This is a genomic window from Caulobacter sp. GW821-FHT11E11 (assembly GCF_058808315.1).
In genome coordinates this window covers 331,201-552,900 of sequence record NZ_JBXARO010000001.1, presented here as the reverse complement: position 1 = coordinate 552,900, position 221,700 = coordinate 331,201, and the positions used below count along the sequence as shown (strand labels likewise).

General features: G+C 67.7%; 218 protein-coding genes, 2 tRNA genes, 6 pseudogenes and 1 riboswitch (1 of these 227 only partly in view). Of the genes and pseudogenes, 104 read left to right on the top strand and 122 right to left on the bottom strand.

From position 1 onward, the window contains the following. On the top strand, window positions 1-1,127 hold the 3' portion of the coding sequence (locus AC1RR5_RS02800; RefSeq protein ID WP_492919570.1) for a glycoside hydrolase family 28 protein. The gene continues 277 nt to the left of window position 1, outside the view; 1,127 of the gene's 1,404 nt are visible here — the last part of the coding sequence; its start codon lies off the left edge, out of view; its stop codon occupies window positions 1,125-1,127. A 133-nt stretch (window positions 1,128-1,260) separates the two neighbouring features. Here the strand turns inward: AC1RR5_RS02800 and AC1RR5_RS02795 are convergent, their stop codons facing one another. Both AC1RR5_RS02795 and AC1RR5_RS02790 read right to left on the bottom strand, forming a co-directional pair. Beyond that, window positions 1,261-2,049 (bottom strand): SDR family oxidoreductase, encoded by a 789-nt coding sequence (locus AC1RR5_RS02795; protein ID WP_492919569.1) that lies wholly within the window; start codon window positions 2,047-2,049, stop codon window positions 1,261-1,263. Next, window positions 2,046-2,375 (bottom strand): nuclear transport factor 2 family protein, encoded by a 330-nt coding sequence (locus AC1RR5_RS02790; RefSeq protein WP_492919568.1) that lies wholly within the window; start codon window positions 2,373-2,375, stop codon window positions 2,046-2,048. Before AC1RR5_RS02790 ends, AC1RR5_RS02795 begins: the two co-directional genes overlap by 4 nt. A gap of 43 nt (window positions 2,376-2,418) precedes the next feature. On the opposite strand from AC1RR5_RS02790, the gene AC1RR5_RS02785 reads away from it, so the two are divergent. After that, window positions 2,419-3,426 carry a LysR family transcriptional regulator gene (locus tag AC1RR5_RS02785; protein WP_492919567.1) on the top strand — a complete coding sequence of 336 codons (1,008 nt, stop codon included), beginning with the start codon at window positions 2,419-2,421 and terminating at the stop codon, window positions 3,424-3,426. 113 nt (window positions 3,427-3,539) lie between these two features. Continuing rightward, on the top strand, window positions 3,540-4,664 hold the full coding sequence (locus AC1RR5_RS02780) for an alpha/beta hydrolase (RefSeq protein WP_492919566.1): 1,125 nt from the start codon (window positions 3,540-3,542) through the stop codon (window positions 4,662-4,664). A 437-nt stretch (window positions 4,665-5,101) separates the two neighbouring features. On the opposite strand, the gene hisG is transcribed toward AC1RR5_RS02780, so the two are convergent. The 6 genes from hisG to AC1RR5_RS02750 all read right to left on the bottom strand — a co-directional run bounded on the left by hisG (window position 5,102) and on the right by AC1RR5_RS02750 (window position 11,244). Beyond that, window positions 5,102-6,076 carry an ATP phosphoribosyltransferase gene (hisG, locus tag AC1RR5_RS02775; protein WP_492919565.1) on the bottom strand — a complete coding sequence of 325 codons (975 nt, stop codon included), beginning with the start codon at window positions 6,074-6,076 and terminating at the stop codon, window positions 5,102-5,104. After that, window positions 6,073-7,248 (bottom strand): ATP phosphoribosyltransferase regulatory subunit, encoded by a 1,176-nt coding sequence (locus AC1RR5_RS02770; RefSeq protein WP_492919799.1) that lies wholly within the window; start codon window positions 7,246-7,248, stop codon window positions 6,073-6,075. Before AC1RR5_RS02770 ends, hisG begins: the two co-directional genes overlap by 4 nt. After that, window positions 7,208-8,698, bottom strand: a complete 1,491-nt coding sequence (hisS, locus tag AC1RR5_RS02765) for a histidine--tRNA ligase (RefSeq protein WP_492919564.1) — start codon at window positions 8,696-8,698, stop codon at window positions 7,208-7,210. The genes AC1RR5_RS02770 and hisS overlap by 41 nt, the downstream gene beginning before the upstream one ends. A 244-nt stretch (window positions 8,699-8,942) precedes the next feature. Continuing rightward, window positions 8,943-9,932 (bottom strand): Kiwa anti-phage protein KwaB-like domain-containing protein, encoded by a 990-nt coding sequence (locus tag AC1RR5_RS02760; RefSeq protein ID WP_492919563.1) that lies wholly within the window; start codon window positions 9,930-9,932, stop codon window positions 8,943-8,945. Window positions 9,933-9,949: 17 nt separating this feature from the next. Next, a complete protein-coding gene (locus AC1RR5_RS02755; protein WP_492919562.1) occupies window positions 9,950-10,462 on the bottom strand; it encodes a KwaA family protein in 513 nt (170 codons plus the stop codon). Between the two features lie 395 nt (window positions 10,463-10,857). Then, window positions 10,858-11,244: a DUF559 domain-containing protein gene (locus AC1RR5_RS02750; RefSeq protein WP_492919561.1), complete on the bottom strand. Its 387-nt coding sequence runs from the start codon at window positions 11,242-11,244 to the stop codon at window positions 10,858-10,860. Window positions 11,245-12,065: 821 nt separating this feature from the next. On the opposite strand from AC1RR5_RS02750, the gene AC1RR5_RS02745 reads away from it, so the two are divergent. Both AC1RR5_RS02745 and AC1RR5_RS02740 read left to right on the top strand, forming a co-directional pair. Further along, entirely contained in the window at window positions 12,066-12,350 is a 285-nt protein-coding gene (locus tag AC1RR5_RS02745) for a hypothetical protein (protein WP_492919560.1), read from the top strand. A gap of 190 nt (window positions 12,351-12,540) precedes the next feature. After that, window positions 12,541-14,598: a TonB-dependent receptor plug domain-containing protein gene (locus AC1RR5_RS02740; RefSeq protein WP_492919559.1), complete on the top strand. Its 2,058-nt coding sequence runs from the start codon at window positions 12,541-12,543 to the stop codon at window positions 14,596-14,598. A 16-nt stretch (window positions 14,599-14,614) separates the two neighbouring features. On the opposite strand, the gene pgi is transcribed toward AC1RR5_RS02740, so the two are convergent. Further along, window positions 14,615-16,234: a glucose-6-phosphate isomerase gene (gene pgi, locus AC1RR5_RS02735; protein WP_492919558.1), complete on the bottom strand. Its 1,620-nt coding sequence runs from the start codon at window positions 16,232-16,234 to the stop codon at window positions 14,615-14,617. A gap of 105 nt (window positions 16,235-16,339) precedes the next feature. Here pgi and AC1RR5_RS02730 point away from each other — a divergent pair, with 105 nt between their 5' ends. Then, window positions 16,340-16,834: a hypothetical protein gene (locus AC1RR5_RS02730; RefSeq protein WP_492919557.1), complete on the top strand. Its 495-nt coding sequence runs from the start codon at window positions 16,340-16,342 to the stop codon at window positions 16,832-16,834. Here AC1RR5_RS02730 and AC1RR5_RS02725 read toward each other — a convergent pair. Further along, a complete protein-coding gene (locus AC1RR5_RS02725; RefSeq protein WP_492919556.1) occupies window positions 16,831-17,436 on the bottom strand; it encodes a thioredoxin family protein in 606 nt (201 codons plus the stop codon). The two genes, AC1RR5_RS02730 and AC1RR5_RS02725, sit on opposite strands and share 4 nt — an antisense overlap. 171 nt (window positions 17,437-17,607) lie before the next feature. Here AC1RR5_RS02725 and AC1RR5_RS02720 point away from each other — a divergent pair, with 171 nt between their 5' ends. Beyond that, window positions 17,608-18,339 (top strand): DUF1353 domain-containing protein, encoded by a 732-nt coding sequence (locus tag AC1RR5_RS02720; RefSeq protein ID WP_492919555.1) that lies wholly within the window; start codon window positions 17,608-17,610, stop codon window positions 18,337-18,339. 3 nt (window positions 18,340-18,342) lie between these two features. Here the strand turns inward: AC1RR5_RS02720 and AC1RR5_RS02715 are convergent, their stop codons facing one another. Continuing rightward, window positions 18,343-20,490, bottom strand: coding sequence for a protein-disulfide reductase DsbD family protein (locus tag AC1RR5_RS02715; RefSeq protein ID WP_492919554.1), 2,148 nt, complete (start codon window positions 20,488-20,490; stop codon window positions 18,343-18,345). Window positions 20,491-20,602: 112 nt separating this feature from the next. Between AC1RR5_RS02715 and AC1RR5_RS02710 the strand changes: the two genes are divergently transcribed. Then, window positions 20,603-20,995 carry a hotdog family protein gene (locus AC1RR5_RS02710; RefSeq protein WP_492919553.1) on the top strand — a complete coding sequence of 131 codons (393 nt, stop codon included), beginning with the start codon at window positions 20,603-20,605 and terminating at the stop codon, window positions 20,993-20,995. 69 nt (window positions 20,996-21,064) lie between these two features. Here the strand turns inward: AC1RR5_RS02710 and AC1RR5_RS02705 are convergent, their stop codons facing one another. Further along, window positions 21,065-21,853 carry a SapC family protein gene (locus AC1RR5_RS02705; RefSeq protein WP_492919552.1) on the bottom strand — a complete coding sequence of 263 codons (789 nt, stop codon included), beginning with the start codon at window positions 21,851-21,853 and terminating at the stop codon, window positions 21,065-21,067. A gap of 271 nt (window positions 21,854-22,124) precedes the next feature. Beyond that, window positions 22,125-24,164: a TonB-dependent receptor gene (locus AC1RR5_RS02700; protein ID WP_492919551.1), complete on the bottom strand. Its 2,040-nt coding sequence runs from the start codon at window positions 24,162-24,164 to the stop codon at window positions 22,125-22,127. Window positions 24,165-24,310: 146 nt separating this feature from the next. Between AC1RR5_RS02700 and AC1RR5_RS02695 the strand changes: the two genes are divergently transcribed. After that, window positions 24,311-25,129: an acid phosphatase gene (locus AC1RR5_RS02695; RefSeq protein ID WP_492919550.1), complete on the top strand. Its 819-nt coding sequence runs from the start codon at window positions 24,311-24,313 to the stop codon at window positions 25,127-25,129. Here AC1RR5_RS02695 and AC1RR5_RS02690 read toward each other — a convergent pair. The 4 genes from AC1RR5_RS02690 to AC1RR5_RS02675 all read right to left on the bottom strand — a co-directional run bounded on the left by AC1RR5_RS02690 (window position 25,126) and on the right by AC1RR5_RS02675 (window position 30,172). Beyond that, complete coding sequence (locus tag AC1RR5_RS02690; RefSeq protein ID WP_492919549.1) at window positions 25,126-25,653, bottom strand: GNAT family N-acetyltransferase; 528 nt, start codon at window positions 25,651-25,653, stop codon at window positions 25,126-25,128. The two genes, AC1RR5_RS02695 and AC1RR5_RS02690, sit on opposite strands and share 4 nt — an antisense overlap. Beyond that, a complete protein-coding gene (gene aguB / locus AC1RR5_RS02685; RefSeq protein WP_492919548.1) occupies window positions 25,650-26,528 on the bottom strand; it encodes an N-carbamoylputrescine amidase in 879 nt (292 codons plus the stop codon). Before aguB ends, AC1RR5_RS02690 begins: the two co-directional genes overlap by 4 nt. Further along, window positions 26,528-27,535 carry an agmatine deiminase family protein gene (locus AC1RR5_RS02680; protein WP_492919547.1) on the bottom strand — a complete coding sequence of 336 codons (1,008 nt, stop codon included), beginning with the start codon at window positions 27,533-27,535 and terminating at the stop codon, window positions 26,528-26,530. Before AC1RR5_RS02680 ends, aguB begins: the two co-directional genes overlap by 1 nt. Before the next feature lie 162 nt (window positions 27,536-27,697). Then, entirely contained in the window at window positions 27,698-30,172 is a 2,475-nt protein-coding gene (locus AC1RR5_RS02675) for a TonB-dependent receptor (RefSeq protein ID WP_492919546.1), read from the bottom strand. Between the two features lie 188 nt (window positions 30,173-30,360). Here AC1RR5_RS02675 and AC1RR5_RS02670 point away from each other — a divergent pair, with 188 nt between their 5' ends. Together AC1RR5_RS02670 and AC1RR5_RS02665 are read left to right on the top strand one after the other, a co-directional pair. Continuing rightward, a complete protein-coding gene (locus AC1RR5_RS02670; RefSeq protein ID WP_492919545.1) occupies window positions 30,361-31,950 on the top strand; it encodes an ArnT family glycosyltransferase in 1,590 nt (529 codons plus the stop codon). An 81-nt stretch (window positions 31,951-32,031) separates the two neighbouring features. After that, window positions 32,032-33,021: a DJ-1/PfpI family protein gene (locus AC1RR5_RS02665; protein ID WP_492919544.1), complete on the top strand. Its 990-nt coding sequence runs from the start codon at window positions 32,032-32,034 to the stop codon at window positions 33,019-33,021. An 81-nt stretch (window positions 33,022-33,102) separates the two neighbouring features. Here the strand turns inward: AC1RR5_RS02665 and AC1RR5_RS02660 are convergent, their stop codons facing one another. Then, window positions 33,103-33,744, bottom strand: a complete 642-nt coding sequence (locus AC1RR5_RS02660; RefSeq protein ID WP_492919543.1) for a 3-oxoacid CoA-transferase subunit B — start codon at window positions 33,742-33,744, stop codon at window positions 33,103-33,105. Next, entirely contained in the window at window positions 33,744-34,454 is a 711-nt protein-coding gene (locus AC1RR5_RS02655; RefSeq protein ID WP_492919542.1) for a CoA transferase subunit A, read from the bottom strand. Before AC1RR5_RS02655 ends, AC1RR5_RS02660 begins: the two co-directional genes overlap by 1 nt. Here AC1RR5_RS02655 and AC1RR5_RS02650 point away from each other — a divergent pair. The 3 genes and pseudogenes from AC1RR5_RS02650 (at window position 34,357) to AC1RR5_RS02640 (ending at window position 37,055) form a co-directional block, all read left to right on the top strand. After that, window positions 34,357-34,562: pseudogene (locus tag AC1RR5_RS02650) on the top strand (hypothetical protein). The gene AC1RR5_RS02655 and the pseudogene AC1RR5_RS02650 sit on opposite strands and share 98 nt — an antisense overlap. Then, window positions 34,562-35,143, top strand: a complete 582-nt coding sequence (gene kefF, locus AC1RR5_RS02645) for a glutathione-regulated potassium-efflux system oxidoreductase KefF (RefSeq protein ID WP_492919541.1) — start codon at window positions 34,562-34,564, stop codon at window positions 35,141-35,143. Before AC1RR5_RS02650 ends, kefF begins: the two are co-directional and overlap by 1 nt. A 7-nt stretch (window positions 35,144-35,150) precedes the next feature. After that, window positions 35,151-37,055, top strand: coding sequence for a monovalent cation:proton antiporter-2 (CPA2) family protein (locus AC1RR5_RS02640; RefSeq protein WP_492919540.1), 1,905 nt, complete (start codon window positions 35,151-35,153; stop codon window positions 37,053-37,055). On the opposite strand, the gene AC1RR5_RS02635 is transcribed toward AC1RR5_RS02640, so the two are convergent. From AC1RR5_RS02635 to AC1RR5_RS02620, 4 genes are all read right to left on the bottom strand, one after another. After that, complete coding sequence (locus AC1RR5_RS02635; RefSeq protein ID WP_492919539.1) at window positions 37,052-38,074, bottom strand: helix-turn-helix domain-containing protein; 1,023 nt, start codon at window positions 38,072-38,074, stop codon at window positions 37,052-37,054. The genes AC1RR5_RS02640 and AC1RR5_RS02635 overlap by 4 nt on opposite strands. A 337-nt stretch (window positions 38,075-38,411) precedes the next feature. Further along, complete coding sequence (locus tag AC1RR5_RS02630; RefSeq protein ID WP_492919538.1) at window positions 38,412-39,410, bottom strand: sterol desaturase family protein; 999 nt, start codon at window positions 39,408-39,410, stop codon at window positions 38,412-38,414. A 54-nt stretch (window positions 39,411-39,464) separates the two neighbouring features. Beyond that, window positions 39,465-40,505 (bottom strand): ceramide hydroxylase CerH, encoded by a 1,041-nt coding sequence (gene cerH / locus AC1RR5_RS02625; protein ID WP_492919537.1) that lies wholly within the window; start codon window positions 40,503-40,505, stop codon window positions 39,465-39,467. Window positions 40,506-40,664: 159 nt separating this feature from the next. Beyond that, window positions 40,665-41,336, bottom strand: a complete 672-nt coding sequence (locus AC1RR5_RS02620; protein WP_492919536.1) for a YiaD family glycine zipper/OmpA-like lipoprotein — start codon at window positions 41,334-41,336, stop codon at window positions 40,665-40,667. A 163-nt stretch (window positions 41,337-41,499) separates the two neighbouring features. Between AC1RR5_RS02620 and AC1RR5_RS02615 the strand changes: the two genes are divergently transcribed. Next, the gene (locus AC1RR5_RS02615) at window positions 41,500-42,435 is read left to right on the top strand and encodes an isopenicillin N synthase family dioxygenase (RefSeq protein WP_492919535.1); all 936 of its coding nucleotides are present in this window, start codon (window positions 41,500-41,502) and stop codon (window positions 42,433-42,435) included. 75 nt (window positions 42,436-42,510) lie between these two features. Here AC1RR5_RS02615 and AC1RR5_RS02610 read toward each other — a convergent pair whose 3' ends face one another. Continuing rightward, a complete protein-coding gene (locus AC1RR5_RS02610; RefSeq protein ID WP_492919534.1) occupies window positions 42,511-44,136 on the bottom strand; it encodes a ubiquitin-activating E1 FCCH domain-containing protein in 1,626 nt (541 codons plus the stop codon). A gap of 130 nt (window positions 44,137-44,266) precedes the next feature. Between AC1RR5_RS02610 and trmD the strand changes: the two genes are divergently transcribed. Together trmD and rplS are read left to right on the top strand one after the other, a co-directional pair. Continuing rightward, window positions 44,267-45,004: a tRNA (guanosine(37)-N1)-methyltransferase TrmD gene (trmD, locus tag AC1RR5_RS02605; protein ID WP_492919533.1), complete on the top strand. Its 738-nt coding sequence runs from the start codon at window positions 44,267-44,269 to the stop codon at window positions 45,002-45,004. Between the two features lie 3 nt (window positions 45,005-45,007). Then, window positions 45,008-45,403, top strand: coding sequence for a 50S ribosomal protein L19 (rplS, locus tag AC1RR5_RS02600; protein ID WP_454761749.1), 396 nt, complete (start codon window positions 45,008-45,010; stop codon window positions 45,401-45,403). A 63-nt stretch (window positions 45,404-45,466) separates the two neighbouring features. On the opposite strand, the gene AC1RR5_RS02595 is transcribed toward rplS, so the two are convergent. After that, on the bottom strand, window positions 45,467-46,426 hold the full coding sequence (locus AC1RR5_RS02595; protein ID WP_492919532.1) for a M23 family metallopeptidase: 960 nt from the start codon (window positions 46,424-46,426) through the stop codon (window positions 45,467-45,469). Window positions 46,427-46,711: 285 nt separating this feature from the next. Between AC1RR5_RS02595 and AC1RR5_RS02590 the strand changes: the two genes are divergently transcribed. The 7 genes from AC1RR5_RS02590 (at window position 46,712) to AC1RR5_RS02560 (ending at window position 55,077) form a co-directional block, all read left to right on the top strand. Then, window positions 46,712-47,677 carry a LysR substrate-binding domain-containing protein gene (locus AC1RR5_RS02590; protein ID WP_492919531.1) on the top strand — a complete coding sequence of 322 codons (966 nt, stop codon included), beginning with the start codon at window positions 46,712-46,714 and terminating at the stop codon, window positions 47,675-47,677. Window positions 47,678-47,961: 284 nt separating this feature from the next. Continuing rightward, window positions 47,962-49,398 carry a 3-isopropylmalate dehydratase large subunit gene (gene leuC, locus AC1RR5_RS02585; RefSeq protein ID WP_492919530.1) on the top strand — a complete coding sequence of 479 codons (1,437 nt, stop codon included), beginning with the start codon at window positions 47,962-47,964 and terminating at the stop codon, window positions 49,396-49,398. After that, window positions 49,398-50,006 (top strand): 3-isopropylmalate dehydratase small subunit, encoded by a 609-nt coding sequence (gene leuD, locus AC1RR5_RS02580; RefSeq protein ID WP_492919529.1) that lies wholly within the window; start codon window positions 49,398-49,400, stop codon window positions 50,004-50,006. Before leuC ends, leuD begins: the two co-directional genes overlap by 1 nt. Before the next feature lie 134 nt (window positions 50,007-50,140). Continuing rightward, the gene (locus AC1RR5_RS02575) at window positions 50,141-50,443 is read left to right on the top strand and encodes a putative quinol monooxygenase (RefSeq protein WP_492919528.1); all 303 of its coding nucleotides are present in this window, start codon (window positions 50,141-50,143) and stop codon (window positions 50,441-50,443) included. A 10-nt stretch (window positions 50,444-50,453) separates the two neighbouring features. Further along, window positions 50,454-51,506 carry a 3-isopropylmalate dehydrogenase gene (leuB, locus tag AC1RR5_RS02570; protein WP_492919527.1) on the top strand — a complete coding sequence of 351 codons (1,053 nt, stop codon included), beginning with the start codon at window positions 50,454-50,456 and terminating at the stop codon, window positions 51,504-51,506. 116 nt (window positions 51,507-51,622) lie between these two features. Next, complete coding sequence (locus AC1RR5_RS02565) at window positions 51,623-53,428, top strand: methyl-accepting chemotaxis protein (protein ID WP_492919526.1); 1,806 nt, start codon at window positions 51,623-51,625, stop codon at window positions 53,426-53,428. A gap of 62 nt (window positions 53,429-53,490) precedes the next feature. Beyond that, window positions 53,491-55,077 carry a long-chain fatty acid--CoA ligase gene (locus tag AC1RR5_RS02560; protein ID WP_492919525.1) on the top strand — a complete coding sequence of 529 codons (1,587 nt, stop codon included), beginning with the start codon at window positions 53,491-53,493 and terminating at the stop codon, window positions 55,075-55,077. On the opposite strand, the gene AC1RR5_RS02555 is transcribed toward AC1RR5_RS02560, so the two are convergent. The 4 genes from AC1RR5_RS02555 to AC1RR5_RS02540 all read right to left on the bottom strand — a co-directional run bounded on the left by AC1RR5_RS02555 (window position 55,074) and on the right by AC1RR5_RS02540 (window position 57,215). Then, window positions 55,074-55,217 carry a hypothetical protein gene (locus AC1RR5_RS02555; protein ID WP_492919524.1) on the bottom strand — a complete coding sequence of 48 codons (144 nt, stop codon included), beginning with the start codon at window positions 55,215-55,217 and terminating at the stop codon, window positions 55,074-55,076. The two genes, AC1RR5_RS02560 and AC1RR5_RS02555, sit on opposite strands and share 4 nt — an antisense overlap. A 61-nt stretch (window positions 55,218-55,278) precedes the next feature. Further along, window positions 55,279-55,758, bottom strand: coding sequence for a GNAT family N-acetyltransferase (locus tag AC1RR5_RS02550; RefSeq protein ID WP_492919523.1), 480 nt, complete (start codon window positions 55,756-55,758; stop codon window positions 55,279-55,281). Next, entirely contained in the window at window positions 55,755-56,150 is a 396-nt protein-coding gene (locus AC1RR5_RS02545; protein ID WP_492919522.1) for an SRPBCC family protein, read from the bottom strand. The genes AC1RR5_RS02550 and AC1RR5_RS02545 overlap by 4 nt, the downstream gene beginning before the upstream one ends. 66 nt (window positions 56,151-56,216) lie before the next feature. After that, on the bottom strand, window positions 56,217-57,215 hold the full coding sequence (locus AC1RR5_RS02540) for an aldo/keto reductase (protein ID WP_492919521.1): 999 nt from the start codon (window positions 57,213-57,215) through the stop codon (window positions 56,217-56,219). 95 nt (window positions 57,216-57,310) lie between these two features. Here AC1RR5_RS02540 and AC1RR5_RS02535 point away from each other — a divergent pair, with 95 nt between their 5' ends. Next, window positions 57,311-58,210, top strand: a complete 900-nt coding sequence (locus AC1RR5_RS02535) for a LysR family transcriptional regulator (RefSeq protein ID WP_492919520.1) — start codon at window positions 57,311-57,313, stop codon at window positions 58,208-58,210. Here the strand turns inward: AC1RR5_RS02535 and AC1RR5_RS02530 are convergent. After that, complete coding sequence (locus AC1RR5_RS02530) at window positions 58,207-58,749, bottom strand: hypothetical protein (protein WP_492919519.1); 543 nt, start codon at window positions 58,747-58,749, stop codon at window positions 58,207-58,209. The two genes, AC1RR5_RS02535 and AC1RR5_RS02530, sit on opposite strands and share 4 nt — an antisense overlap. A 328-nt stretch (window positions 58,750-59,077) precedes the next feature. On the opposite strand from AC1RR5_RS02530, the pseudogene AC1RR5_RS02525 reads away from it, so the two are divergent. Then, a pseudogene (locus tag AC1RR5_RS02525) lies at window positions 59,078-59,179 on the top strand (hypothetical protein); the annotation flags it as partial. Between the two features lie 336 nt (window positions 59,180-59,515). Here AC1RR5_RS02525 and AC1RR5_RS02520 read toward each other — a convergent pair. Both AC1RR5_RS02520 and AC1RR5_RS02515 read right to left on the bottom strand, forming a co-directional pair. Continuing rightward, window positions 59,516-59,953, bottom strand: coding sequence for an acyl-CoA thioesterase (locus AC1RR5_RS02520; RefSeq protein WP_492919518.1), 438 nt, complete (start codon window positions 59,951-59,953; stop codon window positions 59,516-59,518). A gap of 4 nt (window positions 59,954-59,957) precedes the next feature. After that, window positions 59,958-60,275 (bottom strand): zinc-finger domain-containing protein, encoded by a 318-nt coding sequence (locus AC1RR5_RS02515; protein WP_492919517.1) that lies wholly within the window; start codon window positions 60,273-60,275, stop codon window positions 59,958-59,960. 142 nt (window positions 60,276-60,417) lie between these two features. Here AC1RR5_RS02515 and AC1RR5_RS02510 point away from each other — a divergent pair, with 142 nt between their 5' ends. The 4 genes from AC1RR5_RS02510 to AC1RR5_RS02495 all read left to right on the top strand — a co-directional run bounded on the left by AC1RR5_RS02510 (window position 60,418) and on the right by AC1RR5_RS02495 (window position 63,364). Next, entirely contained in the window at window positions 60,418-61,380 is a 963-nt protein-coding gene (locus AC1RR5_RS02510; protein ID WP_492919516.1) for an ABC transporter ATP-binding protein, read from the top strand. Window positions 61,381-61,385: 5 nt separating this feature from the next. Next, on the top strand, window positions 61,386-61,811 hold the full coding sequence (locus AC1RR5_RS02505) for a hypothetical protein (RefSeq protein ID WP_492919515.1): 426 nt from the start codon (window positions 61,386-61,388) through the stop codon (window positions 61,809-61,811). A 101-nt stretch (window positions 61,812-61,912) separates the two neighbouring features. Then, on the top strand, window positions 61,913-63,235 hold the full coding sequence (locus tag AC1RR5_RS02500) for an NCS2 family permease (RefSeq protein WP_492919514.1): 1,323 nt from the start codon (window positions 61,913-61,915) through the stop codon (window positions 63,233-63,235). 52 nt (window positions 63,236-63,287) lie between these two features. Continuing rightward, window positions 63,288-63,364, top strand: a tRNA-Arg gene (locus tag AC1RR5_RS02495). 11 nt (window positions 63,365-63,375) lie between these two features. On the opposite strand, the gene AC1RR5_RS02490 is transcribed toward AC1RR5_RS02495, so the two are convergent. From AC1RR5_RS02490 to AC1RR5_RS02480, 3 genes are all read right to left on the bottom strand, one after another. Then, complete coding sequence (locus AC1RR5_RS02490; RefSeq protein ID WP_492919513.1) at window positions 63,376-64,518, bottom strand: acyltransferase family protein; 1,143 nt, start codon at window positions 64,516-64,518, stop codon at window positions 63,376-63,378. Between the two features lie 154 nt (window positions 64,519-64,672). Further along, window positions 64,673-65,269: a polysaccharide biosynthesis/export family protein gene (locus AC1RR5_RS02485; protein WP_492919512.1), complete on the bottom strand. Its 597-nt coding sequence runs from the start codon at window positions 65,267-65,269 to the stop codon at window positions 64,673-64,675. A gap of 198 nt (window positions 65,270-65,467) precedes the next feature. Beyond that, window positions 65,468-66,256, bottom strand: coding sequence for a metallophosphoesterase family protein (locus tag AC1RR5_RS02480; protein ID WP_492919511.1), 789 nt, complete (start codon window positions 66,254-66,256; stop codon window positions 65,468-65,470). 310 nt (window positions 66,257-66,566) lie between these two features. On the opposite strand from AC1RR5_RS02480, the gene AC1RR5_RS02475 reads away from it, so the two are divergent. After that, on the top strand, window positions 66,567-67,367 hold the full coding sequence (locus tag AC1RR5_RS02475) for a transglutaminase-like cysteine peptidase (RefSeq protein WP_492919510.1): 801 nt from the start codon (window positions 66,567-66,569) through the stop codon (window positions 67,365-67,367). A 176-nt stretch (window positions 67,368-67,543) separates the two neighbouring features. Here AC1RR5_RS02475 and AC1RR5_RS02470 read toward each other — a convergent pair whose 3' ends face one another. Next, entirely contained in the window at window positions 67,544-67,696 is a 153-nt protein-coding gene (locus tag AC1RR5_RS02470; protein WP_492919509.1) for a hypothetical protein, read from the bottom strand. Window positions 67,697-67,896: 200 nt separating this feature from the next. On the opposite strand from AC1RR5_RS02470, the gene AC1RR5_RS02465 reads away from it, so the two are divergent. Further along, window positions 67,897-68,550 carry a sugar transferase gene (locus AC1RR5_RS02465; RefSeq protein ID WP_492919508.1) on the top strand — a complete coding sequence of 218 codons (654 nt, stop codon included), beginning with the start codon at window positions 67,897-67,899 and terminating at the stop codon, window positions 68,548-68,550. On the opposite strand, the gene AC1RR5_RS02460 is transcribed toward AC1RR5_RS02465, so the two are convergent. The 14 genes and pseudogenes from AC1RR5_RS02460 to hrcA form a co-directional block, all read right to left on the bottom strand. Next, on the bottom strand, window positions 68,544-70,427 hold the full coding sequence (locus tag AC1RR5_RS02460; RefSeq protein WP_492919507.1) for an O-antigen ligase family protein: 1,884 nt from the start codon (window positions 70,425-70,427) through the stop codon (window positions 68,544-68,546). The genes AC1RR5_RS02465 and AC1RR5_RS02460 overlap by 7 nt on opposite strands. Before the next feature lie 52 nt (window positions 70,428-70,479). After that, the gene (locus AC1RR5_RS02455; RefSeq protein WP_492919506.1) at window positions 70,480-72,699 is read right to left on the bottom strand and encodes a GumC family protein; all 2,220 of its coding nucleotides are present in this window, start codon (window positions 72,697-72,699) and stop codon (window positions 70,480-70,482) included. A 58-nt stretch (window positions 72,700-72,757) separates the two neighbouring features. Continuing rightward, window positions 72,758-74,026, bottom strand: coding sequence for an outer membrane beta-barrel protein (locus AC1RR5_RS02450; RefSeq protein WP_492919505.1), 1,269 nt, complete (start codon window positions 74,024-74,026; stop codon window positions 72,758-72,760). 71 nt (window positions 74,027-74,097) lie between these two features. Beyond that, the gene (locus AC1RR5_RS02445; RefSeq protein ID WP_492919504.1) at window positions 74,098-74,709 is read right to left on the bottom strand and encodes a hypothetical protein; all 612 of its coding nucleotides are present in this window, start codon (window positions 74,707-74,709) and stop codon (window positions 74,098-74,100) included. Between the two features lie 374 nt (window positions 74,710-75,083). After that, window positions 75,084-76,224, bottom strand: a pseudogene (locus AC1RR5_RS02440) (methyl-accepting chemotaxis protein). A 121-nt stretch (window positions 76,225-76,345) separates the two neighbouring features. Further along, window positions 76,346-78,808 (bottom strand): DNA topoisomerase (ATP-hydrolyzing) subunit B, encoded by a 2,463-nt coding sequence (gene gyrB / locus AC1RR5_RS02435; RefSeq protein WP_492919502.1) that lies wholly within the window; start codon window positions 78,806-78,808, stop codon window positions 76,346-76,348. Further along, window positions 78,805-79,968, bottom strand: a complete 1,164-nt coding sequence (recF, locus tag AC1RR5_RS02430) for a DNA replication/repair protein RecF (protein ID WP_492919501.1) — start codon at window positions 79,966-79,968, stop codon at window positions 78,805-78,807. Before recF ends, gyrB begins: the two co-directional genes overlap by 4 nt. A gap of 43 nt (window positions 79,969-80,011) precedes the next feature. Beyond that, window positions 80,012-80,167, bottom strand: a complete 156-nt coding sequence (locus tag AC1RR5_RS02425; RefSeq protein ID WP_492919500.1) for a hypothetical protein — start codon at window positions 80,165-80,167, stop codon at window positions 80,012-80,014. Between the two features lie 84 nt (window positions 80,168-80,251). Next, window positions 80,252-80,623 carry a VOC family protein gene (locus AC1RR5_RS02420; RefSeq protein WP_492919499.1) on the bottom strand — a complete coding sequence of 124 codons (372 nt, stop codon included), beginning with the start codon at window positions 80,621-80,623 and terminating at the stop codon, window positions 80,252-80,254. Window positions 80,624-80,699: 76 nt separating this feature from the next. Next, window positions 80,700-80,987, bottom strand: coding sequence for an ArsR/SmtB family transcription factor (locus tag AC1RR5_RS02415; protein ID WP_492919498.1), 288 nt, complete (start codon window positions 80,985-80,987; stop codon window positions 80,700-80,702). Window positions 80,988-81,029: 42 nt separating this feature from the next. Continuing rightward, window positions 81,030-82,961, bottom strand: coding sequence for a S9 family peptidase (locus AC1RR5_RS02410; RefSeq protein WP_492919497.1), 1,932 nt, complete (start codon window positions 82,959-82,961; stop codon window positions 81,030-81,032). A 63-nt stretch (window positions 82,962-83,024) separates the two neighbouring features. After that, entirely contained in the window at window positions 83,025-84,143 is a 1,119-nt protein-coding gene (dnaN, locus tag AC1RR5_RS02405; protein ID WP_492919496.1) for a DNA polymerase III subunit beta, read from the bottom strand. Between the two features lie 143 nt (window positions 84,144-84,286). Continuing rightward, window positions 84,287-84,913, bottom strand: a complete 627-nt coding sequence (gene grpE / locus AC1RR5_RS02400) for a nucleotide exchange factor GrpE (RefSeq protein ID WP_492919495.1) — start codon at window positions 84,911-84,913, stop codon at window positions 84,287-84,289. Window positions 84,914-84,925: 12 nt separating this feature from the next. Beyond that, a complete protein-coding gene (gene hrcA / locus AC1RR5_RS02395; RefSeq protein ID WP_492919494.1) occupies window positions 84,926-86,002 on the bottom strand; it encodes a heat-inducible transcriptional repressor HrcA in 1,077 nt (358 codons plus the stop codon). A 136-nt stretch (window positions 86,003-86,138) separates the two neighbouring features. Between hrcA and rph the strand changes: the two genes are divergently transcribed. From rph to AC1RR5_RS02380, 3 genes are all read left to right on the top strand, one after another. Beyond that, window positions 86,139-86,855 carry a ribonuclease PH gene (gene rph / locus AC1RR5_RS02390; RefSeq protein ID WP_492919493.1) on the top strand — a complete coding sequence of 239 codons (717 nt, stop codon included), beginning with the start codon at window positions 86,139-86,141 and terminating at the stop codon, window positions 86,853-86,855. 71 nt (window positions 86,856-86,926) lie between these two features. Beyond that, window positions 86,927-87,904, top strand: a complete 978-nt coding sequence (locus tag AC1RR5_RS02385) for a S1C family serine protease (RefSeq protein WP_492919492.1) — start codon at window positions 86,927-86,929, stop codon at window positions 87,902-87,904. Further along, window positions 87,901-88,686: a retropepsin-like aspartic protease family protein gene (locus AC1RR5_RS02380; RefSeq protein ID WP_492919491.1), complete on the top strand. Its 786-nt coding sequence runs from the start codon at window positions 87,901-87,903 to the stop codon at window positions 88,684-88,686. Before AC1RR5_RS02385 ends, AC1RR5_RS02380 begins: the two co-directional genes overlap by 4 nt. Here AC1RR5_RS02380 and AC1RR5_RS02375 read toward each other — a convergent pair. The 4 genes from AC1RR5_RS02375 to AC1RR5_RS02360 all read right to left on the bottom strand — a co-directional run bounded on the left by AC1RR5_RS02375 (window position 88,683) and on the right by AC1RR5_RS02360 (window position 90,437). Then, window positions 88,683-88,913, bottom strand: a complete 231-nt coding sequence (locus AC1RR5_RS02375; RefSeq protein ID WP_492919490.1) for a helix-turn-helix domain-containing protein — start codon at window positions 88,911-88,913, stop codon at window positions 88,683-88,685. The two genes, AC1RR5_RS02380 and AC1RR5_RS02375, sit on opposite strands and share 4 nt — an antisense overlap. Window positions 88,914-88,930: 17 nt before the next feature. Beyond that, window positions 88,931-89,464, bottom strand: a complete 534-nt coding sequence (locus AC1RR5_RS02370; RefSeq protein ID WP_291874712.1) for a DUF2975 domain-containing protein — start codon at window positions 89,462-89,464, stop codon at window positions 88,931-88,933. A 94-nt stretch (window positions 89,465-89,558) separates the two neighbouring features. Beyond that, window positions 89,559-89,675, bottom strand: coding sequence for a hypothetical protein (locus AC1RR5_RS02365; RefSeq protein WP_295108901.1), 117 nt, complete (start codon window positions 89,673-89,675; stop codon window positions 89,559-89,561). 156 nt (window positions 89,676-89,831) lie between these two features. After that, on the bottom strand, window positions 89,832-90,437 hold the full coding sequence (locus tag AC1RR5_RS02360) for a glutathione S-transferase N-terminal domain-containing protein (protein ID WP_492919489.1): 606 nt from the start codon (window positions 90,435-90,437) through the stop codon (window positions 89,832-89,834). A 28-nt stretch (window positions 90,438-90,465) separates the two neighbouring features. On the opposite strand from AC1RR5_RS02360, the gene rdgB reads away from it, so the two are divergent. From rdgB to AC1RR5_RS02310, 10 genes and pseudogenes are all read left to right on the top strand, one after another. Next, on the top strand, window positions 90,466-91,068 hold the full coding sequence (gene rdgB, locus AC1RR5_RS02355; protein WP_492919488.1) for an RdgB/HAM1 family non-canonical purine NTP pyrophosphatase: 603 nt from the start codon (window positions 90,466-90,468) through the stop codon (window positions 91,066-91,068). Further along, entirely contained in the window at window positions 91,061-92,203 is a 1,143-nt protein-coding gene (hemW, locus tag AC1RR5_RS02350) for a radical SAM family heme chaperone HemW (protein ID WP_492919487.1), read from the top strand. Before rdgB ends, hemW begins: the two co-directional genes overlap by 8 nt. Before the next feature lie 36 nt (window positions 92,204-92,239). After that, window positions 92,240-93,112, top strand: a complete 873-nt coding sequence (rsmI, locus tag AC1RR5_RS02345) for a 16S rRNA (cytidine(1402)-2'-O)-methyltransferase (RefSeq protein ID WP_492919486.1) — start codon at window positions 92,240-92,242, stop codon at window positions 93,110-93,112. Then, window positions 93,112-93,489: a YraN family protein gene (locus tag AC1RR5_RS02340; protein ID WP_492919485.1), complete on the top strand. Its 378-nt coding sequence runs from the start codon at window positions 93,112-93,114 to the stop codon at window positions 93,487-93,489. Before rsmI ends, AC1RR5_RS02340 begins: the two co-directional genes overlap by 1 nt. A gap of 2 nt (window positions 93,490-93,491) precedes the next feature. After that, a complete protein-coding gene (locus AC1RR5_RS02335; RefSeq protein ID WP_492919484.1) occupies window positions 93,492-94,307 on the top strand; it encodes a SirB1 family protein in 816 nt (271 codons plus the stop codon). A 59-nt stretch (window positions 94,308-94,366) separates the two neighbouring features. Then, entirely contained in the window at window positions 94,367-94,900 is a 534-nt protein-coding gene (locus tag AC1RR5_RS02330; protein WP_492919483.1) for an SRPBCC domain-containing protein, read from the top strand. Further along, on the top strand, window positions 94,897-95,241 hold the full coding sequence (locus AC1RR5_RS02325; RefSeq protein WP_492919482.1) for an ArsR/SmtB family transcription factor: 345 nt from the start codon (window positions 94,897-94,899) through the stop codon (window positions 95,239-95,241). The genes AC1RR5_RS02330 and AC1RR5_RS02325 overlap by 4 nt, the downstream gene beginning before the upstream one ends. 109 nt (window positions 95,242-95,350) lie before the next feature. After that, window positions 95,351-96,304 (top strand): glutathione synthase, encoded by a 954-nt coding sequence (gene gshB / locus AC1RR5_RS02320; protein ID WP_492919481.1) that lies wholly within the window; start codon window positions 95,351-95,353, stop codon window positions 96,302-96,304. Window positions 96,305-96,413: 109 nt separating this feature from the next. After that, window positions 96,414-97,331 (top strand): annotated as a pseudogene (locus tag AC1RR5_RS02315) (YifB family Mg chelatase-like AAA ATPase); the annotation flags it as partial. Window positions 97,332-97,959: 628 nt separating this feature from the next. Then, window positions 97,960-98,856 carry a hypothetical protein gene (locus tag AC1RR5_RS02310; RefSeq protein ID WP_492919480.1) on the top strand — a complete coding sequence of 299 codons (897 nt, stop codon included), beginning with the start codon at window positions 97,960-97,962 and terminating at the stop codon, window positions 98,854-98,856. A gap of 514 nt (window positions 98,857-99,370) precedes the next feature. On the opposite strand, the gene AC1RR5_RS02305 is transcribed toward AC1RR5_RS02310, so the two are convergent. Both AC1RR5_RS02305 and AC1RR5_RS02300 read right to left on the bottom strand, forming a co-directional pair. Further along, window positions 99,371-99,562: a hypothetical protein gene (locus AC1RR5_RS02305; RefSeq protein WP_492919479.1), complete on the bottom strand. Its 192-nt coding sequence runs from the start codon at window positions 99,560-99,562 to the stop codon at window positions 99,371-99,373. A gap of 689 nt (window positions 99,563-100,251) precedes the next feature. Further along, a pseudogene (locus AC1RR5_RS02300) lies at window positions 100,252-101,214 on the bottom strand (IS1595 family transposase); the annotation flags it as partial. A 114-nt stretch (window positions 101,215-101,328) separates the two neighbouring features. Here AC1RR5_RS02300 and AC1RR5_RS02295 point away from each other — a divergent pair. Then, entirely contained in the window at window positions 101,329-101,634 is a 306-nt protein-coding gene (locus tag AC1RR5_RS02295) for a DUF6471 domain-containing protein (RefSeq protein WP_492919478.1), read from the top strand. 290 nt (window positions 101,635-101,924) lie between these two features. On the opposite strand, the gene AC1RR5_RS02290 is transcribed toward AC1RR5_RS02295, so the two are convergent. Both AC1RR5_RS02290 and AC1RR5_RS02285 read right to left on the bottom strand, forming a co-directional pair. Next, a complete protein-coding gene (locus tag AC1RR5_RS02290; protein WP_492919477.1) occupies window positions 101,925-102,320 on the bottom strand; it encodes a hypothetical protein in 396 nt (131 codons plus the stop codon). Continuing rightward, window positions 102,317-102,541, bottom strand: a complete 225-nt coding sequence (locus tag AC1RR5_RS02285; protein WP_492919798.1) for a helix-turn-helix domain-containing protein — start codon at window positions 102,539-102,541, stop codon at window positions 102,317-102,319. The genes AC1RR5_RS02290 and AC1RR5_RS02285 overlap by 4 nt, the downstream gene beginning before the upstream one ends. 335 nt (window positions 102,542-102,876) lie before the next feature. Between AC1RR5_RS02285 and AC1RR5_RS02280 the strand changes: the two genes are divergently transcribed. Continuing rightward, the gene (locus AC1RR5_RS02280) at window positions 102,877-103,143 is read left to right on the top strand and encodes a hypothetical protein (protein WP_492919476.1); all 267 of its coding nucleotides are present in this window, start codon (window positions 102,877-102,879) and stop codon (window positions 103,141-103,143) included. Between the two features lie 11 nt (window positions 103,144-103,154). Here AC1RR5_RS02280 and AC1RR5_RS02275 read toward each other — a convergent pair whose 3' ends face one another. The 4 genes from AC1RR5_RS02275 to AC1RR5_RS02260 form a co-directional block, all read right to left on the bottom strand. Beyond that, window positions 103,155-103,529, bottom strand: a complete 375-nt coding sequence (locus AC1RR5_RS02275; protein ID WP_492919475.1) for a hypothetical protein — start codon at window positions 103,527-103,529, stop codon at window positions 103,155-103,157. 113 nt (window positions 103,530-103,642) lie between these two features. Next, window positions 103,643-103,819, bottom strand: a complete 177-nt coding sequence (locus AC1RR5_RS02270) for a hypothetical protein (protein ID WP_492919474.1) — start codon at window positions 103,817-103,819, stop codon at window positions 103,643-103,645. Continuing rightward, window positions 103,816-104,226, bottom strand: coding sequence for a hypothetical protein (locus tag AC1RR5_RS02265; protein WP_492919473.1), 411 nt, complete (start codon window positions 104,224-104,226; stop codon window positions 103,816-103,818). The genes AC1RR5_RS02270 and AC1RR5_RS02265 overlap by 4 nt, the downstream gene beginning before the upstream one ends. Next, window positions 104,223-104,660, bottom strand: a complete 438-nt coding sequence (locus tag AC1RR5_RS02260; protein WP_492919472.1) for a hypothetical protein — start codon at window positions 104,658-104,660, stop codon at window positions 104,223-104,225. Before AC1RR5_RS02260 ends, AC1RR5_RS02265 begins: the two co-directional genes overlap by 4 nt. Before the next feature lie 67 nt (window positions 104,661-104,727). Between AC1RR5_RS02260 and AC1RR5_RS02255 the strand changes: the two are divergent. Continuing rightward, window positions 104,728-105,348 (top strand): annotated as a pseudogene (locus tag AC1RR5_RS02255) (ATP-binding protein); the annotation flags it as partial. Here the strand turns inward: AC1RR5_RS02255 and AC1RR5_RS02250 are convergent. Next, a complete protein-coding gene (locus AC1RR5_RS02250; RefSeq protein ID WP_492919471.1) occupies window positions 105,345-105,920 on the bottom strand; it encodes a hypothetical protein in 576 nt (191 codons plus the stop codon). The pseudogene AC1RR5_RS02255 and the gene AC1RR5_RS02250 overlap by 4 nt on opposite strands. 199 nt (window positions 105,921-106,119) lie before the next feature. Between AC1RR5_RS02250 and AC1RR5_RS02245 the strand changes: the two genes are divergently transcribed. Together AC1RR5_RS02245 and AC1RR5_RS02240 are read left to right on the top strand one after the other, a co-directional pair. After that, the gene (locus AC1RR5_RS02245; RefSeq protein ID WP_492919470.1) at window positions 106,120-107,649 is read left to right on the top strand and encodes a response regulator; all 1,530 of its coding nucleotides are present in this window, start codon (window positions 106,120-106,122) and stop codon (window positions 107,647-107,649) included. A gap of 33 nt (window positions 107,650-107,682) precedes the next feature. Further along, window positions 107,683-109,371 (top strand): AmpG family muropeptide MFS transporter, encoded by a 1,689-nt coding sequence (locus AC1RR5_RS02240; protein ID WP_492919469.1) that lies wholly within the window; start codon window positions 107,683-107,685, stop codon window positions 109,369-109,371. On the opposite strand, the gene AC1RR5_RS02235 is transcribed toward AC1RR5_RS02240, so the two are convergent. From AC1RR5_RS02235 to AC1RR5_RS02225, 3 genes are all read right to left on the bottom strand, one after another. Continuing rightward, window positions 109,368-110,201, bottom strand: a complete 834-nt coding sequence (locus tag AC1RR5_RS02235; RefSeq protein ID WP_492919468.1) for a S1 family peptidase — start codon at window positions 110,199-110,201, stop codon at window positions 109,368-109,370. The genes AC1RR5_RS02240 and AC1RR5_RS02235 overlap by 4 nt on opposite strands. A gap of 25 nt (window positions 110,202-110,226) precedes the next feature. Then, window positions 110,227-110,655, bottom strand: a complete 429-nt coding sequence (locus tag AC1RR5_RS02230; RefSeq protein WP_492919467.1) for a DUF350 domain-containing protein — start codon at window positions 110,653-110,655, stop codon at window positions 110,227-110,229. 152 nt (window positions 110,656-110,807) lie between these two features. Next, window positions 110,808-111,257, bottom strand: coding sequence for an SRPBCC domain-containing protein (locus tag AC1RR5_RS02225; RefSeq protein WP_492919466.1), 450 nt, complete (start codon window positions 111,255-111,257; stop codon window positions 110,808-110,810). Between the two features lie 50 nt (window positions 111,258-111,307). On the opposite strand from AC1RR5_RS02225, the gene AC1RR5_RS02220 reads away from it, so the two are divergent. Both AC1RR5_RS02220 and AC1RR5_RS02215 read left to right on the top strand, forming a co-directional pair. Then, window positions 111,308-111,637, top strand: coding sequence for an ArsR/SmtB family transcription factor (locus AC1RR5_RS02220; protein ID WP_492919465.1), 330 nt, complete (start codon window positions 111,308-111,310; stop codon window positions 111,635-111,637). Window positions 111,638-111,758: 121 nt separating this feature from the next. After that, on the top strand, window positions 111,759-112,778 hold the full coding sequence (locus AC1RR5_RS02215; RefSeq protein WP_492919464.1) for an SGNH/GDSL hydrolase family protein: 1,020 nt from the start codon (window positions 111,759-111,761) through the stop codon (window positions 112,776-112,778). A 15-nt stretch (window positions 112,779-112,793) separates the two neighbouring features. On the opposite strand, the gene rlmN is transcribed toward AC1RR5_RS02215, so the two are convergent. From rlmN to AC1RR5_RS02200, 3 genes are all read right to left on the bottom strand, one after another. Further along, window positions 112,794-114,008 carry a dual-specificity RNA methyltransferase RlmN gene (gene rlmN, locus AC1RR5_RS02210; RefSeq protein ID WP_492919797.1) on the bottom strand — a complete coding sequence of 405 codons (1,215 nt, stop codon included), beginning with the start codon at window positions 114,006-114,008 and terminating at the stop codon, window positions 112,794-112,796. Between the two features lie 84 nt (window positions 114,009-114,092). After that, window positions 114,093-114,893 carry an SDR family NAD(P)-dependent oxidoreductase gene (locus AC1RR5_RS02205; RefSeq protein WP_492919463.1) on the bottom strand — a complete coding sequence of 267 codons (801 nt, stop codon included), beginning with the start codon at window positions 114,891-114,893 and terminating at the stop codon, window positions 114,093-114,095. A 165-nt stretch (window positions 114,894-115,058) separates the two neighbouring features. Then, window positions 115,059-115,670, bottom strand: coding sequence for a flavodoxin family protein (locus tag AC1RR5_RS02200; RefSeq protein ID WP_492919462.1), 612 nt, complete (start codon window positions 115,668-115,670; stop codon window positions 115,059-115,061). Window positions 115,671-115,953: 283 nt separating this feature from the next. Between AC1RR5_RS02200 and AC1RR5_RS02195 the strand changes: the two genes are divergently transcribed. Continuing rightward, the gene (locus AC1RR5_RS02195) at window positions 115,954-117,147 is read left to right on the top strand and encodes an MFS transporter (protein WP_492919461.1); all 1,194 of its coding nucleotides are present in this window, start codon (window positions 115,954-115,956) and stop codon (window positions 117,145-117,147) included. A 3-nt stretch (window positions 117,148-117,150) separates the two neighbouring features. On the opposite strand, the gene AC1RR5_RS02190 is transcribed toward AC1RR5_RS02195, so the two are convergent. Beyond that, a complete protein-coding gene (locus AC1RR5_RS02190; protein ID WP_492815842.1) occupies window positions 117,151-117,591 on the bottom strand; it encodes an Rrf2 family transcriptional regulator in 441 nt (146 codons plus the stop codon). A gap of 182 nt (window positions 117,592-117,773) precedes the next feature. Here AC1RR5_RS02190 and AC1RR5_RS02185 point away from each other — a divergent pair, with 182 nt between their 5' ends. The 3 genes from AC1RR5_RS02185 (at window position 117,774) to AC1RR5_RS02175 (ending at window position 121,473) form a co-directional block, all read left to right on the top strand. Beyond that, a complete protein-coding gene (locus tag AC1RR5_RS02185) occupies window positions 117,774-119,783 on the top strand; it encodes a potassium transporter Kup (RefSeq protein ID WP_492919460.1) in 2,010 nt (669 codons plus the stop codon). A 17-nt stretch (window positions 119,784-119,800) separates the two neighbouring features. Further along, entirely contained in the window at window positions 119,801-120,163 is a 363-nt protein-coding gene (locus tag AC1RR5_RS02180; RefSeq protein ID WP_492919459.1) for a hypothetical protein, read from the top strand. Window positions 120,164-120,246: 83 nt separating this feature from the next. Further along, on the top strand, window positions 120,247-121,473 hold the full coding sequence (locus tag AC1RR5_RS02175; RefSeq protein WP_492919458.1) for an argininosuccinate synthase: 1,227 nt from the start codon (window positions 120,247-120,249) through the stop codon (window positions 121,471-121,473). A gap of 198 nt (window positions 121,474-121,671) precedes the next feature. Here the strand turns inward: AC1RR5_RS02175 and AC1RR5_RS02170 are convergent, their stop codons facing one another. Beyond that, window positions 121,672-121,872, bottom strand: a complete 201-nt coding sequence (locus AC1RR5_RS02170) for a KTSC domain-containing protein (RefSeq protein ID WP_492919457.1) — start codon at window positions 121,870-121,872, stop codon at window positions 121,672-121,674. Window positions 121,873-122,023: 151 nt separating this feature from the next. On the opposite strand from AC1RR5_RS02170, the gene AC1RR5_RS02165 reads away from it, so the two are divergent. The 3 genes from AC1RR5_RS02165 to AC1RR5_RS02155 all read left to right on the top strand — a co-directional run bounded on the left by AC1RR5_RS02165 (window position 122,024) and on the right by AC1RR5_RS02155 (window position 123,793). After that, window positions 122,024-122,431 carry an MAPEG family protein gene (locus tag AC1RR5_RS02165; protein ID WP_492919456.1) on the top strand — a complete coding sequence of 136 codons (408 nt, stop codon included), beginning with the start codon at window positions 122,024-122,026 and terminating at the stop codon, window positions 122,429-122,431. A 41-nt stretch (window positions 122,432-122,472) separates the two neighbouring features. Beyond that, the gene (locus AC1RR5_RS02160; protein WP_492919455.1) at window positions 122,473-123,105 is read left to right on the top strand and encodes a LysE family translocator; all 633 of its coding nucleotides are present in this window, start codon (window positions 122,473-122,475) and stop codon (window positions 123,103-123,105) included. 97 nt (window positions 123,106-123,202) lie between these two features. Next, window positions 123,203-123,793, top strand: a complete 591-nt coding sequence (locus tag AC1RR5_RS02155; protein WP_492919454.1) for a CC0125/CC1285 family lipoprotein — start codon at window positions 123,203-123,205, stop codon at window positions 123,791-123,793. A 51-nt stretch (window positions 123,794-123,844) separates the two neighbouring features. Here AC1RR5_RS02155 and AC1RR5_RS02150 read toward each other — a convergent pair whose 3' ends face one another. Beyond that, on the bottom strand, window positions 123,845-124,627 hold the full coding sequence (locus AC1RR5_RS02150) for an SDR family NAD(P)-dependent oxidoreductase (protein WP_492919453.1): 783 nt from the start codon (window positions 124,625-124,627) through the stop codon (window positions 123,845-123,847). A gap of 65 nt (window positions 124,628-124,692) precedes the next feature. On the opposite strand from AC1RR5_RS02150, the gene AC1RR5_RS02145 reads away from it, so the two are divergent. From AC1RR5_RS02145 to AC1RR5_RS02135, 3 genes are read left to right on the top strand one after another with little or no spacing between them, the layout of a single operon-like run. Next, window positions 124,693-125,103 (top strand): YkvA family protein, encoded by a 411-nt coding sequence (locus tag AC1RR5_RS02145; RefSeq protein WP_492919452.1) that lies wholly within the window; start codon window positions 124,693-124,695, stop codon window positions 125,101-125,103. Beyond that, window positions 125,093-125,728 carry a lysoplasmalogenase gene (locus AC1RR5_RS02140; protein ID WP_492919451.1) on the top strand — a complete coding sequence of 212 codons (636 nt, stop codon included), beginning with the start codon at window positions 125,093-125,095 and terminating at the stop codon, window positions 125,726-125,728. The genes AC1RR5_RS02145 and AC1RR5_RS02140 overlap by 11 nt, the downstream gene beginning before the upstream one ends. A 17-nt stretch (window positions 125,729-125,745) precedes the next feature. After that, on the top strand, window positions 125,746-126,204 hold the full coding sequence (locus AC1RR5_RS02135; protein ID WP_492919450.1) for a nuclear transport factor 2 family protein: 459 nt from the start codon (window positions 125,746-125,748) through the stop codon (window positions 126,202-126,204). Here AC1RR5_RS02135 and AC1RR5_RS02130 read toward each other — a convergent pair. After that, window positions 126,201-126,989 (bottom strand): hypothetical protein, encoded by a 789-nt coding sequence (locus AC1RR5_RS02130; protein WP_492919449.1) that lies wholly within the window; start codon window positions 126,987-126,989, stop codon window positions 126,201-126,203. The two genes, AC1RR5_RS02135 and AC1RR5_RS02130, sit on opposite strands and share 4 nt — an antisense overlap. Window positions 126,990-127,195: 206 nt before the next feature. Next, the gene (locus AC1RR5_RS02125; protein WP_492919796.1) at window positions 127,196-127,711 is read right to left on the bottom strand and encodes a GNAT family N-acetyltransferase; all 516 of its coding nucleotides are present in this window, start codon (window positions 127,709-127,711) and stop codon (window positions 127,196-127,198) included. A 63-nt stretch (window positions 127,712-127,774) separates the two neighbouring features. On the opposite strand from AC1RR5_RS02125, the gene AC1RR5_RS02120 reads away from it, so the two are divergent. Together AC1RR5_RS02120 and AC1RR5_RS02115 are read left to right on the top strand one after the other, a co-directional pair. Further along, window positions 127,775-128,950, top strand: a complete 1,176-nt coding sequence (locus AC1RR5_RS02120) for a class I SAM-dependent methyltransferase (protein WP_492919448.1) — start codon at window positions 127,775-127,777, stop codon at window positions 128,948-128,950. Between the two features lie 197 nt (window positions 128,951-129,147). After that, window positions 129,148-130,551, top strand: coding sequence for an amino acid permease (locus AC1RR5_RS02115; protein ID WP_492919447.1), 1,404 nt, complete (start codon window positions 129,148-129,150; stop codon window positions 130,549-130,551). Window positions 130,552-130,598: 47 nt separating this feature from the next. On the opposite strand, the gene AC1RR5_RS02110 is transcribed toward AC1RR5_RS02115, so the two are convergent. Together AC1RR5_RS02110 and glmS are read right to left on the bottom strand one after the other, a co-directional pair. Next, window positions 130,599-130,892 carry a GIY-YIG nuclease family protein gene (locus AC1RR5_RS02110; RefSeq protein WP_492919446.1) on the bottom strand — a complete coding sequence of 98 codons (294 nt, stop codon included), beginning with the start codon at window positions 130,890-130,892 and terminating at the stop codon, window positions 130,599-130,601. Between the two features lie 124 nt (window positions 130,893-131,016). After that, window positions 131,017-132,837 carry a glutamine--fructose-6-phosphate transaminase (isomerizing) gene (gene glmS / locus AC1RR5_RS02105; protein ID WP_492919445.1) on the bottom strand — a complete coding sequence of 607 codons (1,821 nt, stop codon included), beginning with the start codon at window positions 132,835-132,837 and terminating at the stop codon, window positions 131,017-131,019. 160 nt (window positions 132,838-132,997) lie between these two features. On the opposite strand from glmS, the gene glmM reads away from it, so the two are divergent. Further along, window positions 132,998-134,344, top strand: coding sequence for a phosphoglucosamine mutase (gene glmM, locus AC1RR5_RS02100; RefSeq protein WP_492919444.1), 1,347 nt, complete (start codon window positions 132,998-133,000; stop codon window positions 134,342-134,344). A gap of 135 nt (window positions 134,345-134,479) precedes the next feature. Beyond that, window positions 134,480-135,547, top strand: a complete 1,068-nt coding sequence (rhaT, locus tag AC1RR5_RS02095; protein ID WP_492919443.1) for an L-rhamnose/proton symporter RhaT — start codon at window positions 134,480-134,482, stop codon at window positions 135,545-135,547. On the opposite strand, the gene AC1RR5_RS02090 is transcribed toward rhaT, so the two are convergent. From AC1RR5_RS02090 to AC1RR5_RS02080, 3 genes are all read right to left on the bottom strand, one after another. Continuing rightward, on the bottom strand, window positions 135,544-135,843 hold the full coding sequence (locus tag AC1RR5_RS02090) for a winged helix-turn-helix domain-containing protein (protein WP_492919442.1): 300 nt from the start codon (window positions 135,841-135,843) through the stop codon (window positions 135,544-135,546). The genes rhaT and AC1RR5_RS02090 overlap by 4 nt on opposite strands. A 2-nt stretch (window positions 135,844-135,845) precedes the next feature. Then, on the bottom strand, window positions 135,846-136,412 hold the full coding sequence (locus AC1RR5_RS02085) for a hypothetical protein (protein WP_492919441.1): 567 nt from the start codon (window positions 136,410-136,412) through the stop codon (window positions 135,846-135,848). A gap of 219 nt (window positions 136,413-136,631) precedes the next feature. Further along, entirely contained in the window at window positions 136,632-137,378 is a 747-nt protein-coding gene (locus tag AC1RR5_RS02080) for a DUF6065 family protein (RefSeq protein ID WP_492919440.1), read from the bottom strand. A gap of 80 nt (window positions 137,379-137,458) precedes the next feature. Between AC1RR5_RS02080 and AC1RR5_RS02075 the strand changes: the two genes are divergently transcribed. The 4 genes from AC1RR5_RS02075 to AC1RR5_RS02060 all read left to right on the top strand — a co-directional run bounded on the left by AC1RR5_RS02075 (window position 137,459) and on the right by AC1RR5_RS02060 (window position 139,871). Then, a complete protein-coding gene (locus tag AC1RR5_RS02075) occupies window positions 137,459-137,962 on the top strand; it encodes a prolyl-tRNA synthetase associated domain-containing protein (protein ID WP_492919439.1) in 504 nt (167 codons plus the stop codon). Between the two features lie 86 nt (window positions 137,963-138,048). Then, a complete protein-coding gene (locus tag AC1RR5_RS02070) occupies window positions 138,049-138,966 on the top strand; it encodes a tetratricopeptide repeat protein (protein ID WP_492919438.1) in 918 nt (305 codons plus the stop codon). 8 nt (window positions 138,967-138,974) lie between these two features. After that, a complete protein-coding gene (locus AC1RR5_RS02065; protein ID WP_492919436.1) occupies window positions 138,975-139,646 on the top strand; it encodes an LON peptidase substrate-binding domain-containing protein in 672 nt (223 codons plus the stop codon). Window positions 139,647-139,655: 9 nt separating this feature from the next. Next, complete coding sequence (locus AC1RR5_RS02060; protein WP_492919435.1) at window positions 139,656-139,871, top strand: Trm112 family protein; 216 nt, start codon at window positions 139,656-139,658, stop codon at window positions 139,869-139,871. A gap of 1 nt (window position 139,872) precedes the next feature. Here the strand turns inward: AC1RR5_RS02060 and AC1RR5_RS02055 are convergent, their stop codons facing one another. Further along, window positions 139,873-141,114: a UbiH/UbiF/VisC/COQ6 family ubiquinone biosynthesis hydroxylase gene (locus AC1RR5_RS02055; RefSeq protein WP_492919434.1), complete on the bottom strand. Its 1,242-nt coding sequence runs from the start codon at window positions 141,112-141,114 to the stop codon at window positions 139,873-139,875. A 2-nt stretch (window positions 141,115-141,116) separates the two neighbouring features. Continuing rightward, complete coding sequence (locus AC1RR5_RS02050; RefSeq protein WP_492919433.1) at window positions 141,117-141,812, bottom strand: MarC family protein; 696 nt, start codon at window positions 141,810-141,812, stop codon at window positions 141,117-141,119. An 84-nt stretch (window positions 141,813-141,896) separates the two neighbouring features. On the opposite strand from AC1RR5_RS02050, the gene pyrF reads away from it, so the two are divergent. Together pyrF and AC1RR5_RS02040 are read left to right on the top strand one after the other, a co-directional pair. Further along, a complete protein-coding gene (gene pyrF, locus AC1RR5_RS02045; protein WP_492919432.1) occupies window positions 141,897-142,586 on the top strand; it encodes an orotidine-5'-phosphate decarboxylase in 690 nt (229 codons plus the stop codon). A 4-nt stretch (window positions 142,587-142,590) separates the two neighbouring features. After that, on the top strand, window positions 142,591-142,914 hold the full coding sequence (locus tag AC1RR5_RS02040) for a low molecular weight protein tyrosine phosphatase family protein (protein WP_492919431.1): 324 nt from the start codon (window positions 142,591-142,593) through the stop codon (window positions 142,912-142,914). Here the strand turns inward: AC1RR5_RS02040 and ggt are convergent, their stop codons facing one another. Then, window positions 142,915-144,615, bottom strand: a complete 1,701-nt coding sequence (gene ggt / locus AC1RR5_RS02035) for a gamma-glutamyltransferase (protein ID WP_492919430.1) — start codon at window positions 144,613-144,615, stop codon at window positions 142,915-142,917. A 220-nt stretch (window positions 144,616-144,835) separates the two neighbouring features. On the opposite strand from ggt, the gene AC1RR5_RS02030 reads away from it, so the two are divergent. Then, window positions 144,836-146,275: a hypothetical protein gene (locus AC1RR5_RS02030; RefSeq protein ID WP_492919429.1), complete on the top strand. Its 1,440-nt coding sequence runs from the start codon at window positions 144,836-144,838 to the stop codon at window positions 146,273-146,275. A gap of 30 nt (window positions 146,276-146,305) precedes the next feature. Here the strand turns inward: AC1RR5_RS02030 and AC1RR5_RS02025 are convergent, their stop codons facing one another. Further along, window positions 146,306-146,737 carry an ester cyclase gene (locus tag AC1RR5_RS02025; protein WP_492919428.1) on the bottom strand — a complete coding sequence of 144 codons (432 nt, stop codon included), beginning with the start codon at window positions 146,735-146,737 and terminating at the stop codon, window positions 146,306-146,308. A gap of 43 nt (window positions 146,738-146,780) precedes the next feature. Further along, entirely contained in the window at window positions 146,781-147,020 is a 240-nt protein-coding gene (locus AC1RR5_RS02020; RefSeq protein ID WP_492919427.1) for a DUF1674 domain-containing protein, read from the bottom strand. 98 nt (window positions 147,021-147,118) lie between these two features. Here AC1RR5_RS02020 and AC1RR5_RS02015 point away from each other — a divergent pair, with 98 nt between their 5' ends. The 8 genes from AC1RR5_RS02015 to AC1RR5_RS01980 all read left to right on the top strand — a co-directional run bounded on the left by AC1RR5_RS02015 (window position 147,119) and on the right by AC1RR5_RS01980 (window position 156,498). Further along, complete coding sequence (locus AC1RR5_RS02015) at window positions 147,119-147,526, top strand: hypothetical protein (RefSeq protein ID WP_492919426.1); 408 nt, start codon at window positions 147,119-147,121, stop codon at window positions 147,524-147,526. Window positions 147,527-147,575: 49 nt separating this feature from the next. Then, a complete protein-coding gene (locus AC1RR5_RS02010) occupies window positions 147,576-148,859 on the top strand; it encodes an RsmB/NOP family class I SAM-dependent RNA methyltransferase (RefSeq protein WP_492919425.1) in 1,284 nt (427 codons plus the stop codon). Window positions 148,860-148,894: 35 nt separating this feature from the next. Further along, entirely contained in the window at window positions 148,895-149,554 is a 660-nt protein-coding gene (gene rpe, locus AC1RR5_RS02005; protein ID WP_492919424.1) for a ribulose-phosphate 3-epimerase, read from the top strand. A gap of 9 nt (window positions 149,555-149,563) precedes the next feature. After that, a complete protein-coding gene (locus AC1RR5_RS02000; protein ID WP_492919423.1) occupies window positions 149,564-151,306 on the top strand; it encodes a heparinase II/III family protein in 1,743 nt (580 codons plus the stop codon). 4 nt (window positions 151,307-151,310) lie between these two features. Then, window positions 151,311-151,595: a hypothetical protein gene (locus AC1RR5_RS01995; protein WP_492919422.1), complete on the top strand. Its 285-nt coding sequence runs from the start codon at window positions 151,311-151,313 to the stop codon at window positions 151,593-151,595. Window positions 151,596-151,697: 102 nt separating this feature from the next. Next, a complete protein-coding gene (locus tag AC1RR5_RS01990; protein WP_492919421.1) occupies window positions 151,698-152,594 on the top strand; it encodes a DUF3800 domain-containing protein in 897 nt (298 codons plus the stop codon). A gap of 1,437 nt (window positions 152,595-154,031) precedes the next feature. Then, a riboswitch (ZMP/ZTP riboswitch) is annotated at window positions 154,032-154,112 on the top strand. 28 nt (window positions 154,113-154,140) lie between these two features. Beyond that, a complete protein-coding gene (gene purH / locus AC1RR5_RS01985; RefSeq protein WP_492919420.1) occupies window positions 154,141-155,730 on the top strand; it encodes a bifunctional phosphoribosylaminoimidazolecarboxamide formyltransferase/IMP cyclohydrolase in 1,590 nt (529 codons plus the stop codon). An 18-nt stretch (window positions 155,731-155,748) separates the two neighbouring features. Then, window positions 155,749-156,498 (top strand): dienelactone hydrolase family protein, encoded by a 750-nt coding sequence (locus tag AC1RR5_RS01980; protein WP_492919419.1) that lies wholly within the window; start codon window positions 155,749-155,751, stop codon window positions 156,496-156,498. On the opposite strand, the gene AC1RR5_RS01975 is transcribed toward AC1RR5_RS01980, so the two are convergent. From AC1RR5_RS01975 to AC1RR5_RS01965, 3 genes are all read right to left on the bottom strand, one after another. Continuing rightward, entirely contained in the window at window positions 156,465-157,805 is a 1,341-nt protein-coding gene (locus tag AC1RR5_RS01975; RefSeq protein WP_492919418.1) for an MFS transporter, read from the bottom strand. The two genes, AC1RR5_RS01980 and AC1RR5_RS01975, sit on opposite strands and share 34 nt — an antisense overlap. Before the next feature lie 60 nt (window positions 157,806-157,865). After that, window positions 157,866-162,692, bottom strand: coding sequence for an NAD-glutamate dehydrogenase (locus AC1RR5_RS01970; RefSeq protein ID WP_492919417.1), 4,827 nt, complete (start codon window positions 162,690-162,692; stop codon window positions 157,866-157,868). Window positions 162,693-162,990: 298 nt separating this feature from the next. Beyond that, complete coding sequence (locus AC1RR5_RS01965) at window positions 162,991-164,106, bottom strand: AI-2E family transporter (protein WP_492919416.1); 1,116 nt, start codon at window positions 164,104-164,106, stop codon at window positions 162,991-162,993. Window positions 164,107-164,208: 102 nt separating this feature from the next. On the opposite strand from AC1RR5_RS01965, the gene AC1RR5_RS01960 reads away from it, so the two are divergent. After that, entirely contained in the window at window positions 164,209-165,753 is a 1,545-nt protein-coding gene (locus tag AC1RR5_RS01960; protein ID WP_492919415.1) for a helicase HerA-like C-terminal domain-containing protein, read from the top strand. Here the strand turns inward: AC1RR5_RS01960 and AC1RR5_RS01955 are convergent. The 8 genes from AC1RR5_RS01955 to AC1RR5_RS01920 form a co-directional block, all read right to left on the bottom strand. Further along, window positions 165,731-168,115 (bottom strand): ATP-binding protein, encoded by a 2,385-nt coding sequence (locus AC1RR5_RS01955; protein WP_492919414.1) that lies wholly within the window; start codon window positions 168,113-168,115, stop codon window positions 165,731-165,733. The two genes, AC1RR5_RS01960 and AC1RR5_RS01955, sit on opposite strands and share 23 nt — an antisense overlap. Window positions 168,116-168,214: 99 nt before the next feature. After that, window positions 168,215-170,677, bottom strand: a complete 2,463-nt coding sequence (locus AC1RR5_RS01950) for a bifunctional diguanylate cyclase/phosphodiesterase (RefSeq protein WP_492919795.1) — start codon at window positions 170,675-170,677, stop codon at window positions 168,215-168,217. 70 nt (window positions 170,678-170,747) lie between these two features. Then, on the bottom strand, window positions 170,748-171,746 hold the full coding sequence (galE, locus tag AC1RR5_RS01945; protein ID WP_492919413.1) for a UDP-glucose 4-epimerase GalE: 999 nt from the start codon (window positions 171,744-171,746) through the stop codon (window positions 170,748-170,750). Between the two features lie 84 nt (window positions 171,747-171,830). Further along, window positions 171,831-172,727: a DMT family transporter gene (locus tag AC1RR5_RS01940; protein ID WP_492919412.1), complete on the bottom strand. Its 897-nt coding sequence runs from the start codon at window positions 172,725-172,727 to the stop codon at window positions 171,831-171,833. Continuing rightward, the gene (locus AC1RR5_RS01935; protein WP_492919411.1) at window positions 172,724-173,614 is read right to left on the bottom strand and encodes an SDR family NAD(P)-dependent oxidoreductase; all 891 of its coding nucleotides are present in this window, start codon (window positions 173,612-173,614) and stop codon (window positions 172,724-172,726) included. The genes AC1RR5_RS01940 and AC1RR5_RS01935 overlap by 4 nt, the downstream gene beginning before the upstream one ends. Before the next feature lie 101 nt (window positions 173,615-173,715). Continuing rightward, window positions 173,716-173,907: a hypothetical protein gene (locus tag AC1RR5_RS01930; protein ID WP_492919410.1), complete on the bottom strand. Its 192-nt coding sequence runs from the start codon at window positions 173,905-173,907 to the stop codon at window positions 173,716-173,718. A 75-nt stretch (window positions 173,908-173,982) separates the two neighbouring features. Next, complete coding sequence (locus tag AC1RR5_RS01925) at window positions 173,983-174,903, bottom strand: WecB/TagA/CpsF family glycosyltransferase (protein ID WP_492919409.1); 921 nt, start codon at window positions 174,901-174,903, stop codon at window positions 173,983-173,985. A 106-nt stretch (window positions 174,904-175,009) separates the two neighbouring features. Then, complete coding sequence (locus tag AC1RR5_RS01920; RefSeq protein ID WP_492919408.1) at window positions 175,010-176,008, bottom strand: NADPH:quinone oxidoreductase family protein; 999 nt, start codon at window positions 176,006-176,008, stop codon at window positions 175,010-175,012. Between the two features lie 71 nt (window positions 176,009-176,079). Here AC1RR5_RS01920 and AC1RR5_RS01915 point away from each other — a divergent pair, with 71 nt between their 5' ends. After that, window positions 176,080-176,958 (top strand): isoaspartyl peptidase/L-asparaginase family protein, encoded by an 879-nt coding sequence (locus tag AC1RR5_RS01915; protein WP_492919407.1) that lies wholly within the window; start codon window positions 176,080-176,082, stop codon window positions 176,956-176,958. Here AC1RR5_RS01915 and AC1RR5_RS01910 read toward each other — a convergent pair whose 3' ends face one another. Next, on the bottom strand, window positions 176,959-177,384 hold the full coding sequence (locus tag AC1RR5_RS01910; RefSeq protein WP_492919406.1) for a helix-turn-helix domain-containing protein: 426 nt from the start codon (window positions 177,382-177,384) through the stop codon (window positions 176,959-176,961). Window positions 177,385-177,645: 261 nt separating this feature from the next. On the opposite strand from AC1RR5_RS01910, the gene pgm reads away from it, so the two are divergent. The 3 genes from pgm to AC1RR5_RS01895 all read left to right on the top strand — a co-directional run bounded on the left by pgm (window position 177,646) and on the right by AC1RR5_RS01895 (window position 181,402). Then, a complete protein-coding gene (gene pgm / locus AC1RR5_RS01905; RefSeq protein ID WP_492919405.1) occupies window positions 177,646-179,286 on the top strand; it encodes a phosphoglucomutase (alpha-D-glucose-1,6-bisphosphate-dependent) in 1,641 nt (546 codons plus the stop codon). Window positions 179,287-179,319: 33 nt separating this feature from the next. Further along, a complete protein-coding gene (locus tag AC1RR5_RS01900; RefSeq protein WP_492919404.1) occupies window positions 179,320-180,978 on the top strand; it encodes a lysine--tRNA ligase in 1,659 nt (552 codons plus the stop codon). 214 nt (window positions 180,979-181,192) lie between these two features. Beyond that, the gene (locus AC1RR5_RS01895) at window positions 181,193-181,402 is read left to right on the top strand and encodes a hypothetical protein (RefSeq protein WP_492919403.1); all 210 of its coding nucleotides are present in this window, start codon (window positions 181,193-181,195) and stop codon (window positions 181,400-181,402) included. Window positions 181,403-181,422: 20 nt separating this feature from the next. On the opposite strand, the gene AC1RR5_RS01890 is transcribed toward AC1RR5_RS01895, so the two are convergent. Continuing rightward, window positions 181,423-182,079, bottom strand: coding sequence for a S24 family peptidase (locus tag AC1RR5_RS01890; RefSeq protein ID WP_492919402.1), 657 nt, complete (start codon window positions 182,077-182,079; stop codon window positions 181,423-181,425). A 194-nt stretch (window positions 182,080-182,273) separates the two neighbouring features. Here AC1RR5_RS01890 and AC1RR5_RS01885 point away from each other — a divergent pair, with 194 nt between their 5' ends. The 7 genes from AC1RR5_RS01885 (at window position 182,274) to AC1RR5_RS01855 (ending at window position 190,450) form a co-directional block, all read left to right on the top strand. Further along, window positions 182,274-182,753, top strand: a complete 480-nt coding sequence (locus AC1RR5_RS01885; RefSeq protein WP_291874532.1) for a MerR family transcriptional regulator — start codon at window positions 182,274-182,276, stop codon at window positions 182,751-182,753. An 81-nt stretch (window positions 182,754-182,834) separates the two neighbouring features. Beyond that, entirely contained in the window at window positions 182,835-184,628 is a 1,794-nt protein-coding gene (locus AC1RR5_RS01880; RefSeq protein ID WP_492919401.1) for an acyl-CoA dehydrogenase C-terminal domain-containing protein, read from the top strand. A 2-nt stretch (window positions 184,629-184,630) separates the two neighbouring features. Continuing rightward, entirely contained in the window at window positions 184,631-185,794 is a 1,164-nt protein-coding gene (locus AC1RR5_RS01875) for an acyl-CoA dehydrogenase family protein (RefSeq protein WP_492919400.1), read from the top strand. Further along, a complete protein-coding gene (locus tag AC1RR5_RS01870) occupies window positions 185,791-186,168 on the top strand; it encodes a hypothetical protein (protein WP_492919399.1) in 378 nt (125 codons plus the stop codon). The genes AC1RR5_RS01875 and AC1RR5_RS01870 overlap by 4 nt, the downstream gene beginning before the upstream one ends. A 102-nt stretch (window positions 186,169-186,270) precedes the next feature. Further along, entirely contained in the window at window positions 186,271-187,476 is a 1,206-nt protein-coding gene (locus AC1RR5_RS01865) for an acetyl-CoA C-acetyltransferase (protein ID WP_492919398.1), read from the top strand. Window positions 187,477-187,494: 18 nt separating this feature from the next. After that, entirely contained in the window at window positions 187,495-189,693 is a 2,199-nt protein-coding gene (locus tag AC1RR5_RS01860) for a 3-hydroxyacyl-CoA dehydrogenase NAD-binding domain-containing protein (protein WP_492919397.1), read from the top strand. 127 nt (window positions 189,694-189,820) lie between these two features. Further along, window positions 189,821-190,450 (top strand): hypothetical protein, encoded by a 630-nt coding sequence (locus AC1RR5_RS01855; protein WP_492919396.1) that lies wholly within the window; start codon window positions 189,821-189,823, stop codon window positions 190,448-190,450. Here AC1RR5_RS01855 and AC1RR5_RS01850 read toward each other — a convergent pair. From AC1RR5_RS01850 to hemC, 6 genes are all read right to left on the bottom strand, one after another. Next, the gene (locus AC1RR5_RS01850) at window positions 190,447-190,743 is read right to left on the bottom strand and encodes a hypothetical protein (RefSeq protein WP_492919395.1); all 297 of its coding nucleotides are present in this window, start codon (window positions 190,741-190,743) and stop codon (window positions 190,447-190,449) included. The genes AC1RR5_RS01855 and AC1RR5_RS01850 overlap by 4 nt on opposite strands. Before the next feature lie 72 nt (window positions 190,744-190,815). Next, window positions 190,816-190,891: transfer RNA gene (locus AC1RR5_RS01845), tRNA-Thr, on the bottom strand. A 39-nt stretch (window positions 190,892-190,930) separates the two neighbouring features. Further along, complete coding sequence (locus AC1RR5_RS01840; protein ID WP_492919394.1) at window positions 190,931-192,475, bottom strand: heme biosynthesis protein HemY; 1,545 nt, start codon at window positions 192,473-192,475, stop codon at window positions 190,931-190,933. After that, on the bottom strand, window positions 192,472-193,353 hold the full coding sequence (locus AC1RR5_RS01835) for a COG4223 family protein (protein WP_492919393.1): 882 nt from the start codon (window positions 193,351-193,353) through the stop codon (window positions 192,472-192,474). The genes AC1RR5_RS01840 and AC1RR5_RS01835 overlap by 4 nt, the downstream gene beginning before the upstream one ends. 44 nt (window positions 193,354-193,397) lie before the next feature. Then, window positions 193,398-194,084, bottom strand: coding sequence for a uroporphyrinogen-III synthase (locus tag AC1RR5_RS01830; protein ID WP_492919392.1), 687 nt, complete (start codon window positions 194,082-194,084; stop codon window positions 193,398-193,400). A 3-nt stretch (window positions 194,085-194,087) separates the two neighbouring features. Continuing rightward, entirely contained in the window at window positions 194,088-195,056 is a 969-nt protein-coding gene (gene hemC / locus AC1RR5_RS01825; protein WP_492919391.1) for a hydroxymethylbilane synthase, read from the bottom strand. Between the two features lie 71 nt (window positions 195,057-195,127). On the opposite strand from hemC, the gene tsaD reads away from it, so the two are divergent. From tsaD to AC1RR5_RS01795, 6 genes are all read left to right on the top strand, one after another. After that, complete coding sequence (tsaD, locus tag AC1RR5_RS01820; protein WP_492919390.1) at window positions 195,128-196,231, top strand: tRNA (adenosine(37)-N6)-threonylcarbamoyltransferase complex transferase subunit TsaD; 1,104 nt, start codon at window positions 195,128-195,130, stop codon at window positions 196,229-196,231. Then, window positions 196,228-197,223: an NAD(P)H-dependent glycerol-3-phosphate dehydrogenase gene (locus tag AC1RR5_RS01815; protein WP_492919389.1), complete on the top strand. Its 996-nt coding sequence runs from the start codon at window positions 196,228-196,230 to the stop codon at window positions 197,221-197,223. The genes tsaD and AC1RR5_RS01815 overlap by 4 nt, the downstream gene beginning before the upstream one ends. 15 nt (window positions 197,224-197,238) lie before the next feature. Beyond that, window positions 197,239-197,523: a YciI family protein gene (locus AC1RR5_RS01810; protein WP_492919388.1), complete on the top strand. Its 285-nt coding sequence runs from the start codon at window positions 197,239-197,241 to the stop codon at window positions 197,521-197,523. A 1-nt stretch (window position 197,524) separates the two neighbouring features. Further along, window positions 197,525-197,890, top strand: a complete 366-nt coding sequence (locus AC1RR5_RS01805; RefSeq protein WP_492919387.1) for a Rieske (2Fe-2S) protein — start codon at window positions 197,525-197,527, stop codon at window positions 197,888-197,890. A 46-nt stretch (window positions 197,891-197,936) separates the two neighbouring features. After that, on the top strand, window positions 197,937-198,707 hold the full coding sequence (locus AC1RR5_RS01800; RefSeq protein WP_492919386.1) for a class I SAM-dependent methyltransferase: 771 nt from the start codon (window positions 197,937-197,939) through the stop codon (window positions 198,705-198,707). A gap of 141 nt (window positions 198,708-198,848) precedes the next feature. Further along, complete coding sequence (locus AC1RR5_RS01795) at window positions 198,849-200,648, top strand: methyl-accepting chemotaxis protein (protein WP_492919385.1); 1,800 nt, start codon at window positions 198,849-198,851, stop codon at window positions 200,646-200,648. A 42-nt stretch (window positions 200,649-200,690) separates the two neighbouring features. Here the strand turns inward: AC1RR5_RS01795 and moaC are convergent, their stop codons facing one another. From moaC to moaA, 5 genes are read right to left on the bottom strand one after another with little or no spacing between them, the layout of a single operon-like run. Beyond that, a complete protein-coding gene (gene moaC / locus AC1RR5_RS01790) occupies window positions 200,691-201,164 on the bottom strand; it encodes a cyclic pyranopterin monophosphate synthase MoaC (protein WP_492919384.1) in 474 nt (157 codons plus the stop codon). Beyond that, window positions 201,161-201,712 (bottom strand): molybdenum cofactor biosynthesis protein B, encoded by a 552-nt coding sequence (moaB, locus tag AC1RR5_RS01785; RefSeq protein WP_492919383.1) that lies wholly within the window; start codon window positions 201,710-201,712, stop codon window positions 201,161-201,163. The genes moaC and moaB overlap by 4 nt, the downstream gene beginning before the upstream one ends. 11 nt (window positions 201,713-201,723) lie before the next feature. Next, window positions 201,724-202,167, bottom strand: a complete 444-nt coding sequence (locus tag AC1RR5_RS01780) for a molybdenum cofactor biosynthesis protein MoaE (RefSeq protein WP_492919382.1) — start codon at window positions 202,165-202,167, stop codon at window positions 201,724-201,726. Continuing rightward, window positions 202,164-202,394 (bottom strand): MoaD/ThiS family protein, encoded by a 231-nt coding sequence (locus tag AC1RR5_RS01775; RefSeq protein ID WP_492919381.1) that lies wholly within the window; start codon window positions 202,392-202,394, stop codon window positions 202,164-202,166. Before AC1RR5_RS01775 ends, AC1RR5_RS01780 begins: the two co-directional genes overlap by 4 nt. 1 nt (window position 202,395) lies before the next feature. Then, the gene (moaA, locus tag AC1RR5_RS01770; RefSeq protein ID WP_492919380.1) at window positions 202,396-203,430 is read right to left on the bottom strand and encodes a GTP 3',8-cyclase MoaA; all 1,035 of its coding nucleotides are present in this window, start codon (window positions 203,428-203,430) and stop codon (window positions 202,396-202,398) included. Window positions 203,431-203,460: 30 nt separating this feature from the next. Between moaA and AC1RR5_RS01765 the strand changes: the two genes are divergently transcribed. Continuing rightward, window positions 203,461-204,081, top strand: coding sequence for a nucleotidyltransferase family protein (locus AC1RR5_RS01765; protein WP_492919379.1), 621 nt, complete (start codon window positions 203,461-203,463; stop codon window positions 204,079-204,081). A 49-nt stretch (window positions 204,082-204,130) separates the two neighbouring features. Here the strand turns inward: AC1RR5_RS01765 and AC1RR5_RS01760 are convergent, their stop codons facing one another. The 6 genes from AC1RR5_RS01760 to AC1RR5_RS01735 form a co-directional block, all read right to left on the bottom strand. Further along, complete coding sequence (locus AC1RR5_RS01760; protein ID WP_492919378.1) at window positions 204,131-204,355, bottom strand: hypothetical protein; 225 nt, start codon at window positions 204,353-204,355, stop codon at window positions 204,131-204,133. After that, on the bottom strand, window positions 204,333-204,758 hold the full coding sequence (locus tag AC1RR5_RS01755; protein WP_492919377.1) for a hypothetical protein: 426 nt from the start codon (window positions 204,756-204,758) through the stop codon (window positions 204,333-204,335). The genes AC1RR5_RS01760 and AC1RR5_RS01755 overlap by 23 nt, the downstream gene beginning before the upstream one ends. Next, window positions 204,755-205,201, bottom strand: coding sequence for a hypothetical protein (locus AC1RR5_RS01750; protein ID WP_492919376.1), 447 nt, complete (start codon window positions 205,199-205,201; stop codon window positions 204,755-204,757). The genes AC1RR5_RS01755 and AC1RR5_RS01750 overlap by 4 nt, the downstream gene beginning before the upstream one ends. Before the next feature lie 167 nt (window positions 205,202-205,368). Then, window positions 205,369-205,875: a helix-turn-helix domain-containing protein gene (locus tag AC1RR5_RS01745; protein ID WP_492919375.1), complete on the bottom strand. Its 507-nt coding sequence runs from the start codon at window positions 205,873-205,875 to the stop codon at window positions 205,369-205,371. Between the two features lie 62 nt (window positions 205,876-205,937). Next, a complete protein-coding gene (locus AC1RR5_RS01740; protein ID WP_492919374.1) occupies window positions 205,938-208,121 on the bottom strand; it encodes a xanthine dehydrogenase family protein molybdopterin-binding subunit in 2,184 nt (727 codons plus the stop codon). Further along, the gene (locus AC1RR5_RS01735; RefSeq protein WP_492919373.1) at window positions 208,118-208,648 is read right to left on the bottom strand and encodes a (2Fe-2S)-binding protein; all 531 of its coding nucleotides are present in this window, start codon (window positions 208,646-208,648) and stop codon (window positions 208,118-208,120) included. The genes AC1RR5_RS01740 and AC1RR5_RS01735 overlap by 4 nt, the downstream gene beginning before the upstream one ends. Before the next feature lie 187 nt (window positions 208,649-208,835). Between AC1RR5_RS01735 and AC1RR5_RS01730 the strand changes: the two genes are divergently transcribed. Both AC1RR5_RS01730 and AC1RR5_RS01725 read left to right on the top strand, forming a co-directional pair. Further along, a complete protein-coding gene (locus tag AC1RR5_RS01730) occupies window positions 208,836-209,150 on the top strand; it encodes an MliC family protein (RefSeq protein ID WP_492919372.1) in 315 nt (104 codons plus the stop codon). Window positions 209,151-209,167: 17 nt separating this feature from the next. Then, entirely contained in the window at window positions 209,168-210,058 is an 891-nt protein-coding gene (locus tag AC1RR5_RS01725; protein WP_492919371.1) for an NAD(P)-dependent oxidoreductase, read from the top strand. Here AC1RR5_RS01725 and AC1RR5_RS01720 read toward each other — a convergent pair. The 4 genes from AC1RR5_RS01720 to AC1RR5_RS01705 form a co-directional block, all read right to left on the bottom strand. Then, window positions 210,051-211,691, bottom strand: a complete 1,641-nt coding sequence (locus tag AC1RR5_RS01720; RefSeq protein WP_492919370.1) for an MFS transporter — start codon at window positions 211,689-211,691, stop codon at window positions 210,051-210,053. The genes AC1RR5_RS01725 and AC1RR5_RS01720 overlap by 8 nt on opposite strands. Window positions 211,692-211,748: 57 nt before the next feature. Continuing rightward, a complete protein-coding gene (locus AC1RR5_RS01715) occupies window positions 211,749-214,445 on the bottom strand; it encodes a PAS domain S-box protein (RefSeq protein ID WP_492919369.1) in 2,697 nt (898 codons plus the stop codon). 107 nt (window positions 214,446-214,552) lie between these two features. Next, a complete protein-coding gene (locus AC1RR5_RS01710) occupies window positions 214,553-215,236 on the bottom strand; it encodes a Fe2+-dependent dioxygenase (RefSeq protein ID WP_492919368.1) in 684 nt (227 codons plus the stop codon). Between the two features lie 142 nt (window positions 215,237-215,378). Next, a complete protein-coding gene (locus AC1RR5_RS01705) occupies window positions 215,379-217,709 on the bottom strand; it encodes a TonB-dependent receptor (protein WP_492919367.1) in 2,331 nt (776 codons plus the stop codon). A 257-nt stretch (window positions 217,710-217,966) separates the two neighbouring features. Here AC1RR5_RS01705 and AC1RR5_RS01700 point away from each other — a divergent pair, with 257 nt between their 5' ends. Continuing rightward, entirely contained in the window at window positions 217,967-218,599 is a 633-nt protein-coding gene (locus AC1RR5_RS01700) for a LysE family translocator (RefSeq protein WP_492919366.1), read from the top strand. 48 nt (window positions 218,600-218,647) lie between these two features. After that, on the top strand, window positions 218,648-219,361 hold the full coding sequence (locus AC1RR5_RS01695; protein WP_492919794.1) for a ribonuclease T2: 714 nt from the start codon (window positions 218,648-218,650) through the stop codon (window positions 219,359-219,361). A gap of 45 nt (window positions 219,362-219,406) precedes the next feature. Here the strand turns inward: AC1RR5_RS01695 and AC1RR5_RS01690 are convergent, their stop codons facing one another. The 4 genes from AC1RR5_RS01690 to AC1RR5_RS01675 all read right to left on the bottom strand — a co-directional run bounded on the left by AC1RR5_RS01690 (window position 219,407) and on the right by AC1RR5_RS01675 (window position 221,578). Next, entirely contained in the window at window positions 219,407-220,243 is an 837-nt protein-coding gene (locus tag AC1RR5_RS01690) for an alpha/beta fold hydrolase (protein WP_492919365.1), read from the bottom strand. 127 nt (window positions 220,244-220,370) lie between these two features. Further along, a complete protein-coding gene (locus tag AC1RR5_RS01685; protein ID WP_492919364.1) occupies window positions 220,371-220,982 on the bottom strand; it encodes a hypothetical protein in 612 nt (203 codons plus the stop codon). Beyond that, window positions 220,979-221,278 (bottom strand): autorepressor SdpR family transcription factor, encoded by a 300-nt coding sequence (locus AC1RR5_RS01680; RefSeq protein ID WP_492919363.1) that lies wholly within the window; start codon window positions 221,276-221,278, stop codon window positions 220,979-220,981. Before AC1RR5_RS01680 ends, AC1RR5_RS01685 begins: the two co-directional genes overlap by 4 nt. Window positions 221,279-221,311: 33 nt before the next feature. Then, window positions 221,312-221,578 (bottom strand): hypothetical protein, encoded by a 267-nt coding sequence (locus AC1RR5_RS01675; RefSeq protein ID WP_492919362.1) that lies wholly within the window; start codon window positions 221,576-221,578, stop codon window positions 221,312-221,314. Window positions 221,579-221,700 lie beyond the last annotated feature (122 nt).

Below are 221,700 nucleotides of genomic sequence, written 5' to 3'. Positions count from 1 at the left end.
TCCCCGCCGGCGTCTGGCCCACCGGCAAGATCCACCTCAAGAGCCACGTGAACCTGCACGTCGCCAAGGGCGCGACCCTGCGGTTCTCCAGCGATCCGCGAGACTACCTGCCGGCCGTCCCGACCAGCTGGGAGGGGCTGGAGTGCTACAACTACTCGCCGCTGGTCTATGCCTATGGCTGCGAGAACGTGGCCATCACCGGCGGCGGAACGCTGGAGGCCCGGCTCGACGTCTGGAGCCTGTGGTACAAGCGCCCCAAGCCGCACATGGACGCGCTGGTCGCCCTCTACACGATGGCCGTGAAGGGCGTGCCGATCGAGCAGCGCCAGATGACCACGGGCGAGGCCAACCTGCGGCCGCACTTCATCCAGTTCAACCGCTGCCGCCACGTGCTGGTCGAGGGCGTGCGCATCCGCAACAGCCCCTTCTGGACCCTCCATCCCTATCTGTGCCGCGACGTGGTGATCCGCGGCGTCGATATCGTCGCCCACGGCCACAACAACGACGGCGTCGATCCGGAGATGAGCCAGAACGTGCTGATCGAGGACTGCGTCTTCGACCAGGGCGACGACGCCATCTCGGTCAAGTCGGGGCGCGAGTTCGACGCCTGGCGCCTCGGCGTCCCGTCGCGCAACGTCGTGGTGCGTAACTGCCAGGTGAAGAACGGCCACCAGCTGATGGCGATCGGCAGCGAGCTGTCGGGCGGGGTCGAGAACGTGCTGGTCGACAATTGCCACTTCACCGGCGACGGCAAGGGCGCCGACGGCTGGGCCGTGCCGATCGCCAACATCCTGTTCGTGAAGACCAACGCGCGGCGCGGCGGCTTCGTGCGCAACATCTGCCTGTCCAACGTCTCGGCCGCCAGGATCGCCGGGGCCGTCCTGGCCGTCGACACCGACGTCCTCTACCAGTGGCGCACCCTGGTCCCGACCTACGAGCGCCGCCTGACGCCGATCCAGGGCCTGCATGTCAGCGACGTGCGGGTGGGCGAGGCCCGGTTCGTCTGCCAGATCAAGGGCGAGCCGCAGCTGCCCGTGCGGGACGTCTCGCTGCGGCGCGTCACGGTCGACACGGTGACCGGCCAGGCCGTGGACAATGTCGCCGTGAAGGGGTTCTCGCGGGCCTAGGCCCGTGAGCGCTTGTTTGCCGCGACTTGATCGCTGTGGCGCGGCTATCGCGTTGCAACATCTGACCGGAAGGCAGGCGTTAAGGGCGACGGCCTTCCGGCCAGCTGGGCCAAGCGTGGACGCGTCCCTGCCATCAGACGGTCGGCACCGTGCCGCCGTCGATGACGAACTCGGCGCCGTGGATCGCGGCGGCGCGGTCCGAGGCCAGGTAGGCGATGATGTCGGCGATCTCATGCGGCTCGGCCGGACGCCCGATCGGGATGCCGCCCAGGCTGTCGAGGACCAGTTGCCGCGCCGCCTCGATCGTGCCGCCATTGGCGGCCTGCAGACGCTTCAGCAGGTCGACGGACGCCTCGGTCATGATCCAGCCAGGAGAGACGGCGTTGACCCGTACGCCCTTGGGGCCCAGCTCCTTGGAGATCGACTTGCTGTAGGTCCTGAGCGCGGCCTTGGCGGCGGCGTAGGCCGTGGTCGCCTCCGGCAACGGCAGGACCGACTGGATCGAGGTGACGTGCACCACCGCGCCGGCGCCGCGCGCGATCATCTGCGGAACCAGCAGGCGGTCCAGGCGGACCGTGGCCAGCAGGTTCAGGTTCAGTTCCGAGAGCCAGTGATCATCGGTCAGGGCGACAAAGCCGCCGCCCGGCGTGGACGAGCCGCCGATCACGTGGGCCAGGATGTCGATGCCGCCCAGACGCTCGAGCGCCGCCTTGGCGAAGCTTTCCCCGCCCTGCGCCGTCGTCAGGTCCGCCTGGACGAACTCGACGCCGTCGATGGGCTCGAGGGTTCCGCGGGCGGCGGTGATCACCCGGGCGCCGCCGGCCAGGAAACGGTCGACGGTCGCGCGGCCCAGGCCCTTGGAACCGCCGCTGACGAGCACGCGCTTGCCGGCGAACTCGGTCGGATCAACCTTGCTGGTCATGCCGTGATCTCCAAGGCCGTGATGGCGTCGTTTTCGAGCGTGAAGCGGTAGGTGAAGCGGATCGGGCTGCCCTTGAAGTCGCCATGGGCGGGGCCTTCGACGACGACCTGGCCGTCCTCGTGGCGGGCGGTGTCCGGGGTGAAGATCGCCTTCACGGGGACCACGGCCTCGTCAAACAGCGACCGGATCTCGGCGTGGCCCCGAAGAACCGCGCCGTTGTCGCGAACGACGGCGTCGGCGGCGAAGGGCTCAAGCATGCCGTCGGCGTCTAGGCGGGCATTCGCGGCCACATACGCGGCGATCGGGGATGGAAGGTCGAGCGACATCGTTCTTGTCCTGATGGCGGCGGTCGCAGCCGGGGCGGCTGGGATGCGCCTGCCATTCAAGGTAGCGACGGCTGACTTACGTGATAATCAGGGCAAATCGGCACGCTTCATCGCGAAAATCGGGACAATGACGCAAAGCAGCCTGACAGAACTGGACGCCGTTCTCATGGTCGCCCGGCGGGGCAAGTTCCGCACGGCGGCGATCGAGCTGGGGGTCTCGACGACCGCGCTCAGCAATGCGGTCGGAAAGCTGGAGCGCACGCTCGGCGTACGGCTCTTCAACCGCACGACACGAAGCGTCTCCTTGACGGAGGCGGGCCAGCAGTTCGTCGCGCAGGTCGCGCCCGCCGTGCGCGACATTCACGAGGCGATGGAGATCGCGCGCTCCCAAAGGGTCGCCCCTTCCGGCACGCTGCGCATCAACGCCTTTCCCACGGCGGCGCGGGAGATCTTCTCCTGGCTCGTCCTGCCGTTCCTGCGCGTGCACCCGCAGGTCCACATCGACATCGTCACCGAAGGTCGCCTGGTGGACATCGTCGAGGGCGGCTTCGACTTCGGCGTCCGGAGCACCGACTTCGTGCCCGTCGACATGATCGCGCTGCCCTTGGGCGGCGCGCGGCGCAATGTCGTGGTGGGCGCGCCGAGCTATTTGAAAGCACACGGGACGCCCGTGATCCCCCAGGACCTGACCAAGCATTCCTGTCTCCGCGTCCGGCTTCCCAATGGCGCGATCTACCGCTGGCCGTTCGAGAAGGATGGACAGTCGGTCAATATCGACGTCGAGGGCGCCGTCACCCTCGACGAGGCGAGCCTCGCACGCACCGCCGCCCTCGCTTCTGTCGGCCTGACCCTGGCGATGGAGTCCGACGTGCGAGACGACATCGAGGCCGGCCGGCTTGTGCGCGTGCTCGAGGATTGGACGCCCACCCTGTCGCCCTTGAGCCTCTACTATCCGAGCCGGCGCAACCCGACCGCCGCGTTCAAGGCGTTCGTCGACTTCGCGCGGCGACATAGCGGAGCCGGTGACGCCCCAAGGCCTTCGATAGGGTGAGGCGCGCGACAAGCCGTCGGCCGCCGCGCGTTCAACCTCGCCCATGGGTCGATCTTGACAGCAGATTACACCCGTAATCTACATTGCGCGTCGCCAGCGAATGCAAGGGCAATATGAGCATCCGAAACGCCCTCGTGACCCTGGCCGCGCTTGCGCTGGCTTTTCCGGCCCTGGCGGCCCCGACCGTTCTGCGGGTCGTGTCCGAAGGTCCCGCGCCGCAGAGGCGCGCGGTGCAATTGATCGTGCATTCCGAAAAGGCGGGTCGCGACTTCCAAGTGCAGGTCACCGCGCCCGGCACGCCGCCGATCCTGCCAGGCCAGACCGCTCCGGCGATCTACGTGCTGGACGGCGGATACGACATCGCCGGGCCTACGGGCTGGCTGCTGGGCGGCGCCGGCGCGATGGCCCCGGCTTATGTGATCGCCATCGGCTACCCACCCGGCAGCCCGTCCACGCGCGAGACCGACCTGCTGTTCGCGCCCGGAACCCGGCCCGACGGCACGGTGGCCAAGGGCGGCGGCGGAGCGGCGTTTCGGGCCTTCCTGCTGGAAGAGCTCAAGCCGCTGATGGAGGCCCGCTATCCGCTCGATCCCAAGTCCGCCGTGCTGTTTGGTCATTCGCTGTCGGGGATCTTCACGGCGAACATGCTGGCCGACCGCCCCGAGGCCTTTTCCGGCTACCTGATCACCAGCCCGTCGCTGTGGGCCGACCCGAGCGTGATCGATCGCCTCCGGACAGCCGCCGCCCGGGCGCCGGGCCGCAAGGTGTTCGTCGCCTGGGGCGCCCAGGAAGAGCCCTACATGGTCGACGGCGGGCAGAAGATCGCCGCCGCCCTGTCGACCGCCCCCGAGCGCCTGGCCCTGAAGACCAGGGCCTTCGAGGGCGAAACCCACATCTCGTACTATCCACTGGTGATGTCGGCGGCGCTGCCGTTCCTGCTGCCGCGCGCACAACCCATCCGGCATCCCTCGCCGATCGCCCTGACGCGCGCGCAGACCGAGCGCTATTTCGGGACCTACCTCCTGTCGGACGGCCGCAAGGTGGTCATCGGCGAGGACGAGGACGGCGTGCTGCTGGAAGTCGATGGCGCTCCGCCGGCAAACATCCATGCCCTGGCCCTGGACCGCTTCTACATCCACGGCGTCGATGCGCGGATCACCTTCGACCCGGGCCCGGGGCCGCCTCGGACGATGATCTTCTACGTCAACGGGGCCGAGGCGCGCGCGGTGCGGAAGTAGGACGTGGGGCCGGCCAGCAGCAGATCGGGCGCACCGGACGAATGTCGCTCAGGCCCTGGATGCTCGCGCCGCATGCCGGATTATCTGGAAGCGCTTCCAGCCCGCCCGGCCTATTTTGACTCTTTCGTCAAAAAACTGAGCCATGGCCCAGATACACCAAACCCGCCGCGGGGGATAATCGCGACGGGCTGGCTATTTTCTCGATCATTCGATCTAGGCGGGCGTTTCCTCCCCGAAACGCCGAAGAACGGGAGCTCTCTTTGGGCTCGTTTCGCTCTTGCAGTGTCTAGAAACGTCAAATTCATGACGGTGTCAACGCGGCAAATCCCTTTTTCGCAAAGGTTTGGACGAATTTTTGACGCGAGAGGCGTAGTTTGGACGCGGAAGTCGAAGATACCCCCGGATTCCGCGTCCATATTTGACAGATATGTCAAAACTTACTTTGGCAAAGCTTCCGCGAAGCGATCCAGCACCGCCGAGCGCGACTCGAAGACATAGTCCGGACGCGACACGGTCACCGGCTCGACCCCGGCGGCCGCCAAAGCCGCGGCGGCGTCGAAAAGGTCACCAGTGGCCAGCAGGGCGCCGTTGGCGCGGCGCGAGCCGCCCTTGGCGACGAAGGCCGCCACGGCCGACTGCCCCGCCGTGTCCTGTTCGGCCGGCCAGACCAGGGTCGCCAGCTTGCCGGCCCGGCCCTTGGCCTCGACCACCGACAGCATGCGCTGCAGGGCGCCCAGTTGTTCGGCCGACCAGGTCGCGATCAGCGAGGCGGTCAGCTGGGCCTGGCTCTTCAGGATCACGCCGTCCGACAGGATCTTCAGGCCGTTGGCGGCCAGGGTCGCGCCGGTGGTGGTGATGTCGACGACCAGCTCGGCCGCGCCGGCGGCCGGAGCCCCCTCGGTGGCGCCGCTGCTCTCGACGATGCGGTAGTCGGCGACGCCGTGGCGGGCGAAGAAGGCCCGGGTCTGGGTGACGTACTTGGTCGCCACGCGCAGGCGGCGGCCGGTCTTGGCGAGATGCAGGTGCCCGACCTCGTCGACATCGGCCATCGTATCCACGTCCAGCCAGTTCTTGGGCGCGGTCACCACCAGGTCGGCGCGACCAAAGCCCAGGGCCCGCAGCAGCATGACCCGGCTGTCCATGTCGTCGCCGCGCTCGCGCAGCAGATCCTCGCCGGTGACGCCCAGGTGCAGGTCGCCGCTGTCGAGGCCGGCGGCGATGTCGCCGGCCGACAGCAGCCGCACCGAGACGCCGGGCAGGCCGGCCAGCTCGGCCGAATAGCCGCGCGCGCCGCCGGTCATTTCCAGCTTGAAGCCGCAGTCGGCCAGCCAGGCCTCGACCTGGTCCTTCAGGCGGCCTTTCGAGGGGATGGCGAAGATCATCGGACCATTCTTGTCTTGGGGGCCGCTCATTCGCCGCCTCCCGCATAGGCGCGCGCCGGACGGACCATGAAGCCCACCGCGCCGGTGTCGGCGTCGGCGCCGAGTTTAGAGGGCAGGCCGTCGTAGCGACCGCCGGCGGCCAGCGGCCGCTCGTCGCCGAGCGCTGACGAGCGCACCTCGAACAGATAGCCGTCGTAATAGCCGAAGGCCCGGCCGAAGGCGGCGGCCAGGGTGGCGCGCTCCAACGGTACGCCGCGCGCGGCCATGCCGGCCAGGCGGGCGCGCCAGCCGGCGATGGCAGCCTTCAGCGCCGTGTCGTTCGGACCTGCCAGCGCGGCAATGGCGTCCAGCGCCGCGTCCGGACGATCGGAGACGGCCAGGAAGGCGCGGACCTTGGCGGCCTGTTCCGGGTCGAGACGGCCGGCCTTGGCGGCCTCGGCGCGTTCCACGAGCCTATGGGCGATCTCGGCCGGGCGGCGGCCGCCGACGGGCTCGATGCCGGCCAGGGACCACAGCTCTTGCAGCACCTGCGCGGCGTCGGCTTCCGGCAGGCCGGCCAGCAGAGAGGCGATGCGGGACTGCTCGGCGGTGGGCGCGGCGACGTCACCGTCCAGCTCGGCCTTCAGCTGGCGCGGCTTGGCGAAGGCGCGCTTGAGGCGGGCGGCCAGGGGCGGCGCCAGGTCCAGGCTGTCGACGAAGGCCGCGAACAGCGAGACGTCGCCCAGGATCAGGCTGAGGTCCTCACGCCCGCCAGCGGCCGAGGCGGCCCAGGCCAGGGCGGCGATCTCGGCGTCGGCGGCCACGGGGTCGCCGGCTTCGAAGGCCTCGACGCCCAGCTGCAGGAACTCCTCGGCGCGGTCGCTGCCGCGCGGGGCGACGCGGAAGGCCTTGCCTTCGTAGCGGTAGCGCCCCGCCCCGCCGCCATTCGAGAAGTGTTGCCGGGCCACGGCCACGGTGAAGTCGGGCCGCAGGGCCGCCTCCTCGCCGCCGTCGCCGGAGACGACGAACAGCCGCGAGCGCATGGCCTCGCCGGTCAAATCGAGCAGCAGGCCCAGGGGCTGCAACACCGGCGCGTCGGTGGCCACGGCGCCGGCCGCCAGCAGGGGAGCGCGGATGGCGTCGAGCGCCTCCGCCGGAATGGAACGCTCGAGCCTCACGTGATTAGCCCCCGATGATCTTCTGGACCGCCGCGACCAGCTGATCGCGCGGGATGGTCTGCTGGCCCGGGCGCTCGGACTTCCAGGCGGCGTTGTCGGCCAGGCCCTGGGCGGCCATGCGGCCCGCGTCCAGGTCCTTGATGGTCACCGTGCCGGCGGCGATCTCGTCCCCGCCCAGCATGACGACAGCCGGCGCGCCCCGACGGTCGGCATATTTCATCTGCGGCTTCATGCCCGAGGTCCCCAGATAGACCTCCGCCGGAATGCCCGCCGCGCGCAGCTGTCCGACCACGGAGAAGTACTCGCCCATGTGCGCCTGGTCGAAGGTGATCACCACCACCGGCCCGCGCGCCACGCCGCCCGGCTCGCGGCCCGCCGCCCGCAGCGCCGCCGCCAGGCGCGTGACGCCGAACGAGAAGCCCGTGGCCGGGGTCGCCGTGCCGGTGAACCGCGCCACCAGGTCGTCATAACGACCGCCGCCGCCGATCGAGCCGAACGAGACCTTGTTCCCCTTCTCGTCCGTGGTGCTCAGCAGCAGCTCGGCCTCGAACACCGCGCCGGTGTAGTATTCCAGCCCCCGGACGATCGACGGATCGATGAAGGCCTGGTCGTCGGCGATGCCCAGACTGGTCAGCGCCGCGTCGATCCGCGACAGCTCCAGCAGGCCCTCGTCACCCTCGGCCGAGCCGCCGATCACCTTGGCGATGTTGTCCAAGGTCGCGGCGCGACCACCGGCCCCGGCCGACACGAAATCCAGCACCGAGTCGATCGCCTTGCCCTTGAGACCCGCGCCCTTGGTGAAGTCGCCGCTCTCGTCCAGGCGGCCCTCGCCCAGCAGCAGCCGGACCCCGTCCACGCCCAGGCGATCCAGCTTGTCGACCGCGCGCAGCACGGCCAGCTTCTGGCCGGCGTTCTCGGCCCCCGCCGAGGTCAAGAGGCCGTTCAGCAGCTTGCGATTGTTGATCTTCAGCACCGCCGCGCCGCGCGGCAGGCCGGCGGCCTCCAGCCCCTCGACCGCCATGGCGATGATCTCGGCGTCGGCCTCCGGACGGGCCGAGCCCACCGTGTCGGCGTCGCACTGGATGAACTGGCGGAAGCGCCCCGGCCCCGGCTTCTCGTTGCGCCACACCGGCCCGAAGGCGTAGCGGCGGAACGGCTTGGGCAGGGTCTCCCAGTTCTGCGCCGCGAACCGCGCCAGCGGCGCGGTCAGGTCGTAGCGCAGCGCCATCCACTGGTCGTCATCGTCCTGCAGCGCGAACACGCCCTCATTGGGCCGGTCGCTGTCGGGCAGGAACTTGCCCAGCGCGTCGGCATATTCGAACGCCCCGGTGTCCAGAGCCTCGAAGCCGTAGCGCTCATAGACCGCCGACACCGCCTCCAGGATCGCCCGCTCGGCCCGCAGGTCGCGCGCGCGCTTGTCGGCGAAGCCGCGCGGTGCGCGGGCTTCGGGGCGGAAGGTCTCTTCGGTGTCGGGCGTGGTGGAGTCGGTGGTCATTCGTCGGTCCTGAGATCTTCAAGGCTTCGACGGATGGCGCTTGCGCATAAGCCCCATCCGCTAGGCGGGGCTCTGGCTGGGTCGCTGGCTTAGAGCGAACGGACCCGGCCGATCCCGCGAGGCGAGGTCGGATGGTGGTGGCAGCCGTGGTGGTGCGGTGCGCGGGTCATTGCGGTGGGGGGTTTAGCGGATGAGGGGGGAGAGGGGAAGGGGCCACGCAGCTTCAAGATCACGGATCTCGTGCCTAGCGACGCGGGGGCCTCTTTGCTAGAGCCTCCCAGTCTCTTCGCGTAACTGGTGACGTCAAAAATACATCACTGACCAGATCAACAAAGTCTTCGATTGATCTGTTATTAGCGTGATCGAGATCAAACTTCAGACGCCCGCCGTCCTGCTCGCACTTAAATTGCAACTTCCGGACGCCAATCAGCTTCTCAATCTCGGCAGGATCAAGATCGGCGGCAAGACCATGCTTATGCGCTGAAGCCAAGCGCTTTCCGAGCCGCGTCCTTTGTTGCACATGGACTTTCAGAGCATCGATATCACCAAGATCGAAGCGCGCTGCCAGCGCCTCCACCGCGTCGTGCGCCTTAGCTACCGTTATCTCTCTTATATTCGTTATAGATTCAAATGATCGTATATTAGCGACGTAAAGTAACCCGTCCCATTCGAAGAAGTCGACGTTCTGATCAAAAGTTACTACCGCACCATCAACTGGCACCATTTGATTGGTGTCACGATGAAATGCCGCCGCTACGGCGTTTCGCTTCCGCGCAGCAATCTCGAGGCCTGAGCGTCCTCGGAACGCGCGAATAGTACGGCCGTCGGGCAGTGTTAATCGGAAGGCGTAGAACTTAGCCCGCCCGAGAACCTCCTCGTCACCGTCAAAAACTGTAGGGAAGTCCGGCAATGGCAAAGCATCTAGCCATCCACCAAGCCCTTCCGCGTCGCGCAAGTTGATTACGCCAACGTTGCCCCCGACCATGGAGTCGAAGTCGAACTCCCCCAGATTCTGCTCGCCAGCAGCGGCAGCTTCAAGATCAGAGAAAACTCGCCGCGCAGCGTCGGCTAGTTGGACAGAAAGCTCACGAGCTAAACTAATTCGATACCAAGTCTCGCGCCTTTGCCTGCTAGGTCGCACGTTGAGGAAAACGTGAAATCCCATCTCCTCGCCCGCGTTCATCGCTCGGCGGAGATCACCTAATGCAGCATATCCATCATCGACCAGAGCCATGATTGCTCTCTGTAAAATTAATCTCCGAAGTATAAACGCGAAGAATCGAGCTCATGCAAGTTGAGCACTTCACCACTAGCGATCTCACGCTTGCGCGTAATCAAGATCACAGACCTACCCGATTCGAGCTTCACGCGGAAAATCTTATACCCGCATACAATAAAGAACGGATTTACATAAAGTGTATCTATCCTCGTCATAAGCGTGATGAGGACGATATAGAAGGCTACAGCCGGCACAAATTTTTCTGGTAACTTGAAGTTATCAATCAAAATTGGCGGCAAATACGCGATCAGGTAGCTGAGAATACTTTCATCTAGCTGCCCCTGGACCTCGACTTTCAAATGAACGACAGGCCCCGACTTAAACCCACGACACAGCCAGAAAAACACCGCGATCGAAATTGCACATGCCAGCCACGCCCAAAAAGCAGCCTTGGGAAGCTTCTGAATCGTCAGACCCAGTCCCAAAACCGCGTACAGCGGGCCAAAAGAGCTAAAGAGGAAAAGGGCTCGAAACAGGCCAGACATCGCAACCGCCCCCTTTCAAGCGACAAGTTATCTAAGCATGCCGTCACGACTGTTTCGGACGCAACGCTCTGCTTCCTCTCTTTGCTCGAAAGGGAGGAAGCAGAATGATCCTTAAATCTCACGGCGAGACGATCGCAGGGCTGATCAGGTCACTCAAGGACCGCCCGCCGGGCGGCGACGCGCGAGCGTCGTCCTTGACTGACCTGATCAGCCCTGCACGCTGCAGCCTCCAAGAGATTTGAGGCGCGCGCCGACCTCGGGGAGGTCGGGCGGCGGAGCCCCTCTCCCCTTGCGGGAGAGGGTGGCCCGCGAAGCGGGTCGGGTGAGGGGTTGAAGGACGGCGCCGCTGCGTAGGGCGGCTGGGGCTGGGTGCGGCTTACAGGGCTATCGACCCCTCATCCGGCCGCTTCGCGGCCACCTTCTCCCGCAAGGGGAGAAGGGGGTGCGGCGGCGGCTTGCAGGATCAGGCCTAGCACGTGGTCGGGGCGGCATTGGATCTCGGCGTTGGGCAAGCGCAGGACGCGGAAGCCTTGGCCGCGCAGCCAGGCGTCGCGGATCGGGTCGGTGGCGGACGCGTCATGGTGGGGACCGTCGGCCTCGATGATCAGGCGGTGGCGCAGGCAGACGAAGTCGGCGACGTAGCGGCCGATCGGGAGCTGCCGGCGGAACTTGAGGTCGCCCAGGCGGCGATCGCGAAGGAGTTTCCACAACAGGCGTTCGGTCACGGGCGGGTCGTGGCGCAGACGGCGGGCGAAGGCGAGTTGGCGAGCGTGATCAACCATGACGCGAACATAATGGGAACATTGTGCGGCATGCAAGCGCCTTTGGGTGGGGGCGGAACGGGTTATCGACCCCTCATCCGTCGGCTTCGCCGACACCTTCTCCCGCAAGGGGAGAAGGGAAGCATGGGGATTGAGCGGCCTCTATCCTCGGAATTCGCGATCTCGAACCCAGCAAAATCAACTGCTTGTCGATTTTAGACGCCGCTGAATGATCCGCGTTCAGAACCGCCGCACAATCATAGCCATCCCCGTCGCGGGGGAGGGCGTTTGGATCCGGCCCAAAACGGCGGCGGGGTTAGGTTGAGCGGGGCCGCTGGCGGTTCCCGAGCGGTTTCGTCAGGTCGCGTGGATTACTCTTTAGGATCGCACGCGAGTGACAGGTCGTCCGGGGTCAAAGCCATCAGCGGAGCGACAGGGCGGTGATCGTATAAGCCGCCTATCGTGGATCGTCGGGGTCGAGACGGATGTAGCCGATCGACTTGGTCCGCGCCCGTCCGGGGGCTAGTGGGGACCCGAGCTGAAATACGCTCACGCCTCCCATCCTCACGGGCAAGAACAGCCTGGCGGAGCGGTCTGCGAGCCGAAACACAACAAACCTTACGGTCTCCGGGTTCGCCCGGCCGCTCCGTCGCCTCCCCATCACCTTCAGCGGCCAGGCCGCGTGAAGCGGCGAAGCCGTGCGTCCCAGACCCTCCCCCCAGCGGGGGAGGCGGCCGAAGGCCAGAGGGGGAAGTGCTGCCGAGCCGGCTTCTTCCCCCTCCGTCGGCTGCGCCGAGACCTCCCCCGCTGGGGGGAGGGTCCTTTCACCTGAGGAGCCCCCCATGCCCAAGTCCAAGCCCCCGCGCCGCAAGCGCCCCCACCACGTCGTCTCGACCACCCGCTGGGCGCTCGACCACTACGACACGCTGGAGCGCCTGACCGAGCGCATGGCGCGCGAGGCCGAGGCGCTGGCCGACAAGGTTCCGCCCGAGGAGCTGGCGCGGATGCGGGCGAGCTGCGCCGAGAACCGGCGGATCTTCGCCGAGGCACGGGCCGACCTGCTGGCGCCCAGCCGCACGCCAGTGCTGGACCGACTGGTGACCGAAGCACGACGGCGAGCCAAGTAATGTTTCCCTATACACGAATTGTTAAGTCAAACCCGGATCGGGGCCAGACTTATCCACATGCTCCACCATGCCGGAGCGGTCTAGAAACATGAACCCGCTGTAATCTGACAACGAAGTAACCCACATTTCCGGCTTGTAACTTGAGATGAACGGTTCCGGCGTCCAGACCTCTCCGCACTGAGGGGAAACAGTGATGACCAAGACCGCTCTGCTGGCCACAGCAGCCGCAATCGTATTCGCCAGTGCGGCTCACGCCGGTGAAACGACCCAGACGCCGGAACAGATCGCCGCGCCGCCCGTGGCCGCGCCGGCCGCGACCGGGGTGCTGGTGTTCCAGCCCGACTTCTTCGCCGCCCAGCGCCCGAACACGGCGCTGGACATGGTCGACCGGGTGCCGGGCTTCGACGTCGACGACGGCTCGGGGGCCCGGGGCTTCGAGGGCGCGGTCGGCAACATCCTGATCAACGGCAGCCGGCCGGCGTCCAAGAACGACACCGGCTCGAACGTCCTCTCGCGCACCCCGGCCGACCGCGTCGACCACATCGAGCTGATCCGCGGCGGCGCCCCGGGCGTCGACATGCAGGGCTATGCGGTCGTCGTGAACGTGGTGCTGAAGAAGGGCGTCAGCCATCAGCAGATCCTGACCCTGAATTCGATGCTGTTCGACGGCGGCCACGACATCTACGGCGGCAGCTACCAGTTCACCGCCACCAATGGCGACAAGAGCTGGGGCGTGACGCTCAGCGACAGCATGGGCAGCAGCGACAGCAACGGCGTCGGCCGCAATGTCCGCCACGACGGGACGGGCAAGCTGATCCGCGACGAGGCCTTCATCAATGACGGCTATGGCGGCGGGCGCTCGATCCGCGGCAACTACACCGGCCCCGTCGCCGGCGGCAAGCTGGAGGCCACGGCCCGCTACGGCGTCAACGATTGGCAGGAATGGCAGGAGCTGAGCTCGCCCGTCGCCTTCCGCCGCAGCGCCTATGCCGAGGAGAGCCATTCGGGCGAACTGGGTCTGACCTGGACCCGGCCGCTGGCCCCGAAGTGGAACCTCGAGACCCGCGCCATCCACAGCTTCGAGAACTTCGACAACGTCTCGACCAGCGACCAGACCCTGTCGGGCGTCAAGGACGCCCAGCAGCGGTTCGTGGCCGACGGCGACAGCTCGGAGTCGATCGTGCGCGGCCTGGTGCGCCACGAATATTCCAAGGCCCTGACGATCGAGGTCGGCGGCGAGCTGGCCTACAACATGCTGGACGTGAAGCAGGCCTACAGCGTGGGCGGCGTCGGCGTGGCCCTGCCCAGCGCGTCGGTGAAAGTCGAGGAGCTGCGCGGCGAGGCCTTCACCAAGGCGACCTGGCGGGTGAACCCCAAGCTGACCCTGGAAGGCGGCCTGCGCCTGGAGAAGTCGACCATCAAGCAGTCGGGCGACGCGTCGAACAAGGAGAGCTTCTTCTACGCCAAGCCCCGCTTCCTGGCGACCTGGACGCCCAAGGCCAACAATCAGTTCCGCTTCCGCTTCGAGCGCGAGCTGGGCCAGCTGGACTTCGGCGACTTCGCCGCCTCGTCGGACCTGGACGACAGCACCGTCTATGGCGGCAATGTCGACTTGAAGCCCGAGCAGCGCTGGATCTCGGAAGTCAGCTACGAGCGCCGCTTCTGGGGCGAGGGCATCGTCTCGGTCGCGTACCGCCACGACGAGATCATCGGCGTGATCGACCGCCTGCCGCTGCCGGGCGGCCTGTCGGCGACGGGCAATATCGGCGACGCGACGCTGGACAAGCTGTCGGTCAACATCGTGATCCCGACCGACAAGTTCGGCATCAAGGGCGGCCGCTTCACGTTCAAGAACGACTGGAACGAGACCCACGTGAAGGACCCGACGACGGGCAAGGACCGGCCGATCTCGGGCATCCGTCCGACCCAGGCCAATATCGGCTTCACCCAGGATCTCGTGAAGTACAAGACCCAGTGGGGCATCAACTGGCTGCCGCTGCTGGGCCAGGGGACGTACGACGTCGACCAGACCAATGTCTGGCGCGGCTCGGCCTATTACGAGGCCTTCGCCGAGTACAAGCCGACCCCGACCCTGGCGATCCGCGCCCAGCTGAACCTGTGGGACGACTTCACGATCCGCCGCACGGTCTTCGCCGATCGCGCCCCGAACCGGGCCGTGGCCTTCGTCGAGGATCGCGAGATCAACCCGCGGACGTTCGTCAGCCTGCGGGTGCGGAAGACCTTCTGATAGGCCTCTTGGGCGGCTACTTGCGTAGCCGCTGAATGAGCGCCGTGGTCGACGGGTCATGCTGGCCCGTCGCGCCGCTTTCCAGTTCGGGCAGGATGCGGTTCGCCATCACCTTGCCCAGCTCGACGCCCCACTGGTCGAAGCTGTTGATCCCCCAGATCACGCCTTCGACGAAGGTCTTGTGCTCATAGAGGGCGATCAGGGCGCCGAAGGTGCGAGGCGTCAGGCGCTCCAGGACCACCAGGGTCGAGGGGCGATTGCCGGCGAAGGTCCGCTGCGGCGCCAGGGTGGCGATCTCGGCCTCGGAGACGCCCTTGCCCTGCAGCTCGGCGACCACATCTTCGGTCGAGCGGCCGACCATGAAGGCCTCGGCCTGGGCCAGCAGGTTGGACAGCAGCTTCTCGTGCATGCCGGCCGGGCCTTCGTCCGACTTGGCGACGCCGATCAGCTCCATGGGCGTGATGTCCGTGCCCTGGTGCATGCACTGGAAGTAGGCGTGCTGGACGTTGGTGCCTTCGTCGCCGAACACCACGGTGGCGGTGCCTCGAGCGGCGGGCTGGCCGTTCGGACCGACCGACTTGCCGTTGCTCTCCATCTCCAGCTGCTGGAGGAACGAGGCCAGGCGGCGCAGGCGGTGCGAGTACGGAACGACCGAGCGGGCGCGGCGGTCCAGGCCATTGCGGTTGAAGATCTGGGCCAAGGCGACCAGCACCGGCGCGTTCTTCTCCAGCGAGGCGGTGCGGAAGTGCTCGTCCATGGCCGCGCCGCCGTCCAGGAAGCCCTGGAAGGCGTCCCAACCGGCCGCGACGGCGACCGACAGGCTCACGGAGGACCACAGCGAATACCGACCGCCGACCCAGTCCCAGAAGCCGAACACGCGATCGTCGGGCACACCGAAGGCGGCGGTCTTGTCCAGCGCGGTCGAGATCGCGGCCAGGTGCTTGTTCGCGCCCTCCTCGCCCAGGGCCTCGACCAACCAGGCGCGGGCGGCGCCGGCATTGGCCAGGGTCTCCTGGGTCGTGAAGGTCTTGGAGACGACGATGACCAGGGTCTCTTCCGGGTCCATGTCGGCCGTGGTCAGGGCGAACTCAGCGCCGTCCACGTTCGCGATGAAACGCAGGTCGATCTGGGTCTTCACCGGGCGCAGGGCGTCCCACAGCAGGCGCGGGCCGAGGTCCGAGCCACCGATGCCGATATGCAGGATCGCCTTGAACGGCTTGCCGGTCGCGCCCTTGATCTCGCCAGAACGGACGGCGTCGGCGAAGGCCTTCATCCGCTGGCGGACGGCGTCGACATCGGCCATCACCGGCTGGCCCAGGGCCTTGAAGTCGGCGTCGGCAGGCGCCCGCAGCGCCGTGTGCAGAACCGCGCGGCCTTCGGACGAATTGATCGCCTCACCGCCGAACATCCGGGCCCGGGCGCCTTCGACGTCGGCGGCGTGGGCCAGGTCGAGCGCGGCTTCCAGGCCGGCCTCGTCCCAGGCCTGCTTGGACAGATCCAGGTGAAGGCCGGCGACGTCCAGGGTTAGGGCGTCGAGGCGGCCTGGCTCGGCATCGAAGAACTCGACAATGCGCTTTTCGCCGGCGGCCTTGGCGGCGTCTTCCAGGCGGGTCCAGGCGGTGTCGAGATCGGCCATGCGGGCATCCTCAAGTTTGGTAAATCGCTGTTTACAGAACGGGGCTTATCAAACGGCTGCCGCCACGTCATGGCAGACCAATGACGTTTTTTGCGGGAGTCCCCCATGTCCTGTGACGCCGTCGCCTTTTCCGCCATGCTCTGGATGGCTTCGTTCAATCCAGGTCGGGCTGCTGGCCCCGCCCCGGCGGTGCTGCAACAGCCGACCGTCCCGCAGTCGGTGGCCGGCGAGCCGCTGTTCCAGGACATCGTCAAGCGCGCCAACCAGCTGAAGACCCAGACCGAGGCCTATCGCAAAGCCCTGGCCGGCACGGATCCCACCGCCGCCGCCAAGCCGCTGAAGGGTTTCGACGGCTTCTCGACCAAGATCGGCGAGCTGTCGGCGCTGGACATGAAGGGCCATGTGACCCTGAAGGAGCGCGGCGCGGTCGACGACCTCAAGTGCATCCTGCGCGGCATCAGCCAGGACCTGCCCGAAAAGCTCACCGCCGTCGGCGCGGCCACGACGATCAAGGCCCAGGACCTGGCCCTGCGCGACATGGTCTATCTGCTGAACGACAATGTCGAAGTGATCACCGCGCCGCCGCAGCCGGCGGCTTAAGCGTCCTTGTACTTCACCGCGCAGCCATAGGGCGCGGCGAACGGCGTCGCGACCTTGCGGCCGGCCTTGACGTCGGACAGGGCGGCGGCGACCAGGTTCTTGGCGGTCTTCAGGTCCTCGACCTTGCTGGTCGGGGTGTCGTCGATGGCCCCCTCGTAGACGACCGCGCCGGTCTTATCGATGACGAACATGTGCGGCGTGGTCTTGGCCTTGTAGAGCGTGGCCACCTTGTTGTCGGAGTCCAGCAGCACCGCCGTCGGCTTGGCGCCCTTGCTGTCGGCCCAGGTCTTGGCGGCCGCGCCGTTCGGGAAATAGCCCTGCTTGCCGGGAGCCGACGAGGCGATGGTCAGCCACACCACGCCGTCATTGCGGGCGGCCTGCTGCAGGCCCTGCATGTTCCCGGAGTAGTGCTTCTTAACATAGGGGCAGCCCTCGTTGACCCACTCCAGCACCACGGTCTTGCCGCGAAATTCCGACAGCGAGCGAGCCTTGCCGTCGGCGTCGACGGCGGTGAAGTCGGGGGCCGGCCTGGCGTGCGCCAAGGTCGGGACGAGCGCGGTCAACGGCAGACCGGCGGCGACGAGGCGGCGAGTGATCGACATGTCGGTTCTCCAGACCAGAAAGCTCCCCCGCCGAGACCATCTCATAGATCGTCGATCTGCGAAACAGTCGCAGGACGGATCGCCGCAACCGCCGAAACTTCGCCATTCTTGCTTGATCCAAGGGAGCCAGACGCCCAGAACGTCTGCATCCTCCCCTGCCCTCCTCGATCAATGTCCCGCACCAAGACCCTCGCCGCCGTCATCGGCTCCGGCCTGCTCCTGGCGGCCTGCGCCACCGAGACGAACACCACGGTCTTCGTGCCCGTCGTCGCGCCGACGCCGCCCAGCTCGCTGACGCCGCAGCCGATCATGCTGTTCAACCAGACCAAGGACGGCCGCAAGCTGTTCACCCTGGACGCCGAGTTCCCCTATTGCGACGTCGAGACGGGCAAGGTGATCGTGGTGCCGCGCTGGTACGTCACCGACTTCGCCAGCGTGCCCTGGTACGGCCAGGGCTTCGTCGATCCGCAGGGTCCGACGGCGCGGGCGGCCATCGTCCACGACTGGCTCTACACGATCGGCGAACCGGGCAGGCGCGAAGAGGCCGACGCCATCTTCCTGCGGGCGATGATCCGCTACGGGGTGACGCCGTTCCAAGCCAACCTGGCCTATCAGGCCGTGCGGCTGGGCGGCGAGAAGGGCTATGGCCTGCCGACCGACTGGCGGTTCGTGGATCCCAAGCGCCAGAACCTCATGCAGTTCGCGCCGTTCGCCAAACCGCGCACCGGCATGGTCCGCTACCTGCCCCGGTGCCAGGGCTTCAACGCCCTGATCCAGACCGGCTGGCGCGCCTATCCGATCAAGGTCGAGACCCCGGTGATCCCGCCGCCGCTGGTCGTGACCAAGACCCCGCTGGACAAGGTCAAGGACAAGCTGCCGTTCGGCGGGGACAAGAAGAAATAGGGCTTAGGCCCCCGCCTTCTCGATCGCCTCGATCACCAGGCCTTCGGTCAGCAGCTGGGGCAGGATGACCGGCTGGCCGCCGCTCTTCGGATAGACCACGTACAGCGGCACGCCGACGCGGTTGAAGTCGGCCAGGGCCTTGGCGATGAGCGGGTCGCGATTGGTCCAGTCGGCCTTCAGATAGACGGCGTTCTGGGCCTTGAAGGCCTCTGCGACCTTGGCGCCTGACAGCGCCACCTTCTCATTGACCTGGCAGGTCACGCACCAGGCGGCGGTGAAGTCGACCAGGATCGGACGGCCGGCGGCCTGCAGCTCGGCGACCTTCTCGGGCGACCACACCTCGGCGGCGAGACCAGGGCCCGACGGCGCTTCGGCCGAGGCGGCGGCGGTCGGCGGCGCGGCGTGCAAAGCGCCGAAGGTCGCGATCGTGAAGGCCAGGCCCAGCGACACCAGAGCGACCAGGATCGAGACCACGGCCGGCTTGCCCGAGGCGCGGCGCGCTTGCGCCAGGCCGTAGAGCCAGGCCCCGAAGGCGGCCAGGACGCCGGCGGCCAGCAGGTGCGCCAGCGACAGCGGACCCGACTGCTGGGCGAACACCCAGACCAGCCACAGGGCCGCGCCGTACATCGGGAAGGCCAGGCCTTTCTTCAGCACGTCCATCCAGGCGCCGGGACGCGGCAGCAGCTTCAGGAGGCCCGGGATGAAGGCCACGGCCACGAACGGGGCGGCGAAGCCCAGGGCCAGGGCCAGGAACACCGCCAGCGAAATGACCGTCGGCTGGGTCAGGGCATAGCCCAGGGCGCCGGCCATGAACGGCGCGGTGCACGGGGCGGCCACCACCACGGCCAGGGCGCCGGTGAAGAAGGCGCCGGTCGCGCCGCCCTTGGCCGAGGCGCCGCTGCCGACGTTCTGGACCGAGGTCCCGATCTCGAAGGCGCCCGACATGTTCAGGGCGACCAGCAGCATCAGCAAGGCCAGGCCCGCGATGACCAGCGGCGACTGCAGCTGGAAGCCCCAGCCCACGGCCGCGCCGCCGGCCCGCACGGCCAGCAGCAGGCCGGCCAGGGCCAGGAAGGTCGCCACGACGCCCAACAGGAAGACCAGGCCCTGCAGGCGGGTCTTGCCGGCGTCGTGGGCGTGGCCGGCCAGGCTGGCGGCCTTCATCGACAGCACCGGGAAGACGCACGGCATCAGGTTCAGGATCAGCCCGCCCAGGAAGGCGAAGGCCAGCGCGCCGAGCAGACCGCCCGACGTCGACGCCGGCGCGGTCTCGGCCGGCGGCGCGCCCAGGCCGGCGGCGGTCGCGGGCGGTTCGCCTGCCGTGGCGGTGACCTCCCAGGCCCCGGCCTTGGTCGCGATCACGCCCTGCAGTTCGGCAGGAGGCGTGCCGCCACCGACGAAGTCGTAGCCGGGCTTCAGCGTCAGGGTCAGCCCCTCGGGGCCGCGATCGATGACCTGCTCTGCGGCGTGCTCGATGACCTTGGGCGAATAGGGGAAGAAATAGGCTCCGGCCATGTCGGCGCCCTTCAGCGGACCGCCGGTGACGGCCAGCTTCAGGCTCGCGCCGTGCAGCTTGAACACCGCCTTCAGGCCGGCGGGCTTGGGGGCCTTGGCCAGGACGTCGGCGATGACCTTGCCCCACTGGGGATCGGCGCCCGCCGCGCCGGCCACCACCGGCAGCAGCAGGGTCAGCTTGGCGTCCTCGGGCACGCAGACCTGCTCGCAGACCAGGTACTGGACGGCGGCGTTCAGGCTGATCGTCGTGCCCACCTGGGCGTTGGCCGGGGCGCTGATCGGCACTGGGATGATGACCTCGCCCTCATAGGCGTAGTCCAGCAGCGGGCCCAGCTTGGCCTTCTGCGGCGTCGGCCAGACCATGTCGCCGGCGCTCCAACCCTGCGGCAGGGTCCAGGCGATCTTGGTCGCCTCGCCGGCGTCGCCGGGATTGCGCCAATAGGTGTGCCAGCCGGGAATGATCTTCTGGCGCAGGGCGACATAGATCGTGCCGCCCGGCGCGATGCCGCTCTCCTGGGCGATCAACTCGGACTCGATGTGCCCGGAATTGACCACGGGTCCCGCGATCGCGGTTCCGGCCAGCAAGGTCGCCGCCAGCAAGGCTTGCAGGGCGAGGACGGCTCTCTTGAGGAACATGCGCGGGTCCGGGGAAGAAACGACTGCGGACGAACACATGGCCCGCTAACGGCGGCTCGACAATGGTCAAGGCGCGGCCGACAGTCGATTAGGGAATCAACCGGAGCCGCCCATGCCCGCTGCCTTCGACGACATCGAGATCGGCAAGGTCGTCAATCTGGGCTCGCGGGCCGTGGACGAGAAGGCGCTGGAAGCCTTCATCGCCGCCTTCGCGCCGGGCTGGCCGGTCGAGAACGGGGCGCCGGACGGCATGGTCTTCGCGATCTGGACCCGCCTGGACGGCGAGGCCAGCGCCGCCTGGCCGCAGACCAAGCGCCTGGGCGTCGACGCCCTGCGCTGGATGCGCAATCCCCCCGTCGGCGAGCTGCTGCGCGGCCGCATGACCGTGATGGGCAAGGACCCCGTCGGCGAAGGCAAGGGCATCGTCATCGCCCAGCACGACCTGCTGGACGAGGCCGGGCGCCTGGTCTTCTCGTGCCTGACCCGCAGCATCTTCGCGCGGTAGATCCGGACAAAGAAAAAGGCGGCGGAGCCGAAGCCCCGCCGCCCTCTCAGTCTCAGCTGACGCCGAACCTTAGTTCGCGGCGCCGGTCTGCGCTTGCAGCAGCATGGTCTTGTTGATCAGGCGATCCCAACCCAGCAGCGACACCAGGTGCGCGTAGATCTGGGCCAGGGCGCCGTTTTCCTGAAGTTCCTTCAGCTTTTCGGCCGACAGGGTGTTCAGCTTCTCTTCCGAGACGCCGAAGTACTCGGCGACGGTGACCGGCTCGCCGGCCGGAGCGCCGGTTTCGTCCTGCGGCTGGAAGATGGCCTTCTTCAGCTCGAACAGGTCGTTGTCCTTCAGGATCTGGACGAACGAGTCCGTGCGGCGGCGCTCGACTTCGAAGTCGTCGCAGAACTTGATGCAGTTCTGGGTGTATTCGGTCGGCTCGCCCTTGGCGTCGAACAGCGGGGTGTCGCCCTTGGTCGACAGCAGGTCCGAACCCACGTCGATGCAGACGATCAGGCGGTCTTGCGTGTCGTCATTGGCCAGGACGAACGGATAGCGACGGATGTAGGCCGGGATGTAGACGTTGGCTTCAACAGCGCCGTCGGCGGTGATGAACAGGTTCTCGGCTTGGTTCAGGCCCATCACGGCCAGCGGCACCTTGTCGTCGCCGGCGAAGATCACCGGGAAGGTCAGGGCGGCGGGCGCGAATTCCGAGACCGTCAGCGGAACGGCGGTGCCAGCGGCGGCGAAGCCGTACGGCTTGTCCTTGTGGACCAGGGCCAGCTTGGCGTGCTGCTCGCGGTTCAGCGGCTCCGGCGAGTTGTAGAACAGGACGTTGCCGGAGATTTCGCCGGCGGACTGGGGCGTGGTCATGAAGAGCTCTACGACAAAATTAGAAACGGACGCTCGAACGCTTCAAGACGACCGCAAAGGCTCGGCGTTCTAGCCGATCCCGCAAGGCCCGGCAATCTGGGCTGCTGTCATAGCCGGACTCTGGACCTGGGATTCATCCCCGGCGCGAGCCGTTAAGCTTGATATCCATCGTCACCGACGAATTGTCCAGGACCTGGCGAGGGGGAGGAAGGCCAGGTCCCGGACTAACGCGATCCTCCGGGGCAGCGGAGGATCGCGTGTTCTGTGTCGCCTAGAAACGCCAGGCGAAGCCGGCGCGGACCGAGCGGCCCGGCGCGGGCGCGAAGTCCTTCAGGAACGAGGTGTGCTCGCGGATGGTCTCGTTGGTCAGGTTGCGGCCGTCGACGAACAGGCGAAGGCCCGAGTCGGCCAGCGGCTTGAAGGTGACCATGGCGTTGACCTGGGTGTAGCCGTCGGTCGGCAGCTCGAAGCTGGCCGTGCGGTTCTGGCTGGCCACGCGGCGCACCTCGGTCTGGACGCTCAGGCGCGGGGCGCTCCAGATCACCCGGCCGGTCAAGGCCCACGGCGGGATGCGGGCCGGCGCGCCGAAGTCGGTCGAGCCACGCACCCAGTCATAGACGCCTTCCAGCTTCAGCGACTGCTCGCCGCCCTGCCAGGCCACGTAGCTGGCCTCGGCCTCTGCGCCGCGGAACTTGGCGTTGGTCTGGAAGTACTGGAACACCGGCAGGCTGTCCTCGACGGCGCCGGTCGGGGCCTCCTCGATGAAGCCGTCGTACCAGGCGCCCCACAGGTGGCCTTCCAGGCGCAGGCGCTCGCCGGTGTAGCGATAGGTCGCCTCCAGCGAGGTGACCTTCTCGGACTTCAGGTCCGCATCGCCGACCTCGTAGCCGCCGGTGCCCGGGTGCGGGCCATCGGCGAAAAGCTCGAACTCGGTCGGGGCGCGGCCGTTGCGCGACAGGGCCAGAGCCACGAACTGCTTGTCGGCCGGCTTGTAGAACAGGCCCAGCGACGCCGAGACGTTGTCGAACGTCTTGCTGGTGAAGTCGGTCTTCAATTCACGGGAGTCGAAGCGCAGGCCCGCATCGACGCCCCAGACGCCGCGATCCAGGCGCTGCAGGGTGAAGACGCCGTATTCCTTGATGTCGGTCGAGGGCACGAAGGCCTCGTCGCCGATGGCCGAGAAGTGGCGCTCCAGGGCCTGGAAGCCCACCGCGCCCTGCCAGCCGTCACGCTCCTTCTGGACCAGCTCCAGGCGGCCTTCGGTGCCGTCCGACAGGAAGCGGGTGCCGACCTCGCCGTCCTCCACCGAGACCTCGGCGTGCTCGTACTTGGCGTGGCCGACCGACAGCCGGACCTTGTCGAAGAGGCCAAGATCGACATTCTGCTCACCGCGGAAGTCATAACGGGTCTGCTGCAGGTGGATCGAGACCGGGCCTTCCGCGTCCGGATCGATCGGCGCCGTTATCTGCAGGTAGGGCACGCCGTAGGTCGTGTCGGTCTTCTTGATCGCCACGCCGAAGAAGCCGCTATCGTGCACGTAGCTGACGCCGGCGCCATAGGCGTCGACCTCGACGTCGGTGTTGCGGACAGTCTTGTCCGGGTCCGACGTCAGGCCGTCACGGTTGGCCAGGCGCGAAGAGACCGGAGTGGTCGGGACCTTGTAGTCGCTGCTCTCGCGGTGATCGGCGTCGATGGCGAAGACCAGCGGCCCCTTGCCGAACTTGGCCGAGCCGTTGATCGCCTTGCCGTCGTCGACGGTCGAGGCCGAGCCGGCGATGCGGCCCTCAAAGCCGTTCTCGGCTGGGCTGGACGGGACACGCTCGTCGATGATGTTGACCACCCCGCCGATGCCCGAGCCGCCATAGGCCAGGGTCGAGGGGCCACGCAGCACCTCGATGCGCGAGGCCTCGCCCGGATCGGAGGCCACGGCGTGGTCGGGCGACAGCGACGAGGCGTCGACCTGGCCGACGCCGTTCTCCAGCACCAGCACGCGCGGACCCGACAGACCACGGATCACCGGGCGGCTGGCGCCGGGACCGTAGAAGGTCGAGCGCAGGCCCGGCTGGCCGTTCAGGGTGTCGCCCAGGCCGGCGGGCGGCAGCACGTCCAGCTTGTCGCGGGTGATGACGTTGACGCTGCTGGTCACGGTGTCCAGCGACACGGCGTAAGGCGCGGCGGTGATCACCACCTTGTCGACGGCGTTGTCGGGTTCCGACGTCGCCGCGGCGGCCGGCGCATCGGCGGCGTGGGCGGAAACGGCGACGGCGAGCGCGATGAGGCTCGCGGCTGAGAAGGCGACGCGACGAAGCATGAAAGGTCTCTGGACGACTGAAAACTTGGCCGGGGGAGCGGCCGAGAAGAGTGTTATGAAATAACATATCCTCTCGTCAATCCGCTTTCGCTTGACGTGGGATTTTCCCGCCGCTCTGTGGACTCATGACCTCAGGGACGCATTTCATGACCCGTACCGTGCTGATCGCCGCCGCGTTGAGCGGCCTGGCGCTGGCCGGCTGCTCGACCGACGGCCTGCCCAATCCCTTCAAGGCTCACGCCGCCAAGCCGGCCGCCGTCGCCATGACCGCGCCCTCGGCCGGCTGGGTGAAGCCGCCGCCCGGCTACCTGCCCGCCGGCGCGATCGACGCGGCGACCATCATCGGCCCGCCGCCCGAGCCGGACAGCCCGCGCGGCAAGGCCGAGCGCGTCCAGTTCGAAGAGACCCGCAAGCTGGTCAACACCGAGACCTGGAGCCGGGCCATCGCCGACGCCGACCTCTCCGGCAAGAACGGCATGAAGAGCTTCTCTTGCGTGGCCGGCATCACCCTCAGCGCCGAGGCGACCCCGACCCTGGCCAACCTGCTGCTGCGCCTGACCGACGACGCGGCCAAGATCTACCAGCCGGCCAAGGCGGTCTATCAGCGCCCGCGCCCGCCGGTCGGCAACTCCGCGCCGATCTGCGTGCCGCGCGAAGCCTGGATCGAGACCGACGGCTCGTACCCCTCGGGCCACGGCCTGATCGGCTGGGCCTGGGCCTCGGTGATTGCCGAACTGGTTCCCGACAAGGCCAGCCCGATCCTGGCGCGTGGCAAGGCCTTCGGCGACAGCCGTATCGTCTGCGGCGTCCACTTCCAGAGCGACGTCGAGGCGGGGCGCTACCTTGGCTCGGCGCTGGTCACCCGGCTGCACGATGATCCGGCGTTCCTGGCGGATTTCGCCAAGGCCCGCGAAGAGGTGAAGGCCTCGAAGGCCAAGGGCGCGCCGGAGGGGTGCGGGGCCTAAGCCCGCGCCACGAACACCACGTGCTGGCGCAGGGGGTCATCCTGCGCCAGGCCCGGATGGTCGAAGTCTCGCGCTGGATCATAGCTCATGCCGATCCGGCGCATGACGCTCTGCGAGGCCAGGTTGGTGCGGGCCGTAAAGGCGATGATCTCGGGCAGCTTCAGGACCTCGAAGCCATGGGCCAGCGCGGCCTTGGCGGCCTCGGTGGCGTAGCCCTGGCCCCAGGCGTCGGGATGGAAACGCCAGCCGATCTCGACCGCCGGCTTCATGTTCATTTCAGGCGGGATCCACCAGACGCCGGTCATGCCGACCACGCGCATGTCGGCCTGGCGCTCGACCACCCAGAAGCCGAAGCCGTGCTGAGCCTCGTGGGCCTGGACACGGTCGACGAAGGCGTCGCTCTCAGCGCGGCTGCGCACGCCGCCCAGCCATTCGCCGACGCGGGCGTCGCCGTTCATGGCGGCGATGGCGTCCCGGTCGGCGTCGACCGCCGGGCGCAGAACCAGGCGGTCGGTACGGATCATGCGGGGCGGCCGTTGGCCAGGGCGGTGTAGAACTCCGGCCTGCGATCACGGAAAAAGCCCCAGGCGGCGCGGTGCGTCGTCAGGAAGTCCAGGTCGAAGGTCGCATTGACGATGCCCTCGTCGGCCCGGCCCAGCTCGCTGACCAGGTCGCCGCGATGGTCGGCGATGAAGCTCGAGCCATAGAAGGTCTGGCCGCCGTTCGGATAGCCGTCCCACGGCTCGAAGCCGATGCGGTTGGCGCCGACCACCGGGATGACGTTCGAGACGGCGTGGCCCTGCATGGCCCGGCGCCACGGCAGGGCGGTGTCCAGGCTGGGGTCATGCGGCTCACTGCCGATGGCGGTCGGGTAGAACAGGGCTTCCGCGCCCATCAGCGCCATGGCGCGGGCGGCTTCGGGGTACCACTGGTCCCAGCAGATGCCGACGCCCAGGCGGCCGAAACGCGTGTCCCAGACCTTGAAGCCGGTGTCGCCGGGCCGGAAGTAGTACTTCTCCTGATAGCCCGGCCCATCGGGGATGTGGCTCTTGCGATAGAGCCCCAGCAGCGCGCCGTCGGCGTCGGCCATGACCAGGCTGTTGAAGTAGTGCGGGCCTTCGCGCTCGAAGATCGAGATCGGGATCACCACGCCCAGCTCGCCGGCCAGCGGCGCGATGGCTTTCACCACCGGATGCTCGCGCCACGGATGGGCCTCGGCGAACCAGCGCTCTTCCTGGGCGACGCAGAAGTACGGCCCCTGGAACAGCTCGGACGGCAGGATGACCTGCGCGCCCTTGGCGGCGGCTTCACGGATGAAGTGCTCGGTCTTCTTGATGTTGGCCTGCAGATCCATGCCGTACGAGGTCTGGATCGCGGCGACGCTCAGGTTGCGGGCCATCAGGCGGTCTCCGGCTCTTGCTGGCTGATGCAGTGGAACGACCCGCCGCCGGTCAGGATGGCGGTCGAGGCCAAGCCGATGACCTGGCGCTCTGGGAACAGGCCCTTGATCACCTCGACGGCGAAGGCGCCCGACTCCTCGGCGTAGATCGGCACGATGACCGCCTCGTTGGCGATCAGAAAGTTCATGTGCGAGGCCGGGATCGGCTCGCCGTCCTCGTCCAGGATCTTGCCCGGCGACGGGATGCGGGCGACCTGCAGCGGCGAGCCGCGGCTGTCGGTCATGCCGGCCAGCAGGCGCGCGGTCTCGGCATAGACGTCCGCGTTCGGATCATCAGTCCCATAGGCCATCGGGCAGGCCACCACGCCCGGCGCGACGAAGCGGGCCAGGTTGTCGACGTGGCCGTCGGTGTGATCGTTCAGCAAGCCGTCGCCCAGCCACAGCACCTTCTTGGCGCCTAGGGCGTCAGCCAGGGCGGAGGTGGCCGAGGCCTCGTCCCAGCCGGCGTTGCGGTTCTCGTTCAGCAGGCACTGGCGGGTGGTCAGGATGGTGCCGTTGCCGTCGTGGTCCAGGGCTCCGCCTTCCAGGATGAAGTGATTGCGAGCCAGCGGCGCGCCCGAGGCGGCGGCGATCTGCTCGGCGACGATGTCGTCGCCCTCCAGGCTGTACTTGCCGCCCCAGCCGTTGAACTTGAATCCGGCCGCCGAGGCCGAGCCGTTGGCGTCGACAAAGATCGGGCCGGTGTCGCGCAGCCAGATGTCGCCGAACTGGCCGCGAACGATCTCGACGCTGGTGTCGCCGAGCAGGGCGCGCGCGGCGGCTTCCGCCTCGTCGCCGACGACCATCAGGCGCACGCGCTCGCCGCCCGGACCGGCCAGGGCGCGGGCGAGGTCGGCGACCTCCTGCTGGGCTTGCTCCAGGTCTTCCTGCCACAGCTCGGCGTGGCTGGGAAAACCCACCCACATGGCGCGGTGCGGAGCCCATTCGGCGGGGACGGTGACGGTCATTCGGGAACCCATTGAAGGGGGAGAAAAACGAAGGGGGCGCAGATGGCCCCTTCAGACGGCGGGGTCAAGGACCCCTACGTAGCAAACGCAGATGACAAAGAAAAAGGGCGGCCCCGGAGGACCGCCCTTCTCTTGGTCTTGGCTGTTTCCAGCGCCGGGTTCTTAGAACTCGGTGCGCAGGGTGAACTGCACGGTGCGCGGCGAGCCGATGTAGTAGCCCGGAGCGCTGGCGACCGAGCCCGTGATCGCGACCGCGTTGGTGCGCGAGCTGATCGAACCGAAGTAGGTCTCGTCGAACAGGTTGTTGACGTTCAGCTGAGCGTAGGTGCGCTTGGCGAACGGCAGGTCGTACTGCAGCGACAGGTCCCACACGGTGTAGTGCGGAGCGATTTCGTCGTTCACGTCGGTCGAGTAACGGTCACCGGTGAACTTGCCTTGCACGCCCATGTGCAGAGCGTCGGTGATGTCCCAATCGACGCGGCCACCGAAGGTGTACTTCGGGGTTTCGACGACTTGCTTGCCCTTCAGCGGCAGCAGGTTACCGGCGGCGTTGAGGCGCAGGTCTTCCTGGATCTCGCTCTTGTTGTACGAGAACGAGGCCGAGACCGTCAGGTACTCTTCCAGGGCCCAGGCGACTTGCGAGTCGAAGCCATAGGCCTTCACGGCGCCGACGTTGCGGTCGATGCTGATGCCCAGGTCCGCGTCGTACGACTGCACGATACGGTTGGCGTAGTCGGTCTTCCACAGGGCGGCGGTCGCCATGACCGTCGGGTTCGAGTAGCGGTAGCCCAGGTCGTAGGTCTTGGTCGTTTCCGGACGGGTGTCGGCCGGAGCGCCAGCGCCGTTCTTCAGGGTCGCGGTGTACAGGTTGTCGGTACGCGGCGAGGAGAAGCCCTCGGCGTAGCTGGCGTAGACGCTGCCAACGCTGCCCAGGTCGTAGCTCACGCCCGCGTTCGGCAGGACCTTGTCGTACTTCACGGTCGCGCTGAACGGCTTGATGAACTTCGTCGTCGAGGTGCCGAAGGTCACGCTGCCGTCAGCCGCGGCGGCGTTCGGGGTCTGGGTGGTGCAGTTGGCGGTGAAGCCCGTGACGATACCGGCCAGGGTCGTGGCGTTCTGCGTGTAGCAGTACTGGTTCAGCTCGCGCTTGAAGAAGGGCGCGCGGACGCCGAGGTTCACGATCAGGCGGTTGTCCATGAACTTGCCGCGGTATTCGGCGGCGGCCTGGTTCAGCTGGGCGACCGAGTAGCGGTCACGGTTGCGCAGGAAGCTGCCGTCAGCGGTCAGCACCTTGGCGCCGTGGCCGTCCTTGCCGCCGAACACGTTGGTGGTCGTGCCGTCGGCGTTCAGGGTCGTGAACTCGCCGGTCTGGCGGTGACGACCGTAGTCGCCGGTGTAGGCGACGCGGATGCGGTGGTTGTCGCTCAGGTCCCAGATCAGCGAGCTGGTGAGGGTGTAGCGGCGGGTGTTGGTGACGCTGGGCGCGAAGAACGCGACGGTGTCGGCGATGTCGCCGTCGCCGTTCAGGTCCTTGCCGGCCGCCGTGCTCGAACCGCGGACCTTGCCGTCGGTTTCCGAGATCGTGGTCAGCTGCGAGCCGCCGTCAGCCAGGGTGTACTGGAACGAGGGGTCGATCGTCAGACGGACGTTGTCGGTCAGGTGGAACAGGGCCGAACCGCGCAGGCTGCCGGTGTTCGACGGATTGACCTGACGGCCGTAGAAGTCCGAGCAGTTGCCCGGAACGGTCGGGGCACTCTCGGTGATGGTGGCGGTGGCGGGGGTGACGACCCGGTTCACGCAGGTGGCGGTGAAGTCGAGGTTCCGGCCGAAGGCGCGGAACTCGGGCAGCGTTAGCTGACGGATGTTGTTGTTGCGGTTCTCGTTGTAGTTGGCGGCCAGGCTGATGAAGTCGCCGCGGTCACCGATGTCCTGCATGATGCGGGCGTTGAACTGCTTCTTCTCGAGCGAGCCCGGGCCCTTCCACTTGTCGTACTTCTGGTACGAGCCGGCGACGAAGGCCTTGGTGCCCCACGGGCCGATCGCGCCCGAGTCCAGCACCAGGAAGGCGCGGCGATAGTTGTCTTCGCCAACCGAGACGGTGGCGATGCCGCCGAACTCGCTGGCGGGCTTGCGGGTCACGTAGTTGATCGTGCCGCCGGTGGCCGAAGCGGTCGGGCTGTCGACGTCGGTCGTGCCCAGGTTGACGCTGGCGCGGCTGATCAGCTCGGCGTCCAGCTGCTGGTTCGGGTACACGGCGTAGTTGCCGGTGTCGTTCAGCGGCACGCCGTCGAAGGTCACCGAGACGCGAGCGCCGTCGAAGCCGCGCAGGCGCAGGTTGCCGCCCGACGAGCCGTACGGGTCGTTGTTGGTGAAGCTGACGCCCGGGAGCAGGTTCAGCGATTGGAAGACGTTCTGGCCGGTCGATTGCGAGGCCAGGAAGGCAGCGTCAACCGAGGCGCGCGACTTCGGCAGCGTCTCGACGATCTGGCCGGCGACGGCGCGGGCGCCGGCGGCGGTGACGACAACGTTTTCAACTTCGTTGGCTTGCGAGCCGGTCGACTGAGCGAAGGCCGAGCCGGCGGCGACCAGGCAGCCGACCAGAGCGGTCGTCGCCAGGGCGAAATTTCTCATACGCATTTGAAGGATCCCCTCATTTATTCGACGCGCCTGCCGTCGGACCGGCATGATCAGCGTCGTTGGGGCCGTTTAGCGAAAGTTTTAGAAGGTTTGGTGACGGAAAGGCCACGGCATCCCGTAAACTGTCATAAACCTTCGTTAACGCGGAAGAATTGGTCAAATTTTTCTTACTTGGCTAATTAGGGGTCATGCGATCAGCGACCCCGACCTCCGAAATTCCCGCCCCGACCTCCGCAGAATCGCGCGCCTGGCGGCTGACGCTGATGATGGTCGGAGGACTGACGATTCTCCGCCTGATCGCCTTGTTCACAACGCCTCTCGAGCTGTACCCCGACGAGGCGCAGTACTGGCTGTGGTCGCGGGAGCTGGCCTTCGGCTACTTCTCCAAGCCGCCGATGATCGCCTGGCTGATCTGGCTGACGACCCAGATCGGGGGCGACGCCGAGCCCTGGGTGCGACTGTCCGCCGCACTCCTGCACGGGGCCACCGCCCTGGTCATTCACCGCATCGCCCGCAAGCTCTACGGTGGCTGGGCGGGCCTGCTCGCCGCCGCGATCTACAGCCTGATGCCGGGGGTCGTGCTTTCGTCGGGCCTGGTCGCCACCGACGCGCCGCTGCTGTTCTTCCTTGCCCTGACGATCTGGGCCTATGTCGCCCTGGCCGAGGAGACCGCGCCGCGCCGCTACTTCATCGCCGCCGGCATGGGCCTGGCCCTGGGCTGCGCCTTCCTGTCGAAATACGCGGCGATCTACGCCCTGGGCAGCATCGTCATCCACTTCGCGATCTCGAAGGAGGCTCGCAAGCGCTGGTGCCCGGCCGCCGCCGTGTTGTTCGTCACGACCTTCGTCCTGACCCTGGCCCCCAACTTCGCCTGGAACGCCAGCCACCACTTCTCGACGGTCAAGCACACGGCCGCCAACGCCAACTGGGGCGCGCACTCGCTCTTTAATTTCCGCGAACTGATCGAGTTCGTCGGCTCGCAGTTCGGGGTGTTCGGCCCGCTGCCGTTCGCGGTGCTGCTGGGCGGGGCGATCTGGCTGGGCGTCAAGAGGAAGCTGACCTCGCCCGACCTGTTGCTGCTGTGCTTCTCGGCCCCGCCGCTGATCATCGTGGCCGGCGAGGCCTTCGTCTCGCGCGCCAACGCCAACTGGGCCGGCGCGGCCTTCGTGGCCGGCTCGGTGCTGACCGCCGGCTGGCTGCTGCGCTGGAACGCCCGCCGCTGGATGATCGCCGGCCTGGCCGTCCAGGCCGTGTTCGCCGCCTTCTTCATCGCCTGCATGATCAGCCCCAAGGTGGTCGACGCCACCGGCCTGTCAAACGGCTTCAAGCGCGTGCGCGGCTGGGACCAGACCGTCCAGGCGATCATCGAGCGCTCGAAGGAAGAGCAGGCCCTGCGCGGCCCCTTGAGCGCCGTCGCGATGGACGACCGCTTCGTCTACAACGCCGCCGCCTATTACGGCCGCGACTATTTCGGCCAGCCCGGCGCGCCGCCGCTGCGGATGTGGGTGCACGAGGCCTACGCCCAGAACCAGGCCGAGGCCGAGACGCCGCTGGACGCCCACTACGGCCGCCGCGCCCTGATCGTCAGCCTGGAAGGCGGCTATCGGCCCGAGATCGAACAGGACTTCAAGGCCCATTCGGGCCTGCAGATCGCCCGCGTGCGCCTGGACAAGAAGCGCTCCCGCCGCGTCGACCTGTTCATCGCCGAGGGCTTCGCCCCGCTGCCCCGCGACCCGATCACCGGCCTGCCGCCACGGCCCCAGCACGCGCCGAAATAGGCGTGGCGGCTTTCGAGGGATAACCGTCCTTTCGACCGCCGCGCCGGCGGCGATGCTTCCCGCGTCCCACGGGAGGTCTCGATGCTGCGTCTGTTCGTGTTTCTGCTGGCCCTGGTCGCCGGCTCATCCGCCCTGGCCAAGCCGCTGGTGGTGATCCTGGCCGAGCCTCGGGGCACGGAAACCACCGACCTGATCGCGCCCTATGCGGTGCTCGCCGAGTCCGGGACGGTCGAGGTGACGATCGTCGCGCCGAGCCTGACGCCGGTGCGGCTGATGCCGGGCCAGGCCTGGATCCGTCCGCAGACGACCTATGCCGCCCTCAAGCGCGAGCCGGATGTCGTCATCGTGCCGTTCATGATGCCGGCCTACGACCCGGCCCGCGACGCCTGGCTACGCGAGCGGGCCAGACGCGGCGCGCGGATCGTCTCGATCTGCGCCGGGGCCGAGACCCTCGCCCGCGCCGGCCTGCTGGACGGCCGCGAGGCCACCACCCACTGGTATGAGCTGAACCGCCTGGCCAAGGCCTATCCGAACGTCCGCTGGCGGCGCGACCGGCGCTGGACCGTCGACGGCGGCGTGACCACCACCGCCGGGGTGACGGCCTCGATCCCGGCCAGCCTGGCCTTGCTGCGCGATCTGGCCGGCGAGGCGGTGATGCGGGAGACCGCCGCGCGGCTGAACGTCCCCCTGCCCATCCAGGCCCACGACGGCGCGGCGTTCCGGGTCGGGACGGATGCGGCGATGACCGGCCTGTCGGGCTGGGCCAATGCCTGGCGAGCCGAGAAGGTCGCGGTGCGGATCACGGACGGCTTCGACGACCTGGCCTTCGCCACGGCCTTGGACGCCTGGTCGCGGACCAATCGCTCGGAGGCGTTCCCGAGCCAGGGCGCAGTATCGCGGCATGGTCTGACGGTGATCGCGCCGGTCAAGCTTCCGCATGCGGCGCGGACGGTGGAGGCCCGCAACGGCGACCCGACCACCGCCCTGAACGACATCGCCGCCGCCTATGGCAAGGCGACGGCGCGTTACGTGGCGCTCACCCTGGAGCACCCTTACTGGCTCATCCCATAACCGCTCATTCCCGCGAAAGCGGGAAACCAAGCGGCAGCGGCCAAATCAGCTTGGGTCCCCGCTTTCGCGGGGATGAGCGGATTAAAGCGAAACCTCGAACGCCGCCTCGGTCTTGGCCTTGACCTCGTCGACGGTCACGCCCGGGGCCAGCTCGATCAGCTTCACCGGCGTCTTGCCGCGGTTGATCTCGAAGACGCCCAATTCGGTGATCAGCAGGTCGACGACGCCAGCGCCGGTCAGCGGCAGCGAGCATTGCTTGAGTAGCTTGGGCGCGCCCGACTTCTCGCAGTGGTCCATGACCACCACCACGCGCTTGACGCCGGCGACCAGATCCATGGCCCCGCCCATGCCCTTGACCATCTTACCGGGCACCATCCAGTTGGCCAGGTCGCCGGTCTCGGAGACCTGCATGCCACCCAGGATCGACAGGGCGATGTGCCCGCCGCGGATCATCGCGAAGCTGTCGGCCGACGAGAAGTACGAGCTCGAATCCAGCTCGGTGATCGTCTGCTTGCCGGCGTTGATCAGGTCGGCGTCCTCTTCGCCCTCATAGGGGAAGGGACCCATGCCCAGCATGCCGTTCTCGCTCTGCAGCGTTACCGACATACCCTCGGGGATGTAGTTGGCCACCAGGGTCGGGATGCCGATGCCGAGGTTCACGTAGAAGCCGTCCTGCAGCTCCTTGGCGGCGCGCGCCGCCATCTCATCGCGGGTCCAGGCCATCAGACGGCTTCCTTCGCACGGGTGGTCACGCGCTCGATGCGCTTCTCGAACTTGGCGCCCTTGACCAGGTGGTCGACATAGATCCCGGGCGTGTGGATGGCGTCCTTGTCCAGTTCGCCGATCGCGACCAGTTCCTCGACCTCGACGACGGTCTTCTTGCCGGCCGTGGCCATCATCGGATTGAAGTTCCGGGCGGTCTTTCGATAGATGAGGTTGCCCTCGGCGTCGGCCTTCCAGGCCTTGACGATCGAGAGGTCGGCGACCAGGCCCCGCTCCATCACGTACATCTCGCCGTCGAACTCGCGGACTTCCTTGCCCTCGGCCACCAGGGTGCCGTAGCCGGTGCGCGTGAAGAAGGCCGGGATGCCCGCCCCGCCCGCACGTATGCGTTCGGCCAGCGTGCCCTGCGGATTGAACTCGAGTTCCAATTCGCCGCTGAGGTAGAGCTGTTCGAACAGCTTGTTCTCGCCCACATAGGACGAGACCATCTTCTTGATCTGGCGGTTTTCGAGGAGGATCCCCAGGCCGAAGCCGTCGACGCCGCAATTGTTGGAGATGACCGTGAGGTCCTTCGTCCCCGCCTCGCGGATCGCCGCGATCAGGTTCTCCGGAATGCCGCACAGGCCAAAGCCGCCGGCCATGATGGTCATGCCGTCGAACAACAGCCCAGCCAGGGCCTCGACGGCGTCTGTCTTCACCTTGTCGACCATGGTGTCTCCCTATCCCGAACTTGCTAATCGGGTGCTTGGCGAACCGTGTCGCCCGAGCCGCGAAGAAATTCAACCCTTGATGAATTATTTTCCAGAAGGGTCGCTTGATGACCGACGCTAACACCAGCTCCGTGACGCCTTCCACCCCTGGGGTGCTTCTCGTGCTGGCCCACCCGGCGCTTGAACGCTCACGCGCCAATCGCGCCCTGGCCAAGGCGGCCAAGGGTCTGTCCGGGGTCACCTTCAAGGATCTGTACGAGAGCTATCCGGACTTCGTGGTCGACATCGAGACCGAGCAGGCGGCGCTGGTGAAGCACGACGTCATCGCCCTGCAGTTCCCGCTGTATTGGTACTCGACCCCGGCCCTGATGAAGGAGTGGCTGGATCTCGTCTGGCTGCACGGCTTCGCCTATGGCGAGGACGGCGAGGCCCTGAAGGGCAAGCGGCTGTTCGTGGCCTGCACCACCGGCGCCAGCGCCAAGGCCTACCATATGCACGGCTACAACCGGTTCTCGATGGACGAGTTCCTGCGGCCGCTGGAGCAGACCGCGCACCTGTGCGGCATGGAATGGGAGACGCCGTTCGTGGTTCACGGCGCTTCGGTAAAAGACGACGCGGCCCTGAAGGCCGAGGCTGAGCGCTACAAGGCGCGCGTGGCCTCGCTGCTACCAGCCCGCACGGAGGCGTAAGGACGGCATGGAGAATTTCCTCACCCAGACCCTGGTCTATCTGGGCGCGGCCGTCATTTCGGTGCCGATCGCCAAGCGCCTGGGGCTCGGCTCGGTGCTGGGCTACCTGATCGCCGGCGTGGTCATCGGTCCGTTCGCCCTGGGCTTGGTCGGCGAGCAGGCCGACGTCATGAAGTTCGCCGAGTTCGGCGTCGTCATCCTGCTGTTCCTGATCGGCCTCGAGGTGCAGCCCTCGATGCTGTGGGACATGCGCAAGGCGATCTTCGGCCTGGGCGGCGCCCAGGTGCTGGGCACGGCCATCGCCGTCGCCCTCGCCTCCCTCGCCCTGGGCCTGCCCTGGCAGACGGCGATGGCCGTGGGCCTGGTGCTGGCCATGTCCTCAACCGCGATCGTGCTCCAGACACTGGATGAGAAAGGGCTCAGGCAAGGCCCTGTCGGTCGCGCCGCCTTCGGGGTGCTGCTGCTGCAGGATCTGGCAGTGATCCCGATGTTCGCCTTGCTGCCCCTGTTGGCGACCGGCGCGACGCATCACGCCGAGGCCGGCGGCGGTCATGGCGGCGGCAGCCTGGTCGCTCACCTGCCGATCTGGGCCCAGACACTGTCGGTGTTCGCGGCTGTGGCCGGGGTGATCGGCGGCGGCCGGTACCTGGTCCAGCCGTTGTTCCGTTTCATCGCCAAGGCTCGCCTGCGCGAGATCTTCGTCGCCGCGGCCCTGCTGATCGTGGTCGCCGTGGCCAGCCTGATGCAGATCGTCGGCCTGTCGCCCGCGCTGGGGGCCTTCCTGGCCGGGGTGGTGCTGGCCGAGAGCGAGTTCCGTCGCGAGCTGGAAAGCGACATCGAGCCGTTTCGAGGTCTCTTGCTGGGCCTCTTCTTCATCACCGTCGGCGCGGGCGTCGACCTGCCGCTGGTGGCGCGTCAGCCGCTGGTCCTGGCCGGCATCGTCCTGGGGCTGATGACCCTGAAGCTTCTGGTCATGTACGGCATCGCCCGCCTGTTCGGCGCGCCCAAGCGCGGCGCTCTGGCAGTAGCCACCGCCCTGGCGCAGGGCGGCGAGTTCGCCTTCGTGCTGCTCAGCTTCACGGTCGGCGCGGGCGTGATCGGCGCCCAGCTGGCCGCCCTGCTGACCGCCGCCGTCGCCGTGTCCATGGCCCTGACGCCGGTCGCCATGATCCTGTACGAGCGTGTCGCGGCCCTGATGGACGCGGCCATCCCCGACGTAGTGCCCGACACCGGCGACTTCGACGAGGGCGAGCCCGACATCATCATCGCCGGCTTCGGGCGCTTCGGTCAGATCACCGGCCGCCTGCTGACGGCCAACGGCTTCAAGTCGACCATCCTGGACAGCGACATCGAGCAGATCGAGCTGCTGCAGCGCTTTGGCCGCCGGGTGCACTATGGCGACGCCACGCGCCTTGATTTGCTGCGCGCCGCCGGCGCCGAGCGGGCCCGGATGCTGATCGTCGCCCTGGACGACCGCGAGAAGACCGTCGAGCTGGTCGAGACCGCCCGCAAGGCCTTCCCGGACCTGGTGATCCTGGCCCGCGCCTGGGACCGCCGCCACGCCTACGACCTGTTGTCCAACGGCGCCGATGCGGTCGAGCGCGAGACCTTCGAGTCGGCTCTGGCCCTGGGGACCACCGCCCTGCAGAAGCTGGGCTTCCGCGCCCACCGCGCCCACCGCGCCTCGGCCTTCTTCCGCCGCCACGACCGGCGGATGTTCGAGGAGCTGCGCCCGATGTGGGGTCAGGAGGAGGCCTATATCCTGGCCTCGCGCGACGCGGCCAAGACCATGGACAGCCTGCTGGACGCCGACCTGCACCGCATGCGCCCCGGCGACGCCGGCGGAGCCTGGGACACGGCCAGCCTGGACGAGGAACTGCGCGAACGGGCGCAGCAGGAGGGAAACGTCTAGGCCGCGTCCAGCGCGCGCAGCCAGTCGGACAGGCCGCCGCTCGCGGCCTGCTGCACGCTGGCGCGAGCGGCGGCCGTCGCGCCCTGCCCGCGCGCCTCGCCCGGCGTCATGCCGAACCGCGTCTTGAACGCCCGGCTGAAGCTGGACCAGACGGTGAAGCCGTAGCGCTCGGCCACCTGGGCCATGGCGTACGGCTGGGCGGGATCGGACAGGGCCTCGAACACCCGGCGCAGGCGGCGATTGCGGATGTGCTCGCTGACCCCGCCCAGCGGCGCGAACAGCCGGTAGAGCGAGGCGCGGGAGACGCCGAACCGGCGGCACAGTAGCTCGGCGTCCAGGTCGGGGTCGTGCAGGTTGGCGTCGATGAAGCGGCGCATGCGGGCGCGCTGGGTCTCGGCCGCCGCCCGCCGGGTCTCCTCACCGCGATGGCCCAGGGTCAGGCCCGCGAGGAGGTCGGTGGTCGCGCGCCCCACGCCATGGGCCTCTTCGGGCCGCAGGCCCGGCGCCACCCGCATCAGGCTCTCGACATGCGCCTTCAACAGTTGCGCGCCGGCGCTTTCGCGGCGCAGGACCAGGCCATGCAAAGGATCCAGGTCGATGTCGCGAGCGTCGAAGGCGTCGCGCGGCAGGACCAGGTTCAGGTTCACGCAGTCGCCGGCCTTGGACTCGAAGGTGCGGGTCAGGTCCAGGACACAGACGTCGCCCGGCCGCGCGGTCGTCTCCTCGCCGCCCGTCCGGCGCCAGTCGCCGCCCTCGGTGATGATCTGCACTAGGATCAGCTCCAGGCCGGTCGCGGCGACTTTCCGCGCGTCGCGGCCATAGGCGAAGGCGGCGCCCGCCATGTGCGCCGAGCCCAGCACGAAGGGCCCGATGTTGAAGGTGTCGACCCACAGATCGGGTCCGGCCGCGCCGACATTATCCAGCCTGACATCAAAGATCGGCTCGATGGCCTCGGCGAAGGCGTCCACGCCCAGGCCACCGGGCGCGCCGCGCGTACCGGCCTGATAATGGGGGAGCATCGAGGCTTGCGACATGGGAACTCAAACCCGCGATACCTGAGCCGCCCAGAAAAATGCGGAAACGGCGAGCCGTCAACTTGGCTTTGGGCGCGCGGCGCGGCGTCTCAGATTGCTGACCGTCCGTCTCAACCTTGGCCACGCCGATTGCTCGGCGCGCGGCCCGGCTCTACCGGAACGGCAGCGCGAGGCCAAAGCCCCCATTCCCTTGGTTGGCGGCCTTGTGCTGAGCGGTCAGGTCCGCCCCGTCCCGGTGGGGAACTGTTGGGCGATGCGGATCCGCCGCGTGAACTTCCAAGCCTTCGCGGCGCGGACCCCCGCCGGGTCCGCGCCGTGTTTTCTATTCGGCCGCCTGCAGCTCGGGACGCGGCGGCGGGCGGAAGGCCTCGACGAACGGCGTGGCGAAGCCGCCGGTCAGGCTGTGAGGATCCTCGGCGACTGCGCCGAAGGTCAGGCCCCGAGGCCGTGCGCCAGGCACGTGCAGGGTGCCGAACATCCGATCCCAGACGGCCAGGCAGCTGCCCAGGTTCTTGCCGAAGTGGGCGGGATCGGCCGAGTGGTGGATCTGATGGTGGGCCGGGCTCAGCAGCCACTTGCCCAGCGGCGCGAAGGTCATCCAGGCATGCGAGTGCTGCAGGTGCAGCACGGTCATGATGAAGACCAGGAAGACCGCGTTCTGGCCGAACATCAGCGGCTCATGCCAGGCCGCCCCGAACGCCCAGGCCAGCACCCCGCCGGTCGCGCCGGTCACCACCGCGGCGATGTTGACGAACTTCAGGCTCTCGATCGGATGGACCCGGTAGATGGTCAGCGGCGTCAGCGCCTCAGCCGTGTGATGAGTCTTGTGGAAGGCCCACAGGAACGGGACCTTGTGGCTGAGCCAGTGGTCGAACCAGTAGGCCAGCTCATAGGCCAGGAAGCCCAGCACGCTGCCGACCACCGCGACCAGCGGCCAGGGCGTCATGCTCAGCGGCCCCGCCCCGAAGGCCTCGCCCAGCCAGCCGGCCAGACCGCGCGAGATCGCCTGGCTCGACAGCAGCGCCGCACCCAGGATGAAGCCCGCGGCCCAGACGTTGAACACGAAGAACACGAGGTCGGCGCGGCTGGACGCCGTCAGCCAGACTTTTCGCAGGAAGAGGGCTTTCAGCAGCAGGCGCGGCGAGGTCTTGCGCCCCCGCCCCCGGCGGCTGATCACGATGTGCAGGGCGCCGATGACCAGGGCGCTGGCCAGCGAGACCAGGGAGAAGGTCGAGCCCAGCGGCAGCAGGGTGTCGAGCAGCGGCGCGGCCAGCCGATGGGCGGCGCCCGCAAGATCGATCAGTTGTCCGGCCGTCGCCACGTCCGAAGACCTCCGTTGAGGAGACCTCCTTACACGCCACGCCTCAATTGACGCTTAATGCGCCGGCTGCTTTTGGCCCACGCGGCGGAAGAGGTCGGCCAGGGCCTCGAACAGGCCCTTCTCGGACGCCTGATGATAGATCGAGTCCGCCGCGAAGGCCTCGGCCAGCCGCGCATGCGCCTTGCCCAGGTTGTGGTACGGCAGGCGCGGCAGCAGGTGGTGCAGGGCGTGGTAGCGCAGGCCGACCGGGGCCCACAGCTCGGACGCCAGGTTCGGCGGGGGCACGTTGACCGAGTCCAGGAACTGCTCGTCCAGGGTCATCTTGCCCCCGTCATTGTCCCAGTGGTGGGCGACCAGGGTGCGGGCCTGGTTGACGAAGGTGGCGACGGCGAAGATCGCCAGCCCCGCCAGTACGAAGCGCAGCGGCAGCCAGCCGGCGACCGTGGCGGCGATCACCGCCCACGACCACAGCCAGCAGGCGACGTCCTGGGCGACCCAGCCGGCGCGCCAGCGGTGCAGGTCCTCGCGCTCGAAGTCGGGATTGATCATCAGGGCCGACAGCTTGGTGCGCACATAGACGCGCAGCGGCGGGATCACGAACGACAGCGGGATCAGGATGGCCGAGCGCAGGATCACGCCCAGCGGGGCCAGCAGCGCTACGAACAGGAAGGCCGCCAGCTTCAGCGGCGTGAAGCGCGACAGCGGCAGATATTCCGGATCCAGCGCCGTGCCGAAGCGGTCCTTGATGTGGTGGATGTTGTGCACCCCCTCGTACATCAGCGACGGGGTCATCAGCGGCACGCCGATCAGCAAGTTCCAGCCGGCCAGGAAACCCGGCGTCTCGTCGGCGCGCAGGTGGGTCAGTTCGTGGATGAAGCTGAGGCCGCGATAGAGGGCCAGCACGCTGACCAGGCCCGCGATCAGGCCGATGGCCAGGCTGGCGGTCGTCGCGGCGACGTAAAGGCCGGCCCACATCAGGGCGGCTGAAACGACGAGGTCGATCCAGTAGACGGCCGCGTTGGGCGTCATCAGGTCTTCGGTCAGGCCATAGGCCTGCTTGGTCAGACTGACGCCTTGGCTCGCCAACTTGTTCACTTCGACCTCGCGCCGCCTCTAACTCAGAGTGACGAATTGGCGACGACGCGAGGAAAAGCAACCGTTTGGATCAAAGACGCGACAATTCCGCGCCCTTAAGCGTCATTGAAGTGGGCGCGCACCCGGGCGGGTTAACCGCGCACACTTAACCCTGGCGCGCTACTGGGTGAGCGGCCGCAGGATGATCTCGACCCGGCGGTTCTGAGCCCGGCCGGCGGCCGTGGCGTTGTCGGCGATCGGCTGGCGCGAGCCCATGCCGGCCACGAAGACGCGGTCCTGCAGCACCCGGCCCTCATGGGTCAGATAGTCCGCCACCGAACTGGCGCGGCGCTCGGAAAGGCCCTGGTTGTAGTCGGCGCCGCCGCTCGAGTCGGCGTGGCCCACCACGTCGATCGTGGTCTGCGGATAGGCGTTCAGCGTGCGGGCCACGTCGTCCAGCACGCGGGTGAACTGCGGCTGCACGTCCGACTTGTCGACGGCGAAGGTCACGTCGCTGGGCATGACCAGCACGATCTGATCGCCGTTGCGGCGGATCATCACGCCCGAGGTCTCCAGGCTGCGACGCAGGTCGGCCTGCTGGCGGTCCATGTAGTTGCCGACCGCGCCACCGGCCAGCGCGCCGATGCCCGCGCCGATCAGCGCGTTCTTGCGGCCCTGCTCGCCCTTGTTGGTGTTGGTCAGGTAGCCCAGCAGGGCGCCGCCAGCAGCGCCGGCCAGCACGCCGGTGCCGGTGTTGTTGCGCACGGGCATGCCCGTATAGGGATCGGTGGTGCTGCAGGCGGTGAGGGCGGCCGCGCCCATCAGCAGGGCGGCCAGGGCGGTCTTGCGCATTGTCGCAACTCCCACGTCTTTGTTGTAGATCAAGGTCAAACGGGCAAACGCCCATCTTATGGTCAAGTTCCAATACCGCGCCTGAAGCCTGGATGAACGGCCTTCGTTTCGTCCCCAGCTCGGTGTAGTAAGAAGGAGCTTACTAATTCCAAGGCTGCCAGACGTGTCCACCTCCGCCATCGATCCGATCTCGTTCACGCTTTACAGCAAGGACTTCCCGCGCTTCGCTCAGGAGCTTGGCGCTTCGTTCGAGCGCTACGGTTTCGCCGTGCTGTCGGAATACGACATCCCGCAGGACCGTATCGACGCGGCCATTTCCGACACCAAGGCCTTCTTCGCCTTGCCGGTCGAGACCAAGAAACAATATGCCGGGGTCAAGGGCGGCGCGCGGGGCTACATCCCGTTCGGCGTCGAGACCGCCAAGGGCGCCACGCATCATGACCTGAAGGAATTCTGGCACATGGGCCGCGAGCTGCCGCCCGGCCACCGCTTCCGCGCCACCATGGCCGACAATGTCTGGCCGGCCGAGATCCCGGCCTTCAAGCACGACGTCAGCTGGTTCTACAACGCGCTGGACACCATGGGCGGCAAGGTCCTGGAGGCCATCGCCACCTACCTGAAGCTGGACCGCGACTTCTTCAAGCCGACCGTCCAGGACGGCAACAGCGTGCTTCGCCTGCTGCATTATCCGCCGATCCCGCTGGACGCCACCGGCGTGCGCGCCGGCGCCCACGGTGACATCAACACCATCACCCTGCTGATGGGCGCGGAAGAAGGCGGCCTGGAGCTGCAGGACCGCAACGGCGACTGGCTGCCGATCAACCCGCCGCCGGGCTGCATCGTCATCAACATCGGCGACATGCTCGAGCGCCTGACCAACCACGTCCTGCCCTCGACCATCCACCGCGTGCAGAACCCGCCGCCCGAGCGCCGCCACCTGCCGCGCTACTCGACGCCGTTCTTCCTGCACTTCGCGTCGGACTACGAGATCAAGACCCTGCCCAACTGCGTCACGCCCGAGAACCCGGACCGCTATCCGGAGTCGATCACGGCCGACGAGTTCCTCCAGCAGCGCCTGCGCGAGATCAAGCTGGCCTAGGGCCGCCTGCATCGACCAAAAAGAAAGCCCCGCCGGATCGCTCCGGCGGGGCTTTTTCGTTGGGCGGCGAACCGCTTACTTGGCGATCCGCAGCGCCGAGATCTCTTGGGCGATCGACTTGAACGTCGTCTTCAGCTCCGAGCCCGTCGACGGGAAGAAGGCGTTCTCGCTCTTACTGGCGCAGTACTGCAGCATGCTCTTGGCGGTGTCGTCGTCGACGTCGAAGCCGACCGTGTAGATGGTCAGGTCGTAGGTCGCCTTCTTCTTCATCTCGTCGCACATCTTCTTGGTCTGCGCGAAAGGGTCGCCGTTGGTCGAGTTGCAGCTGTTGTGGTCGCTGCTCGAGCCGCTGCCGCTGCCGGCGTCCTTGGCGATCACGCCCTTGCAGTAGGGGGTGTTGAAGGCGCCGTCGGTCATCAGCACCACGACCTTCATCAGGTCCTTGGTCAGATACGGGGCCGGGCGCTGCGAGGCGTTGGGCCAGAGATAGCCGAAGTTCGGCGACACCATGTACCAGCCCCAGGCGAAGCCGATCTGGCCGGCGGTCGACCCGCCGATCGCCAGCGAATTGATCTGCGCCTTCAGCATGGCCTTGTCGCTGGACAGCGGCGTGATCGTCGCGCTGGGGCAGGGGTTGGCCGAGTTGCTGTCGTCCTTGGTCGTCGGATAGTTGGTCCCGACATACGTCGTGCTGGGCGCCACGTCGGTATAGGCGTTCGTCCCGGTCCGCTCGCTGACGCAGGTGCTGATGTCGCGCTCTTCGGAGGTGTTGCTGGCGCTGGTGAAGGCCAGGATCTTGCAGCCCGGATTGGTGCTCTTCTCGCAGGTCGCCTTGCCGCCGGACGTGTAGGCGTTGGTGCTCGACGTGTTGGCGTCGATGGTGAAGGTGTTCGTCGTCACGTTCTTGACGTTGTAGGTCTTGCCGTTCAGCGCCGTCATGCCGACGATGCCGGCGAACGAGATCTGGTCGTTGACGATGAAGCCGTGGTTGTTGGCGGTCACCACCGCCTGGTTGGCCTTGGTGATACCGGTGATGTCGCGCACCGGGATGGGGCCGCGGACGGCGTCGGCGTAGGTCCCGACGTTCACGCCGACCGAGTACGGGATGATCGCCACCTTCGAATAGAACGGCGTCTGGACGTCGCGGACGATGATGTCCACCAGGTCGGACGAGGCCGTCTTCAGGTCGGTGATCCGCGAACCGGACATCGAGCCGGTGATGTCGAGCACGACGGCCACTTCCAGGTCCTTGGACGAACGGACCACGTCCGACGTCGCCACGACGTCGAAGTTGGACCCGGTCCACAGGTTGGCGATGATCGGCTTCAGGGTGCCGCTGGCCGTGCCGATGATGTGGTTGGTCGCGCCGTTCTTGAAGCTGGCGTTCGAGGCGGTGAGGCCCAGGTTCAGGCCCGCGATCTCGGCCACGAAGGCCGGGTCGCCGATCGCTTCCAGCTCGGCGTCCGTGGTGGCGGTCGAGCGGGCGGCCATCAGGGTCGCCGCGTCCAGGGCGTCCTGCATCTGCCGGCGCTGCACACCGATGCGGCCGAGGTCGACGAGCGCGAAGACCAGCACCGAAAGCGGGATGGCCAGCAGCGCGAACTGGACGGCGATCGCGCCGCGCTGGTCGCGCCGCAGACGGCCGCCAAGGGCGTATGCGCCTCGGCTCAGGCGTCGGATCAGGCGGCTCAGGGTCGACATGGGCGGATCTCGGACGAGGTTTTTCGCCCTGAACTTGGCCCAGGAGGGTGAACAAGCCGAAAACGCTGTTGGTGAACGCGGCCCTCGACACCCCTTCGACTCCGACGCGTCGTGAGGCTAAAGAGCCCGGATGCCGTTCACCGCCACCGTCCTGACCATGTTCCCCGAGGCCTTCCCCGGCCCGCTCGGCGTCTCGATGATCGGGACCGCCTGGACCGAGCAGGACCTGTGGCGTTTGGAAACACTGGACATTCGGGCCTTTTCCAAGGATAAGCGCGGCTTCCTCGACGACACCCCCGCGGGTGGCGGCGCGGGAGCCGTGCTCAAAGCGGACGTCATCGCCTCTGCGCTCGATAGTGTGGAGCTGAACGGTCGGCCGCTTTTGTACATGAGCGCCCGGGGCAGGCCCCTGACCCAGGCGCGCGTAAGAGAGTGGTCCAAGGCGCCCGGTATCGTGGTGCTGTGCGGCCGCTTCGAGGGGGTGGATCAACGGGTGCTGGACGCCCGCGGGTTCGAGGAGATCTCGGTCGGAGACGCTGTCCTCGCAGGAGGAGAAACGGCGGCGATGGTCGTGATCGAGGCGTGCGTTCGACTTGCCCCGGGTGTTCTGGGGAATATCGAGAGCACGCTGGAAGAAAGCTTCGAGGACGGCCTCCTCGAGCATCCGCAGTACACGCGACCGCGGACGTTCGAAGGACTGGATATCCCCGAGGTGCTGCTGTCGGGCGATCACAAGAAGATCGACCAATGGCGCAAGCGTATGCGTGAAGAAACGACCCGCGAGCGGCGTCCAGATCTCTGGGAAGCGCATCTCGCCAATCAACAGGCAAAAGGCGACCCGAAAACGGGTAAGCCCAAAGGAGAATAGACCATGGCGATCAACATCGTCGCTCAGCTCGAGCAAGAAGAAGCGGCCCGTCTGCTGGCCGTCCGCGCGATCCCGGAATTCCGTCCCGGCGACACCCTGCGCGTCAACGTGAAGATCAAGGAAGGCGAGCGCGAGCGCGTTCAGGCCTATGAGGGCGTCTGCATCGCCCGCGCCGGCGCCGGCGTCCACGAGAGCTTCACGGTCCGCAAGATCTCGTTCGGCGAAGGCGTGGAACGTCTGTTCCCGCTGCTCTCGCCGAGCATCGAAAGCATCGAAGTCAAGCGTCGCGGCGTCGTCCGTCGCGCCAAGCTGTACTATCTGCGCGACCGTCGCGGTAAGTCGGCCCGTATCGCCGAGCGTTCGGGCGGCCCGAAGGCTTCGGCCTCGACCGAAGCCTAAGCTTCCGGTCCACGGAAATGAACGAGGCCCTGGCGGAAACGCCGGGGCCTTTTTCTTTGCGCGTCAGTCGGGGAAGCGGACCACGACGTTGGAGTCGGGCAGCTCGTTGCGCCGCTCGGGGGCCAGGCTCGAGAGCGGCGTCCAGGGCGCGGAGCCCAGGCGGCCGAGATCCTCGTAACGGCCCAGCAGGGTGAAGGACTCGAAGCCGTAGCCGACGCCCTCGCCCAGGAGCGGACGCGCCGCGTCGGCCACATGCAGATGCAGGTGCGGGCCGGTGGAGTCGCCGGAGAAACCCAGCCGGCCGATGACCTGGCCCTTGGCGACACGATCGCCGGGCTTCACCCGCAAGCTGCCGGGGATCAGGTGCTCGTAGATCGCGAACCGGCCGCTCCCGAGATCCAGCGAGACATAGTTGCCGGCCGCCAGGTCCTCGGGGTGCTTGCCGTTCTTCGAAATCCGCTCGGCCTCAGGCACCTCGTCTCGGGCGGCAGCGACCAACGCATCGGCGACGGCCAGCACGTCGGCGCCGTAGCCGAGAGCGCTCCTGGCGAGGTCGGGGTCGCCGATCGCGATGCGACCCCGGTCGTCCAGCCGCACCCAGTCGATCGCGGTGCGGCCCGGCAGGCGTCCGCCGTAGAACACCCGCCGATGACCGCGCGGCCAGTCGGCCTTGTAGATCGCCGCCCACGGTCCGCCGCGCAGGGGCGGGCCCAGCATCGGGCCGTCGTAGGCGGGCAGGTCGAGGATAGTGATCTGGCCGCCGGCCTCGACGGAGAGGCGGCGGGTCGTCTCCGGCAGGTCCAGCTCGACGAAGACGCCTTCGAACCGGCCCAGCACGACATCGCCTTCGCGCACGGTCACCGGCCCCTTGGCGACTTCGAAGAGCGCGCGCCGCTGGCCCTCGACCCGCACCACGGCGAGGGGCTGCCGAGGGGCCGAGGCGGCAGCGCGCGCGAGACCCGAGGCGAAGGCCAGCGCCAGAGGGGCGGCCATGGCCCCGCGCCGGGTCAGACTGTCGGTCATGTCGCGTCCCCTCACCCTAGCTTCAGGACGTGGGGAGCGTCCGCACCGGATCAAGGGGCCTTATCGCGGAGCGATCAGGCGGGGGTGTTTCTCGGGCGGGCTGGGCGTGCGCAGCGCGATCCACAGTTGCTGCAGCGCCAGCACCCATCCGAACGAAGTTTCCTTATGCATCTTGAGCGCCTGGTCCATCATCGCGGCCTTCCTTGGCTATCGATGACGTGGAAGATCGGCGTTCAGCGACCTGATGACAAACGCGGCCTCCTTGGCTATGCATAAGGCAAGCTTATGCCAGACATCCTGTCCCGCCTGCCGCTCGCCGCCATCCGCGTGTTCGAGGCGGCCGCTCGCCTCAAGAGCTTCACCCGCGCGGCCGACGAGCTGGGCGTGACCCAGGCCGCCGTCAGCTGGCAGGTCAAAGCGCTGGAGCAGCGCCTGGACCAGCCGCTGTTCAACCGCCTGCCGCGCGAGGTGACCCTGACCCCGGCCGGTGAGCGCCTGTCGCGGGCGGCGACCGAGGCGATCTCGCTGCTGCGGGCGGCGGTCTCCGACCTGGTCGAGGCCGAGGAAGGCGTGCTGTCGATCACCACGGTCCAGAGCCTGGGCGGCCAGTGGCTGGCCCCGCGCCTGGGCGGCTTCCAGATCGCCCACCCCAGCATCGCCGTGCGGCTGGAGGCCTCCAGCCGGGTCGTCGACCTGGCGCGCGGGGACTTCGACATGGCCCTGCGCGGCGGCCAGGGGAAATGGCCGGGCATGACGGCGCACTTTCTCGTTCCGGCCGTCCAGACCCCGCTGGTCTCGCCCGAGTTTCTGGCCCGGATCGGCGGCCTCTCCAAGCCCGAGGACCTGCTGGACGTCGCCCGCATCGGCATCGCCCGCGAGTGGGAAGAGTGGTTCCAGGCCGCCGGCGTCACGGTGGCGCAGGACCGCCTGACCCCGCGCCTGGCTTCCGACGCCCAGGCCCTGGAAGTCGCCAGCGCCCTGGCCAGCCACGGCGCGGCCCTGGGCTCGCCGATCTTCTTCGCCCGCGAGCTGGCCGAAGGAAGGCTGGTCATGCCGTTCGACGTGGTGGCCCGCTACACCGGTGGCTACTGGCTGGCCTATCCCAGCGACCGGGCCCGGGTGCGCAAGATCGCCGCCTTCCGCGACTGGGTGCTGGCCCAGGCCGCCGCCGATCCGCTGATCGCCCGCTACGCCGCGCTGGCGCCTTTGGAGTCGCCCGCTGTCTCGCCGCTGGCGAGGCCGCAGCCATAGCCAAGCTTTAAGTGCGTTAGCACCTTGTTGACAAAACCGCGTTCCGTGAGATGGTGGTTTCACCCCCGGCCCAGGCCGGGCTTCCTGACCGTCTCCTTTCTAGTGGACGGCCCTTTCCGGGCGGAGCCATCGGCCCCCGGAAGCAAAGAATGATGCTAGGGCGCGCCGAAACCACTGGCGCGCCCTATGTCGTTTCAGGACCGGCAAGCCACAGAGGGGAATAATCTGTCGCAGGCCCGGCCCGACACTGGATTTTGGCGCACGATCCGCCCTATATCCCCGCCATGTCCGGCAAAACCCTTTACGACAAGATCTGGGACAACCACGTCGTCAGCGAAACCGACGGCGAGGCGATCCTTTATATCGACCTGCACCTCATCCATGAGGTCACCACCCCGCAGGCCTTCGCAGGGCTTCGCGCGGCCGGCCGCAAGGTGCGCCGGCCCGATCGCACCCTCGCCGTGGCCGACCACAACATCCCGACCGAGGGCCAAGCCCTCGGCGTCGACGCGGTGGCGGACGAGGAAGCGCGCCTGCAGCTCAAGACGCTGGCTCGCAACGTCGCCGACAACGGCATCGAATTCTTCCCGATGGGCGACATCCGCAACGGCATCGTCCACGTGGTCGGTCCCGAGCAGGGCCGCACCCAGCCGGGCATGACCATCGTCTGCGGCGACAGCCACACCTCGACCCACGGCGCCTTCGGGGCCCTGGCCCACGGCATCGGCACGTCCGAGGTCGAGCACGTCCTGGCGACGCAAACCCTGCGCCAGAAGAAGGCCAAGAACATGCTGGTCCGCGTCGACGGGAGCCTCGGCCCCGGCGTCACCGGCAAGGACATCGCCCTGGCCGTGATCGGCGCGATCGGCACCGCCGGCGGCACCGGCTATGTCATCGAGTTCGCCGGCCAGGCCGTGCGCGAGCTGTCGATGGAGGGCCGCATGACCCTCTGCAACCTGACCATCGAGGGCGGCGCCAAGGCCGGCCTGGTGGCGCCGGACGAGAAGACCTTCGCCTATATCCAGGGCAAGCCCGCCGCGCCCAAGGGCGCGGCCTGGGACATGGCCGCCTCGCACTGGAAGACCTTCTTCACCGACGAGGACGCCGTCTTCGACCGCACCGTGGTCATCGATGGTTCGGCCCTCGTTCCGATGGTCACCTGGGGCACCAGCCCTGAGGACGTCATCCCGGTCACCGGCAACGTCCCCGATCCGGAAAGCTTCGCCACGCCCGACAAGCGCGCGGCCGCCCACCGGGCGCTGGACTATATGGGCCTGACCGCCGGCCAGCCGATCTCGGAAGCCCGTATCGACCGCGTCTTCATCGGCTCGTGCACCAACAGCCGGATCGAGGACATGCGCGCCGCCGCCGCCGTGGTGCAGGAAGCCTTCCTGCACGGCCGCCTGGTGGCCCCGCACGTCAAGGCCATGGTCGTCCCCGGCTCTGGCCTGGTGAAGGAACAGGCCGAGGAAGAAGGCCTGGACGCCATCTTCAAGGCCGCCGGCTTCGACTGGCGCGAGCCCGGCTGCTCGATGTGCCTGGCCATGAACCCCGACAAGCTGGCCCCGCAGGAGCGCTGCGCCTCGACCAGCAACCGCAACTTCGAAGGCCGCCAGGGCCGCGCCGGCCGCACCCACCTCGTCTCCCCCGCCATGGCGGCGGCGGCGGCGATCGCCGGCCACCTGACCGACGTGCGCACCTTCCTGGAGGAGACCGCCTGATGCGCGCCTTCACCCGACTCGACGGCCGCGCGGCTCCGCTGGAGCTGGCCAATATCGACACCGACCAGATCATCCCCAAGCAGTTCCTCAAGACCGTGGAGCGCGAAGGATTGGCTAAAGGCCTGTTCTACGACTTCCGCTTCGACGGCGACGGCAACGAGATCAGCGACTTCGTGCTGAACCGGCCGGAGTACAAGAACGCCTCGGTGCTGATCGCCGGCGACAACTTCGGCTGCGGCAGCTCGCGCGAGCACGCCCCGTGGGCCCTGATGGACTTCGGGATCATGTGCGTGATCTCGACCAGCTTCGCCGACATCTTCAACAACAACTGCTTCAACAACGGCCTGCTGCCGGTGGTGGTCAGCGCTGAAGACCTGTCGCTGCTGATGGACGAGGCCAAGGGCGGCAACCACATGGTCAGCGTCGACCTGGAAGCCCAGACCGTGGTCTCGCCCTCGGGCAAGACCATCGGCTTCGACATCGATCCGGTACGCAAGGAGAAGATGCTCAAGGGCCTGGACGCCATCGGCGAGACCCTGCAGCACGGCGGCGACATCGACGTGTTCGAGAGCAAGCGCGCGATCAGCCAGCCCTGGCTGGAGGCCTGATCCGCCTCCCCTCCCCTTGATGGGGAGGGGTAGGGGTGGGGTGATGCGGCGGCTCGGCCGCGCTAAACCCTGACAGGCTGTCACCCCCATCCCCAACCCTTCCCCCATCAAGGGGGAAGGGGGAGAATGCTGAGATGACCCTCATCCTCGCCGGCACGATCCGCATCGCCCCCGAGCGCCTAGCCGACCTCCGCCCACACCTTCGCGCCCAGGTCGAAGGCACCCGCGCCGAGCCCGGCTGCCTGGACTACGCCCTGACCGAGGACCCGCTGGATCCCGGCCTGATCCGCGTCTACGAGCATTTCGAGAGCGAGGCGGCGCTGGAGCACCACCGCGCCACCCCGCACATGGCCGCTTGGCGCGCCGCCTGCGCCGAGCTGGGCGTGCACGGCCGCGACCTCCAATCGTTCGACGTTTCCGACTACCGCAAGATTTAGAGAGAAGCTCATGTCCACCCTGCTCCTCCTGCCCGGCGACGGCATCGGTCCTGAAGTCTGCGCGCAGGTGCGCCGCGTGGCCGCCGCCATCACCCCCGACCTCCAGGTGTCGGAAGCTCCCTATGGCGGCTCCAGCTATGACGCCCACGGGACGCCGCTGCTAGACGAGGTGCGCGACCAGGCCATCGCCAGCGACGCGGTGCTGATGGGCGCCGTCGGCGGTCCGCAGTGGGCCAACGCCCCGCGCCACCTGCGCCCGGAAGCGGGCCTGCTGAACCTGCGCAAGGCCATGGACGTCTATGCCAACCTGCGCCCGGCCTATTGCTTCGAGGCCCTGGCCGGCGCCTCCAGCCTGAAGACCGAGCTGGTCTCGGGCCTGGACATCATGTTCGTGCGCGAGCTGGTCGGCGGCGTCTATTTCGGCGAGCCGCGCGGCATCGAGACCCTGGCCGACGGCCAGAAGAAGGGCTTCGACACCGCCGTCTACACCACCAGCGAGATCGAGCGCGTCGGCCGCGTGGCCTTCGAGCTGGCCCGGGGCCGGACAAACAAGGTCCACTCGGCCGAGAAGTCGAACGTCATGGAGTCGGGCCTGCTGTGGAAGCAGGTCATCACCGAGCTGCACGCCCGCGAATATTCGGACGTCCAGCTGGAACACATCCTGGCCGACAACTGCGCCATGCAGCTGGTCCGCGCGCCCAAGCAGTTCGACGTTATCGTCACCGACAACCTGTTCGGCGACATCCTGTCGGACGCCGCGGCCATGCTGACCGGCTCGCTGGGCATGCTGCCCTCGGCCGCCATCGGCGATCCCAACAAGCCAGGCCTGTATGAGCCGATCCACGGCTCGGCCCCCGACATCGCCGGCAAGGGCCTGGCCAATCCGCTGGCCGCCATCCTGTCGTTCGAGATGGCCCTGCGCTGGTCGCTGAAGCAGGTCGAGGCCGCCGATGCCCTGCTGGCCGCCGTCAAGAAAACCCTGGATCAAGGCGCCAAGACCAAGGACCTGGGTGGCGCGCTGAGCACTGTTCAGATGGGCGACGCGGTCATTTCGAACCTATAGGTCGAAGACCGTCGTTCTTAACATAACGTTGCTATATGCAAATTTTGCAATGAGTCTTTAAAGCTTATCCCCGAATTCCTTGAACTTACTCACCAGGCTGTTCGGGATTCGGGGATATGCGGTACCAAGACCTTAGAATACCAGTGAAACTCGGCGCTGCGTTCTGCGCCGTCATTCTGGCCTCGACGATCTCGTCGGTCATGGTGTTCGCCAGCCTCAAGCGTATCGACGACGCCATGGTCTCGACCCAGCGCAGCCTGGGCCTGGCCGCCCAGGCCGAGGAAGTCATGGCGCTGGTGCTGGAACAGCAGAACGCCCTGCGCGGCTACGTGATCATGGGCGACCCCAGCTTCGCCGACACCTATGCGGAGTCGAAGGGCAAGTTCGACGACCGCCTGGACGCCTTCGAGGCCAAGACCACCGTTCCCGAACAGAAGGCCCGCATCCAGCGCCTGCGCGAGGCGATGGCGACCTGGCGCAAGACCGTCGGCGAGCCGGCCATGGCCCTGATGGCCGACCCGGCCACGGGCCGCGAGCAGGCCGGCCAGCTGACGGGCAAGAAGAGCCTCTCCGACATCCGCGCCATCCAGAAGGAACTGCTGGTCGCCGCCCAGGCCCGGGTCGCCGTGCGCGCCCAGGAAGCCGAGGACGCCCAGCGGACCGCGCACCTGGCGCTGCTGATCGGCGGCGCCGTCGCCGTAGCCATCGCCGGCCTGATGGGCTGGCTGCTGTCGCGCACGATCGGCTCGCCGGTCGCGGCCATGACCGCCGCCATGCGCCGGCTCTCGACCGGCGACAACGCCGTCGAGGTCCCCGCCGTCGGCCGCAAGGACGAGGTCGGCCAGATGGCCGACGCCGTCGCCGTCTTCAAGGACGCCGCGATCGAGAAGCTGCGGGTCGAGGCGCAGGCCGCCGCTCACCGCGCCGAGGTCGAGGCCGAGCGCGCCGCCAACGAAGCCGAGAAGGCCGAGGTCGCCCGCAGCGACGCGATCAATATCGGCGCCCTGACCCAGGCCCTGGACCGCCTGGCCGGCGGCGACCTGACCCACCGGATCACCATCCCGTTCTCGCCCAAGGCCGAGAGCCTGAAGACCAACTTCAACGGCGCGGCTGAGCGTATGCAGCAGGCCATGCGCGCGATCGGCGTCGCGACCGGCGGCGTCAACAGCGGCTCCGACGAGATCGCCCAGGCCTCGGACGACCTGTCGCGCCGCACCGAGCAGCAGGCCGCCAGCCTGGAAGAGACCGCCGCCGCCCTGGACGAGATCACCGCCACGGTCCGCAAGACCGCCTCGGGCGCGCTGGAGGTCTCCAGCCTGGTCGCCCAGGCCCGCGCCGGCGCCGAGAAGTCGGGCGCGATCGTCGAACAGGCCGTCAGCGCCATGAGCCAGATCGAAAGCAGCTCGGCCCAGGTCAACCAGATCATCAGCGTCATCGACGAGATCGCCTTCCAGACCAATCTGCTGGCGCTGAACGCCGGCGTCGAAGCCGCCCGCGCGGGTGAAGCCGGTCGCGGCTTCGCGGTCGTCGCCCAGGAAGTCCGCGCGCTGGCCCAGCGCTCGGCCGATGCGGCCAAGGAGATCAAGACCCTGATCTCGACCTCGTCGCAGCAGGTCGGCGCGGGCGTGGACCTGGTCGCTCAGACCGGCGAGGCCCTGCGCGCCATCGTCGGCCAGGTCGCCTCGATCGACAGCCTCGTGAAAGAGATCGCCGCCTCGGCCCAGGAGCAGTCCACCGGCCTGCACCAGGTCAATGTCGCGGTGAACCAGATGGACCAGGTCGTCCAGCAGAACGCCGCCATGGTGGAAGAAGCCACCGCCGCCACCCACTCGCTGAAGGGCGAGGCCGGCGAGCTGGCGGTGCTGGTCAGCCGTTTCCAGGTCGGTTCGGAACGCACGGACGCGGCCGCCCGCGCCGCCTGACGGCTTTCCCTGAATGCTGTTCACTTCTAGGCTCCCTCCCAACGATAAAGTGGGAGGGGCCGATGACGCCGGGCCTGATGCAGACGACGCCGCTGATGATCAGCGGCATCCTGAGTTACGCCGCCCAGGCCCATGCCGGGCGCGAGATCGTCTCGCGCCTGATCGACGAGCCCCTGCACCGCTACGACTATGCCGGCCTGGCGCGGCGCGCGGCCCAGGCCGCCCACGCGCTGCGGCGGCTGGGCGTGAAGGCCGGCGACCGGGTCACGTCCCTGGCCTGGAACACCCACCGGCATCTGGAGCTGTTCTACGCCGTCCCCGGGATCGGCGCGGTGCTGCACACGGCCAACCCACGGCTGTTCGACGAGCAGATCGTCTACACGATCAATCACGCCGAAAGCGGCGTGCTGTTCTACGATCGCAACTTCGCCGCCCTGGTCGAGCGGATCGCCCCGCAGCTGACCACGGTGAAGACCTTCGTCATGCTGTCGGACGGCTACGAGACCCTGATCGCCGGCGAGCCAGAAACGATCGACTGGCCGGTCTTCGACGAGAACGCCGGGGCCTTCCTCTGCTACACCTCGGGCACGACGGGCGATCCCAAGGGGGTGCTCTATTCGCACCGCGCCGTGGTGCTGCACGCCATGGCGGGAGGCCTCAACAGCGCGTTCGGCTTCACTGCCTTTGACGTGGTGATGCCCTGCTCAAGCCTGTACCACGCCACCGCCTGGGGCCTGCCGTTCAGCGCGCCGCTGTGCGGGGCAAAGCTCGTGCTGCCCGCCGACAAGATGGACGGCGCCTCACTCCACGACCTGATCGAGGGCGAGGGCGTCACCTTCACCGGCGGCGTGCCGACCATCTGGACCATGTACCTGGACTGGCTGGAGAAGACCGGCCAGCGGCCGGACAGCCTGAAGAAGGTCGTCATCGGCGGCAGCGCCGTGCCGCGCGCCATGGCCGAGGCGTTCAAGCGGCTCTACGGCGTCCAGACCCTGCAGATCTGGGGCATGACCGAGACCTGCCCGATCGGCGTCGTCGCCACCCCCACGCCCGCCCTCGCCGCCCTGGGCGAAGAGGCCATGGACGAGGCGATCTGGACCCGCCAGGGGCGCTTGCAGTTCGGCATCGAGCTGAAGGTCGAGACCGAGGACGGCGCCGACGCCCCCTGGGACGGCGAGACCTCCGGCGCCCTGCTGGTGCGCGGCCCGTGGGTGGTGCGCCGCTACTTCCGCAAAGAGGCCGACGCGGCCCGCGAGGACGGCTGGTTCGACACCGGCGACATCGCTACGCTGGACGCCCACGGCTTCATGCGCATCACTGACCGCCAGAAGGACGTCATCAAGTCCGGCGGCGAGTGGATCAGCTCGATCGACCTGGAAAACGTCGCCGTCGGCTGCCCCGGCGTGAAGATCGCCGCCGTGGTCGGCGTGCCACATCCCAAGTGGGAGGAACGCCCCCTGCTGGTCATCGAGGCCCACGAAGGCTCCGACGTCAGCAAGGCCGATGTGCTCGACTACCTCGCGCCGAGGATCGTGAAGTGGTGGACACCCGACGACGTGGTCTTCGCCGCCGTGCCCCTGACCGCCACCGGCAAGATCGACAAGAAGGTCCTGCGCGAGGCGTGGAAGGGGCGCCTCACGGGCGGCTAGTTCCGGAAGCTCGCGGTCAGCCCGTCCACGAACCCGCCGCCGAACTCCATCACGAGGCGGAGAACGACGATGGCGAGCACCAACTGCAGGAAGGCGACCCAGGGATTGCGTCGCCAGTGAATGAGAAGCGTCTTGAACATGGCCGCAAGGGTTCCGCGAAATCCTCGACCCGTTCAAGGCCTTTCATCGCCGATCTCGCCGTCAGAACTTCAGCCGCCAGCTCTCCGACACCAGGCCGTCGCCGAAGCCGTCATAGGGCCAGCTGTCTTCCAGCACGAACCCGAACCGGGCGTAGAGCCGCCGGGCCGGGAGCAGGTTGGCCTGGGTCCACAGGATCACTTCGGCGTAGCCGGCCTCGCGCGCTCGCGCGAGACACGCCTCGACCAGGGCCTCGCCGACGCCCAGGCCGCGCGCGGCAGGCTCGACCAGCAGCAGGCGCAGGCGGCCGACCGTGTCGGTCTCCTTGGCCAGCATGATCGAGCCGACCTTCCGGCCCTCGTGCTCGGCGATCCAGCAGGCCTCGCGGGCGGCGTCGAAGGTCTTGACGTAGTCGGACACCACGCCGGCCACCACGCCCTCGAACCGGTGGTCCCAGCCCTCCTCGGCGGCATAGAGTTCGCCGTGTCGCTGGATGATCCAGCCCAGGTCGCCCGGCCGCGTCGGCCTCAGCGTGACGCTCATGCTTCCACCAGCGCCTTCAGCTTGGCCAGGTCCCGCGCCACCGCCGCCGCGTCGCGGGCGAAGGCGGCGTCGTCGAACATGCCGGGCGGGCGGTAGAGGGTCATCACCACCTCGGCCCCCTCGCCGTTCGCGACCACCCGCAGCGGCATGTAGAGCTCGGTCCCGTCGGGCAGGGTCACCCAGTGGTCCAGCACGCCGTAGTCGTTCGGCGCCGAGAACTTCACGTGGACATCGCCGCCGGGCCCGTGGGCGATCCACCGATCACCCTCGGGCGTCAGGCCCGAGGCCAGACCCGCCGCCCATTTGGTGAAGCTCTCCGGATCCTTGGTGAAGGCGTAGACCGCCGCCGCCGGCTTGTGGATCCGGATGCTGATGTGCCGGGACTCGAACATGAAGCGTGCTCCGCCGTCATCTGGGGTTTCCCATCTGACGACGGTCCCGGCCCGTCACGCAAGAGGTCAGCGTTCGCTGTCGAGGTGGGACATCATCGCCGTGGCGTAGCGTGTGCCCGCCACCGCCTGGGCCGGCACGGCGGCCTCGATGGCGGCCAGGTCTTCAGGCGTCAGGCTCACCTCCAGCGCGCCCAGGGCCTCGGTCAGGCGGTCGCGGCGACGGGCGCCGATCAGCGGGACGATGTCGTCGCCGCGCGAGGCCACCCAGGCGATGGCGGCCTGGGCCGTGGTCACGCCCTTGACCTCGGCGACCGCGCCCAGGGCCTCGGCCAGCTTCAGGTTGGCGTCCAGGTTCTCGCCCTGGAACCGAGGACTATGGGCGCGGAAATCGCGGCCGACGTTCTCCGAGCGCGCCTTGGTCCAGTGGCCGCTGATCAGGCCGCGCGACAGCACGCCATAAGCGGTCATGCCGATGCCCAGCTCGCGCAGGGTGGGCAGGATGTCCTTCTCGACGCCGCGCGAGACCAGCGAATATTCGATCTGCAGGTCGGCGATCGGGGCGACCTTGGCGGCCCGGCGGATGGTCTCCGCGCCCACCTCCGACAGGCCCACATGGCGGACGTAGCCGGCCTGGATCATCTCGGCGATCGTCCCGACCGTGTCCTCGATCGGCACGTCCGGATCCAGGCGCGCGGGGCGGTAGATGTCGATGTAGTCGACGCCCAGGCGCTTGAGGCTATAGGCCAGGAAGTTCTTGATCGCGGCCGGGCGAGCGTCATAGCCCAGGAACCCGCCGGCCGGATCGCGCAGGGCGCCGGTCTTGACGCTGATCACCAGCTTGTCGCGCTTGTGGCTCTTCAGCGCCTCGCCGATCAGCATCTCGTTGTGGCCCATGCCGTAGAAGTCGCCGGTGTCGATCAGGGTGATCCCGGCCTCGACGGCGGCGTCGAAGGTGGCCAGGCTCTCGGCCCGGTCGCTGGGGCCGTACATGTCGGACATGCCCATGGCGCCGAGGCCGAAGGCGGAAACGACGGGGCCGGTCTTGCCGAGCTGGCGGGTTTTCATGGGGGGTCTCTCCTTGTGGTGAGGAGGGTTATGCGCCTGGACCCGCCGTGCGATAATCCAACAAGGTCCGCACGGGCCGTTCGGGATTTCGCACAATGCAGCACGCCGACTTCGCCGATCTCGACGCCTTTACCGCCGTGGCGCAAGCCCGCGGCTTCCGCGCGGCGGCGGCCCTGCGCACCGTCTCGGCCTCGTCGCTGTCCGAGGCCGTGCGGCGGCTGGAGACCCGGCTGGGCGTACGCCTGCTCAACCGCACCACCCGCAGCGTCACCCCCACCGAGGCCGGCCAGAAGCTGCTCGAACGCCTGTCCCCCGCCCTGGCCGACGTCGCCCTGGCTTTGGACGAGGTCAACGCCTTCCGTGACAGCCCCACCGGCACCCTGCGCCTGAACGTGCCGCTGGTGGTGTCCAAGGTGGTGATGCCGCGCCTGATCCCCCGTTTCCTGGCCCAGCATCCGGGCGTGGCGGTCGAGATCATCGCCGACGACCAGTTCATCGACGTGCTGGCCGCCGGCTTCGACGCCGGCGTGCGCTACGACGAGCGGCTGGAGAAGGACATGATCGCCGTGCCGCTGTCGGGGCCGCAGCGGTTCGTGCTGGTCGGCGCGCCGGCCTATTTCGCCGCCCACGGCCGGCCCCAGCATCCGCGCGACGTGCTGAACCACGCCGCCATCCGCCACCGCTTTCCCAGCGGCGCATCCTACCCCTGGGAGTTCGAGAAGGGCGGCCAGACGATCCGCCTGGATCCGCCCGCGCGGTTGACCAGCACGAATCTCGACCTGGAGCTGGCCGCCTGCGAGGCGGGCGTGGGTTTGCTCGCCACCTTCGAAGACTTCGTGGCCGAGCCGATCGCGGCGGGACGGCTGGAGAGCGTGCTGGACGACTGGCTGCCGCCGTTCAGCGGGCCCTATCTCTACTATCCCAGCCGCCGCCACATGCCCGCCCCGCTGCGGGCCTTCGTCGACTTCGTGAAGGCCGAGCGGTTCGGCTTCTAGGCCGCCTCGGCCCGCGCGGCGCGGCCAAACAGCCAGGCCGACAGCAGCCAGGCGCCGGTGAGCACGCCGCCGGCGACCAAGCCTTCGACCGAGCCGATCAGCTGGGCGATGACCGCCACCACGGCCTGCAGGAACGCCGCCGCCATCATGGCCCGCGCCAGGCCCGGCGCCTTGAACCGCCCGACATAGGCGCCGGCGGCCGCGACCAGCAGCACGCAGCCGAACATCAGATTGGCCGGATTGTCCTCGTCGCCGATGATCCCGACCGCGCCGCTGACCCAGACGACCAGGAAGCCGATCACGACCGCCACCGCGACCCCGGCCCGGAACGCCAGGCTGCCCGAAGCCCGCACGGCCAGCTCGAACGTCCCGCAGGCCAGCGACAGGATCGCGCCCCAGACCACGAAGTCGAACGGCGTCCAGGCCACTTCCGTGGTGAAGCGCATGGCGACGGCGGGGGTGAGCAGCAGCAGGGCGGCGGAGATCCAGACCAGCAGGGTCCAGCGGCTGCCGCGCTTGAGGGTGATGTCGGTGGTCATGGGTGAGGCCTCGGTTGGAAGAGGCTGGACCGTGGGGCGGGAGCGACCTGAGCGGCATGAGGGAAATGTGAGGTCGGGGTGAAATCGACGGCGGGCGCGTCGACGGAGACGGGTGTTGCCCCCTCCCCCAGAGGGAGAGGGAGGGACCCGCCGCGAGCGGCGGGAGGGTAAGGGGTTAGGCGAAGCCGGTCCTGAGTCCGCGCAAGCTGCTGACATTCCGTGACCTTTCCGGCCAGCGGTGAAACCCCTCACCCTCCCATGCTGCGCATGGGCCCCGCCCTCTCCCTATGGGAGAGGGTGAGCAAAGGACGAGCGTTCACCGCCCTCCATCCCCACCTCCAAATCCCGCCGTACAGTCTACCCACCTCGTCGCGAGGAAAGGGCGCATGGCCAGCGACCGATTGCGGCGGCGGGGGGCGATCGAGCGGGCGCGCTCGTCGGCGCGGAGGCAGCTCCGCAACTTCGTCCATCTGGCGGTAGTCGACCCTGGAACACAGAAACGACGTTGGACGAGGCCCGATGAGGCGACAGGTCCGGGGAAACCCGGACATCCGGGACCAGGCTTCGCGGCCGGGCCCGCCCGTCGGAGGCTTCAAGGATGTCGGGGTGCGAACAGCATCACGGCGTCACGCTTCCGGATAACGACCGCGCGGAGCGTCTGGCTTCGTCGAAACGGTACTCACTTCCCCTACACCGGACGCTGTCCGGCGCTCCGCAGCCCTTTCCATCCCTTCAGCGAGCAATCGCGTGAAGCGGCGGACGCGTGTCAGAACACCGGCAGCGGACGCGGCTTCCGGTCGTCGCCGATGGCCACGAAGGTGAAGACGCCTTCGGTGACCTTGTGGGCCTGTTCGGCGTCGCGGCGGCGGCGCCAGGCCTCGACCTGGACCTTCAGAGAGGTTCGGCCGGTGTGGACCACGCGGGCGAACAGGCTGACCTCGTCGCCGACGAACACCGGGCTGATGAAGGTCATGCCGTCGACGGCGATGGTGGCACAGCGGCCGGCCGCGCGGTGGAAGGCGATCGAGGCCGCGGCCAGGTCCATCTGCGACAGCAGCCAGCCGCCGAAGATGTCGCCTTCGGGGTTGGTGTCGGACGGCATGGCGATGGCGCGCAGCACCGGCGCCTCGTGCGGCCACTCGGCCTTTTCCCAAGCCTTGGCGAGGGTCTCGGCCCGCTGGGCCTCCAGGAAACTGTCGGTCACAGACTTAGTGACCGCCGGCGCCTTCGTAGACGCCCGGAGCCAGGCGCTCGTCCTCGTCGCCCTCGCCGGTCGCGGCCACGAAGCGGCGGTCGCAGTACGAGCAGTCGACGAAACCGGCCGCGCCCATCTCCAGCCACACGCGCGGATGGCCCAGGGCTCCGCCAACGCCGTCACAGGCGATGCGGTGCGAGCGGACCATGATCGTCTCCAGCGCGGGACCGACCTGGGCCAGGGTGTCCATGGCGGTCGGGACCGTCGCGGGCTCGGTTGTCGCCGAACCGGGAAGGGCGTCGAGGGCGGAGGTGGATTTGGCCTTGGCCATATTGGGAAGTCCCTGAATTCGGATCGCGGCCTTGGCGCGGCGGCGAACCAGGCATACCTATGCGACGCTCAAAGGCGCCGTCAATCGACGGGCGCCTCAAACGACGTTTCCCGACCTTCTCGCTTACCGATCTGGACGCTCAATGGACCTGCCCGCCTACGCCATCGAAGCCGAAGGCCTGTACAAGACCTATGCCGGCACCAAGACCTCGCCGGAAAAGCGGGCCTTGAACGGTGTCGACCTGAAGATCCCGCGCGGCTCGATCTTCGGCCTCCTGGGTCCCAACGGCGCGGGCAAGTCGACCTTCATCAACATCCTGGCCGGCCTGGTGCGCAAGAGCTCGGGCACGGTGAAGATCTGGGACCGCGACATCGACCTGCGGCCGCGCGACGCCCGCGCCGCGATCGGCGTGGTGCCGCAGGAACTGGCCGCCGACGTCTTCTTCACCCCGCGCGAGTCGCTGGAGGTGCAGGCCGGTTTCTATGGCGTGCCCAAGAACGAGCGCCGCACCGACGAGCTGCTCAACGCGCTGGGCCTGGGCGACAAGGCCAATGCCTATGTCCGCCAGCTGTCGGGCGGCATGAAGCGCCGCCTGATGGTCGCCAAGGCCATGGTCCACCAGCCGCCCGTGCTGATCCTCGACGAGCCGACCGCCGGCGTCGATGTCGAGCTGCGTCGGCAGCTCTGGCACTATGTGAAGGGCCTGAACGAACTGGGCGTCACCATCGTGCTGACCACCCACTATCTCGAGGAAGCCCAGGAGCTGTGCGACGAGATCGCCATCGTCAATCGCGGCGAGGTGGTCGCCTGCGAGCCGACCGCGACCCTGCTGCGCCGGATGGACAGCCGCAACGTCGTGGTCACGCCGGAGAGCCCGGTGACGACCGCCCCGGCCCTGGCCGGCTTCGACACCAAGCTGCGGGCCAATGGCGCCTTCCAGGTCAGCTATCGCACCGGCCAGTCCAGCGTCGAGCAGGTGCTGGCGGCCGTGCGGGCCGGCGGCATCCAGATCAAGGACATCGCCACCGAGGACCCGGACCTGGAGGACGTCTTCCTGGCCCTGACCTATGGCGACCCGAACGCCGCCGATCCGACGAAGGACTAAAGCGCATGACGAGCAACGCGCTGCGGCGCCTGATCGACCTCCCCGGCGTCAATGACCTGGAGTACCGGGCGTTGCTCAAGCGCGACTTCGCCGAGCCCGAGGCCCGGGCCGAATATCCGGAGATCGACGCCTGCGTGCTCGCCCTGTTCGGCTTGACCACCGACGACGCCGAGGCGGTGGAACGGCCGGCCGACTGGGACGACATCGAGACCCGGCCACCGGCCGCGCAGGTCGCCGCGTTCGAGGCCGAGGGTTGGGACGTCACCGACGACAAGCGCCGACCGTTGCGCGTGCTGGGTCACTTCTCCGCGCCGCTGTGGCTGGCAGTGCGCGGCGTGGCCGGAACCCTGCCCTTCCAGCCGGAAAGCACGGAGCCGGAAGCCTGGATGTCCAAGCTCGAGGCCGAGGCGAAGCGCTTTCGCAAGCGTTAGGCGCATTAGAAAGCGTCGAGAAGGCCGCGCGCACCTAAGGCTTGCCTTCCCGGAACTCGCCCGACAACACTCCCGCTTCGAAACGGGGATTGGGGCGTAAGATGAGTTTCCTGGAGAAGCAGTTCGGGCTGAGCGCCCAGGGAACCTCGGTCCGCACGGAGGTGCTGGCCGGCTTCACCACCTTCCTGACCATGGCCTATATCGTGATCGTCAATCCGGCGATCCTGGGCCAGACCGGCATGCCGATCGCCGCCGTCGCCGCCGCCACCTGCCTGGCCGCGGGCCTGGGCTCGATACTGATGGGGCTGATCGCCAACTACCCGATCGCCCTGGCCCCCGGCATGGGCCTCAACGCCTATTTCACCTTCACCGTCGTCAAGGGCATGGGCCTGCCGTGGGAGACCGCCCTGGGCTGCGTCTTCCTGTCGGGCATCGCCTTCCTGGTGCTGACCGTGGCCGGCATCCGCCAGCTGATCGTCGGGGCGATCCCGCGTCCGCTGTTCTCGGCCATTGCGGCGGGCATCGGTCTCTTCATCGCCTTCATCGGCCTGAAGGAGGCGGGCATCATCGTCGCCAATCCGGCTACGACGGTGGCCCTGGGCGACCTGACCCAGCCGAACGCGATCCTGGCGATCCTGGGCCTGGCGATCATGGGCGGGCTGATGGTCTGGCGGGTGAAGGGCGCGATCCTGGTCGGCATTCTCGTGGCCGCCGCCGCCGGCTGGGCTCTGGGCCTGGCCAAGGTCGTCCCCGGCGAGTACGGCCTGGCCGCCCTGACCGCCACGGCCTTCAAGCTCGACATCCCCGCCGCCCTGCACCTGAACGGCGGCATGGGCATGGCCCTGGCCGAGGTGATCTTCGTCTTCCTGTTCGTCGACCTGTTCGACAATGTCGGCACCCTGGTCGCGGTGACCAAGAAGGCGGGCCTCGTTCAGCCCGACGGCACGATCCCGCGCCTGAACCGCATCCTGACGGCCGACAGCATCGCCACGATCGGCGGCTCGCTGGCCGGCACCTCGACCGTCGTCAGCTATATCGAGAGCGCCTCGGGCGTCGCGGCTGGCGGCCGCACGGGCCTGACCGCGATCGTGGTCGGCGTGCTCTTCCTGATCACCCTGTTCTTCGCGCCCTGGGTCCAGGCCATCCCCGCCGCCGCCACGGCCCCGGCCCTGATCATCGTCGGCTCGCTGATGGTCGGCGCTTTGGCCGACATCGACTGGGACGACCCGGGCGTGGCCATCCCCGCCTTCCTGACCGTCATCGCCATCCCGCTGACCTTCTCGATCGCCAACGGCCTGGCGTTCGGCATCACCGCCTTCGCCGTGCTGAAGCTGGTGCGCGGCCAGGCCAAGGCCAGCGACTGGCTGCTCTTCGTCCTGGCGGCCCTGTTCGTGGCGCGGTTCATCTATATGGGGGCGGCTTAAGCTGTTTGCGCGGCGGCCGCCTTTCGGCTAAGACGCGCTTCCCGTAAGGGATGCACCCGTAGCTCAGCTGGATAGAGCGTTGCCCTCCGAAGGCAAAGGTCACACGTTCGAATCGTGTCGGGTGCGCCACTTCCTGAAATTCAGACCAGCTCCGGCGCCAGACGCGTCGGTTGACGGCTGACCAGACGGTCGCTCCAGCGCCAGCGGCGGCCGTAAAGCATGGCCGGCTCCTCGACCAGCTTGGTCAGGCCCCAGCCGACCAGCAGCGCCACCGGCAAGGCGGCCAGGCTGACCAGCCCCTGGACGGGCGTGGCCAGGTCCGGCGCGGCGCCCAGCAGGCCGCCATGCATCAGGCCCAGCACCGGCATGTGGGTCAGGTAGATGCAGTAGCTGTTGGTCCCCAGGAACCGCAGGACCGGGGAATGGTAGACCTTGGCCTCGGGCGCGCCGTGGACGATGGCCAGCAGGTAGCCGGCGCAACCAGCGGCCACCAGCGTGGGCGAGAACACCAGGAACAGCGCCGGCGACAGCATCTGCAGGGCGAAGGTCGCGACCAGGGCGACCAGCGGCGAGACCCGCAGCCAGATCATCCAGCGCGCCCAGTCGACGCCGCCCCGCACCATGGCCACGGCTCCCAGCAAGCCCAGGACGAGAATGTCAGCCCGGGCCGGCAGCAGCACCAGGCTGGCATAGTCGGCGCTGGGTCCGGCTCCGGCCAGGATCGCGCGCAGAACGATGGCGACCAGTCCCGCGCCGATCAGCCAGCCGGTCAGACGGCGCAGGGGCATGAACACCAGCACCGCCGGGATGACCAGATAGAAGTGCTCCTCGACCGCCAGGGTCCAGGTCGGCGCCAGCCAGTGCGCGCCGATCGAAGCCTGGTCGATCATGAAGAAGGTCTGGGTGAAGGTCATATAGGACCACAGCGGGAACTGTACCGGCGTATCGGTCCAGGCCGGCAGCATCTCGACCAGCGCCCAGACGACCGCCGTGACCAGCACGTAGGGCGGCAGGATGCGCAGGCAGCGGCGCACATAGAACACCAGGAAGAAGTTGGCGTGATCCTTCTTCTCCAGGATCAGCTTGCCGATCAGGTAGCCGCTCATCACGAAGAACATGTCGACCGCCACCCAGCCGAACATCAGGGCGCGCAGGCCGTGAGGCAGTTCGCCGAAGAAGTGCGAGAGCACCACCAGCAGGGTCATCATGCCCCGCAACCCCTCCAGCGCTGGCAGCCGGGCGCCGGCGACCTGATCGGCTGGCGCGTGTTCGGCATGCGGCATGAAGGGCCCCCTGGGTTGATGTGCTCAACCTATGAGACTCATATTGATGCGACCTTAAGGCGCACCCCACCCCAAAGGGTTGAGTTCATCGAAACGAAAAAGGCCCGGCGGGATGTCCGCCGGGCCTCGTTTCTTTCAGCCTGTGGCGCGCCGCCTAGAAGAAGCGCTCGCCCAGGCGGATGGTGTCGCCCGGCGCGACCACGATCGACGGGGTCAGCTCCGACTTCTGCTCGCTGGTCTCGCCGTTGTGCTTGATCCAGACGTTCTTCTTGTCGGCGCGGTAGGTGAAGCCGCCGGCGGTGGCCACGGCGTTCAGCACGGTCAGGCCGGCGGTATAGGGATAGGTGCCCGGCTTCTCGACCTCGCCCAGAATGTAGAACGGGCGGAAGGTCAGGACCTCGGCGCTGACGCGCGGATCCTTCAGGTAGCCGTCGCTGAGAGACTTCTGCACGGCGGTCTGGAACTGGCCCAGGGTCATGCCGCCGGCCTTGATCTCGCCGATCAGGGGCAAGGACATCACGCCGCTGCCCGAGATGAAGAATTCGCCGGACAGCGAGGGCTCGCCGTACACCGTCACTCGCACCTTGTCGGCCGAGCCGAGCACGTAGTCCGCCGTCTGCGCGGGGATGCTGACCGGCGCGGCGCCGGCCGCCGCCTGGGCGCGGGCCTCGCCGGACGTCGCGCCGACCATCACGCAAACGACGAGCGCCAGCATCGCCAGCGCGCGCGAAAGTTTCGAAACACCGATCATGGCGAAGCTTCTCACCTTTGAGACTTGTCGATCCTGGAAGTTGAAATGCCACATCGCACGTGACCGCGAGATGAACAAGGCGAAGTCTTGGAGCGTGGCAGACGAAAGTGTGATCGGTTTCGGCGCCCGACACGCTCCCGTGTATGAAATAGAGCCTGTTTTTCCGTTCCTGATGTCTCCACCGGAAACGGACAGGCTCTAGGCCGCGCGCGCTTTACTGAACTGAATGATCTTCGGTTCGCCGCCATCAAGTCTAACGGCGGTCAGGACACCCGTCGCGTAGGCGCCCGTGTCGACATTGATCCGCTGGCGGCCGACGAACACCTCTTCGGTGGGCGTATGGCCGTGGACCACCGTGGCCTTCAGGCCGTGCGGGTTGTCGAGGAACTCGTTGCGGATCCACAGCAGGTCGGCGGCCACCTGACGCTCCAGCGGCAGGCCCGGCTTAACGCCCGCATGGACGAAGACATAGTCGCCATAGACGACCAGCAGCTCCAGCTGCTTGAGGAACGTCTCGTGGGCCGACGGGAAGGCGGCGCGGAAGGCCTGGCGGGTCTGTTCCCACACCTCGGGCTCGGCGCGGCCCACCGGGCGCTGGACGCCGTACGAGGCCATGGTCTCGCCGCCGCCGTACTCCACCCACGACGGCCCGGCCATCGGGTCGTCCAGGAAGTGCAGCAGCGTCTCCTCGTGATTGCCCATCAGGGCGCGGAACTCGAAACGTCCCTCCGCCCCTTGCGCCTTCAGCGCGATCAGACGGTCGATCACCGCCGACGACTGGGCGCCGCGGTCGACATAGTCACCCAGCATCACCAGCACCGGCGGGTCCGGGCGTTCCAGGGCGCGGAAGTCCTCGGTCATCCGCGCGATCAGACCATCCAGCAGGTCGAGCCGTCCGTGAACATCGCCCACGGCGTAAACCACACGCCCCTCGGTGGACGAGGCGCGGCGGGCTTGCTGCTTGGGGCGGAACAGGGATTTGAACATCACACTCGCCGAGCTGGCGACAGGCGCCGGACTGGAATTCGCTGATTTTGCCCCAGGTAGCGGCGCGGTTCAACGGTGACCACTCGTGTTTACTTACAATTTAGCATGATCCTTTTCCGTCAATTTACCAAGTAAATTCGGGTTTGATTTGAGTTAATTCCGAAATAACCATGGTTCAATATTTGAATTAAACCATCTAAATTCAGCTCAAATTCGGCGCGCGAATGAATATTGACCCCACGAACACAGCGGGGTCAGCATGTTCAACACGCGAAACATTGTTATCGGACTCGTCAGCGCTGTCGCGATGATGACCGGAGCTCAAGCCCAGGCCGGCTCGATGCCTTTCCAGCCGCGCGGCGAAGGCGTTCAGGCCCCGATGGGCTTCGCCGAGCTGTGCCGCCGCGACACCGAGACCTGCGGCCTGCCGAACAGCCAACTGGCCCTGATGGGCCTGGGAACGCGCGCCAGCCTCGCCCCGACCTCGTCGATCGGCGTCGCCCTGCCCCACCGCTTCGACGCGCCGAAGACCGCTTCGGTCGACGCCGAGGACGACGGCCTGAACCTGGTTTCGCTGAAGACCCTGGAAGCTGTCACGGTCGCCGAGATCGAAGACTTCGTCCCGGCCGCCCCGCTGAGCCTGGGCGCCTCAGACGCCCAGCCCGCGCCGATCGCCCTGGCCGCCGCCGAGCCGACCCCGGCCGTGCTGGGCTGGACGACCCGCGACCAGCGCGACCAGATGAAGCTGCTGAACCTCGTCAACCAGACGGTCAATCGCGAGGTCAAGAAGGCCAGCGACCTGGATCTCTACGGCATGCCTGAATACTGGTCGCTGCCGCGCCTGGTCGACGGCAAGCTGTATGGCGACTGCGAAGACTATGCCCTGGAAAAGCGCCGCCGCCTGATCGCCGCCGGCGTTCCGGAAAGCGCGATGTCGCTGGCCGTCGCCGTCACCGCCCGCGGCGAAAGCCACGCCGTGCTGATGATCTCGCTGAAGAGCGGCGACATGGTGCTGGACAACCTGACCCCCTGGGCCACGCCGTGGGAAGACCTCAACTATCGCTGGGTCCAGCGCCAGGTTCCCGGCACCGCCCTGTGGACCACCGTCTGATCCTCCTCCCCGAGGTCGACGACGAAGAGCCCCGGACCCGATGGTCCGGGGCTTTTTTCAGTCATCAAGCGACGCGGGAAAACAGCGCTCTGAATGCGTTCGCGCCCGCTCCGGCAAGACCGGAGCGGGCGCGAAAGTCGGGGGGATCGCCAGGCGGAGGACCGCCGGTCGAAATCCTAGAAGATGCGGGCGATCGTCAGGGCCAGACCGGCCCACAGACCGATCGAAACCATCGCGCCCAGGCCCAGGCCGACCAGCGGCGGCATGCGCTTACCGCGCGCCACCGGCGCGACTTCAACGTGGGCGAAGGACATTTTGGCGTCGATCATCGAGCAGCACTCCTGATGCTCCCGATGTAACGTCACTACAAATAAGGACGCCTGAATAAACAGAGTCTATTAGACGTTAAGCATACAGACCCGGGGTTGTGGATTTTTCTCCGCGACGCTGTGAGTCATTTGCGCTAGCGTGCCAGGGTCGGAACTGGAAACCAGTCCGCGACGTGGTGGGGAAATATGAGGGTCATCTGGTGGACGGGGGATCGTATACCGAACTTCTCGCGCCAGGATTGAGCGGCCCGCTGCCTCCGGTGGCGGTTGACTTGCGAAAGCGCGCTCTGGACGTCCTGGCTTCGGCCCTTCTGCTCGCTTTGTTCGCCCCGCTGCTGCTGCTGGCGGCGCTGATGATCAAGCTCGAGTCCCCAGGCCCGGCGCTCTTCCGGCAGACCCGCGGCGGCCTCGCCGGCGCCAAGTTCCAGATCTTCAAGCTGCGCACCATGCACTGCCGCGAGAACGGCCCGGACGTGCTCCAGGCCCAGCGCGGCGACAACCGGGTCACCCGGATCGGTCGCATCCTGCGCGCCACCAGCATCGACGAACTGCCGCAGCTGCTGAACGTGCTGCGCGGGGACATGTCGTTGGTCGGCCCCCGCCCGCACGCCGCCGCCCATGACGACTATTACGGCATGCGGATCCCGGAGTACTACGCCCGCTACCAGGCGCGTCCGGGCCTGACGGGCTGGGCCCAGGTCAAGGGCCTGCGCGGCGGCACCGAGACGGTCGACGCCATGCGCCGGCGGGTCGAGGCCGATATCGACTACATCCAGACCTGGTCGATCCTGAAAGACGCCAAGATCGTCCTGCTGACCATTCCCAGCCTGTTGGTTACAGACAACGCTTACTGAGTGGGCTGCGCTTTCGCGAGGGCAGCATTGGCTCGCTCGGCCACAATCAGGAACGCCAAGCCGATCCGGCCCGACGGGTTGCGGATGCTGTTGGCCAAAGCCTTCAGGCGTCGCTCGCCATTGCCACGCCCGTATTCGGCGCGCACCTGATACATCACCTGCAGGCGCGCAGCCTGGGTCAGCACCGGCCAGTTCTCGTAAGCCAGACGCGTACGGCTCATGAACAGGCTGGTCTGCAGAGGCGCGACTGCCAGAGAGTGTTCAAGCGCCGCATTGGCGGACGCGACGTCTTTACGCTGGAAATCCACGGCGGCTTTGCGCAGCCACGCGCCGCCCGAACCGGGACGCATGGCCACCTCACGGCGGCTCAAGGCCTCCAGGCGCGCCCTAGCGGCGGGATCGGCGGAATTACGCGCCAGGCCGGCCTCGATGCTGGTAGCCAGCACCTCTGCCGAGGCCGTGGGCATCGCCGACAGGTCACCGCCGAAACGCGCGGCGACCAGCGGCGCGGCGACCAGGGCCGAGACCAACAAGACGCCGCCCGCGAACGTCATCGTTCCCCACGACGTCTGAGGCTTGGCGCCCCGGCGATGCAGCGGGGCGGTCGCCGTCATCGCACCCAGGCCGATCGCGAACAACGCTTGCAGCGCCGGTACCTGGACGGCGAAGTCCGACAGGCCGTGCAGCAGCACCAGGACCGTCGCGGCGATGGTGGCGCGAGCCAGGGCGCCCAGCGTGCCCGGCTTGATCGCCTCGATACCGACGCGCCACAGCGTGACCAACAGCCAGGCCAGCATGAACAGACTGCCGACGATGCCGCCCTCCTCCAGCCACTGGAGATAGAGGTTGTGGGTGGCGCGGACGTCGAACAGGATCCGCAGGTTGTCGGTGTTGGTGATCAACTGGTTCACGATCGGGAACGAGCCCAGGCCGAAGCCGAACCAAGGCGAGGTCTTGAAGGCCTCCCAATGCGCGGTGAAGATCGTCTGGCGGACGGCGACGTCGCTTTCCAGGTTCTCCAGGCGTGCCGCGGTCAGATCCGCGCTACGCATGACCACGCCAACGACGACCAACAGAGCCGCCGCCCCCCCGATGAGGGCGACAGTCCGCGCCTTACGGCCCTGGGCGATCACTTGCCAGGTCAGCAGGATCGCCAAGCCGACAACCGTGGCGAAGATGCCGCCGCGCGACGCGGTCAGGGCAAGAGCAACACCAAACACCGCCGTCAGGCCCAGACTGAGGCTTGCGTCCATGCTCAAGCGATCCAGTCGCAGGGATCCGCCTGCGCGCTGGATGGCCTGTGAGAAGAAGGTCGCCGCGAACACCACGCCGACGCCCATCAGGGTGGCGGCGCTATTGGCGCTCAGCAGGGTGGCCCTGAACCGTCCACCGGCGCGCAAGCTGACATGGTCGATGATCGCCAGGGCGGCGAACACGCCCAACGCCAGCAGCAGCCACCAGACCATGGCCCGGCGGCGTGTCTCGGACGCGCCGATGATCTGCGCGGCCAGGAACAGGCAGGCCAGGCCCATCAGGCGCAGAAGGTTCAAAAGCAGCGATGAACGATCGACCGTGATCGCGCCACCCTCGGTTCCCAGATAGAGCCAGACTGGATGAGCGCCGTCAGGACCAAACGGGGTCAGGCTCCAGGCCGCCGCGATCAGCGCGGCCAGGAACATCAGGCTTGGCCAGGGCGAGGCCAGAACGCTGGGCAGCTTGCGGGCCCAGCCGCACAAGATCAGCAGGCCTAGCAGCAGGAGGGCCTGTAGGGCGCTGAAGACAGTGGCTACCGCCATGTCGCTGGCCCCGAACGCGATGATTTCGGCCAGCACCAAAGCAACGAGGGCGCCGACCGCGACGCCCTCGGAAACTTTCAACTTGCGTGTCTTGGAAGCGTCGGGCGACGGCGCGCCCCCGCCCGTCCGCGTCCTAGTCCGCATAGTACTTTCGATAGTTGGCGTAGTAATAATAGGAGTCGCCGTAGCCGTAGCGAGACTGAGCCTTGAGGTCCATCTGGGTCAGGGCGACGCCGGCGATAAACGCCCGCGTGCCTTGCAGCAGGGTCAGGGCCGATTGAACGGCCTTCACCGGCGTCTTCTTCCAACGGACCAGCATGACCACGGCGTCAGCATGCGGCGCGAGGATGCGGGTATCGGCGATCGCCAGCAGTGGCGCGGTGTCCAGCAGCACGATCTCGTAGCGGTTCCGCAGTTCCTGCAACAGGCGATGCATGGCCGAAGAGCCAAGCACGTCCCGCGGCGTGTAGGCCGACTTGGCCAACGGCAGGATATGCGCGCCGCTTTCGTCGTTGATCAGCGCCTGGTCCAGGGTGGCGACGCCGTTCAGCACTTCCAGCAGGCCGACCGGGGCGGGTTCCTTGAGGAACTGGCTGATCGCGCTCTGGCGCAGGTCGCAGTCGACCACGATGACCTTGGCGCCCGAGGTCGCCAGGGTGCGGGCCAGGGAGAACGTCGTCGTGGTCTTGCCTTCGCCCGGCAGGGACGAGGTGACCGCGATGACCTTCACCGTCTCGCCAACCTTGGAGAACAGGATGGACGCGCGCAGCTTACGCAGGCTTTCGGCGAAGCTGGAGAGCGGCTTGGCCAGAAGATAGTCCGGCGGCGTGAGGCCCTTCAGGATCTTGGAATCGTCGACCGTGGTGCCCAGGCTGGGAACCGCGCCTAGGTAGGGCAGGCCCAACCGGCGCTCGACTTCATCCTCGGTGAAGAGGCCGGCCATCAGGATCTCGGCGAGTATGACCGCCGCAGCGCCCGCCCCCAAGGCCAGCATCAGACCCAGGGCCAGATTCAGCGATGGTTTGGGATAGCTAGGGCTGGTCGGGATCTTGGCCGGCGACACCACGCGGGCGTCGGCCTGTTCGATACCGTCCTGGGCCGTGGTCTGCTTGAAGCGGGCCAGCAGGCTTTCATACAGCGTCTTGACCGACTGTGACTTGCGTTCCAGCTCGGCCAGGCCGATGGCGGCGCGATTGTTGCCGGCTAGGGTGCCCCGCGAAACCGAGACGCTCGACGCCACCGAGCCGGTGCGCTGACGCGCGACCTGGGCCTGGGCTTCGAGGTTCGAGATGATCCGGCGGATTTCAGCCTGGATCTGGCTGTCGACATCGGCCAACTCGCGGCGAGCCTTCAAGAGGTCCGGGTGACGATCGCCATAACGACCGGCTAGGTCGGCGACCTGAGCACTCTTGGTCGCACGCTGCTGGCGAAGTTGTTGAACGACCGGCGAATTCAGCGATTCACCAACATCTTCGCCTGTGCTGCCGCGCGCTAGTTGCTGGCGAGCGATGTTCAAGCGAGCGTCGGTTTCGGCCTGCGACGCACGGCTAAGGGCCAGTTGCTGGTTCAGGCCGGAGATTTCCTGCTCGGTCAAGGTCGCGCCTTCGGCGCTGAGCAGGTTGTTTGCGATCTTGTATTGCTGGACCGCCGCGTCGGCCTGTTGCACCTGACCACGCAGCTCTGCGACACGGGTGTCCAGCCATTCATTGGCCTTGGCGGTCGCGTCGAACTTCGCTTCCAGTTGTTCGGTCAGGTACAGGTTGGCGAATGCATTGGCCAACTCCGAAGCGCGCTTGGCGTCGGTATGCGTGTACTCGACCGAGATCAGATATGTCAGGCCCGCGCGGCGAACCTTCAGGCCGTTCAACACATTGTCGACGATCCGCTCTTGCTGACGCTGTAGCTCGACCGGATCGGTCGTCGCGGTCGGCGCGGCGGCCTTCTTGAGCGACGATAGCCAGGCAGCGGCGCCTTTGGCGTCCGGCAGGTAGGGATTAAAGTAAGGATCGTTCTGGAGCTTCAGGTCCTTGACGACCCGGCTGGCAAGGGATCGTGATTTGAGCACCTCGACCTCGGTGTCGACGACGGACGAGTCCGCCGGCAGACCCGAGAGCACCGCGCTCATATCGGTGACCTGTTCTTTTCGCACGTCCAGCATGACCTGGGCCGTCGCGGTATAGCGGGGCGTTTGCTGCAGGGTGAACAGCACCACTGCCGCGAATACCACCACCGCCACCGCCGCGAACAGGCGGAAGCGTCGCCTGAACGTCGCGATCGCGATGTTCAGGTCAAAAGACAACGCTCCGGTGTCATTCACCGGAGCGTTCGAAGTTTCAAAACCGGAGCCGTCCATGGGTACTCTCAGTAGACGGCAAACCTTGCCGTTTCGTGGACGTTATTAGGTGTCGTTCTTAGAATTGCAGAGCGACCGAAGCGACCAGCTTGTTGTCCTTGAACGAAGCGCCCTTGGCGGCGCCGCTCGAGTCCTGCTTCAGGTAGTTGTAGGTCAGGAACAGGCCCACACGACGGTTCAGCAGGTAGGTCGCGGTCGCCGAGAAGTTGTCGCGCTTGTCGTCGCGATCGACGCCCTTGTAATTGTCCTTGCCATGGGTATAGGCGGCCGACAGCAGGACGTTGCGCAGCAGTTCGTGGTCGATCGACGCGCCAATGTTGTTCGCGATGTAGCCTTGCGAACCCAAAGCGGTGGATTCTTCGATCGAGCGCGACCCGTTCAGACCGATCGTGGTCAACTGGGTCGGGAACCATTCCACTCGACCCGAAGCGCTAAAACCGTCGATGTCGGCGAAAGCCGCGTTGTCGTACGACTGCTTCATATAGCCGACCAGGATATCGCCACGCACCAGCTCCGAGACATCGAAGTTAGCGCCGACGCCCACGATATAGCCGTCAGAGCTGCGATCCGTTGCGGCGATATTGTTGTCGTAGTCGCGCTTGTTGCCGGTCGCCGAGACGTATAGCGCCGTATCCGGGCCAACAGCATACTCGGCCTTGCCGCCGTAGTAGGTTTCGGTGCGATCCCGGAAGTCCTGGTCGACGATGCCGGTGCCGGCATTGTTCGGGACGTCCTCGTAGTTGAAGTCCTTGTTGTCGACGCGAGCGATGACGCGCAGACGGTTGAACTCCTTGGTCAGCGAGACCGAACCCTGGGTCAGGTCATACTCGACGGGCTCGCCCGAAGCCGTGGGAGCGGTCGGCGCGGTGCGCGGCTCGACGAGGTGCTGCGTCTGGACCGAACCGGTGATGTTCGAACCGCGCGCGATGTCGATGCGGCCGTTGGCGGACAGCGTGTACTCTTCGGCGTCTTCCGTACCCTTGTCCGAGTAGCGGATGATGTTGCCGCCGGCGAAGAAGCCGAGCGCGTGACGCGACCAATCCGAACGCACAGCCAGTTCCGGCTTCACGCGCCAGATGTTGTCGTCGGTCTTGCCCGCGGCGACGGCGTAGATGTTGTCGTTATGCTCGAAGTCCACGGTCACGCGCGGATACAGCGTGAAGCCGCCAGCCTTTTGGCCGGTCGCTTCATAGTCCGGGCGCGGGCGCTGACGAACGGAGACGTTCTTGTCGCGCTTGAAGTTGGAGCCGAGATCTTGCGCCTGAGCAATCTGAGGCGCGGTCAACGCGATACAGGCCGCAATGGCCGAGCACGTTAGAATTCGCATGGTTTATCCCCACCAGTAAGCGGTGGCCGGCGCGCGTCGTGACGCACCGGTCCACCTCGAGGTTTATTCGTTTAGCCGCAGTAAGCGGCGATAACGCCGGCGCACGGATCGTAAGGCGCGGTCGGCGGCGCCGTGGTCGTGCCGCCAGCGCCAGCGCCGGCAGCAGCGCCGCCGTCGGCGGGAGCCGTCGACGACACGCCTTGCAGGCTGACCAGGACGCTCGGAGCGCCACCGGCGTCGGTCGAAGCCGTCGCGGTGACGGTGGCCGATTGACCGGTCGCAGCCAGTTGTTGCTGCACGGCCGGGGCCGTGGCGACGGTCTGGGCCATTTCCGGAGCCACCGCAGCGGCGACCTGAACGGCCACGCCGGCGCTCACCGTGCCGTTCGACACGGCTTGCACCAGAGCCGCGGCGATCACTGTCGGCGAAGCGCCAGAGGCGGCCAGGGCGTTGGACACAGCGGCCTGGATCGCGGCCAGCTTGGCTTGCGGCGACAGACGGGCGAAGCCCGGCTGGGCAGCGGCCGTACGGGCAGCGGCTTGAATGGTCGCTTGCAGCGAAGCGGCCGTGGCCGGCGCCGTGGTGGCGGCGGTTTGAGTTTGTGCCCAGACGGCGCTAGCGCCGACGGGGGCAAGCGCAACGGCCAAGCTGATGGCGATAGCGCGAACGCGGTTAGAAGCCATTGCTCCCTCCAATTGAACGGGGTCCGTTTAGGACAACGTAAACGAATGCTCTAGCCCGGATTACGCTTTTTCGACGATTTCTCGGCGAGACCGTCTCTCGAAGATCACACACCGCCGCAATCATCGCGCGAATAAGAGAACGCTACCGGGCCTATAGACTAAGAATATGACGAGCCTGCCCCGCCGTGGGCCATACGCAGAGTTTTTATCGGCGGTTTGGTTAGGCCTAAAAAACCATGTACAGCCACGCCTTGCAACGGCGCTCGCGTAGAATCCTTAGTTAATGCTCCGAATCTGGTCGATTTCGCCCTATAGGCGATCAGATCGTTCGAATATTTCGCAATCAGCTTGGTTAAGCCCAAGCAGAAACGGAATTAAGCTGCCGCGGAAGTTGCCGTCGCGACTTGCTGGCGCTGCACCAGACACCCGTACCAACCCAATCCGGCATAGGTTTCGTAGCCCGGAGTCAGGGCGTAGCCGACGGTGATGTCGCCATCCGCATAGCTGCCCATCGCGCCGCCCGAGACATTGAGCGGAAAGATCTCGCTCAGTACGCCTTGATTGTCGGACGAGGCCAATACTCGCCCCTTCTGGTCGAGAAGCATGACCCGCGAGCGTTCGCGCTCCTCGGTCGTCAGGCGCACGCCGTCAACCACCGCCTGGGCCTGGGGCCGCCAGTCGAAGTGCACACCCAGGACGCCCAGCACCTCGCCCTTGGCCTGGCCGCCCGCGCGGATGGCCGTGGCGTAGGTGGCGACGGGCGCATCGCCCAGGGCGCGGGACTTCTCGATGTCGCAGGCCACGAAGTCGTCGCCCGTAGCCGTGCGCATCCCATCCCGGAACCACTTGGCGTCGGCGACCGACTGACCGACCACGCCCCCGTAGCGGCCCGGACGGCCGTTGGCGACCACCCGCCCCTTGGCGTCGCAGATCCAGAGGTCGAGATAGACCGTATAGGCGTCCAGGATCACACCCAGGCGTTCGCTGGCGTAGCGGCGGACAACCGTGTCGTCGCCCTCGGCCAGGCAGGCCACGACGGCCGAGTCCGTCGCCCACCAGCGCACGTCGCAGGTGCGCTCATAGAGATTGCGGTCGACGATCTCGATGGCGTTCAGGGCCAGGTCCGCCAGGCGTTGGCCGCGCATGTGGCCCAGGATCGCCCCGCCGATCGCCGACAGCTCGTCGAGGTCGGCCCGCACCTGGCTGTCCAGGGCGGCAGCCACCGCGTCGATCTCGGTCGAGATCTTCTTGAACTCCTCGGCGACGATGGCGAAGCCCTTGCCGGCCTCGCCCGCGCGGGCGGCCACGATCAGGGCGTTGATGGCCAGCATCTTGGCCGCGCGATTGACCCTGGCGATCTCGCCGATCTTCTCGCCCGCCACGCTGGACAGTCGCTCGGACAGATCCAGGATCCGTTCCGGGCGCAGAGTTGCGTCCTGATCCATCGGCAGAAGCGCCCCCACGCAAACTTTCGGGCGAATCGGCCCGATCCACGCAAGATGACGCCCTCGTCACGGCCGCGCGATGACAGCGCAGGTCACACCCAAGCCGGAAGGCTCTCCAAACACGAAAAAGCGCCGGAACGCCCGCGAAACGGGCGCCCGGCGCTCAAGATTTCGGCGAAGATAACGCCGTTCTAGACGTCAACCTCGGCGTCGAGGGCGTTTTCCTGGATGAACTCGCGACGCGGCTCGACCAAGTCGCCCATCAGGCGGCTGAACATCTCGTCGGCGTCGTCGGCATGATTCACCCGCACCTGCAACAGGGTGCGCGCCTCGACGTCCAGGGTGGTTTCCCACAGCTGGTCGGGGTTCATCTCGCCCAGGCCCTTGTAGCGCTGGATGGTCAGGCCCTTGCGGCCCGCATCCATCACGGCGGCCACGAGGTCCATCGGCCCCCGGACGGTGGTCGACTTGTCCTTGCGGCGGAACACGGCGCGGCCTGAGAAGATCTCGGCCAGGGTTCCTGCCCGCTCGGCCAGGCGACGGGCGTCGGCGGCGTGCAGCAGGCCATCGTCCAGCACCACGTTCTCGGTGACGCCCCGACGGACGCGCTTGAACACATAGGCCGTGTCGCCACGCTCGCCCGTCCACGGGCCATCGCCTTCCTCGGCATAGAGATCGAGGCGGGTCGAGGCGGCGGCGATGTCGGGCTTGTCGCCGAACAGGCCGGCCAAGGCCGACTGCTCGATGGCGAAGGACGGCGCGCGCGCGGCCAGACGATCAATATTGCCCTTGGCCTGACGGCACAGCTGCACCAGGGCCAGCAGGTCGTGGCCGGTGCGGCGCTCGCCCGACGGCAAGTCCAGCTCGGCCCCGTCGACGCCTTCGTCGATCAGGAAGGCGTCCATCTCGCTGTCGTCCTTCAGATAACGCGAGGACTTGCCCTTGGCGGCTTTGTAGAGCGGCGGTTGGGCGATGTAGATGTAGCCGCGCTCGATCAGCTCCGGCATCTGCCGGTAGAAGAAGGTCAGCAGCAGGGTGCGGATGTGGGCGCCGTCGACGTCGGCGTCGGTCATCAGCACGATCTTGTGGTAGCGCACCTTGTCCGGGTTGAAGTCGTCGCGACCGATGCCGGCCCCCAGGGCCGTGATCAGCGTGCCGATCTGGTCGGACGACAGCATCTTGTCGAAGCGCGCCCGCTCGACGTTCAGGATCTTGCCGCGCAGGGGCAGGACGGCCTGGTTGTCGCGATTGCGAGCCTGCTTGGCCGAGCCGCCGGCCGAGTCACCCTCGACGATGAAGATCTCAGACTTGGCCGGATCGCGTTCCGAACAGTCGGCCAGCTTGCCGGGCAGGCTGGTGATGTCGAGCGCGCTCTTGCGGCGGGTCAGTTCACGCGCCTTGCGGGCGGCTTCGCGGGCCGCGGCGGCTTCGGCGATCTTGCTGACGATCTGCCGGGCTTCGTTCGGATGCTCCTCGAACCAGGTCGCCAGACCTTCCGAGACCAGGCCTTCGACGGCCGGGCGCACTTCGGACGAGACCAGCTTGTCCTTGGTCTGCGAGCTGAACTTGGGGTCCGGCACCTTGACCGACAGCACGCAGGTCAGGCCTTCCCGGGCGTCTTCGCCGCCCAGATTGACCTTTTCCTTCTTCATGATGCCCGAGCTCTCGGCATAGCCGGTGATGATCCGGGTCAGGGCCGCGCGGAAGGCCGAAAGGTGCGTGCCGCCATCCCGCTGCGGGATGTTGTTCGTGAAGCACAGCATCTGTTCGTGGTAGCTGTCGTTCCACCACATGGCCAAGTCGACCTCGACCTTGTCCTTGACGCCGCGCACGACGATCGGGGCCTTCAGCAGCGGGGTCTTGACCTTGTCCAGGTGGCGCACGAAGGCCTCGATGCCGCCGTCATAATGCAGCTTTTCTTCCCACGGCTCGGCGTCGCGATGGTCCTTGAACCAGATCGTCACGCCCGAGTTCAGGAACGCCAGCTCACGCAGGCGGTGCTCCAGGGTCTTTCGGTCGAATTCGATGAAGGCGAAGGTCTCGCGCGACGGGAAGAAGGTCACTTCCGTGCCCGACAGCTGCTCGCCGGCCTTGGGGCCATCCTCGCGCACCGGCGACTCGCCCGTGACCTTCAGCGAGGTCACCGCGTCGCCGCGCTCGAAGCGCATCTGGTGGACCTTGCCGTTGCGGTGGATCAGCAGTTCCAGCCAGTCTGACAAGGCGTTGACGACCGAGACGCCCACCCCGTGCAGGCCGCCCGAGACCTTGTAGCTGTTCTGGTCGAACTTACCGCCGGCGTGCAGCTGGGTCATGATGACCTCGGCCGCCGAGACGCCTTCGCCCTCGTGGATGTCGGTGGGAATGCCGCGACCATCGTCGGTGACCGTCACCGAGCCGTCGGCGTTCAGGATCACCTGGACCTTGGTGGCGTGACCGGCCAGGGCCTCGTCGATGGCGTTGTCGACCACCTCGTAGACCATGTGGTGCAGGCCCGAACCGTCGTCGGTGTCGCCGATGTACATGCCGGGACGCTTGCGAACGGCGTCCAGGCCCTTCAGCACCTTGATCGAGTCGGCGCCGTACTGGGCGGCGGCCTCTTCGGTCGTCATCTCGGCCGACACTTCGGGAACTTGGTCTTCGGTGTTCTCGGTCATTCGTCTTCCAGGGTGGTCAGGCCGGCCTCGCCCACGCGAACGCCTAATGCCCGACCCTTGAGATGGTCGAACAGCGACTCGTCCGTGCCGGTGAGGAAGGCCTGGAGCTTGAGCGCCGTGAGTTCGTCGGCCAATGCGGCTCGTCTCGTAAGATCGAGATGCGCGGCGACTTCGTCGAGTAATATTACAGGATTCGGCGCGGATTCCGCACGCGAAAGTCGCGCCGCCTGGGCCAAAACCAGGTTCAAAATCAGCGCTTTTTGCTCTCCGGTCGAGCATTCCGCCGCCGGACGGTCCTTCTCGACGTGGAAGATGGCCAGATCGCCCCGATGAGGACCGGTCAGGGCGCGCCCGGCGGCCCCGTCACGGGCTCGCGCGACACTGAGCGCAGCGGCTAACCGTTCCTCGATCTCGGCGAACGGAACCCCGTCCAGGGCCAGTTTCTCCCACTCGCCGGTCAAGGTCAGGCGGGCCTGCGGGAAAGGCCGGTCGCCACGGCCGTCGATTTCGTTCTGCAGCGCCGAAAGCGTGCGGGCGCGGGCCTGGGACATCAGGGCGCCGGATTCGGCCAGGCGGGCCTCCAGCGCGTTCAGCCAGGTCGCGTCGGGCGCCGCCCCGGCCTCGGCCGCATCGGTCAGCAGCCGCATGCGCTCGCGCTGGGCCTTGTCATAGGCGTTGGCGTTGGCCGCATGGGCGGGTTCTCCCGCGAACACCAGACGGTCGAAGAATCGGCGGCGCTCGGAGGCGGCTTCCAGGAACAGGCGGTCCTGTGCGGGCGTCAGCCAGATCGGCCGGACGTGGTCGGCCAGGCGGCCAGGCGAGACAGTCTCACCCTCGATGCGGACGGTGCGGCGGGCCGCCCCGCCTTGCTCGACGCCGGTGCCGATGCGCAGAGGGGCGTCATCCCCGCTCTCGACCTCGGCGGCCACGGCCCAGGCCCGGCCCACGGCCTCGCCGGGCATGCGCCGGCCGACCTCGGCCATGCTGGAGCCGCGCAGGCCCTTGCCGGGGGTCAGCAGACTGATCGCCTCGAGGAGATTGGTCTTGCCGGCCCCGTTGGCGCCGAACAGGTAGACGCTGCGCCCCTCGGTCTCGAGGCGCGCTCGCGCGTACGAGCGGAAGTCCGTCAGGGTCAGGGAAAGCAAAGCGGCCGACGCCATGCCGCCTAATAGCACTTCGTCGGCGATGCGCAGCCCCCGGACTTCAGGCGAACCCGCCGCGCCGCCTCAGCGCCAGGTGAGCCAGGGTGTGAACCTCGCCCCGCGCCAGGTGCAGGGCGTGCCGCCCGCCCAACAGCAACACGGTCCAGAGCCCGAGGCTCAGCCCCACCGTCGCGACGCGTTCCCAGGCGATGCGCATGCGCGCCTCCATGTCCAGAAGCGTCGGGGATGCGCCCCGATCTTGGCCGCAAAAGGCCCGGATCGGGGCGAAAAGCGCGCCCGCTCAGCCGATCTTGTAGCCGCAGAGCTTGTTGCCATCGAGGTCACGGAAATAGGCGAAATAGGCCTTGGGCATACGCGCGCCCGGCTGGCCTTCGTCCTGGCCGCCCAGTTCGATGGCCTTGGCGTGGAAGGCGTCGACCTCCTCGACGGTGTCGAAGGCGAAACCGCCCATCATGCCGTTGCCGATGCAGGCCGGATTGCCGTCATACGGACCCAGCACCCCGAACATGCAGCCCTCGCCGCGATAGAGGCGGCCGCCCGAGGGATGTTCGAACAAGGGCTTGAAGCCGATCGAGCCCAGCAGGCCGTCATAGAAGGTCTTGGCCTTCTCCAGGTCGTTCGAGCCGACCGTCACATAGTTCACCTTGGCCATGGGCCGCCTCCCGTTTTGATATAAAACGGACCTTAGCCCCCTTATGAGCGTCGGCAATATGACCCTTACGTCAGGGTCATCGTTCCCAGAGCGATCGGTGGCCGTAGACCCAGGCGCCGACATCGGCAAAGCGATCGGTGACGATCGAACAGGTCCGCACCCGCCCGGCCTTCGCGGATGTGATCCAGCCAGCCCGCTCCAGGATCTTCAGGTGCTTCATGAACGAGGTCAGCGCCATGTCGTAAGGCGCAGCGAGTTCGCCGACGCTCGCCGGACCCTGGCCCAGTCGGCTCAGAATGGCCCTGCGGGTGGGATCGGCCAGCGCCTGGAAGGTGTCGGAGAGCGCTTCGGCATGCTTATCCATGTGGCTAAGCATGCCGCGTAACCGCCTATTTTGCCAATCCCTTTACTTCGCCAGGGAAATTCCCAGCACCTTCTGCAGGAACTGGGTCTCGACCTCGCGGCGGCGGTCGTTGTTGGCTTTCTTCAGGAAGCCATGGCCCTCGTCCTTGAACTGGACGTACCAGGTCTCGATGCCCTGGCCGCGCAGCTTGGCGACGACCTGGTCGGACTCCGACTTGGGCACCCGCGGGTCGTTCCAGCCCTGCATGACCAGCATCGGCTTGGTGATCTTGCCCACATTGTTCATCGGCGAGATCGTCTCGAAGGCCTTCAGCATCTTGGGGTCGCGCTCGTCGCCATATTCGACGCGGCGCAGGTCGCGGCGGTAGGCCTCGGTGTTCTGCAGGAACGAGACGAAGTTGCTGATGCCGTAGCGCTCGACCCCGCCGGCCAGACGGTCGGAATAGTGGGTCATCACGGCCAGCGACATGTAGCCGCCGTACGACTGGCCGTAGACGACGACCCGCGACGGATCCAGGTCCGGCTGCGTCTTGATCCAGTCCAGCAAGGCGCCGATGTCCTTGACCGAGTCCTCGCGCTTCTCGGCGTTGTCGAGGTTCAGGTAGGTCTTGCCATAGCCGGTCGAGCCGCGGACGTTCGTGACGATCACCGCCGCGCCCAGCTCGGCCACCGTGTGCTGGTGGAAGGCGTTGAAGGTCGGGCGCGACTGGCCTTCCGGCCCGCCGTGGATGTCGATGATCACTGGCGCCTTCTGGCCGGCCGCCAGCTTGGGCTTGTAGACGAAGGCCGGGATCGAGCGCTTGTCGAACGACGGGTAGCGGACCAGGTCTGGAGTCGCCAAAGCCTTGGCGTCCAGGCCGCCCAGCTCCGAGGCCGTCCAGCGTTCGAGTTTGGCGTCGGTCACGCCCCAGCTCCAGGCGTCGCTCGCCGCGGTCGGGGTCGCCAGGCTGAAGCCCAGTTTCGACCCGTCGGGCGAGAAGGCGATGTCGCTGACCACCCCGGCCGGCAGCTGCGGTTGCGGCAGGGCGCGGCGGGTGCGGAAGTCCTGCACCACCAGCTTCGAATAGCCGTCCTCGTTGACGACATAGGCCAGGATGCGGCCGTCATCGGACAGGGCGAAGTCCTCGACATCCCACGGACGCTCACCCGAAAGGGTCACCTTCGCGCCCGTGGCCAGGTCGATCTGCGTCAGGCGCTGGAAGTCCGAGCCCTCGTCCGACAGCAGCAGCACGCTGCGGCCGTCCGGCGTGAACTTGCCGCCGCTGTAGGCGATCTTGGTCTTGCTCGGGTTCAGCTCGGTCAGCTTGCCGGTCGCGACGTCGAGCAGCCAGCGCTTGGACTCCGAGATCGAGAAGTAGCGGCCCAGCAGCACCGTCTTGCCGTCGGCCGACACCGCCAGCGGCGAGACCTGGCCCTGACCCTTGTAGATCACCTTCGTCGCGCCAGAGGCGTCGCGCATCAGGACGTCGGAGTCGCCCGAGCCCTTGGTCGACCGCGACCAGACCAGGACCGAGCCGTCCTTGGACCAGGCCGGCGAGCCGTTGCGGGTGCCGGTCTCGGTCAGTTGCTTGGTCTTGCCGTCGGCGTCGCGCAGAAACAGCTGGAACCACTCGTCGCCGCCGGTGTCCCTGGAGAACAGGATCTGGCCGCCCGGCAGGGTGTGGGCGCCGCCGACGGGCTCGTCATAGAAGGTGATCTGGCTGCGGTCGGCGCCGGGCGCGGCCACGGTGTGCAGCTGGTTGGTGTTGCCAAAACGCGTGGTGATGACGATGCCGCCATCCGCGCTCCAGTCGCCGAAATAGGCCGAGCGGGCGTTCTGGTACCTGGCCAGGCTCTCGCGGATCGCGGGCGGCGCGACCGGCACGTTCTCGAGGATCTGGTTGCCCATCTCCCTGCGCTCGACCGACTGGGCGAGCGCGGGAACGGCGGCGGCGAGGGCCAGGACGGCGGCCGAGGCGGCGAGCAGCTTCTTCATGACGGAACCCCGAAAGCAAAACGGGCGCCCAAGGCGCCCGTTTCTCAAGACAAAGACCGCGGATCAGACCCGCAGCGGCATCAGCACGTACTTCACGCCCGGATCGACCGGATCGACCACCAGGGTCGGGCTGGCCGGGTCGGCGAAGCGGAACTCGGCCTGCGGGCCGGCGATCTGGCCGCAGACGTCCAGCAGGTAACGGGCGTTGAAGCCGATTTCGAAGGGCTCGCCGTCGTAATCAACCTCGACCTCTTCCACGGCCTGGCCGGCTTCCATGTTGCGGACGGTCAGGGTGATACGGCCCGGCTCGATGGCCAGCTTCACCGAGCGGCTCTTCTCGGCCGAGATGGTGGCCACGCGGTCGACGGCCTTGGCGAACAGGTCGTTGTCCAGCGTCAGGATCTTGGCGTTGTCGCGCGGGATGACGCGCAGATAGTCCGGGAAGGCGCCGTCGATGACCTTGGAGGTCAGGGCGGCCGCGCCGAACTCGAAGCGGACCTTCTGGGGCGAGAGCTGCAGATCGACCGTCTCGCCGGCCGATTCCATCAGGCGGCGGGCCTCGGCGATGGTCTTGCGCGGGATGATCACGCCCGGCAGGCCGGCCGCGCCCTCGGGGGCCGGCATCTCGGCCAGGGCCAGGCGGTGGCCGTCGGTGGCCACGGCGCGCAGCTTGGTCTCGCCACCCTCGTTGACCGTGTGGACGTAGAGACCGTTCAGATAATAGCGAGTCTCTTCGGTCGAGATCGCGAAGCGGGTCTTGTCGATCAGGCGGATCAGCTCGTTGGTGTCGACCGCGACGCGGCTCGACAGGCCGTCGCTGCTCATCACCGGGAAGTCGCCCGCCGGCAGCACCGGCAGGTTGAAGCGCGAGCGGCCGGCCTGGATCACCAGGCGCGGATCATCGCCGCTGAAGCTCAGCGAGACGTCGGCGCCGTCGGGCAGCTTGCGGACGATCTCGTACAGGGTGTGAGCCGGCGCGGTGATCTGGCCGGGAACGTCGATCTGGGCGAAGCCCTCGTCGATGATCTCCATGTCCAGGTCGGTCGCCGAGAACGACAGGCGATCGCCCTCCGCTGACAGCAGGATGTTCGACAAGATCGGGATGGTGTTGCGGCGCTCGACGACGCTCTGCACGTGACCCAGCGCCTTCAGGAGCGCCGCCCGTTCGATGGTAAGCTTCATAGTCGGTCCAGATCGCGCGGTCGGCCGATGGAATCGACCGCTACCCCCGTTGAGAATGGACCGCCGACATTATCGCAATGCGCGAACGGGGGAAGGGGGCGCGGCGGTCATTTCCGCGCCCCTTTAGCTTAGAAACGTCGAACTCAAGCCTTCGTGTCGAACGAACCACCCGAGTTGTCGCCATCCGCGCCGGCTCCGGCATACGGATTTGCCGACGCACCGGCCTGTTCGGGCCCGCCCGGACCGGTCGAACCCTTGGCCGCCACGGCGACCATGGCCGGACGCACCAGGCGGCCCATCAGCTCGTAACCGGCCTGCAGCACGGCGACCACGCCGCCGGCGGCGACCTCGGTCGAGGGCTGCTCGGTCACGGCCTGGTGCAGGTGCGGGTCGAACTTCTCGCCCTTGGCAGGGTCGATCTTCTTCAGGCCGTTGCGTTCGAAGGCGCCTTGCAGCTCCTTCTCGGTCATCTCGACGCCGATGATGAAGTTCTTCACCACCGCGTCGGTCGAATCCTTGGGGCTGTGGGCCGTGGCGCGCGATAGGTTGTCGGCGACGCCCAGCAGGTCGCGGCCGAACTTCTGGATCGCATAGGCGCGCGCGTCGTTCATCTCGCGCTCGGCGCGGCGCTTGGTGTTCTCGGCCTCGGCGGCGTAGCGCAGCGCCTGCTCCTTCAGAGCGGCCACTTCCAGCTTCAGCGCCTCGATCTCTTGCGAAGCGTCATCGGCTTCGAAGGCGATGTCTTCAGCCGGCGTTTGCTCGTCGGTCATCTCGTACAGTCCTTATCCATCCATCATCCGCCCCAGCACCCGGGCGGTATAGTCCACCAACGGAATGACTCGGGCGTAGTTCAATCGCGCCGGACCGATCACGCCGATCGCTCCCAGCACCTTCTGTCGGCCCGTCATATAGGGCGCCGCGATCACCGAGGAACCCGAAAGCGAAAACAGGCGCGTTTCGGCTCCGATATAGATGCGCACGCCCTCGGCGTCACGAACGTCGTCCAGGAGGCCGATCAGTTGGCCCTTCTGCTCCAGGTCGTCGAACAGCTGGCGCACGCGGTCGATGTCCTCGCGGGCCCGCGCATCGGCCAGCAGGTTGGCCTGACCGCGCACGATCAGCGAGCGCGCGTCGCCCTCCCCGCCGCTCCAGGCGGCCAGGCCGTCCTCGACCAGGCGGGCGGCGGTCTCGTCCAGCTGCCGGCGGGCGATGTCCAGCTCGCCGCCCATCTCGGTTCGCGTCTCCGACAGGGTGCGGCCGCGCAGGCGGGCATTGAGGAAGTTGGACGCCTCCTGCAGGGCCGAGGGCGTCACCCCTGGGGCCTGGCGCATCAGGCGATTCTCGACCTGGCCGTCCTCGAACACCATGACCGCCAGCACCTGGCCACCGCCCAGGGGCACGAACTCCACATGCTTGACCCCGCCCTCACGGACCGGCGTGACGACGATGCCGGCTCCGCCGGCCAGGCCAGACAGGATCGACGAGGCTTCCGCCAGGGCTTCCTCGAACGAGCGGCCCTTCACGGCCAGCCGCGCCTCGATGGCCTGCTTGTCGGCCTCGGCGACGTCGCCGACCTCCAGCAGGCCGTCGACGAACATCCTCAGACCCGCATGGGTCGGCAGGCGGCCGGCGCTGGTGTGGGGCGCGTCCAGCAAGCCCAGCTGGGCCAGGTCCTGCATGGTGTTGCGGATCGAGGCCGGCGACAAGGCCAGCCCCGCCCGCGACAGGGTGCGCGAGCCGACGGGCTCGCCGGTCTCCAGATACGACTCGACCACGCGCCGGAAAATATCGCGGGCGCGGGTGTCCAGCTCGGTGAGGCCCGGCGCGCGGACGATCGGACCCGGGAAAAGATGCGTCATGCTTTTAGGGCCATAGGGCGTGTCGTTTGGGACCCGGTCGGCGGACAAAAGCTGTCGGCCTCTTTCAAGTTCGGCTCTCAATAGGATAAGCGCCACCCACACACATTCAAATAGCCCTGAAAGCCAGGAGTTTCCCATGCGTCCGTCCGAACGCGCCCCCGACCAGCTGCGCGCTGTCATGCTGGAAACCGGCGTCAACCGCTACGCCGAAGGCTCGTGCCTGGTCAGCTTCGGCCACACCAAGGTGCTGGTCACCGCCACGGTCGAGGAAAACGTCCCCGGCTGGATGCGCAACAAGGGCGCCGGCTGGGTCACGGCCGAGTACGGCATGCTGCCCCGCGCCACCCACACCCGCGGCCGCCGCGAGGCCGCCGCCGGCAAGCAGACCGGCCGCACGCAAGAGATCCAACGCCTGATCGGCCGCTCGCTGCGCGCCGTCGTCGACCTGAAGGCCCTGGGCGAGCGCCAGATCAGCCTGGACTGCGACGTCATCCAGGCCGACGGCGGCACCCGCACCGCCGCCATCACCGGCGCCTGGGTCGCCCTGCGCCTGGCGGTCAACTACCTGCTGGAAGAGGGCGTGCTGAAGGCCGACCCGATCCTGGGCCAGGTGGCGGCCGTCTCGTGCGGTGTGTTCAACGACGTGCCGGTGCTCGACCTCGACTACGAGGAAGACTCGAACGCCGAGGCCGACAGCAACTTCGTGCTGACCGGCAATGGCGACATTTGCGAGATTCAGGCCACCGGCGAAAAGCGCGGCTTCACCCGCGCCGAGTTCGAAAGCCTGTACGCGCTGGCCGAGAAGGGCATCAACGAGCTGTTCGCCCTGCAACGCGAGGCGATCGGCGGTTAAAGCCTCCCCACCGCACTTGTTCGAACGGGGTAACGGTCCCAGATTCCTAATCTGAAGATCAGGAGTTTCGCGTGACCACCCCGTTCGAAGGCTACGAAGTCGAAGCCCGCCTGCGCCCGTCGGCCGAGGCGTATCGCTTCGACCTGGACCAGGCGCTGGCCTCGATGGTCGCGCTGGAGGCCCAGGTCCCGCCCGACGCCTATACGGCCGGCATCCTGGGGACCGAGCGCGTCGGCAACGGCGTGGTCGTCGGACCCGGCGGCCTCGTCCTGACCATGGCCTATCTGATCACCGAGGCCGAGGAAGTCACCCTCACCCGCAACGACGGCCGCCGCGTGCCGGCCCACGTGCTGGGACTGGACGTCCGCTCGGGCCTCGGCCTGGTCCAGGCGCTGGAGCCGCTGGACCTGCCGGTCATGACCATCGGCAGCGCCAAGGACCTGGAGGCCGGCTCGTCGGTCATCGCCGCCGGGGCCGGTGGCCGCGCCCACGCCGTGGCCGGCAAGGTCCTGGCCCGCATGCCGTTCGCCGGCTACTGGGAATATCTGCTGGACGAGGCGATCATTACCGGCCCCGCCCATCCGCACTGGAGCGGCGCGGCCCTGATCGGCCCCAAGGGCGACCTGGTGGGCCTGGGCTCCCTGACCCTGGAAGGCCGCGACCAGAACGGCGACGCCAAGCCGATCAACATGTTCGTGCCCGCCGAGCTCTTGCCGCCGATCCTGGACGAGCTGGCCCGCGGCCGCAGCCCGCATCCGCCGCGCCCGTGGCTGGGCGTCTTCGCCCAGGAGATGGAGAACCACGTCGTCATCGTCGGCATCTCGCCCAAGGGCCCGGCCGCCCGCGCCGAGCTGCGGGCCGGCGACCTGATCCTGGCCGTCGATGGCCAGCCGATCTCGGACCTCGCCGAGTTCTACGACCGGATGTGGAGTCTGGGCGACGCCGGCGTCAGCGTGCCCCTGAAGATCCTGCGCGAAGGCGACAGCTTCGAGGTCGAGATCCGTTCGATGGACCGCGCCAGCCTGCTGAAGAAGCGACGCCTGAATTGACCAAGGGTCCCTGGGAGCAACCCGACCCGCCCGCCGCCGCGACGCCGTCGCGGCCGGCGGCTCCGCGTCATCGCCTGTGGCTGTGGCTCGGCCTGCTGGCCGCCGTCGGCGTGCTGATCGTGGCCCTGATGCGCGCCTATCCCGAGGCGATCCAGACCGGCGACGACCAGGCCAGCCTGTTCCTGCGCCTGGGCATGGTCGTGCTGGTCTCGACGGTGCTGCTGCGTGGCCTGCACGGTTCGCCGCGCCAATATCTGAAATATGCGGCGGTCTGGACCGGGATCATCGCCGTCCTGGCCCTGGGCTATGCATACCGCGCCGAGCTGATGCAGGTCCCGCAGCGCCTGCAGCTGGCCTTCAACGTCGGCACGCCGGTGACCGTCGGCGAGCGCACCCTGGTCGTGCCGCAGGGCGAGGACGGCCACTATGTCGTCGACGGCCTGATCAACGGCCAGCGCGTGCGGTTCATGGTCGACACCGGCGCCACCGAGACCGTGCTCAGCCCCGCCGACGCCCGCCGCCTAGGCATCCCCGTCGACACCCTGAACTATGGCTACGAGTCCGAGACCGCCAACGGCAAGGGCTACAGCGCCGCCTATGACGCGACCACCCTCGAGGTCGGCGCCATTCGCCTGGAAGGTTTCCGGGTGATGGTCAACAAGGCCCCGATGAGCGGGTCGCTGCTGGGGATGAGTTTCCTCAAGCGGCTGGAGGCCTTCGAATTCCGCGACCGCCAGCTGATCCTGAAATGGCGCGAGGACGGCCAGGGCCGCGCCTACTAGTCCTCGTCCAGCCCGTCCGCCGGGCCGTATTCAAAGGTTAGCAGGTCGCCCGGCTGGCACTGCAGCTCGCGGCACAGGGCGTCCAGGGTCGAGAAGCGGACGGCGCGGGCCTTGCCGGTCTTCAGGATCGAGAGGTTGGCGATGGTCACACCCACCCGGTCGGAGAGCTCGGTCAGCGACATGCGCCGTTCCAGCAGCACGCGGTCGAGGTTCACGCGGACAGGCATGCGGCGATCGCTCCGGTTCAGATCGTGAGTTCGGCTTCGCGACGAAGGCGGGCGCCCTCGCGGAAGACCTCGGCCAGGACGAAGACGACCAGCACCGAGAACCAGGCGGTCAGGGTGAAGCTGTCGTCGATGACCTTGGCCTTGGGGGCCAGCCAGCGGGCCATGCCCGAAAAGACGTAGCGCCCGACTTCCAGGCCCGCGAGGACCAGGCCGATCAGGCGCAGGCGCACCACGTTGTCGGGATGGAAGGGGTCGCCGGCCGTCAGGGTCGCGAAGATCTTGCGCAGCCGCTCGACGATGATCATCCAGCCGCCCAGCAGCAGGGCGTAGGCCGCCAGCGCCCCGGCGAACAGCGCGCCGTTGCGGCTGATGGCCTCCACGGCGTCGCTGATCGGCAACATCGAGGCCAGCAATTCGGGATTGAAGCTGAACAGCAGGGCGACCAGCGTGAACAGCGACAGAAGGCTCACGAAGATCCAAAGCCCGACGTAGATGACGTCGAGGATGATCTTCAGGAAACTCGATACGGAGCCGGGCCCCAACGCGCGCATGGCTGCTCCCCAACAGCGACGCTCAAACATGCCCCGCGTCGCGAGGAGACGTCAAAAGCTAGGGCTTGGAAACCCTGGAAACTCTTGGCTCGCCTTAAAGCGTCTGCACCACGAACGCCACGGCCGACACCGGAACCGCCACGATCAGGGCGGCGGTGATGGCGGTCATGACGACCTTGTCGGCGATGCGGAACAGGCGGGCGGCGGACATCTTGTTTTCCAGTTTGAGCGACGTGGTCGGGGCCGAGCCATTCGGTCCCTCGCCACAGTCAACAGATAGGCGGCGATTTCGGTTCCGCCAATCTCGTTTATCGAGAAACGATATTAAACTACCGTAATGATGCACGTGGGTTGGGAACAGTTGCCGTTAGGTCACAGTGGCGTGTGTGGCGACCATGGAGGTTCGTTTCGAGGCGACTCCGAACCAGTCCGAAAGCGCCGGCCGACCCGCCCGCCAGTCGCTGACCTGGCGCACGTCCTGGTAGGCCAGCTGCACCGCCACGGCGATCTCGCCGATCTCGAAGCGCTCGCCCGACAGGCCGCCGTCGACCACCGCCGCCTCGAAGAGATCTAGCGCCGCATTCACGGCCCGTAGCTGACGCTCGAACAGGTCCTGGCGATGCTCGGCTTGCGGCCGCATCCGCTCGCGCACGACCAGCACCGAAGCGTCGCCCATGCCGTCGGCGGCGGCTTCCAGGGTCAGGGCGCGGCGGCGGGCGGGTTGGACCTGCGGGATCAAGCGGGGCTCGGCGAGGCTGTCGACATAGTCGGCGACGACCCCGGAATCGAAGATCACTTCGCCGTCGTCGAGGATCAGGGCCGGCACCTTGCACAGCGGGTTCTGGCTGCGCAGCGTCTCGTCCTGGAACGGCGCGACGATCTCCAGGGAAAAGAGCTCCGACAGCCCTTTTTCGAGCGCCAGCACACGAACCTTGCGGGCAAAGGGCGAAATTGGAGAGTAAAGGAGCCGCATCAGGTGATTTCCCCCAGGAGTGATGGACATGGCGCTGAAGCTTGAAATGGGATCGAAGCTGGTGGCCGCCACCCACAATCCCGGCAAGGTGCCCGAGATCGCCGCCCTGCTGGACGGTCGCTTCGAGATCGTCACCGCCGGCCAGCTGGGCCTGCCCGAGCCGGACGAGACCGAAAGCACCTTCGTCGGCAACGCCCTGCTGAAAGCCCGCCACGCCGCCGACCTGTCGGGCCTGCCGGCCCTGGCCGACGACAGCGGCCTGTCGGTCAAGGCGCTGGACGGCGCGCCCGGCATCTACTCCGCCCGCTGGGCTGGTCCGGGCAAGGACTTCGCCATGGCCATGGACAAGGTCGCCGAGCGGATCGAGGCGACGAGCACGGAAGACTACGCCGCTTGGTTCACCTCGGCTCTCGCCGTCGCCTGGCCGAACGGTCCGGCCGTGGTGGTCGAGGGCCGCGTCGACGGGACCCTGGTGTTCCCGGGCCGCGGGACGCGCGGCTTCGGCTACGACCCGATCTTCATCCCCGAGGGCCACGACACCACCTTCGGCGAGATGGAGCCGGCCGCCAAGGACGCCATGAGCCACCGCGCCCGCGCCTTCGCCAAGCTGAAGGCGGCGCTGTTTGACTAAGGCCTTAGGCGTCTACGTCCACTGGCCGTACTGCTCGCGGATCTGCCCCTATTGCGACTTCAACGTCGTGCGTGATCGGGGCAAGACGGACGAGCAGACGGCCCTGGCCGACGCCATCGTCGCCGATCTGACCGCTCAACGTGAGCTGACCGGCGAGCGCCAGCTGCTGTCGATCTTCTTTGGCGGCGGCACGCCCTCGCTGATGGATCCCGAGCAGGTGGCGCGGGTGATCGACACGGCCAAGCGCCTGTGGTCGCCCGTCGCCGACCTTGAGATCAGCCTCGAAGCCAACCCCACCGACGCCGAGGCCGGCCGTTTCGAGGCCCTGGCCGACGCCGGCATCCAGCGCCTCTCGCTGGGCGTCCAAGCCCTGGACGACGAATCCCTGAAAGCCTTGGGCCGCAACCACGACGCCGGCGCGGCGCGGCGGGCGATCACGGCGGCGACCAAGGCCTTCCCGCGCCTGTCCATCGACCTGATCTACGCCCGCCCCGGCCAGACCGACGCGGCTTGGCGCGCCGAACTCGCCGAAGCCATCGCCCTGGGCCCCGAGCACGTCTCGCCCTACCAGCTGACCATCGAGCACGGCACCGCCTTCGACCGCGCGGTGGGACGCGGGACCCTGGTCGTGCCCGACGAGGACCTGGCCGCCACCCTGTTCGAAACCACTCAGGAGCTGCTCGAGGCCGCCGGCTTCGACGCCTACGAGGTCTCCAACCACGCTCGGGGCGAACAAGCCCGCTCGCGGCACAATCTCGTCTACTGGCGGGGCGTCGACTATGTCGGCGTCGGCCCCGGCGCGCACGGCCGCCTGGCCCTGCCCGAAGGCCGCGCGGCCACGGTCGCCCACCGCGCCATCAAGGACTACATCGCCGCCGTGACCGAGACCGGCGTCGGCTTCGAACGCGAGATCCTGAACCCCGAGGAATCCGCCGAGGAGCGCCTGGTCCTGGGCCTGCGCATCGACGACGGCGTGGGATTCGCCGAGATGGCGCCGCTGGGCCTTACCGCCGACCTGCCCAAGGTCCGCGATCTGGTGCAGGCCGGCCTGCTGGTTGACGACGCCAATCGTTTGCGCGCCACTCGCGCGGGTCGCCTGGTGCTGGACCGGCTGACAGGAACGCTCGCGACCTGATATGCCTGCTTTCCGAGCACGAAGGACATCCATACGTTGAACCGTCAGCTTCCCCCGCCAGCCCTGTCCGACGCGCCCCTGGCGCCCGGCCTCTATCTGGTGGCGACGCCGATCGGCAACCTGCGTGACATCACCCTTCGCGCGCTCGATGTGCTGGCCGCCTGCGACGTGCTGTTGGCCGAGGATACCCGCGTCACCGGCAAGCTGCTGTCGGCCTACGCCATCAAGACCAAGCTGGAACGCCACGACGAACACGTCGCCGAGCGCGCCATCCCCGGCATCCTGGAACGGCTGGAGGCCGGCGAGCGCGTGGCCCTGGTCTCGGACGCCGGCACGCCGATGGTCTCCGATCCCGGCTACCGCCTGGCCAAGGAGGCGATCGCCGCCGGCCACCCCGTGATCCCGATCCCCGGCGCTTCCGCCGCTCTCGCGGCGCTCACCTTGGCCGGCCTGCCCACCGACCGCTTCCTGTTCGCCGGCTTCCCGCCGCCTAAGAGCGCCGCGCGCCGGACCTTCTTGGAAGAGTTCGCCAACACCCGCGCCACCCTGATCTTCTACGAAGGCGCCTCGCGGGTCGACGACTGCCTGGCCGACATGGCCGCCGTGTTCGGCGGCACGCGCCAGGCCGCCGTGTGCCGCGAACTGACCAAGCTCTACGAGACCTGCATCCGCGGAACCCTGGCCGACCTCGCCGTCGACCCGCGCTTCGAAGCCCCCAAGGGCGAGATCGTCATCCTGGTCGGCCCCGGCAGCGAGAAGGTCGCCACAGTCGACGACGCCGAGGCCGCCCTGCGCGAAGCCATGGCCCGCCTGCCCCTGGGCGAGGCCGCTTCCGAGGTGGCCAAGGCCCTCGGTCTGTCCCGCAAGGACCTCTATCGCCAGGCGCTGGCGCTGAAGGAACAAGCCTAGTGGTCGCTCGCGCCCGCCAAGTCCGTGGCGCGGCGGCGCGCAAGCTCGGTCGCCGGGCCGAGGTCTGGGCGGCGCTCTGGCTGATGGCCAAGGGCTACCGGATCCTGGGCTTCCGCCTGGCCACCCCGCTCGGCGAAATCGACCTGCTGGCGCAACGCGGCAAGGTGCTGGCCGTTGTGGAGGTCAAGCAGAGGACGACGATCGAGGACGCCCTGGACGCCGTGACGCCCACCCAGCGCGAGCGCCTGCGCCGCGCGGCCGCCCATGTCAGCGCGCATCGCGCCAGCCTGCGCGACCTCTTCGTGCGCCTGGACCTGATCGCCCTGGCCCCCGGCCGCGCCCCGCGCCACCTGCCCGACGCCTGGTTGGGAGCGTAAGCATGACGCGCGACGACGCCGAGGAAATCCTGACCAAGGCCGGCGAAGGCACGGACGCGGACTTCCCGCTGTTCGACGCCGCCCTGGCCTGCGCCGTCCACGACGATCCCAGCCGCGACACCACGCCGGCCATCAACCTGGCCCGGGAAGCCGTCGACCGCCTGCGCCGCCGGGCCGAAGCCGAGTCGCCCGAGGAGGCCGTGGCCGAGACCCTGGCCGGCGACCTGCGCCTGACCGGCGACGTCCTGACCTACGACCACCCCGACAATGCCGACGTCATCGCCATCGCCGACCGCCGCAAGGGCCTGCCGGTGGCGCTCGGCGTCTTCTACCTGCACGCCGCCCGCCAGGTGGGGCTGGAGCTGCACGGCGTCGACTTCCCCGGCCACTTCCTGCTGCGCATCGAGACCGAGGAAGGCCCGCTGGCGCTCGACCCGTTCAGCGAAGGCCGGGTGGTGCTGCCCTCGGAGCTGTCGCGCCGGGCCTTACGCACCGGCCTGATGCCCGACGTCGCCTCGCGGCTCGAGCTGCTGATGGCCCCGATCTCGGACCGCGCCGTCCTGATCCGCCTGCAGAACAACATCTTCGCCCGCGCCCAGCAGGCCAAGGACTGGCCCCGCGCCGAACGCTCGGCCCTCCGCCGCGCCCTCCTGAACCCCAACGACCACCGCCCCTGGCTGGACGTCGCCGCCGCCCGCGAGGGCCAGGGGGCGCTGGCGGGGGCGCTACAGGCATTATCGCGGGCGCAGACCCTGGACGGCGGCGCGGCCATCGCGGCGCGGGCGGCGCGCGAACGGATGAGACTTCGGCTGAACTAGGACAGCGCACCGCCAATCGCGGCCGGCGCGATGCCGCGCCCAAAAAGTGAAGTCTGTAGTTGACTATTTTGGCGCCGCTCAATAGTGAAGTTGAAACTTCATCAATCTGGAGCGACGGCATGCCTGTCCTGTTCGACGGTTTCGAGATGAGAGAGACGTTCACCTGTTCGGTCGAGGCGCTGTTCGCGGCCTTCACCGATCCCGTGACCAAGCGCGCCTGGTATGCGGACGGCGAACACACCGCCACGCACGAGACGCTCGAATATACGCTCGACCCGCGCGTGGGCGGCAAGGAGGTCTTCCGCATCGTGCTGAACGACAAGACCCCGGTCCCAGGCCTGCGCATTGACATGGAAAGCGAGTGTATCGCGCGCGTCGACAACGCGCTGCTGGTCTGCTGCGCGCGCATGATGTCGGGCGGCAAGGTCGTCTCCATCGCCAATGAGACGTTCGAGTTCGCGGCGGACGGCGACAAGGCCAGCCTGAAGCTGACCCAGCAGGGCACCTATCTCGATGGTTCCGACGGGCCCGTCCTGCGTCGGCGCGGACACGAGCAGCTGCTCGCCGATCTGCGTCGCCACCTGGAGGCGTGACCGTGCGCTCCGCGACCGAAGGAGTCCCGCGCCAGGAGATCGAGGGCCTGCTGGCGGCCCTCGGGGACGGCACCCGGCGCAAGATCTTCTTTTCGCTCATGGATCGCGAGCAATCCATCAAGGACCTCGCCACCCCGCTGGGCATCACGCTGACAGGTTTGGGCCAGCATATCCGGGTCCTCGAAGGCGCCCGCCTGGTCAGCACGCGCAAGGTTGGACGGGAGCGCCTCTGCGCGGTCGATCCGGAAGGCCTGGAAAGGCTCGAGGCTTTCGCCCGCTTCCAGCAGACCTTGTGGCGTTCGCGTTTCGACGCCTTGCGGCAGATCCTGGAGGGCGACTAGACGCGCGCGGGGCCTTCGCCAGCGAAGACTTCTCGCAATCTCGCCATTCGCACTTAACTAGACGGTCGTCGCCCTCTAGGTCTGGGGCGTACAGAGCCCAGGAGCCCCCATGTCGCTGCGAGTCGCCGTCCAGATGGACCCCGTGCTGGGGATCAACATCGACACCGACACGACCTTCCTGATGATGATGGAGGCCAAGGAGCGCGGCCATAAGCTGTGGTTCTATACGCCCGACAAGCTGTCGCAGGAAGACGGCCGGGTGTTCGCGCGGGCCCAGCCGCTCGAAGTGTTCGCCGAGAAGGGCGCGCACGCCAAGCTGGGCGAGACCGTGGTGCTGGACATGAAGGACGACATCGACGTCGTGCTGATGCGCCAGGATCCGCCGTTCGACATGGCCTACATTACGGCCACCCACTTCCTGGACAAGATCCATCCGCACACCTTGGTGGTGAACAACCCGACCGAGGTCCGCAACGCGCCGGAAAAGCTGTTCGTCACCGACTTCCCGGGCGTGCAGCCGCCGACCCTGATCACCTCGGATCACGAGGCGATCTACGACTTCCGCGCCCGGCACGGCGACATCGTGCTGAAGCCGCTGTACGGCGGCGGCGGCTCGGGCGTGGCCCGTCTGCTGGCCGACGATCCCAACCTCGACGCCCTGCTGGAACTGCACGCCATGATCGGCCGCGAGCAGGTCATCGCCCAGAAGTTCGTGCCGGCCGTCAGCAAGGGCGACAAGCGGGTCCTGCTGGTCGATGGCGAGCCTGTGGGCGCCATCAACCGCGTGCCGGCCGCCGGCCAGGTGCGCTCGAACCTGCGGGTTGGCGGCCGCGCCGAGGCGGTGGCCCTGACCGCCCGCGACCTGGAGCTCTGCAAGATCATCGGCCCCGAATTGAAGCGCCGTGGACTGATCTTTGTCGGCATCGACGTCATTGGCGAGTACTTGACCGAGATCAACGTTACGTCGCCCACCGGCGCACAGCAGCTGAAGCGTTTTACCGGTATCAACGCCGCGGCCGTACTGTGGGATCGCATCGAGGACATTCGCCGCACCGGTGGGTAACTCTGCGGAAAGACGGAGATTTCCCGAAACGTTCGTTTTTCGTTCTTGCTCCATTTCGCAAGCTATGCTGTGACTTGTGGATAAAGTTCATTATCCATGAGGGTTTGCGATGGCCGCCAGCGTGGTCACCGTTGCATTCGAGGGTGTCGAGGCCCGGCGCGTCGACGTCGAGGTCCAGCTGACCACGGGACAGCACGTCTTCGTGGTCGTGGGCCTCGCCGACAAGGCTGTCGCCGAGAGTCGTGAGCGGGTGCGCGGCGCCTTTGCGGGGCTGGGTCTCTCGCTGCCCGGCAAGCGCATCGTCGCCAACCTGGCGCCGGCCGACCTGCCCAAGGAAGGCGCTCACTTCGACCTGCCGATCGCCCTGGCGGTGATGGCCGCGCTGGGCGTCATTCCGATGGACGCCCTCGACGGCTGGGCGGCGATCGGCGAGCTCTCCTTGGATGGCCGCATCATGCCCGTCGCCGGGGCGCTGCCGGCGGCGATGGCGGCCGGGGCCATGGGCCTTGGCTTGATCTGTCCGGAGGCCTCGGGACCCGAGGCGGCCTGGGCCGGCGACACCCGCATCCTGGCCCCGCGCTCGCTGGTCTCGCTGATCAACCACTTCCGGGGCAGCCAGATCCTGTCGGCGCCCGCGCCGGGTCCGATCATCGAGGCCGAGGCCGCCAAGGACCTGCGCGACGTCAAAGGCCAGGAGCACGCCAAGCGCGCCCTGGAGATCGCCGCGGCCGGCGGTCACAACCTGCTGTTCGTCGGTCCGCCCGGCTCGGGCAAGTCGATGCTGGCCCAGCGCCTGCCGGGCCTCCTGCCGCCCCTGACCTCCGCCGAGCTGCTGGAGACCTCGATGGTCCATTCAGTGGCGGGGTTGATCGCGCGTGGGGCCCTGACCCGTGCGCGACCCTACAGAGCGCCGCATCACAGCGCCTCGATGGCCGCCCTGACCGGTGGCGGGCTGAAGGCCAAGCCGGGCGAGGTGTCCCTGGCCCACAATGGCGTGCTGTTCCTGGATGAGCTCCCCGAGTTCGGCGCTCTTATGGCGGAAACACACCTAAGTCTCGGAACGGAGGCACGGAGTGATTTTTAGGTGTTAGGAGCGCCTCGCAAGTGCGTCCGACCGTTTCTAACAGGAAACCGTCGGCTCACTGCCAGGCTACGGGATGGCCGAGGTTACCGCGCCGCCGCTATCTCAGTACTGAAGGCCGGTGGGAATCGCGGCGCGTCCAGGCGTCGGACCATCAGTCAAGGTTCGGAATTTCCGAACTTGGGCTGGAAAAAATGTCTCTCAGGCATACACTGGAAAACGAAGTATCGGGTTGCCAAGGACCTCAATGGAGGTCCGGCAGAGACCCCCAAAGGCACCGGTAGTGCCGGGTGCGCCAGCGTCCGACCCAGACGTTAACTGGGTGACCTGTCTGGCGGCGGTGGACTAGACCGCCGCCAGAATCGGCCCTGCCGAAGGACGCAAGGGCATATTAACTCATCGAACAGCGTCTGCGAGTTTTGTTCTTAATACGTTCTTGTGGACGAGGGAAAGGGCTGTGGACGGGGCATAGCCATTGCGCAGTTTGGAACAATGCCCAGGCGCACTTTCGGTCAACACTTCAGCGTTGTAGTATCGACCATCAACGACGACTCGGCGAGCGGGAGGGGCGCGTTTGGAGCGCATCAATCAGTTCGAGTTCTATAAACTCGGTCAGCAGCTAACGAAGTTGTCTGAAATCCCTCAGGGCGATGTCGACGCTAGGGACGCCTTTTTTCCTATCGTTGAGTCGCGGGATGCGTTGGCGGAGTTGTTGAACGGAAAGCCGTTCGACCTAGGCAGCTCCAAGGCCTGCGCAGTGACGCTTCGAGACTGGCTCGGCGGGGTTGTTGAAGAGTGGTACCAATTGCCCCGTGACGAGGGTCTTGGTCACCGATGGAAGTTTCCGACCGACGACACCCCCAGGATACCGGAGTGGCGTTTCGGTCAAATTCGGAAGGCCCTTGAGGAGTTTGAGGTCGTTTTTCGCGAGGAGATGCGAGAGGCGTCCACATACCGAGTGCCAGATCGGGGAATTTTCAACACAGCCAAGTTGGTTGACGCGGCCGACGAGGCGTTCCCATCCCACCTGTTGAGGTTCATCCCGGAAAAGACCCGATACGATTGGAAATCGGCTGGGCGCTGCCTAGCCTTCAACCTCCTCTCAGCGTCGGGCTTTCACGTCGCGCGCGCTGTCGAGGGGGCATTGGAGGCCTACTACATGCTGTCGACGGGCAAGGAGAAGACCCTCAATGGCTGGTCTGACTACATCAAGCAGCTTGAGGCGGCCTTAGCGGCACCGACTCAGGCCCTTAAGCCCTCCGAGAAGGTGATCTCGGCGCTGAGGCAGATGAAGGACGACTATCGAAACCCCATCGTTCACCCGCGCGTCGTCCTTACGGATGCTGATGCGCGCATGCTGTTCTCGAACGGTGAGAGCCTGATTATCGCGATGGCGCAGGAGGTTGCCGAGGCTGAAAAGATTGCGCCGGCACCGGCCCTGTCTTTGGTCATGCGGGATGGTGCTGCATGAGAGTGAGTGAAGGTGCTGCGAGGACGACGCCGCGCCTCAACCCGCCTCTCGTAAAGCTAGCGAACTCGATACCCAATCCGCACGTTAACGGACTGGAAACTAAGCGCACGCCAAAGGAAACGGGCGACGCTCCCGCAAAGAACCGTCGCCCGCCAGAAGCCCGTTAGGACTTCTTCTTGCGAACCGGAACCGTCATCACAACCGTCGTTGACGGATGCTTGGCGGCGTAGCCCGGCGTCACGATACGACCAGTTTTAGCGCTGATCGCCATTTTGCGAGTCTTTGACACGAAAATCACCTCCTTTCCGAGGCAGCGGGCCTCGGCGGTCGGCTGGCATCGAATCGATGGCGATTTTCGAACTCGCAACGATGTTATCTATTTCGATTCCGCCCCCGGAGTCTTCCCGCGAAGCGTGGCAATGTGTCGCGCCTTGTATAGCTTGAGCACCTTCGAATTGATCGAAGCGTAGATAGCCCAAGGGTCGTAGCCGTCAGCCGCGTTCAATGCGCCAAATTAAGCCTTAACTTTGATCCGAAGATCTAAATCATACTGATCAATCGGAAGCAATTTTCTTGCTTCTCTAAAAAGATCTTCCCATGTTGTCCCTAAGTTCTCGTCGACAGGAAATTGGGAAATTCTGGGGGATGCATCCTTTGCGCCGGTGGCGCGATTAATTCCATAAATATCGACAACGGAACTAGCCATTCAACCCTCCGAAATTGGAATCAATTGAAGGTAGCATGCATGTGACTGGTTGGGCGGCCTGTCGGCGATACTTTCATTATCCAAGCCTGGTCACCCATCGTTCAGCGAGCGATGATTTCGTTCCTCCATGGTCAAACCAAGAATCCTTGCTGCCCTGGAACGTGATTACGCCCGGCTACTCGGTGAGTACGAAACGGCTGAACTGGCGATCGAGCCCGTCGTCGGGTTAGCCGCCATCGCGGAAGCCGACCGCCAGATCACTGAGCGCAAGGCCACATTGCAGGCGAAGATGGATCGGATCGCCCTGCGGATTCGCGTCGAATTCGATCCGATGTGGACGCACCACCACATCACACCACGCCCGCCGCGTTTCAGGCGCCGGTCGGGGCTGTCGCGTGCCGCCTATAAGGTGCTCAAATCCGCGAAGGAGCCATGCACAGCGCATGAACTCGCAAAGGCGATCGCGCCACTGCACGGCATCCGCGCGAACGACAATCGGGCGATTGCCAAGCTGGCGAACGCGATTTCCGTCTCATTCAGGCGGCTCCTCTGGGAAGGACTGATTGTCAGCGACGAGGGGAAGCCGATCCGCTGGTCCGCTCACGTGCGAGTTTGGCGGCCTGCTCCCTCGCCCTCTTGCGCCGCGTCAGTTCCTTTAGTTCGCGCTGCGTCGCGGCCTGGAGCAGCCAAGCCGGCCGCTTCCCCCAATACCCGACCAGTTCCGCGTCGGGGCGTAGGGCGGTCGCTCGCGCGAGCACTTTCCAGAACTGCTGACCGTTGCTGACCCGGCGGTGGTCGTCGCGCCAGGACAGTTCGTCGGCATATCGCTGAGCGTGCGCGGCGTTGAGTTGAAGATAGACCCCGCGCTCGGCGCGGCGGATGCGGGAATGCTGGGCCTCGACGCCGTTGATGTGGACGCCTTCGATGCTCAAGCCCTTCGTGTGGTTGACCGTCGAGTGGTCCGCGAACGGGATGAAGAAGCGGTTGTAGGCGGTTTGGTCGTCTGTCACGACGTGCGCGCTGGAATGGACCATTTCGAGGATCGCGGGTATCGCGGCCTTTTCGTCCTTCACGACCACGGCGCGCGATCGGCCACCGATGCGGCGCTCCCGCATGGTCACGATCGAGCGACGTTTCCGGTTATAGTCCTTGCGGGTGTCCGGGCGGTCAGCCTTCATATTCGCGGGCCGGACGTAGCCACCGATGTAGACGCCATCAATTTCCACTTCACCGGTGAGCGTGTTCTCGGCCTGCGCCGACGCCATCGCGCGGCGCAGTTTGTGCAGCAACACGAACGCGGTCTTGTATGAGCAATTGAGATCGCGGCTCAGGCGGAGAGCGGCGTTGCCGTTGACCCCGTTCACGAACAGCACGACGGCGACCAGGATGTCCTGAAAAGACATCTTCCGGCTCCGGAAGGTGGTCCCAGATGTGACGGTGAACTGCTTCTCGCAGGCCTTACATTTGAACAACCTGCGCGCCCGATACTCGTACACGGCGTCGCATCCGCAGTGAGGGCAAAACGCCTCCCCTCCGTTATCCGCGAAGCGGACCGCCTTGAACGCGGCGTAAGCTTCGTCGTCGCTCATACGAGCGATCTCGACGACGCTTAGCGTCCGCGCTTTGGCGCTGAGGAGAAAGTGCTGTTTCAAACCCGCCTTTCGTGGCATTTGTCATCGAATTCGATGTCATATGTCACGCAAAGGGCGGGGCAGCAATCGAAATGTCATCGAAAACGATGACGTATGCACCTCTGGGGGATGCGAATGCCGCTTTGGGACCGGAACGGCCTCACTGAAAAATGGGGTTCTGATGTCGCTAAGGCGCTCTTCAAAACTGAGATGAAGAAGCGAGGACTTACCTACGCCGGTCTAGTTGAAATATTGGAACGCAACGGCATTGAAGAAAACGAGCGCAACCTGAGAAATAAGATTTCAAAAGGCGCGTTTTCTGCCGCGTTTTTCTTTCAATGCATGTTGGCCATGCGGGTTCAAAACTTAGACATATCACATGAGTACCAGGAAATGGAAGAAGTTATGGGAAGTATAAACCGCCTCCTAGACAATGGTTAGTTGGGTATTAAATCTACAAACGAGCATCCTGCTGCGGCGGCTCTACGGATCGGCTCGTCCGAATTCTTGACTTATGCGATAGCCATGAGAGAATTAGAATTAATAGCCGAGAATTCTAATGGACACTCAATTCCCGACTGATCGCGCAATTCTGGTTTCCCTGCTCGACGCGGTCATGGCTCTATCTGACCGCCTGTTTCCAGGCGAGCGTATGCGCGTTGAAGTTCGATCGACCGACCCCAACAGCAAGGACTTTGTTGTTGTGAGCGGTAGTTCACTTACATCATGGATTAAGGCAGAAGCTTAGCGCGATCGACCTGCTCATTTTCCGGTAACCTTGAAAATATCTCTCTCATAAAATCACGATATTTGTGCAGATTTATAAGCTCGCGCTGCACTTCCCATACTTTAGGCGCGAAACTCTCAGGCCAATTCAACCCGTCCATACCAAGGTCTGTATTTAAGACGACCGGCGGCATTAACAGGTCAGGGCTATTTAGGCGAGTGAAGTGAAACCCGAGGGGGTAATTCCTCAAGCCGTCGACGACCCGGAGCAGCTTTCCAGCGAATCTCGGGTCTTCCGTGTTTTCACTGAGCGTAAAAAACTCATCAGCAAAATCGGATACACGCCTCTCGGTAAGCTTGTACTTCTTGGAAGCTTGATCGAAGTCTTCGGCTAAGCTCATATTGCTCTCGGTTCCTGAGGCGCAAACAAGGTGGCGGGTGGGGCTTCCAGCGCGTTAGCGATCTTTACTAGAAACTTGAGCGACGGGTTCTCTTCACCCCGCTCGACGCCGGCGACGTACCGCATCGCCACCCCGGATTCATGGGCCAGCTGCTCCTGCGTAAGGCCTTTCGCCTTACGCAGGCGGCGAATATTCGCCCCAACTATCGCCGCCCAATCCATCCCGGAATGTCCGGCGACAGGCAGTTTGGCTCCAGGAGCCATTCTGCCTATTTTGGTAACCCTCGATAGGCAAGATAGGCCCTATTCAACCACGAGAGGGTCCTATGTCTCTATCCGCTCTTGCTGTTGTCGCGCTGCTCCAGGCCGGCGCGCCCTACTGCCCTCAAGGCCATTCCCAAGCGGAGTGCAACGCGGTGTGGGCCGCTTCGCAGGCGTACGCCAACAGCGTGAAGGCGGCACCTCCACCGACGCGCGGCACATCAGTTCGGTCTTGGCGCCCTGACCAGGGGACGACCTGTACGGAGGTCCAAAACGGGCCGGCAGTGCGTCGGTCGGTGATCTATATCAGCGACAACAGTTCCCACCTGACCGACGACCCTAGTCCAGCCTTCTGGGAAGCGATGGGCTGTACGCTACCGGTCCGCGCGGCCGAACCGCCGACGTGGGATTCGGTATTCGCGAAGGTCGATCAAGCCAACGCGGTCGAGGAGCGACGAAAAGCCAGAGCGGCAGCTAAGGGCATCCGCCTCTGTGAAAGGGCGGAGTTCATGACCAACATGACTGATTGCGTGCGGCGGGCGCGCCTAGCCGATGCCCCGTAACCCGCCATCACCTACACGAAATAGGTGACGGCTTTGGGCTGGGCTGTGAAAAACGGATTCTCCCATGCGGATCGATTGCCGTCATGGCAGACCACGAACGGGTCGCCGGGGAAGATCGCTAGAACGGTTGCACTGTCGGTGTAGTGCCTCTGATGCTCACTCGTTTGGCCACGCGACTTCTTCTTGATCCACTGAACGCCCTGCAAGGTCTTGCCAACCGTGGCAGTCCATTCAGCCCCGTTGTGCTCATAGGTGATTGAGTAAATCCGCCGCCCAAGTGGTTCCGGCTCGCTCTGACAGAAGCGTGCCAAATCTCTGTAAGCTTCTTCGTAGGTGGTCGGGTCGACTATCGGGACGAAGAACGACGGAGTGTTTTCAGCGGGCATTTTTGACCTCGGAGGCCTAAGCGTGACGCCACTTCAGGTGGAACGTCAAGATTGCTTGCTCCTCAGTGGCCAACGCGATCACGATGCGGACCGTTCGAAATTCGGGGACCAGCCTATCTAGCGTTCTGTCCTGCGATCAGGAGCCGAGCGACATTCGCCCGCTCGGCGTCGCGGGCGATGATGCGGCCGTCACGCAGGCCGATGTAGCCATCACCGTCGTAGGCGCGGCTGACGATGTAAGTGTGCCGCCCACGGGTGAAGCGGAGCGGCTCGGTACGAGAGGGCGTCATGACGCCTCCCCGTGGATATAGGCGTCTACCGCCGCCAGATGCGCCACCAGAACGGCGCAGGCGCCGCGCGCCTCTAACTCCGGAGCTTGGTAGATGTAGCTGGGGTAGCGGAGCGATTGAGCCCCGTGGCAACCGTCAAGTTCCTCCACCAGGGCCGAGACGTTATTCGGCACTACGAAGCCACCCCTTGACGCGTGGCGCTGACAACGCTCAAGGCCGTGCCCGATCAGGATCAAGAACTCTTCATCCGTCCCCTGTCGGCTCAACGCGGCCTTGAAGGAGAGTTCGAGCGACTGCGCGACAAAGGCGTCAAATGGGCGAAGTATGCCGGCTGTGTTCGAAGTCAGTCGCTCGGCGGCGCCGGCGTACTCATAGGCGAGTGCGAGATATTGTTCCGCGCGGCTCATCGAACCAACTCCCAGCCCTTGTAACGACCATCCATCGGGATCGACCGCACGTACCCAAGACGTTGTTGAGCGGAGAGCGTGGCGCCGACGCGCTTGCGCATAAGGACGATCGTCTCGTCGTCCGCCTTCAGTCCGCGCGCCTTGATCTGGGCGTGGACGATTTCGAGCGATGTCAGCGGACGGTCCGCCGCTTTCAGCATCCGCAGGACGAAGATCGACGCTTCGCCCTTAGTGGCGCGATGCTTGGTCGGATAGCGGGCCACGCGGCTGATATCGGCGCTCGCATTGAACATGCGGATCGTCGCGTCGATGTGGTCGAGATCGCAGATGACCTTCCGCAACTCGGCGCGATGATACTTGATCATCCCCGCGAGCAGCGAGCGTTTCTCAAGAAGGCCGGCGACGGTGTTGGGGCGTTCAGGCTTGTTTTCCATGGGAAGAACGTAGCAAGAACAATAACTTGCGTCTCAGACGGCTAGGTGTGTTTCCGCCATAAGAGCGGAGTTCGGCCGCCAGGCGCTGGATAGCCTGCGCGCCCCGCTGGAGACCGGCGAAGTGATGGTGGCCCGCGCTAACTTCCACATCCGTTATCCGGCCCGCGTGCAGCTGGTCGCGGCCATGAACCCCTGCCGCTGCGGCCACGGCGGGGCCGGGCGCGGCGCGTGCGGCAAGGCCCCCAGGTGCCAGTTGGACTATCAGGGCCGGGTGTCGGGGCCGATGCTGGATCGCATCGACCTGGCCGTCGACATGCCCGCCGTCACCGCCGCCGATCTCTCCTTGCCGCCGCCGCAGGAGGGCTCGGCCGAGGTCGCCGCGCGGGTGGCGCGGGCTCGGACGCTGCAGCAGGCTCGCGCGGAAGACCTGGGCGCGGACGACGGCCTGAACGGCCGGGCCGAGGGCGCCTTCCTGGAGAAGATCACCGCCCTGGACGACCGCGGCCGCGCCCTGCTGGCCCAGGCCGCCGAGGCCGGCCGGATCAGCGCGCGCGGCTGGACCCGCACCCTGCGCCTGGCCCGCACCATCGCCGACCTGGAAGGCGCCGAGCGTGTCCAGCGCGTCCACGTCGCCGAAGCGCTGGCCTATCGGCGAACCAATACGCCGGGCGAAGGCGTGCCGGCCTAGGCCCGCGTCCGGTGCAGCTTGTGCATGTCGTCGCGACGCAGGCCACCGATCGCGGCGGCGACACTGGCGGCGAAGGCGCTGGTCAGGGCGCCGATACCGAGGAACAGCGACAGCTGCGCGCCGATCTGCGTGGCGCGGAGGACCTCGGCGGCCGACAGGTCGCCGGCGACCGGCGCGGGCGAGGTCGGCGCGGCCAGGGCGCCCAGGACCAGCAGGCCCACCACGCTGGCGGCCCAGGCCAGCAGGCCATGGGCGGTGTCGCGGAAATGGACCTCGTGATCGTGGACGTTCAGCCACTTGGTGCGCAGCCGCCCGGCGACATAGCCGCCCAGCATGCTGGCCACGACCTGGCAGGCGATGAACGCCGCGCCCAGGGCGGGGGTGAAGTCGCTGGACGACACGCCCAGCGGCCAGCGGGGCGCCATCTTCAGGCCAAAGCCCGCGCCCAGCGACAGCAGCACGAACAGCAGGGCGATCGTGGCGACGGCGCCGGCCAGGACAGCGTCCCAGCTAACGGCCGACTGGTTTTCTTCGCCCACATCCAGGGCGACGAGGTCAGGTGACAGAGCCATAGGACGTCCCCGTCTCAGAAATGGTGCGTGCAGAAGGCGAGCAGCAGGATGATCGGCAGCGGCACTCCGAGGAGCATCAGAAGGATCGATCGCATGGCGTGAGCTTCCCTGTTCGAGCTTGTTCACGCAGAACGGCGCCGCTCGATACCGGTTCCGGATTTGACCGCCCGTTAAGCCGCGCGGGGTAACCTCGATCTCCATGAGCGATCCGAAACCCGGCGTCACGCCCGAGCAGCTGGCCACCCTGAGCCACGAGTTCCGCACCCCGCTGAACGGCGTGCTGGGCATGGCGCGCCTGCTGGAAAACACCAAGCTGACGGCCGAGCAGCGGTCGTACGTCACGGCCCTGCGCGAGAGCGGCGACCACCTGCTGTCGCTGGTCAATGACGTGCTGCACTTCGCCCGCCTGGGCGCGGCCTCGATCGAGCTCTCCCTGGCCCCGGTCGATGTCGAGGGCCTGCTGCGCCAGGTCGCCGAACTGATGAGCCCCCGCGCCCACGAGAAGGGCGTCGAGATCGCCTGGGCCGCGCCCGCGACCCTGCCGACGATCCTGGCCGACGAGGGCCGCCTGCGGCAGATCCTGCTGAACTTCGCCGGCAACGCCGTGAAATTCACCGAGGCCGGCGGCGTCATGCTGACCGCCACCGCCACGTCCGAAGGCCGCATCCGCTTCTCGGTGGCCGACACTGGTCCCGGCGTCGCGCCCGAGGCCCGCCAACGGATCTTCGAGGCCTTCGTCCAGACCGATATCACCCACGCCACCCAGCTGGGCGGCGCGGGCCTGGGCCTGGCCATCGTCGCCCGCCTGGCCAACGCCATGGACGGCGAGGTCGGGGTCGGCGGCGAACTGGGCCAAGGCGCCGAGTTCTGGTTCGAAGCGCCCTTCGAGATTTCCGCCCCCGCGACCCGCGCCACGCCCTTGGAAGGCCGCAGCGTCGCCATCGCCTCGCCCAACGCCATCGTCCGCGCCGCCACCGTGCGCCAGATCGAAGCCGCCGGCGGCCGCGCCTTCGCCGCCGTCGACATCGCCTCGGCCCTGTCGGGCGCGCCGGCCGACGCCGTGCTGCTGATCGACGCCGCCCTGTCGGGCCCGCGCGGAGCCATCAAGCCGCCCGCCGGCCGCAAGGCCGTGGTGCTGCTGACGCCCGAGCAGCGCGACCGCATCGACCGCCTGAAGAGCGCCGGCTTCTCGGGCTACCTGATCAAGCCGCTGCGCGCCGCATCCCTGGTCGCCCAGGTGCTGCAGGCCGGCGCGACCGAAACCGCCGAGGCCGAAGCGCCCGCCCACGATGACCGCATCGCCGGAGCCGTGGCCCAGGGCGTGCGCGTGCTGCTGGCCGAGGACAATCCGATCAACGCCCTGCTGGCCCGCACCCTGCTGGAGCGCGAGGGCTGCAAGGTCGATCGCGTCGCCGACGGCGAGCAGGCCGTGGCCGCCGCTTCCGCGGGCGCGTACGACCTGATCCTGATGGACCTGCGCATGCCCGGCCTGTCGGGCGTCCAGGCCGCCAAGGCCTTGCGCGCCAAGGGCGTCGCCGCCCCGATCGCCGCCCTGACCGCCGACGCCTTCGACGAGGACAAGCGCGCCTGCCTGGCCGCCGGCATGGACGACTTCCTGGTGAAGCCCCTCACACAGGAGGCCCTGCGCGACGCTCTCAAGCGCTGGACCACGGGCGGGGCCGCGAGCGGCTGGACGAAAACCGCGACGCGAGCCAAGGTCGCCGGCTAAAGGGCGGGGCGATCCCCGCAGGGGGATCGCCAGATGACCGACACTGCCAAGCCGCAGGAGAAGAAGACCCTTCTCCAGACCCTGGCCTTCTTCCTGGAGCGGCGCAGCCTGGTGATGCTGGGCCTGGGCTTCGCGTCGGGCCTGCCCTACATGCTGATCTTCGACACCCTGTCGTTGTGGCTGCGCGACGCGGGCCTGTCCTTGGCGGTGATCGGCTTCTTCAGCCTGGCCACCCTGTCGTTCTCGTTCAAGTTCCTGTGGGCCCCGCTGATCGACCGGGCCAAGGTGCCGGTGCTGCATGGCCTGCTGGGCCATCGGCGGGCCTGGATCCTGGTCTTCCAGACCGCGATGATCCTGGGCCTGTTCGCCATCTCGGGCCTCAACCCCGCCTCGCAGCTGGCCGCCGTCGGCGCGGCCGCCGTGGCCGTGGGCTTCGCCACCGCCTCGCACGACATCGTCATCGACGCCTGGCGCATCGAGGTGGCGAACAAGGAAGAACAGGGCCCGATGGTCGTGGCCTACCAGTGGGGCTATCGCGTCGCGATGATCGCGGCCGGCGCCGGGCCGCTGCTGCTGGCCGAGCGCTTCGGCTGGAACTTCTCGTACGCCGTCATGGGCTTCGTGGTCGGGCTCGGCGTCCTGGCCACCCTGTGGGCCCCGCGCGAGGCCGAGCACACCATCCGCCCGATCCCGACCGGCGACGTCAACCAGCCCAAGGCGCTGGAGATCCTGGAATGGCTGACGCGCCTGGCCATCCTGCTGCTGGGCGCCCTGGTGCTGGGCTCGGGCCTGGCCGGCGACGCCACGCTGCTGTCCAAGCTGGTCGGCGGCGAGGCCCTGGCCGACGCCTGGACCGCCAAGCCCAACGGCGTCTGGCTGCAGCTGGTCGGGGTGATCATCGGCCTGGCCGTGGTCGTGGTCGCCGCCTGGCCGATCCCCAAGGTGCGCACCAAGCCCGGCGTCTACATGTCGACCGCGTTCGGCGAGCCGCTGATCGACTTCACCAAGCGCTTCCAAGGCGTGGCCGGCCTGATCCTGGCGGCGATCTGCGTCTATCGCGTCTCGGACTTCGTGCTCAACATTATGAACCCGTTCTACCGGGACCTGGGCTTCACCCTCACCGAGATCGCCGAGATCCGGAAGGTGTTCGGCATCATCGCCTCGATGATCGGCGTGTTCCTGGGCGGGGTCGTGGTGGCGCGGCTCGGCCTGATGAAGGCCCTGGTCATCGGCGCCTTCGCCCAGCCGATCAGCAACCTGCTGTTCGCCCTGCTGGCCATCAGCGGCCACAGCGTGCCGATGCTGTTCGCCTCGATCTGCATCGACAACCTGGCCGGCGGCATCGCGGGCACGGCCCTGATCGCCTACATGTCCAGCCTGACGACGGCGGGCTTCACGGCCACCCAGTACGCCCTGTTCTCGTCGCTATACGCGCTGCCCGGCAAGCTGATCGCCTCGCAGTCGGGCCGCATCGTCGAGGGCTCGGCCCTGGCCGCCGAAGCCGGCGGTCCGATCGGCCTCCTGAAGGGCCTCTTCACCCGCCTGCCGCCCGAAAGCTTCACCGCCGCCGGCGCCAAGCTGGGCGTCAGCGCCCAGGCCCTGGCGGCGGGCTACACGACCTTCTTCATCTACACGGCGCTGATCGGCGTGGTGGCGATCGTGCTGTCGTTCATGGTCGCGGCGCGGCAGAAGCCGGCGGAGCCTGAAGCGGCGGCGGCCTAGACCGCCAAACACACCACCTGGGCCACCCGCAGGTCGCGACGCAGCCCGTCGGCCACGCGGCCGTAGTTCTCGGTCGTGATCGGCTCGCTGGGCGCGAATTCCGACGGCGAGGGCCGGCGGTGCGGGCCCAGCAGGACCTTCAGGGTCTCGGGCGCGGTCGTGTAGATGCGGCCCCGGCGCGGCGCCTCGGCGACGGTGACGCCGATCACCCGCCCGGCGGCGTCCAGGGCCGGCGCGCCCGACAGGCCCGACAGGGTGCCCTTCAGATTGTCGGTGCGACCGACCTCGGCCCAGACCAGCACCGGCTCGGTGCGCGCGCCGCGCCCGTGGACGACCAGGTTCTCGCGGCCCAGCAGACGCGAGGCGGCCTCGCCCGGATGGCCCTGCGGGAAACCCGGATGATAGGCGCGCGCGCCCCGGCGCAGCGGCTGGTCCAGGCCCAACGGCACCGACGGCGCCCCGCCCTCGGTGGTCAGGATGGCCGCGTCGGCGCGCGGATCCACATGGATCTTGGCCGCGACGCCACGACCATCCGCGACGACGATCGCGGCGGACTTGCAGCCGTCGACTACGTGGCGCGCGGTCAGCCAAGTCCCGTCATCGCCGACCGAGAAGGCGGTGCCCGAGCCGGGCTCGGGACGGTCCGGCACCTGGACCACGATCGACGGATCGAACGGCGAGGACGGACCTAAAGGCAAGCCTTCCTCGCCCGGCACCGGCGGCGGCGGCGGCGGCGCGTCCGAGCGCTCCTGCCGGCCGACGGCGACGATCACCAGGGCGCTGACGGCCGCGGCGTAGACCAGCCAATCGGGAAGCTTGGGGAAATGCACTGTAAGGTCCCCCGACCGCGCCTGATCAGCCGGCCACGGCGGCGGCGAGGATCAGGGCGGTGGCCAGCTTGGCGCCGACCAGCAGGGCGGCGGCGGCGACCTCGCCCTCCTGGATGCGCTCGGGCAGGCCCTTCAGCACCATGTCGGTGACGCGGAACACCAGCAGCTGCACGGCGATGGTCGCCGCGCCCCAGATCATGATCTCGATCACCGAGGTCGAGGCGGTCAGCGAGATGGCCAGCGGAATGGCCAGGCCGACCATCACCCCACCCAGCGACAATGCGGCGGCCGAATTGCCCTCGCGGATCAGGGTGATTTCCTTGTGCGGGGTCAGCAGGGCGTACAGCGTCGTGCCCAGGATCAGCATGACCAGGGTCACGCTGGCGTGCAGCAGGGTGACCGGGAAGCCGGTGGCGAAGGCCTGGACCTCGGGCGACTGGAGCTGGGACGGCATGGACGCGGACTACCCCGAAAAACCCAGAGCGTGACAGCCGAAAATGGAAGCCGGTTTCGGCGCCCGTCACGCTCCAACAAAAGAGCGGAGCCCTGACTAACACGGGTCGACAAGATTTGCGTAGGGGGCGCCCGCGTCAGGGGAGCCGAGGCCTACTTGTAGAAGCCTTCGCGCAGGTTCAGGCCGTGCTCGACGAAGACCTTCATGGCGCACAGCATGCCGGTCCAGCCCTCGCAATTGCCGAAGGCGGCCTTCTCGCCCGCCGGGGAGTCGCTCCAGCCGGCCTCGTGGATCTTGACCAGGGTGCGGCCATCGCCGGTGTCGGCGAAGGTCATGGTCACCTCGGTCTTGTTGGTGGCGTTCGGCTCGGCCGAGCCCCAGCGCAAGACGATCTTCTCGTTGGCGACGACCTCAACCACCTCGACCGGGAAGGCGCCCGGGAAGTCATGGAAGTCCCAGGTGACGGTCGCGCCGGTCTCCAGCCGCCCCTGGGCGCCGCCGGTGGTGAAATAACCCGACAGCCGCTTGGGGTCGGCGACGGCCTCGAAGACCTCGGACACCGGCTTGGCGATCCGGCCACTGACGGTGAATTCGTGCGCCATGGGACATCTCCTCGCTTGCTGGCGCGAACCATGTGTTATAATCTTATAACATGTCAAGCGAGGACGAAGCGGACCTGATCTTCAAGGCCCTGGGCCACCGGGTCCGGCGGCGGATTCTCGATCTTCTGAAGGAAGAGCCGCTGACCACCGGCATGCTGTGCGCGCGGTTCGTCGAGCTGGATCGCTGCACGGTGATGCAGCACCTGGGCGTGCTGGAAGACGCTGGCCTGGTCGTCGCCGAACGCCGCGGCCGCGAACGCTGGAACCACCTGGACGCCCTGCCCGTGCATGAAATTCACGAACGCTGGATCGGCCCCTACGCGGCCTATGCGGCCAGCATGCTCAGCCGGCTGAAGAAGGTGGTGGAGACGGCAGACTGAACGCTGCCGCTCACAGCGCATGCACAATCCAGAATGGCGCAGAAATTCCATTGCGCCCCATAAGAGAGCCGCTCTAGGTTAACGACGCGCGGCGCGGGCCGTGTCGCCGGGGGGCGCTGACATGGACAGACGAACATTCCTGCTCGCCGTGGCGAGCCTGCCGCTGTCGCCGACGGCGCGCAGCCGGATTCTGGTGATCGGCGATTCCGTGGCCTGGGGCCAGGGACTGCTCGAACCCCAGAAGATGCACAACTTGCTGGCCGCCAAGCTGCTGGAAAGCGACGGAGCCGAGGCCAGCGTGCTCGCCTACGGCGCCTCGGGCGCGATCATCGGGACGCCCGACGCCACGTGGCCGCAGGTGGTTCCCGGCTGGTGGCCGCGTGAGATCCCTCAGGATCGCCCCACCCTGTACGAACAGGTTCGTCAGGTTGTCGAGGAGCATCCCGACCGCCTGTTCGACGCGATCGTGGTGATCGGCGGCATCAACGACGTCAACGCCCGCACGATCTACAACCCCTTCAAGACCACGCCGGCCGATATCATCGACCTCTGCGACAAGCACTGTCGCCAGGGAATGACCCGGTTCCTGCAGACGGTCAGCGAAACCTTCGTAACGGCCAACCCACAGGTGAAGGTGCTGGTCTGCGGCTACTATCCGGTGCTGAGCGGGTTCTCGAAGCCGCCCAATATCTGGATCCTGCTGAAGGCGTTCGCGGTCGAATACACGCGCTGGCCCAGGATCCGCCGCAAGCAGAAGGACCTCAAGGGCCTGGATCCGATCGCCGACGCCACCCGCAACAGCCTGGCCTTCAACGACGCCTCGAAGGCGGCGCTGAGCGCGGCGGTCGCGGCGGAGAACGCACGGACCGGCGGCGGAAACTTCCGCTTCGTCGATCCGGGAATTTCCGAGGAAGAAGCCGCCTTCACCCCGAAAGCCCTGATCTTCGGGCTCGACCGCGAGGGCGTGGCGCAGGATCCGATCCGGAAGGACCGCGAGATCTATTGCAAGCGCCTGGTGCAAAAGCCGAAGGGCGACAAGCGTTTCATCTGCGACCGGGCCTCGGTCGGCCACCCCAATGTCGGCGGCGCACGACGTTACGCCGAGGCGTTGTTCGCGGCGTTGAAGACCACGGTCGCCTGATCGGCGCGAGACCCCTTAAGCCGCCTCATCCTCGTCGTCGTCGCTCAGCACGCCGGCCATCGCCGCCAGCGAAAGCTTGCGCAGCGCCGAGGCGCGGACCTTCTCGCTCTCGCTCTTCAGCTGGCCGCAGGCGGCCAGGATATCGCGGCCGCGCGGGGTGCGGATCGGCGAGGAGTAGCCGGCCTTGTTGAGGATCGCGGCGAAGGCCTCGATCGTCGACCAGTCCGAGCAGAGGTAGTCGCTGCCCGGCCACGGATTGAACGGGATCAGGTTGACCTTGGCCGGGATGCCTTTGATCAGCTTCACGAGGGCGCGGGCCTCGTCGGGGCTGTCGTTGACGCCCTTCAGCATAACGTATTCGAAGGTCACGCGGCGGGCGTTGGACAGGCCCGGATAGGCGCGGATGCCGGCCATCAGCTCGGCGATCGGATATTTTTTGTTCAGCGGCACCAGCTCGTCGCGCAGGGCGTCGTTGGTGGCGTGCAGGCTGATCGCCAGCATGGCCTGGGTCGTATTGCCCAGCTTTTCCAGCATCGGCACGACGCCCGAGGTCGAGACCGTGATCCGGCGACGCGAGATGCCGATGCCCTCGTTGTCGCTGATGATCTCGATGGCGTCGGCCACCTGGCCCAGATTGTACAGCGGCTCGCCCATGCCCATGAACACGATGTTCGACAGGACGCGGTCTTCCTTGTCCGACGGCCATTCGGCCAGGTCGTCCTTGGCCACCTGCACCTGGGCGACGATCTCGGCGGCGGTCAGGTTGCGGACCAGCGGCTGGGTGCCGGTGTGGCAGAAGCTGCAGTTCAGCGTGCAGCCGACCTGGCTGGACACGCACAGGGCGCCGGCGCGGCCGACGCCGGGGATGTAGACGCTCTCGACCTCGATGCCCGGGGCCATGCGGATCAGCCACTTGCGGGTGCCGTCCTTGGACACCTGGCGCTCGACGATCTCGGGACGGGCGATGCTGAAGGTCTCGGCCAGGCGCGCGCGCGTCTCCTTGGCGACGTCGCTCATGTTGGCGAAGTCAGTGACGCCGCGATGGTGCATCCAGCGGAAGATCTGGGTGGCGCGCATCTTGGCCTTGCCGTGCTCGACCACGCCGCTCTCGACCAGGGCCGCGACCAGTTGCGGGCGCGTGAGGCCCGAGAGGTTGACCATGGGTTTTGCGACGGGGATGGCGGGCGCGGCGTCGGTGGAGACGCGCGACAGGTCTAGGGTGACGCTCAAGGGGGTGTCCGGATGCTCGGGGGTCGAGGCGGACATATAGCAGGTCCGGGCCGGTTTTCCAAAAAAGGCCCTAGAGACCTCTCGTCACACCTTCCGGAACTTGCCGCCCTGGTTGGCGATCAGGGCCAGGGCCCAGTCGTCGGGGACGATCTTGGCGATGGCGGCGATGGCCTTGTTCGGGGCGCCGGGGACGCAGATCGAGCGGTTGGCCTCGGCGGCCTCGTAGCCGGCGGCGGCCACTTCGTCGGCGCCCAGCCACAGCCATTCGGGCACGCCCTGGGTGACCTGGGCGCGGGTGCCGTTGACGTCGTGGAATTCCGAATAGGTGAAGCCAGGGCACAGGGCGCTAACATGCACCCCGTTCTGCAGGTTCTCCAGGTGCAGGCTCTGGGAGAACTTGACGAGAAAGCCCTTGGTCGCCGCGTACAGGGTGTGGCCGGCCGCGCCGGGGACCAGCCCCGCCAGCGAGGCGACATTGACGATGCGGCCGAACTTGCGCTCGACCATGCCCGGCAGGACCTTGTGGGTCATCTCGCAGACGCTGGTCAGCATCAGCTGCAGGAACTTGGCCTGGTCGGCCCAGGAGGTGGAGTCATAGGTGCCCGGCAGGCCGTAGCCGGCGTTGTTGACCAGGGCGTCGACGACGCGGCCCTGCTCGGCGATGGCTGCCAGCACGGTGTCGACACCGGCCGGCTCGGCCAGGTCGGCGGGGATGGCATAGGCCTCGACGCCCGAGCGCAGCTTGATCTCGGCGGCCAGGCCCTCGAGGCGGTCGGCCCGGCGCGCGGTCAGGGCCACGTCATAACCGTGGCTGGCGTAGATGCGGGCGGAGGCGGCCCCGATGCCGGCGGAGGCGCCGGTGATCAGGGCGAGGCGGCGGGCCATGGGTGATCCGGTGGAAGACTAAACTTCGCCGGAGACGAGCACGGCCCGTGATTTGGTTCAAGCAATCCTCCGGAAAGGGGGCGGAAGGGGCGCGCGATGGGGTCGGGCGCGCCCCTTCCGAGGCCGCTGCGGGGAGGGAAAACCGCGCGGCCTTAGGGCAGTTGGTTAGGCGGCCTTGCCGAGTTCGGCGGCGGCGTTGGCGCCGACGGCCCAGCGGACCGCGGCCTTGGCCACGCGCTCGCCCAGCAGGCGGGCGGTCTCACGGTCGCCGGCCGGCGGGGTGATCTCGGTCGAGGCGTTGTCCGACTGGGCCGCGACGCCCAGGAACGAGCCGACGCGGTTCAGCGTGTCGGGGCCCCGCTCGGCGGCGGTCACGTTCGGCGGCGCGATGCCCAGGTTGATCCAGTTCATGCCGTGCTGGGCGGCCAGGATCGTCAGGCTCTCCAGGGCGTGGCCCTTGTCGCCGGCGAAGCTGTGCGAGTTGGTGAAGCCGGCGGCCAGCTTGTCCTTCCAGGCGCCGGTGAAGAAGGCGCTGGCGGTGGCGTCGGCGAACACTTTGAACACGCCCGAGACGTCGCCCATGTAGGTCGGCGCGCCGAACACGACGGCGTCGGCGGCGGTGATCTGGTCGATCAGCGGCGCGAAGTCCTGGGCGGCATTGTCGATCTTCAGCAGCACGGCGGTCTGGCCGGCGTCACGGACGCCCTCGGCGACCTTGTGGGCCAGGACTTCGGTGTGGCCGTAGCCGGAATGGTAGGCGATGGCGACGGTGGTCATTTTGGTTTCCCTCGTATTCGAAACTGAAACGGTAGCGATTACGTAAGATCGCTCGATCGGACCGCCAGAGGATCAGTAACAAGGTTGGGTGCAATTTTTCTGCGGGTCGGTTTCAGCGGCGCTTCAAGCGAGGCCTCGGCGAACGACGAAATGCCTTCGCCGCTTGCGACAACGTTGTCATTTCTTTATGCAGAAGGGACTTCTGCAATGCAGCATGCCCTCGGGACGCGTCGTTTTCGCCGCGTCACGTCCGTGTTGCGCCACATGTGTGTGTGAGGCGCTGATGACCACCAAGACCGTCCACCCCGGCCTAGTTCTCGCCGCCCTGGCCCTGGGCGGCTTCGCGATCGGCACGACCGAGTTCGCGTCGATGAGCCTGCTGCCCTATTTCGCCAAGGACCTGGGCGTCGACGCCCCGACGGCCGGCCATGCGATCAGCGCCTACGCCCTGGGCGTGGTGGTCGGGGCGCCGGTGATCGCCGTGGGCGCCGCGCGGCTGCCGCGCCGGGTGATCCTGACGGTGCTGATGGCGGTGTTCGCGGTCGGCAACCTGCTTTCCGCCCTCGCCCCCGACTTCAACTGGATGATCGCCTTCCGGTTCTTCTCAGGCCTGCCGCACGGGGCCTATTTCGGCGTCGCGGCCCTGGTCGCCGCCAGCGTGGCGCCGCCGGAGAAGCGCGCCCAGTCGGTGGCCATGGTGATGATCGGCCTGACCATCGCCACCATCGTCGGCGTGCCGCTGGCCAATGTCGTCGGGCAATGGATCGGCTGGCGCTGGGGCTTCGTGATCGTCGCCGTGCTGGCCGCGCTGACCGCCCTGTCGGTGTGGCTGTACGCCCCGCGCGTTCCGGCCGACGCCGACGCCAGCCCACTGCGCGAGCTGTCGGGCCTGGCCCGCGGCCGGGTGTGGCTGACCCTGGCGATCGGCGCGATCGGCTTTGGCGGCCTGTTCTGCGTCTACACCTACCTGGCGAGCACCCTGCTCGAGGTCACCCATGCCTCGCCGGCCATGCTGCCGGTGGTGTTGGCGGTGTTCGGGGCCGGCATGACGGTCGGGACCCTGGTCTGCGCCTGGGCCGCCGACCGCGCCCTGATCCCGGCCATCGGCGCCATCCTGCTGTGGAGCGCCGGCGCCCTGGCCCTCTATCCGCTGGCCATCGGCAGCCTGTGGACCCTGCTGCCGGTGGTGTTCCTGATCGGCTGCGGCGGCGGCCTGGGCGCGGCCCTGCAGACCCGACTGATGGACGTGGCGGGCGAGGCCCAGACCCTGGCCGCGGCCCTGAACCACTCGGCCTTCAACTTCGCCAACGCCCTGGGCCCCTGGCTGGGCGGCCTGGCGATCGCCGCCGGCTACGGCTGGGCGTCGACCGGCTGGGTCGGCGTGGCCCTGGCCCTGGGCGGCTTCGTGATCTGGGTGGTCGCCGCGATCGACGCGCGCCAGCAGCAACGCCGGCTGACGCTCGCGGCGGCGGAATAGGCCTCAGCAGCCCTCGACCGCCGCGTGGGCGCCGTTCAGCAGGTCGGCGACCGTGATCTGGCCCAGGCGCTCATGCGCGGCGCGGTCGGCGGCCTGGATGGCCGAGCGGACCGCATCGGGGATCTTCTCCCCCACCGGACAGCCCTTCACGCCCTTGGGCGCGACGCCGAGGTGCGCGCAGCCGTTGACGGCCTTCAGCACGATGTCGAGCGTGATGGTGTCGGCGGGCTTCAACAGCCAGGCGCCGCCGTTGGCGCCGGCGCGCGCGCCGATCAGCCCCGCCTTGCCCAGCATGGCGGTGACGCGGCGGACCACGACCGGATTGGTCGGGACCGAGGCGGCCAACTCGGCGCTAGCCACGGCGCGGTCGGCCGAAAAGGCCTCCTTGTGCGCCAAATAGGCCAGGGCGTGCGCCGCTACGGGAAATTTCTGACTGTCCGACATCTCGCCTGGGAACGTAAGGTTGTCGCCCGCGCGTTCAACTGAAAACTGTTTCATCCTCGCAACGGCGCTATGAAGCAACGTCAGGGGATGATTGAACCCGTCGCGGATTGGGTGTATCGCGCCGCGCTTGATCGATATGGGTCGGCCGACCGCATTTTGCGAGGGCGGTCCGGAGGGATTGAATGGCTTCCGAAGCCTCCAGCGCGGCCGGCAACGACTGCGCGCCCGCCTCTACCGACATTCCGCAACAGGAAAACGGCTCCCATAATGGGGGCGGCAATGGCCATGGCCATGACCTGAAGGGTCATGGCTTCCTGGCCTTGGCGCTCGGTTCGGTCGGAATCGTCTTCGGCGATATCGGCACCAGCCCGCTGTACGCCTTTAAGGAAGCCCTGGCCGCCGCCGCCCATGACGGCGTCACGCGGCCCGAGATCTATGGCGTCGTGTCGCTGGCCCTGTGGGCGCTGATTCTGGTCGTCACGATCAAGTACGTGTTCTTCATCATGCGCGCCGACAACAAGGGCGAAGGCGGCGTGTTGTCGCTGATGGCCCTGGCGCAGCACGCCATGGGCCGGCGCACGACCCTGGTCTTCGTGCTGGGCGTGGCCGGCGCGGCCCTGTTCTATGGCGACGCGGTGATCACCCCGGCCATGTCGGTGCTGTCGGCCGTCGAGGGCCTGCGGACCATCCCCGCGCTGGAGACCAGCGTCACCAACCAGGTGGTGCTGCTGATCGCCACGGTGATGCTGCTGGGCCTGTTCTTCATCCAGAGCCGGGGCACCGCCACGGTCGGCAAGCTGTTCGGCCCCGTCTGCGCCCTGTGGTTCGGCGTGATGGCGGCCCTGGGCGCCTGGCACCTGGCCCACACGCCCGGGATCCTGATGGCCATCAGCCCGCACTATGCGGTGATGTTCCTGGCCGATCACGGCCTGACCGGCTTCATCGTGCTGGGCGCGGTGTTCCTGACCGTCACCGGGGCCGAGGCCCTGTCGGCGGACATGGGCCACTTCGGCAAGCGACCGATCCAGGCCGCCTGGCTGTTCTTCGTCCTGCCCTGCCTGACCCTGAACTATCTGGGCCAAGGGGCCTTCGCCCTGGCGACCTTCGACGCGGCCGCGGCCGCCGGCAAGCCGTTCCCCGAGCTGAACTGGTTCTTTGAAATGGCCCCCGGCCCCTTGCGCCTGCCGCTGGTGCTGCTGGCCGGCGCGGCCACGGTCATCGCCAGCCAGGCGGTGATCACCGGCGCCTTCTCGCTGACCCAGCAGGCCATCCAACTGGGCCTGCTGCCGCGCCTGGACGTGCGCCGCACCTCCGAGACCCAGTCGGGCCAGATCTTCGTGCCGCAGCTGAACACCATGCTGCTGGTCGGGGTGCTGGCCATCATGTTCACCTTCCAGACCTCGTCGGCCCTGGCCCACGCCTATGGCCTGGCGGTGACCGGCACCATGTGCGTGACGACCTGCATGGCCTTCATCGTCATGCGCAAGCTGTGGAACTGGAGCCTGCCGGTCGCCCTGTGCTTCCTGGTGCCGTTCTTCGCCCTGGACCTGACGTTCCTCAGCGCCAACGCCCTGCGGTTCTTCACCGGCGGCTGGCTGCCGGTGCTGATCGGCGCGGCGCTGTTCCTGGTCATGGCCACCTGGGTGCGCGGCAGCCAGATCCTGACCGCCAAGACCCGCCGCGACAGCGTGCCCCTGGTCGACCTGATGGAGATCCTGCGCGCCCGCGCCCCGCACCGCGCTCCCGGTACGGCGATCTTCCTGACCTCGGACCCGGACATGACGCCGGTCGCGCTGATGCATAACCTCAAGCACAACAAGGTGCTGCATGAGCGCAACGTAGTGCTGACCGTCCGCACCGCCGACCGCCCGCGCGTGGCCGAGGACGACCGCGTCAAGATCGAGAAGGTCAACGACGACTTCAAGAAGGTCATCATCAACTACGGCTTCATGGAAAGTCCGAACATTCCGAAGGCCCTGGCCGTGTGCCGCAAGCAGGGCCTGAAGTTCGACATCATGGCCACCAGCTTCTTCCTGGGACGCCGCTCGATCGTGCCGTCGGCCAACAGCGGCATGCCGCTGTGGCAGGACCAGCTGTTCATCTACCTGATGAGGAATGCGGCCAATCCGACCGACTTCTTCAAGATTCCACCCGGCCGTGTGGTCGAGCTGGGCGCCCAAGTCACGGTTTAGCGAGTACAGTCCCGCTTATGGAAACGACCCTGCGCGTACTGGGCGACGGTCTGTCGATCGCCGCCCTGGCCATCATCGCCGCGACCGCCCAAGGCGCCTGGAAGCGCCTGCCCAAGGACGCCCTGGTGCCCATGCTGTGGGGTCGCGACGGCGCGCCGACCGTGCGTGCGCCCAAGGCCGTGGGCCTGCTCAGCATACCGATCCTGTCGATCATCGTGCTGCTGTCGTTCACCGCCACCCAGGCCACCTTCACCGACGACCCGACCCAGGCGATGATCATCCTGCTGGTCCGCGCCACCCTGGCCGCCAGCCTGGCGCTGAGCCAGCTTTTCCACCTGCGGTTCGTCATCAAGACGTTGCAGGACGAAGGTCAGCTCTAGGGGTCCGCTTTAACGCTTGACCCGCGCCGCCTTTCGCCGTTGAAGGCGCGCGACTTTGTGTTTCTCTCCGGAAGGACTCCCTCATGGCCGACAAGTCCGTGAAGAAGGTCGTGCTCGCCTATTCGGGCGGTCTCGACACCTCGATCATTCTCAAGTGGCTGCAGACCGAATACGGCGCTGAAGTCATCACCTTCACGGCCGACCTCGGCCAGGGCGAAGAGATCGAACCGGCGCGCGCCAAGGCGCTGGCCGCCGGCGTGAAGCCCGAGAACATCTTCATCGAGGACGTGCGCGAAGAGTTCGTCCGAGACTTCGTGTTCCCGATGTTCCGCGCCAACACGGTCTATGAAGGCCAGTACCTGCTGGGCACCTCGATCGCGCGTCCGCTGATCGCCAAGAAGCAGATCGAGATCGCCCGCAAGATGGGCGCCGACGCCGTCAGCCACGGCGCGACCGGCAAGGGCAACGACCAGGTCCGTTTCGAGCTCGGCTATTACGGCCTCGAGCCCGACATCACCGTGATCGCCCCGTGGCGCGAGTGGGACTTCAAGTCCCGCGAGGCCCTGCTGGACTTCGCCGAGAAGCACCAGATCCAGATCACCAAGGACAAGCGCGGCGAAGCCCCGTTCAGCGTCGACGCCAACCTGCTGCACTCCTCGTCGGAAGGTAAGGTCCTGGAAGACCCGGCGGTCGAGGCCCCCGAGTTCGTCCACATGCGCACGATTGCGCCTGAGGACGCGCCGGACGCCCCGACTGTCATCACGATCGACTTCGAGAAGGGCGACCCGGTCGCCATCGACGGCGTCGCCCTGTCGCCGGCCGCCCTGCTGACCAAGCTCAACGAGCTGGGTCGCGACAACGGCATCGGTCGCCTGGACCTGGTCGAGAACCGCTTCGTCGGCATGAAGTCGCGCGGCGTCTACGAGACCCCGGGCGGCACCATCCTGCTGGCCGCCCACCGGGGTATCGAAAGCATCACGCTGGACCGCGGCGCGATGCACCTGAAGGACGAGCTGATGCCGAAGTACGCCACGCTGGTGTACAACGGCTTCTGGTTCACGCCGGAGCGCGAGATGCTGCAGGCGGCCATCGACTATAGCCAACAGAAGGTCACCGGCCAGGTCCGCGTGAAGCTGTACAAGGGCAATGTCACGGTCATCGGCCGCAGCAGCCCCTACTCGCTGTACGACCAGGACCTGGTCACCTTCGAGGAAGGCAAGGTCGCCTACGACCACCGCGACGCCGGCGGCTTCATCAAGCTGAACGCCCTGCGCCTGCGCGTGCTGGCCAAGCGCGACAAGCGCGGCTAGGCATTTCGGAATGCTGAAAATTCAGGGCGCTGCGGGGAGACTTGCAGCGCCCTTTTCATATCTCCGTCTCCCCGGCGAAAGCCGGGGCCCAGCTCGAAGAACGCTAGGGTGAGCTCTAGGGGCTCAGCGCCCGTCCAGTCAGCCCAAGCGCTAGGAGATCTGGGTCCCGGCCTTCGCCGGGAAAACGGGGGAGAGATTTCACACGCGGTTGTAAGGGTACCGGTCGCGGATGATCCGCTGGAAGAACCGGCCCTTGGACGGGGCGCGGAAAAACGCCTGGCCAACGCGCTCGGGGACGCCGACATAGACGTATTCGTCGCCGTCATTGAACGTGACGAACAGCTTGCCGTGTTCGGGGTTGTAATCGATCTCGCGGATCGCCGTGGACACCACATGCATAGCAGGACGAGGCTCCGTGCAGGGGATCGTTCAGTGTTAGGAGCGGTTCAGCGCGTCGCGAGTTCCCAGAGCCCAGGTTGCGCAGGGCCCGAACCCGTCTAGGCTCTGCCTTTGGGCGGCCCGGCAGAGGCTGTCGGGAGGAACCAACGCAATGCATCAGTCCCACGCGCTCGTGGCGATCGTCACCCTGGTCTCGCTGCTGGTCTATGTCTGGATGATCCTGCGCATCCCCGGCGCGCGCCGGCGGTCGGGCATCGACGCCCCGGCCATGACCGGCCATCCGGAGCTGGAGCGCCACCTGCGCGTCCAGGCCAACACCGTCGAGTGGCTGGTCATCTACCTGCCCTCGCTGTGGCTGTTCGCCATCTACTGGAACGACCTGGTCGCCGCCGCCCTGGGCGTGGTCTGGATCCTGGGCCGGATCATCTACGCCCTGGGTTATGCCGCCGATCCCAAGAAGCGCGAGGTCGGCTTCATCATCCAGGCCCTGGCTACGGCGGTCCTGCTGTTCGGCGCCCTGGGCCGGGCGATCTGGGTGTTCATCGTCATCGGCAACTAGGAAGCTTTGCCGCCCATGGCGCGGAGGCCTATATCCGCGCCATGGACCATCTGCCCGTCGATCCCGCCCGCTACGGCGCCTTCCTGGTCGCCATGTTCGTCATGGCCATCACCCCGGGGCCGGCCAACCTGTTCGCCATCGCCACGGGCATGGAGCGCGGCAAGGGCGCCGCCCTGGTCAGCGTGGTGGGCATGAACACCGCCACCCTGGTCTGGTTCGCCTGCTCGGCGCTTGGCCTGGGCGCGCTGATCCTGGCGTTCCCCAAGGCCTTCCACGTGCTGGCCCTGGCCGGCGCGGCCTATCTGGTCTGGTTGGGGCTGAAGTCGCTGTGGGCGGGGTACAAGAACGTCGAGAGCCATGCCTCGGCCACCGTCCGCGCCGGGCGCTCGGCCTTCTTCGACGGCTTCATGGTCCAGATCGCCAATCCGAAGATCCTGCTGTTCTTCTCGGGCGTGCTGCCGCCGTTCCTGGACATCAAGCGTCCGTTGGCTCCGCAGCTGATCATGTTCGCCGTCGCCACCATCGGCATGGACCTGATCAGCATGTCGTCCTACGGCGTCGGCGGGGCGGCGCTGTCGAGCCGGATGAACGAACCGGGCTTCCGTCGTGGCTTCGCGATCTTGGTCGGCATCCTTCTGATCACGGCCGCCGTACTTATTGTATCAAGAGGCTGAGAAGTTTCAGCGCCGTAGCAAACTCTGCCTTGGCGAAACCACAAAGCCCGGCCAGAGTTGTCCTAAATACCGAGGACTCCGCTTGAAGGAGCAAGTCATGTCTATGAAGAAGGTCGCCATCGCCGCATCGCTGGCTCTCGCCGCGACCTTAGCGGCTTGCGCGACGCCTACCCCGTATCAACCCCGCGCCACGTCCGGTTCGACGACCGGCGGCTTTTCCGAACAGCGGCTGGAAACCGACCGCTACCGGATCAGCTTCGCCGGCAACAGCCTGACCTCGCGCGAGACGGTCGAGCGTTACCTGCTCTATCGGTCGGCCGAACTGACCGTGCAGCAGGGCTACGACTGGTTCGAGACGGCTGATCACCGCACCGACCGCACCGCCCGCTCGTATGTCGAGCCCGATCCGTTCGCCCGTCCGGGCTTCGGCTACGGATATCCGTACGGCTACTGGCGCCCGTCCTGGCGCTATTTCGGCGGCGGTTATGGCTGGCGCACCTGGGACCCGTTCTGGGGTGACCCCTTCTTCGCCGACCGCGCCCAGATCCGCACGGTGGAGCGGTTCGAGGCCGGCGCCGAGATCCTGCTGCACAAGGGCAAGAAGCCGGAAGGCGACCCGCGCGCCTACGACGCCCGCGAGATCATGGCCAACCTGAACAACACGATCCAGCGGCCGATGCCGAAGTAACAAAAAGGGGGCCCGGTGGGCCCCCTTTCCATTTCCGGCCTGCGCCGAGCGTTATCGCGGCGCCATGCGGATGCCGCCGTCCAGACGGACGTCCTCGCCGTTGAAGTAGCCGTTGGTGATCATGGTCAGCGCCAGCTGGGCGTACTCTTCCGGATTGCCCAGGCGCTTGGGGAACGGCACCGAGGCGGCCAGGCCCGCCTTCACCGCTTCGGGCGCGTTGTTCATCAGCGGGGTGTTGAAGATGCCCGGCAGGATGGTGTTGACGCGGATGCCCTCGCCCATCAGGTCGCGGGCGATCGGCAGGGTCATGCCCACGACGCCGCCCTTGGACGCCGAATAGGCCGCCTGGCCCATCTGGCCGTCTTCGGCGGCCACCGAGGCCGTGTTGACGATCGCGCCGCGCTCGCCGTCTTCCTGCGGTTCCAGGTCCAGCATGCCCTTGGCCGACTTGGCGATGCAGCGGAACGTGCCGACCAGGTTGATCTGGATGATGCGGTCGAAGGCGTCGAGCGGGAAGTGCTTGGTCTCGCCGGTGGTCTTGTCGCGGCTGGCGGTCTTGGCCGCGTTGCCGGTGCCCGCGCAGTTGACCAGGATCCGCTCCTGGCCGTGGGCGGCGCGGGCCTTCTCGAAGCCGGCGTCGACATCGGCGTCGCTGGTGACGTTGACCTTGCAGAACACGCCGCCGATCTCCTTGGCGACCTGCTCGCCACGTTCCTCGTTCATGTCGAAGAGGGCGACCTTGACGCCTTGGGCGGCCAGGGCGCGGGCGGTGGCCTCGCCGAGGCCCGAAGCGCCCCCGGTGACGACGGCGGCGACGGTGTTGTCGAGTTTCATGGACGTTTCCCCTTGGGTTCGCGTTTGCAGCGTTTAGGATCGTGCTTGAGTGAGGGTTTAAACCGATGAGCCGCGACGCCAAACCGTCCCCCGACGTAAACGTCAACGAGGTGCTGGATCCCAAGAAGGCCCTGGTCCCTCAGACCGTGCAGGTCAACGAGGAGAAGGTGCGCGAGGGCTTCCTGCCCAAGATCCGCAAGGTGGCGGCCAAGATCCCGTTCGCATCCGACGCCCTGTCGGTCTGGTGGTGCGCCCGTGATCCGGAAACGCCGGCGGCGGCCAAGGGCATGATGCTGGCGGCCCTGGCCTATTTCGTGCTGCCGGTGGACGCCATTCCCGACATCCTGCCGGCCATCGGCTTCACCGACGATGCGGCCGTGTTCGCGGCCCTGATGGCCATCCTGGGCAAGACCCTCAAGCCGCGCCACAAGGAGGCCGCCCAGGCCTTCCTGCAAAAACTCTCCGATGACGCCTGAAACCATCCTGCGGGCGATCGCGGCCGGTAGCGCCCTCGCCTACGGCTTGGTGTTCGTCGAGCAGCCCCCATCGCTGCTGCGGACAGTGGTCAAGACCAGCGCCGTCGCGGCCCTGGCGGTGCTGGCCTATCTGGACGGCGGCTCGGTGTTGCTGGCCGTGGCCCTGGCCTTCTGCGCCCTGGGCGACGCCTTCCTGGCCGGCGATCCCAAGCGCTGGCTGCCATTGGGTCTGGGCGCCTTCCTGGTCGGCCACCTCGTCTACATCCCGCTGTTCCTGGAGCGCGAGGGCGCGCCGCCCGTCTGGTTCTGGCCGGCCGCCGCCGGGGTCGGGGCCGTGGCGGGGCTGATGCTACGGTCGTTGTGGGGATCGCTGGGCAAGCTGCGAATCCCGGTCGTCGTCTATGTCCTGGCGATCGTCGGCATGGTCGTGACCAGCCTGCTGCTGCCCCGCGCCGCCTGGCCGACCACCGCCGGGGCCCTGGCCTTCATGGCCTCGGACGCCATCCTGTCCTTTGACCTCTTCAAGGGCGCCAAGCTGCTCAATTCCCCGCGCGTGACCGCCTGGGCCGTCTGGTTCCTCTATTGGGGCGGACAGGCGGCCATCTGCTGGGGCATGCTGAGCTAGACCTTTCGGAGACCGTCATGCTCGCTCTCGTGATCGCCGCGCTCGTCCAGACCGCCGCCCCGCCGCCGCAGGCCGATCCCGAGGACAAGGCGGTGATGGCCGTGACCCAGGCCTTCCTCGACGGTCTGTCCGCCGCCGACACCGAGGCCCTCAAACCCCTGTTCCTGCCCAACGCTCAGTTCATGGGCGTGCGCAGCCTGGCCGGCGGCCAGTTCAAGCTGGGCCGCGTGGCCTTCGAGGACAGCTATGGCAAGCATCTGGATCCAGGCGTGAAGGAATGGATCTGGTCGCCGGTGGTCATCCGCCGCGGCGGCCTCGCCACGGTCACGGCGCCCTACGAGGTCTCGCGCGACGGCAAGACCCTGCACTGCGGCATCGATGTCTTCACGCTGGTCAAGCAGGACAGCGCCTGGAAGATCGCCAGCATCAGCTGGACGGCCGAACCCGACGCCTGCCCCGAGCTGCGGAAGCTCTAACCGGCGTAGTTGTATTCGACCTTGCCATAGACCCCCACGAGGTCGACCGCGAAGCTGGCCCCGTCGGCCAGGTCGTTCAGGAAGGCGTCGCTGGCCTTGGCGTACATGCCGACGTCGGCCTTGGCGGCCTCGCCCAGCAGCCAGCCGACCATGGCCGCCTTGGTCCCGATGCCCGTCGCGCCGTCGCCGCCATAGGCCGCGAAATAGTAGGCCCGGCTGTCGATCAGCAGGTGGACCTTGGCGTCGGTCGGCGTGCCGCCGAAGATGGTGGCGTAGGCCTTCCTGGTCGCGTCGAACAGCGACAGCGCGCCATATTCGGCGGTGAACTTGGCGGCGCCCTCGCCCACCTTGCCCAGATTGACCGCGAAGTTGATGCAGCGGTTTTCCAGGTTGAAGGCCTTATGGTAGGCGCTGTTGAGGCTGTTGGGGCTCGGCCCCGTCGGCGAGACCAGATAGTCGATGCCGCCATGGCTCGGAATCTTGCCGGTGAAGAACTGGTAGTTCAGCGTCGCCCCCGTGGTGGTCGCGTCGCCTAGCCTGATCAGGTTGGCGACGCCTTCGACCAGGGTGAGGTCGCCATTGCCGACCAACAGCGCGACGTTCGCTTCCTGAAGCCGCAAGATGTTGTGCGTCGCCAACTCGGCTTCCGGGTTGATCAATCCCAAGTCCAGGTCCGCGCCGTAAAACGAGATCTTCTCGACGTCACGCAGCGTGTCGGTTTCCCCGGTCCCTCTGTCGGTCACGACCCAGACCGCGCCGTCGCGCGCGATGCGATAGGCGACCATGCCTGTCGAGAAATCGGCTCTGTCGATTCCCGGCCCGTCGCCGTCAGGGCCGTGATGCTGGTGATAGGCGACGTATAGTGGGCAAACATGTCGACCAGGGCGCCCGGCGCCGGGATCAGCTTCGCCATGACCAGCCCTCGTTACGCCACAACCTAAGGGTTGGGTTTCGCACGCGCGATCAAGCTGCACAATGGCCCGCGCCAGACCTACCCTACCCGGAAGCGCAGCACCGCCCCGTTCCACAGCGCGTCGTCGTGGTCCTCCTCGACGATGTCGCGCACGCCCGGATAGCTGGCCGCCGCCTGACGCCAGAAGGCCAGGCCCCCGGCGTTGCGGCGGACCACCGCCGCTTCCCAGACGCCCCAGGCGGTGCCGAACAGGGCGTGGGCGGCGGCGATGCCCACCCCGCGCCGGCGGTGCTTGCGGACGACGAAGAACTCGGCCACCGCCCGGTCGATCGGGGCGCGGGCATGGGCGACGTCGTTGACCAGGGCGAAACCAACCGGCAGGCCCTTGATCCGGAACAGCCAGGCCTCGCGCGCCGGATCGCTCCAGTAGGTCTCCAGCCCTGGATAGCCGGAATAGAGCCCGTCGGGCCCCAGCTCGCCCTCGACCTCGCGGTCGAACCACAACTCCGAGAAGTCGTGGATGTAGAGCTGCATCAGGTTGGCGATGATCGCCGCTTCGTCGGCGCCGGCGCGACTGACGACCAGATCCAGCATCGACATGAATTTCCTCCGTGTGCGACAGGTTGTCGCGGACGAACCAGTGCTTAAGTTGGTCGGATGATCGAAGCCCTGCTCAGCAAAATGATCAAGACCGGCGACTTCACGGCGCATCTGCCGGGGGGCCGGGTCATCAAGGCGGGGGACGGCGCCGGGCCGCCGGTCGTCATCCGGGTCAATGGGCGTGGCCTGCGTCGCCTGGCCAATCCGAGCCTCGGCCTCGGTGAAGGCTATATGGAAGAGGACATCGTCTTCGAGCAGGGGAGCATCTCCGACCTGCTGACGATCGTCGGCGAGAGCGGCGGGCGCAAGCCCAAGCGCGGCTCGGCTCTCACCCGCTTCCGCAAGGCGCTGAAACGGCGGATCCAGCAGGTCAACGACCGCGTGGCCTCGCGCCGCAATGTCTCGCACCACTACGACCTGTCCAACGACCTGTACCGCCGGTTCCTCGACACCGACATGCAGTACAGCTGCGCCTATTTCGAGCGTCCGGACATGACGCTGGAGGAGGCCCAGGAAGCCAAGAAGGCCCTGATCGGCCGCAAGCTTCTGATCCAGCCGGGCATGAAGACGCTCGACATCGGTTCGGGCTGGGGCGGCCTGTCGATGACGCTGGCCAAGGACTTCGGGGCCCAGATGACCGGGGTGACCCTGTCGACCGAGCAGCTGGCCCTGGCTAAGGAGCGCGCGGCGAAGGCGGGCTTGGCCGACAAGACCGACTTCCGCCTGACCGACTATCGCGACCTGGATGAAAAGTTCGACCGCATCGTCTCGGTCGGCATGCTGGAACACGTCGGCGCGCCGAACTTCCGGACCTATTTCGAGACCATCGCCAAGCTGCTCGACGAGGACGGCGTCGCCCTGGTCCACTCGATCGGCAAGATGCACGGGCCGGGTGCGACCAACGCCTTCACCCAGAAATACATCTTCCCGGGCGGCTACATCCCCGGCCTGTCGGAGATCGTCACGGCAATCGAGCAGGCCGGCCTGTGGATCACCGACGTCGAGATCCTGCGCCTGCACTATGCCGAGACCTGCCGCATCTGGCGCGAGCGGTTCATGGCCGATCCCGACATCCCGACCATGTTCGACGGCCGCTTCCGGCGGATGTGGGAGTTCTACCTGGCGGGCGCCGAGCTGGGCTTCCGCCACGGCGGCCACATGGTCTTCCAGATTCAGCTGGCCAAGAAGCGGGATGCGACGCCGTTGACTCGGGATTATTTGTTCAAGGCCTGACCACTCCCCAAACCGCTCATCCCCGCGAAAGCGGGGACCCAAGCGGCCTTTCAGGTTGCGGCTCGGCCCAGACCCCATCCGCAGACTCGGCTTGGGTCCCCGCTTTCGCGGGGATGAGCGGATTGTGTTGGTTGGACCGCGTGGTTATTAGCGCCACTCGAAAGACCGCATCGGCGGCCGACTAACCGAGAGCCGCCATGGCCCCGTTCCGCGCCGCCGACCTCCTGCGCCGCAAGCCCGTCGCCCAAGTCGAGGGCGAGCATCCGCCCGAAAGCCTGCCGCGCACGATCGGCCTGTTCCAGCTGACCATGCTGGGCGTTGGCGCGACCATCGGCACCGGCATCTTCGTGGCCCTGACCACCGCCGTGCCGGCGGCGGGTCCGGCGGTGATCCTGTCGTTCGTGCTGGCCGGGATCACGGCCGCCCTGACGGCCCTGTGCTACGCCGAACTGGCCTCGACCATCCCGGTGTCGGGCTCGTCCTACTCGTACGCCTACGCGACCCTGGGCGAGTTCGTCGCCTTCCTGGTCGGGGCGTGCCTCTTGCTGGAATACGCCGTCTCGGCCTCGGCCATCGCCGTGGGCTGGGGGCAGTATCTGAACGAGATGCTGGTCGACCTGGTCGGCTGGAAGATGCCCGACACCCTCGCCAAGGCCCCCGGCGCGGGCGGGGTGTTCAACCTGCCGGCCGTGGTGCTGGTCGGGGCCTGCATGATCCTGCTGCTGCGCGGGGTGAAGGAGTCGGCGGCGATCAACGCCGTGCTGGTGGTGCTGAAGCTGCTGGTGCTGCTGTTCTTCGTGGTCGTGGCCTTCAGCGGCTTCCACGCCGGCAACCTGACGCCGTTCATGCCGATGGGCGTGGCGGGCGTGGGCGCGGCGGCCTCGTCGATCTTCTTTTCCTATATCGGCATCGACGCGGTCTCGACGGCCGGCGAGGAGGTCAAGGATCCGCGCCGCACCCTGCCGCTGGGCATCGTGCTGAGCCTGCTGATCGTCACTGCCGTCTACATCCTGGTGGCCCTGGCCGCCGTCGGGGCCCAACCCTGGACCGCCTTCGCGGGGCAGGAAGCGGGCCTGGCGGTGATCCTGCGCAACCTGACGGGCCAGGCCTGGACGTCCCTGATCCTGTGCGTCGGGGCGATCGTGTCGATCTTCTCGATCACCCTGGTCGTCATGTACGGCCAGACGCGGATTCTCTACGCCATGAGCCGCGACGGCCTGCTGCCCAAGGTGTTCCAGCGCCTGGATCCCAAGACCCACAGCCCGGACCTCAACACCTACATCGTGGCGGCCTTCATCGCCGTGCTGGCGGCGTTCGTGCCGCTGGACGTGCTGGTCAACCTGACCAGCATGGGCACCCTGATCGCCTTCGCCATCGTCTCGCTGGGCGTGATCATCCTGCGCCGCACCCAGCCCGACCTGCCACGTGGCTACAAGGTCCCGCTGTACCCGGTCGTCCCGGCGCTCAGCGTGGCCTTCTGCGGCTACCTGATCATCGGCCTGCCGCTGGACACCTGGCTGCTGTTCGCGGTGTGGGTGGCGGCGGCTTGCGCGATTTACTTCGGGTATTCGCGGAAGAATTCGGCGCTCAATCGGGCCTAGTACAAAAACCCGCTCATCCCCGCGAAAGCGGGGACCCAGGATAACGCTCAGCAGTTCAGGGTCTCAGCGAGATCGGACCACGTGGGATTCAGCGCCTCGATGAGCTGGATCTTCCAGGCGCGGTTCCATTTCTTGATCTGACGCTCTCGGATGAAAGCCGCTTCCCGCGTCTCGCCAAGCTCGTACCAGACGAGCCGATCCACACCGTATTTCGACGCAAAGCCTTTGCGGGCCTTCTGCTGGTGCTCCCAGATGCGGCGAGCAAGGTCGTCGGTGTGGCCGCAGTAGAGCGTGCCGTACGGCCTGCTGGCCAACAGGTAGACGCAGAACATGTTGTCCATGATCGCTCTCGCGCCACAGAACATATCATGAACCCTCGCCAACCACTCTCGCAACCGTAAATTCGGCTTGGGTCCCCGCTTTCGCGGGATGAGCGGAGGTTTGTCAGGTCAGACGGAGTGGGCGCTATTCCACCGTCACCGACTTGGCCAGGTTGCGCGGCTGGTCGACGTCCGCGCCCTTCACCACCGCCACGTGGTAGGCCAGGAGCTGGATCGGGGCCGACATCACCAGGGTCGCGACCAGCGGGTCGCTGGCCGGGGCCGTGACCACCACCTTGGCGCCGGCCGGGGCGTGCTTGGCGCCTTCGGTGTCGGTGATGAAGATCACCTGGCCGCCGCGCGCCATGACCTCGCTCATGTTCGAGGCCGACTTCTCGAACCAGGCGTCGTAGGGCGCCAGGATGACGATCGGGGTCTGGTCGTCGACCAGGGCGATCGGGCCGTGCTTCAGCTCGCCGGCGGCATAGCCCTCGGCGTGGATGTAGCTGATCTCCTTGAGCTTCAGCGCGCCTTCCAGGGCCAGGGCCGACATCGGGCCGCGGCCCAGATAGAGGACGTCGCGGGCCTTGGCGACCTCGGCGGCGATGTCCTTGATGGCGTCTTCCAGCCCGATGGCCTCGGCGATCAGGCGGGGAGCCTCCAGCAGCACCTTCACCAGGCGCTTCTCCTCGGCCTCGTCGATAGTCCCGCGCGCCTTGGCGGCCGCGACGGCGATGGCGATCATCACGCTGACCTGGGCGGTGAAGGCCTTGGTCGAGGCCACGCCGATCTCCGGGCCGCAGTGGATCGGCCACACGACGTCGACCTCGCGGGCCATGGTCGATTCCGTGGCGTTGACGACCACGGCGCTCTTCATGCCGCGCTCCTGGCAGTAGCGCAGGGCCGCCAGGGTGTCGGCGGTCTCGCCCGACTGCGACATGGCGATGACCAGGGCGTCGCTGCGGATCGCCGGCTGGCGGTAGCGGAACTCCGAGGCGATCTCGACGTCCACCGGCAGGTCGGCCAGCTGCTCGATCAGATACCGGCCGATCATCCCGGCGATGTAGGAGGTGCCGCAGGCGACGATCTGGATGCGGTCCAGGCCGTTCCAGTCGATGTCGCCACCCACCGTCACGCGGTTCTCGATGGCGTCGACATAGGCCGCGATGGTGCGCTGGCAGCCCTCCGGCTGGTCATGGATCTCCTTCTCCATGAAGTGCCGGTAGTTGCCCTTCTCCATCAGCACGGCCGAGGCCGGCACCACCTTGATCGGGCGGTCGACGGGGGTGTTCGAAGCGCCGAAGATCCGCGCGCCCTTGTGGTCGACGATCGCGTGGTCGCCGTCGTTCAGATAGGCGATTCGGTTGGTGAAGGGCCCGAGCGCCAGGCCGTCGGAGCCGACGAACATCTCGCCCTGGCCGTAGCCGATGGCCAGAGGCGGGCCGTTGCGGGCGGCCAGGATGGTCTCGTCCTCGCCGCCGACCAGGATGCACAGGGCGAAGGCGCCGCGCAGGCGGGCCAGGGTCGCCTGGAAGGCCTCCAGCGGGGCCAGGCCCGTGGCCAGCTCGGCGTCCAGCAGGTGGGCGACGACCTCGGTGTCGGTGTCGCTGGCGAAGGTGCGGCCCGTGGCGATCAGCTCGGCCTTCAGCTCGGCGAAGTTCTCGATGATGCCGTTGTGGACCACCGCCACCCGGCCGACGATGTGCGGGTGGGCGTTGCGTTCGGTCGGGGCGCCGTGAGTGGCCCAGCGGGTGTGGCCGATGCCGGTGGTGGCGACCAGCGGCTCATGGGCGACCACGCTCTCCAGCTCGCGCAGCTTGCCCGGGGCGCGACGACGCTCCAGCTTGCCATCGATCTGGGCCGCGATGCCCGCCGAGTCATAGCCGCGATACTCCAGCCGCTTGAGGCTCTCGATCAGACGGTCGGCGACAGGCTCTTTTCCGACGATGCCGATAATGCCGCACATGGGCCATGATCCCTTGTAGAACGCGTCGACAGGATTATCCCTAGCCACGCGAGGATTTCGAAGCCGGCCTTTAGCACTCGCTCAAGACCGCTTCCCATAAATCTGCATTTCGGATCGTTTCGCGTCCGAAGCTTGGCCCTAACGAGACGACAACAAGACCATGAGCAAGCGCGCCTATTTCGGCACCGACGGCATCCGGGGCCAGGCCAACAAGCATCCGATGACGGCCGAGGTCGCCCTGCGCGTCGGCCTGGCCGCCGGCAAGCTGTTCCGCTCGCAGGACGAGCGCCGGCACCTGGTGGTGATCGGCAAGGACACCCGCCTGTCGGGCTACATGATCGAGCCCGCCCTGGTCGCCGGCCTGACCAGCGTCGGCATGGACGTGCGCCTCTTCGGCCCCCTGCCCACCCCGGCCGTGGCCATGATGACCCGCTCGATGCGCGCCGACCTCGGGATCATGATCAGCGCCAGCCACAACAATTTCGCCGACAACGGCATCAAGCTGTTCGGCCCCGACGGCTACAAGCTGTCGGACGAGCAGGAGCTGAAGATCGAGGCCCTGATGGACGAGGGGCTCCAAGAGGGTCTCGCCGCCCCCCGCGTTCTGGGCCGCGTCAAGCGCATCGACGACGCCCAGGCCCGCTATGTCGAGATCGTCAAGGCGACCTTCCCGCGCCACCTGAACCTGTCGGGCCTGCGCATCGTCATCGACTGCGCCAATGGCGCGGCCTATCGCGTGGCCCCGACCGCCCTCTACGAGCTGGGGGCCGAGGTCATCGCCCTGGGCGACGATCCCGACGGCACCAACATCAACGAGGAGTGCGGCTCGACCCATCCCGAGGCCATGGCCAAGATGGTCCGCGAGTACCGCGCCGACATCGGCATCGCCCTGGACGGCGACGCCGACCGCCTGGTGATCTGCGACGAGAAGGGCGTGGTCGTCGACGGCGACCAGATCATGGCCATCATCGCCGCCGCCTTCGCCTCCGCCGGCGCGCTGAAGGGTGGCGGGGTCGTGGCCACAGTGATGTCGAACCTGGGCCTGGAGCGCCAGATGAGCGCGCTGGGCCTCAAGCTCGAGCGCACCTCGGTCGGCGACCGCTATGTCATGCAGCGCATGCGCGAAGGCGGCTTCAATGTCGGCGGCGAGCAGTCGGGCCACCTGATCCTGTCGGACTTCTCGACCACCGGCGATGGCCTGATCGCCGCCCTGCAGGTGCTGGCGGTGATGATCCAGAGCGGCAAGCCGATGAGCGAGCTGGGCCGCCAGTTCGAGCCGGTGCCGCAGCTGCTGGAAAACGTCCGCTTCGCCGGCGGCAAGCCGCTGGAAGCCAAGACGGTGAGAGAAGCCATCGCCGACGGCGAGAGCCAGCTGAACGGCTCGGGCCGTATCGTCGTGCGCGCCTCGGGCACCGAACCCCTGATCCGCATCATGGCCGAGGGCGACGACCCGGCCCTGGTGACCAAGGTGGTGAAGTCGATCGTCAGCGCGGTGAAGGCGGTCTAGGCCCCCCCCCCACTCTGACCTTTGCCTTTCCCGGCAAAAACCTCCATCATGTAGAAAAGCATCCCATATTTCGGGATCCATGGTGATGGAGGAAGACATGCAGCGTACCGGAACCGCGCCTCGCGAGGCGCGCGCATGAACCCGTTGCTTGGCGTCGTCTTCCACTGGCTGGGCGGTCTGGCCTCGGCCAGCTTCTATGTTCCGTATCGCGGCGTGAAGCGCTGGTCGTGGGAGATCTACTGGCTGACCGGGGGGATCTTCTCCTGGCTGCTGGCTCCGTGGTTGTTCGCCTCGATCCGCACCAACGACCTGCTGGGTGTCATGGGCCAGGTCCCGTCGAACGTCGTCGGCCTGTGCGTCCTGTTCGGCGTGCTCTGGGGCTTTGGCGGCCTGACCTACGGCCTGACCATGCGCTATCTGGGCCTCTCGTTGGGCATGGCCGTGGTGCTGGGCCTGTGCACCGTGTTCGGCACCCTGATCCCGCCGATCGTGCGCGGCACGTTCGCCGAAACCCTGCTGGGCTCGACCTCGGGCAAGATCATCCTGCTGGGCCTGCTGATGACCCTGGCCGGCATCGTCGTGGTGGCCATGGCCGGGGCCAAGAAGGACGCCGACCTGTCGCCCGACCAGAAGGCCGCCGCCGTCGCCGAGTTCGACTTCAAGAAGGGCATCGCCGTCGCGATCTTCTCGGGGATCATGTCGGCCTGCTTCGCTTTCGGCCTGGCGGCGGGCGAACCGATCAAGGCGCTGTCGGCCGCCGCCGGAACCGGCCCGCTGTGGACCGGCCTGCCGGCCCTGTGCCTGGTGATGTTCGGCGGCCTGATCACCAACGGCGTCTGGTGCGCCGGCCTGATCATCCGCAACAAGTCGGCCGGCCAATGGCTGGGTAAGACCGCTGAAGCCGACACCGGCGAGGCCAAGGCTCCGCTGCTGGCCAACTACCTGCTGTGCGCCCTGGCCGGCACCGCCTGGTACTTCCAGTTCTTCTTCTACACGATGGGCGAAAGCCAGATGGGTAAGTTCGGCTTCTCCAGCTGGACCCTGCACATGGCCTCGATCATCATCTTCGGCACCCTGTGGGGCTTTGCCTTCAAGGAGTGGAAGGACGCCCGTCCGGCCGTGCGCAACATGGTCTGGGCCGGCGTGGCCCTGCTGGTCGGCGCGACCATCGTCATCGGTTATGGGAACATGATCGGCGGCTAGAGGTCGTCCGCGGCCTCGACCACACCTCGCAGATAATCGACATGCGCCCGGAAGGCCTTGCGCCCTTCGGGCGTGAGCCGCGCCTGGGTGCGGGGGCGCTTGCCGACGAAGTCCTTCTCGATCGCCACGTAGCCGGCCTTCTCCAGGGTCGTCAGGTGGCTGCCGAGGTTGCCGTCGGTGGCTTCGGTGATCGCCTTCAGGCGCGGGAAGTCCAGCGGCTGGCCCTTCTCGGCCGCCAGGGCCGCCATGATCTTCAGCCGCAGCGGCTGGTGGATCACATCATCGAGCCCGGCCATGGTCACGCGCTCCTCAGCCACAGGCCGCTGAGGAACAGCCCGCCGCCGCCGACCAGGGCCAGCCACTCGGCCAGATATTGCGGCCAGGCGTAGTAGCCAAACAGCGTGGCCCCGAACACCACCGCCCCGATCAGGGCGTAGCGCCAGGCGGCCATCGTCACGCCCATCACCGTGTAGAGAAAGCCCACGAACAGCCCCGGCAGGGCTATGTAGGGCAAGAGCTCAGTCTTGGGGAACACCGCCACGATGGCCAGGATGAAGGCCACGCAGGCGGCCATGCCCAGGCTGGTCCGCCAGGCCTGGCTCGGCGCGCCGCCGTCGGCCGGCTTGAACCGCGACGACAGCACCAGCGTGCCCACGACCCCGACGGTGTCCAGCCCGCCCCACATCCAGCCCCAGTATTCCGGCGACAGCCGGGCCATGCCCAGATAGCCCAGGCCCCAGATCACGCCCCAGACCATCAGGATCGGTCCGGCGTGGCGGTAGCTTTTCAGCGCCATGCCCCGGCGGGTCACGCTGTCGATATCGGACAGGGCCGCTTGGGCCTCGTGCTTGGATACGCTCGTCATCACAGCCTCCATGGTCAGAGAACTCTGCGATGCAGAGTTGGTCATGATGGAGCTGCTCTGTCAAGCAGAGCGCTCTGGGCGAGGCCGAGATAGAAGATCCTCCCCCTAGCGGGGGCGGTGTCGGCGCAGCCGACGGAGGCGGAAGAAGCCGGGCCAGGACAACTACCCCCTCCGGCGCTTCGCGCCACCTCCCCCGCTAGGGGGAGGATTTACGGCTCCCTAGACCCCCACCTTCGGCGACTTCATCCGCCGCTTGTTCACATGGTGGCTCGGCGCCTCGGCCTCGATCTCTTCAGGGTATTCGCCCTTGAAGTAGAACCGCTGCCAGGCCTCCTTGGTCGCCTCGGGGTCGCGGTTGAAGATCAGCTTGTTGAACTCCGAGCGCTTCTCGGCCCAGACGTCGTACTGGCGGCGCAGTTCGGGGTTGGCGTTCATCGACTTGATCACCGGCTGGAAGGCCTCCATCGGCTTGTCCTGGATCAGCATGATGAAGCAGAAGGTCTCGCCCTTCTCGAACCGCACCGTGCCGGGGCGGGTGAAGATCCAGTTCATCGTGAACGGGAACGGCAGCCAATCGGTCTCGATCACGCCGGCCAGCGGCTGGATGCCGTCCTTGACGTGGTTGGGCGGGCCCATGGCCATCAGCGACCAGCCCGGCGGGGTGCGGAACAGATAGCCGGTGTGGAAGGTCACGACCCCGCGCGTGAAGTGCGTCTTCACGAAGTCGGTGAAGCCCGGATACGGATGGTCGGGCTGGAACTTGATGCACTCCTGGTGCGCCCCGCCGTCCCAGGTCATCGAGAAGCCGACCGGGCAGATGATGTCCCAGCCGGTGGTGTTGGCCATGGTCAGCGGCAGGCAGCGATAGGGATGGCGCTCGGCGAACCGGTCCATCCAGGCGCGCTGCGGCCGACCGGGCACGATTTCCGGCGGACGGTTCTCGGTGGGGTAGCACTCCAGTTCCATGCCGGTCCTTTGCTCTTCTTCCTGCCCTAGCTGTTCCTCAGGTCTAGCCCTGCGGCCCTCGGGCCGTCTAGTAGAGCCTCATGAAGACCAGAGCCGACCTGTTCGCCTTTTTCGAGGCCCACGGCATTGCCGCCTCCACCCTCGACCACCCGCCAGTGTTCCGCGTCGAGGAAGGGCTGGAGATCAAGAAGGCCCTGCCCGGCGGCCACACCAAGAACCTGTTCCTCAAGGACGCCAAGGGCCAGCTGTGGCTGATCTCGGCCCTAGGCGAGACGACGATCGACCTGAAGAAGCTGCACCACGTGATCGGCTCGGGCCGGCTGTCGTTCGGCCCGCAGGAGATGATGGTCGAGACCCTGGGCGTGACGCCCGGCTCGGTCACCGCCTTCGGCTTGATCAACGACACGGAAAAGCGCCTGCGCTTCGTGCTCGACAAGGCGCTGGCGCAAAGCGACCCTGTCAACTTTCACCCTCTGGGCAACGACGCCACCACGGCGGTGTCGCAGGCCGACTTCAGGAAGTTCCTGGCCGCGCTGGGCGTGGAGCCGCTGATCGTCGACTTCGAGACCCTGACTCTCGCGTGACACGCGAACCGAATGTTGCGCGAGCGCCCGCCAAGGACCATCTTGGCGGCTGACGCGTTCCCTGCCTTGAGTACACGAGAGACCCGATGTCCCTGATCGGCGAAAAGCCCGCTGCCCCCACCGCCCATTCGTCCTCGGGCAAGAGCGAGCACATCAAGGACGGCACGGACGCCAGCTTCATGGCGGACGTCATCGAAGCCTCCAAGACCCAGCCCGTCATCGTCGACTTCTGGGCCACCTGGTGCGGCCCGTGCCGCCAACTGACGCCCACGATCGAGAAGGTCGTCAACGCCGCAAACGGCGCGGTCAAGCTCGTGAAGATCGACGTCGACGCCCAGCCGGGTTTCGCTGGCCAGCTGCGCGTGCAGTCGATCCCGACCGTCTACGCCTTCGTCGACGGCCGCCCGGTGGACGCCTTCCAGGGCGCCCTGCCCGAGAGCCAGGTGCGGGCCTTCGTCGAGAAGCTGACCGGTCCGGCCGGCCCCAGCGCCATCGAGGACCTGATCGCCCTGGGCAAGGAATCGCTGGAGATCGGCGACATCGGCGGCGCGGCCCAGGCCTTCGCCCAGGCGCTGCAGACCGATCCCGAGAACATCAAGGCCCTGGGCGGCATGGCCCGCGCCTATCTACTGGGCGGCGACCTGGAAGGCGCGGCTGAAGTCGTCGCCATGGCTCCGGCCGACGCCAAGGATCCCGACCTGGACGCCGCCCGCGCCGCGCTGGCGCTGGCCGAAGACGCGCCGTCCGAGACCGCCGAGTTCGAAAAGCGCCTCGCCGCCGACGCCGACGACCACGAGGCCCGTTTCGAGCTGGCCAAGGCCCTGGCCGGCGCAGGTCACCTGGACACGGCCGCCGACCACCTTCTGGCCATCATAGCGCGCGACCGTGCCTGGAACGACGACGCGGCGCGCAAGCAGCTGCTGACGGTGTTCGAGGCCGCGGGCCCGACGTCCGAAACGGCCAAGCAAGGTCGACGCAAGCTGTCGACCCTTCTCTTCAGCTAGGAGCGTCCATGCAGGGGAACTATCGCAAGCTCGCCGACTTGCCGCTGGTGATCCCAGTGTTCCCGCTGGACGGGGTGCTGCTGCTGCCCGGCGGCCAGCTGCCCCTGAACATCTTCGAGCCGCGCTACCTGAACATGCTGGACGACGCCATGTCGGGCGAGCGGATCATCGGCATGATCCAGACCCGCCCGCACCAGGCGCCCGACAACGAGCGACCGGCCCTGGCGCCGGTCGGCTGCGCGGGCCGCGTGACCAGCTTCGCCGAGACCAGCGACGGTCGTTACCTGATCACCCTGACCGGGATCTGCCGCTTCCGGGCTGGTGACGAGCTGCCGGTGCGCACGCCCTATCGCCAGGTCCGCGCCGACTTCACGCCGTACGAGCCCGACCTGCGCGAGGACGCCGCCGGCGTGCGCACGGCGTCCGACATCGACCGACTGCTGCTGGCCTTGCGTCGTTATCTCGACCACCGGGGCCTGGCCATCGACTGGGGCGACGCCGAGAGCGCGCCCTCGGACGCCCTGATCAACAGCCTGGCCATGGCCCTGCCGTTCGAGCCCCTGGAAAAGCAGGCCCTGCTCGAGGCCGAGACCATCTTCGAGCGCAAGGCGACCCTGACCGCCCTCCTGGAGATCGACGCGGCCGCCAGCGACGATGACGAACCGCATTCGATCCAGTAGAGAGGGCGCATGACCGAAGCCGCTCCCGCTCCCCCCCCTTCGAATATTGGCATCGACGTCGATCCGCGCCTGCTGGAAGTGCTGGTGTGCCCCGTGACCCGCGGCGCGCTGGAATACGACCGCGCCAAGGGCGAGCTGATCAGCCGCTCGGCCAAGCTGGCCTATCCGATCCGCGACGGCGTGCCGATCATGCTGCCGGAAGAAGCCCGCGAGCTGGACGCTTAAGCTAGAGCGCCACGCCCCGCAGCAGCTTGGGCAGGTCGCCCACCCCGCCGCCGGCCTCGTGCATGAAGAACCGCCGGGCCGGGGCGATCTGGTTGACCACCGCCAGGCCCGCGCCGCGCGCCAGGCGCATCAGCGGGTTGTCGTTCGAGAAGATCCGCACGAAGGCGTCGAAGGCCACGGCGTTGCTGACCGTGTCGAACCGCCGCCAGCGGGCGTAGCGCTCCAGCACCGCCTCGGCGCCGATGTCCTCGCCGTTGCGGATGGCCTCGACCAGGACCTCGGCCAGGGCGGCGGCGTCCTTGAGGCCCAGGTTCAGGCCCTGTCCTGCGATCGGGTGCACCCCGTGGGCGGCGTCGCCGATCAAGGCCAGGCGCGGGGCGACCATGCGCTCGGCCAGAGACAGCGACAGCGGATAGACGAAGGTCGGCCCTTCGATCGTCACCTCGCCCAGGAAGTCACCGAACCGGCGCATCAGGTGGGCGTGGAAGGCCTCGGGGCTGGCGTTGCGCAGGGCCTCGCCGCGCGCGGTGCTCTCGGTCCAGACCAGGCTGGCGCGGTTGTCGGTCAGCGGCAGGATGGCGAACGGCCCGCTGGGCAGGAAATATTCGTGGGCCACGCCCTCGTGCGGGCGCTGCATGCGCACGGTGGCGACGACGCCGCTCTGGCCGTAGCGCCAGCCAATCTCGCCGATGCCGGCCGCGCGGCGCAGGACCGAGCCCCGCCCCTCGGCGCTGACCGCCAGCGGGGCCGACAGCACCCGGCCGTCGGCCAGGGTCAGCCGCGCGCCGGCCGCGTCGACCGAGAGCGCCTTGGCCGCCATCGGCGCGATGACGGGGATCTCTTTTTCCGTCACCGCCTTGGCCAGGGCCTGGCGGATACGGCGGTTCTCGATCAGGTAGCCCAGCGGCTCACCGTCGATGCGGCCCGAGATCTCGCTCGAGTCGAAGCGCAGGAAGGCCGCCGAGGGCTTGCGGGCCGCCGCGCTGGGCGTGCGGCCGTCGGTGACCAGGATCTGCTCGATGCGCTGGGCGTGGGGGGCCAGGGCCTCGCCCGCCCCGATCGTGCGCCACTGGCGGAAGCTGGAATAGGCGATCGCCGAGCTGCGCCCGTCGAAGGTGGGGGCCAGCTGGGCCTCGAACGGCTGCGGATCGACCAGGAGCGGCTTCAGGCCACCCGACGCCAGAGCCAGCGCCAGGGTCGAGCCGGCCATGCCGGCGCCGGCGATGATGACATCCGCGTCCATGACTACTTGACCTCCGCGTAGGGGGCCTGGGCGTCCGGACGGACCAGACCGCGCGTGGCGTCGCCCACGCCGATCAGCACGAACTGCACCGCCAGAGCGCAGAGGATCAGGCCCAGCACCCGCACCACGATGCTCATGCCGATCCGGCCCAGCGCCCGGCTGATCAGCGGCGAGGCCCAGAACACCGCCACCAGCACCAGCGACACCGCCGAGATCACCGCCACGCCCAGGCCCAGGCCCGCCCAGCCGAACGGCTTGGCCTCAGCGGCGTAGATGATCACCGTCGAGATCGCCCCCGGCCCGATCAGCAGCGGCATGGCGAACGGCACGATCAGGCGCTCGAAGCGCTTCTGGGCGTAGACCCGCGCCGACTGGCCCTCGATGCCCTCGGCCGCGTCGGCGAACATGGTGGTGAAGTCGTCACGCAGCATGTCCAAGCCGAGAATGAACAGGATGACGCCGCCGGCGATGCGGAAAGCCGGCATCGAGATGCCGAAGAACGCCAGCAGACCCACGCCCGTGAAGAAGAAGAAGATCAGGAACGCCGCGACGAACAGGCCGATATAGACGGCCACCATTCGGCGTCCCGCCGCGGCCGCGCCCAGGGTGGCGGCGGCGAACAAAGGCACGTTGCCGATCGGGTCGATCAGGGCGAACAGCGCGACGAAGAAGTTGACGGCCAGCTTCGCCTCGGTCATTCGACGTCCTTACCTTGCAATCCGCGCCCAAGCTCGACCCTTCCTAGGGCCGGCGACCACGCGCGCCAACCCCGGGGACCGAATATGACCGCTGATCCGCGCCTGATCGTGCCGCTCGACCTGCCCACCACGGACGACGCCCGCCGCATGGTCGAGCAGCTGGGCGACGCGGTCAGCTTCTACAAGATCGGCCTGGAGCTGCTGGCCAGCGACGGCATGACCCTGGCTCACGAACTCAAGGCCAGCGGCAAGTCGATCTTCCTGGACTGGAAGCTGCACGACATCGGCGCGACCGTGGAGCGCTCGGCCCGCGTGCTGGCCCAGAGCGGCTGCGACCTGCTGACGGTCCACGCCGAGCCGCAGGTGATGAAGGCGGCGGTGAAAGCGCGCGGCGACTCGTCCCTGAAGATCCTGGCCGTCACCGTGCTGACCAGCCTGACCGACGCCGACCTCGTCGAGATGGGCTACAGCTTCAACGCCCGCGACCTGGTCGAGCGCCGCGTGCGTCAGGCCGTCGAAGCCGGCGTCGACGGCATCGTCTCTTCGCCCCACGAAGCGGCCCTGGCCCGTGAGATCGCCGGCCCTGATTTCCTGATCGTCACCCCCGGCGTGCGCCCGGACTGGTCGGCCAAGAACGACCAGGCCCGCGCGGCCACCCCCGCCGACGCCATCCGCGCCGGCGCCAGCCACCTGGTCTGCGGCCGCCCGATCACGGCCGCCAACGACCCGCGCGAAGCGGCGCTGAAGGTGGTGGGAGAGATCCGCGGACTGTAGGCGCGTGAACGTCCTTTTCGTCTGTAGCCAGAACAAGCTGCGCAGCCCGACGGCCGAGCAGGTGTTCGCCAGCTGGCCCGGCATCGAGGTCGATTCCGCCGGCCTCGACGACACCTGCGGCAACCCGGTGACGCCCGAGGCCCTGGACTGGGCCAATCTGGTGCTGGTCATGGAGCAGGCGCACCGCAACAAGCTGTCGCGCCGCTTCAAGAAGCACCTGAAGGACGTCCGCGTGATCGTGCTGGGCATCCCGGACGACTACGAGTTCATGGACCCGGAGCTGGTCAGGATCCTCCAGGCCAAGGTCCCGCCGTTTCTCCGGCGCTAGCTACTTCACCACCATCGCTACCCCCCGCGCCCGGGGATCCGCCTCCGGCACGGGCGTGCGGCCCACGACCTGGATCGCCTCCATGTCGCCGCTGAAGTCCTCGACCCAGCGATAGCCCCTACCCTCCAGCGCGGTCTTCAACGCCACGGACGGCGGCGCCGAGGGCTCGTAGAAGATCACATTCTCCGGCAGCAGCTGGTGGTGGAAGCGCGGCGCCTTCTGGGCCGCCTTCAGGCTGAGCTTGAAGTCGTAGACATTGGCCAGCACCTGGAACACCCAGGTGAAGATCCGCGAGCCGCCCGGCGTGCCGATCACCATGGCCGGCCGACCGTCCTTGACCAGGATCGTCGGCGTCATCGACGACAGCGGCCGCTTGCCCGGCGCGATGGCGTTGGCCGCCCCGCCGACCACGCCGAACATGTTGGGCGCGCCCGGCTTGGCCGAGAAGTCGTCCATCTCGTCGTTGAGCAGGAAGCCCGCCCCCTCGACCACCACGCCCGAGCCGAACCAGCCGTTCAGGGTGTAGGTGTTGGACACCGCATTGCCCCAGCGATCGACGACCGAATAGTGCGTGGTCTGCGGCTTCTCCAGGCCGGGCGTCACGGCCTTGGTGGCCGACGGCTTGGCCGGATCCACCTCCTTCGCCCGCCGCGCCACATACGACGGATCGATCAGGTTCGAGACCGGGACCTTCACGAAGTCCGGATCGCCCAGATATTCGGCCCGGTCGGCATAGACGCGCTTCTCGATCTCGGCCAGCAGGTGGATGTACTGCGGGCTGTTCAGCGCCACGCCTTCGAACGTCGGCGCCAGGTCCTGCTTCATCAGCAGGAGCTGCATCAGAGCGATACCGCCCGAGCTGGGCGGCGGGGCGGTGATCACGTCATAGCCGCGCCACTTGGCCTTCAGCGGTTCACGCCACACGGCCTTGTAGCCCGCCAGGTCGGCCTTGGTGATCAGCCCCTTCACCGCTCCGCGCTGCATCTGGGCGACGATCAGGTCGGCGGTCTTGCCCTCGTAGAAGCCCTTGTCACCGCCCTTGGCGATCCGCTCCAGGGTCTGGGCCAGGGCCGACTGTCTGAACATCGTCCCGGCCTTCACCGGCCCGAAATAGTCGCGGAAGTTGGTCCTGGAGAACTGCGGCGGGACCTCGTTGCTGAGCATGCCTGAGAACTGCGCGTTGACCAGGAAACCCTCCCGCGCATAGCGGATCGCCGGCGCCAGCACCCGCGCCCACGGCAGCTTGCCGAACCGCTGGTGGGCCATGGCCAGGCCGCGCACCGTGCCCGGCGTGCCCGCCGCCAGATTGCCGAACAGCGACAGCCCCTCGACCGGCTCGCCGTCCTTGCCCAGGTACATGTCGGCCGAAGCCGCCGCCGGCGCCGTCTCGCGATAGTTCAGGAAGTAGGGCTTGCCGTTCACGTACAGGGTCATGAACCCGCCGCCGCCCAGATTGCCGGCCTCGGGATAGGTCACCGCCAAGGCAAACCCCGTCGCCACCGCCGCATCGACGGCGTTGCCGCCGGCCTTGAGGATCTCCTGCGCGGCCAGGGCCCCGTAGCGATCGGGCGAAGCCACCGCCCCGGCATCCAGCGCGCGGACGACCGCCGCCTTCGACTTGGCGGGCGCTGCCAAAACCGGCGACGCGGTCAGCAGCAGGGCGGCCGACAGGCTCGCGGCGATCCGGGACAGCAGGCGCAAGGCAGATCTCCGTGACGATGTCCGGTCACGTTAGCCGGCTTGAAGATCATTGGGGAGACGCGGACGCTGAACGCGGCGATCCAGGCCATGCGCCCCGTCCATTCATCGCTCGGCGCCGCATTTAACGCCCATCGTGCTCGAAAAGGCATGTTTGGGGTAGCGCCGTCGGAAATCATCGCCCTATGGTAGCGCTGCAGTTGATCGCCGTGGGGGGCTTACGATGAACTGGGGTTGGAAACACAACGTCGCGCTCTGTGCTGCCGCCGCGCTTTTCCTGGCCGGCTGCACGTCGAACTCGCATGTGGCGAGCATCGAGATTGTCGAGATCAAGGATCCCAAGCCTGAGCTCAAGCCCAAGCCTGAGCCTGAAAAACTGCCAGACTGCCAGCGCGTCGAAGGCGCGGTGACCCACGAGAACATCGTCTTCAAGGATACGCAGGAAGCGGCCTTCGCGGGCGTCCTGCGCACGACCGGCGAGGCCAGTCCCAAAGGAAAGCAACGCTACATCTTCCATACGCACGGCATGGGCATGACCGAGGCGTGCAAAGGCCTCATCGACCCGCTCAACAACGCGCTGAAAGCGCGGGGTTATCGTAGCGTTGGACCGCAATCGGACTGGCTCGACGCGCCGACCACGACGCCCCACCATATCCGCGGCGAGGCCCTGCCTTGCGGTCCGGGTAGCTCCAACAACGAGCTGAAGCCCTGTCTTTTCACCTCGTTCGGCAAGTATCGCGTGGACCGCTTCGAAGGCCCCGGCGGCGATAAGGTGGTGGTCTACAGCTATTACTGGCACGGCGATCTTTGGCGCGTTCAGTATCCCTTCGTCCGACACGACCTGAACCAAAATCCTGGCCTGTTCGCCAAGCCGGCCAAGGTGATCGTGGATGCGGGGCTTGGTGATGCGGCCGCCTATCTTGGCGAAATGGGCGCGCCACTGAGGGAAGGCATGGCCAACACGATCTGCGCCATGCTGCGTGAGGCCGGCAAAATCCAAGGCCCCGCGCGGCCCCAAGGGCTCGACGCGTGCCTCACGGACGGCGAGGCCAACACCATCGCAAGCATGGACGAGCTCCAGATCAGCTTCATATCCCACAGCCTGGGCAGCCGCATGCTGTTCGACGTTCTGGGCAAGGAAACCGAGGGGGGCGGGCGCATCCCGATGCCGGCGCAACGGGCCCTGGCCACCCGGACCGACACCTTCTTCATGGCCGCCAATCAGTTGCCACTGCTGGGGCCTGGGCGCGTGCGTCGGACAATCGACGCTATAGAGGTGCAAGATCGCGACACCTGCGGAGCCTTGCCCAACTTCCTCGCCTACCGGTGCGCGATCAACAAGCTCCAGGAAGACAGGTCGCCAAAGGGTGCGAGATCCTTGGAAGTGATCGGCTTCGTGGATCCAGGCGACCTGCTGGGCTTTCGAGCCAACGGCGGAATCATCGACGGGACCTATCCCGGCATCCGCTTCATCGCCGTTCGCCATCGCAACGCGCCACAGATCCTCTGGCTAGGAACCTGGCCCAGCGAAGCCCACGACCAGGAACTGAACAAACCCAGCGCCCTGGCCCTGTTCCTCTGTGGCGGCGTCAGGGTCGACGGCGATAAGATTGACAGCAAGCTGAGGCCCCGCGCCTGCGGAGCATCCGGAAGGCGCGAGTGATGCGAGTGCGGCAGGAGCGCGGCCTCCTGCTCACCCCAGCTCCAGCGCCCGCAGCACCGCCATCTGGTCGTAGTACGGCCGCTCGCAGATGATCTTGTCGCTCTCGGGCGCGAACTCGAAGCTGGCGGCCATGCGGACGCGGAAGGCCTTGCCGGTGGGTTCCACCGTGCCGGTCGGCAACCGCAAGGGGCCGAGGTGGGTGCCGGTCAGCCGGAACTCGACCAGCACCGTGTCGCCGGCGTGGGCGATCGCGATGACTTCGTTGCCTTGATCCGGGAACGGCGTGCGCGAGGCGGCGAAATAGCCGCGCACGGCGGCCTCGCCGTCGAACACCGCGCCCGAACCGTACATCTCGTAGCGGGGGTGCTGGAAGGTGGCGATCACCGCGTCCCAGTCGTGGACGCATTCCAGCGCCATGTGGTCGCGCACCACCTGGATGCGGCGCTCTGCGAGGTTTTCCATGACGCTTCTCCCCTGGTTTTCGGGAAGCGTCGCGCGTCCGGCGTCAGAAGTCGACCGCCACACCCTTCTTCTCCCAGTCGCCGAAGCGGGTGGGCTCGGGGCCGTCGCGACCGCCCTTTTCCGTCGGCAGGGCGGCGGCGGCTTCAGCGGCACGACGCGCGGCGGCCTCCTCCAGCGCGCGGCGGGCGGCGGGGGTCAGGTCCTTGCCGGGAGCGGCGCCCAAGGGGGCGTCCGTCTCGGTTTGCGACGAAGATTGCGACGAAGACGGCTGATCCTGCGACATGACCAAGGTTTAACATCATCGCGATTGCAGGCGCCAGCTTGGCAGTGTTCAACGCCCGACCTTGAATATCGACGTTCCGTGATCGGGGAGATCTGAACATGACTGCCAGTCGTTGGCCGCACGCCTTCTTCGGCGCGGCCGCCTTTTACGCCATGGTCGGGGTCTCGTGGGGCCTGGCCATGAGCATCAGCAAGGACCACGCGACCTACTCGGCGCACGCGCACCTCAATCTGCTGGGCTGGATCAGCATGGCCCTGATGGGGACCTTCTACGCCCTGCTGGGCCAAGGGGTCGCCAACTGGGTGAAGGTCACGAATTTCGCCCTGTCGAACGTCGGGGTGATCTGCATGATCAGCGGCCTGTACCTGTATCTGGGCCAGAAGGGACCGCCGTCGGTGTTCGGTCCGTTGCTGGCCGTGGGCGGGCTTTCGGTGGTCGGCGGCTTCTTCGTGTTTGGCCTGACGGCGGTCGGAACGGCCCTTCGCAAGCCGGCTTCAGCAGCCTGATTTCGTCAAATCGCTTGCGCTCGCCGTCGCCTTTGGGCACGGCGAGGCGGTGACTCAAGAATTGAACGACGGCCTCCCCGCCCGGGAAGCCGCCCTGAACCTTATCGATGCGGCCCTGTCGCGTCGCGGCGGCATCGACGAAGCCGCCTCCGCCAACGGTTTCCGCTTCCTGGAGCCGCGTGAGCGCGCGTTCGCCCGCGCGCTGGCCATGGCCGTCCTGCGCCACCTGGGCCCCATCGACCGCGCCCTGGCCGCCAAGCTGCAGAAGGCTCCGCCCGACCGGGTGATGAACCTGCTGCGTCTGGGCGCCGCGCAGGCCTTCCACCTGGAGGTCCCGGCCTTCGCCGCCGTGGCCACCTCGGTCGAGCTGGCCGGCGCCAACAAGACCAGCCGCCCGTTCAAGGGCCTGGTCAACGCGGTGCTGCGCGGCCTGCTGCGCGACGGAAGCCCCAACGACGACCCGGCGCTGCTGGCTCCGCCGTGGCTCTATGCCCGCTGGGTCGCCGCGTTCGGCGAGGCCACCGCCCGCGAGATCGCCGCCCAGATCGCCATCGAGCCCGCCACCGACCTGTCGGTGAAGCCCTCGGCCGACGCGGCCGCCCTGGCTGAAGAGCTCGAGGCCGAAGTGCTGCCCGGCGGCTCCCTGCGCGTGCGCCGCAAGGGCGACGTGGCCGGCTGGCCGGGCTTCGAGGACGGAACCTGGTGGGTGCAGGACGCCGCCGCCGCGGTTCCCGCCCGTCTGCTCTCGATCAAGCCCGGCGACAAGGTGCTGGACCTGTGCGCCGCGCCCGGCGGCAAGACCTTGCAACTGGCCGCCGCCGGCGCGGACGTCGTGGCCCTGGACCGCTCGGCCGCCCGCCTCAAGCGCGTGGACGAGAACCTGCAGCGCATGGGCCTGACCGCCGAGGTCGTGGCCGCCGACGCCGCCGCCTGGGACGACACGCGGACCTTCGACGCCATCCTGCTGGACGCACCGTGCAGCGCCACCGGCACCTTCCGCCGCCATCCGGACGTGTTGTGGGCCGCGCGGCCCAGCGACGTCGCCAGCCTGGCGGGCGTGCAGTCCAAGATCCTGGACAGCGCCGCCGATCGTCTCAAGCCCGGCGGCCAGCTGGTCTACACCGTCTGCTCGCTCGAGCCGGAAGAGGGCGAGGCCCAGGTCGAGGCCTTCCTGGCGCGCCGCAAGGACATGGCGCTGGAGCCCATCCAGCCCGGCGAAGGCGGCGCTCCCGAGGCCAGCCTGACCCCGCGCGGGACCCTGCGCCTGCTGCCGCATCACCGCGACGGCGGCCAGGACGGCTTCTTCGCCGCGCGGTTTCGCAAAGCGAAGTAGCTGACAGAGCGGCGCGACACGGCTATCCCAGGACCATGACCGCGCCGATCCTCGCCCCCTCCATCCTCGCCTCAGACTTCGCCAAGCTGGGTGAGGAAGTCGCCGCCATCGAAGCGGCCGGCGCCGACTGGGTGCATGTCGACGTGATGGACGGCCACTTCGTGCCCAACATCACGCTGGGTCCCGACATCGTCAAAGCCATCCGGCCGCACGCCAAGATCCCGTTCGACGTGCACCTGATGATCAGCCCGGCCGACCCGTACCTGGAGGCCTTCCGCGCCGCCGGGGCCGACCTGATCAGCATCCACCCGGAAGCCGGCCCGCACCTGCACCGCTCGCTCAAGCGCATCCGCGAGCTGGGGGCCAAGGCCGGCGTGGTGTTCAACCCGTCCACCAGCATCGACCATGTCGAGTGGATCCTCGAGGACGTCGACCTCCTCCTCGTCATGTCGGTCAATCCCGGCTTCGGCGGCCAGAGCTTCATTCCCGGCCAGCTGCGCAAGGTCGAGGCCCTGCGCCAGATGGTCGACAAGGCGGGCCTGGACATCATCATCGAGGTCGACGGCGGCGTGACCCCCACGACCGCCCCGCAGTGCGTCGCGGCCGGCGCCACGGCCCTGGTCGCCGGCTCGGCGGTGTTCAAGGGCGGCCCCGCGGCCTATGCCGACAACATCCGCGCGCTGAAGGGCGGCTGATCCCAAACGATGGCCGTCAAGCGTTCCGCCAACGGCTTTCCTCTTCCCGCGCCTAGACGCGGCGGCGTCCTATGGAAGGCCGTCACGGCCGAGCTTTCGGGTCACATCGAGCGCGAGTGGTTCGGTTCGGGCCCGCATCGCCTGCTGATCGCCCTGCCCCGCCCCGAAGGCCTGGCCGCTCGCCCGCACGATCCGCGCCCCACCGATCCCGAGCATGGCAAGAAGATGCTGACCGGGACCCTGACCCTGGACGGCGGCACGCTGCGCCTGGGCCCCGACGGCGACCCGTTCGACACCGCCAGCCCCTCGCGCCGCTTCGCCGTCAGCCTGCACCGCTTCGACTGGCTGCCCGACCTGACCGCCGCCGGCTCGGACGGCGCCCGCCGCGCCCTGCGGCTGATGGACGACTGGCGCCGCGTCTTCGGCAAGTGGAACGCCTTCTCGTGGAGCGCCGAGTGCGTCGAGCGCCGCGTCTTCCACCTGGCCTGCGCCGCCAAGGTCCTGGCCGTCGAGGGCAGCGACGCCGAGATCGCCGACCTGACCCAGGACCTGGCCCGCCAGGGCCGCCACCTGCTGGAGCTCAAGCGCAACCCCGAACGCACCCTGGAGCGCGCCATCGCCGCCACGGTCGCCGGCTGCGCCCTGGCCGGCAAGCCGGGCGAGGCGCTGATCGACAAGGGCCTGAAGGCCGTCACCAAGCACGTCGACACCATGGTGCTGGCCGACGGCGGCCACGCCACCCGCAGCCCCGAGGCCGGCGTCGAGCTCCTCTTCGACCTGCTGACCCTGGACGACGCCCTGGGCCAGCGCGGCCGCCCCTCGCCCGAGAGCCTCTCGCGCGCCATCGACCGCCTCTCCACGGCGGCGCGGTTCTTCACCCTGGGCGACGGCCATCTGGCGGCCTTCCACGGCGGCGAGGCCATCGCCCCCGCCCGCATCGCCGCCGCCCTGGCCCATGACGACGCCGGCCCGCGCCCGCTGAACGCCGCCCCGCACAGCGGCTATCACAAGATGATCGGCGGCAGCCTCGAGGTCATCGCCGACTGTGGTCGTCCTCCCGCCGGCCCCCTCTCGGTCGCGGCCTGCGCCCAGCCGGCCGCCGTCGAGATCGTCTGCGCCAAGGACCGCCTGATCACCAGCTGCGGCTGGAGCCCCGAGGCCACCGGCGCCAACGCCTTCCGCCTCTCGGACGCGGCCTCCACCGTCTCGGCCGGCGACGGCTCGGCCGGCCGCCCCCTCTCGGGCTTCCGCGCCAAGGCCCTGGGCCCCTGGCTCGTCGACGGCGCGACCAAGGTCGAGGCCAAGCGTCACGACGACGTCGGCGGCGTCTGGCTGGACATCGTCCACGACGGCTGGCGCCATGTCGGCCTCCAGCACGCCCGCCGCCTGTTCCTCGACGCCGTCAATGACGAGCTGCGCGGCGAGGACGCCCTGACCCCGCTCAACGCCGACCCCGGCGCCCCTCAAGACGGAATTGGCGGCCCCCGCCGCTACCTGCCCTTCGCCGTGCGCTTCCACCTGCATCCCGAGGCCCGCGCCTCGATCGCCCGCGATGGCAAGAGCGTCCTGATCCGAGGCCCCAACAACATCGGCTGGTGGCTGCGCAACGACGCCGTCGACGTCGAGATCGCCCCGTCAGCGCACTTCGACCACGGCCTGGCCCGCAAGGCCGGCCAGATCGTGCTCAAGAGCCAGGTGCGCCCCGAGGTCGGGGCCAAGATCCGCTGGAAACTGACCCGGGCGGAGGGCTGACCCGATGGGCTTCTCCCACCGCCGCCCCCAGGACCCTGGCCGCACGCACCAGGCGCCGGAGTACACCGCCGAGGAAATCTCCGAATTGATCGCCGCCCTGACGGCGGACGCGCCGGACCTGCTGACCGTGCTGGAGCGCGAGGCGAAGACGCCGGGCAGCGTGGCGATGGCGGACTATGACGACGTCTACGACCGGATGCTGACGTACCTGTTCGAGCACGGGTTCATCCACACGCACATCGAGATGGCGATGGTGTTTAGGGCGGTGGTGGCGCGGGTTCGGGGTTAGAGGACCAAGGCGTTGCCCGGAGGCGGGAGCGAGGGCTTGGGAGGACTCACGCGAGCGGAGGGTTAGAGAACCACTTCACCGTCAATCGGCTGAGCACCGTATTTGCGCCGCATCTTATTGGACAAAATTGGCAAACTGAGCTTTGGTTTTCTCTTCAGATGCCACCGAACGCTTTCCGTGACCCCAACATACCATCTTTATATCGATGATTCAGGGTCACGAGATCTCGACAGAAATCTTGATGCTCAAGATGGCTCGAAGTGGTTTGCGCTCGGCGGCATTCTGATAGCAGAAGAAGACGAAGAATTCGCTCGAAAGGCCTATAGCGAATTTTGCACTAAGTGGGAGATCGACTACCCACTTCACTCGTACGACATTCGTAATAGAGTAAATCGATTTTCATGGATCGCGAAGCTTAGACCTCGAGAGCAGGCTGAATTTTATAAATCTCTTGCAGATTTCCTTACCGAGATACCGGTAATAGGGACTGCATGTGTCATCGATCGCCTGGGTTATAATACACGGTACCGAGAAAAATACGGCACTCGCCGATGGGCGTTATGTAAAACTGCCTTCACTATAGTCGCCGAGCGATCAGCTAAGTTCGCATTTCAGCGCAACCGTCGCTTGAAGATATATTACGAGCGCTGCTCACCACGTCACGATCAGGCGATTGAGAAATATTTTACCGAAATGCGTGGCGATGGAATGCCATTTAACGCTGAGAATTCGGCGAAATATGATCCATTTGGGCAAAATGAACTCCGACACACTCTTTGGGAGTGCAAAAGGAAGTTCAAAACCTCGCCCATGGTTCAGGTTGCTGATCTTTATTTATTCCCGATGTGCGTCGCTGGATATGATCGAAGCTATCGTGCTTACACGGCGATATACGAAAAGAAGCGCGTCATAGACTGCCACGTTGACGACGGCGATCTAGCCAAACTTGGCGTAAAGTATAGCTGCTTTGAGCTCAGAAAAGAAAAAGGGGAAGGCTAACACCTCCCCCTCAATCCGGCCGCCATAACGGCAAACCTCATGGGCTCCGCCCGCGTTAAACTTCTTACAAAACATCGAATCGGTCAATCAAAAAACGCTTGACTTAGTAGAATTTTTTGATCTTCCGAAAATCCTCGCTACGTCCGATTCTGTCGCTACCACGTGCTATCATTTCGGCCGCAGGGGCTCCTTTTCGCTCCTCCCAGTGTCGGAGCCACCTTAAATCTCTCGAAGGCTGCAGCGTGCAGGGCTGATCAGGTTAGTCAAGGACCGCCCTCTGGGCGGCCGCGGCGCGGCGACGCGAAGCGTCGTCCCCCGGGTCCAGCTTCGCCGGCCCGAGGGCATGCCTTGAGTGACCTGATCAGCCCAGCGATCGTCTCGCCGTGAGATGTAAGGCGGGCGCTCTTCCGGGGCGGAAGACCACTCAACAAACTTGTGTCATCCCGGCCGAAGCGCAGCGTAGAGCCGGGACCCAGGGGGTGACGAAGCGCAGTGCGCGCCGCCCCTGGGTCCCGGATAGCCTCTGCAAGGCTTCCGGGATGACACGGTGTTGGGGTCGCGCACGCCGAGCCCCTTTCCCCTTGCGGGAGAGGGTGGCCCGCGAAGCGGGTCGGGTGAGGGGTTGCGCGGCGGATGGTTATCGACCCCTCATCCGTCGGCGGAGTTTATCCTCGGGCGCGCTTCGCGCGACCCGGGGGCCGACACCTTCTCCCGCAAGGGGAGAAGGGGATACAGCGCGCTCTATCCTCGGAATTCGCGATCTCGAACCCAGCAAAATCAACCGCTTGTCGATTTTACGCGCCGCTGAATGATCCGCGCTCAGGATGACCCCCATACTCATAGCCATCCCCGTCGCGGGGGAGGGCGTTTGGATCCGGCCCAAAACGGCGGCGGGGCTAGGTTGAGCGGGGCCGCTGGCGGTTCCTGGAGGCTCGAAAGTCGCTCCGTCTGTACTTTTTAGGCAGATCGGTTGGCGAACGGGCAGTCTCCGGGGTCAAAGCCGCAAGCGGAGCGACAGGGCGGTGATCGTACAAGCCGCCTATCGTGGATCGTCGGGGTCGAGACGGATGTAGCCGATCGACTTGGTCCGCGCCCGTCCGGGGGCTAATGGGGACCCGAGCTGAAATACGCTCACGCCTCCCATCCTCACGGGCAAGAACAGCCTGGCGGAGCGGTCAGCGAGCCGAAACACAACAAACCTTACGGTCTCCGGGTTCGCCCGGCCGCTCCGTCGCCTCCCCACACACCTTCAGCGGCTGGCCGCGTGAGGCGGCGGACGTGCGTCCCAAATCCTCCCCCTAGCGGGGGAGGCGGCCGAAGGCCGGAGGGGGAAGTGCTGCCGAGCCTGCCTCTTCCCCCTCCGTCGTCTCTTCGAGCCGACACCTCCCCCACGGGGGGAGGATCCATTGACTCCCCCGCCCGCCCCCGTATTTTCCGCCGCGTTCGGGTGACTGGCGTTGAAGGTGGGAAACCACCGGGGAGCTCGAACCTCATAAGCCGCGCGCCTGGGCTCCGTTTTCCGATCACGAAACATGAGGAGTCCGCCGTGCCCGCCGCCCCCGACTATCCGTCCGCCCCCGATCTCGTCGCCCCCAAGCGCGCCCTGCTGTCGGTCTCCGACAAGACCGGCCTGGTCGAAGCCGCCCAGGTCCTGCACGCCGCCGGCGTCGAGCTGGTCTCGACCGGCGGCACCAAGGCCGCGATCGCCGCGGCCGGGATCCCGGTCAAGGACGTCTCGGACCTGACGGGCTTCCCCGAGATGATGGACGGGCGCGTCAAGACCCTGCACCCGGTGGTGCACGGCGGGCTTCTCGGCGTTCGGGATGCTCCCGAACATGCAGCCGCCATGGCCGACCACGGCATCGGCGGCATCGATATCCTGTACGTGAACCTCTATCCGTTCGAGGCGACCGTCGCCAAAGGCGGCAGCTACGCCGAGTGCGTCGAGAACATCGACATCGGCGGCCCGGCGATGATCCGTTCGGCGGCCAAGAACCACGGCTATGTCGCCGTCTGCACCGACCCGTCGGACGTCGCCGAAGTGCTGGAAGCCTTGAAGGCCGGCGGGACGACCCTGGCCCTGCGCCAGACCCTGGCGGCCCGCGCCTATGCCCGCACGGCGGCCTATGACGCGGCGATCTCGGCCTGGTTCGCCCAGGCGCTGGAGCAGGACTTCCCGGCGCGCAAGGCGATCGCCGGCGAGCTGCGCCAGACCATGCGTTACGGCGAAAACCCGCACCAGAAGGCGGCCTTCTATGCGTTCCCGAACCCGCGCACCGGGGTGGCCACGGCGACCCAGCTGCAGGGCAAGGAACTCAGCTACAACAACATCAACGACACCGACGCGGCCTTCGAGCTGATCGCCGAGTTCGACCCGGCGGCCGGTCCGGCCGTAGCGATCATCAAGCACGCCAATCCGTGCGGCGTGGCGGTCGGCGCCAGCCAGCGCGAGGCCTATGAGCGGGCCCTGGCCTGCGACCCGACCTCGGCCTTCGGCGGTATCGTGGCGGTGAACTCGCGCCTGACCAAGGACGCCGCGTTGCAGATGGTCGAGATCTTCACCGAGGTGGTCATCGCCCCCGAGGCCGACGACGACGCCATCGCCGTGTTCGCGGCCAAGAAGAACCTGCGCCTGCTGGTGACCGGCGGCCTGCCCGACCCGCTGTCGACCGGCGACACCTTCAAGAGCGTGGCCGGCGGCTTCCTGGTGCAGTCGCGCGACGACGCGCGGATCAAGGCCTCGGACCTGAAGATCGTCACCCAGCGCCAGCCGACGGAAGACGAGATCCGCGACATGCTGTTCGCCTTCACCGTCGGCAAGCACGTCAAGTCCAACGCCATCGTCTATGCCCGCGCCGGCCAGACCCTGGGCGTCGGGGCCGGCCAGATGAACCGCAAGGACTCGGCCCGGATCGCTGCTCTTCGAGCAGCTGATTTTGGCTTGGACCTCCGTGGATGCGCCTGCGCCTCGGAAGCCTTCTTCCCGTTCGCCGACGGCCTGATCCAGGCGGCGGAAGCGGGCGCCACGGCGATCATCCAGCCGGGCGGCTCGATGCGCGATCCGGAAGTGATCGAGGCGGCCGACAAGCTTGGCCTCACTATGGCCTTCACCGGCGTGCGAGTGTTCCGTCACTAACACGTCTCTGAGGTGAACATGGACAGCGCCGCCTGGGGCGAACAAGTCGCCAAGCACTCGCGGGTGTTCAAGCCCGCGGGCCTGGGGCCCTTCCCGGTGGCGCTGATCCTGCACGGCTGCGGCGGCAAGACGCCGTTCCTCGAGGACTACGCCCGGACGGCCGTCGCGGCCGGCTGGGCGGCCGTGGTGGTCGACAGCCTCAAGCCCCGCGGCCTGACCCTGATGGACGCCAAGCTGACCGTCTGCACGGGCCTGCGGGTGCGGGGCAGCAAGCGGGCGGCGGACGTCTTCGCCATGCTGGCCTGGCTGGAGGGGCAGGCCTGGGCCGACGCTTCTCAAGTCTTCCTGGCGGGCTGGAGCCATGGCGGCTGGACGATCATGGACGCCTACGCCATGGGCGGTCGGGCGCCGTTGATCACCGGCCTCGCCGACGCGGCGCCCGAGCGCCTGAAGGCGGTGAAGGGCGCGATGCTGGTCTATCCATTCGCCGGCTATCCCTCGCTGACCACACGCCACGGCTGGGGCGAGGCGACGCCGCCGGTCTGGTCGGTGGTGGCCGGCAAGGACCAGGTGGTCGGCTGGAAGGCTCCGAAACTGGCCCTCGACCGCCTGGCGCGCGACGGGCTGACCGTCGACCAGCTGTTCCTGGCCGACGCCACCCACGCCTTCGACGACAACAAGGCCAATGACCCTCGGGCGCGCTACCGGCCCGACCTGTTCGAGCAGGTGCGGACCTATTTTACGGGAGCGCTGGCGGCCTGCGGCTGAGGCGCTCTTCTGGGGGCCCGAGCCAGGACGATGGCGCCCAGGGCCATGAACACGGCCGAGACCACGACGGCGATGCGCTGGTCGCCGGCCAGCTTCGTGCCGACGGCGATGACCAGCGGGGCCAGGAAGGCTGTGGCCTTGCCCGACAGGGCGTAGAGGCCGAACCACCGCCCCGTCTCGCCGGCCGGGGCCAGCTCGGCCATCCAGGCGCGCAAGGACGACTGGGCCGGGCCGAAGGTCAGGCCGACGAACAGGGAGAAGAACAGGAACATCCGCTCAGGGATGCTCGAGAACAGCGCGCCGCCGGCCTGGGCGGGGGCGACGGGGATCAGGAAGAAGATCGTGTCCTTGCCCACCAGGCCGACCCCGACGGCGCCGAACAGGATGACCGCGGTGGCGACCAGCACGGTGGCCTTCGAGCCGATCTTCTGGTCGACCCGGCCGCCGATGAAGGTGCCGATGCCGGCGGCGATCGACAGCAGGATAGCGTAAAGGCCCAGCTGCGTCGTCGTCCAGCCGAACAGGCCCGCGGCCAAGACGCCGCCGAACGCGATGAAGCTGGAAATGCCGTCGCCCAACAGCATCCGGCCGATCAGGAAGGTCAGCATGTGCGGGCGGCTGGGCAGGCTGCGGATCGTCGCCCACAGCTCGGCCAGCGGCTTGTCGCCGGCTCCGGCCGAGGGCTTGGGCGCGGTCAGCATCAGCGGCCAGGCGAAGGCCAGGAACCACAGGGCGACCATCGGCCCGACGATGCGGTCGGGCTCGTGCAGCGCCTTCGACAGGCCCAGCATCGGAACCTTGGGCAGCGAGAAGCAGAAGAGGACGATGAACAAGGTGACCAGCGCCCCGACATAGGCCAGCGCCCAGGCGGTGCCCGACAGCCGTCCCAGCTGCCCCGGCTTGGCGACCACCGGCAGCAGGGCGTTCATCACCGTCACGCCCAGCTCGGCGGCGACCCCGGCCACGACCAGGCAGCCCAGGATCAGCGGGATGCGGCTCGTCTCGCCCGGCACGGCCAGCCACAGCAGGGCGCTGGCGATGACGAACGGAAAGGCCAGGCCGACCAGCCAGGCCCTTGGATTGCGCCGGGCGTCGACATTGGCCCCGACCAGCGGGCTCAGAATGGCGATGGCCAAGCCGGAAAAGGCCCCGGCATAGCCCAGCAGGCTCTGCCCCCGGGCGGCGTCGCCGACGAAGCCGGCGGCGAAATAGGGCGTGAAGATGAAGGTGGCGATCAGCGCCCAGTACGGCTGCTGCGCCCACTCGTACGAGATCCAGGCCGCGCGCCGCCGATCACCCTGGTCCATACGCTTGAAACTCCCTCTCCGCCTTCCCTCGTAAGGGAGAGAAGGCGGAGGGGCTAGCGATTAAGCGGCGGTCGAAAGTTCCCGCAGCGCCGCGTTGGCGATGGTCAGCTTGGCGAAGGTCCAGCCGCCGCCGGCCTGCTCGATGTCCTCGATCGTGCGCTTGACGACCTTGGGACGATCGCCGCGCAGGGCGGCCCACGAGGCGATGGCCGACTTGGCCGCAGCCTCGTCCTCGCCGGCCTGGGCGTTGGCGGCGAACTTCAGCACCGCTTCGGTGATCGAGGTCTGCTCGGTCAGCATGTCCTCGATCAGGCGGCGGACCGCCAGGCGCTCGAAGCTGTCGCCACCGACGAACGAACCGGCCGCGCCGCGCAGACGGTCGAAGCCGAAGGCCGCGCCGACCTGATGGTACAGGCGGGCGACGTTCTCGACGCTCCAGCTGGACGCGTTCCCGAGGTCGACGAGGTCGGCGGCCGTGGTCAGCGGCTGCAGGGCCGCGACGGCCTGGGCCAGGGCCTCCGGCGCGCCGTCGGCGACATAGGTCTTCACACGCTTGGCGACGGTCTTCTGCTCGAACGGCGACAGGATGGCCGGCGCCATGCCTTTCAGCGTCGCGACCGACGGACCGTAGGCCTCGACCAACTGCTGGACGCTCGACTTGTCGCGATGCGCCCGGCGCGCCAGCCAGAAGCTGAGGCTGCGCAGGGCGTAGGCCAGCGCCTTGTAGAGCGCGGTCTGGCCATCGGCCGAAGCCTTGTTATTCAGCGCGTTGACCTGATCCCACAGGGCGTCGACGCCCAGGATCTCGCGGGCGGCGGTGAAGCCCACCACCACCGCGTCGATGTCGGCGCCGGCGGCGGCCTTCAGGCGGCTCGGGAAGGTCGGGCCGCACATGTTGACCATCTGGTTGCCGACCACGGTGGCGATGATCTCGCGCTTCAGCCGGTGCTTCTGCATGGCGTCGGCGTACTTATCGAGCGCCTTGGGGAAGTAGCCGCGCAGGGTGGCCTCGAACCACGGATCGTCGGGCGCCTGGCTGGCGACGATCTCGTCGAAGAGATCGAGCTTCCCGTAGGCCAGCAGCACGGCCAGCTCGGGCCGGGCCAGACCCTTGCCCGCGGCCTTGCGCTCCAGCAGCGTCGTATTGGTCGGCAGGCCCTCGACCTTGCGGTCCAGGCGGCCGCGCTGCTCGAGATCGACCATGTAGCGGATCTGGGCGTCGACTTCCGAGACCGCGTCGCTTTCCAGCAGCGTCAGGGCCAGGGTCTGGTCGAAATTGTGCTCCAGGACGTGATGACCCACGTCCTCGGTCATCGAGGCCAGCAGCGTGTTGCGGCTCTCGCGGGTCAGTTCGCCGCCGCGCTCCAGGATCCCGGTCAGGATCTTGATATTGACCTCATGGTCGGAGCTGTCGACGCCGGCCGAGTTGTCGATGGCGTCGGTGTTGATGTGACCGCCGGCCTGGGCGAACTCGATACGGCCTGCCTGGGTGAGACCCAGGTTCGCGCCCTCGCCGACCACCTTCACACGGAGATCCGAGCCGTTGATCCGGATGGCGTCATTGGCCTTGTCGCCGGCGTCGGCGTTGGTCTCGCCCTTGGCCTTCACATAGGTGCCGATGCCGCCCAGATAGAGCAGCTCGGCCTTGGACTTCAGGATGGCCGTCATCAGCTCGGCCGGCGAGACGGCTTCGGCCTTGATCTCGAACAGCTCGCGCACCTCCTTCGACAGCGGGATGCTCTTCAGGCTGCGGGCGAAGACGCCGCCGCCGGCCGAGATCTTGGCCTTGTCGTAGTCGTCCCACGACGAGCGCGGCAGCTTGAACATGCGGTCGCGCTCTTCCCACGACACCGCCACGTCCGGGTTCGGGTCGAGGAAGATGTGGCGGTGATCGAAGGCGGCCAGCAGCTTGGTCTGCTTGGACAGCAGCATGCCGTTGCCGAACACGTCGCCCGACATGTCGCCGACGCCGACCACGGTGAAGGGCTGGGCCTGGATGTCCTTGCCCAGCTCGCGGAAGTGGCGCTTGACCGCTTCCCAGGCGCCGCGGGCGGTGATGCCCATGACCTTGTGGTCGTAGCCGACGCTGCCGCCCGAGGCGAAGGCGTCGCCCAGCCAGAAGCCGTAGCTTTCGGCCACGCCGTTGGCGATGTCGGAGAAGGTCGCCGTGCCCTTGTCGGCGGCGACGACCAGGTACGGATCCTGGCCGTCATGCACGACCACCGAGGCGGGCGGCACGACCTGGTTGTCGGCATCGATATTGTCGGTCAGGTCCAGCAGGCCCGACAGGAAGGTCTTGTAGGCGCGGATCGCCTCGGCCTGAATCGCGTCGCGATCGCCGCCGCGCGGCAGGTGCTTGGGATAGAAGCCGCCCTTCGAACCGACCGGCACGATGACCGCGTTCTTGACCTGCTGGGCCTTCACCAGGCCCAGCACCTCGGTGCGGAAGTCGTCGCGGCGATCCGACCAGCGCAGGCCGCCACGGGCGACCGGACCAAAGCGCAGGTGCACGCCCTCGACGTGCGGCGCCGAGACATAGATCTCGCGATAAGGCTTGGGCGCCGGCAGGTCTTCCAGCTCACGCGAGGCGATCTTGAAGCTGATATAGGGCTTGGGACCGCCATCGGCGGCCGGCTGGTAGAAGTTGGTGCGCTGGATCGCCCCGACCAGGGCGGCCAGGCGGCGCAGCACGCGGTCGGAGTCCAGGCTTTCGACGGCCTGCAAGGCCTCGACGATCTTGCCCTCGACGGCCTTGGCCTGAGCCTGGCGGGTCGACAGATCGGCGCGGACGGCCGGGTCGAACTTGGTCTGGAACAGGTCCAGGATCAGGCGGGCGACGCCGGGGTGATCCGACAGCGCCTGCTCCTGAACGCCCTGGCTGGGATCCAGGCCCGACTGCTGGCGATAGCGGGCGAGCGCCCGGATCAGCGCGGCCTCGCGCCAGCCGATGCCCAGCTCCAGCACCAGGCGGTTGAAGCCGTCGCTCTCGGCGCGGCCGGTCCAGATGGCGACGAAGGCGGCCTCGAAAGCCTGCTTCACGTCATTGAACACCAGGTGCTCGCCGGCCTCGTCGCGCAGGACGAACTCGTGGACCCAGACGGGCTTGCCGTCCGGCGAGACCTTGAAGCCGTCCTCGATCAGGGCCTTCAAGCCCATGTGCTCGAGGATCGGCAGCACGTCGGCCAGCGGGGCCGCGGCGCCGGGGCGATAGAGCTTGAAGCGCAGGGTCACCGCGTCGTCGCCGGTGCGGCGGAAGGCCCGGACGCGGACGGCCTCACCCTCGGCCAGGTCGTCGATGACTTGGATGTCGGCGAGGGCCTCATCAGCGTCGTACTGGTCACGATAGCCGGGCGGGAAGGCGCCGGCATAACGGGCCAGCAAGTGAGCGACGCGGCCCGTCGAGCCTTCGCGGACGGCGGCGTCGAAGCGGTCGTCCCAGGTGCGGGAAGTCTCGGCGATGGCGGCCTCTACGGCGGCCATGTCGGGCTCGGCGTGGTCGCCGGGCGTCACGCCCAGGATGTAGTGCACGCGCGCCAGCGGCGCGTCGGAGAAGCTGGGATAGTAGGCCGACACCCGGCCCCGGAACGCCTGGGCCAAGATCTGGCCGGCTCGGGCGCGGACGCCGGAGTCGTAACGATCGCGCGGCACGAACATCAGCACCGAGATGAAGCGATCGAACGGGTCGCGGCGGGCGAACAGCTTGACGCGCGGACGGTCGTACAGGTGCAGCACGCCCAGAGCGGTGGCCAGCAGCTCGTCCTCGTTGCTCTGGAACAGCTCGTCGCGCGGCCAGGTCTCAAGCACGTTGCGCAGGCGCTTGCCGTTGTGGCTGTCGGGATCCTTGCCGGCCTGGGTCAGCACGTGCTGGACCTTGCGACGGACCAGCGGCACCTCGTGGGCGGGGGTCTCATAGGCCTCGGCGGTGAACAGGCCGACGAAGCGGACCTCGCCCGAGGCCTTGCCGTCGGCGCCGTAGCGGCGCACGCCGATGTAATCCATGTAGCCGCGGCGGTGGACGCGCGAGCGCAGGTTCGACTTGGCCACCACGATCGGATCGCCGATGTCGATATGGCTGCGGACCTGGGCCGACAGGATGGCTGGCTCGCTGCCCCGGCGCAGCACGGTGCGGGCCTGGTCGCGCAGCACGCCCAGGCTGCCTTCCGGTTGATACAGCGGCTCTTCGGCCGCGTAGCCGCCGTCGGCGGTGCGGGGATATTCGTAGACGCGGGCGCCCAGGAACACGAAGTGGTCGCTTTCGAGCCAGTCGAGGAAGTCGAGGTCCTCGGCCTTCTCCTCGGTCGAGACCGGGGTCTTGGCGTCCCGCAGTTCAGCGATCGTGCGGCGCATCAGGGCGCGCATCGGCTGGAAGTCCTGCACGGCCAGGCCGACGTCGGACAGGGCCTCGCGGACGCCGTCGACCAGGGCCGCCTCGCGGTCCTCGCCGACGGGGGCCAGCCAGATCTGGATCATCGAGCGGCGCACGCCGCCGCAGTCGGACACGGGGTGGAACATCGCCCGGACGGAGAAGCCGGCCTCGGCCACCTCGCCCATGATGCTGTCGACCAGGAAGGGCCGGTCGGGCTGGACGATCTCGAGCAGGTCGGAAGGGGTCTCGCCGCCTTGCGCGCGGACCAGGCGGATGGCCGGTTCGGAGAGGTCCTTGGCCGACTCGCCGAAACGCCAGAAGTCGGCCAGGGCGCGGGCGACATCGGCGATGTCCAGACCCGGCAGTTCCTCGGCCGACCAGTCGTCCTGGGCCTGGGCGGCGAAGCCGCGCGCGGCGGGCGACAGCGCCTCGACCGACGACCCCAGGGCCTGGGCGAAGGCGCTTACCAGCGGGCCGATCGGGACCCCAGAGGACGTGAGGTCATTTTTTTCACCGATCATAGGATTTCCTCGCGAATTTTTGGTCGCAACCTAGCCCTTTTAGGCGCGGCTTCAACCCGTACGTCCGAAAATGGAAAGAAACTGTGCCGTTCAGCGCCGGGCGCTGGAAACGGAAGCGCCGCCGGGTGGGGGGAAGCCGGCGGCGCGAGCCCGCTCAGGGGAAGGCGGGCGTTTTCCGCATCGATTGCGGCGGCGAGGCCTGCCGCGATCGGCGGTTTGTCCGGGTGGGGGGAACCGGACAAGGCATAGATAGGGGCCTCAAATCGCAGTGTAAGGGGCGCCTGCATTTCTTCGACCCTTAAGGGCGCTTCTTGGCCGCCGGCTCGTCCGGCGCGGGTCCGTGGCCCTTGCCCGTCAGCATCCGTTCGCCCTGCGGATCGCCGTCCTCGGACAGCAGGATGGCGATCCAGCGCGAGCCCTCGAACTGGGCCAGGATCAGCATGACCGCCACCGTCAGCGGCGTGGACAGGAACATGCCCGGCACGCCCCACAGGGCGCCCCAGACGGCCAGGGACAGCAGCACCACCGTCGGGTCCATGTTCAGACTGTCGCCCTGCATGCGCGGCAGGACGACATTGCCGACCACGAAGAAGATGCCCTGCAGCGCCGCGAACAGGATGATCGCCGGCCAGAAGGTGTCGGGGAACTGCACCAGGGCGAACAGCGGCGGCAGGAAGCAGCCGATCGCTCCGCCCAGGATCGGGATGTAGGCGGCCAGGAAGATCAGGAAGGCCCAGAAGAAGGCGTTGTCCAGCCGCACCAGCATCATCACCACCCAGGCGGCGACGGCGATCATCAGGCCGGTGACCGTCTGGATCCACAGATACTGCTCCACCCCGTCGCGGATGCTCTGGAACAGCTTCATGTTCCGCTCGCGCTCGGGATGATGCGGGAACAATGAGACGATCTTGCGAGCGAACCCACGCCGCGAGGCGATGATGAAGCCCAGATAGATCAGCACCAGCACGGCGCTGGAGGCGAAGTTGCCGAACGACTGCGCCGCCTGGCCGATGAAGGCCTTGGGGTTCAGCTGGTTGATCAGGCTGTCAATCGTCGGGGCGATCTGGATGCCGACCGCGTGGGCGATCTTGGCGATGATGCCGTTCAGGCGCGGAGCATAATCCTTCACCTGGTCGAAGAACCCGCGGCCGTTGTCGATCACCACCCAGAACGACACGCCGAACAGCAGGATCGAAATCACCACCGCCGCCGGCAGGGCGATCTGGCGGGGGAAGCCGGGCACGCGCATCGTCAGCACGCGGGCGAAGCTATCGACCATCACCGCCAGGAAGACCGCCAGGGCCAGCGGGGTCAGGATGTCCTGCATCCAGTACATCGCGGCCCCCCCGGCGATCACGGCCAGGAACACCACCGCGTTGCGGGTGGTGACGGGGGGCGGGGCGGGGGCCGGCATTTGTAAAACTTCTCCTGAAACGCAGCCGACATTGACCGCGCCGATTGGCGCGACGCAAGGCCCCGGTTAGGGTCGGAACGAGCTTTGTCGGAGTTTGTATCCATGTCGCTGTCGATCGGTGAAAACGAGATCCTGGTGGGGCTGGGCGAAGGCCCGGTGACCCAGCGGCTCGACCGCTCCAACCGCCACGGCGTGGTGGCCGGCGCGACGGGCACCGGCAAGACCGTCACCCTGCAGGTGATGGCCCAGGCCTTCTCCGACGCGGGCGTCCCGGTCTTCGCCGCCGACGTGAAGGGCGACCTCTCGGGCGTTGCCATGCCCGGGACCCCGAACGAGAAGATGCTGGCCCGCGCCGAGTCGATGGACCTGGCCCTGTCGCCGGCCGCCCCGCCGGTGATCTTCTGGGACCTGTTCGGCCAGAAGGGCCACCCGATCCGCACGACCATCTCCGAGATGGGCCCCCTCCTCCTGTCGCGCCTGCTCGAGTTGAACGACGTGCAGGAAGGCGTGCTGACCATCGTCTTCCACGTCGCCGACCAGGACGGCCTGCTGCTGCTGGACCTGAAGGACCTGCAGGCGGCGCTGAAATACGTGGCCGACCACGCCGACGAGATCGGCACCCAGTACGGCAATGTCGCGCCCGCCACGGTCGGCGCGATCCAGCGCAAACTGCTCACCCTGCAGACCCAAGGCGCCGAGCACTTCTTCGGCGAGCCCGCGCTGGATCTTGGCGACATCATGCGCACCGACGCGGCGGGCCGGGGCTATGTGAACCTGCTGGCCGCCGACCGCCTGATCCAGTCGCCCAAGCTCTATTCAACCTTCCTGCTGTGGCTGCTGTCGGAGCTGTTCGAGGTGCTGCCCGAGGTCGGCGACCCGGAGAAGCCCAAGCTGGTCTTCTTCTTCGACGAGGCCCACCTGCTGTTCAACGATGCGCCCAAGCCCCTGCTGGAGAAGATCGAGCAGGTCGTGCGCCTGATCCGCTCCAAGGGCGTGGGGATCTATTTCGTCACCCAGAACCCTGCCGACATTCCCGACGCAGTGCTGGGCCAACTGGGCGCTCGCGTGCAGCACGCCCTGCGCGCCTACACCCCCGCCGACCAGAAGGGCCTGAAAGCCGCCGCCCAGTCATTCCGGGTCAACCCCAGCTTCGACACCGCCGAGACCATCCAGGCCCTGGGCGTCGGCGAGGCCCTGGTCTCGACCCTGGACGAGAAGGGCGCGCCCAAGGTCGTGCAGAAGACCCTGATCCGTCCGCCAGCCTCGCGCCTGGGACCCGTGACGCCCGAGGAGCGCACGGCGCTGAAGGCCAAGAGCCCGGTCGCCGGCGTCTACGACACCCTTCAGGACCGCGACTCCGCCTACGAGATCCTGCAGGGCCGCGCCCAACAGGCCCAACGCCAGGCCGACGACGCTCGCGAGCAGGCCGAGGACGACAAGCGCGAGGCCGCCGAGGCCAAGGTCCGCGAACGCGAGGAAGCCCAGCGCGAGCGCGCCAGCCGCCCCCGCGCCTCCAACCGCCAGACCATGACCGAGGCCTTCGCCACCACCCTGGTGCGCACCGTCGCCTCCACGGCCGGCCGCGAGCTGATGCGCGGCCTGCTGGGCGGACTGCTGGGTGGCTCTACGAGCCGGCGGCGGCGCTAGCCTTGCGCTTGCGGGGCTTCTTCTTTGGAGGACCCTCGCGGGCGGCTAGCAGCGCCGAGACGATCTCGGCCAACTGCTCCACCTGGAACGGCTTGCGCAGCACCGGCCACGGCAGGTCCGCCGGCGCCACATCCATGCGGCCGCCGGCATAGCCGGTGGTCAGCAGCACCGCCATGTCCGGCCGGTTGGCCGAGGCCGACCGCGCCAAGTCCACGCCGCTGACGCCGCCCGGCATGACGATGTCGGACATCAGGAGGTCGAAGGCCACGCCCTCCTCCAGCGCCTCCAGGGCCGATGCCCCGTTCTCGGCGGTGGTCACGTCGCAGCCCAGGTCGCGCAGCAGGCCGTCCGCGATCTCGCGCACCGCCGGATCGTCCTCGACCAGCAGCACCCGTACACCCTTCAAGCGGTCTCGCGATGACGGCGTGACCACGGGCGCCGGCGGCGTAGCGGCCTCGTCGGTGGCGGGCAGGTACAGCGAGACCGTGGTGCCGCGCCCCTCGACGCTGTCGATGGCCACCCCGCCGCCGCACTGGCGCAGGAAGCCATAGACCTGGGCCAGGCCGAGACCGGTGCCCTTGCCGACCTCCTTGGTCGTGAAGAACGGCTCGAAAACCCTGGCCAGCACTTCGGGCGGCATGCCCGCGCCCGTGTCGCTGACCGCGATGCGGACGTAAGGCCCCGGCGCGGCGTCGGCCACCTCACCTTCTGCCAGGATCGCAGGCGCGACGACGATGCTGATCGCGCCGCCGTCCGAGGTGGCGTCGGAGGCGTTGACCACCAGGTTCAGCAGCGCCGCCTCGAACTGGGCCGCGTCGACCCGTGAGGCGACCACGCCGTCCTCGCGGCGGAGGGTCAGGGCCATGGCCTCGCCCACGGCCCGGCGCAGCAGCGGCTCGGCCTGCTGCAGCAGGGCGCCGATGTCGACGACCTCCAGCTTCAGCTCCTGGTTCCGCGAGAAGGCCAGCAGCTGCCGGGTCAGGCGCTCGCCCCGCTGGCCGGCCGCCAGGGCCGCCTCGGCCAGGCGCTGGACCCGCGCGATGTCGCCCGGCCGGCGCAGGATCATGTCCAGCCCGCCGACGATGACGGTCAGCAGATTGTTGAAATCATGGGCCACCCCGCCGGTCAGCCGCCCCACAGTCTCCAGCCGCTGGGCCTGGGCCAGGGCGGCCTGGGCGTGAGCCGTCTCGGCCATGCTGGCCTGCAAGGCCGCCGTGCGCTCGGCGACGCGATCCTCGAGATCCTTTCGGGCCTCGACCGTCTCGGTGAAGTCGAAGCAGCTGCCGATATAGCCGCGATAGTCGCCCGCCTCGTCGAAGCGCGGCGCGCCGACGCTGTTGATCCACCGCCAAGCGCCGTCGGCCCGCTTGAGGCGGAAGGCGACGTTGAACGGCTCGCGCCTGGCGGCCGCCGCATCGGCCGCCTCGAGACCGGCCTGCTGGTCTTCGGGATGCACGCCGCTGAACCAGCCTTCGCCGAGCTCCTGCTCCAGACTGCGTCCCCGGAAGTTCAGCCAGGCCTGATTGAACCAGTCGGCCTGCCCCCGCGCCGTCGTCGCCCAGATCAGCACCGGGGCGGAATTGGCCACGCCCCGGAACAGCTCCTCGCTGCTGCGCAGGGCCGCCGCGGCGCGTCGCTCCTGGGTCACGTCCCGGAAGGTCACCGCCAGGTCGCCAGTCAGCCGCACGCCGCTGGAGCGGATCCAGCGCTCCTCGCCGTCGATCACCCGCCGCACGTCGATGTCGTCGGGACCGCCGCTGGCCAGCAGCCGCCGGAAGCGCTCGACCATGTCGCGGCCGGTCTCGTCGGGGAATACGTCCAGAGCGCGCCGCCCCAGCAGGGTCGAAACCCCCGACGGCCGCATCGAGTCGGCCATCGGATTGGCGTAGGTCCAGCGGAAGTCGACGACCTTGCCCGCCTCGCGTACCGGCTCCAGGATCACGAAGGCGTCCAGCGACACCTCCTGGGCCGAGCGGAACCGCGCTTCGGCGGCCAGGCCCGAGCGCACGGCCACGCGCAGCGCCTCGACCAGCACGACCATCAGGCTGCCGCACAGCACGAACATGACCAGCTGGACGCTCTCGCGCGTCTCCAGCGTCCAGGCGCCGTCGGGCGCCATCCAGAACCGCCAGGCGATGCCGGCGCCGAGCGCCACGGCCAGGAAGCCGGGCCCCAGGCCTCCGACCATGGCCGCGACCATGACGGCGACGAAGAAGGTCGGGAAGAACAGCGGAACGCCGGTCAGCACCACCGCGGCGATCCGCGCCGCCAGGGCCAGCAGCACCGCCAGGATCGCCAGGCCGTAGCGCAGCTCGCGCCGGTCGGCCGCCGTCACGAACTTGATGGCCGTCCGTCCCAGCACGCGTTCCATCCCCGTTCATGACTGCGCGGGGCCTTAAGGCCCCGCTTGGCTTTCGCCTAACGTGTCATGGAATACGGAGTTGCGGACCCGCGCAACCGATCAGGCCGAGCGCTTGGCCTGGTCCTGGGTTTCCTGTTTCGGCTCGAGGCCCAGGACGGCCGCCGACGGCTCTGCGCTGGCTATGGTCCAGGCCAGCAGCGAGTCGACCGGCGTCGGACGACCAATGGCGTAGCCCTGCAGCTCGGTGCAGTTCTCGCCGCGCAAGAACAGGATCTGCTCGGCGGTCTCGACACCCTCGGCCACGACCGGGATTTCCAGACTGCGGCCCAGGCCCAGCACGGCGCGCACGATGACGGTGGCGCGGTCGTGACGGTGGATGTTCTCGACGAAGCTCTTGTCGATCTTGATCTTGTCGAACGGGAACGACTGCAGGGTCGACAGCGACGAGAAGCCGGTGCCGAAGTCGTCCATGGCGATCCGCACGCCCAGGGCCTTCAGGCGGCGCAGGTTGTCCAGCGCGCGCTGGTAGTCCTTGAACAGGGCGCTTTCCGTGATCTCCAGCTCCAGGCGCGCGGGCGACAGGCCGGTGGTGATCAGCACCTCGTGCACCAGGCTGGGCAGGGCGGGGTTGTGCAGCTGGATCGGCGAGAGATTGACCGCGATGCGCAGCGGCTTTTCCCAGGTGGCGGCGTCGGCGCAGGCGCGGCGCAGGACCCAGTCGCCCAGCGGACCGATCAGGCCGTTCTCCTCGGCGACCGGAATGAATTCCAGCGGCGGGATCATGCCGCGCGTCGGGTGCTGCCAGCGGACCAGGGCCTCGAAGCCGCAGACCTCGCCGTCGCTGGCGCGGGCCAGCGGCTGGTAGTGGACCACCAGCTCTTCGTCGGTGATGCCCTGGCGCAGGTCGCGGGCCAGGTTGCGGCGCTCGCGGATGCTGTCGTCCATCTCGCGCTTGAAGAAACGATAGACGCCGCGGCCGCTTTCCTTGGCGCGGTACAGGGCCATGTCGGCATTGGCCATCAGGGCCTCGGCCGTGCGGCCGTCGTCCGGGAACAGGCTGACGCCCAGGCTCGAGCCCAGAGCCAGCTCCTGGCCCTCGAACGCCACCGGGACCGACAGCATCTCGATCAGACGACCCGACAGCTCGGCGGCCGCGGTCGGCTGGTCGCCGCCGGCCACCTGCACGACGATGAACTCGTCACCGCCCAGACGCGCGGCGAAGGACGGGGCCTGCACCGCCGACTGCAGCCGGCGGGCGGTCTCGACCAGGATCAGGTCGCCGGCTACGTGGCCGTGCTGGTCGTTGGCTTCCTTGAAGTGGTCCAGGTCGATGCAGATCACCGACAGGCTCTCGCCCGAGGCCTCGACGCGCTCGACGGCGGCGGCCAGGCGGGCCTGCAGCGAATTGCGGTTGGGCAGGCCGGTCAGCCCGTCATGCTCGGCCAGATAACGGATCTTCTCCTCGGCCGCGCGACGCTCGCGCAGGTCGCGGACGGCCAGAACGGTCAGGCCGGAGGTCTCGGCGCGCGCGCCGTCGTCCATCAGGCGCGAGAACACCTCGACTGGAATCTCGCGGCCGCCGGCGATCGGCTGGATCTTGCCTTCGCGGCGCACGCCCTCGCGGTCGGTGGTCTTGTCGTCGAAGGTCAGGACGCCGTGCAGCGGGCGACCGACCAGATCGGCCAGCGGCGCGCCGACCAGTTCGCTGAAGGCGGCGTTGGCGTCGTTGATCTTGCCCGACTGGACCACGACCAGGCCTTCATAGGCGGCGTTGGCCAGGCGGCGGATGCGCTCGAGGGCCGAGCGCGAGGTCTGGGATTCGATGGCGACGGCGCCCAGGCCACCCAGGATGATCATGCCGGTGATCGATACGACCGCCAGGGTCAGGATGCCGCCCGACAGCAATTGCTCGGGCACCTCGACGCCGGCGTCCGGCACGATGGTGATGGCCGACATGCCGGTGAAGTGCAGGGCCACGATGCCCAGGCACAGCAGGCCGCCGCCCATGGTCTGTTGCTTGATGGTGCGGGCCGTGCCGGCCGCGACCAGGGCGCCGGTCGCGCCGGCCACGCCCAGGATCGCCGAAAGGCCGACCGTGGCGTGTTCCCAGACCAGGTGGCCCTGGGTCACGAAGGCCGACATGCCGGTGTAGTGCATGGCCGCCACGCCGAGGCCCAGCAGCACGCCGCCGGCGAAGTCGTTGGTGGTCGAGCGCTGGGCCGAGGCGACGGCGAAACCGCTGGCCATGAACAGGGCGGCGATCATCAGCGACAGCAGGGTGCCGGTCGGACTGTAGCCGGTCTTCAGACCGGGCGTGTAGGCGACCATGGCGATGAAGTGGGTGGCCCAGACGCTGGAGCCGGCGACCAGGCCGGTCAGCAGCAGCCAGGCGGCGCGCACGACGCCCCGGGCGCCGCGCATCCGCGAATAGAGGCGGAAGGTCGTGAAACAGCCGGCGACGCAGACGAGGCCGGCGACAAGCACCAGGCGCAGGTCATGTTCCGTCGTCAGGCAGGTCAAAAACTTGAGCACGCACGCCCCCCAAGGGTCACATCCCCTCAGAGCTACAGCGAGAGTTGCAAATAAAGCGTTTCGCCTTGCGGCATTGCGACATAACGCCTGACGCGACCGGCTATGACGGCAATTTTTCTTCTTGGAGAACCGCCTGGTCCCGGTGCCAGCGCCAGGCGCTGGACAGGATGGCGTCCAGATCACGCGACGGGGTCCAGCCCAGTTCGGTCCGGGCGCGGCTGTTGTCGGCCACCAGCATCGGCGAGTCGCCTAGCCGGCGCGGAGCGAGCTCCACCTTCAGCGGGGCGCCGACCGCGCGGCCGACGCCGTCGACCAGTTCGCGCACCGAGGTCCCCGTCCCGCTGCCCAGGTTGAACGACGTCGACGCGCCGCCGGCCAGCAGGCGCTTCAGCGCCGCGACATGGGCGTCGGCCAGATCCAGCACGTGGACGTAGTCGCGCACCGCCGTGCCGTCGCGGGTGTCATAGTCGTCGCCGAAGATCGTGAAGTGCGAGCGCTGGCCCAGCGCGACCTGCAGCGCCAGCGGGATGGCGTGGGTCTCGGGCTCGTGCCACTCGCCGATACGGCCTTCGGGATCGGCCCCGGCGGCGTTGAAGTAGCGCAGCACGGTGCTGCGCAGCCCGACATAACAATCGTAGTCGGCCAGGGCCTGCTCGACCATCAGCTTGCTGCGGCCGTAGGGGTTCAGCGGCGCCTGCGGATGGCTCTCATCCATCGGCATGCGCACCGGCTCGCCGAAGGTGGCGCAGGTCGAGGAGAAGACCACGGCGTTGACGCCGGCCCGGCGCGCGGCCTCGATCAGGGTGATCGTCCCGCCGACATTGACGTCGAAGAAGGTCCCGGGATCTCGCACCGACTCGCCGACCTCGATACGGGCGGCGAAATGCAGGACGGCGACCGGCGCGTGCACGGCGAACACCGCGTCCAAGCGCGCGGCGTCGCGGATGTCGCCCACCTCCAGCGGTCCCCACTGGACGTGCTCGCGATGGCCGTTCGAGAGGTCGTCGAACACGACGGGGCGGAACCCCGCCTGGGCCAGGGCCAAGCAGGCGTGCGAGCCGACATAGCCGGCCCCGCCGGTCACCAGTACGGTTTGCATCACAGATCCTGCACCAAGACGTCTCTGCTAGCGGTGGGTCATCAAGATGTCACTACTGTCAGCGTTTTGACCTCGGCTTCACGCCTACGCCGGCTGACCCATCGCCTGTTTGGCCGCCTGGTGCTCGCGCCAGGAGATGAACAGGGTCGAGACCACCACGATCGCCGCGCCGAGCAGCACCGCCGGCTTGGGGACCTCGTGGAACAGTAGCAAGCCCGCGCCGACCGCGAAGACCAGGCGCGTGTAGTCGATCGGGGCCATGACCGCCGCCTCGCCCGCCTCCATGCCCTTGATGTAGGCCCCTTGGGTGAAGGTGCCGATCACGCCCATGGCCGCCGCGAGTAGTCCAAGGTCCGGCCAGGTCGGCCACTTCCAGACGAACAGGGCCGGTGGGATGGCGAAGACCAGGCCCAAGACGGCGGCATAGACCAGCAGCACGAACGGACTGTGGTCGCGGGTCATGACCTTCATGCCGGTGATGGTCAGGGCGAACAGGAAGGCCGAGATCAGGGCGCAGGCCTGCGGCCAGCCGATCCAGGCGGCCGCGCCTCCAGCTCCGGGGCGCAGCATGATCAGCACGCCCAGGAAGCCGACCAGGGCCGCGCCCAGCCGCAAGGGTCCGATCGGCTCGCGCAGCACGAAGGCGGCCAGCGGCACCAGCCACAGGGTCCGGGTGAACGACAGCGCGTTGGCGTCGGCCAGGGGCAGCTTCTGATAGGCGTAGAAGCCCATGATCAGCGCCAGCACCCCGGCGCTGGACCGGAAGATCAGGATGCCCGGCCGGGTCGTACGGAACGCCCCGCGCCAGTCGCGGGCCATCAGCGGCAGCAGCACGATCACCCCCGCCAGCTGCCGATAGAAGGTCTGGAGCGCGGCCGGATAACCGGGGCCCAGGAACTTGATCAGGGTGGTCATCGCCGTGAAGCCGACCGCCGAGGCCAGCATCCACAACGCGCCGCGCAGATTGGGGGTGAGTGTCACCCCGCCCCGCCGGCGGCGATCAACTGGGCGCGCATCGCTTCCGCCTGTTCGGGCGTGATGCCCATGGCCGCCAGCAGCGGCGACGGCGCGCTGCGGTCCCAGGCGTGGCGCGGGCCGACCGTGATGCCACCGTCGACGACGATGTGGGTCCCCGACACGAACTGGGAGTCGTCGCTGGCCAGGTAGAGGGCGGCGGCGGCGATGTCCTCGGGCAGGCCCGACTTCGGGATCGGCTGGATCTTGGGACCGACCGAGGCGATCTGGGCGGCCATCTGGTCGGCGACCTCGCGCGGCAGGCCCATCGAGGCGCCGAAGATCGAGGTGGCGATCAGGCCCGGGCAGATGGCGTTGACCCGGATCTTCAGCGGCGACAGCTCGGCCGCCGCGCAGCGGCTCATGTGGATCACCGCCGCCTTGGCCGCCGAATAGGCCAGGGGGCCAAAACCCGCCTGCAGGCCGGCGATCGAGGCGGTGTTGATGATCGAGCCGCCGCCGCGCTTCAGCATCAGCGGCAGGGCGTGCTTCATGCCGATGGCCGGACCGCGCACCAGCAGAGCGAAGGTGTTGTCCCAGCCCTCGACCGTCAGTTCCGGCACGCTCGCGGGCGTACCGCCGTGGCCGGCGTTGTTGAACAGGATGTCGAGACCGCCGAACTGACTTTCGGCCAGCGCCATGGTCTTGGCCAGGTCGTCTTCCGAGGTGACGTCGCAGCGCGAGAAACGAACCTTGTCGGGGAAACGCTTTTCCAGCATCTCGCCTTTTTCGGCCTGCAGGTCGGCGGCGACCACGCACGCCCCCTCGGCCACGAACAGCTCGACCGCGCCGAGCCCGATGCCCGAGCAGCCCCCGGTGACGACGGCGACCTTGCCGTCCAGACGTCCGACCATTGGAATTTCCTCCGCGTCCCCGACCTCTTCGTGGGTCAGTGATCAATGATCATATTCGCGGAGCAAACAGTCGTTGGCTAGAAGTATCTCGCCGACCGGGGTCAGGCCGGTCGGCGCGTCAAAGGTTCCAGGTAGCGTCCCAGATGACTGGCGGCGAGCCACAGCATGCACGGCACCAGCAGCACCGCCCAGGCCAGGCCAAGCCCCACCAGACCCACGCCCGCCACGGCGCGGTGCGTAAAGCCGGAGCGCTCCTTGGCCTCCAGCGTCATCACTCGAATATCCAGGCCCATTAGAACCCGTGCCCCCTATTCCAGGCCGTGATTTCCACGACCTCGCCGCAAGCGGCCCCCACTAGAATAGTCATTTTAGCGCGCTGCCTCGTTACGGGCCCGCATTTGCTCCCAACGGGCGGCGTCAGCCGCTCGTGGATCGCCTTCTATCAGGCGCCGGGAAACGGCCCTGACCACGTCGCGGCAGGCCGGACCGACCAACGACCACGGCTCGACGCAGTAGCGCGAGAAGAGCCGCTGAGGATCGTTCATCAGCCGGAACAGCCACTCCATGCCCATCGGCCCCATCCAACGCGGAGCCGGCGTCTGAACGCCGGCCTCGTAGTCGAAGGCGCCCCCCACCGTGAAGGTCACCGCAGGGCCGTAGGCCTTGTGGTTCTCCAGGGTCCAGACCTCCTGGCGCGGCATGCCCATGCCGACCAGGACGATATCCGGTTGGTATTCGCGGATGGCCTCGACCACCGCGGTGTTTTCAGCCGAGCCCAGGGTCACGTCGAAATAACCGTGATGGCTGGCGATCTGGGCCTGCGGATAATCCTCGCGGACGCGCGCGATGGCCTTGTCGGCCACGCCGGGCGCGCCGCCCACGAAGAAGACCTTCCAGTTCTTCTCGATGGCCAGGGCCCAGAAGTCGTCGCGCCAGTCCAGATAGGTGCAGCGATGGAAGCGCCGGCTGGCGCGGCCCACCAGGCGCGCCCAGAAGATCAGCGGCACGCTGTCGACCTCGATCAGGTCGGCTTCCTTGTAGAACTCACCGATCTGGTGGTCCTTGCCGATCAGGTACAGGCTGTGGAGATTGTGGTTGGCGACGATGGCGCTCTGACGCGCCTCCAGCTTGCCCGTGACGAAGTGGAACACTTCCTCCGGGCGCACCAGGTCCATGGTCCCGCCCAGCACGCGGACACGCTCTTCAGCGCGCCGCGTCAGCCGGTAGGGACGCCGCATGGCGGCCGGCGCCGCTTCGTTGGCGACGCTCTGCTCTTGTGGGACGTACATCTCCGCAGAGTCTCCTAGTCTCGAGGAGGCACTTTGCTGAGTTGTCGTTTTTCCTTTGCTAAAAAGGATACTTAGCGGGATTTAACCACGATCGCCGATAACCATCCTAGTCAACCGTGATCACCACCTTGCCCATCGCCTTGCGGCTGGAGAGGTGGGCGATGGCCTCGCCGGCGCGGGCCAGCGGAAAGCGTTCGGAGACGTACGGCTTGATCTTGCCGGCGGCGTACAGATCCATCAGCTCGCGGAGGTTCTGGGCATGGCCCTTGGGGTCCCTCGCCACCGCCGCGCCCCAGAACACGCCGACGATGTCGCAAGACTTCAACAGCGTGAGATTCAACGGGATTTTCGGAATCCCCGACGGGAAACCGATCACCAAAAAGCGGCCGTTCCAGCCCGCCGCGCGGATGGTGGCTTCGGAATAATCACCGCCGACGGCGTCATAGGCGACGTCCCAGCCATTGGGTCCGCAGGCGTCCTTGATCAGGTTGGCCAGGGCCTTCTGGCCGTCCTTGTCGAACGGGCCGCGCGGATAGACGACGCCGCTGTCGGCGCCGTGTTTGATGGCCAGATCTATTTTTTCCTGGCTGGAAGCCGCGGCGATAACGCGCACCCCCATGGCCTTCCCAAGCTCGACCGCCGCCAGGCCGACGCCGCCGGCCGCACCCAAAACGAGTAGGGTTTCGCCCGCCTTGACATGCCCGCGGTCCTTCAGCGCGTAGTACGAGGTGCCGTAGGTCAGGACGAAGGCTGCGGCCTGGTCGAACGGCATGTTGTCGGGAATGTGGGTGCAGCGCTGTTCTTCCAGCGCCAGCTTCTCCGCGAAACCGCCCCAGCCGGTCGAGGCCAGCACACGATCGCCGACCTTGAAGCGGGTGACGCCCTCGCCAACGGCGGAAATCACGCCCGACACCTCGCCGCCCGGCGCGAACGGACGCGGCGGCTTGAACTGGTACTTGTCTTCGATGATCAGGACGTCGGGATAGTTCACCCCGCAGGCCTTGACGTCGATCAGCACCTGGCCGGCGCCGGCGACGGGATCGGGCAGCTCCTCCAGCACCAGGGTCTCGGGACCGCCGACTTCCTTGCTGAGCACTGCCTTCATGATCGCCTCTCCCGCGGTTCTTGGTTATGACGCGCGGACGCTAGCGCAGGGCGTTCGACCAAGGAAGCAGAATGTCAAACAAACGTTTTAGTCTCGCCCTGCACGGCGGCGCCGGCGCCAAGCGCGGCCATGACTACAGTGTCGAAATCGCCCATATGCGCGGCCTCGTCGAAGCCGCCCGCGACCGGCTGGCCGCCGGCGCCGACGCCCTGGATGTCGCGGTCGAGACCGTGGTCGGGCTCGAGTCCAGCGGCCTCTACATCGCCGGCAAGGGCGCCTCGCCCAATGCCGAGGGCGAATACGAACTGGACGCCAGCCTGATGTGCGGCGCGACCCTGCGGGCCGGCTCAGTGGCCGCGCTGCAAGGCTTCAAGAGCCCGATCCTGGCCGCCCGCGCGGTGATGGAAGAGACCCCGCACGTGATGCTGGCCGGCCAGGGCGCAATCGACTTCGCCCGCGATCAGGGCCTGGAGACGGTCGAGGATCCAGAGAGCTGGTTCACCCACGCCGGCGCCTTCGAGGATAACCACCCGCCGAACGCCTTGCCTGTCGGCACGGTCGGTTGCGTGGTCCGTGACGCCGAAGGGCGCCTCGCCGCCGCCACCTCGACGGCCGGCGTGTTCGGCAAACGGCCAGGCCGGGTCGGCGACAGTCCGATCATCGGGGCCGGCGCCTGGGCCGATGGCCATGCCGCGGTCTCGTGCACCGGCCAGGGCGAATACTTCATCCGTACCGCAGTCGCGGCGCAGATCGCCCACCGGGTGCGGTTCGGCGGCGAAAACCTGCAAGACGCCGCCCGCGCGGCCATTCAGAGCGTCGCCGACCTTGGCGGCCACGGCGGCCTGATCGCGGTGGACCGCGAGGGCAATATCGCCATGCCCTTCGCGTCCAGCGGGCTGAAGCGCGCCGCCCTGCTGCCGGACGGCGCGATCGTCAGCGAGGCCTTCTGACTACTTGTCTTCTTCGGCCGCCATGGTCCGGACCAGATCCAGGATCTGGCGCCGGACACGGCCGCTGGCGATGCGCGGAAAGATCTCGGCCAGCTCGACGCCTTCCGAGGTCTGCAGGAAGGTCTGCATGACCTCCTGGACGCGCATGGTCGTGCCGTCCGTACCCGTCCCTTCGATCGGGTCGGGCAGACCGTCGAAGAAATAGGCGACGTCGACATTGAGGATCTCGGCGATGCGGAACAGCTTGCTGGCGCTGATCCGATTGGCGCCGCGCTCGTATTTCTGGACCTGCTGGAACGTCAGGCCCAGGTTGTCGGCCAGCTGATCCTGGCTGACGCCAAGCAGCTTGCGCCGCATACGCACCCGTTCGCCGACGTGGGTGTCGACCGCGCTGGTGCGGCGTCCTTCAGTGGTCTCGTAGGTCACGTCGCGTCGCCCTTATGCATCCGTGTGGATGGCTGGAATACGCCCCCAGGTTACAATTTCCTGGCGATTATTCCACGTTGTACTGTCGACTAGACGTCGCCCGCGCGCTTCAGCCGCAGCCTCTGCGTGAAAAATTTCCATCGCGAACGGCGTTGTCCCATCGCGGAGATACTTGATGAAATCGACACGGAACCCGACTAGGGGAATGACCCGTTGCGCTCCGACGACGAACTTTTCCCCAGACAAGCTTTCCAGGGTGTCTTGATGCACAGCCGCGCCGGCCTTCGGGCTCTCCCCGAGGATCTGATCGACCTGGATGCCCTGATCGGCGCCTATTTCGAGATCAAGCCCGACGTCGCTAACCCCGCCCAGAAGGTCGTGTTCGGCACCTCCGGACACCGCGGCTCCAGCCTGGACGGCGGCTTCAACGAGAACCACATCCTGGCCGTCACCCAGGCCATCGTCGAATACCGCGCCGCGCAAGGCATCACCGGCCCGATCTTCGTCGGCCGCGACACCCACGGCCTGTCCGAGCCGGCCTTCCGCTCGGTGCTGGAAGTGCTGGCCGGCAATGGCGTGACCGCGCTGATCGACGCGCAGGACGGCTATACCCCGACCCCGGCGGTGTCGCACGCCATCCTGACCTACAACCGCCAAGGCGGCGCGCAGGCCGACGGCCTGCTGCTGACGCCGTCGCACAACCCGCCGCGCGACGGCGGCATCAAGTACAATCCCCCGTCTGGCGGCCCCGCCGACGGCAGCGCGACCTCGGCCATCGCCGCCCGCGCCAACGACCTGCTGGCCCAGGGCCTGGCTGGCGTGAAGCGCGTGTCGTTTGAGGAGGCCCACAAGGCCGCAGGCCGCTACGACTTCATGGCCCGCTATGTCGACGACCTGCCCAGCGTCATCGACATGGAAACCATCCGCGCGGCCGGCGTGCGCATCGGCGCCGACCCGCTGGGCGGCGCGGCCGTCGCCTACTGGGGCGCGATCGCCGAGCGCCACAAGCTGAACCTCACGGTCGTCAACGACGCCGTCGACCCGCGCTGGGCGTTCATGCCGCTCGACACCGACGGCAAGATCCGCATGGACTGCTCGTCGAGCTCGGCCATGGCCAACCTGATCGAGATCATGAAGGGCGGGGCGGCCTATGACGTCGCCACCGGCAACGACGCCGACGCCGACCGCCATGGCATCGTCACCCCCGATGGCGGGCTGATGAATCCCAACCACTACCTGGCCGCGGCGATCTCGTACCTGTTCACCCATCGTCCGGGCTGGGGCGCCGACGTCGCGGTCGGCAAGACCCTGGTCTCGTCGTCGATGATCGACCGCGTGGTGGCGGGCCTGGGCCGCCGCCTGCTGGAGGTGCCGGTCGGCTTCAAATATTTCGTGCCCGGCCTGCTGGACGGCTCGGTCGGCTTCGGCGGCGAGGAGTCGGCCGGCGCGGCCTTCCTGCGCCACGACGGCTCGGTGTGGACCACCGACAAGGACGGCCTGCAGCTGGCCCTGCTGGCCGCCGAGATCCAGGCCAAGACCGGCCAGAGCGCCAGCCAGCTCTATGCCGACCTGACGGCCAAGTACGACGCCCCGTCCTATGCCCGCGTCGACGCGCCGGCGACCCGCGAGGAGAAGGCCCGCCTGGGCAAGCTCAACCCCAGCGACGTCAGCGCCAAGACCCTGGCCGGCGAGCCGATCGAGGCCATCCTGACCAACGCCCCCGGCAATGGCGAGGCGATCGGCGGCCTGAAGGTCTGCACGAAGAACGCCTGGTTCGCCGCCCGCCCCTCAGGCACCGAGGACGTCTACAAGGTCTATGCGGAGTCGTTCCTGGGTCCGGATCACCTGAAACAGGTTCAGGCCGAGGCCCGTGAGGTCGTCGCCGGCGCGCTGGCGGGGTAGCCCTCCGCCCCCGCACGGTTTATACGCGCGGCCATGTTTGAAGGCCTCTCCCCCCTCGCCCGCGAAGCCCGCTCCTGGCCGTTCGAGCAGGCGCGCGCCACCATCGCCCGCGTCCTGCGCGTGCGCCTCCCCGACCGCGCCGATCAGGAAGCCGCGAAAGCCCTGATCGACGCCGGCAAGGCGGACGAAGCGGTGAAAGCCTATCCGGCCCTGGCCAAGGCGGTGATCTTCGAGACCGGCTATGGTCCGTCGGGCCTGCCGCACCTGGGAACCTTTGGCGAAGTGGCGCGCACCACCATGGTGCGCCAGGCCTTCCGCGCGCTGGTCGACGATCACATCCCGACCCGCCTGATCGCCTTCAGCGACGACATGGACGGCCTGCGCAAGGTTCCCGACAACATCGAGAACAAGCAACCGCTGATCGAGGACCTGGGCAAGCCGCTGACGGTCGTCCGCGACCCGTTCGGCACCCACGACAGCTTCGGCGCCCACAACAACGCCCGCCTGCGCGCGTTCCTGGACGGCTTCGGCTTCGAGTACGAGTTCGTCTCGTCGACCGAGTGCTACAAGTCCGGCCTGTTCGACGCGACGCTGCTGACGGCGCTGGAGCGTTTCGACGCCATCCAGAAGGTCATGCTGCCGACGCTGGGCGAGGAGCGCCGCGCGACCTATTCGCCGTTCCTCCCGGTCAGCCCCACGACCGGCAAGGTGCTGCAGGTCCCGACCCTGGAGCGCAACGTCGAGAAGGGCACGATAGTCTTCGAGGACGAGGACGGCTCCAAGGTCGAGGTCCCGGTCACCGGCGGCCACGTGAAGATGCAGTGGAAGCCCGACTGGGCCATGCGCTGGACCGCGCTGGGCGTCGACTACGAGATGTCGGGCAAGGACCTGATCGACTCGGTCAAGGCCTCGGGCGCGATCTGCAAGGCGCTGGGCGGGGTTCCGCCGGAAGGCTTCAACTACGAGCTCTTCCTGGACGAGAACAACCAGAAGATCTCCAAGTCCAAGGGCAACGGCCTGTCGATGGAGGACTGGCTGCGCTACGGCGCGCCGGAGAGCCTTTCGTACTACATGTTCCAGAGCCCCAAGTCGGCCAAGAAGCTCTATTTCGACGTCATCCCCAAGGCGACGGACGAATATCTGCAGCAGCTGGACGCCTATCAGCGCCAGGAGCCGGCCAAGCAGCTGGACAACCCGGTCTGGCACATCCACGCAGGGACCCCGCCGCAGAACGGCTCGCCCGTGTCGTTCAGCCTGATGCTGAACCTGGTGTCGGCCGCCGACGCCTCGACCAAGGAAATCCTCTGGGGCTTCCTGTCGCGCTACATCCCGGGCGCCTCGCCGGAAACCCAGCCGCTGCTGGACCGTCTGGCCGGCTACGCGATCAACTACTACGAGGACTTCGTCAAACCGACGAAGACCTTCCGCGCCCCGACCGATCAGGAGCGCGCCGCCATGCTGGACCTGCTGGCCAAGCTGAAGGCCATGCCGGCCGACGCCCCGGACGCCGAGCTGATCCAGAACGAGGTCTTCGAGGTCGGCAAGACCCACGGCTTCGACCCGCTGCGCGCCTGGTTCCAGGCCCTGTACGAAGTCCTGCTGGGCCAGAGCCAGGGCCCGCGCTTCGGCTCGTTCGCGGCGATCTTCGGGATCGACCGCACGATCGCGCTGATCGAAGAGAAGCTGGGCTAAGCCCCCGCCATGAACCCCGCGTCCCAGGACGCGGGGTTTTCGCGCTCCACGAAGCATCAAGGTCCAGCTTACCCGCGACGGATGAATCCTCGCGACGTGCGACACCATGTCTCCGCAAATGAACGAAGTCTGAATTCGCTATTAAGGGTCCGACCACCTTTCGGAGTCTAGGTTGGGACCATCAGAACCAAGATTAGTCATCAAGGTTGTTCCAATGGCTTCGTTCACTCTTCGCCCTTCCGACCGTCAGGAATACGATTCCTTGCTCGGTGGCATCGTCCAACAGTTCCCCGACGCTCACGTCGAGGCCGCCCACAACGATACCTGGGCGTCGTACCGCCTGGACGTGTCGTGCGAGGACCCGTCGGCCGGCCCGCTGATCGCCTGGCTGCTCGACACCCACGCCAGCTGCCCGCGCACCTAAGCGACTGATCAGGGTCGGTCCTACTGGCTGACCCAGACGATCCGAGCGATCCAGGCGACCTCGTCTCGCGACAGCAGACGATCGTCGCTGGACCCGCCGAACGGCAAGAGTTCGATCGTCCTGGCCGTCACCCGGCCCAGCTCCCGCACCAGCACCTCGCCCGCGCTCGTCCGCGCCACCACGCGGTCGCCTTTGCGCGGCTCCACGGTGGGCGAGACCAGCAGGCGGTCGCCGTCGCGATAGACCGGGGCCAGCGCATCGCCTGAGACCTCCAGCGCGAAGAGGCCCTCGCCCAGGTCGGGCGCGGAAACCTCGTCCCAGCCGGCGCCGACCGGCATGCCCGCCTCATCGAAGAAGCCTTCCCGCCCCGCCTGATCCAAGGCGATCAGCGGCGCCCCGCGCCTCTGTCCCGGAGTGGCTGGCATGCGCACCGGCGCCTGTTCGGTCAGGGCCGCGAATTCCGAGAAATTGACCCCCGTCGCTTCCAGCAGCTTGGCCAGGCTCTCGGTCGAGGGCCAGCGCGCGCGGCCGTCGGCCTCGATCGAGCCGCGCTTGGAGCGGTTGAAGCTGGTCGGATCCAGGCCCGCCATCCGGGCCATGGCCGAAGGCGTCATGTCGAACCGCTCGGCCAAGGCGTCGATCGCCCGCCAGATTTCGCCGTGAGAGAGGGTCGCCATCGGGCGTCTCCTTGCGCTCGGCCTTCACCGCCAAAGGTACGCCCTCAACCCTAGGAAAGTAAACCTATCGCCCATCGACAAGTTGACGTTTACGTAAGCGTTGACGGTCGCCCGATATCGGGTTTAGGGTGATCGTCGATAACCAAGCGGCCCGGCCGCAGTAGCCGGGCCCACTTTCCGGGAGGTTTCAACCCATGGCCGACCTGCGACGCCCCGAGCGGACCTTTACGATCCGCCAGCTCTGCAACGAATTCAAAGCCACGCCGCGCGCCCTGCGCTTCTACGAAGACAAGGGCCTGCTCAATCCGGCCCGCGAGGGCCTGAACCGCGTCTATTCCCACAAGGACCGCGTCCGCCTGCAGCTGATCCTGCGCGGCAAGCGCGTGGGCCTGTCGCTGACCGAGATCCGCGAACTTCTCGACCTGTATGACGAGAACGACGAAGGCGCGGCGCAAATGGCCCGCTCGCTGAAGAAGTTCCGCGAACGCGCCAATGCCCTCGAGCAACAGCGCGAAGACATCGACAACGCCCTGATCGAGCTGCGCGAGGCCTGCAACCGCCTCGAAAAGCGCCTCGCCGAGATCCGGCCCGACCTGCTGCCCCGCGCGGCCGACTACGAGCAGGTGCTGCGCGCCCGCCTCGACGGTCACGCCGAAGCGATGTTGGGCAAGTAAGAGCCTTCAAGACGCCGCCCGGCCAACCAAGCTAGGCTGCGCTACGCCCGTTCCTCCTCCCGATCCTGCCAGGACCGTTTCATGACGTATCAGCCGCCCGTTCGCGATCACGCTTTCATCCTGCGCGACGTGCTCAACATCGACCAGCACGGCGCTCTGCCGGGCTTCTCGGATGCGCCGTTCGACGTGGTCGAGCAGATCCTCGAGGCCGCCGCCCAGTTCACCGGCGAGGTCCTGGCGCCGCTGAACACGGTCGGCGACAAGACCGGCTGCAAGCTGGATCCGGTCACCAACGTCGTGACCACCCCGCCGGGCTTCAAGGACGCCTACAAGCAGCTGTGCGAAGGCGGCTGGACCGGCCTGGGTTCGGACCCGGCCTATGGCGGCCAGGGCCTGCCGCACGTCGTCAACCTGGCCTTCAGCGAGATGTCGAGCTCGGCCAACATGGCGTTCTCGATGTATCCGGGCCTGGCCCACGGCGCCTATTCGGCCATCCACACCGGCGGCAGCGACGAGCAGAAGCAGACCTACCTGCCCAAGATGGTCACCGGCGAATGGACCGGCACCATGAACCTGACCGAGCCGCACTGCGGCACGGACCTGGGTCTCCTGCGCACCAAGGCGGTTCCGCAGGCCGATGGCAGCTACAAGATTACCGGCCAGAAGATCTGGATCAGCGCCGGCGAGCACGACATGTCGGACAACATCGTCCACCTGGTGCTGGCCCGCATCGAAGGCGCTCCGGCCGGCGTGAAGGGCATCAGCCTGTTCATCGTGCCGAAGTTCTTCCCCAAGGACGACAACTCGGTCGGCGAGCGGAACCAGGGCGTCAAGTGCGTCGGCCTGGAAGAGAAGATGGGCATCCACGGCAACGCCACCTGCGTCATGCAGTATGACGACGCCGAGGGCTATCTGATCGGTGAGGAGAATTCGGGCCTCAAGATCATGTTCGTCATGATGAACGAGGCCCGCCTGGGCGTCGGCATGCAGGGCGTGGCCCAGGGCGAAGCGGCCTATCAAGCCGCCGTCGCCTTCGCCAAGGATCGCCTGCAAGGCCGTTCGCTGACGGGCCCGAAGAACGCCGACGGCCCGGCCGACCCGATCATCGTCCATCCGGACGTCCGCCGCATGCTGCTGGAGAGCAAGGCCCTGATCGAAGGCGGCCGCGCCTTCCTGTTCTGGACCGCCCTGCACGGCGACCTGTCGCACGTCCACCCGGACGCGGCGGTGCGTGAAAAGTCCTCGGACTACATGGGCCTGATGACCCCGGTGCTGAAAGGCTACCTGACCGACAAGGGCTTCGAGGTCTGTTCGAACGCCGTCCAGGTGCACGGCGGCAGCGGCTTCACCGAGCACTTCCCGGTCAGCCAGTTCATGCGCGATTGCCGTATCGCCCTGATCTACGAAGGCACCAATGGCGTGCAGGCCCTGGACCTGGTCGGTCGCAAGCTGGCCGCCAAGGGCGGTCGCGCGGTCATGACTTTCTTCCAGGAAGTCGACCAGTTCATCGGCGAGAACGACGGCGACGAGGCCTTGAAGCCCTTCATCGACGCCCTGTCGGGCGTGAAGGCCCAGCTGCAGGACGGCACCATGTGGCTGATGCAGAACGGCCTGCAGAACCCCGACAACGCCGGCGCGGCCTCGACCGACTACATGCACCTCTTCGGTCTGACCGGCCTGGCGTACATGTGGGCGCTGATGGCCAAGGCGGCCAACGCCAAGATCGCGGCCGGCTCGTCCGACCCGTTCTTCACGACCAAGCTGGTCACCGGCCGCTATTTCATCGAGCGCATCTTGCCTGACGCCGGGGCACATCTGGCCAAGCTGAAGACCGGCTCGGCGACCCTGATGGCCCTGCCCGCGGAGGCCTTCTGATCATGAGCGTGCTCAACGTCGAAAAACCCGCCTTCATGGCCGAGGAAGACATCGCGATCTTCGAGGACGCGGTGGGCAAGTTCTTCGATGAGCACGCGCCTGAATCGACGGTCGCGAAATGGCGCAAGAACCACTGCGTCGATCGCGACATGTGGACCAAATCCGGAGAGGCCGGCCTGCTCGGCCTCTCCACGCCCGAACAATATGGCGGGGCCGGCGGCGACTATCGCCACGAGGTCGTGCTGATGGACATGCTGGGGCGCAAGGGCGTCGACGGCTTCGGCATCAGCCTGCACAACGCCATCGTCATGCCGTACATCTTCCACTACGGCACCGAGGAGCAGAAGCAGCGCTGGCTGCCGCGCCTGGCCACCGGCGAGCTGGTCGGCGCCATCGCCATGACCGAGCCGGGCGCCGGCTCCGACCTTCAAGGCATCAAGACCACCGCCAAGAAGTCCGGCAACCAGTACGTCATCAACGGCTCCAAGACCTTCATCACCAACGGCCAGACGGCCAACCTTATCATCGTGGTGGCCAAGACCGACGTCGCCGGCGGCGCGCGCGGCACTTCGTTGATGATCGTCGAGACCGACGGCGCCGAAGGCTTCGAACGCGGCCGCAACCTCGACAAGCTGGGTCACGAGGCCCAGGACACCTCGGAACTGTTCTTCAACGACGTGAAGGTGCCGACCGAGAACCTGCTCGGCACGGACGAGGGCCAGGGCTTCTTCCAGCTGATGGGCCAGTTGCCGCAGGAGCGCCTGAACATCGCCGTGCAGGGCATGGCGACCATCGAGCGCGCGCTGGAACTGACCATCGCCTACGTCAAGGACCGCAAGGCGTTCGGCAAGGCGATCATCGACTTCCAGAACACCCAGTTCGAACTGGCAGAGTGCAAGACCGAGGCGACCGTCGCCAGGGTCTTCGTCAACCACTGCATCGGCCAGCATCTCCAGGGCAAGCTCGACGCCGCCACCGCCTCGATGGCCAAGTACTGGGTCAGCGACCTGGAGAACAAGATCGTCGACCGCTGCCTGCAGCTGTTCGGCGGCTATGGCTTCATGAACGAGTACCCGATCGCGCGCATGTACAAGGACAGCCGCATCCAGCGCATCTACGGCGGCACCAACGAGATCATGAAACTCCTGATCGCGAGGACGCTGTGATCGTACTTCCGTTGATCGCCCTGTTGGCCGGCCCCGCCGCCCAGCCCGCGCAAGACGCCCGCTCGGCCGTGGTCTGCGTGCGCGCCGTCCAGGGTCCGCGGCCCCTCACCTATTCCGGCGAACTGGTCGGCAAGCGCGCCCAGCCCGGCGCCTTCAAGCTGCCGCTGCAGCCGGCCGGCAAGGACATCTGCCAGACCCTGCTGCGCTCCAAGATCGCCGAGTGGAAGCTGGAGGTCACGACCTCGGGCTTCACCGCCTGCTCGCTGCCGCCGCCGCAGTTCGGCAAGCGCATCTACTACCGCGCCAAGGCCTCGGCTCGAGGCCTGTCGTGCGAACCGATCGGCGCCTACCCGATCGGCAACTGGAAACAATAGGGGCGGCCAGGTCTGTCTTTTGAAGGAGAGCATTTTCCTTCGGAAAACACTCGGGGCCACCCTCAACGACACGAACATCGCTTCGCAGGAAGGAGCCATCTCATGGCTGACGCTTACATCTTCGACGCCGTGCGCACGCCGCGCGGTAAGGGCAAGAAGGACGGGTCTCTGCACGAGATCACCGCCCTGTCGCTGGCCAGCCAGGTGCTGGAAGCCATCCGCGACCGCAACAACCTCGACACCAGCTACGTCGATGACGTCGTCCTGGGCTGCGTCGCCCCCGTCGGCGAGCAAGGTTCGGACATCGCCCGCACCGCCGTCCTGACCGCCGACTACGCCGAAAGCGTCGCCGGCGTGCAGATCAACCGCTTCTGCGCCTCGGGCCTGGAAGCCGTGAACATGGCCGCCGCCAAGGTCGCCTCGGGCGAAGCCAACCTCGCCATCGGCGGCGGCGTCGAGAGCATGAGCCGCGTGCCCATGGGCAGCGACGGCGGCGCCTGGCCGACGGACCCGTCCTCGGCCTTCAAGACCTATTTCGCCCCGCAAGGCGTCTCGGCCGACCTGATCGCGTCGCTGTACGGCTTCAGCCGCGACGACGTCGACGCCTATGCCGTCGAGAGCCAGAAGCGCGCCGCGGCCGCCTGGGCCGATGGTCGCTTCAAGAAGTCGGTCGTGGGCGTGAAGGACCAGCTGGGCATCACCATCCTGGACCATGACGAGACCGTGCGCGGCTCGACCACCATGCAGACCCTGGCCTCGCTGAACGCCTCGTTCCAGGGCATGGGCGACATGGCCTTCGACGCCGTCGTCACCCAGCGCTATCCGCAGGTGGAGAAGGTCAACCACGTCCACCACGCCGGCAACAGCTCGGGCATCGTCGACGGCGCCGCCGGCGTCCTGATCGGCACCAAGGAAATGGGCGAGGCTCTCGGCCTTAAGGCAAGAGCCCGCATCAAGGGCGCGGCCTCGATCGGTAGTGAGCCTTCGATCATGTTGACCGGCCCCTCGCTGGTCACCGAGAAGCTGCTCAAGAAGTTGGGCATGGAAGTCGGCGACATCGACCTCTACGAGCTGAACGAAGCCTTCGCCGCCGTCGTCCTGCGCATGATGCAGGCGCTGAACATCCCGCACGACAAGATGAACGTGAACGGCGGCGCCATCGCCATGGGCCACCCGCTGGGCGCCACCGGCGCGATGATCCTGGGCACCATGGTCGACGAGCTGGAACGCTCGGACAAGGAAACCGCCCTGATCACCCTGTGCGTCGGCGCCGGCATGGGCACCGCCACCGTCATCGAACGCGTCTAAGACCTAGGAGCTAACACCATGGAAAACTTCAAGATCGAGGTCGATTCCGACGGCGTGGCCCTGGTCACCTTCGACGTGCCCGGCCGCTCGATGAACACCCTGACCGCTTCGGTCATCAAGGAAATCGGCGACGTCGTCGAACGCATCAAGAGCGACGAGGCCATCAAGGGCGCCGTCATCACCTCGGGCAAGGCCAGCGGCTTCTGCGCCGGCGCCGACCTCGGTGAGCTCGGCGGTTCGGGCGGCCTGGGCGGCGGCAAGCCGGGCGAAGAGGGCCTGAAGGCCGCCTTCGAAGCCGGCTTCGCGCTGAACAAGGCGTTCCGCGCCCTGGAAACCTGCGGCAAGCCGGTCGCCGCGGCCATCAACGGCCTGGCCATGGGCGGCGGTCTCGAGATCACCCTGGCCTGCCACTACCGCGTGGTCGCCGACAATCCGAAGATCCAACTGGCCCTGCCGGAAGCCAAGGTCGGCCTGCTGCCGGGCGCCGGCGGCACCCAGCGTCTGCCGCGCCTGATGGGCGTGATGGCCGCCGCGCCGTACCTGCTGGAAGGCAAGTCGATGAAGCCGGCCGAGGCTCTGGCCAACAAGGTCGTGCACGAGGTCGTCCCGGCCGATCAGGTGGTGGAAGCCGCCAAGACCTGGGTCAAGACCAAGGGCGATCCGGTCGCCCTGTGGGACAAGAAGGAGTTCAAGCTCCCGGGCGGTGGTCCCTACACCCCGACCGGCAGCCAGGTCTTCATCATGGGCAACGCCATGCTGCGCAAGCAGACCTATGGCAACTACCCGGCCCAGCTGAACATCATGAAGGCGGTCTATGAAGGCACCCAGGTGCCGTTCGACGCCGCCCTGCGGATCGAGACCCGCTACTTCCTGAAGACGATGATGTCGCCGCAGGCCAAGGGCATGATCCGCACCCTGTTCCTCAGCTTGCAGGAACTGGGCAAGGGTTCGGGCCGTCCGGCCAATGTCCCGCACTACGACGTCAAGAAGGTCGCCGTCCTGGGCGCCGGCATGATGGGCGCGGGCATCGCCTACGTCCAAGCCATGGCCGGCATCGAGAGCGTGCTGATCGATCAGACGCAGGAAGCCGCCGACAAGGGTAAGGCCTATGCCGAGGGCCTGGTGAAGAAGGCCGTCTCGCGCGGCAAGCTGACCCAGGAGAAGGGCGACGCCATCCTGGCCCTGATCACCCCGACCACCGACTACGGCCTGGTCAAGGGTTCGGACCTGGTCGTCGAGGCCGTGTTCGAAAACCGCGACGTGAAGGCCGAAGTGACCAAGAAGGCCGAGGCCGAACTGGCCGACACCGCCATCTTCGGCTCCAACACCTCGACCCTGCCGATCACCGGCCTGGCCAAGGCCTCGGTCCGTCCGGCCTCCTTCATCGGCATCCACTTCTTCTCGCCGGTCGACAAGATGGGCCTGGTCGAGATCATCATGGGCGCCGAGACCAGCCAGGAAGCCCTCGCCAAGTCGATCGACTACGTCCTGAAGATCAAGAAGACCCCGATCGTCGTCAACGACAGCCGTGGCTTCTACACCAGCCGCTGCTTCGGGACCTTCGTGCAGGAAGGCCTGGAGATGATGGCCGAGGGCATCGCGCCCGCCATCATCGACAATGTCGGCCGCGCCACGGGCATGCCGCGTGGCCCGCTGGAGATGAACGACGACGTCGCTCTGGACCTGTCCTACAAGATCGGCGAGCAGACCAAGAAGGACCTCGGCGACAAGTACGAGGAACGTCCGTTCGCGCCCGTCCTCGAGAAGATGGTCGTCGAGCTGGGCCGTCTGGGCCGCAAGAACGGCAAGGGCTTCTACGACTATCCGGAGAACGGCCAGAAGACCCTGTGGAAGGGCCTCGCTGACTTGGCTCCGGTGACGACCACGGACGCCGACGCGACGCTGATCCAGGAGATCCGCACGCGCCTGCTGTACCGCCAGGCCGTCGAAGCCGCCCGCTGCTTCGAGGAAGGCGTCATCGTCGACCCGCGCGAGGCCGATGTCGGCGCCATCCTGGGCTGGGGCTTCGCGCCCTGGACCGGCGGCCCGATCAGCCTGATCGACGGCGTGGGCGCCAAGGCCTTTGTCGAGACCTGCGACCGCCTGGCCCAGCAGTACGGCAAGCGCTTCGCGCCGCCGGCCCTGCTGCGCGAGATGGCCGAAAAGGGCGAAACCTTCTACGGCCGCTTCGGCGTCAAGGCGAAGGAAGCGGCGTAAGCCCTCTTGTTCGCTAGCTACAGAGAAGGCCCGGTGGAAACACCGGGCCTTTTTCTTGTCCGAAACGGCCCCGCTTGCACCGCAACGTCCGCGTACGACGTCTGGAGGCAGGGCGCCCGGAGGTCTGATGAACGCGGCGATCGCCAACGGAACGTGGCGACGGCCTTCACGGCGGGATCTGGCGATCCTGGCGCTGATTCTCGCTGCCCATGCGCTGGTGTTGCTGGCGCTCGTCTCGGGCGCGCACTGGATGCCCCAGTTGGTCGAGCCGACGGTCATCGAGGCCGAGCTGCTGGATGCGCCCAAGCCCGCCGCCAAGACCCTTGAGCCATCGCCGGTCGCGCCGTCACGACCTACGTCGAGTCTGCCAAGACCGCCGTCGCCCGTCACCATCCCGGCCGCGCCCGTCGCCAAGCCCTCCGGCCCGCCGGGCATCGTCGCCCCGCCCGGCTTCACCGCCCGGAAGTTGGTCGAACAGAGCGATCAGACCCGCGACAGCCTGCGCGAAAGTCTGGGCTGCCGGCACGAGAAGACCGCCGGCCTGAACCGCGACCAGAAAGCCGCCTGCGCCGAGGCCGACGGCCAGCGCTCACGCACTGCCCCGATGTACGCAGCCATCGATCCGGATAAAAAAGCCGCCTTCGACGGCGACTGCGCCAAGGACGACGACTGGTGCCTCTACCGCATCGGCAAAGGCCCCTATCCGGGCATCTTCGCCCTGGGCAAGAAGAAGAAACGCAAGGGCTGGGACGACTAGGACTTGCTCACGTCCATGCCCAGCGTCGGACCGATCCCGTCCGGATGGTCGCCGAAATAGGAACCACCCCGCTGCTGGGCCACCTTCTCCAGCTTGCTCCGGAAGGCGTCGTCCAGCTGCAAGGTCGGCGCGTCCTCCGGATCCTCGCCCTCGTCCAACGGGATCGACGCCGCGATCACCTGCCGCAGCCGCTCCCCGAACCGATCATCGTCGGCCGAGCCGGGCTCGGGTGGGGCGTCGAGGAAGGTCATCACCTCTTCGAGGGCCGTATCGTTGTCCACGGACTTGGGCATGGGAAACTCCTTCGACAGACGAACGGAGCCGTCGCGTCGAGAGTTCCGGATTTCAAAAGGAGGAGAAGAAAGTGGTGCCGCTTAGGTGACTCGAACACCTGACCCCATCATTACGAATGATGTGCTCTACCAGCTGAGCTAAAGCGGCCCACGTCGCTTCGAACCAGGGTCCGACCGCGAGGAGCGCCTACTTAGCGGGACGCGAGCCACTTGCCAAGCGTCGTCTTGCACCAGAATTGCGACGGGGCGCCGGACCACCTTCCGGAGGGTCCGGAATCGGCGGCGCGTCGAACACGCCGGGGTCGTCCGGAATGGGCATCATGGCCCCGCCGGTCTCGGCCGCGCGGATGAACGGCGTCGATTCCGCGTAGTCGGCATAGGCCGAGGGCAGCTCGGGCAGGTCGTTCATCGTCCGCTCCCGACGCTCGTGGCGCGGGTGGATCAGCTGGCCGGTCTCGGCGTAGCTGGACGCCAGGCGGGCCCAGTCCTCTCGCTGATAGGCGAAGGCCCGGCCCTCGGGGTCGAGATCGGACCAGTCGGGCTCCTGCGGGGCCTGGACGCCGCGGGCGATCCAGGCGCGGGCCTCGTCGGCCTCGCTGTTGGCGGCGGCGACGCGGGCCATCAGGCCGGCGAAACGCGCGGTCGGGGCTTCCTGGTCCAGCAGGCGGGCGGCGGCGCGGGCGGCGACCGGGTCATTGCCGATCAGGGCGCTCTCGACACGCAGCATGCGGCTCTCGCGGGCCTCGGGCTTCATGGCGGCCAGGGCGGCCAGGCGCTGGGCGCGGGCCTTGGGCAGTTCGTTGGTCTTCAGGTCGCGATAGGCCAGCCACAGGGCCGGGTGCGGCTCGGCTTTCCAGGCGGCCTCGATCAGCTGGCCAGCCTTGGCGACCTTGCCGTCGTCGGCCAGCAGGCGCGCGGCCATGACCACGCCGGGGGCAAAGTCGGGCTTCAGCTTCACCGACTGGGTCGCGAAGCCGAGGGCCTGGGCGCGGGCCTTGGGGTCGATCGACTCTTCCAGGCTGGCGGCCGAGGCGGCCAGCAGGGCCGCGCGGCTACGGTCGGCAACAGCCGGCGAGACGATCTTGCGCTCCAGGGCGCCCTGGACGAGATCCAGCGCCGCGGCCCAGTCGCCGACCTCCAGGCGCGCTTCCAGCAGGGCGCGCCAGGCCCAGCGGGCGGTGCGGGCCAGGCCGTAGGCCGCCTCGGCGTGACGGACGGCGGTCGCCTTGTCGCCCTCGGCCTGGGCCGCCTGCATCAGGCCGCGCAGGCCGGCCAGGCGCATCTCGGGGAAGCCGAGCATGGCGTTGTAGGCGCTCTTGGCCGCGCCGCGATCGCCGGCGGCCTCGGCGGCCTGGGCGGCCAGCACCCGGACCAGGGCCGGGGCGTCCTCGGCCAGTTCAGCGGACTTCTGGGCCAGGCGGCGGGCTTCCGAGCCATCGCCGGCGGCGACCGCGAGAAAGCCGCGCGACAGGGCCTCGAGCGCCGACTTGCGCTTGGCCTCGGCCCTTGCGCGCGCGGCGCGGCGGGGGGCCTCGACGATCCAGATCACGCCGCGCCAGACCAGGGTGAACAGCAGAGCCGAGAACAGGGTCAGCAGGGCCGCCGTGGCGGCGGTCATCTCGATCCGCCAGCCCATCCACTCCAGCGCGGCGCGACCAGGCTCACCGGTCAGGGCCAGCACGCTGACGGCGACCGCCGCAACGAGGAAGAGAGCGAAGGCGACGCGCGTCATGGCGCGGTCCGCGAGACGCGCGACAGGCCGGCCAGGGCGTCGGCGCGGATGGCCGCGACGTGGCGGTCGATCTCGATGCGGCGGCTGGCGGCGTTGAACCACGGGGCCAGCACCTCGCGGGCGGGATCGGGTAGGGCGTCCAGCGCCTGGGCCGCGCCCTCGACGTCACCGTCGTCCAGCAGGGCCTGCGCGCGGGCCAGCATGGCGTCCGGCGTCGAGCCCTTGGTCGAACCGACATGGCGGATCGAGACGATGCTGGAAAGGGCGTAGCGGATCCGCGAGAAGAGGTCGGCGTCGGGGCCGGGATTGCGAGCGGCGCTGGCGGCGCGGCCGGCCAAGTTGCCGAACTGGATGGCCAGGCCCGCGCGGGTCGGGGCGCCGCGCTCGGACAGGGCCTCCAGGGCGCGCAGGTCCGGCGACGGCGGCAACACCCGCTGCAGGCCAGCCAGCTCCGGGCCAAACGGGCGCGAAGTCTCGGTGGCTTCGGCCAGGGCCGAAACCGCCAGGGCGGCGACAGCGGCGTCTGTCACGCCTTTCTGGCCGGACTCCAGGGCAGTGATTCGGCCGTCCAGGCGCTCGACGTCGGCGGCGGGCGGGGCGACGGCGGTGTCGCCGGTCTCGACCGGCAAGGCCGAGCCCGTGGCGATACGATCGGCGACCGGGCGGGCGCTGGGGGCGGCCGAGACCGCGCCGTCGGCCGTCTGGCCCTTGGGCTTGAACAGCGTCGGGCCGTAGTGGGCGACGCCGGCGCCCAGAGCGATGCACAGCACGCACAGCACCAGCCAGAGCCAGACTCCCGGCCCCATCACCCGTCGGCGGGCATAAAGCGCCGGATCGCTGGGCGCGACGATTTCAGCGGGATCGGGAGCGGCGTTCATACGTCCATTCGTGCCCCACGGCGTCGCGCCGCGCAACGTCGCGCTTAAGCTGTGAGCAGCTCCAGCAGCGCGGATTCGTCCGGACGCGGCGCGAAGGTCACAGAGCCGAGTTCGGCGAGATCGCCCAGCGGCTGGGCGACAGCCTCGGACAGGCACAGGACGCGCAGGTTCGGCGCGGGTCTCTCGCGCAGGATCGCGGCCAATGCCCTGGCCCCGCGCGGCGAGTGCAGAAGCGCCGTGAGCGGAGCATCCAGCCGCGCCTGGATTGCTTCCGATGGCGCGCGCTCCAGGGTCTCGTAGACACACACGCCCTTGGCCATCACCCCACAGCCGCGCAGCATGCCGACCAGATCGCCGGCCGGCGCCTTGGCGCCCGCCCACAGCACCGGCCCGGCCGCGCCGGCGGCGATCAGGTCGCAAAGGTCCTCGACATCGCCATCGGCGCTGGAGACCGAGGCGAAGCCTTCGACATGCGCCGCCTTGGCGGTGGCGCGCCCCACGGCGAAGACCGGCAGGCCGCGGTCATCCGACAGGCGGGCGAAAGCCTCGACGCCATTGGCGCTGGTGAAGGCCAGGGCCGCGACATGGGAGAGATCGATTTCGGCGTCCAGGGTCTCGACGACCAGCAGCGGGTCGACGATGGGCTCGAAGCCCAGGGCCGCGACGCGCTCGGCCGTGGCCAGGGCGCCAGGACGGGCGCGGGTGATCCAGACCGGCGCGCCCGCGTCCATCGCCTACTCCGGCAACAGGATGGCGTCGCCACCCTCGGCGCGGACCTCTGCGCCGAGTTTCAGGCCCAGTGCGCGGGCTTCATCGATGTCGCTGGCGCCCGACAAGGTCGTCTCGCCGTGGCGACGGAAGCGGTGAGCGCCGTCCGGGGTCAGGGCCTCGACGATCATGGAGAGGCGCGCGCCGCCCAGCACCGCGCGGGCGCCGATGGCGGTGCGGCACGAGCCTTCCAGGGCATAGAGCGCGCCGCGCTCGGCGGCCACGGCGATGGTGGTCTCGCGGCAGCTGACGGCCTGCAGCCATGGGGCGTGGGCGTCTTCCAGCCGGGTCTCGATGACCAGGGCGCCCTGGCCCGGCGCCGGCGGCGCGGCGTCGGGGTCCAGCCAGCTCCTGGTGATATGGCCAAGACCCAGGCGGTTCAGCCCGGACTGGGCCAGCAGAATGGCGTCGGCCTCGCCGCGCTCCAGCTTGGCCAGGCGGGTGTCGACATTGCCGCGCAGCATGACGATCTCGAGGTCGGGTCGCACGTGCAGGGCCTGGGCCTGGCGGCGCAGGCTGGCGGTGCCCAGACGCGCGCCCTTGGGCAGGTCTTCCAGCCGCTCGCAGATATTGCTGATGAAGGCATCGCGCGGATCCTCGCGCTCGGGCGTGGCGGCCAGGATCAGGCCCGGCGGCAGCTCGGCCGGCATGTCCTTCAGCGAGTGGACGGCGCAGTCGATGCGACCGTCCAGCAGGGCTTCCTCGATCTCCTTGGTGAAGAGGCCCTTGCCACCGATCTCCATCAGGCGGCGATCCTGGATGCGGTCGCCGGTCGTGACGATCGGGATCAGAGGCGCGGCGGCCTCGATCTCTTCCCGCGAAGCGCCTTGCGGCACGCCGAGCGCATGCGCGATCCGCGCCTGCATCAGCCCCGACTGGGCCAGGGAGAGCTTGGAGCCACGCGCGCCGATGCGGATGGGAGGTTGCCGGGACACGGTCGGAACGTTACCTGCGGAGACGAGATTTCATCTTCGCTGCTACAGGAGCGGCGGGAAGCCCGCAACGAATGACTATCCTTACGGATTCGACCCTTACCATCCTCGGCCTGGAGACCAGCTGCGACGAGACCGCGGCCTCGGTCGTGCGCCGCGAGCCGGACGGGACGGTCACGGTGCTGTCCTCGATCATCGGCACCCAGTTCGAGATGCACGCCCCGTTCGGCGGCGTGGTGCCCGAGATCGCCGCCCGCGCTCACGTAGAGTCGATCGACGCCATCGCCGCCGAGGCCATGCGCGCCTCGGGCCTGTCGTTCGACCAGCTGGACGGCGTGGCCGCTACGGCGGGGCCTGGCCTGGTCGGCGGGGTGATGGTCGGCCTGGCGTTCGGCAAGGCCGTGTCGCTGGCGCGCGGCGTGCCGCTGGTCGCCGTCAATCACCTCGAAGGCCATGCGGTCTCGGCCCGCCTGGGCGCCGACATCGCCTATCCGTTCCTGCTGCTGCTGGTGTCCGGCGGTCACTGCCAGCTGCTGGAAGTGTCCGGCGTCGGGGCCTGCAAGCGCCTGGGCACCACGATCGACGATGCGGCCGGCGAGGCCTTCGACAAGATCGCCAAGAGCCTGGGCCTGCCCTATCCGGGCGGTCCGGCGCTGGAGAAGCTGGCGGTCGGCGGCGACGCGACCCGCTACGCCCTGCCGCGCGCCCTGCTGGGCCGCAAGGACTGCGACTTCTCGTTCTCGGGCCTGAAGACCGCCGCCGCGCGGATCGCCGAGACCCTGACGACCGACGACGAGCGCCAGGATCTCGCCGCCGCCGTCCAGTTCGCCATCGCCCGCCAGCTGTCGGAACGGGTCGACCGGGCGATGAAGCTCTACAAGGAAAGCCACGAACCCAGCGAGCGGCGCTTCGTCGTCGCCGGCGGCGTGGCCGCCAATGGCGCGGTGCGCGCGGCCCTGCTGGCCGACTGCGAGAAGAACGGCTTCTCCTTCGCCGCCCCGCCCTTGGCCTATTGCACCGACAACGCCGCCATGATCGCCCTGGCCGGGGCCGAACGGCTGGCGCTGGGGATCTCCGACGACCTCGACGCCGTCGCCCGTCCGCGCTGGCCGCTGGACGAAGCCGCGGCGCTGGCCAATCCCGCCAACGCCTACGGACGCAAGGGAGCCAAGGCATGAGCTTCAAACATGTGGGCGTCATCGGCGCCGGCGCCTGGGGCACCGCCCTGGCTCAGGTCGCGGCCCGCGCCGGTCTCCAGGTCACCCTGCAGGCCCGTGAGACCGAGGTCGTGGCCTCGGTCAATGAGCGCCATGAGAACGCGGTGTTCCTGCCGGGCATCACGCTGGAGCCCGGGATCAAGGCCGTGGCCGACCTGGCGGGTCTCGCCGACTGCGACCTGATCCTCGCCGTCGCGCCCGCCCAGCACCTGCGCGCGGCCCTGACCGCCTTCGCCCCGCACCACAAGGCCGGCGCGCCGATCGTGCTGTGCTCCAAGGGCGTCGAGCAGGGCACGCTGAAGCTGATGACCGACGTGACCGCCGAGACCCTGCCGGGCACGACCATCGCCGTGCTGTCGGGTCCCAGCTTCGCCGGCGAGGTGGCGCGCAGCCTGCCCGCCGCCGTCACCCTGGCCTGCGAGGACGAGGCCCTGGGCCGCGCCATCGCCGAGGCCATCGCCATCCCGACCTTCCGTCCCTACACGGCCAACGACTTGATCGGGGCCGAGGCCGGCGGAGCGGTGAAGAACGTCCTGGCCATCGCCTGCGGCATCGTCGAGGGCAAGGGCCTTGGCCGCAACGCCCACGCCACCGTGATCACCCGCGGCTTCGCCGAACTGACCCGCCTGGCCGTGGCCCTGGGCGCCAAGCCCGAGACCGTCGCGGGCCTGTGCGGTCTGGGCGATCTCGTGCTCACCTGCTCCAGCCCGCAGTCGCGCAACATGAGCGTCGGCCTGGCCCTGGGCCAGGGCCTGACCCTGGAACAGGCCCTGGCCGGCAAGGTCTCGGTCGCCGAGGGCGTCGCCTCGGCGCCGGCCGTCCGCGCCCTGGCCCGCAAGGTCGGGGTCGAGGCGCCGATCTGCGAGGCCGTCGCCGCCATCCTGGCCGGCGAGGTCGAGGTCGACGCCGCCATCGCGGGCCTGCTGTCGCGCCCCCTCAAATCAGAAGCTTAAGGTAAGGACCGCCGCATGGCTCTCTTCGTCGTCTACTGCAAGGACAAGCCCGGCGCGCTCGATACGCGCATGGCCACCCGCCCGACCCACCTGGACTATCTGAACGCCGCGGGCCTGGTGAAGGCCGCCGGTCCGCTGCTGGACGACGCCGGCAACCCGATCGGCTCGCTGCTGATCGTGGAAGCCGAAGACAAGGCCGCCGTGCAGACCTTCCTCGACAACGACCCCTATACCCTGGCTGGCGTCTTCGAGAGCACCGAGGTCCAATCCTGGCGCGTCGGCGTCGGCTCGCTCGGCTAGCTTGCGCACCGACCTGGACAACCCCGCCCGCCCTGCCGCCGGCACGGTGCTCTGCGCGCTGGACGAGATCCCCTCGCCCGGCTCGAAGGGCTTCCGCTGGCGGGAGGGCGACGCGATGTTCGCCGGGTTCGTGGTCCGCAAGGACGATCTGGTGGTCGGCTATCTGGACAGCTGCCCACATGCCGGCTGGCCACTGGCCGGCTTCGCTGGCCGCTACCTGACCCGCGAGAACGACCTGATCCTGTGCGCAGGCCACGCGGCCCTGTTCAAGATCAAGGACGGCGCCTGCGTCGCCGGCCCCTGTCCGGGCGACAAGCTGTTTCACTGGCCCGTCACGGTGCGCGACGGCCAGATCATCGTCGCTTAAGACCTTTGCCCTAGGGTCTCCGCCAACGATTGCGGGGACACAAGCCATGGCCGACATGCACTTCGACGCCGAGACGGTGACGCACCGCGCCGGTCTCGCCAAGCTGCGCTCGCTGACCAAGGTCAATCCGCGCCTGGCCGCCAACCTGGCCAAGACCATGCTGGGCGGCCAGCGCGACCACGCCGTGGTCGACGCCTTCAACGCCCACGCCGAGCAGGCCGGCTTCGAGTTCACCTCGACCTGGGCCAGCAACAACATCCCGTTCGTGGCCCCGCTGCTGCGCGACTTCGCGGCCAAGCGTCCCGAGGGCGAGACGATCCGCTACATGGAGATCGGCGCCTATGAAGGCCGCAACCTGGCTTTCATGGACTGGCTGCTGCCCGAGCGCCTGGCCGTCACGGTCATCGATCCCTGGTTCGACGAGGCTCTGAACCCGGAAGAGAAATACCACGCCGTCGAGCCGCGCTTTGCCCGCAACATGGCCAAGTGCGGCTTCCGCAGCCTGGACACCCACAAGGGTTTCTCGACCTACGTCCTGCCCCAGATGATGGAGCGCGGCGAGCAGTTCGACTTGATCTATGTCGACGGCAGCCACACGGCCCTGGCCGTGCTGATCGACCTGTGCTTCTGCGCCAGCCTGCTCAGCGTGGGCGGCATGATGGTGCTGGACGACTACTGGCACGACATCAGCGAGATCGGCGGACCGGGCGTGAAGCAGGCCGTCGATCAGTTCCACGCCGCCTTCGGCCGCTATTTCGAGATCGCCGCCGTCTATCGCCAGGTCGCCCTGGTCAAGACCGCCGAGATCCCGCGCTAGACCTCCAAGCGAGACCATGGGTCGGCGAACGCGCGACGTTATGTCGCCGCCCCGACACGGTTACGGTTAAGACCCGTTAGAGACCTCACCCGGCATCCTTCTCCCCGAGATTTGCGGCAAGCCCGCGGGGAGAAGATCGACATGGCGTCCTTGGGTCAGAAGGTCATGGGAGCCGCCGCCGGCGCGGCGCTGCTGTGCGCGGCCACGGCCGGCACCGGCCTGTGGGTCGCCGTCAGCCTCGATTCCGCGCTCACCCGCTCGGAAGCCTCCGCCAAGATCCTGCGCCTGCATATGCACGCCGACATGATGCACGACGCCCTGCGCGCCGACGTCATGGGCGGGATCATGTCCAGCGATCCGGCCTTGGGCGTCGACCTGAAGGCCGTGCGCGCCGACCTGGCCGAACACACCGAAGCGTTCAAGGACGACATCGCCTCCAGCGGCAAGCTGGCCCAGGACCCGTCGGTCAAGGCTGCCCTCGCCGAGGTCGAAACGCCGCTGGCCGCCTATATCGCCGCCGCCGGCCAGATCGTCGGCAGCGCCGACAGCGATATCGCCGGCGCCCGCGCCAAGCTGCCGGGCTTCGCGGCCCAGTTCTCGGCCCTTGAGACCAAGATGGAAGAGGCCTCGACCAAGATCGAAGCCGCCGCCGTCCGCGACTCCAAGGCCGCCAAGTCGATGAGCCTGCTGGGTCAGGTCGTCATGGGCGCCCTGCTGGCCGCCGCCGGCCTGTTCGCCGTCGCCCTGATAGTCGCCGCCAAGCGCGGCCTGGTCGCCCCGCTGGTCGCCATCACTCACGCCCTGCGCCGCCTGTCGGCCGGCGACCTGTCGGTCGTGCTGCCCAAGAAGACCAGCAACGACGAGATCGGCCAGATGACCGACGCCCTGCAGACCTTCCACGACACCGTGGAAGCGCGCCGCAAGGAGCTGGAAGCCGCCGACGTCCGCGACGCCCTGGAGGTCGAACGCGCCGAGGCCGAGACGCGTCGCGCCGAGGCCGAGTCCACCCAGAAGGCGGTCGTCGAGAGCCTGGCCCTGGCGCTCAAGCACATGTCCGACGGCGACCTCAGCCACCGCATCACCCAGACCTTCCCGGCCGGCTACGAGAAGCTGCGCGTCGACTTCAACGTCGCCGTCGAGAAGCTGTCGGGCGTCATCGCCGCTTCGCTGGGCGCCGTCACCGCGATCCATGGCGGCACCGCCGAGATCACCGCCGCCGCCGACGACCTGTCGGGCCGCACCGAACGCCAGGCCGCCAGCCTGGAAGAGGCCGTCGCCGCCCTCGACGAGATCACCAGCACCGTGCGCCTGACCGCCGAGGGCGCCAGCCGCGCCCGCAAGGTGGTCGAGCGCGCCCGCAGCGCCGCCGACGCCTCCGGCTCGATCGTCAGCCAGGCCGTCGACGCCATGGGCGCGATCGAGAGGTCCTCGACCCAGATCGGCAACATCATCGTCGTCATCGACGAGATCGCCTTCCAGACCAACCTGCTGGCGCTCAACGCCGGCGTCGAAGCCGCCCGCGCGGGTGAAGCCGGTCGCGGTTTCGCCGTCGTCGCCCAGGAAGTCCGGGCCCTGGCCCAGCGCTCCGCCGAGGCCGCCCGCGAGATCAAGACCCTGATCAGCGCCAGCACGGCCGAGGTCGGCCAGGGCGTGGAATATGTCGGCAAGGCCGGCGAAGCCCTTCGCGCCATCGCCAGCGAGGTCGACCAGATCGACGGCCTGGTCGGCGAAATGGCCGCCTCGACCCAGGAACAGGCCCGTGGTCTGGCCGAGGTCAACACGACCATGAACCAGATGGACCAGGTCACCCAGCGCAACGCCGCCATGGTCGAGGAAACCACCGCGGCCAGCCACGCCCTGGCTCAGGAAGCCACGCGCCTGGCCCAGCGCATGGGCGAGCTGCGGATCGCCGACGCAAGCAGCCAGCGTCGGGCGGCTTAGAGCCTGCCCGCTTCGGGAACCGAAGCGGACAAGGAGGCTCGATCAGGAGGGGGCCTTCCAGTCGCCCGACTTGCCGCCGGTCTTTTCGAGCAGGCGCACGGTCTCGATGACCATGCCTTTCTCGGCGGCCTTCAGCATGTCGTAGATCGTCAGGCAGGCGATCGAGGCGGCGGTCAGGGCCTCCATCTCGACGCCGGTCGGGCCGGTGGTCTTGACCCGCGCAGTGACGGCCAGGCCGCCCTCGGCCGACTCGACCTCGACGACCACCTTCGACAGCGCCAGCGGATGACACAGCGGGATCAGGTCCGAGGTCTTCTTCGCCGCCATGACGCCGGCCAGCTCGGCCACGGCGCGGACATCGCCCTTGCGTCCCGAGCCTGACACAGCCAGCGCCAGGGTTTCCGCGCTCATCCGCACGAAACCGGTCGCCACCGCCTCGCGGGCCGTCGCCGGCTTGTCGGAGACGTCGACCATGCGGGCGCGGCCCTGGTCGTCGATGTGGGTCAGCTTGCTCACTGTTCCAACAGCCTCGGCATCAGCTCGACCATGTTGCACGGCTTGTGGCGGCTATCGAGCTGGGCGGCGATGACCTTGTCCCAGCCGTCCTTCACCGCGCCATTGCTGCCGGGCAGGCAGAAGACGAAGACGCCGTCGATCAGGCCGGCCGTGGCCCGCGACTGCAGGGTCGAGAGGCCCACCGTGGCGTAGGACACCAGGTGGAAGATCACCGAGAAGCCGTCGATCTTCTTGTCGAACAGGGGCTCCAGCGCCTGGACCGTGACGTCGCGGCCGGTCAGGCCGGTGCCGCCGGTGGTGACGATGGCGTCCACGGCCTTGCTGTCGATCCAGTCGCGGACCTGGGCGCGGATCTGTTCGACATCGTCGCGGATCACGGCGCGGCCTGCGAACTCATGGCCGGCGTCACGGACCCGGTCGATCAGAATCTGGCCCGAGGTGTCGGTGCTTTCGTCGCGGGTGTCCGACACGGTCAGGACGGCGATGCGCACCGGCTTGAACGGCAGTTCCGGCTTGATCCCGCCGCCCGGCTTCAGGCCTTCCGACATCGCGTCTCTCCTCAGTCCCAGCGTTGCGCGTCGGTCCTATCGCGGTCCGTCGGCTCGATCCAGCTCGCGCCGTCCGGGCCGTGCTCCTTCTTCCAGAAGGGCGCTCGGCTCTTCAGGTAGTCCATCAGGAAATCGCAGGCCTCGAAGGCCTCGCGGCGATGGCCGGCGGCGGTGGCGACGAAGACGATGGCCTCGCCGGGCGCGATGCGGCCTGTGCGGTGAACGATGTGGACGTCGTGCAGCTTGAAGCGTTCGATCGCGGCCACCGCGATTTCGCCGATCGCCGCGTCGGTGAAGCCGGGATAGGCCTCCAGCTCCAGGGCCGCCGCCGCGCCTTTTTCGGCCCGCGCCAGACCTACGAAAGTCGCCACCGCCCCCGTCTCCTCGCGCCCCGCGCAGAAGGCGGTGACGAACGCGCCCGGTTCGAACGGCTGGTCGGTCAGGGTGACGATCATCCGCCGCTCATCGGCGGCAGGAAAGCGACCTCGGTCCTGGCAGACAGCGCGGCCTCACCCCGGACGATGGCCTTGTCGACGGCGACCTGGACGCCGGGCGCGGTCAGGGCGTCGCCGAGTTCGGCCGACAGGAGGTCTCGCAATGTTGAGAGGTCACCGGCCTCGATCACGCGATCGCGCCAACCGGCCTGGTCGGCCAGGCGTCCGAACAGCAGGACCCTGGCCATATCAGCCGCCCGTCGTCGACATGTGGCGGGCGACGGCCGGACGCGCCGCGGCGATCTGGAAGTCGTGGCCCTTGGGCTTGGACCCAATGGCCGCGAAGATAGCGTCGTTCAGCTGGGCGTCGCTCGCCCCGCCGCGAATCACCGCCCGCAGATCGCTGGCGTCGTCGCGGCCCAGGCAAGTGTGCAGCGTGCCCGTGCAGGTCAGCCGCACCCGGTTGCAGGTGTCGCAGAAATGGTTGCTGAGCGGGGTGATCAGCCCCAGCCGCCCGCCAGTCTCCGCCACGCGGACATAACGCGCCGGGCCGCCGGTGGCGTGGTGGATGTCCTCCAGCGTCCAGAACGACGACAGGTCGCGGCGGACGTCCTGCAGCGACAGATATTGGTCGGTGCGGTCCTGGTCGACCTCGCCCAGGGGCATGGTCTCGATCAGGGTGATGTCGCAGCCGCGTGCGTGGGCCCACTGGATCAGCTCCGGCAGCTCGGCGGCGTTGTCGGCCTTGAGGGCAACGGCGTTGATCTTGACCGCGATGCCCGCCGCCAGGGCAGCATCGATCCCGGCGACCACCTGGGCCAGGACGCCGCCGCGCGTCAGGGTCCGGAAGAGCTCGGGCTTCAGCGTATCCAGCGAGACGTTGATCCGCCGCACGCCATGGCGCGCCAGGTCGGCCGCATAGCGCTCCAGCTGGGTGCCGTTGGTGGTCAGGGTCAGCTCGTCCAGGGCGCCGGTGCGCAGGTGGCGCGACAGGCCGGCGACCAGGTCCATGAAGCCCTTGCGCACCAGCGGCTCGCCGCCGGTCAGCCGCAGCTTGCGCACGCCCAGGGCGACGAAGGCCGAGGCCAGGCGGTCCAGCTCCTCCAGCGTCAGCACTTCGGCCTTCGGCAGGAAGGTCATGTGCTCGGACATGCAGTAGAGGCAGCGCAGGTCGCAGCGGTCGGTGACGGAGACGCGCAGATAGGTGACGGCGCGCCCGAACCCGTCGATCAATCGAGGGGCGGTGAAGACGGCTTGCGTCGGGCTATCGTCATAGGGCGTCATATCCGTCTCTAAGAATAGGCGCTGAGACCCATGACGGAAAGGGATACCACGACGCTGGAAGCGATCGTGCTGGCGGCCGGGGCCGGCGCCCGTTTCGGCGGCGCCAAGCTGCTGGCCCGGCTGGATGGCGCGCCGCTGGTCGCCGGGGCCCTGCTGACCGCCTTCCTGTCGCCCGTCCGGCGCGTCCACGTGGCCGTCGCCAGCGACGCCGTGCGCAAGGCGGTCAGGGCCACGGCCGAGCGGCTGGTCGCCAGCGACCGCCTGTCGATCGTCCCCGTCGAGGACGCCGCCGAGGGCATGGGCGCCTCGCTGCGGGCCGCCGCGCGGGGCCTGTCGGACGACGCTGCCGGCGTCTTCGTGTTCCTGGGCGACATGCCCAGGGTCGACCCGGCCACCGTCACGCGGCTGGCCCAGGCCCTGACCAGCCCGCACGACATCGTCGCCCCGACCTATCTGGGCCGCCGGGGCCATCCCGTGCTGTTCGGCGCGTCGTGGTTTCCCGCCCTGCGCGCCCTCTCCGGAGACGAAGGCGCCCGCGTCCTCCTGGAGAACGCGGGCGCCCGGCTGGCGCGGATTCCCGTCGAGGACCCGGGGATCCATCTTGACGTGGATCGACCCGATGACCTCGTCCGCGCCATCGAAGGCCGCTGAAGCGCCGGATCCCTCCCCCGAGCGTCCGGCCAGCGACCTTCCCCGTCTCCTAATGCAACAGCCCCTCCTCACCCGTCACCAGGCGCCGGATCTCGGCGACCAGGCGCAGGGCGGCTGCGGAGTCGCCCCGCTCCTGCAGCGCCACCAGCTTGGGAACCAGGATCGTCAGGATGCGGCGATGGTCCTCGCCCAGCAGGTCGTAGCCGCGCCGGAACTCGGCGACGTCCTCCTCGTCGGCGATCGTGTCGAGGTCAGGGTCGAACAGCGCCTTCATCGGCCCGTCTCCGGGCGCGGACCGCCAACCCCGTCGCGGCGGCCATGACCACCAGCTGCAGGACGGTCACCACGTTGTTGGACGCGGCGCGACTGTAGTTGTCGATGCTGGGATCGACGGACGCCACGAACCGGATGGCGATCAGGATGATCGCCAGGGCCGACAGCACCGCGCACCAGACCCGCCGCGACCACATCGAGATCCAGACGAAGATCACCGTCGTGACGATGTCGATGACCGCGACCGGCATGTTCAGGCCGCGCCGATCCAGGTGCATGACCATCGGCGTCAGCGTCCAGCTGGCGATCAGGACCACGGCCGTCAGCCGCAGGACGCCGTCGCCCTTCCAATAGGCCAGCCCGCAGACCACCAGGGCCATCAAATAGACGACGTAGACGATCATCGCGGTGAGGGTCGACCAGCGTCCTCATCGCCCCGTCTCCGGGCGCGAATGGTGAGCCAGATGGCCACGAGCAGGACGATCAGCTGGAACATGGCCACGATATTGTTGGCCGCCAGGTTGTTGTACCGGTGGATGCCCCGGTCGACCATGCTCACGATCGGAATGATGGTGACGATGATCGTCAGGGCGGCCAGCACGGCGCACCAGATCCGTCGCCAGCGCGTGGAAATCCACACGAACACCAGGGCGGCGTTGGTGTCGATGATCGTCACCGGATAGTCCAGGCTGGTCTTGCTGCCGTTGCTGACCAGCGGCGAGAGCGCCCAGCTGACGATCAGGACCAGCGCCGCCAGCCGCAACGGCCGATCGCCTTGCCAGTAGGCCACGCCACAGACCGCGAGGGCGATCAGATAGGCGATGTACGGGATCAAGGTTGACGGCAAACTCGGACCTCGACGCAACAGACGGCTTGCCCGCCGCCTCGCCTTCAACTGTTCCCGACGATGTAGCGCATGATCGCTGCATGCAAAGCAAATCCCGTCACGCGGCCAGGGCCGCGCGTTGTTGAACACTGCGATGAGGGTGGTTTCGGGTGACCCGGACCGGCCGGTCAGCGATGCGTGATGCGCTGAACCGCCAGGATGTACTCATGGACGCCGATCGCGATCACCGCGAGGAGCACGGCGGTCAGCGCCGTGATCCCGAGCACCAGGCCGAGCCACTGAAGGTTGCTCAGCTCATGGCGCCAATTCCGCCGGGCGGTCGGATGTTCCTCGGCAAAGCGGTTGGCTTCGGGTGATGGTACGCGGTCATGGTCGTTTCCGATCTCGCGATCAGCAAGCGGCGTATCCGGAAACGCTGCCAGGGGCTCCGGCTGCTTACGGTAATCGCTACCGGGGTCGCCGCTCTCCCAGGCCACGAAGGCCAGGGCGGCGTCGCGACGGCTCATGCCCGACAGGCGCCGGCGGGCGCTGAGCACGTGCATCTCGACGGTCTTTGGCGACAGGCCCAGCGCCCGCGCGATCTCCTTGGACTGGAGATGCGCCGCGATGAGCCGGAGGATCTCCCGCTCCCGGGGGGTAAGCTTCTCGAAAGCGGTACTGACGCGATCCACCATGCGCGCAAGATGGTGGGCCGTTCGGCTCTCGTCTAGCGAGCAAAACGGGTAATCTGAAACAATCAGTTTTCCGAGCGGACGAACGGCAGGCGCGTGGTGGGCGCCTTGTTCAGGACCAGCAGGGCGTTGGCCACGGCCGGACCGATCACCGGCGTGCCCGGCTCGCCGACCCCGCTGGGCGGATTGCCGGACGGCACGATGTTGGTCTCGACGGTCGGCGCCTCGTTGATCCGCAGCACGCGATAGCGGTCGAAATTGCTCTGGTCGACCTTGCCGTCGGTCAGGGTCACTTCGCCGAACATGAAGCTCGACAGGCCGTAGCAGGTGCCACCTTCCATCTGGGCCGCGATCTGGTCGGGCGAGACGGCGACGCCGCAGTCGATGGCGGTGACCACGCGGCCCACGCGGGGCGCGCCGTTCTCCAGCTTGACCTCGGCCACCTGGGCTACGACCGAGCCGAAGCTCTCGTGCACCGCCACGCCGCGCGTCCAGCCGGCGGCCGCCTTGGGCCCGGCCTTCTCGACGGCCAGGTTCAGGGCCGCCAGGTGCCGGTCGGCCCCGGCCTTGGTGTAGAGCGTGCGGCGATATTCGATCGGATCCTTGCCGGCCTTGGCGGCCAACTGGTCGATCGTGTGCTCCATGACGAAGGCGGTGTGGGTCGCGCCCACCGAGCGCCACCACAGCACCGGCACCCCGACGTCGGGCAGGGCCACCTGGGCGTCGACGATCGGTGTGGCCTTCAGGTAAGGCGAGCCCGCCGTGCCTTCGATCGCTGTCTGGTCGGGGCCTTTGCCGCCCATCGGCGAGCCCTTCATGATCGACTGGCTGACGATCCGGTGGCGCCAGGCCGCCGGATAGCCGTCCTTGTCCAGCTGGACCTTCACGGCGTGCACGGTCAGCGGCCGGAAGTAGCCGGCCTGCATGTCGTCCTCGCGGGTCCAGACCAGCTTCACCGGCCGGCCCTTGCCGACCTTCTTGGCGATGTGGACGCACTCGGCCACGTAGTCGGACTGGAAGTTGGCGCGCCGGCCGAACGAGCCGCCGGCGAACAGGGTCTCGATCTCGACCGAGCCCGGCAGGCAGCCGACGATCTTGGCGGCCGCCAGCTGATCCAGGGTCTGGCCCTGCGAGCCGAAGGTCAACTTGACCTTATTGCCGTCCACGGCGGCCACGCAATTCATCGGCTCCATGGTGGCGTGGGCCAGATAGGGGAACTCGTAGGTCGTCTCGAACACCTGCTCGCCCGCCTTCGGAGCGGCGTTCAGCACGTTGGTGTCGCCGCGCTGGTCGAAGGTCTCCCACTTGGTGTCGGTGTTCTTGCCGGCCGCGACGTCCTTGAACAGCTGGGCGATGGCGGCCGAGCCGCGCTTCTCACCCTTGTCCAGGTCCCATTCCAGCTTCAGCGCCTCGCGGCCCATGCGGGCGGCATAGGTGCTCTGGGCGACGACGGCGATCCCGGTCGGGATCTCGAAGACGTCAACCACGCCGGCGACCTTCTTGGCCTCGGCGGCGTCGAAGCTCTTCACCTTGGCGCCGAACAGCGGAGCGTGGGCGATCACCGCCGTCAGCATGTCGGGCAGGCGGACGTCCTGGGTGTAGCGGGCGGTGCCGTCGCTCTTGGCCTGGGAATCCTTGCGGCGCACCCGGTCGGTGCCGATCAGGGTGAAGGTCTTGGGGTCCTTCAGCTTGACGTCGGTGGGCGGCGGGACCTTGGCGGCGTCAGCCAGCAGCTCGCCGAAGGTCGCGGTCTTGCCGGAGGTATGGGTCAGGACGCTGTCCTTGACCGTGATCTCGCCGACCGGGACGTTCCAGCGGTTGGCGGCGGCCTGGACGAACATGGCTCGCGCACCAGCCCCGGCCTTGCGCAGCTGGTCCCACGAGTTGGAGATCGCCGACGAGCCGCCGGTCAACTGCGCGCCCAGGGCGCCGTTGGCGTAGAGCTTGGCGTTGGCGGGCGCCTGCTCGACCTGGACCTTGGTCCAGTCGGCGTCCAGCTCCTCGGCGACGATGGCCGCGAGACCGGCGTGGTTGCCCTGGCCGAACTCGACGTGCTTGGAGATCACCGTCACCAAGCCGTCCGGCGCGATCTTGACGAAGGGCCCGAAGGCGCCGACCTCGACCTTGGAGCCGGCGCTCATGATGTCGGCCGGCGAGCAGCCGACCAGCAGCGAACCGCCGACCAGGGCCGAGGCGACGACCACGTCGCGGCGGCTGGGGCCTTCCAAAGGCTTGAAGGGCGCGTTCATCGGCCGGCTCCACGATGGGTCGCGCCCGAACCGGCGACGATGGCGTCGTCGATATCGGCATGCGGCTCGCCCAACGGCGGACCGGTATCGGCCGCATCCTTGATCGCCGCGCGGATGCGCTGATAGGCGCCGCAGCGACAGATGTTGCCGGACATGGCGTTGTCGATGTCCTCGTCCGTGGGCTTGGGCTTCTGGGCCAGCAGCGCGCAGGCCGACATGATCTGGCCCGACTGGCAGTAGCCGCACTGCGGCACGTCGTGGCGCACCCAGGCCTGCTGCACCGGGTGCTGGCCGCCCAGGCCTTCGATGGTGGTGATCTTGGCCGTCCCGACCGCCTCGATCGGCGTCACGCAAGACCGGATCGGCTGGCCGTCCAGATGCACCGTGCAGGCCCCGCACTGGGCCAGGCCGCAGCCGAACTTGGTGCCCGTCATGCCCAGCTCGTCGCGCAGCACCCACAGCAAGGGGGTCTCGGGCGCTGCCTGAACGGATGTGGACTTGCCGTTGATGTCGAGCGTTACGGCCATGCGTCTTCGCCTCCAACGAAAGAAGGACGCCCCGCGCCCTGATCGAAACCTAACACCGTTCACACTTGGCTTGGCCAGAGGAAATTGAGCGGCGCCTTGGGGGACGAAACGCGCGGCGGCTGAAAAACGCTGCCGCACCTGCGAAGGCCCGCTATGCTCCTGTTCGCAATCGCCCGGAGGCTTCGTCTTGCGCCGCGTCCTTGTTCCCCTCGCCGTCCTGGCCGTGACCTTGGCCGGCTGCACCACCGTGGCTCCGATGGATTCGACGGACGCGCCGATCCGCTACAGCTGCAAGGGCGGCAAGCGGTTCACCAGCGCCTACGCCCTGCATGGCAAGAAGGTCGTGGTCACCGCCGGCGGCGTCACCAGGACCCTGAAGCTGGCCCGTTCGGCGTCCGGCGCGCGTTATACGGCCAGCGACGCCGAGCTCTGGAGCAAGGGCGCCGACGCCATGCTCAAGGGCTTCCCCGGCGGCCCCTACGCCGATTGCCGCTCACAGTAGCTTCAAAGGACGTCGTGTTGGATTCCTTCCCCGCCTATTTCCCTCTCGCCGGTCGCAAGGTGGTGATCGCCGGCGTCGGCGACGCGGCCGAGGCCAAGGCCCGGCTGTTCGAGGGCTCGCCCGCGACCCTGGTGCGGCTCGAGGGTCATGACGCCTATCTGCCCGGCGCCTATACCGGCGCGACCCTGGCCTTCATCGCCAGTCCCGACGAGGTGTTCGTCCAGGCCGCCGCCAGCGCGGCGCGGGCGGCGCGGGTGCTGGTCAATGTCGTCGACCGGCCCGAGCTGTGCGACTTCAACACCCCGGCCGTGATCGATCGCGGCGAAGTCGTGGCGGCCGTTGGCACCGGCGGCTCGGCCCCGGTGCTGGCGACCATGCTGCGCAACGACATCGAGGCCCAGGTGCCCGAGGGCATGGGCCGCGTCGCCGCCCTGCTGCAGAAGTTCCAGGGCGAGGTGCGCGGCACGCTGCCGGCCCTGCATGAGCGCCGGGCCTTCCTGCGCGACGCCGTCATGGGCGAGGCCGCCGCGGCCGCCAAGGCCGGTGACATGGACCGCGCGGGCCAGCTCTTCCGCGAAGCCCTGGCCAAGGGCACCGCCCGCAAGGGGATGGTCCGCTTCATCGCCGGCAAGGGTCCGGTCGACCTTCTGACCCTGCGCGCCTCCCGAGCCCTGGGCGCAGCCGACGTGCTGGTGCTGGACGGCGACGCCGATCCGGAGGTCGTCAAGATGGCCCGCCGTGACGTCGAACGCGTCGCGGCCGAGAAGGCCGACGCCGACCACCTGATCCAGCTGGCCCGCGAAGGCCGCCAGATCGTCCGGCTGATCACCCATGCCGTGGACCCGAACCTGATCCACGCCCTGACCCAGGCCGAGGTCGCCGTCGAGGTAGTGCCGGCCGCTAGTTGAGCGGCCGTCCCTTCGTCTCGGGCAACAGGAACGCCGTGACCAGCACGCTGATCAAGGTGAAGACGACCGGGTACCAAAGGCCAGCATAGATATCGCCGACCGCCGTCACGATGGCGAAGGCGAAGAATGGCACGAAGCCGCCGACCCAGCCGGTGCCGATGTGATAGGGCAGCGACAGGGCCGTGTAGCGGACCCGGGTCGGGAACAGCTCGACCAGGCAGGCGGCCAGCGGGCCAAACAGCGCCGTGGCGGCGATCACGAAGACGAACAGCACGCCCAGGATCAGCGGCTTGTCCATCCGCGCCGGATCGGCCTTGGCGGGATAGCCGGCCTTGGCGAGGGCGGCCTTGATCCTGGTCTCGACGCCGGTCTTCACCGCCTTGACCTCGGCCTTGGCCAGGCCCTTGGCGCTCTGTGAGATGATCTCCACGCCGCCGAGCTTCATCACCGCCGTCGTTCCGGCCGGAGCCTTCTCGTTCGTGTACGAGACCCCGGCATTGGCCAGGGCGCCCTTGACGATGTCGCACGAGGTGACGAACGCGGCCTTGCCGACGGGGTCGAACTGTAGCGAGCAGTCGGCGGGATCGGCCACAACGACAACGGGCGCTTTCGCAGACGCCTCGGCCAGCGCCGGGTTGGCGGCCTTCTCCAGGACGTGGAAGCCAGGGAAGTAGAACAGCAGCGCCAGAGTCATGCCGCCCAGCATCACCGGCTTGCGGCCCACCTTGTCCGACAGCCAGCCGAAGACGACGTAGAAGACCGCGCTGACCGCCGTGGCGGTCATCATGAGTTCGTTGATGGTGACCGGGTCGACCTTCAGGAACTTCTCCATGAAGGTCTGGACGTAGAAGAAGCTGGTGTACCAGACGGCCCCCTGGGCGCACATCATGGACAGGAAGGCCAGGATGACCAGCTTCAGGTTCTTCCACTGGCCGAAGGCCTCGGCATAGGGCGCCTTGGAGGCCTGGCCCTCTTCCTTCATGGCGGCGAAGGCGGGGCTTTCGGTCAGCTTCATGCGCATCCAGACCGAGACGCCCAGCAGGCCGATCGAGACGGCGAACGGGATGCGCCAGCCCCAGGCGTCGAAGGCGTCGATGCCGACGATGGAGCGGGTGATCATGATGACCATGAGCGCGCCGAACAGGCCGAAGGCGGCCGAGGTCTGGACCCACGAGGTCGACCAGCCGCGCTTGTCGGTCGGCGAGTGCTCGGCGACATATATCGCCGCCCCGCCGTACTCGCCGCCCAGGGCGAAGCCCTGCACGCAGCGCAGGATGATGAGCAGGATCGGCGAGATGATCCCCGCCTGTTGGTAGGTCGGCAGGAAGGCGATGGCGAAGGTCGCGCCGCCCATCAGCAGCACCGTGGCCAGGAACGCGCCCTTGCGTCCGGCCTGGTCGCCGATCTTGCCGAAGACCAGCGCGCCCAGCGGCCGGAACGCGAAACCGACGCCGAACAGGGCCAGGGCCGCGATATAGCCGGCCGCGTCGGGCAGGCCGGTGAAGAAGGTCTTGGAAATGACCTGGGCCAGGCTGCCGAAGATGAAGAAGTCGTACCACTCGAAGGCCGTGCCGGCCGAAGAGGCCGCGACCACCGTGCGCATCGACGCGCCTTGCTGACTTGCGTCGGCCATTCCACTTCCCCCGTCTTTGCCCCTGCTTAGCGTGGTTCAAAGCTTCGGGGAACGGGGTTAGGCGACAGCGCCCTGTTCGTCCGGTCCGGCCTGCGACAGGCGGACGATCTCGGCGACCAGGGCGGCCGGGGCGATCGGCTTGGCGGCCACGCCGTTCATGCCGGCGGCGCGGTATGAGGCCCGCTGGTGGGCCATGACATTGGCGGTCAGGGCGATGATCGGCGCCTGCGCGGCGGGACCCGGCAAGGCGCGGATCCGGCGGGCGGCTTCCAGCCCGTCCATGCCCGGCATCTGCACGTCCATCAGGATGAGGTCGAAGGCCCCGTCGCGGGCCGCTTCGACGCCCGAGGCTCCGTCGTCGGCGACGCTGACGTCCGCCCCCAACTGCTGCAGGATGCGGCGAGCGACCAGCTGGTTGGTGGGGTTATCCTCGACGACGAGCACCTTCAGACCCGACAGCAGGTCGTCGGCATGGGCCTCGACCGCGCCCGGCGCGACGGCGGCGCGAGCGGCGATGGTCAGGGTGAAGGTCGAGCCCTCGTTCGGGACCGAGGTGAAGGTGACTTCGCCGCCCAGCATTTCCGCCAGCTTGCGGGTGATGGCCAGGCCCAGGCCCGAGCCGCCGAAGCGGCGGGTGGTGCTGGCGTCGGCCTGCTGGAAGCGTTCGAACAGGCGCGCCTGGGCCTCGAGGGGCACGCCGACGCCGGTGTCGATCACGTCGAAGACCAGCCGGTCGGCCTCCTTGCGGGCTCGCACCGTGACCGAGCCTCGCAGGGTGAACTTCACGGCGTTGCCGATCAGGTTAAACAGCGCCTGGCGCACCCGGGTCGGGTCGGTCTCGATCCAGCCCAGGTCGCCCGCGATGTCGAGCTCCAGCCGCAGCCCCTTGTGCGTGGCCTGGCCGGCCAGCAGGCGGGCGACGCCGCGAACCAGCTCGCCCGGATCGACCGGCTCGTGGTTCAGGTCCAGGCGCCCGGCCTCGATGCGCGAGATGTCGATGACGTCGTCCAGCAGGGTCGACAGCATTTGGCCAGCGGCCAAAGCCTCTCCTAGAAGATCCGCGCTGTCGCCGGCCGGCAGCTCGCGCTTGAGCACATGCATCACGCCCAGCACGCCGTTCATCGGCGTGCGGATCTCGTGGCTCATGTTGGCCAGGAACTGGGCCTTGGCCTCGTTGGCCGCCTGGGCCGTGCGCTCGGCGGCGATCAGGGCCAGCTCGGCCTTCTTCTTCTCGTCGACGTCCAGGACGAGGCCGAACGCCTTGCGGGCCCGGCCCGAGGCGTCGCGGCGCACGTCATGGAAGACCCGCACCCAGCGCGGCTCGCGGCCCGACGCCACCAGGCGCACATCGTATTCCTGGGCGCCCCACTCGCCCGTCCGCCGCCACTCGGCCGCGGCGGCGTACAGCTGTTCGCGATCGTCGGGGTGGATCATGGGCCAGACGGCCTCGCGGACGTCCTCGTAGCCGACGCGGCGGCCCATCATGCGGTGGAACTCGGGCGAGCCCCAGAACCCCTGGGATTCGTGGTCGATCTCGTAGACCCCGGCCCGCGCCGCCCCCAGGGCGACCTTCAGCCGGCGAGCGTTGATCCGCGCCTCGCGCCGCGCCGCCGCTAGGGCGGTGACGTCGTCCATGTAGGTGATGACCCCGACGATATCGCCGGCCTCGTTGCGCCAGGGCCGCGCCTCCCAGCGGAAGACGCGCTCGACGCCGTCGGCGTCGTCGAGGCGGTCCTCGCGGCGGGTGACGATCTCGCCCGACAGCGCCCGGCTCACCCCGGCCACGAAGCGGCGGCGACCGCCATGGGTGAGCTCGGTCAGGGTCTTGCCGATGACCTGGGCCTCGGTCGAGCGGAAGATCTCCAGGAAGCGCGGGCTGACCAGTCGCAGCCGCATGTCCAGGTCGTAGACGGCGACGGCGAACGGGGCGTCCTCGACCAGGCGACGGGCCCGGCGCTCGCTCCAGAGGGCCTTGTCGCGGCTGCGGGCCACGTCGGTGATGTTCTGGGTGATGCCCTTCATCGCGAACAGCGGCCCCGGCCGGGCCTCGGCGCGATAGGTGCTGCGGAAGGTCTGCCAGCGGCCGTCATTGCCGCGCAGGCGGAACTCGATGGCGCCGCCCACGCCGGTCCGGGTCGCCTGACGGAAGGCTTCGTGCACCGTCTCGCGCTGGTCGTCGGGCAGACGGCTCAGGAATTTCTCGCCGGTGTCGACATCGGCGGGCTGCAGGCCCAGCAGGGCCAGGGTGTCCGGCGACCAGTCGATACGCTCGCCGTCCGGCTCGTAGCTCCAGACCCCGATGCCGGCCGCCTCGGCCAGCAGCTCACGGGTGCGGCGGGCGGCCTCCAGCTCGGCGCGGCTTTCGACCTCGGCCGAGACGTCGTGCAGCATGCCGACCAACTCGCCATTGGGCCCCAGCCGTCCGCGCCCCTGCAGCCAGATCCAGCCGCCGTCCTGGCAGCGCACCTTCAGCTCGGTCACCGCCGAGCCGGTCTCGGTCATGCGCCGGATGATGTCGAGCAGCTCGGGCTGGCTGTCGGGATGGACGAACTTGATGGTCGGCTGGCCGATCAGCGCGTCGACGGGCCACCCCGTGACATGGGTCCAGGCGGCGTTGACCGAGACGAAACGCCCTTCGGCCGAGACGACGACGAACAGGTCGCTGGCGTTGTCGAAGAACCAATGCGCCGCGTCGGCCCCGCCGAAAGGCGTGGGGACGCTGGAATTGGCATCAGAGCTCGCCGCCTTGGACATCCGTTCTCCGCGAGGTTGGGCGGATCGTGGAGCGCAACCGTAAACTTATGGTTCCACTGGCGTAGCGATGTTCCCCGAAATGGTCGTCGCCTTCAGACCTTGGCCCCCTAAACCTCGGCCCATTGCCGCAGAAGATTGTGGTAGACGCCGGTCAGCGACAGGATCCCCTGGTCGTCGGCCTCGACCTGGCGGGCAAGGCGCTGGATGGCGACGTCCATCTCCAGCAGGATCGTGCGGCGGGCGTCGTCGCGGATCAGACTCTGGATCCAGAAGAAGCTGGCCGTGCGCCGCCCCCGGGTCACCGGGGTGACGTGGTGCAGGCTGGAGCTGGGATAGAGGATCATGTCGCCGGCCTCGAGCTTGACGACGTGGTCGCCATAGAGGTCGTTCACGACCAGCTCGCCGCCGTCATAGTCCTCGGGCTCGGCCAGGAAGAGGGTCGCCGACAGGTCGGTGCGCAGGCGCTGGCCCGTCACCGGATCGCGGCGGATGGCATTGTCGACATGGTCCTTGAAGCCCATGCCTTCGCCGTAGCGGTTGAACATCGGCGGCAGAATGACCTGAGGCAGGGCCGCCGAGACGAACAGCGGATTGGCCTCCAGCGCCTGCAGGATCGTCGCCCCCACGGCGCGGGCCGCGTCGCTGTCCTGCGGCAGCTGCTCGTTGGCCTTAGCCCGCGCGGCCTGGTGGCCCGAGGTCAGGTTGCCGTCGACCCAGGGGCCGGCGTCCAGGATCGCCCGGCACGCGACCACCTCGGCTTTGGTCAGCACCTGCGGGATCTGCAGCATCATGCGGGCGGCTCCTTATCCTGGCTCCCGCTTAGTCCGCGGAGCCCAAATCCTCTTTGATCTGGATCAGGCCGAAAAATAAAGCGCCCCGCTCGACCTCGTTGTCGAGCGGGGCGCGAAACATGAAGTCCCGATAGGGGGAGGGTCAGTACTTCACGTTGAAGGTCAGGATCGCCTGGCGACCCGGAGCCGGATCGGCGTGGTGCACGCCGTTGGTGCGGGCGATGTAGCGCTCGTCGGTCAGGTTCTGGACGTTCAGCTGCAGATCGACCTTGTCGTTGACCTTCCACGACGCGAAGCCGTCGAAGCGCCAGTACGACGGGGCGTAGATCTCGTTGGCGCCGCCGCCGGCGCCGCCCTGGTTGCCGCCGAAGCTCTTCGACACGTAGTAGGCGCCGCCGCCCAGCGAGATCGCGCGGGTGATGCGGTAGGTCGAGAAGCTGGAGAAGGTGTGCTTGGGCGTGTTGGCCAGCGAGTCACCCTGGTTGACGCTGGTATAGGCGCCCTTGACCAGCTCGCTGTCCATGTAGGTGTAGCCGCCGAACACCTGCCACTTCGGGGTCACGTTACCCGAGAAGCCGAGCTCGAAGCCCTTCACCTCGACCTCACCGACCTGGGCATAGGTGTTGGCGTCGATCTGGATCTGGGCGTTCTTGCGAGTGGTCTTGAAGGCCGCCGCCGACAGGGCCAGCGTGTCGTGGAAGACGTTGGCCTTGGCGCCCAGCTCGAAGCTTTCGCTGTCTTCCGGCTCCAGTTGCACCGTCAATAGGTTGCCCGTGCCGGTCGTGGTGTTGCTGTTCTGGTCGCCGCCCGAAATGCCCGGAGGCGTCGAGGACGTGCCGTACGAACCGTAGAGGCTGGAGCTGGCGGTCGGCTTGTAGACCAGGCCGACCTGGTAGTTGGTGAAGTCCCACTTGCCGCCGCGCGCCACGTAGGTCACGCCGGTGACGACGCCGTTGGCGCTGGTCGCCGAGGCGTCGACGCCGCGGCTCTCATAGCTGTCGTGGCGAACGCCCAGGTTCAGCAGGATCTTCTCACCGAACTTGATGGTGTCGAAGCCGTAGATCGCCGCCGTCTTGGTCAGGTTGCTGGTGGTCGGGCCTTTGTTCAGGGTGCCGACCCAGACGTCATTGGCGTTGGGCTTGTAGACAAGCGTGCAGTCGCCGCCGCCGACGCTGGTGAGGGTCGCCGCCGCGATCGTGAAGCCGGTCGGGCAGGCCGAGGTGGTCGTGCCGTAGGGCAGGTAGCTGGCGTTCTTGTTCTCTTCGCGGCTCAGCTCGATGCCGATGTCGAAGCTGTGCTCCAGGCCGCCCAGGACCTTCTTGCCATGCACGTCGGTGACGGCGGCGATGGTCTCGGTCGGGTTCCAGCGGCTCTTGGTGCCGCGCTTCATCCACCACTGACCCTGGACGAACTGGGCCGCGCCGCCGTCGCCGGGGTTGGTGACCAGGTAGTCGTTGAGGCTCTTGGAGTAGCGGACCACCTGGCGGACGTTCAGGTCGTCATCGATCTTGTGGTCGATGGCGAAGGTGGCGATGTCCGACTTGGTCTTCTGGAAGTCGCGGCTCTTGATGCCGTAGAAGCTGCGATAGTCGACCGCCAGGATGCCCGTGGCCGTGCGCGGCTGGGTGGTCTTGGTCATCAGCGGGATGCCGTAGTCGGGCATCTGGTCGGTATCGAGGTGGTAGTAGCTGGCGGTGATCTGGGTGTCGCCGTTCAGGCCGATGGCCAGCGACGGCGCAAAGCCCCAGCGGCTGAAGTCCACCGCCTTGCGGCCCGGGGTGTTGCCCTGCGTGCCCAGCACGTTCAGGCGCACGGCGACGCTGTCGTTGATGGCGTAGTTCAGGTCGGCCGTGGCGCGGACATATTCGTCGGTGCCGACGCCGACCATGCCGCGCGCGAAGTTCTCGGCCTTCGGCGACTTGGACGACAGGTTGATGCTGCCGCCGCCCGAACCACGGCCGCTATAGGCGCTGTCGGGACCCTTAACGACCTCGACCTGTTCCAGGTTGAAGATCTCGCGGGTCTGGCCGCCGCTGTCGCGGACGCCGTCGACGAAGATGTTGTTGGCCGAGCTGGAGCCGCGGATGAACGGACGGTCGGCCAGCGGCTGGCCGCCTTCGCCGGCGCCGAAGGTGATGCCCGGCGAGGTGCGCAGGATGTCCGTCAGCGAGGTGGCGGCGGTCTGTTCGATGATCCGTGACGGGATGACCGTCACCGACTTGGGGGTGTCGACCAGCGGGGCGGTGAACTTGCTCGACGACGGGTCGGCGACGCGCTTGGCGTCGATCTTGACGGTCGAGACCTCGGTGTTGTCGGGGGCCGTGGCGGCGGCAGCGGCGGTCGCGACCGGCGCGTCGATGTCGGCGGCGGCGGCGGTTTGGGCCATGCCCAGACCGGCCAGACCGGCGACGGCGGCGGCGCCCAGAGCGCGACGAGGCCGGCTCACGACACCGGCGGAGTTCAGCTTACGCATTTGTTGGTCCTATCCCCGGGGGCGCGGTGTTGAGCAGGCCCCTCTTGAAATTGCGAGGCGTTCTTAGCCATCTTGCAAAGCTGTCGCAATGATAATCGTTCGCAATTGCGGCATGTGTGTCTGAAAAGCGACGCTTTGCTTGCTGGAGGCGCCGAGACACGGCGGTTCAGCCTCGCGCCGGAGCGGCTGCGTCTATGCATTCGCCCCTGCCCGCTCCCACATGCTAAAGCTCCGCCGTCCCCCACGGAGCCCTCCCCATGCCCGACGCCAAGACCTGGATCGCCTTCGCCCTCGTCTGCCTCGGCATGGCCCTGACCCCGGGCCCGAACATGCTCTATCTGGTCAGCCGCTCGATCTGTCAGGGCCGCTGGGCCGGGATCGTGTCGCTGATCGGCACGGCGGCGGGGTTCGTCGTCTATCTGTTGTGCGCGGCGCTGGGCATCACCGCCCTCTTGATGGCCGCGCCGATCGCCTACGACATCCTGCGCTTTGGCGGCGCGCTGTACCTGGCTTGGCTGGCCTGGCAGGCGATCAAGCCGGGCGGCGCCTCGCCGTTCCAGGTGCGCGAGCTGCCCAAGGACAGCCCTGCTAAGCTGATCACCATGGGCTTCGTCACCAACATCCTGAACCCCAAGGCGGCGATGCTGTACCTGTCGCTGCTGCCGCAGTTCATCAAGCCCGAGCACGGCGGGGTCTTCACCCAGTCGCTGGCCCTGGGCCTGTCGCAGATCGCCGTCTCGCTGAGCGTCAACGGGGCCATCTGCTTCATGGCCGGCGGCATCGCGACCTTCCTGGCCACGCGGCCCAGCTTCGCCCTGATCCAGCGCTGGCTGATGGCCACGGTGCTGGGCGGCCTGGCGGTGCGGATGGCCACCGAGGCGCGTCGCTAGACGTTCGCTTGACGCCGGCCGCGGCGCGGGGCCTATCCGCGTCGTAGTCTGGAGTTTCTCATGAAGACCGCCCTCGCCGTCGTTGCCGCCCTGCTCGCCCTCGCGAGCGGCGCCCAGGCCTCCAGCCTGAAGTCGTGCGCGGTGCCGCCGGTCGTCACCCCCGCCCCGGCCGAGGTCCCGCCGGCCGACGAGATCCATCCCGACGTGCCGATCGCGGCCTATCTGCTGGCCCTCTACTGGTCCCCCGAGGCCTGCCGCGCGGGCATCCCGGAGTCGGACAAGAAGATCCAGTGCCAGACCAACAGCTTCGGCTTCACGGTGCACGGCCTGTGGCCCAACGGTCCCGACAAGGTGCATCCGCGCTACTGCAAGCCCAGCCCGCCGATGAGCCCGGCGACGGTGAAGGCCAACCTGTGCATGACCCCCTCGCCCTGGCTGCTGCAGCACGAGTGGCAGGCGCACGGGACCTGCAACTGGGCAACGCCCGAAGCCTATTTCAAGAAGGCCCAGAAGGTCCGCAAGGGCCTGAACGTGCCGGATCTCGATCCGGGCGCGGACCAGACCATGACCGCCGGCGAGATCCGCCAGGCCTTCCTGTCGCGCAATCGCGGCGTCCGGCCCGAGGGCCTGAACGTCCGCGTCAAGGACGGCCGGCTGACCGAGGTCTGGGTCTGCATGGACATCAAGTACAAGTGGGCCGCCTGTCGAGGCGGCAACGGCGCGCCGGACCAAGCGGTCGTGAAGGTGACGCCGAAAGGCTAAGGGCCGCGCCTTGCGACACGGCCCTCCAAACCTCAGTCCTCGGGCCTAGCCCTGGATGAAGGCCAGCAGGTCCTTGTTGATCGTTTCGGCCTGGGTCGTCGCCATGCCATGCGGGAAGCCCGGATAGGTGATCAGCTTGCCGTTCTTCAGCAGCTTGATCGCCTGGCGGGCCGAGGCGTCGATCGGCACGACCTGGTCGTCCTCGCCGTGCAGCACCAGGACGGGGACCTCGATGGTCTTCAGGTCCTGGGTGAAGTCGGTCTCGGAGAAGGCCGCCACACAGTCGTACAGCGCCTTAACGCCGGCCATCATGCCCTGACGCCACCAGTTGTCGATCACGCCCTGGCTGACCTTCGCGCCGTCGCGGTTGAAGCCGTAGAACGGGCCGGCGGCCACGTCGCGGAAGAACTGGGCGCGATCGAAGGCCGTGCCGTTGCGGAAGCCGTCGAACACCTCGCGCGGCAGGCCGCCCGGATTGGCGTCGGTCTTCAGCATGATCGGCGTCACGGCGCCGACCAGCACGGCCTTGGCCACGCGGCCCGGCTCGGCCCGCGCCACATAGTGAGCGACTTCGCCGCCGCCGGTCGAGTGGCCGATGTGGACGGCGTTCTTGAGGTCCAGGTGCTTGGCCAGCGCGATCACGTCGGCGGCGTAGGTGTCCATCTCATTGCCGACATCCGTCTGGTCCGACCGGCCGTGGCCGCGACGGTCATGGGCGATGACGCGGAAGCCCTTCGAGAGGAAGAACATCATCTGCGCGTCCCAGTCGTCCGACGACAGGGGCCAGCCGTGGTGGAAGACGATCGGCTGGGCGTCCTTGAGACCCCAATCCTTGAAGAAGATGTTCACGCCGTCGTTGGTGGTGAAAAAGCCGCTGCTCATGTCCGTCATCCCTCGCTTGGCTAGGCCCCCATCAGGCCGTTACCGCCGTTTGATGACGAGACTGTGCCCGCGACAGATTAGCGCGGATATGGAAATGATCGAAACTCATTGTTTCGAATAATGAGCTTCAGGCGCCAAGCCGCGCCGTCGCCTTGCGCTGGGCCTGATTGACCATCAGCACCAGGAAGAACGCCCCGCCCAGGGCCGCGATCACGCCCGGCATCGGCAACAGGATGGCGCAGGCCGCCAGCGCTAGGCCCGTGATGAACACGATGAGCCCCGAGCGGCGCGCGGTTCGCGACCAGCCTCCTAGTTCGTCCTCGCCCGGCGGCGGCAGCTTGGCGAAGAAGTTGCCGCGCACGCTCATGCCCAGGCCCAGGAACGCGACCAGCAGGCGGGTGGCATAGTCCCGGTCGGGCAGCGCGCCGCCCAGATAGACCAGGGTCATCCAACCCTGGATCGCCGCCAGCAGGCCAAAGTGGGTGACCAGGGTCAGGCCCACGAACCCGGTCTCGTAGCGGCCGGGCTTGCGACCGCCCTGGGCGTGGATCGAAAAGGCCATCAGGCCGCTCATCACGAACGGCATGGCCAGCAGCATCATCGCCCGGAGTGGCTTGGGACCCGATAGCACCGCCGCGATATCGCCCGCCTCCCGCCAGCGCCAGGCCAGAGCCCCGACGGCAGCGACCAGCGAGGCCAGGGTGATCAGGGCCAGGATCAGTTTGAGCGGACGATTCATCGAGACCCTTCCTCCTTCAGCGCATCCGCGCCGGCCAGTCCGATGCCGAAAGTCTCGGCGAAGGCCAGCAGGGCGTCTTCCAGCACCGACAGCCGCAGGCTGTAGGTGATAGTCACCCCGCGTTTGTCGGCGGCGATCAGCCCGGCTTCGCGCAGTACCGAAAAGTGCGCCGACAGCGTGGCTTTGGAACTCGCGAAATGCCCCGCCAGCTCGCCCGCCGTCATCGGCCGCTCGCGCAGCAACTGCAGCACGCGCCGCCGCGTCGGATCAGCCAGGGCCTTGAAAACTTCGCTCATGGATCGATATTTAGCTAAATACCGAAATAAGAGTCAAGACGGACGCGGACCTCTCAGCGCCCAGTCGTAGCGGTCGGACGCCCTGTACCCGAGCGCCGCGTTGTCGCGGACGATCTGGCGCAGGTTTTCGGGCAGATCGCGCATGACGATGTCGATCAGGGCGCTGCGAGCCATCTGGATCGCCTCGGCCTTCGGCGCGGTCCGCGCGCAGGCGGGACATCTTACGACATCCCCGCCGTCTGCATGCACGACACGGACATCGACCCGGCAGGCGCCGCATTGAACGACCTGGTCAGCCATCGCCCGTCTCCATTCCGCAGCCCAGAATGGAACAAATAGAGAACAACGACAACCCCAGAAACGCAAAACGGGCGGTCCCTTTCGGAACCGCCCGCTGCTTGGTCTCTCACTCTGGAGAGCCG

Coding starts and splice junctions, on each gene's coding strand:
- AC1RR5_RS02795 (WP_492919569.1), bottom strand. CDS start 2,049: ATGACCAGCAAGGTTGATCCGACCGAGTTCGCCGGCAAGCGCGTGCTC.
- AC1RR5_RS02790 (WP_492919568.1), bottom strand. CDS start 2,375: ATGTCGCTCGACCTTCCATCCCCGATCGCCGCGTATGTGGCCGCGAAT.
- AC1RR5_RS02785 (WP_492919567.1), top strand. CDS start 2,419: ATGCGCCTGCCATTCAAGGTAGCGACGGCTGACTTACGTGATAATCAG.
- AC1RR5_RS02780 (WP_492919566.1), top strand. CDS start 3,540: ATGAGCATCCGAAACGCCCTCGTGACCCTGGCCGCGCTTGCGCTGGCT.
- hisG (WP_492919565.1), bottom strand. CDS start 6,076: ATGAGCGGCCCCCAAGACAAGAATGGTCCGATGATCTTCGCCATCCCC.
- hisS (WP_492919564.1), bottom strand. CDS start 8,698: ATGACCACCGACTCCACCACGCCCGACACCGAAGAGACCTTCCGCCCC.
- AC1RR5_RS02760 (WP_492919563.1), bottom strand. CDS start 9,932: ATGGCTCTGGTCGATGATGGATATGCTGCATTAGGTGATCTCCGCCGA.
- AC1RR5_RS02755 (WP_492919562.1), bottom strand. CDS start 10,462: ATGTCTGGCCTGTTTCGAGCCCTTTTCCTCTTTAGCTCTTTTGGCCCG.
- AC1RR5_RS02750 (WP_492919561.1), bottom strand. CDS start 11,244: ATGGTTGATCACGCTCGCCAACTCGCCTTCGCCCGCCGTCTGCGCCAC.
- AC1RR5_RS02745 (WP_492919560.1), top strand. CDS start 12,066: ATGCCCAAGTCCAAGCCCCCGCGCCGCAAGCGCCCCCACCACGTCGTC.
- pgi (WP_492919558.1), bottom strand. CDS start 16,234: ATGGCCGATCTCGACACCGCCTGGACCCGCCTGGAAGACGCCGCCAAG.
- AC1RR5_RS02730 (WP_492919557.1), top strand. CDS start 16,340: ATGTCCTGTGACGCCGTCGCCTTTTCCGCCATGCTCTGGATGGCTTCG.
- AC1RR5_RS02725 (WP_492919556.1), bottom strand. CDS start 17,436: ATGTCGATCACTCGCCGCCTCGTCGCCGCCGGTCTGCCGTTGACCGCG.
- AC1RR5_RS02720 (WP_492919555.1), top strand. CDS start 17,608: ATGTCCCGCACCAAGACCCTCGCCGCCGTCATCGGCTCCGGCCTGCTC.
- AC1RR5_RS02715 (WP_492919554.1), bottom strand. CDS start 20,490: ATGTTCCTCAAGAGAGCCGTCCTCGCCCTGCAAGCCTTGCTGGCGGCG.
- AC1RR5_RS02710 (WP_492919553.1), top strand. CDS start 20,603: ATGCCCGCTGCCTTCGACGACATCGAGATCGGCAAGGTCGTCAATCTG.
- AC1RR5_RS02705 (WP_492919552.1), bottom strand. CDS start 21,853: ATGACCACGCCCCAGTCCGCCGGCGAAATCTCCGGCAACGTCCTGTTC.
- AC1RR5_RS02700 (WP_492919551.1), bottom strand. CDS start 24,164: ATGCTTCGTCGCGTCGCCTTCTCAGCCGCGAGCCTCATCGCGCTCGCC.
- AC1RR5_RS02695 (WP_492919550.1), top strand. CDS start 24,311: ATGACCCGTACCGTGCTGATCGCCGCCGCGTTGAGCGGCCTGGCGCTG.
- AC1RR5_RS02690 (WP_492919549.1), bottom strand. CDS start 25,653: ATGATCCGTACCGACCGCCTGGTTCTGCGCCCGGCGGTCGACGCCGAC.
- aguB (WP_492919548.1), bottom strand. CDS start 26,528: ATGGCCCGCAACCTGAGCGTCGCCGCGATCCAGACCTCGTACGGCATG.
- AC1RR5_RS02680 (WP_492919547.1), bottom strand. CDS start 27,535: ATGACCGTCACCGTCCCCGCCGAATGGGCTCCGCACCGCGCCATGTGG.
- AC1RR5_RS02675 (WP_492919546.1), bottom strand. CDS start 30,172: ATGCGTATGAGAAATTTCGCCCTGGCGACGACCGCTCTGGTCGGCTGC.
- AC1RR5_RS02670 (WP_492919545.1), top strand. CDS start 30,361: ATGCGATCAGCGACCCCGACCTCCGAAATTCCCGCCCCGACCTCCGCA.
- AC1RR5_RS02665 (WP_492919544.1), top strand. CDS start 32,032: ATGCTGCGTCTGTTCGTGTTTCTGCTGGCCCTGGTCGCCGGCTCATCC.
- AC1RR5_RS02660 (WP_492919543.1), bottom strand. CDS start 33,744: ATGGCCTGGACCCGCGATGAGATGGCGGCGCGCGCCGCCAAGGAGCTG.
- AC1RR5_RS02655 (WP_492919542.1), bottom strand. CDS start 34,454: ATGGTCGACAAGGTGAAGACAGACGCCGTCGAGGCCCTGGCTGGGCTG.
- kefF (WP_492919541.1), top strand. CDS start 34,562: ATGACCGACGCTAACACCAGCTCCGTGACGCCTTCCACCCCTGGGGTG.
- AC1RR5_RS02640 (WP_492919540.1), top strand. CDS start 35,151: ATGGAGAATTTCCTCACCCAGACCCTGGTCTATCTGGGCGCGGCCGTC.
- AC1RR5_RS02635 (WP_492919539.1), bottom strand. CDS start 38,074: ATGCTCCCCCATTATCAGGCCGGTACGCGCGGCGCGCCCGGTGGCCTG.
- AC1RR5_RS02620 (WP_492919536.1), bottom strand. CDS start 41,336: ATGCGCAAGACCGCCCTGGCCGCCCTGCTGATGGGCGCGGCCGCCCTC.
- AC1RR5_RS02610 (WP_492919534.1), bottom strand. CDS start 44,136: ATGTCGACCCTGAGCCGCCTGATCCGACGCCTGAGCCGAGGCGCATAC.
- trmD (WP_492919533.1), top strand. CDS start 44,267: ATGCCGTTCACCGCCACCGTCCTGACCATGTTCCCCGAGGCCTTCCCC.
- rplS (WP_454761749.1), top strand. CDS start 45,008: ATGGCGATCAACATCGTCGCTCAGCTCGAGCAAGAAGAAGCGGCCCGT.
- AC1RR5_RS02595 (WP_492919532.1), bottom strand. CDS start 46,426: ATGACCGACAGTCTGACCCGGCGCGGGGCCATGGCCGCCCCTCTGGCG.
- AC1RR5_RS02590 (WP_492919531.1), top strand. CDS start 46,712: ATGCCAGACATCCTGTCCCGCCTGCCGCTCGCCGCCATCCGCGTGTTC.
- leuC (WP_492919530.1), top strand. CDS start 47,962: ATGTCCGGCAAAACCCTTTACGACAAGATCTGGGACAACCACGTCGTC.
- leuD (WP_492919529.1), top strand. CDS start 49,398: ATGCGCGCCTTCACCCGACTCGACGGCCGCGCGGCTCCGCTGGAGCTG.
- AC1RR5_RS02575 (WP_492919528.1), top strand. CDS start 50,141: ATGACCCTCATCCTCGCCGGCACGATCCGCATCGCCCCCGAGCGCCTA.
- leuB (WP_492919527.1), top strand. CDS start 50,454: ATGTCCACCCTGCTCCTCCTGCCCGGCGACGGCATCGGTCCTGAAGTC.
- AC1RR5_RS02565 (WP_492919526.1), top strand. CDS start 51,623: ATGCGGTACCAAGACCTTAGAATACCAGTGAAACTCGGCGCTGCGTTC.
- AC1RR5_RS02560 (WP_492919525.1), top strand. CDS start 53,491: ATGACGCCGGGCCTGATGCAGACGACGCCGCTGATGATCAGCGGCATC.
- AC1RR5_RS02555 (WP_492919524.1), bottom strand. CDS start 55,217: ATGTTCAAGACGCTTCTCATTCACTGGCGACGCAATCCCTGGGTCGCC.
- AC1RR5_RS02550 (WP_492919523.1), bottom strand. CDS start 55,758: ATGAGCGTCACGCTGAGGCCGACGCGGCCGGGCGACCTGGGCTGGATC.
- AC1RR5_RS02545 (WP_492919522.1), bottom strand. CDS start 56,150: ATGTTCGAGTCCCGGCACATCAGCATCCGGATCCACAAGCCGGCGGCG.
- AC1RR5_RS02540 (WP_492919521.1), bottom strand. CDS start 57,215: ATGAAAACCCGCCAGCTCGGCAAGACCGGCCCCGTCGTTTCCGCCTTC.
- AC1RR5_RS02535 (WP_492919520.1), top strand. CDS start 57,311: ATGCAGCACGCCGACTTCGCCGATCTCGACGCCTTTACCGCCGTGGCG.
- AC1RR5_RS02530 (WP_492919519.1), bottom strand. CDS start 58,749: ATGACCACCGACATCACCCTCAAGCGCGGCAGCCGCTGGACCCTGCTG.
- AC1RR5_RS02515 (WP_492919517.1), bottom strand. CDS start 60,275: ATGGCCAAGGCCAAATCCACCTCCGCCCTCGACGCCCTTCCCGGTTCG.
- AC1RR5_RS02510 (WP_492919516.1), top strand. CDS start 60,418: ATGGACCTGCCCGCCTACGCCATCGAAGCCGAAGGCCTGTACAAGACC.
- AC1RR5_RS02505 (WP_492919515.1), top strand. CDS start 61,386: ATGACGAGCAACGCGCTGCGGCGCCTGATCGACCTCCCCGGCGTCAAT.
- AC1RR5_RS02500 (WP_492919514.1), top strand. CDS start 61,913: ATGAGTTTCCTGGAGAAGCAGTTCGGGCTGAGCGCCCAGGGAACCTCG.
- AC1RR5_RS02490 (WP_492919513.1), bottom strand. CDS start 64,518: ATGCCGCATGCCGAACACGCGCCAGCCGATCAGGTCGCCGGCGCCCGG.
- AC1RR5_RS02485 (WP_492919512.1), bottom strand. CDS start 65,269: ATGATCGGTGTTTCGAAACTTTCGCGCGCGCTGGCGATGCTGGCGCTC.
- AC1RR5_RS02480 (WP_492919511.1), bottom strand. CDS start 66,256: ATGTTCAAATCCCTGTTCCGCCCCAAGCAGCAAGCCCGCCGCGCCTCG.
- AC1RR5_RS02475 (WP_492919510.1), top strand. CDS start 66,567: ATGACCGGAGCTCAAGCCCAGGCCGGCTCGATGCCTTTCCAGCCGCGC.
- AC1RR5_RS02470 (WP_492919509.1), bottom strand. CDS start 67,696: ATGATCGACGCCAAAATGTCCTTCGCCCACGTTGAAGTCGCGCCGGTG.
- AC1RR5_RS02455 (WP_492919506.1), bottom strand. CDS start 72,699: ATGGACGGCTCCGGTTTTGAAACTTCGAACGCTCCGGTGAATGACACC.
- AC1RR5_RS02450 (WP_492919505.1), bottom strand. CDS start 74,026: ATGCGAATTCTAACGTGCTCGGCCATTGCGGCCTGTATCGCGTTGACC.
- AC1RR5_RS02445 (WP_492919504.1), bottom strand. CDS start 74,709: ATGGCTTCTAACCGCGTTCGCGCTATCGCCATCAGCTTGGCCGTTGCG.
- gyrB (WP_492919502.1), bottom strand. CDS start 78,808: ATGACCGAGAACACCGAAGACCAAGTTCCCGAAGTGTCGGCCGAGATG.
- recF (WP_492919501.1), bottom strand. CDS start 79,968: ATGGCGTCGGCCGCTTTGCTTTCCCTGACCCTGACGGACTTCCGCTCG.
- AC1RR5_RS02425 (WP_492919500.1), bottom strand. CDS start 80,167: ATGCGCATCGCCTGGGAACGCGTCGCGACGGTGGGGCTGAGCCTCGGG.
- AC1RR5_RS02420 (WP_492919499.1), bottom strand. CDS start 80,623: ATGGCCAAGGTGAACTATGTGACGGTCGGCTCGAACGACCTGGAGAAG.
- AC1RR5_RS02415 (WP_492919498.1), bottom strand. CDS start 80,987: ATGGATAAGCATGCCGAAGCGCTCTCCGACACCTTCCAGGCGCTGGCC.
- AC1RR5_RS02410 (WP_492919497.1), bottom strand. CDS start 82,961: ATGAAGAAGCTGCTCGCCGCCTCGGCCGCCGTCCTGGCCCTCGCCGCC.
- dnaN (WP_492919496.1), bottom strand. CDS start 84,143: ATGAAGCTTACCATCGAACGGGCGGCGCTCCTGAAGGCGCTGGGTCAC.
- grpE (WP_492919495.1), bottom strand. CDS start 84,913: ATGACCGACGAGCAAACGCCGGCTGAAGACATCGCCTTCGAAGCCGAT.
- hrcA (WP_492919494.1), bottom strand. CDS start 86,002: ATGACGCATCTTTTCCCGGGTCCGATCGTCCGCGCGCCGGGCCTCACC.
- rph (WP_492919493.1), top strand. CDS start 86,139: ATGCGTCCGTCCGAACGCGCCCCCGACCAGCTGCGCGCTGTCATGCTG.
- AC1RR5_RS02375 (WP_492919490.1), bottom strand. CDS start 88,913: ATGCCTGTCCGCGTGAACCTCGACCGCGTGCTGCTGGAACGGCGCATG.
- AC1RR5_RS02370 (WP_291874712.1), bottom strand. CDS start 89,464: ATGCGCGCGTTGGGGCCCGGCTCCGTATCGAGTTTCCTGAAGATCATC.
- AC1RR5_RS02365 (WP_295108901.1), bottom strand. CDS start 89,675: ATGTCCGCCGCCCGCCTGTTCCGCATCGCCGACAAGGTCGTCATGACC.
- AC1RR5_RS02360 (WP_492919489.1), bottom strand. CDS start 90,437: ATGCGGCTCCTTTACTCTCCAATTTCGCCCTTTGCCCGCAAGGTTCGT.
- rdgB (WP_492919488.1), top strand. CDS start 90,466: ATGGCGCTGAAGCTTGAAATGGGATCGAAGCTGGTGGCCGCCACCCAC.
- AC1RR5_RS02335 (WP_492919484.1), top strand. CDS start 93,492: ATGACGCGCGACGACGCCGAGGAAATCCTGACCAAGGCCGGCGAAGGC.
- gshB (WP_492919481.1), top strand. CDS start 95,351: ATGTCGCTGCGAGTCGCCGTCCAGATGGACCCCGTGCTGGGGATCAAC.
- AC1RR5_RS02305 (WP_492919479.1), bottom strand. CDS start 99,562: ATGGCTAGTTCCGTTGTCGATATTTATGGAATTAATCGCGCCACCGGC.
- AC1RR5_RS02295 (WP_492919478.1), top strand. CDS start 101,329: ATGCCGCTTTGGGACCGGAACGGCCTCACTGAAAAATGGGGTTCTGAT.
- AC1RR5_RS02290 (WP_492919477.1), bottom strand. CDS start 102,320: ATGAGCTTAGCCGAAGACTTCGATCAAGCTTCCAAGAAGTACAAGCTT.
- AC1RR5_RS02285 (WP_492919798.1), bottom strand. CDS start 102,541: ATGGATTGGGCGGCGATAGTTGGGGCGAATATTCGCCGCCTGCGTAAG.
- AC1RR5_RS02275 (WP_492919475.1), bottom strand. CDS start 103,529: ATGCCCGCTGAAAACACTCCGTCGTTCTTCGTCCCGATAGTCGACCCG.
- AC1RR5_RS02270 (WP_492919474.1), bottom strand. CDS start 103,819: ATGACGCCCTCTCGTACCGAGCCGCTCCGCTTCACCCGTGGGCGGCAC.
- AC1RR5_RS02265 (WP_492919473.1), bottom strand. CDS start 104,226: ATGAGCCGCGCGGAACAATATCTCGCACTCGCCTATGAGTACGCCGGC.
- AC1RR5_RS02260 (WP_492919472.1), bottom strand. CDS start 104,660: ATGGAAAACAAGCCTGAACGCCCCAACACCGTCGCCGGCCTTCTTGAG.
- AC1RR5_RS02250 (WP_492919471.1), bottom strand. CDS start 105,920: ATGGCTCTGTCACCTGACCTCGTCGCCCTGGATGTGGGCGAAGAAAAC.
- AC1RR5_RS02245 (WP_492919470.1), top strand. CDS start 106,120: ATGAGCGATCCGAAACCCGGCGTCACGCCCGAGCAGCTGGCCACCCTG.
- AC1RR5_RS02240 (WP_492919469.1), top strand. CDS start 107,683: ATGACCGACACTGCCAAGCCGCAGGAGAAGAAGACCCTTCTCCAGACC.
- AC1RR5_RS02230 (WP_492919467.1), bottom strand. CDS start 110,655: ATGCCGTCCCAGCTCCAGTCGCCCGAGGTCCAGGCCTTCGCCACCGGC.
- AC1RR5_RS02225 (WP_492919466.1), bottom strand. CDS start 111,257: ATGGCGCACGAATTCACCGTCAGTGGCCGGATCGCCAAGCCGGTGTCC.
- AC1RR5_RS02220 (WP_492919465.1), top strand. CDS start 111,308: ATGTCAAGCGAGGACGAAGCGGACCTGATCTTCAAGGCCCTGGGCCAC.
- AC1RR5_RS02215 (WP_492919464.1), top strand. CDS start 111,759: ATGGACAGACGAACATTCCTGCTCGCCGTGGCGAGCCTGCCGCTGTCG.
- AC1RR5_RS02205 (WP_492919463.1), bottom strand. CDS start 114,893: ATGGCCCGCCGCCTCGCCCTGATCACCGGCGCCTCCGCCGGCATCGGG.
- AC1RR5_RS02200 (WP_492919462.1), bottom strand. CDS start 115,670: ATGACCACCGTCGCCATCGCCTACCATTCCGGCTACGGCCACACCGAA.
- AC1RR5_RS02195 (WP_492919461.1), top strand. CDS start 115,954: ATGACCACCAAGACCGTCCACCCCGGCCTAGTTCTCGCCGCCCTGGCC.
- AC1RR5_RS02190 (WP_492815842.1), bottom strand. CDS start 117,591: ATGTCGGACAGTCAGAAATTTCCCGTAGCGGCGCACGCCCTGGCCTAT.
- AC1RR5_RS02185 (WP_492919460.1), top strand. CDS start 117,774: ATGGCTTCCGAAGCCTCCAGCGCGGCCGGCAACGACTGCGCGCCCGCC.
- AC1RR5_RS02180 (WP_492919459.1), top strand. CDS start 119,801: ATGGAAACGACCCTGCGCGTACTGGGCGACGGTCTGTCGATCGCCGCC.
- AC1RR5_RS02175 (WP_492919458.1), top strand. CDS start 120,247: ATGGCCGACAAGTCCGTGAAGAAGGTCGTGCTCGCCTATTCGGGCGGT.
- AC1RR5_RS02170 (WP_492919457.1), bottom strand. CDS start 121,872: ATGCATGTGGTGTCCACGGCGATCCGCGAGATCGATTACAACCCCGAA.
- AC1RR5_RS02165 (WP_492919456.1), top strand. CDS start 122,024: ATGCATCAGTCCCACGCGCTCGTGGCGATCGTCACCCTGGTCTCGCTG.
- AC1RR5_RS02160 (WP_492919455.1), top strand. CDS start 122,473: ATGGACCATCTGCCCGTCGATCCCGCCCGCTACGGCGCCTTCCTGGTC.
- AC1RR5_RS02155 (WP_492919454.1), top strand. CDS start 123,203: ATGTCTATGAAGAAGGTCGCCATCGCCGCATCGCTGGCTCTCGCCGCG.
- AC1RR5_RS02150 (WP_492919453.1), bottom strand. CDS start 124,627: ATGAAACTCGACAACACCGTCGCCGCCGTCGTCACCGGGGGCGCTTCG.
- AC1RR5_RS02145 (WP_492919452.1), top strand. CDS start 124,693: ATGAGCCGCGACGCCAAACCGTCCCCCGACGTAAACGTCAACGAGGTG.
- AC1RR5_RS02140 (WP_492919451.1), top strand. CDS start 125,093: ATGACGCCTGAAACCATCCTGCGGGCGATCGCGGCCGGTAGCGCCCTC.
- AC1RR5_RS02135 (WP_492919450.1), top strand. CDS start 125,746: ATGCTCGCTCTCGTGATCGCCGCGCTCGTCCAGACCGCCGCCCCGCCG.
- AC1RR5_RS02130 (WP_492919449.1), bottom strand. CDS start 126,989: ATGGTCGCCTATCGCATCGCGCGCGACGGCGCGGTCTGGGTCGTGACC.
- AC1RR5_RS02125 (WP_492919796.1), bottom strand. CDS start 127,711: ATGCTGGATCTGGTCGTCAGTCGCGCCGGCGCCGACGAAGCGGCGATC.
- AC1RR5_RS02120 (WP_492919448.1), top strand. CDS start 127,775: ATGATCGAAGCCCTGCTCAGCAAAATGATCAAGACCGGCGACTTCACG.
- AC1RR5_RS02115 (WP_492919447.1), top strand. CDS start 129,148: ATGGCCCCGTTCCGCGCCGCCGACCTCCTGCGCCGCAAGCCCGTCGCC.
- AC1RR5_RS02110 (WP_492919446.1), bottom strand. CDS start 130,892: ATGGACAACATGTTCTGCGTCTACCTGTTGGCCAGCAGGCCGTACGGC.
- glmS (WP_492919445.1), bottom strand. CDS start 132,837: ATGTGCGGCATTATCGGCATCGTCGGAAAAGAGCCTGTCGCCGACCGT.
- glmM (WP_492919444.1), top strand. CDS start 132,998: ATGAGCAAGCGCGCCTATTTCGGCACCGACGGCATCCGGGGCCAGGCC.
- rhaT (WP_492919443.1), top strand. CDS start 134,480: ATGAACCCGTTGCTTGGCGTCGTCTTCCACTGGCTGGGCGGTCTGGCC.
- AC1RR5_RS02090 (WP_492919442.1), bottom strand. CDS start 135,843: ATGGCCGGGCTCGATGATGTGATCCACCAGCCGCTGCGGCTGAAGATC.
- AC1RR5_RS02085 (WP_492919441.1), bottom strand. CDS start 136,412: ATGACGAGCGTATCCAAGCACGAGGCCCAAGCGGCCCTGTCCGATATC.
- AC1RR5_RS02080 (WP_492919440.1), bottom strand. CDS start 137,378: ATGGAACTGGAGTGCTACCCCACCGAGAACCGTCCGCCGGAAATCGTG.
- AC1RR5_RS02075 (WP_492919439.1), top strand. CDS start 137,459: ATGAAGACCAGAGCCGACCTGTTCGCCTTTTTCGAGGCCCACGGCATT.
- AC1RR5_RS02070 (WP_492919438.1), top strand. CDS start 138,049: ATGTCCCTGATCGGCGAAAAGCCCGCTGCCCCCACCGCCCATTCGTCC.
- AC1RR5_RS02065 (WP_492919436.1), top strand. CDS start 138,975: ATGCAGGGGAACTATCGCAAGCTCGCCGACTTGCCGCTGGTGATCCCA.
- AC1RR5_RS02060 (WP_492919435.1), top strand. CDS start 139,656: ATGACCGAAGCCGCTCCCGCTCCCCCCCCTTCGAATATTGGCATCGAC.
- AC1RR5_RS02055 (WP_492919434.1), bottom strand. CDS start 141,114: ATGGACGCGGATGTCATCATCGCCGGCGCCGGCATGGCCGGCTCGACC.
- AC1RR5_RS02050 (WP_492919433.1), bottom strand. CDS start 141,812: ATGACCGAGGCGAAGCTGGCCGTCAACTTCTTCGTCGCGCTGTTCGCC.
- pyrF (WP_492919432.1), top strand. CDS start 141,897: ATGACCGCTGATCCGCGCCTGATCGTGCCGCTCGACCTGCCCACCACG.
- AC1RR5_RS02030 (WP_492919429.1), top strand. CDS start 144,836: ATGAACTGGGGTTGGAAACACAACGTCGCGCTCTGTGCTGCCGCCGCG.
- AC1RR5_RS02025 (WP_492919428.1), bottom strand. CDS start 146,737: ATGGAAAACCTCGCAGAGCGCCGCATCCAGGTGGTGCGCGACCACATG.
- AC1RR5_RS02020 (WP_492919427.1), bottom strand. CDS start 147,020: ATGTCGCAGGATCAGCCGTCTTCGTCGCAATCTTCGTCGCAAACCGAG.
- AC1RR5_RS02015 (WP_492919426.1), top strand. CDS start 147,119: ATGACTGCCAGTCGTTGGCCGCACGCCTTCTTCGGCGCGGCCGCCTTT.
- rpe (WP_492919424.1), top strand. CDS start 148,895: ATGACCGCGCCGATCCTCGCCCCCTCCATCCTCGCCTCAGACTTCGCC.
- AC1RR5_RS02000 (WP_492919423.1), top strand. CDS start 149,564: ATGGCCGTCAAGCGTTCCGCCAACGGCTTTCCTCTTCCCGCGCCTAGA.
- AC1RR5_RS01995 (WP_492919422.1), top strand. CDS start 151,311: ATGGGCTTCTCCCACCGCCGCCCCCAGGACCCTGGCCGCACGCACCAG.
- AC1RR5_RS01980 (WP_492919419.1), top strand. CDS start 155,749: ATGGACAGCGCCGCCTGGGGCGAACAAGTCGCCAAGCACTCGCGGGTG.
- AC1RR5_RS01975 (WP_492919418.1), bottom strand. CDS start 157,805: ATGGACCAGGGTGATCGGCGGCGCGCGGCCTGGATCTCGTACGAGTGG.
- AC1RR5_RS01970 (WP_492919417.1), bottom strand. CDS start 162,692: ATGATCGGTGAAAAAAATGACCTCACGTCCTCTGGGGTCCCGATCGGC.
- AC1RR5_RS01965 (WP_492919416.1), bottom strand. CDS start 164,106: ATGCCGGCCCCCGCCCCGCCCCCCGTCACCACCCGCAACGCGGTGGTG.
- AC1RR5_RS01960 (WP_492919415.1), top strand. CDS start 164,209: ATGTCGCTGTCGATCGGTGAAAACGAGATCCTGGTGGGGCTGGGCGAA.
- galE (WP_492919413.1), bottom strand. CDS start 171,746: ATGCAAACCGTACTGGTGACCGGCGGGGCCGGCTATGTCGGCTCGCAC.
- AC1RR5_RS01935 (WP_492919411.1), bottom strand. CDS start 173,614: ATGGTCGGACGTCTGGACGGCAAGGTCGCCGTCGTCACCGGGGGCTGC.
- AC1RR5_RS01930 (WP_492919410.1), bottom strand. CDS start 173,907: ATGGGCCTGGATATTCGAGTGATGACGCTGGAGGCCAAGGAGCGCTCC.
- AC1RR5_RS01925 (WP_492919409.1), bottom strand. CDS start 174,903: ATGTACGTCCCACAAGAGCAGAGCGTCGCCAACGAAGCGGCGCCGGCC.
- AC1RR5_RS01920 (WP_492919408.1), bottom strand. CDS start 176,008: ATGAAGGCAGTGCTCAGCAAGGAAGTCGGCGGTCCCGAGACCCTGGTG.
- AC1RR5_RS01915 (WP_492919407.1), top strand. CDS start 176,080: ATGTCAAACAAACGTTTTAGTCTCGCCCTGCACGGCGGCGCCGGCGCC.
- AC1RR5_RS01900 (WP_492919404.1), top strand. CDS start 179,320: ATGTTTGAAGGCCTCTCCCCCCTCGCCCGCGAAGCCCGCTCCTGGCCG.
- AC1RR5_RS01895 (WP_492919403.1), top strand. CDS start 181,193: ATGGCTTCGTTCACTCTTCGCCCTTCCGACCGTCAGGAATACGATTCC.
- AC1RR5_RS01890 (WP_492919402.1), bottom strand. CDS start 182,079: ATGGCGACCCTCTCTCACGGCGAAATCTGGCGGGCGATCGACGCCTTG.
- AC1RR5_RS01885 (WP_291874532.1), top strand. CDS start 182,274: ATGGCCGACCTGCGACGCCCCGAGCGGACCTTTACGATCCGCCAGCTC.
- AC1RR5_RS01880 (WP_492919401.1), top strand. CDS start 182,835: ATGACGTATCAGCCGCCCGTTCGCGATCACGCTTTCATCCTGCGCGAC.
- AC1RR5_RS01875 (WP_492919400.1), top strand. CDS start 184,631: ATGAGCGTGCTCAACGTCGAAAAACCCGCCTTCATGGCCGAGGAAGAC.
- AC1RR5_RS01865 (WP_492919398.1), top strand. CDS start 186,271: ATGGCTGACGCTTACATCTTCGACGCCGTGCGCACGCCGCGCGGTAAG.
- AC1RR5_RS01860 (WP_492919397.1), top strand. CDS start 187,495: ATGGAAAACTTCAAGATCGAGGTCGATTCCGACGGCGTGGCCCTGGTC.
- AC1RR5_RS01855 (WP_492919396.1), top strand. CDS start 189,821: ATGAACGCGGCGATCGCCAACGGAACGTGGCGACGGCCTTCACGGCGG.
- AC1RR5_RS01850 (WP_492919395.1), bottom strand. CDS start 190,743: ATGCCCAAGTCCGTGGACAACGATACGGCCCTCGAAGAGGTGATGACC.
- AC1RR5_RS01840 (WP_492919394.1), bottom strand. CDS start 192,475: ATGACGCGCGTCGCCTTCGCTCTCTTCCTCGTTGCGGCGGTCGCCGTC.
- AC1RR5_RS01835 (WP_492919393.1), bottom strand. CDS start 193,353: ATGAACGCCGCTCCCGATCCCGCTGAAATCGTCGCGCCCAGCGATCCG.
- AC1RR5_RS01830 (WP_492919392.1), bottom strand. CDS start 194,084: ATGGACGCGGGCGCGCCGGTCTGGATCACCCGCGCCCGTCCTGGCGCC.
- tsaD (WP_492919390.1), top strand. CDS start 195,128: ATGACTATCCTTACGGATTCGACCCTTACCATCCTCGGCCTGGAGACC.
- AC1RR5_RS01815 (WP_492919389.1), top strand. CDS start 196,228: ATGAGCTTCAAACATGTGGGCGTCATCGGCGCCGGCGCCTGGGGCACC.
- AC1RR5_RS01810 (WP_492919388.1), top strand. CDS start 197,239: ATGGCTCTCTTCGTCGTCTACTGCAAGGACAAGCCCGGCGCGCTCGAT.
- AC1RR5_RS01800 (WP_492919386.1), top strand. CDS start 197,937: ATGGCCGACATGCACTTCGACGCCGAGACGGTGACGCACCGCGCCGGT.
- AC1RR5_RS01795 (WP_492919385.1), top strand. CDS start 198,849: ATGGCGTCCTTGGGTCAGAAGGTCATGGGAGCCGCCGCCGGCGCGGCG.
- moaB (WP_492919383.1), bottom strand. CDS start 201,712: ATGTCGGAAGGCCTGAAGCCGGGCGGCGGGATCAAGCCGGAACTGCCG.
- AC1RR5_RS01780 (WP_492919382.1), bottom strand. CDS start 202,167: ATGATCGTCACCCTGACCGACCAGCCGTTCGAACCGGGCGCGTTCGTC.
- AC1RR5_RS01775 (WP_492919381.1), bottom strand. CDS start 202,394: ATGGCCAGGGTCCTGCTGTTCGGACGCCTGGCCGACCAGGCCGGTTGG.
- moaA (WP_492919380.1), bottom strand. CDS start 203,430: ATGACGCCCTATGACGATAGCCCGACGCAAGCCGTCTTCACCGCCCCT.
- AC1RR5_RS01765 (WP_492919379.1), top strand. CDS start 203,461: ATGACGGAAAGGGATACCACGACGCTGGAAGCGATCGTGCTGGCGGCC.
- AC1RR5_RS01760 (WP_492919378.1), bottom strand. CDS start 204,355: ATGAAGGCGCTGTTCGACCCTGACCTCGACACGATCGCCGACGAGGAG.
- AC1RR5_RS01755 (WP_492919377.1), bottom strand. CDS start 204,758: ATGATCGTCTACGTCGTCTATTTGATGGCCCTGGTGGTCTGCGGGCTG.
- AC1RR5_RS01745 (WP_492919375.1), bottom strand. CDS start 205,875: ATGGTGGATCGCGTCAGTACCGCTTTCGAGAAGCTTACCCCCCGGGAG.
- AC1RR5_RS01740 (WP_492919374.1), bottom strand. CDS start 208,121: ATGAACGCGCCCTTCAAGCCTTTGGAAGGCCCCAGCCGCCGCGACGTG.
- AC1RR5_RS01735 (WP_492919373.1), bottom strand. CDS start 208,648: ATGGCCGTAACGCTCGACATCAACGGCAAGTCCACATCCGTTCAGGCA.
- AC1RR5_RS01720 (WP_492919370.1), bottom strand. CDS start 211,691: ATGGCCGACGCAAGTCAGCAAGGCGCGTCGATGCGCACGGTGGTCGCG.
- AC1RR5_RS01715 (WP_492919369.1), bottom strand. CDS start 214,445: ATGTCCAAGGCGGCGAGCTCTGATGCCAATTCCAGCGTCCCCACGCCT.
- AC1RR5_RS01710 (WP_492919368.1), bottom strand. CDS start 215,236: ATGATGCTGCAGATCCCGCAGGTGCTGACCAAAGCCGAGGTGGTCGCG.
- AC1RR5_RS01705 (WP_492919367.1), bottom strand. CDS start 217,709: ATGCGTAAGCTGAACTCCGCCGGTGTCGTGAGCCGGCCTCGTCGCGCT.
- AC1RR5_RS01700 (WP_492919366.1), top strand. CDS start 217,967: ATGCCCGACGCCAAGACCTGGATCGCCTTCGCCCTCGTCTGCCTCGGC.
- AC1RR5_RS01690 (WP_492919365.1), bottom strand. CDS start 220,243: ATGAGCAGCGGCTTTTTCACCACCAACGACGGCGTGAACATCTTCTTC.
- AC1RR5_RS01685 (WP_492919364.1), bottom strand. CDS start 220,982: ATGAATCGTCCGCTCAAACTGATCCTGGCCCTGATCACCCTGGCCTCG.
- AC1RR5_RS01680 (WP_492919363.1), bottom strand. CDS start 221,278: ATGAGCGAAGTTTTCAAGGCCCTGGCTGATCCGACGCGGCGGCGCGTG.
- AC1RR5_RS01675 (WP_492919362.1), bottom strand. CDS start 221,578: ATGGCTGACCAGGTCGTTCAATGCGGCGCCTGCCGGGTCGATGTCCGT.